General features: G+C 65.7%; 183 protein-coding genes, 1 tRNA gene and 2 pseudogenes (2 of these 186 only partly in view). 111 read left to right on the top strand and 75 right to left on the bottom strand.

Going from position 1 to position 230,686, the window contains the following annotated elements; translation table 11 throughout:
• The 32 genes from QX132_RS15700 to QX132_RS15545 form a co-directional block, all read left to right on the top strand.
• On the top strand, positions 1-2,171 hold the 3' portion of the coding sequence (locus QX132_RS15700) for a TonB-dependent receptor (RefSeq protein WP_315781228.1). Its footprint begins 109 nt before the window's first position; 2,171 of the gene's 2,280 nt are visible here — the last part of the coding sequence; its start codon lies beyond the left edge, outside the window; its stop codon occupies positions 2,169-2,171.
• A 331-nt stretch (positions 2,172-2,502) separates the two neighbouring features.
• Entirely contained in the window at positions 2,503-2,733 is a 231-nt protein-coding gene (locus QX132_RS15695; protein ID WP_315781226.1) for an MbtH family protein, read from the top strand.
• 20 nt (positions 2,734-2,753) lie between these two features.
• Complete coding sequence (locus QX132_RS15690) at positions 2,754-3,482, top strand: thioesterase II family protein (protein WP_315781224.1); 729 nt, start codon at positions 2,754-2,756, stop codon at positions 3,480-3,482.
• 87 nt (positions 3,483-3,569) lie between these two features.
• Positions 3,570-4,532, top strand: a complete 963-nt coding sequence (locus QX132_RS15685) for a TauD/TfdA family dioxygenase (RefSeq protein ID WP_316161826.1) — start codon at positions 3,570-3,572, stop codon at positions 4,530-4,532.
• A gap of 43 nt (positions 4,533-4,575) precedes the next feature.
• Positions 4,576-14,301, top strand: a complete 9,726-nt coding sequence (locus tag QX132_RS15680; protein ID WP_316161825.1) for a non-ribosomal peptide synthetase — start codon at positions 4,576-4,578, stop codon at positions 14,299-14,301.
• Positions 14,298-20,897 (top strand): non-ribosomal peptide synthetase, encoded by a 6,600-nt coding sequence (locus QX132_RS15675; RefSeq protein WP_316161823.1) that lies wholly within the window; start codon positions 14,298-14,300, stop codon positions 20,895-20,897. The genes QX132_RS15680 and QX132_RS15675 overlap by 4 nt, the downstream gene beginning before the upstream one ends.
• Positions 20,890-37,299: a non-ribosomal peptide synthase/polyketide synthase gene (locus tag QX132_RS15670; protein WP_316161821.1), complete on the top strand. Its 16,410-nt coding sequence runs from the start codon at positions 20,890-20,892 to the stop codon at positions 37,297-37,299. Before QX132_RS15675 ends, QX132_RS15670 begins: the two co-directional genes overlap by 8 nt.
• A gap of 7 nt (positions 37,300-37,306) precedes the next feature.
• The gene (locus QX132_RS15665; RefSeq protein ID WP_316161819.1) at positions 37,307-38,290 is read left to right on the top strand and encodes an alpha/beta hydrolase; all 984 of its coding nucleotides are present in this window, start codon (positions 37,307-37,309) and stop codon (positions 38,288-38,290) included.
• Complete coding sequence (locus QX132_RS15660; RefSeq protein WP_316161817.1) at positions 38,287-40,020, top strand: cyclic peptide export ABC transporter; 1,734 nt, start codon at positions 38,287-38,289, stop codon at positions 40,018-40,020. Before QX132_RS15665 ends, QX132_RS15660 begins: the two co-directional genes overlap by 4 nt.
• Before the next feature lie 55 nt (positions 40,021-40,075).
• Positions 40,076-41,215, top strand: coding sequence for a GNAT family N-acetyltransferase (locus tag QX132_RS15655; protein ID WP_316161815.1), 1,140 nt, complete (start codon positions 40,076-40,078; stop codon positions 41,213-41,215).
• 19 nt (positions 41,216-41,234) lie between these two features.
• Positions 41,235-42,566 (top strand): lysine N(6)-hydroxylase/L-ornithine N(5)-oxygenase family protein, encoded by a 1,332-nt coding sequence (locus QX132_RS15650; protein WP_316161814.1) that lies wholly within the window; start codon positions 41,235-41,237, stop codon positions 42,564-42,566.
• A gap of 198 nt (positions 42,567-42,764) precedes the next feature.
• The gene (locus QX132_RS15645; RefSeq protein ID WP_315758258.1) at positions 42,765-43,118 is read left to right on the top strand and encodes a hypothetical protein; all 354 of its coding nucleotides are present in this window, start codon (positions 42,765-42,767) and stop codon (positions 43,116-43,118) included.
• A 314-nt stretch (positions 43,119-43,432) separates the two neighbouring features.
• Entirely contained in the window at positions 43,433-44,683 is a 1,251-nt protein-coding gene (locus QX132_RS15640) for an ABC transporter substrate-binding protein (RefSeq protein WP_315781202.1), read from the top strand.
• Positions 44,684-44,801: 118 nt separating this feature from the next.
• Entirely contained in the window at positions 44,802-45,626 is an 825-nt protein-coding gene (locus tag QX132_RS15635) for an AraC family transcriptional regulator (RefSeq protein ID WP_315739524.1), read from the top strand.
• A 199-nt stretch (positions 45,627-45,825) separates the two neighbouring features.
• Complete coding sequence (locus QX132_RS15630; protein ID WP_316161812.1) at positions 45,826-46,836, top strand: branched-chain amino acid ABC transporter permease; 1,011 nt, start codon at positions 45,826-45,828, stop codon at positions 46,834-46,836.
• Between the two features lies 1 nt (position 46,837).
• Complete coding sequence (locus tag QX132_RS15625) at positions 46,838-47,926, top strand: branched-chain amino acid ABC transporter permease (RefSeq protein WP_410052865.1); 1,089 nt, start codon at positions 46,838-46,840, stop codon at positions 47,924-47,926.
• Complete coding sequence (locus tag QX132_RS15620; protein WP_315739527.1) at positions 47,919-48,701, top strand: ABC transporter ATP-binding protein; 783 nt, start codon at positions 47,919-47,921, stop codon at positions 48,699-48,701. Before QX132_RS15625 ends, QX132_RS15620 begins: the two co-directional genes overlap by 8 nt.
• Positions 48,694-50,913 carry an ABC transporter permease gene (locus tag QX132_RS15615; RefSeq protein WP_315739528.1) on the top strand — a complete coding sequence of 740 codons (2,220 nt, stop codon included), beginning with the start codon at positions 48,694-48,696 and terminating at the stop codon, positions 50,911-50,913. The genes QX132_RS15620 and QX132_RS15615 overlap by 8 nt, the downstream gene beginning before the upstream one ends.
• 4 nt (positions 50,914-50,917) lie before the next feature.
• On the top strand, positions 50,918-51,763 hold the full coding sequence (locus QX132_RS15610; protein WP_315739529.1) for a phosphoenolpyruvate hydrolase family protein: 846 nt from the start codon (positions 50,918-50,920) through the stop codon (positions 51,761-51,763).
• A 75-nt stretch (positions 51,764-51,838) separates the two neighbouring features.
• Positions 51,839-54,733 (top strand): flotillin family protein, encoded by a 2,895-nt coding sequence (locus tag QX132_RS15605; RefSeq protein ID WP_316161811.1) that lies wholly within the window; start codon positions 51,839-51,841, stop codon positions 54,731-54,733.
• 6 nt (positions 54,734-54,739) lie between these two features.
• Entirely contained in the window at positions 54,740-55,177 is a 438-nt protein-coding gene (locus QX132_RS15600) for an SRPBCC family protein (protein WP_315758248.1), read from the top strand.
• 4 nt (positions 55,178-55,181) lie between these two features.
• The gene (locus QX132_RS15595; RefSeq protein WP_315812231.1) at positions 55,182-55,625 is read left to right on the top strand and encodes an SRPBCC family protein; all 444 of its coding nucleotides are present in this window, start codon (positions 55,182-55,184) and stop codon (positions 55,623-55,625) included.
• Between the two features lie 15 nt (positions 55,626-55,640).
• A complete protein-coding gene (locus QX132_RS15590) occupies positions 55,641-56,462 on the top strand; it encodes an FAD binding domain-containing protein (protein WP_315781188.1) in 822 nt (273 codons plus the stop codon).
• 3 nt (positions 56,463-56,465) lie between these two features.
• Positions 56,466-56,945, top strand: coding sequence for a (2Fe-2S)-binding protein (locus QX132_RS15585; protein ID WP_315776971.1), 480 nt, complete (start codon positions 56,466-56,468; stop codon positions 56,943-56,945).
• 12 nt (positions 56,946-56,957) lie between these two features.
• A complete protein-coding gene (locus QX132_RS15580; protein ID WP_316161809.1) occupies positions 56,958-58,532 on the top strand; it encodes a xanthine dehydrogenase family protein molybdopterin-binding subunit in 1,575 nt (524 codons plus the stop codon).
• A gap of 1 nt (position 58,533) precedes the next feature.
• Positions 58,534-59,556: a xanthine dehydrogenase family protein molybdopterin-binding subunit gene (locus QX132_RS15575; RefSeq protein ID WP_316161808.1), complete on the top strand. Its 1,023-nt coding sequence runs from the start codon at positions 58,534-58,536 to the stop codon at positions 59,554-59,556.
• A gap of 6 nt (positions 59,557-59,562) precedes the next feature.
• Positions 59,563-60,444, top strand: coding sequence for a MoxR family ATPase (locus QX132_RS15570; RefSeq protein ID WP_315739539.1), 882 nt, complete (start codon positions 59,563-59,565; stop codon positions 60,442-60,444).
• Complete coding sequence (locus QX132_RS15565) at positions 60,441-61,559, top strand: VWA domain-containing protein (protein WP_316161805.1); 1,119 nt, start codon at positions 60,441-60,443, stop codon at positions 61,557-61,559. The genes QX132_RS15570 and QX132_RS15565 overlap by 4 nt, the downstream gene beginning before the upstream one ends.
• Positions 61,556-62,443 carry an amidohydrolase family protein gene (locus tag QX132_RS15560; RefSeq protein ID WP_316161804.1) on the top strand — a complete coding sequence of 296 codons (888 nt, stop codon included), beginning with the start codon at positions 61,556-61,558 and terminating at the stop codon, positions 62,441-62,443. Before QX132_RS15565 ends, QX132_RS15560 begins: the two co-directional genes overlap by 4 nt.
• Before the next feature lie 39 nt (positions 62,444-62,482).
• The gene (locus QX132_RS15555; protein ID WP_315758239.1) at positions 62,483-63,331 is read left to right on the top strand and encodes an MBL fold metallo-hydrolase; all 849 of its coding nucleotides are present in this window, start codon (positions 62,483-62,485) and stop codon (positions 63,329-63,331) included.
• Positions 63,332-63,349: 18 nt separating this feature from the next.
• Entirely contained in the window at positions 63,350-64,948 is a 1,599-nt protein-coding gene (locus QX132_RS15550) for an isochorismatase family protein (RefSeq protein WP_316161803.1), read from the top strand.
• 3 nt (positions 64,949-64,951) lie between these two features.
• Positions 64,952-65,578 carry an NAD(P)H-dependent oxidoreductase gene (locus tag QX132_RS15545; RefSeq protein ID WP_315776966.1) on the top strand — a complete coding sequence of 209 codons (627 nt, stop codon included), beginning with the start codon at positions 64,952-64,954 and terminating at the stop codon, positions 65,576-65,578.
• A gap of 112 nt (positions 65,579-65,690) precedes the next feature.
• On the opposite strand, the gene QX132_RS15540 is transcribed toward QX132_RS15545, so the two are convergent.
• The 7 genes from QX132_RS15540 to QX132_RS15510 are packed head-to-tail and all read right to left on the bottom strand — an operon-like array spanning position 65,691 to position 74,606.
• Positions 65,691-66,689, bottom strand: coding sequence for an FAD:protein FMN transferase (locus tag QX132_RS15540; RefSeq protein WP_316161802.1), 999 nt, complete (start codon positions 66,687-66,689; stop codon positions 65,691-65,693).
• Positions 66,686-67,243, bottom strand: coding sequence for a nitrous oxide reductase accessory protein NosL (locus QX132_RS15535; protein WP_315812240.1), 558 nt, complete (start codon positions 67,241-67,243; stop codon positions 66,686-66,688). Before QX132_RS15535 ends, QX132_RS15540 begins: the two co-directional genes overlap by 4 nt.
• The gene (locus tag QX132_RS15530; RefSeq protein ID WP_316161800.1) at positions 67,240-68,070 is read right to left on the bottom strand and encodes an ABC transporter permease; all 831 of its coding nucleotides are present in this window, start codon (positions 68,068-68,070) and stop codon (positions 67,240-67,242) included. Before QX132_RS15530 ends, QX132_RS15535 begins: the two co-directional genes overlap by 4 nt.
• Positions 68,067-68,987 carry an ABC transporter ATP-binding protein gene (locus QX132_RS15525; protein WP_316161798.1) on the bottom strand — a complete coding sequence of 307 codons (921 nt, stop codon included), beginning with the start codon at positions 68,985-68,987 and terminating at the stop codon, positions 68,067-68,069. Before QX132_RS15525 ends, QX132_RS15530 begins: the two co-directional genes overlap by 4 nt.
• Complete coding sequence (locus QX132_RS15520) at positions 68,984-70,372, bottom strand: nitrous oxide reductase family maturation protein NosD (protein ID WP_316161797.1); 1,389 nt, start codon at positions 70,370-70,372, stop codon at positions 68,984-68,986. Before QX132_RS15520 ends, QX132_RS15525 begins: the two co-directional genes overlap by 4 nt.
• A gap of 3 nt (positions 70,373-70,375) precedes the next feature.
• The gene (nosZ, locus tag QX132_RS15515) at positions 70,376-72,301 is read right to left on the bottom strand and encodes a TAT-dependent nitrous-oxide reductase (RefSeq protein WP_315776962.1); all 1,926 of its coding nucleotides are present in this window, start codon (positions 72,299-72,301) and stop codon (positions 70,376-70,378) included.
• A 10-nt stretch (positions 72,302-72,311) separates the two neighbouring features.
• Complete coding sequence (locus QX132_RS15510; RefSeq protein WP_410052864.1) at positions 72,312-74,606, bottom strand: 4Fe-4S binding protein; 2,295 nt, start codon at positions 74,604-74,606, stop codon at positions 72,312-72,314.
• A 210-nt stretch (positions 74,607-74,816) separates the two neighbouring features.
• Between QX132_RS15510 and QX132_RS15505 the strand changes: the two genes are divergently transcribed.
• Entirely contained in the window at positions 74,817-75,686 is an 870-nt protein-coding gene (locus tag QX132_RS15505; RefSeq protein WP_316161871.1) for a ferritin family protein, read from the top strand.
• Positions 75,687-75,759: 73 nt separating this feature from the next.
• Here the strand turns inward: QX132_RS15505 and QX132_RS15500 are convergent, their stop codons facing one another.
• From QX132_RS15500 to gspD, 4 genes are all read right to left on the bottom strand, one after another.
• Positions 75,760-76,881: a hypothetical protein gene (locus tag QX132_RS15500; RefSeq protein WP_316161794.1), complete on the bottom strand. Its 1,122-nt coding sequence runs from the start codon at positions 76,879-76,881 to the stop codon at positions 75,760-75,762.
• A gap of 230 nt (positions 76,882-77,111) precedes the next feature.
• Positions 77,112-78,989 (bottom strand): alkaline phosphatase family protein, encoded by a 1,878-nt coding sequence (locus tag QX132_RS15495; protein WP_316161792.1) that lies wholly within the window; start codon positions 78,987-78,989, stop codon positions 77,112-77,114.
• A gap of 268 nt (positions 78,990-79,257) precedes the next feature.
• Positions 79,258-79,806 carry a tetratricopeptide repeat protein gene (locus QX132_RS15490; RefSeq protein WP_315812245.1) on the bottom strand — a complete coding sequence of 183 codons (549 nt, stop codon included), beginning with the start codon at positions 79,804-79,806 and terminating at the stop codon, positions 79,258-79,260.
• Entirely contained in the window at positions 79,778-82,081 is a 2,304-nt protein-coding gene (gene gspD, locus QX132_RS15485) for a type II secretion system secretin GspD (RefSeq protein WP_316161791.1), read from the bottom strand. Before gspD ends, QX132_RS15490 begins: the two co-directional genes overlap by 29 nt.
• A 253-nt stretch (positions 82,082-82,334) precedes the next feature.
• Here gspD and QX132_RS15480 point away from each other — a divergent pair, with 253 nt between their 5' ends.
• The 10 genes from QX132_RS15480 to QX132_RS15435 are packed head-to-tail and all read left to right on the top strand — an operon-like array spanning position 82,335 to position 90,480.
• Entirely contained in the window at positions 82,335-83,990 is a 1,656-nt protein-coding gene (locus QX132_RS15480) for a GspE/PulE family protein (RefSeq protein ID WP_316161789.1), read from the top strand.
• An 8-nt stretch (positions 83,991-83,998) separates the two neighbouring features.
• Positions 83,999-85,210 (top strand): type II secretion system F family protein, encoded by a 1,212-nt coding sequence (locus QX132_RS15475; protein ID WP_315739561.1) that lies wholly within the window; start codon positions 83,999-84,001, stop codon positions 85,208-85,210.
• Positions 85,211-85,230: 20 nt separating this feature from the next.
• A complete protein-coding gene (gene gspG / locus QX132_RS15470; protein WP_316161787.1) occupies positions 85,231-85,707 on the top strand; it encodes a type II secretion system major pseudopilin GspG in 477 nt (158 codons plus the stop codon).
• Positions 85,700-86,164: a prepilin-type N-terminal cleavage/methylation domain-containing protein gene (locus QX132_RS15465; protein ID WP_315717469.1), complete on the top strand. Its 465-nt coding sequence runs from the start codon at positions 85,700-85,702 to the stop codon at positions 86,162-86,164. The genes gspG and QX132_RS15465 overlap by 8 nt, the downstream gene beginning before the upstream one ends.
• Positions 86,157-86,555 (top strand): type II secretion system protein, encoded by a 399-nt coding sequence (locus QX132_RS15460; protein ID WP_315739564.1) that lies wholly within the window; start codon positions 86,157-86,159, stop codon positions 86,553-86,555. Before QX132_RS15465 ends, QX132_RS15460 begins: the two co-directional genes overlap by 8 nt.
• Positions 86,555-87,274: a type II secretion system protein gene (locus QX132_RS15455; protein WP_316161786.1), complete on the top strand. Its 720-nt coding sequence runs from the start codon at positions 86,555-86,557 to the stop codon at positions 87,272-87,274. Before QX132_RS15460 ends, QX132_RS15455 begins: the two co-directional genes overlap by 1 nt.
• Positions 87,274-88,218, top strand: coding sequence for a type II secretion system protein GspK (locus QX132_RS15450; protein ID WP_316161785.1), 945 nt, complete (start codon positions 87,274-87,276; stop codon positions 88,216-88,218). The genes QX132_RS15455 and QX132_RS15450 overlap by 1 nt, the downstream gene beginning before the upstream one ends.
• On the top strand, positions 88,215-89,291 hold the full coding sequence (locus tag QX132_RS15445) for a PilN domain-containing protein (protein WP_316161783.1): 1,077 nt from the start codon (positions 88,215-88,217) through the stop codon (positions 89,289-89,291). The genes QX132_RS15450 and QX132_RS15445 overlap by 4 nt, the downstream gene beginning before the upstream one ends.
• Positions 89,288-89,857: a type II secretion system protein GspM gene (gene gspM / locus QX132_RS15440; RefSeq protein WP_316161781.1), complete on the top strand. Its 570-nt coding sequence runs from the start codon at positions 89,288-89,290 to the stop codon at positions 89,855-89,857. Before QX132_RS15445 ends, gspM begins: the two co-directional genes overlap by 4 nt.
• Positions 89,857-90,480 (top strand): hypothetical protein, encoded by a 624-nt coding sequence (locus tag QX132_RS15435; RefSeq protein WP_316161779.1) that lies wholly within the window; start codon positions 89,857-89,859, stop codon positions 90,478-90,480. The genes gspM and QX132_RS15435 overlap by 1 nt, the downstream gene beginning before the upstream one ends.
• 19 nt (positions 90,481-90,499) lie before the next feature.
• On the opposite strand, the gene QX132_RS15430 is transcribed toward QX132_RS15435, so the two are convergent.
• The 5 genes from QX132_RS15430 to QX132_RS15410 are packed head-to-tail and all read right to left on the bottom strand — an operon-like array spanning position 90,500 to position 94,144.
• Complete coding sequence (locus tag QX132_RS15430) at positions 90,500-90,991, bottom strand: A24 family peptidase (protein ID WP_316161778.1); 492 nt, start codon at positions 90,989-90,991, stop codon at positions 90,500-90,502.
• Positions 90,992-91,036: 45 nt separating this feature from the next.
• Positions 91,037-91,657: a HupE/UreJ family protein gene (locus QX132_RS15425; RefSeq protein ID WP_316161776.1), complete on the bottom strand. Its 621-nt coding sequence runs from the start codon at positions 91,655-91,657 to the stop codon at positions 91,037-91,039.
• Positions 91,654-92,265, bottom strand: coding sequence for a HupE/UreJ family protein (locus tag QX132_RS15420; protein WP_316161774.1), 612 nt, complete (start codon positions 92,263-92,265; stop codon positions 91,654-91,656). The genes QX132_RS15425 and QX132_RS15420 overlap by 4 nt, the downstream gene beginning before the upstream one ends.
• A gap of 17 nt (positions 92,266-92,282) precedes the next feature.
• Entirely contained in the window at positions 92,283-93,263 is a 981-nt protein-coding gene (locus QX132_RS15415; protein WP_316161773.1) for a HupE/UreJ family protein, read from the bottom strand.
• Positions 93,260-94,144 carry a peptidylprolyl isomerase gene (locus QX132_RS15410; protein ID WP_316161869.1) on the bottom strand — a complete coding sequence of 295 codons (885 nt, stop codon included), beginning with the start codon at positions 94,142-94,144 and terminating at the stop codon, positions 93,260-93,262. Before QX132_RS15410 ends, QX132_RS15415 begins: the two co-directional genes overlap by 4 nt.
• A 281-nt stretch (positions 94,145-94,425) precedes the next feature.
• Here QX132_RS15410 and QX132_RS15405 point away from each other — a divergent pair, with 281 nt between their 5' ends.
• The 3 genes from QX132_RS15405 to QX132_RS15395 all read left to right on the top strand — a co-directional run bounded on the left by QX132_RS15405 (position 94,426) and on the right by QX132_RS15395 (position 97,618).
• Entirely contained in the window at positions 94,426-96,450 is a 2,025-nt protein-coding gene (locus QX132_RS15405) for a hypothetical protein (RefSeq protein WP_316161771.1), read from the top strand.
• A gap of 121 nt (positions 96,451-96,571) precedes the next feature.
• The gene (locus QX132_RS15400) at positions 96,572-96,901 is read left to right on the top strand and encodes a hypothetical protein (protein ID WP_315739579.1); all 330 of its coding nucleotides are present in this window, start codon (positions 96,572-96,574) and stop codon (positions 96,899-96,901) included.
• A gap of 129 nt (positions 96,902-97,030) precedes the next feature.
• Positions 97,031-97,618 (top strand): 2OG-Fe(II) oxygenase family protein, encoded by a 588-nt coding sequence (locus QX132_RS15395; RefSeq protein ID WP_315776940.1) that lies wholly within the window; start codon positions 97,031-97,033, stop codon positions 97,616-97,618.
• A 4-nt stretch (positions 97,619-97,622) separates the two neighbouring features.
• On the opposite strand, the gene QX132_RS15390 is transcribed toward QX132_RS15395, so the two are convergent.
• Positions 97,623-100,250, bottom strand: coding sequence for a spermidine synthase (locus QX132_RS15390; RefSeq protein ID WP_316161769.1), 2,628 nt, complete (start codon positions 100,248-100,250; stop codon positions 97,623-97,625).
• A 372-nt stretch (positions 100,251-100,622) separates the two neighbouring features.
• On the opposite strand from QX132_RS15390, the pseudogene QX132_RS15385 reads away from it, so the two are divergent.
• A pseudogene (locus QX132_RS15385) lies at positions 100,623-100,982 on the top strand (Ku protein); the annotation flags it as partial.
• Between the two features lie 129 nt (positions 100,983-101,111).
• On the opposite strand, the gene QX132_RS15380 reads toward QX132_RS15385, so the two are convergent.
• Complete coding sequence (locus QX132_RS15380) at positions 101,112-101,810, bottom strand: helix-turn-helix domain-containing protein (RefSeq protein ID WP_316161768.1); 699 nt, start codon at positions 101,808-101,810, stop codon at positions 101,112-101,114.
• Between the two features lie 197 nt (positions 101,811-102,007).
• On the opposite strand from QX132_RS15380, the gene QX132_RS15375 reads away from it, so the two are divergent.
• The 11 genes from QX132_RS15375 to QX132_RS15325 all read left to right on the top strand — a co-directional run bounded on the left by QX132_RS15375 (position 102,008) and on the right by QX132_RS15325 (position 115,765).
• Positions 102,008-104,752, top strand: coding sequence for an MFS transporter (locus QX132_RS15375; RefSeq protein WP_315781137.1), 2,745 nt, complete (start codon positions 102,008-102,010; stop codon positions 104,750-104,752).
• 11 nt (positions 104,753-104,763) lie between these two features.
• Complete coding sequence (locus tag QX132_RS15370) at positions 104,764-108,516, top strand: nitrate reductase subunit alpha (protein WP_316161767.1); 3,753 nt, start codon at positions 104,764-104,766, stop codon at positions 108,514-108,516.
• A complete protein-coding gene (gene narH / locus QX132_RS15365) occupies positions 108,513-110,033 on the top strand; it encodes a nitrate reductase subunit beta (protein ID WP_316161766.1) in 1,521 nt (506 codons plus the stop codon). Before QX132_RS15370 ends, narH begins: the two co-directional genes overlap by 4 nt.
• Positions 110,033-110,743, top strand: a complete 711-nt coding sequence (gene narJ, locus QX132_RS15360) for a nitrate reductase molybdenum cofactor assembly chaperone (RefSeq protein WP_316161765.1) — start codon at positions 110,033-110,035, stop codon at positions 110,741-110,743. Before narH ends, narJ begins: the two co-directional genes overlap by 1 nt.
• A gap of 11 nt (positions 110,744-110,754) precedes the next feature.
• Positions 110,755-111,477: a respiratory nitrate reductase subunit gamma gene (gene narI / locus QX132_RS15355; protein WP_315714236.1), complete on the top strand. Its 723-nt coding sequence runs from the start codon at positions 110,755-110,757 to the stop codon at positions 111,475-111,477.
• A gap of 63 nt (positions 111,478-111,540) precedes the next feature.
• Positions 111,541-112,305, top strand: coding sequence for a peptidylprolyl isomerase (locus tag QX132_RS15350; protein WP_316161764.1), 765 nt, complete (start codon positions 111,541-111,543; stop codon positions 112,303-112,305).
• An 11-nt stretch (positions 112,306-112,316) separates the two neighbouring features.
• Positions 112,317-112,610, top strand: coding sequence for a hypothetical protein (locus QX132_RS15345; protein ID WP_316161763.1), 294 nt, complete (start codon positions 112,317-112,319; stop codon positions 112,608-112,610).
• A 79-nt stretch (positions 112,611-112,689) separates the two neighbouring features.
• Positions 112,690-113,262, top strand: coding sequence for a DUF2478 domain-containing protein (locus QX132_RS15340; RefSeq protein WP_316161761.1), 573 nt, complete (start codon positions 112,690-112,692; stop codon positions 113,260-113,262).
• Between the two features lie 334 nt (positions 113,263-113,596).
• On the top strand, positions 113,597-114,934 hold the full coding sequence (locus QX132_RS15335) for a hypothetical protein (protein WP_316161759.1): 1,338 nt from the start codon (positions 113,597-113,599) through the stop codon (positions 114,932-114,934).
• A gap of 10 nt (positions 114,935-114,944) precedes the next feature.
• Positions 114,945-115,454 (top strand): DUF2249 domain-containing protein, encoded by a 510-nt coding sequence (locus QX132_RS15330; protein WP_316161758.1) that lies wholly within the window; start codon positions 114,945-114,947, stop codon positions 115,452-115,454.
• On the top strand, positions 115,451-115,765 hold the full coding sequence (locus QX132_RS15325; protein ID WP_316161756.1) for a metal-sulfur cluster assembly factor: 315 nt from the start codon (positions 115,451-115,453) through the stop codon (positions 115,763-115,765). The genes QX132_RS15330 and QX132_RS15325 overlap by 4 nt, the downstream gene beginning before the upstream one ends.
• 132 nt (positions 115,766-115,897) lie before the next feature.
• On the opposite strand, the gene QX132_RS15320 is transcribed toward QX132_RS15325, so the two are convergent.
• Together QX132_RS15320 and QX132_RS15315 are read right to left on the bottom strand one after the other, a co-directional pair.
• The gene (locus QX132_RS15320) at positions 115,898-116,530 is read right to left on the bottom strand and encodes a UbiX family flavin prenyltransferase (RefSeq protein ID WP_315714245.1); all 633 of its coding nucleotides are present in this window, start codon (positions 116,528-116,530) and stop codon (positions 115,898-115,900) included.
• Positions 116,527-118,053 (bottom strand): UbiD family decarboxylase, encoded by a 1,527-nt coding sequence (locus QX132_RS15315; protein WP_316161754.1) that lies wholly within the window; start codon positions 118,051-118,053, stop codon positions 116,527-116,529. The genes QX132_RS15320 and QX132_RS15315 overlap by 4 nt, the downstream gene beginning before the upstream one ends.
• Before the next feature lie 143 nt (positions 118,054-118,196).
• Between QX132_RS15315 and QX132_RS15310 the strand changes: the two genes are divergently transcribed.
• Genes QX132_RS15310 through QX132_RS15300 form a run of 3 tightly spaced genes read left to right on the top strand, consistent with a single transcriptional unit; the run spans position 118,197 to position 120,610 of the window.
• Complete coding sequence (locus QX132_RS15310; RefSeq protein ID WP_315757285.1) at positions 118,197-118,715, top strand: SCP2 domain-containing protein; 519 nt, start codon at positions 118,197-118,199, stop codon at positions 118,713-118,715.
• Positions 118,706-119,683: a peptidase U32 family protein gene (locus QX132_RS15305; RefSeq protein WP_315757284.1), complete on the top strand. Its 978-nt coding sequence runs from the start codon at positions 118,706-118,708 to the stop codon at positions 119,681-119,683. The genes QX132_RS15310 and QX132_RS15305 overlap by 10 nt, the downstream gene beginning before the upstream one ends.
• Positions 119,684-119,719: 36 nt before the next feature.
• On the top strand, positions 119,720-120,610 hold the full coding sequence (locus QX132_RS15300; RefSeq protein WP_315772870.1) for a U32 family peptidase: 891 nt from the start codon (positions 119,720-119,722) through the stop codon (positions 120,608-120,610).
• A gap of 258 nt (positions 120,611-120,868) precedes the next feature.
• Here QX132_RS15300 and QX132_RS15295 read toward each other — a convergent pair whose 3' ends face one another.
• Positions 120,869-121,804, bottom strand: a complete 936-nt coding sequence (locus QX132_RS15295; protein ID WP_316161751.1) for a LysR family transcriptional regulator — start codon at positions 121,802-121,804, stop codon at positions 120,869-120,871.
• A 108-nt stretch (positions 121,805-121,912) separates the two neighbouring features.
• On the opposite strand from QX132_RS15295, the gene QX132_RS15290 reads away from it, so the two are divergent.
• On the top strand, positions 121,913-122,326 hold the full coding sequence (locus QX132_RS15290) for a hypothetical protein (protein WP_315772874.1): 414 nt from the start codon (positions 121,913-121,915) through the stop codon (positions 122,324-122,326).
• A gap of 497 nt (positions 122,327-122,823) precedes the next feature.
• Here the strand turns inward: QX132_RS15290 and QX132_RS15285 are convergent.
• Together QX132_RS15285 and QX132_RS15280 are read right to left on the bottom strand one after the other, a co-directional pair.
• A pseudogene (locus QX132_RS15285) lies at positions 122,824-123,365 on the bottom strand (site-specific integrase).
• Positions 123,292-123,798, bottom strand: coding sequence for a hypothetical protein (locus tag QX132_RS15280; RefSeq protein ID WP_316161749.1), 507 nt, complete (start codon positions 123,796-123,798; stop codon positions 123,292-123,294). The pseudogene QX132_RS15285 and the gene QX132_RS15280 overlap by 74 nt, the downstream one beginning before the upstream one ends.
• A gap of 111 nt (positions 123,799-123,909) precedes the next feature.
• Here QX132_RS15280 and dusA point away from each other — a divergent pair, with 111 nt between their 5' ends.
• Positions 123,910-124,908 (top strand): tRNA dihydrouridine(20/20a) synthase DusA, encoded by a 999-nt coding sequence (dusA, locus tag QX132_RS15275; RefSeq protein ID WP_315776919.1) that lies wholly within the window; start codon positions 123,910-123,912, stop codon positions 124,906-124,908.
• 87 nt (positions 124,909-124,995) lie between these two features.
• Here the strand turns inward: dusA and QX132_RS15270 are convergent, their stop codons facing one another.
• The 6 genes from QX132_RS15270 to QX132_RS15245 all read right to left on the bottom strand — a co-directional run bounded on the left by QX132_RS15270 (position 124,996) and on the right by QX132_RS15245 (position 132,597).
• On the bottom strand, positions 124,996-125,532 hold the full coding sequence (locus tag QX132_RS15270; protein WP_315739607.1) for a TIGR02281 family clan AA aspartic protease: 537 nt from the start codon (positions 125,530-125,532) through the stop codon (positions 124,996-124,998).
• A gap of 28 nt (positions 125,533-125,560) precedes the next feature.
• On the bottom strand, positions 125,561-125,758 hold the full coding sequence (locus tag QX132_RS15265) for a DUF1289 domain-containing protein (protein WP_315812271.1): 198 nt from the start codon (positions 125,756-125,758) through the stop codon (positions 125,561-125,563).
• 47 nt (positions 125,759-125,805) lie between these two features.
• Positions 125,806-127,401, bottom strand: coding sequence for a HAMP domain-containing sensor histidine kinase (locus QX132_RS15260; RefSeq protein WP_315739609.1), 1,596 nt, complete (start codon positions 127,399-127,401; stop codon positions 125,806-125,808).
• Between the two features lie 137 nt (positions 127,402-127,538).
• Positions 127,539-128,969 carry a PepSY domain-containing protein gene (locus tag QX132_RS15255; protein ID WP_316161746.1) on the bottom strand — a complete coding sequence of 477 codons (1,431 nt, stop codon included), beginning with the start codon at positions 128,967-128,969 and terminating at the stop codon, positions 127,539-127,541.
• A gap of 7 nt (positions 128,970-128,976) precedes the next feature.
• Positions 128,977-131,376, bottom strand: a complete 2,400-nt coding sequence (locus tag QX132_RS15250; protein ID WP_316161745.1) for a TonB-dependent receptor — start codon at positions 131,374-131,376, stop codon at positions 128,977-128,979.
• 351 nt (positions 131,377-131,727) lie between these two features.
• Entirely contained in the window at positions 131,728-132,597 is an 870-nt protein-coding gene (locus QX132_RS15245) for an NAD(P)-dependent oxidoreductase (protein WP_316161744.1), read from the bottom strand.
• A 261-nt stretch (positions 132,598-132,858) separates the two neighbouring features.
• Between QX132_RS15245 and QX132_RS15240 the strand changes: the two genes are divergently transcribed.
• The 4 genes from QX132_RS15240 to QX132_RS15225 all read left to right on the top strand — a co-directional run bounded on the left by QX132_RS15240 (position 132,859) and on the right by QX132_RS15225 (position 137,110).
• On the top strand, positions 132,859-133,305 hold the full coding sequence (locus QX132_RS15240; protein ID WP_316161742.1) for a VOC family protein: 447 nt from the start codon (positions 132,859-132,861) through the stop codon (positions 133,303-133,305).
• A gap of 132 nt (positions 133,306-133,437) precedes the next feature.
• Positions 133,438-134,568, top strand: coding sequence for an Mrp/NBP35 family ATP-binding protein (locus QX132_RS15235; protein WP_316161740.1), 1,131 nt, complete (start codon positions 133,438-133,440; stop codon positions 134,566-134,568).
• Between the two features lie 134 nt (positions 134,569-134,702).
• Positions 134,703-135,839: a TRAP transporter substrate-binding protein gene (locus QX132_RS15230; protein WP_409997703.1), complete on the top strand. Its 1,137-nt coding sequence runs from the start codon at positions 134,703-134,705 to the stop codon at positions 135,837-135,839.
• Positions 135,840-136,021: 182 nt separating this feature from the next.
• Complete coding sequence (locus QX132_RS15225; protein ID WP_315758965.1) at positions 136,022-137,110, top strand: ABC transporter substrate-binding protein; 1,089 nt, start codon at positions 136,022-136,024, stop codon at positions 137,108-137,110.
• A 200-nt stretch (positions 137,111-137,310) separates the two neighbouring features.
• Here the strand turns inward: QX132_RS15225 and QX132_RS15220 are convergent, their stop codons facing one another.
• On the bottom strand, positions 137,311-138,912 hold the full coding sequence (locus QX132_RS15220) for a TRAP transporter large permease subunit (RefSeq protein ID WP_315739619.1): 1,602 nt from the start codon (positions 138,910-138,912) through the stop codon (positions 137,311-137,313).
• The gene (locus QX132_RS15215) at positions 138,909-139,448 is read right to left on the bottom strand and encodes a TRAP transporter small permease subunit (protein ID WP_315739620.1); all 540 of its coding nucleotides are present in this window, start codon (positions 139,446-139,448) and stop codon (positions 138,909-138,911) included. Before QX132_RS15215 ends, QX132_RS15220 begins: the two co-directional genes overlap by 4 nt.
• Before the next feature lie 534 nt (positions 139,449-139,982).
• On the opposite strand from QX132_RS15215, the gene QX132_RS15210 reads away from it, so the two are divergent.
• On the top strand, positions 139,983-140,222 hold the full coding sequence (locus tag QX132_RS15210; RefSeq protein WP_315739621.1) for a hypothetical protein: 240 nt from the start codon (positions 139,983-139,985) through the stop codon (positions 140,220-140,222).
• 138 nt (positions 140,223-140,360) lie between these two features.
• Here QX132_RS15210 and QX132_RS15205 read toward each other — a convergent pair whose 3' ends face one another.
• From QX132_RS15205 to QX132_RS15160, 10 genes are all read right to left on the bottom strand, one after another.
• The gene (locus tag QX132_RS15205; RefSeq protein WP_315739622.1) at positions 140,361-141,251 is read right to left on the bottom strand and encodes a cation diffusion facilitator family transporter; all 891 of its coding nucleotides are present in this window, start codon (positions 141,249-141,251) and stop codon (positions 140,361-140,363) included.
• Between the two features lie 233 nt (positions 141,252-141,484).
• On the bottom strand, positions 141,485-141,757 hold the full coding sequence (locus tag QX132_RS15200) for a hypothetical protein (RefSeq protein ID WP_315717640.1): 273 nt from the start codon (positions 141,755-141,757) through the stop codon (positions 141,485-141,487).
• 335 nt (positions 141,758-142,092) lie between these two features.
• On the bottom strand, positions 142,093-144,354 hold the full coding sequence (locus QX132_RS15195; protein ID WP_316161738.1) for a DUF2235 domain-containing protein: 2,262 nt from the start codon (positions 144,352-144,354) through the stop codon (positions 142,093-142,095).
• Between the two features lie 155 nt (positions 144,355-144,509).
• Positions 144,510-144,899 (bottom strand): nuclear transport factor 2 family protein, encoded by a 390-nt coding sequence (locus QX132_RS15190; protein ID WP_316161737.1) that lies wholly within the window; start codon positions 144,897-144,899, stop codon positions 144,510-144,512.
• Positions 144,900-145,152: 253 nt separating this feature from the next.
• A complete protein-coding gene (locus QX132_RS15185) occupies positions 145,153-145,833 on the bottom strand; it encodes a spermidine synthase (protein WP_316161736.1) in 681 nt (226 codons plus the stop codon).
• Positions 145,834-145,970: 137 nt separating this feature from the next.
• Positions 145,971-146,792 carry a DUF2182 domain-containing protein gene (locus tag QX132_RS15180; RefSeq protein ID WP_316161734.1) on the bottom strand — a complete coding sequence of 274 codons (822 nt, stop codon included), beginning with the start codon at positions 146,790-146,792 and terminating at the stop codon, positions 145,971-145,973.
• A 36-nt stretch (positions 146,793-146,828) separates the two neighbouring features.
• The gene (locus QX132_RS15175) at positions 146,829-147,461 is read right to left on the bottom strand and encodes a DUF1326 domain-containing protein (RefSeq protein WP_315739630.1); all 633 of its coding nucleotides are present in this window, start codon (positions 147,459-147,461) and stop codon (positions 146,829-146,831) included.
• A 149-nt stretch (positions 147,462-147,610) separates the two neighbouring features.
• Positions 147,611-148,642, bottom strand: coding sequence for a GTP 3',8-cyclase MoaA (moaA, locus tag QX132_RS15170; protein ID WP_315758957.1), 1,032 nt, complete (start codon positions 148,640-148,642; stop codon positions 147,611-147,613).
• 184 nt (positions 148,643-148,826) lie between these two features.
• Complete coding sequence (locus QX132_RS15165; RefSeq protein WP_315776906.1) at positions 148,827-149,219, bottom strand: hypothetical protein; 393 nt, start codon at positions 149,217-149,219, stop codon at positions 148,827-148,829.
• A 266-nt stretch (positions 149,220-149,485) separates the two neighbouring features.
• On the bottom strand, positions 149,486-150,172 hold the full coding sequence (locus tag QX132_RS15160; protein ID WP_315739634.1) for an HAD family hydrolase: 687 nt from the start codon (positions 150,170-150,172) through the stop codon (positions 149,486-149,488).
• Positions 150,173-150,346: 174 nt separating this feature from the next.
• Between QX132_RS15160 and rpiA the strand changes: the two genes are divergently transcribed.
• From rpiA to QX132_RS15140, 4 genes are all read left to right on the top strand, one after another.
• Complete coding sequence (gene rpiA / locus QX132_RS15155; RefSeq protein ID WP_315739723.1) at positions 150,347-151,039, top strand: ribose-5-phosphate isomerase RpiA; 693 nt, start codon at positions 150,347-150,349, stop codon at positions 151,037-151,039.
• Positions 151,040-151,087: 48 nt separating this feature from the next.
• Entirely contained in the window at positions 151,088-151,609 is a 522-nt protein-coding gene (locus QX132_RS15150) for a DUF2059 domain-containing protein (RefSeq protein ID WP_315739635.1), read from the top strand.
• A gap of 33 nt (positions 151,610-151,642) precedes the next feature.
• Entirely contained in the window at positions 151,643-153,028 is a 1,386-nt protein-coding gene (gor, locus tag QX132_RS15145) for a glutathione-disulfide reductase (RefSeq protein ID WP_316161732.1), read from the top strand.
• 145 nt (positions 153,029-153,173) lie between these two features.
• Positions 153,174-153,932 (top strand): DUF4336 domain-containing protein, encoded by a 759-nt coding sequence (locus QX132_RS15140; protein ID WP_316161730.1) that lies wholly within the window; start codon positions 153,174-153,176, stop codon positions 153,930-153,932.
• A gap of 199 nt (positions 153,933-154,131) precedes the next feature.
• Here QX132_RS15140 and QX132_RS15135 read toward each other — a convergent pair whose 3' ends face one another.
• The 5 genes from QX132_RS15135 to QX132_RS15115 all read right to left on the bottom strand — a co-directional run bounded on the left by QX132_RS15135 (position 154,132) and on the right by QX132_RS15115 (position 157,774).
• Entirely contained in the window at positions 154,132-154,767 is a 636-nt protein-coding gene (locus tag QX132_RS15135) for a LysE family translocator (RefSeq protein ID WP_315739638.1), read from the bottom strand.
• A 173-nt stretch (positions 154,768-154,940) separates the two neighbouring features.
• Positions 154,941-155,162: a hypothetical protein gene (locus QX132_RS15130; protein WP_315739639.1), complete on the bottom strand. Its 222-nt coding sequence runs from the start codon at positions 155,160-155,162 to the stop codon at positions 154,941-154,943.
• Between the two features lie 36 nt (positions 155,163-155,198).
• The gene (locus QX132_RS15125; RefSeq protein WP_315758950.1) at positions 155,199-155,609 is read right to left on the bottom strand and encodes an SRPBCC domain-containing protein; all 411 of its coding nucleotides are present in this window, start codon (positions 155,607-155,609) and stop codon (positions 155,199-155,201) included.
• Positions 155,606-155,929 carry a metalloregulator ArsR/SmtB family transcription factor gene (locus tag QX132_RS15120; protein WP_315772894.1) on the bottom strand — a complete coding sequence of 108 codons (324 nt, stop codon included), beginning with the start codon at positions 155,927-155,929 and terminating at the stop codon, positions 155,606-155,608. Before QX132_RS15120 ends, QX132_RS15125 begins: the two co-directional genes overlap by 4 nt.
• Before the next feature lie 138 nt (positions 155,930-156,067).
• Entirely contained in the window at positions 156,068-157,774 is a 1,707-nt protein-coding gene (locus QX132_RS15115; RefSeq protein WP_315797633.1) for a jacalin-like lectin, read from the bottom strand.
• Positions 157,775-157,968: 194 nt separating this feature from the next.
• On the opposite strand from QX132_RS15115, the gene QX132_RS15110 reads away from it, so the two are divergent.
• Positions 157,969-158,109 (top strand): hypothetical protein, encoded by a 141-nt coding sequence (locus tag QX132_RS15110; protein WP_315739645.1) that lies wholly within the window; start codon positions 157,969-157,971, stop codon positions 158,107-158,109.
• A 45-nt stretch (positions 158,110-158,154) separates the two neighbouring features.
• On the opposite strand, the gene QX132_RS15105 is transcribed toward QX132_RS15110, so the two are convergent.
• Both QX132_RS15105 and QX132_RS15100 read right to left on the bottom strand, forming a co-directional pair.
• Positions 158,155-158,889 (bottom strand): metallophosphoesterase family protein, encoded by a 735-nt coding sequence (locus QX132_RS15105; protein WP_315739646.1) that lies wholly within the window; start codon positions 158,887-158,889, stop codon positions 158,155-158,157.
• A gap of 699 nt (positions 158,890-159,588) precedes the next feature.
• On the bottom strand, positions 159,589-160,461 hold the full coding sequence (locus QX132_RS15100) for an alpha/beta fold hydrolase (RefSeq protein ID WP_410052863.1): 873 nt from the start codon (positions 160,459-160,461) through the stop codon (positions 159,589-159,591).
• A gap of 170 nt (positions 160,462-160,631) precedes the next feature.
• Between QX132_RS15100 and QX132_RS15095 the strand changes: the two genes are divergently transcribed.
• From QX132_RS15095 to QX132_RS15085, 3 genes are read left to right on the top strand one after another with little or no spacing between them, the layout of a single operon-like run.
• Positions 160,632-162,020, top strand: a complete 1,389-nt coding sequence (locus QX132_RS15095; RefSeq protein ID WP_315758944.1) for a class II 3-deoxy-7-phosphoheptulonate synthase — start codon at positions 160,632-160,634, stop codon at positions 162,018-162,020.
• Entirely contained in the window at positions 162,020-162,373 is a 354-nt protein-coding gene (locus QX132_RS15090; protein WP_315714514.1) for a diacylglycerol kinase, read from the top strand. Before QX132_RS15095 ends, QX132_RS15090 begins: the two co-directional genes overlap by 1 nt.
• A 12-nt stretch (positions 162,374-162,385) precedes the next feature.
• Complete coding sequence (locus QX132_RS15085) at positions 162,386-163,774, top strand: nitrilase-related carbon-nitrogen hydrolase (RefSeq protein ID WP_316161729.1); 1,389 nt, start codon at positions 162,386-162,388, stop codon at positions 163,772-163,774.
• Positions 163,775-163,796: 22 nt separating this feature from the next.
• Here the strand turns inward: QX132_RS15085 and QX132_RS15080 are convergent, their stop codons facing one another.
• Positions 163,797-164,951, bottom strand: a complete 1,155-nt coding sequence (locus QX132_RS15080; protein WP_316161728.1) for a DUF2865 domain-containing protein — start codon at positions 164,949-164,951, stop codon at positions 163,797-163,799.
• 153 nt (positions 164,952-165,104) lie between these two features.
• The gene (locus QX132_RS15075) at positions 165,105-165,413 is read right to left on the bottom strand and encodes a hypothetical protein (protein ID WP_315739652.1); all 309 of its coding nucleotides are present in this window, start codon (positions 165,411-165,413) and stop codon (positions 165,105-165,107) included.
• Positions 165,414-165,802: 389 nt separating this feature from the next.
• Here QX132_RS15075 and cysS point away from each other — a divergent pair, with 389 nt between their 5' ends.
• The 4 genes from cysS to QX132_RS15055 all read left to right on the top strand — a co-directional run bounded on the left by cysS (position 165,803) and on the right by QX132_RS15055 (position 169,937).
• Positions 165,803-167,212 carry a cysteine--tRNA ligase gene (cysS, locus tag QX132_RS15070; protein WP_316161726.1) on the top strand — a complete coding sequence of 470 codons (1,410 nt, stop codon included), beginning with the start codon at positions 165,803-165,805 and terminating at the stop codon, positions 167,210-167,212.
• Between the two features lie 113 nt (positions 167,213-167,325).
• Positions 167,326-167,829, top strand: coding sequence for a GNAT family N-acetyltransferase (locus QX132_RS15065; protein ID WP_315776894.1), 504 nt, complete (start codon positions 167,326-167,328; stop codon positions 167,827-167,829).
• Complete coding sequence (gene cimA, locus QX132_RS15060) at positions 167,826-169,439, top strand: citramalate synthase (RefSeq protein WP_316161724.1); 1,614 nt, start codon at positions 167,826-167,828, stop codon at positions 169,437-169,439. Before QX132_RS15065 ends, cimA begins: the two co-directional genes overlap by 4 nt.
• Before the next feature lie 120 nt (positions 169,440-169,559).
• Positions 169,560-169,937, top strand: a complete 378-nt coding sequence (locus tag QX132_RS15055; RefSeq protein ID WP_315739658.1) for a VOC family protein — start codon at positions 169,560-169,562, stop codon at positions 169,935-169,937.
• 3 nt (positions 169,938-169,940) lie between these two features.
• Here QX132_RS15055 and QX132_RS15050 read toward each other — a convergent pair whose 3' ends face one another.
• Positions 169,941-170,543, bottom strand: a complete 603-nt coding sequence (locus QX132_RS15050) for a TIGR00730 family Rossman fold protein (protein WP_315739659.1) — start codon at positions 170,541-170,543, stop codon at positions 169,941-169,943.
• A gap of 242 nt (positions 170,544-170,785) precedes the next feature.
• On the opposite strand from QX132_RS15050, the gene QX132_RS15045 reads away from it, so the two are divergent.
• The 13 genes from QX132_RS15045 (at position 170,786) to QX132_RS14985 (ending at position 187,027) form a co-directional block, all read left to right on the top strand.
• On the top strand, positions 170,786-172,756 hold the full coding sequence (locus tag QX132_RS15045; protein ID WP_316161723.1) for an ABC transporter ATP-binding protein/permease: 1,971 nt from the start codon (positions 170,786-170,788) through the stop codon (positions 172,754-172,756).
• 93 nt (positions 172,757-172,849) lie between these two features.
• The gene (locus tag QX132_RS15040; RefSeq protein ID WP_315739724.1) at positions 172,850-173,584 is read left to right on the top strand and encodes a phosphatidylserine decarboxylase; all 735 of its coding nucleotides are present in this window, start codon (positions 172,850-172,852) and stop codon (positions 173,582-173,584) included.
• Between the two features lie 86 nt (positions 173,585-173,670).
• The gene (locus QX132_RS15035; RefSeq protein ID WP_315739662.1) at positions 173,671-174,561 is read left to right on the top strand and encodes a phosphatidylcholine/phosphatidylserine synthase; all 891 of its coding nucleotides are present in this window, start codon (positions 173,671-173,673) and stop codon (positions 174,559-174,561) included.
• Between the two features lie 110 nt (positions 174,562-174,671).
• On the top strand, positions 174,672-175,391 hold the full coding sequence (locus QX132_RS15030; RefSeq protein ID WP_315739663.1) for an RraA family protein: 720 nt from the start codon (positions 174,672-174,674) through the stop codon (positions 175,389-175,391).
• Between the two features lie 299 nt (positions 175,392-175,690).
• Positions 175,691-177,880 carry a hybrid sensor histidine kinase/response regulator gene (locus tag QX132_RS15025; protein WP_315781076.1) on the top strand — a complete coding sequence of 730 codons (2,190 nt, stop codon included), beginning with the start codon at positions 175,691-175,693 and terminating at the stop codon, positions 177,878-177,880.
• Positions 177,877-178,239, top strand: coding sequence for an Hpt domain-containing protein (locus tag QX132_RS15020; RefSeq protein ID WP_315770895.1), 363 nt, complete (start codon positions 177,877-177,879; stop codon positions 178,237-178,239). The genes QX132_RS15025 and QX132_RS15020 overlap by 4 nt, the downstream gene beginning before the upstream one ends.
• Positions 178,240-178,404: 165 nt before the next feature.
• Complete coding sequence (locus QX132_RS15015) at positions 178,405-179,178, top strand: motility protein A (RefSeq protein ID WP_315714499.1); 774 nt, start codon at positions 178,405-178,407, stop codon at positions 179,176-179,178.
• A gap of 36 nt (positions 179,179-179,214) precedes the next feature.
• Complete coding sequence (locus QX132_RS15010; RefSeq protein WP_315739667.1) at positions 179,215-180,045, top strand: flagellar motor protein MotB; 831 nt, start codon at positions 179,215-179,217, stop codon at positions 180,043-180,045.
• A 279-nt stretch (positions 180,046-180,324) separates the two neighbouring features.
• Positions 180,325-182,223: a potassium transporter Kup gene (locus QX132_RS15005; RefSeq protein ID WP_316161719.1), complete on the top strand. Its 1,899-nt coding sequence runs from the start codon at positions 180,325-180,327 to the stop codon at positions 182,221-182,223.
• 151 nt (positions 182,224-182,374) lie between these two features.
• Positions 182,375-184,297 carry a potassium transporter Kup gene (locus tag QX132_RS15000; RefSeq protein WP_315770898.1) on the top strand — a complete coding sequence of 641 codons (1,923 nt, stop codon included), beginning with the start codon at positions 182,375-182,377 and terminating at the stop codon, positions 184,295-184,297.
• A 108-nt stretch (positions 184,298-184,405) separates the two neighbouring features.
• Positions 184,406-184,735 carry a rhodanese-like domain-containing protein gene (locus QX132_RS14995; protein WP_315739670.1) on the top strand — a complete coding sequence of 110 codons (330 nt, stop codon included), beginning with the start codon at positions 184,406-184,408 and terminating at the stop codon, positions 184,733-184,735.
• 9 nt (positions 184,736-184,744) lie between these two features.
• On the top strand, positions 184,745-185,908 hold the full coding sequence (locus QX132_RS14990; RefSeq protein ID WP_315770900.1) for an aminotransferase: 1,164 nt from the start codon (positions 184,745-184,747) through the stop codon (positions 185,906-185,908).
• A 12-nt stretch (positions 185,909-185,920) separates the two neighbouring features.
• Positions 185,921-187,027 carry a polyamine ABC transporter substrate-binding protein gene (locus QX132_RS14985; RefSeq protein ID WP_316161718.1) on the top strand — a complete coding sequence of 369 codons (1,107 nt, stop codon included), beginning with the start codon at positions 185,921-185,923 and terminating at the stop codon, positions 187,025-187,027.
• A 140-nt stretch (positions 187,028-187,167) separates the two neighbouring features.
• Here QX132_RS14985 and fabF read toward each other — a convergent pair whose 3' ends face one another.
• The 9 genes from fabF to QX132_RS14940 all read right to left on the bottom strand — a co-directional run bounded on the left by fabF (position 187,168) and on the right by QX132_RS14940 (position 194,773).
• The gene (gene fabF, locus QX132_RS14980) at positions 187,168-188,430 is read right to left on the bottom strand and encodes a beta-ketoacyl-ACP synthase II (protein WP_315797641.1); all 1,263 of its coding nucleotides are present in this window, start codon (positions 188,428-188,430) and stop codon (positions 187,168-187,170) included.
• A 13-nt stretch (positions 188,431-188,443) separates the two neighbouring features.
• Positions 188,444-188,959, bottom strand: coding sequence for a helix-turn-helix domain-containing protein (locus QX132_RS14975; protein WP_315739674.1), 516 nt, complete (start codon positions 188,957-188,959; stop codon positions 188,444-188,446).
• Positions 188,960-189,443: 484 nt separating this feature from the next.
• Positions 189,444-189,821 carry a VOC family protein gene (locus QX132_RS14970; protein WP_315739675.1) on the bottom strand — a complete coding sequence of 126 codons (378 nt, stop codon included), beginning with the start codon at positions 189,819-189,821 and terminating at the stop codon, positions 189,444-189,446.
• Positions 189,822-189,980: 159 nt separating this feature from the next.
• Positions 189,981-190,913 carry a lipid A biosynthesis lauroyl acyltransferase gene (locus QX132_RS14965; protein WP_316161715.1) on the bottom strand — a complete coding sequence of 311 codons (933 nt, stop codon included), beginning with the start codon at positions 190,911-190,913 and terminating at the stop codon, positions 189,981-189,983.
• Between the two features lie 16 nt (positions 190,914-190,929).
• Entirely contained in the window at positions 190,930-192,204 is a 1,275-nt protein-coding gene (locus tag QX132_RS14960) for a beta-ketoacyl-ACP synthase (RefSeq protein WP_410052862.1), read from the bottom strand.
• A gap of 37 nt (positions 192,205-192,241) precedes the next feature.
• Positions 192,242-193,447: a beta-ketoacyl-ACP synthase gene (locus QX132_RS14955; RefSeq protein WP_316161713.1), complete on the bottom strand. Its 1,206-nt coding sequence runs from the start codon at positions 193,445-193,447 to the stop codon at positions 192,242-192,244.
• Complete coding sequence (locus tag QX132_RS14950) at positions 193,444-193,914, bottom strand: 3-hydroxyacyl-ACP dehydratase FabZ family protein (RefSeq protein WP_315739678.1); 471 nt, start codon at positions 193,912-193,914, stop codon at positions 193,444-193,446. Before QX132_RS14950 ends, QX132_RS14955 begins: the two co-directional genes overlap by 4 nt.
• 9 nt (positions 193,915-193,923) lie before the next feature.
• The gene (locus tag QX132_RS14945; protein WP_006609130.1) at positions 193,924-194,205 is read right to left on the bottom strand and encodes an acyl carrier protein; all 282 of its coding nucleotides are present in this window, start codon (positions 194,203-194,205) and stop codon (positions 193,924-193,926) included.
• A gap of 217 nt (positions 194,206-194,422) precedes the next feature.
• The gene (locus QX132_RS14940) at positions 194,423-194,773 is read right to left on the bottom strand and encodes a hypothetical protein (protein WP_315739679.1); all 351 of its coding nucleotides are present in this window, start codon (positions 194,771-194,773) and stop codon (positions 194,423-194,425) included.
• Positions 194,774-195,012: 239 nt separating this feature from the next.
• Here QX132_RS14940 and QX132_RS14935 point away from each other — a divergent pair, with 239 nt between their 5' ends.
• The gene (locus QX132_RS14935; RefSeq protein ID WP_315739680.1) at positions 195,013-195,639 is read left to right on the top strand and encodes a ParB-like protein; all 627 of its coding nucleotides are present in this window, start codon (positions 195,013-195,015) and stop codon (positions 195,637-195,639) included.
• Between the two features lie 5 nt (positions 195,640-195,644).
• Here the strand turns inward: QX132_RS14935 and QX132_RS14930 are convergent, their stop codons facing one another.
• Both QX132_RS14930 and QX132_RS14925 read right to left on the bottom strand, forming a co-directional pair.
• Complete coding sequence (locus QX132_RS14930) at positions 195,645-196,229, bottom strand: peroxidase-related enzyme (RefSeq protein ID WP_315797645.1); 585 nt, start codon at positions 196,227-196,229, stop codon at positions 195,645-195,647.
• A 161-nt stretch (positions 196,230-196,390) separates the two neighbouring features.
• The gene (locus QX132_RS14925) at positions 196,391-198,145 is read right to left on the bottom strand and encodes an ATP-binding protein (RefSeq protein ID WP_315739682.1); all 1,755 of its coding nucleotides are present in this window, start codon (positions 198,143-198,145) and stop codon (positions 196,391-196,393) included.
• A 505-nt stretch (positions 198,146-198,650) separates the two neighbouring features.
• On the opposite strand from QX132_RS14925, the gene QX132_RS14920 reads away from it, so the two are divergent.
• Both QX132_RS14920 and hpaD read left to right on the top strand, forming a co-directional pair.
• Positions 198,651-199,172: an Hsp20/alpha crystallin family protein gene (locus tag QX132_RS14920; protein ID WP_316161712.1), complete on the top strand. Its 522-nt coding sequence runs from the start codon at positions 198,651-198,653 to the stop codon at positions 199,170-199,172.
• Between the two features lie 183 nt (positions 199,173-199,355).
• Complete coding sequence (hpaD, locus tag QX132_RS14915) at positions 199,356-200,273, top strand: 3,4-dihydroxyphenylacetate 2,3-dioxygenase (protein WP_315797647.1); 918 nt, start codon at positions 199,356-199,358, stop codon at positions 200,271-200,273.
• Between the two features lie 10 nt (positions 200,274-200,283).
• Here the strand turns inward: hpaD and QX132_RS14910 are convergent, their stop codons facing one another.
• Positions 200,284-200,733, bottom strand: coding sequence for an NUDIX hydrolase (locus QX132_RS14910; RefSeq protein WP_316161711.1), 450 nt, complete (start codon positions 200,731-200,733; stop codon positions 200,284-200,286).
• 209 nt (positions 200,734-200,942) lie between these two features.
• Here QX132_RS14910 and QX132_RS14905 point away from each other — a divergent pair, with 209 nt between their 5' ends.
• A complete protein-coding gene (locus QX132_RS14905) occupies positions 200,943-201,464 on the top strand; it encodes a hypothetical protein (protein WP_316161709.1) in 522 nt (173 codons plus the stop codon).
• 39 nt (positions 201,465-201,503) lie between these two features.
• On the opposite strand, the gene QX132_RS14900 is transcribed toward QX132_RS14905, so the two are convergent.
• From QX132_RS14900 to QX132_RS14880, 5 genes are all read right to left on the bottom strand, one after another.
• On the bottom strand, positions 201,504-201,662 hold the full coding sequence (locus QX132_RS14900) for a hypothetical protein (RefSeq protein WP_315781062.1): 159 nt from the start codon (positions 201,660-201,662) through the stop codon (positions 201,504-201,506).
• A 230-nt stretch (positions 201,663-201,892) separates the two neighbouring features.
• Positions 201,893-204,121 carry a tetratricopeptide repeat protein gene (locus QX132_RS14895; protein WP_316161708.1) on the bottom strand — a complete coding sequence of 743 codons (2,229 nt, stop codon included), beginning with the start codon at positions 204,119-204,121 and terminating at the stop codon, positions 201,893-201,895.
• 313 nt (positions 204,122-204,434) lie between these two features.
• Positions 204,435-204,508 (bottom strand) — tRNA-Gln (locus QX132_RS14890).
• 392 nt (positions 204,509-204,900) lie between these two features.
• Positions 204,901-208,047 carry an efflux RND transporter permease subunit gene (locus tag QX132_RS14885; protein WP_315812297.1) on the bottom strand — a complete coding sequence of 1,049 codons (3,147 nt, stop codon included), beginning with the start codon at positions 208,045-208,047 and terminating at the stop codon, positions 204,901-204,903.
• On the bottom strand, positions 208,044-209,213 hold the full coding sequence (locus QX132_RS14880) for an efflux RND transporter periplasmic adaptor subunit (RefSeq protein ID WP_315739691.1): 1,170 nt from the start codon (positions 209,211-209,213) through the stop codon (positions 208,044-208,046). Before QX132_RS14880 ends, QX132_RS14885 begins: the two co-directional genes overlap by 4 nt.
• Before the next feature lie 158 nt (positions 209,214-209,371).
• Here QX132_RS14880 and QX132_RS14875 point away from each other — a divergent pair, with 158 nt between their 5' ends.
• The 7 genes from QX132_RS14875 to QX132_RS14845 all read left to right on the top strand — a co-directional run bounded on the left by QX132_RS14875 (position 209,372) and on the right by QX132_RS14845 (position 216,054).
• Positions 209,372-209,833 (top strand): MarR family transcriptional regulator, encoded by a 462-nt coding sequence (locus QX132_RS14875; protein ID WP_315739692.1) that lies wholly within the window; start codon positions 209,372-209,374, stop codon positions 209,831-209,833.
• 379 nt (positions 209,834-210,212) lie between these two features.
• Positions 210,213-210,473, top strand: a complete 261-nt coding sequence (locus tag QX132_RS14870) for a hypothetical protein (protein WP_315739693.1) — start codon at positions 210,213-210,215, stop codon at positions 210,471-210,473.
• A 239-nt stretch (positions 210,474-210,712) separates the two neighbouring features.
• On the top strand, positions 210,713-213,133 hold the full coding sequence (locus QX132_RS14865) for a TonB-dependent receptor (protein ID WP_316161706.1): 2,421 nt from the start codon (positions 210,713-210,715) through the stop codon (positions 213,131-213,133).
• A 2-nt stretch (positions 213,134-213,135) separates the two neighbouring features.
• Positions 213,136-213,825 carry a Fe2+-dependent dioxygenase gene (locus QX132_RS14860; protein WP_316161705.1) on the top strand — a complete coding sequence of 230 codons (690 nt, stop codon included), beginning with the start codon at positions 213,136-213,138 and terminating at the stop codon, positions 213,823-213,825.
• A gap of 11 nt (positions 213,826-213,836) precedes the next feature.
• Positions 213,837-214,775 (top strand): tonB-system energizer ExbB, encoded by a 939-nt coding sequence (gene exbB, locus QX132_RS14855; protein ID WP_316161703.1) that lies wholly within the window; start codon positions 213,837-213,839, stop codon positions 214,773-214,775.
• Positions 214,776-214,781: 6 nt separating this feature from the next.
• On the top strand, positions 214,782-215,249 hold the full coding sequence (exbD, locus tag QX132_RS14850) for a TonB system transport protein ExbD (protein ID WP_315776871.1): 468 nt from the start codon (positions 214,782-214,784) through the stop codon (positions 215,247-215,249).
• A gap of 16 nt (positions 215,250-215,265) precedes the next feature.
• Positions 215,266-216,054, top strand: a complete 789-nt coding sequence (locus tag QX132_RS14845; protein ID WP_315739698.1) for a TonB family protein — start codon at positions 215,266-215,268, stop codon at positions 216,052-216,054.
• Between the two features lie 21 nt (positions 216,055-216,075).
• Here QX132_RS14845 and QX132_RS14840 read toward each other — a convergent pair whose 3' ends face one another.
• The 7 genes from QX132_RS14840 to QX132_RS14810 all read right to left on the bottom strand — a co-directional run bounded on the left by QX132_RS14840 (position 216,076) and on the right by QX132_RS14810 (position 222,650).
• Positions 216,076-216,480 carry a hypothetical protein gene (locus QX132_RS14840; RefSeq protein ID WP_315739726.1) on the bottom strand — a complete coding sequence of 135 codons (405 nt, stop codon included), beginning with the start codon at positions 216,478-216,480 and terminating at the stop codon, positions 216,076-216,078.
• Positions 216,481-216,541: 61 nt separating this feature from the next.
• Positions 216,542-217,222: a site-2 protease family protein gene (locus tag QX132_RS14835; RefSeq protein ID WP_315757946.1), complete on the bottom strand. Its 681-nt coding sequence runs from the start codon at positions 217,220-217,222 to the stop codon at positions 216,542-216,544.
• A 55-nt stretch (positions 217,223-217,277) separates the two neighbouring features.
• On the bottom strand, positions 217,278-217,667 hold the full coding sequence (locus QX132_RS14830; protein WP_316161702.1) for a GFA family protein: 390 nt from the start codon (positions 217,665-217,667) through the stop codon (positions 217,278-217,280).
• Between the two features lie 207 nt (positions 217,668-217,874).
• Positions 217,875-218,621: an SDR family NAD(P)-dependent oxidoreductase gene (locus QX132_RS14825; protein WP_315739701.1), complete on the bottom strand. Its 747-nt coding sequence runs from the start codon at positions 218,619-218,621 to the stop codon at positions 217,875-217,877.
• A gap of 115 nt (positions 218,622-218,736) precedes the next feature.
• Complete coding sequence (locus tag QX132_RS14820) at positions 218,737-219,471, bottom strand: SDR family oxidoreductase (protein WP_315757943.1); 735 nt, start codon at positions 219,469-219,471, stop codon at positions 218,737-218,739.
• Between the two features lie 138 nt (positions 219,472-219,609).
• Positions 219,610-221,433, bottom strand: a complete 1,824-nt coding sequence (locus QX132_RS14815) for an IlvD/Edd family dehydratase (RefSeq protein WP_315776867.1) — start codon at positions 221,431-221,433, stop codon at positions 219,610-219,612.
• A gap of 137 nt (positions 221,434-221,570) precedes the next feature.
• Positions 221,571-222,650 (bottom strand): LacI family DNA-binding transcriptional regulator, encoded by a 1,080-nt coding sequence (locus tag QX132_RS14810; RefSeq protein ID WP_315776866.1) that lies wholly within the window; start codon positions 222,648-222,650, stop codon positions 221,571-221,573.
• A gap of 304 nt (positions 222,651-222,954) precedes the next feature.
• Here QX132_RS14810 and QX132_RS14805 point away from each other — a divergent pair, with 304 nt between their 5' ends.
• The 7 genes from QX132_RS14805 to QX132_RS14775 all read left to right on the top strand — a co-directional run.
• Positions 222,955-224,016: a sn-glycerol-3-phosphate ABC transporter ATP-binding protein UgpC gene (locus tag QX132_RS14805; protein ID WP_315739705.1), complete on the top strand. Its 1,062-nt coding sequence runs from the start codon at positions 222,955-222,957 to the stop codon at positions 224,014-224,016.
• 67 nt (positions 224,017-224,083) lie between these two features.
• Positions 224,084-225,406: an ABC transporter substrate-binding protein gene (locus QX132_RS14800; protein WP_315739706.1), complete on the top strand. Its 1,323-nt coding sequence runs from the start codon at positions 224,084-224,086 to the stop codon at positions 225,404-225,406.
• A gap of 268 nt (positions 225,407-225,674) precedes the next feature.
• The gene (locus QX132_RS14795; RefSeq protein ID WP_315739707.1) at positions 225,675-226,628 is read left to right on the top strand and encodes a sugar ABC transporter permease; all 954 of its coding nucleotides are present in this window, start codon (positions 225,675-225,677) and stop codon (positions 226,626-226,628) included.
• Complete coding sequence (locus QX132_RS14790; protein ID WP_315739708.1) at positions 226,625-227,533, top strand: carbohydrate ABC transporter permease; 909 nt, start codon at positions 226,625-226,627, stop codon at positions 227,531-227,533. Before QX132_RS14795 ends, QX132_RS14790 begins: the two co-directional genes overlap by 4 nt.
• Before the next feature lie 219 nt (positions 227,534-227,752).
• Complete coding sequence (denD, locus tag QX132_RS14785; protein ID WP_316161700.1) at positions 227,753-228,736, top strand: D-erythronate dehydrogenase; 984 nt, start codon at positions 227,753-227,755, stop codon at positions 228,734-228,736.
• Positions 228,737-228,808: 72 nt separating this feature from the next.
• Positions 228,809-229,978: an acetyl-CoA acetyltransferase gene (locus QX132_RS14780; protein ID WP_316161698.1), complete on the top strand. Its 1,170-nt coding sequence runs from the start codon at positions 228,809-228,811 to the stop codon at positions 229,976-229,978.
• Positions 229,979-230,138: 160 nt separating this feature from the next.
• On the top strand, positions 230,139-230,686 hold the 5' portion of the coding sequence (locus tag QX132_RS14775) for a GNAT family N-acetyltransferase (RefSeq protein WP_315739711.1). The gene runs 10 nt beyond the window's last position; 548 of the gene's 558 nt are visible here — the first part of the coding sequence; its start codon is at positions 230,139-230,141; its stop codon lies off the right edge, out of view.

Raw genomic sequence — 230,686 nt, 5'->3', positions numbered from 1 at the left:
CGAAAGTCCGGCAGACCGCTTCGAGACCGCAGACGACCGCGACGCGGACCGCTCAGCAGCGCCGCGTCGCTCCGCGCAACCTGCCGCCGACCGCCCCGGTGGCCTACGTGACGCCGTCGACGGGCACGATCGGCGCGCCGCCGTCGCCCTATGCCGGCGGCCAGGTCGCGAGCGGCGGCGGCCTTGGGCTGCTGGGCAACCGCGGGGTGATGAACACGCCGTTCAATCAGACGAGCTTCACATCGCAACTGATCCAGAACCAGCAGGCGCGCACGATCCGCGACGTGCTGATCAATGATCCCTCGGTGCGCACGATCCAAGCCGCCGGCGGCGGCGCCGACAGCCTGTTCATCCGCGGCTTCTACTACGACAGCGGTGACTACGCCCTGAACGGGCTGGCCGGAATCGCGCCATATTATTCGACGGGCGCCAATTTCATCGAACGGGTCGAATTGCTGAAGGGGCCCGCGGCTCTGCTCAACGGCATGACGGTCGGCGGCACTGGCGCCTCAAGCGGCGGCGCGGTCGGCGGTAGCGTCAATCTCGTCACCAAGCACGCGCTCGACACCGACATCACGCAGCTAACGGCAACCTATGCGTCCAAGACGCAATTCGGCGAGCAGATCGACGTCGGCCGTCGCTATGGCGAGCACAAGGAGTGGGGCGTCCGGCTGAACAGCAAGTATTCGAACGGCGATACCCCCTGGAACCGGCAGACCGACGAGTTCGGCAATGCCCACCTCGCCGTCGACTATCATGGCGAGAATGTCCGAATCGATGCCGATGTCGGCTATCAGGCGGACAAGCTGAATCCGCCGCTGCGATTCTTCGGCGTGGGTACTGCTGTCACCAGCATTCCGTCGCCACCGTCGTCCGGCACCAATTTCCAGGTGCCGTGGGCGTATTATGCGCCGACCGATTTCTTCTCGACGGTGAAAGGCGAAGTCGATCTCAACGATCGTATCACCGCCTATGCCGGATTCGGCTATCACGACAGCAACATCAACTACCGTTATCCGTCGCCGGTGCTCGCGAGCAACGCTGGCGTATTGTCCGGGACTCCGGGAACGGGAAGCGAGACGTACAAGACATACGCCGGGGAGGCTGGCCTGCGCATGACGGCCGATACCGGCCCGATCAACCATGCCGTCAATGTCGGCTATTCCATCACCGACCGCACCTATACCCAGCAGGTGGTCTCCGGCAAGATGCCCAACTGGAGCCTTTACAGCGAGCCGACCAACATCGCGTTGCCAAGCTTTGCGACGCTCCAAGCCAATCAGACCGTCGGCGCCAATCTCTGGAGCATCGGCGTCTCCGACACGATGTCGCTGCTGAACAAGCGGATTCAACTGACCGTCGGTGTGCGCAGACAAACCGCGGGAACGGAAGTCACGAATCTCGTTACTCCAGCATCGAGCCGCCCCTTCGAGGACACCTCGGTGTGGACGCCAGCCTATGCGCTCGTGGTCAAGCCCGTCGAGTTTGTGTCGCTTTATGCCAATTACATCGAAGGCCTGCAGACCCCGACCGTCGTCGCCGCCGGCTATGCCAACAGCGGCACGGTCTTCCCGCCAGGGCAGACCAAGCAGGTCGAGACCGGCGTCAAGGTCGACTTCGGCCGAATCACGACTACCGTCAGCGCATTCGATATCTCGCGCCCCAGCGTGATTACCACGAGTTCAGGGGGAGTGCTGACTCAAGAGCTGAATGGCCGGCAGCGCAATACGGGGGCCGAGTTCAACGTGTTCGGCGAGGTCACGCCGACGCTGCGGCTGCTGGGGGGCGTCGCGTATATTCACGGCGTACAGGAGAAGACCTCGGGCGGCCTGACGGACGGCAAGCGGGCGATCGGCGTGCCCGAGCTCACCGTGAATCTCGGCGCCGAGTGGGATACACCGTTCGTGCGGGATCTGACGTTGACGGGGCGGGTCGTCTACACCGGTGCACAATATGTCGACGCGGCCAACAAACTCTCGCTGCCGGATTGGACACGCGTCGACCTTGGCGCCCGCTACACCTTCACTTCGCCCTGGAACGGCAAGCCGATCGTGCTGCGGGCGAGCGTCGAGAATGTCTTCGACAAGGCGTATTGGGCGTCGGCCTATAGCGGTGTGATCACCCTGGGGGCGCCGCGCACCTATCTCGTTTCCACGACGTTCAATTTCTAGGACGTCGATACGCGTTGGCGATGATGGGGCCGCCGCACGGCCGTTGTGCGGCGGCCTTGTTAGTCTGAGCGATGCGGACGGCGTTCAATTCCAATCTGATGAAAATTTGCGTAGCTCATCGATTGCGTCGAGGTGTGATCATCCCCGGGTGACAAAGCGGTCGGGTCGGCAAATCATCTAGTTGGAGCCGATACATCCTCGTGTTGAATCGTCACCTGCGTGTCACCTTGGAGAGATTAAAAACTTCGATCGGCGGTATCCTTTTGACTGTCATTATCAACTGCATTACTCGTAGTTCATCAACGTCGTTTGTTAGTAGGAGTAGCCGGGCATGATGATCTTCGACAGAGATGACGTCACCTTCACCGTCGTCGTGAATCACGAAGAGCAATATTCGATCTGGCCGACGTTCAAGGACATCCCGAACGGGTGGACGGCCGTCGGCGTGACCGGGAGCAAGAAGGAGTGTCTGGACCATATCGAGCAGGTATGGACCGACATGCGGCCGCTCTCGCTGCGGAAATTCATGCAGGAGAACGCGCAGGCTTCTGCCGAATCCTGAAGCGAAGGAGGCTGGCTGCCATGCGGCTGATCTGTTTGCCCTATGCCGGCGGCAGCGCCATGGTCTATGCGCGCTGGAGGAGAGGTCTTCCGTCCTGGATCGAGGTCCAGCCGCTGGAGCTGCCAGGACGGGGCGCGCGGATGGACGAGCCACTGCAAACGGATGCGACGGCGTTGGTCGATCAGCTCGCGTCCGAACTGGTCGGGACGCCGTTGGCGGAGCCTTACGTCCTGTTCGGGCACAGCCTCGGCGGCTTGCTCGCCTTCGAGCTCGCGCACAGGCTGCTCGCGCTCGGCGCGCCAAGGCCGCAGATGCTGCTCGTGTCCGGAACGGAAGCGCCTGCCGTGCGCGACGGCAGCCGCTGGCGCGAGCCGCTCGGTGACGACGCATTGCGCGAGGAGCTTCTCAGGCTGAACGGCACGCCGCCGGAGGCGTTGCAGAGCATGGAGATCATGCGCGGCACACTGCCGATCCTGCGGGCCGATTTCCTGATGTGCGGGAACTACGTGTATCGGCGGCGCCAGCCGTTGCCGTGTCCGCTGCACGTGTTCGGCGGAGAGCTCGACGAAACGCGTGCCGAGGCACTGGAGGCATGGCGGGCCGAGACCTCCGGCACGTTCGGCCGCGACATGCTGCCGGGCGACCATTTCTTCATCCACAGCCAGCAGGCGGATCTGCTGAAGCTCGTTGCCGCATTGCTGGTACGTCGGGCATGGCCGGAGCCCGCCGTTGCTCGCGCGGGGCCTTGAGCGGCGCGTCGAAAGCAGGACCCAGCCGGAAAAGCCGGCTGGTGAAGAAACTTCGATGCTGAAATCGACGGGAGACGGGGAGAAGTCATGTTCGCAATACAATCTAAAGTAGAACAAGAATCGCTGCCGTTCCTTCTGCGGGCCAGCCGCACGCAGCAGCCGCTGATGGAGGCCGTCAGCGAGGTCCGCGACATGATCGAGCGCCAGCTCTACGCGTGCGGCGGAATTCTCTTCCGTGGCTTCCATCTCGACGGCGCCGAGGCGTTCAGGAGCTTCGCCGCGAGCTTCGGCCATCCGCTGCTGTCCTATGAATTCGGCTCGACGCCCCGATCGCAGGTCAGCGCCGGCGTCTACACCTCGACCGAATATCCGCCGCACCAGAGCATCCCGCTGCACAACGAGCAGGCCTATACGCGCGACTGGCCGATGAAGATCTGGTTCTATTGCGAGCAGGCGGCACAGCAGGGCGGCGAGACGCCGGTCGCCGACAGCCGGTCGATCCATCGCGACATTCCGGCCGCGATCCGTAACCGCTTCGCCGAGCGGGGCGTCATGTATGTTCGCAACTACGGCAGCGGACTCGATGTCGACTGGCGACAGGTGTTCGGCACGGAGTCGAAGGCCGAGGTCGAGGCCTATTGCGCCTCCCATGCGATCGCCTGCGAATGGAAGGATGGCGACGAGCTGCGGACGCGGCAGGTCTGCCAGGGGACCGCGGTGCATCCCGTGACCGGGGACATGGTGTGGTTCAATCAGGCGCATCTGTTCCACGTCTCCAGCCTCGCACCCGAGGTGCGGGAAAGTCTTCTCGACATCGTCGGCGATCCGCTCGAGCTGCCGCGCAATGCGTTCTACGGCGACGGCTCGCCGATCGAGGATGAGACGCTGGCCACGGTCAGAGCCGTGCTCGACCGGCATAAGATCGTCTTTCCCTGGCAGACCGGCGACGTCGTCATGCTCGACAACATGCTGACGGCGCACGCGCGCAAGCCGTTCAAGGGGCCGCGCAGGGTGATCGTCGCGATGGCGCAAGCCCATCGCGTGAATTGAGCCTGCGCGATCGATCCTCACATTGTTATCGGACCTTCGGAAGATGCCGACACAGACCCTCGTCGAACGACTCCGCGAGCATGCCGCCTCGCGTGCCGATCATCCGGCGCTGCGCTTCATCGAAGGCGACGATGTCGTCGACGAGCTGACATTCGCCGCGCTGGATCGACGCATTCGCGCAACGGCCGCACATCTGCAGGAGCTTGCCGGCGCAGGCGAGCGCGCCGTGATTCTGCTGCCGAACGGTCCCGACTATGCCGTCGCGTTCTACGCGTGCCTTTATGCCGGGGTCATTGCCGTGCCGGCCTATCCGCCGGAAACCGGCAAGGAGCGTTACACGAGCCGGCTCGACGGCATCCTGCGCGATGCCGCGCCGCGGCTCATTCTCACCCAGGCGCGTCTGCGCGACGCCATCGTCGCTGCGTTCGGCGAGCCCAAGGCTCATGTTGTTGCCGTCGACGAGGTGCCGGTCGATGCCGCCGCATCCTGGCGCGAGACGGACTTGCACGGCGAAGCGATCGCGTTCCTCCAATATACGTCGGGTTCGACGTCGCAGCCGAAGGGTGTCTGCGTCACTCACCGGAACCTGGTCGCCAATGAGATCGCAATAGAGGCGGTGCTCGGCGGGACCAAGGATGACGTCTTCGTCAGCTGGCTGCCGCTCTATCACGACATGGGATTGATGGGCGGATTGCTGAATCCGCTGTTCACGGGCTTCACGGCGGTGCTGATGTCGCCGCGCAATTTCCTGGAGCAGCCGCGGCGCTGGCTCGACGCCATCCATCGCCACGGCGGCACCTGCAGCGGCGGGCCGGACTTTGCGTTCGCGCTCTGTGCGGACCGGATCTCGGACGAGGCGATCGCGCGTCTGGACCTCGGCCGATGGCGGTTCGCGTTCTCCGGCTCGGAGTTCGTGCGCCGCGCGACGCTGGATCGATTTGCCGCGCGCTTCCGGCCGGCGGGCCTCGATCCTCGCGCGCTGACGCCGTGCTACGGCCTTGCCGAGGCGACCTTGCTGGTGACGGCAGGCGACCGCGCGAGCCGGGCGGTTTGTCACACGCTCGATCCCGCAGCGCTCGCCGGCGGGCGCGTTGCGGGCGCCGGCGAGGGCACGGACCTGATGGCGTGCGGCGCCGTGGCAGACGGCCACGCCGTGCGCATCATGAGGGTCGATGCGTCCGCCGAGGCCGAGAGGAATGAGGTCGGCGAAATCTGGGTCGCAGGTCCGAGCGTCGCGCTGGGCTATTGGAACAATCCCGAGGCGACGCAGCAGACGTTCGTCGTTCGCGACGGCGCGCGCTGGCTGCGGACCGGCGATCTCGGCTTCGTCCGCGACGGCGAACTCGTCGTCACGGGAAGGCTCAAGGATCTGCTGATCGTCCGCGGCCAGAACATCTATCCATTCGATCTGGAGCAGGCCGTCGAGACCGAGGTGGCCTCGGTGCGGAAGGGACGTGTCGCGGCCTTCCCGGTCCAGATCGATGGCGCCGAAGGCATTGGCGTAGCTGCCGAGTTCAGCAGGGCAGTGCTGCGGCGAACGCCGGCCGACGTGCTGATCAAGGCGATCGGCGACGCGGTCATGCGGCAGACGCAGGAATATCCGGCGGTGGTCGTGCTGCTGAACCCGCAAGGCATGCCGCTGACCACCAGCGGCAAGCTGCAGCGGTCCGCCTGTCGCGCCAGGTGGGCGCAGGGCACGCTCGATAGCTTCATGGTGTTCGAGCGGCGACGCGAGGCGGCGGACCCATCGCCGTCCCCGGAGCTCGCGACGGCGACCGAACGCCGTCTTGCGCTGATCTGGCGGGATGTGCTCCGGCGCGAGACCGTCGATCGCGACGACGACTTCTTCATGCTCGGCGGCAACTCGGTCGCGGCCGCTCAGATCACGGCGATGGTGCGCGAGCAGTTCGGAATCGAGCTCGCGCTGCGCGGCTTCTTCGATGCGCCTACGCTCGCCGCGCTCGCAGAGCTTATCGATGCCGCCAGCGCGGACGCGAAAGTGCTTCCGCCGCTGCAGCCGGCACCGGCGGGCATACGCGAGCTGCTGTCTCCCGCGCAGGAGCGGCTGTGGTTTCTCTGGAGCATGGATCCGGCCGGCACGGCCTACACCATCGCCTGCACGGTGCATTTCGACGGCCCGCTCGATCAAGCACTGCTGGTGCAGGCGCTGACCGAAATCGTCGCCCGTCACGAGACGCTGCGCACCACCTTCTCCGCCCCGGATGGCCGCGTCGTGCAGGTCATCCATGCGGCGCCGGACATTCCGGTCGCGGTCGAGGATCTGCGGCGCAGCCCGGCGGCGGAGCGCGCGTCGCGGGTCGCGGCGCGGACACGCGAGGAGCTGGCGCGGCCGTTCGATCTCGTCAATGGCCCGCTGCTGCGCGCCGTGCTGATGCAGCTCGCGGACGACCGCCACGTGCTGCTGCTATCGGCGCATCACATCGTCGCCGACGGGCTCTCGCTCGACGTGCTGCTGGCGGAGATCGCCGCGCTCTATGACGGGCTCCGGCGCGGGGCAGGGGCGCCGCCGTCCCCATCCGCCGTCCAATATGCCGACTACGCCGCATGGCAGCGGGATTGGCTTTCCGGCCCCGAGGCTGCGCAGCAGCTCGCCTACTGGCGCGAGCGGCTCGGCGACGCGGATACACCGCTTGCATTGCCGTTCGACCGGCCGCGCCCGCCCGTACCGAGCTATCGCGGCGACACCATTCACGTCGAGATCGCGCCCGATCTGGTGCTGAGGCTCCGCGTGCTCGCCAGGGAGCATCGCGTCAGCATGTTCATGCTGCTGCTCGCCGCCTATCAGCTGCTGCTGTTCCGCTACTCCGGCCGCTCCGACCTGCGCGTCGGCGTGCCCGTCGCCGGGCGCCGCCAGGCCGAGCTGGCGTCGCTGATCGGCTGCTTCGTCAATACGCTGGTGCTGCGGGCCGACGTGGCCGACGGCATGAGCTTCGCCGAGCTGCTGGGGCAGGCGAAAGAGGAGGTCATCTCCGGGCTTGCACATCAGGATCTGCCGTTCGACCGTCTCGTCGATGCGCTGAAGCCGACCCGCTCCGGCGGCCACAATCCACTGTTCCAGGTCAAGTTCAACTACATGGACGCGCCGGCCGGATTTGCGCTCGGCGATGGCCTGCACGCCCAGCCGCGCATCGTCGATCTCGCCGGCTCGCATTTCGATCTCGCGCTCGACATCATCGACGGCCCAACGGGCATGAATGCGAGCCTGAATTTCGCAACTGATTTGTTTGATGCGGCCACGGTCGAGCGGATCGGGAGTCAGCTCGTCGATTTCCTGCGGCAGATCGCGGCGGGCATCGACCGGCCGCTGCGCGACTTCGCAATCGCGCGAGACGTCAGGCAGGTCGTCGCGGCGGAGGTGAAGAGCTTCCCATCGATGGACATCCTCGATCTGATCGACGCTGCGTTCGCGGGCCGCGACGATCGGATCGCGCTGCGCCAAGGACAGGACACCGTCAGCGTCGCCGAGCTCGTGGGTTGGTCGGACCAGATCGCGCGCATGCTCGTTGCGGCGGGCGTCACGCATGAGACGCCGGTGGCGCTGTGGATCGAGCGGTCGCCGAGCTTCGTCGCGGCGCTGCTCGGCGTCTTGAAGGCGGGCGGCGCCGCCGTGCCGCTCGATCCGGCGTGGCCGGTGGCGCGTGTTGACCGTATTCTTCACGATGGTGGCATCGACACCCTGATCGCGACCGGCGAATGCCTCGCTGCGGCGAGCGCGTTGCAATGCGTCGCGCTGGACGGCGAGCCGCGCAGCGATGCGTCTCGCGGCGAGTTCATTCGCCCGCACGTTCATCCGGCGCAGACTGCCTACATCATCTACACGTCGGGCTCGACCGGCGCGCCCAAGGGCGTCGCCGTGTCACACGGGGCACTTGCCAACTATGTGCAGGCGCTATTGTCCCGGCTGCGGCCACGCGCCGACGCGAGCATGGCGATGGTCTCGACTGTTGCCGCCGATCTCGGCCACACCGTGCTGTTCGGCGCGCTCGCGAGCGGCGCAACCTTGAATCTTCTTCCGGCCGATGCCGCGTTCGATGCGGATGCGTTTGCGCAAGCGATGCGCGACGGCGAGATCGGCGTCCTCAAGATCGTGCCGAGCCATCTGCGCGGCTTGCTGCGGGCACGGCGCTCGGCCGACATTCTGCCGCGCGACATGCTGATCCTTGGCGGCGAGCCGTGCGATCACGGCTTGATCGAAGAGGTCCGCCGGCTGCGGCCGGATTGCCGGATCATCAATCACTATGGACCCACCGAGACGACGGTCGGCGTTACGACACATGAGTGGACGGAAGCCGCAGGTCGAGGTCCGGTGCCGGTCGGATTGCCGCTTGCCAATCTGCGGACCTACGTTCTCGACGATGCACTGAATGCCGTTCCGGCCGGGGTCGCCGGTGAACTCCACGTCGGTGGTGTTGGGTTGGCGCGCGGCTATCGCTGTGCGCCCGCGCCGACGGCAGAGCGCTTCATCCCCGATCCGTTCGGGGCGCCAGGTGAGCGCCTCTACCGAACCGGCGATCGCGTGCGTTGTGATCAGGCCGGCCGGATCGTGTTCCTCGGCCGGCGCGACGATCAGGTGAAGCTGCGCGGCTACCGCGTCGAGCCCGCCGAGATCAGCCGCGCGATTACATTGATGAGCGGCATCGCCGATGCAGCCGTCGTGGCCCGCGCCGTCGATGCTGAGCAGGAGCGCCAGGAGCTCGTGGCCTATTGTGTCGCTGCAGCGGGCGCCGTGTTGCAGCCGGAGACGCTGCGGCAGCAACTCTCGGCGATGCTGCCGGACTACATGGTGCCGTCGCGCATCGTCGTGCTCGACTGGCTGCCGCTGACCGCCAACGGCAAACTCGACCGCGCGGCGCTGCCGCAGCCGGACGAGGACGCCGTGCTATCCTATGCCGCCCCGGTCGGGGCGGTGGAGGAGACAATCGCCGCGGTCTGGCAGGACGTGCTGGGCCGCGAGCGGATCGGCCGCAATGACAATTTCTTCGAGCTCGGCGGCGACTCCATCCTCAGCCTGCAGATCATCGCGCGGCTGCGCAAGCGCGGCGTTATGCTGACGCCGAAGCAGATGTTCGCGCAGCAGACGATAGCGGCGCTGGTCGGCGTGGTTGCGACCACCTCCGCGCCGGCCATCACGCCGCCGGCAGCAGCACGCAACGCAATGAACGCCTGCGCTGCGGAGCTGCTGCCGATCCAATTGCGCTTCTTCGCGGAGGATATCGCCAATCGCGATCACTTCAACCAGGCGGTGCTGCTGATCCCGCGGGACCGGATCGACTGGAGCGTGCTGCAGCGGGCGCTCGCTGCCGTCGTGGGGCATCACGATGCGCTTCGCATGACGTATCGGCAGGTCGCGGGTGAATGGCAGGCGGTGCCGTCCGACCTGCCTGCCGCGCCTGACCTGCTTTGGCTCCGCACGGCAGTCGAGCCAGCCGACGTCAGCGCGATCGCGTCGGCGGCGCAGGCGAGCCTGTCATTGGCATCGGGATCTCTGCTGCGCGCCGTCGGATTCGACATGCGCGATGGCAGCCAGCGGCTGCTGGTCGCCATTCACCATCTCGCCGTCGATGGCGTGTCATGGCGGATTCTGCTCGAGGACATCGCGTCGGCTTGCGAGCAGCTGACGGGGCAGGCGGGCGCCGTCAACCTGCCGCCCCAGAGCTCCACGCCGTCCTCCTGGGTGCAGCGACTGCGAGCGCATGCGGCCTCCGATCGGCTCGGAGACGAACTGCCGTTCTGGCTGGCGTCCTCCCACGGCAGCGAGCTGCCCTGCGACGACGACCATGGTGGCACCGACGTCGAAGCCGACGCCGAGGAGGTCGTGCTGAACCTTGAGGCGGAGCTGACCGAACGGCTGCTCGATGCCGCGCCTGCGGCCTATCGCACGCAGGTCAACGACCTGCTGCTGGCTGCGCTGGCGCGTGCGGTCTGGAACTGGCGTGGGATCGATGGCGTCGTGATCGAGCTCGAAGGCCACGGCCGCGAGGATGTCCTTGCGGACTGTGACCTCACACGGACGGTGGGCTGGTTCACGACCGCATTCCCGGTCCGTCTCGACGGCGGCAGCGAGACCGACGGCGCGCTCATCACCCGCGTCAAGGAGACGCTGCGCGCCGTGCCCGATCGCGGGCTCGGCTATGGAGTCCTGCGCCATCTCGGTGCGAAGGAGCATCGCGAGGCGCTGGCCGCGGTGCCGAACCCGCGCATCGTCTTCAACTATCTCGGCCGCTTCGATGGCCAGCTCGGCGCGTCGGCGCCGTACCGGATTGCGCCGGAAAACCCGGGACCGATGCGAGCCGCCGACACGCCGTTGCGGGCCTGGCTCACCATCAACGGCGAGGTGCGTGACGGGCGGCTGCGTCTCGGCTTCCGCTATGGCAGCCGGCGCTATCGGCGCGCGACCGTCGAACGGCTCGCGGAGCTCTATCGGGCGGCGCTGCACGGTCTCGTCGATCATTGCCTCGGCGGCGCCGGCGGTCTCACGCCGTCCGACGTTCCGCTCGCGGGACTCGATCAGGCGGCGCTCGACCGGCTCTGCGCGACGATCGACTGTCGCTCCGTCGAGGACATCTATCCGCTGTCGCCGATGCAGCAGGGCTTGCTGTTCCATGCCCTGCGCGATGGCGCTGATGATGTCTATGTCAACCAGCTCTCGATCGAGCTTCGAGGTGTGACGCCGGCGCGGTTGCGTGCGGCATGGCAGGCGGCGAGTGCGCGGCATGCGGTGCTGCGGACTGGATTCGTCTGGCAGCAATTGTCCGGAGTGGCCCAGCAGATCGTCTACCGTCAGCTCGAGGTGCCCGTCGTCGAGGAGGATTGGCGCGGCCGTATTGCTGATGGGGCCGCGGCGGCGGATATCGAGGCGGCGCTTGCGGAGGCGGCACGGCGCGAGCGTGAGCTCGGCTTCGACATCACCCGGCCGCCGCTGCAGCGGCTGCGGCTGATCCGGCTCGGCGATGACAGGCTGTGGCTGATCTGGACGCATCATCACATCGTGATCGATGGTTGGAGCTCGGCGCGGCTGCTCGCAGACGTGCTGCAGCAGATCGGCGGCGCTGCGCCGTCGGCGGCGCAAGCCAGTTATCGCGACTACATCGCCTGGCTGCAGACGCGCAACCACGCGGCGGCTGTGGATTTCTGGCGCGAGACGCTGCGTGGCTTCGATGAGCCCACGCCGCTCGCCGATGCCTTGCGTGCGAGCCGCGCGATCGACGCTGCGAGCGGCCACGGCCGGCTGACGCTGCGCGTGGACGTCGATCTCGCTGCCCGCCTGCGGCGGTTCGCGACGCAGCAGCGCATCACGATGAATACGCTGCTGCAAGGGGCCTGGGCCCAACTGCTGCGGCAGTATACCGGGCAAAGCTCGGTCTGCTTTGGCGTGACGGTCTCGGGCCGTCCGGCCGAGCTTGCCGGCGCGGAGCACATGGTCGGCCTCTTCATCAACACGCTGCCGCTGATCGACCGCGCGCACCCGCAGACCGCGACCGGCGACTGGCTGCGAACCCTTCAGGCGCAGAGCGTCGCGGCGCGCGACTATGAGTGGCTGCCGCTGCACGAGATCCAGCGCCTCGCCGACAGGGCCGGGCAGCCCCTGTTCGACAGCCTGATGGTGTTCGAGAACTATCCGATCGATCAGGCGCTCACCGCGCGCAACGGTGCTGGGCCGCAGATCGGGCGGGTCGAACATGTGACGCCGACCAGTTATCCGATCGCGGTCATCGTGTTCGACGGACCCGAGGGCCTGCGCCTCGACTTCAACTACGATCGTGCGCAATTGGACGAGCACGCGATTCGACGGGTGAGCGCGTCGTTGCGGGACTGGCTGATGCAGATTTCGGCGGATGCCACCCGTCCGACCGGCAGCCTTCGCATGGTCGATGGGGAGGCGCTGGCGTGGCTCTTGCGCTGGAGTGGAGCTGCGATTGGCGAGACGTCATCCCCACGTCCGTTGATCGACGCAGCGCCCGGCGTGGTGGCGCAGATCGAGGCGCGGGCGAAGGTTGTCCCGGACGCGGTTGCGATCGTCAGCGGCGACCGCCGGATCAGCTACGGCGAGTTGAACGCGCGGGCAAACCGGCTGGCGCGGCGGCTGCAGGCACACGGGATCGGCGCCGATGTCGTGGTCGGACTGGCGCTGGAACGCGACGCCGAGATGATCGTCGCGCTGCTCGCCGTGCTGAAGGCGGGTGCGGCCTACCTGCCGCTCGACCCGGATTATCCGGCCGAGCGTCTTGCTCACATGCTGAGCGACAGCGGCGCGAGGCTTCTGCTGACGCAAGCTGGGCTGCAGGATCGGTTCGCGCTTGCGCTGGCCGATAGCGGAGCCGAGGCCTGGCTGCTCGATCGCGACGATGATGCGGGCGACGCCGACAATCTCGGCAGCACCATCCATCCGGAGAGCCTCGCCTACGTCATCTATACCTCGGGCTCGACCGGCCTGCCCAAGGGCGTGATGGTGCGTCACGGCGCAGTGACGAACTTCCTGGCGACGATGGCCGAGCAGCCGGGGATCGCATCCGACGACCGGGTGCTGGCATTGACCTCGCTGTCGTTCGACATCGCGGTGCTGGAGCTGTGGCTGCCGCTGACACGGGGCGCCCGGATCGTGCTGGCCGATCGCGCCTCGGCGCAGGATCCGACGGCGCTGAAGGCGATCGTGGCCAGGCACGGCGTGACCATGATCCAGGCGACGCCGTCGAGCTGGCGCATGCTGCTCGATCATGACGGGACCGCGCTGCCTCGTCGCTGTCGCGTACTTTGCGGCGGCGAGGCGCTGGCTCCCGATCTGGCACGGCGGCTCGTCGCGCTGAGCGGCGAGGTCTGGAACATGTATGGGCCGACAGAGACCACGGTGTGGTCTGCGCGCCATCGGCTCGATTCCAATGATCCCATGCCGGTGCTCGGTGGTCCGATCGGCAACACCACGCTCTACGTGCTCGACGCCAATCTCAATCTTGCGCCGCCCGGCGTGGCCGGCGAACTGTTCATCGGCGGCGAGGGACTGGCGCGGGGCTATTGGCGGCGCGCCGGGCTCGGCGCAGAGCGCTTCGTTCCCGATCCGTTGGGCGGTGCTGGTGCGCGGTTGTACCGGACCGGCGATCTGGCGCGCTGGCGTGCCGATGGCACGCTCGACTATGTCGGCCGCGCCGATCACCAGGTCAAGATGCGCGGACATCGCATCGAGCTCGGCGAGATCGAGGCGCGGCTGCGCGCACTGCCCGGCGTTCGCGACAGCGTCGTGGTCGCGCAGGAGTTCGGCGGCGGGCGGCACCTGATCGGCTATGTCAGCAGTGACAGCACCCTCGACGGCGGCGACTTGCGCGCGATGCTCACGGCCATGCTGCCGGACTACATGGTGCCGTTGCGCGTCATCGTGCTGCCGCGGCTGCCGCTGACGCCGAACGGCAAGGTCGACCGCAAGGCGCTGCCGCTGGCGTCACAAGGCGAGGCGGGGGACGACTATCAGGCTCCGGTCGGTGAGATCGAGATCATCGTGGCCGGCATCTGGGCGGAACTGCTCGGCCTCGATCGCATCGGGCGGGACGATCACTTCTTCAGGCTCGGCGGCCACTCTCTGCTGGCGGTACGGCTGCTCAGCCGTGTCGCGCAGGAGTTCGGCACGTCGGTGCAATTGTCCGAGCTGTTCGCTCATCCGGAATTGGCGGAATTCGCGCGCGTCCTCTCGATCAGTCTGATCGAGCAGGAGTTCGCCGAAGGTGAGCTCCAGGAACTGATGACGGCGGAGCTATCATGAGCGGACAATCAGGACAGCCTCTTCTGCGTGACCTCGATCCGGAGGCGCTGCGCCGGCTGGCATCGCGCGCGCGACAGCGCGGCCGCAACGCCGCCAGACGCGACACAAGCACGATCCCGATCGTCGATCGCGGGGGCCGGCTGCCGCTCTCCTTCGCGCAGCAGCAGCTGTGGCTGCTGGCGCAGCTCGATGGCGGAAGCGCGAATTATCACATCGACGTGGCGCTGCGGTTGCGCGGCCGGCTCGACATCGGCGCATGGCGCCGCAGCCTCGACCGCCTGTTCTCCCGGCACGAGGCGCTGCGGACGGTCTTTGTCGCCGAGGACGGCGAGCCGCGAATTGCGCTGTTGCCGTCCGACACCAGCCTGCCGCTGGAGATGCATGATCTTCGCGTCCGGCCGGACCGCGAGAAGCGGCTGGGCGACGTGCTGGATGAGTGCATGCGCGCGCCGTTCGATCTCGCTCGGGGGCCGCTGATCCGCAGCCATTTGATCCGTCTGGGCGATGATGATCACGTTGTTCTGCTCAGCCAGCACCACATCATCTCCGACGGATGGTCGATGGGCGTCATCGTCCGCGAGCTCTCGGCACTGTATGGCGCCTTCGCCGCAGGCGGCGATGATCCGTTGCCGCCGCTCGCGATTCAGTATCCGGACTATGCAGCATGGCAGCGCCATTCGCTGACGGCAGATCGACTGCAGCGGCAGCTCGATCATTGGACCGCCGTGCTGCGCGATGCGCCATCCTTGCTGACATTGCCGACCGACCGTGCGCGTTCTGCGCCGCGATCCAACGCCGGCGCCGCGGTGCCGGTGGAGATCGACGACGGTCTATCGGCCGACATCAGGCGGCTGGGCCACGCTCTCGGCGCCACCCCGTTCGTCATCGTGCTGGCGGCCTGGGCCATCGTGCTGTCGCGGTTGGCGGGCCAGCAGGATCTCGTGATCGGCACGCCGAGCGCAAATCGGATGCGTTCGGAGCTCGAAGGCCTGGCCGGCTTCTTCGTCAACATGCTGGCGCTGCGGCTCGACCTCTCGCATGGTCCCGCTGTCGCCGAGCTGATCGACCGCGTCAAGACGGCGGTCCTCGCGGCGCAGGATCATCAGGATCTGCCCTTCGAGCACCTGGTCGAGGCGCTCCAGCCGCCGCGGCATCCGGAATACACGCCGGTGTTCCAGGTGGTGTTCGCGTGGCAGAGTAACGTTGTCGGCTCGTTCGCACTGCCCGGCCTGGCCGTCGAACGCCTTGCGATCGAGCAGCACAAGATCAAGTTCGATCTCGAGCTCGATCTCAGCGAAAGTGGCGGCCGCATCACTGGCAAGCTCAACTACGCGACGGCGCTGTTCGACGCCGAGACCGTACAGCGCTATCGCTTCTATCTGCTGGCTGCGTTGCGCGCCATGGTCGCCGACACCAGCCAGCCGGTCGATCGGATCGAGCTGCTGCCGGCCGAGGAACGTACGCTGCTGCTGGATGTCTGGAACCGGACGCAGTCGTTCACGCCAGCCGACTGCTGCATCCAGGAGCTCGTCGCAGAGCAGGCGCGCCGCCGCCCCTCCGCCGTGGCGCTGGTGCATGGCGCGGTCAGCTTGAGCTATCGCGAGCTCGAGCTGCGCGCCAATCGCCTCGCGCATCATCTCGTTGCGCTGGGCGCCGGTCCGGACCGGCTGGTCGCGATCTGCCAGCAGCGCGGCATTGATGCGATCGTCAGCGTGCTCGCGGTTCTCAAAGCGGGAGCGGCCTATCTGCCGCTTGACCCTGCCTATCCGCCGCAGCGGCTGCGCGAGACCGTGGCCGATGCTCAGCCAACGCTGCTGCTCTGTGACGGTGAGAGCGCCAGCACGCTCGGCAGCGTGACGTACCCTGTGATCGATGTGGAAAGCGATGCGCCGGCCTGGAGCCGGCTGCCGGAGAGCTCACCGGATGTTGCTGCCCGTGGCCTGACGCCGCGCAATCTCGCCTATGTTATCTACACGTCGGGCTCGACCGGACAGCCGAAGGGCGTGATGGTCGAGCACCACGGCCTGGTCAATCTCGCGCAGGCCCAGATCGGGCTGTTCGACACCGGTCCGCACAGCCGGATCGCGCAATTCGCCTCCTTCAGCTTCGACGCGAGCGTGTGGGACATCGTCATGGCGCTTTGCGCCGGCGCCGAACTGCATCTGCTCGGAAGCCGCGAGCACCGCGACGCGGCGGAGCTGTTGAACTATCTCGTCGAACATCGCATCACCCACGCCACCTTGCCGCCGGCGATGCTGCAGGGCCGCTCGGACCTCGCCCGGCTCTCCGGGCTCGACGTGCTGGTTCTCGCCGGCGAGTTGCCAAGGCCGGAGCTGTTCGAAGCGCTGCCGCCCGAGATTGCGGTCTTCAACGCCTACGGGCCGACGGAAGCGACCGTCTGCGCCACCGCATGGCGCCGTCCGCCCGGCTTCGCCGGCGGCGTCGTCTCCATCGGTCGCCCGATCGCCAACGCGCGGATCTATTTGCTCGACGCCCAGGGCATGCCGGTGCCGCGCGGCGCCGTGGGCGAGATCTGGATCGGCGGGGCAGGGGTTGCCCGCGGCTATCTCCACCGTCCCGATTTGTCGGCGCAGCGTTTTGCCGTGGATCCGTTCGGGCTGTCGTCCGACGCGCGGATGTATCGAACCGGTGATCTCGGCCGCCATCTCGCCGACGGCAACATCGAATTCCTGGGCCGCAACGACCATCAGGTGAAGATCCGCGGCTTCCGCATCGAGCTCGGGGAGATCGAGCATCGGCTGAATGCGCAGGCCGGAGTGCGGGACTCGGCGGTGCTGGCGCGGCGCGATGGGCAGGGCGATCTCACGCTCGTCGCCTATGTGGTGCCGGCGGACGATGCAGGTGATCCCAGCGCATGGGCTGCGCGCCTGCGCACGCAATTGCAGGCGTGTCTTCCGGACTACATGGTTCCGTCGGCGATCGTTCACCTCGATGCATTTCCGCTGACACCCAACGGCAAGGTCGACCGGCAGGCGCTACCGGCGCCAGACGACGAGGCGTTCTCGCACGCCACCTATGATCCTCCCCAGGGCGAAGCCGAGCAGACGCTCGCTGCCATCTGGCGCGAGCTGCTTGGCGTCGAGCGCGTCGGCCGCAACGATCATTTCTTCGAGCTCGGCGGTCATTCGCTGCTCGTCGTCCGCATGCTGGATCGACTGAAGCGCCATGCGCTGACGATCGATGCGCAGATGGTGTTCGCCAAGCCGGTGCTGCGCGATCTCGCAGCAAGCCTGCGGCAGGGCGAGGAGACCGCAATTCCTGACAACCTGATCACGGCGCAGAGCCCGGCCATCACGCCGGACATGCTGCCGCTGATCGCGATGAGCCAGGGCGAGATCGACCGCGTGGTGGGCCGTGTGCCGGGCGGCGTCGCCAACGTCCAGGACATCTACGCGCTGTCGCCGTTGCAGGAGGGAATTCTGTTCCATCATCTGCTCGCGACCGAGGGCGACCCCTACGTGCTGGTCGCGCAGATGGCATTTGCGGGCCGTGATCTGCTGGATCGCTATCTTGCGGCCGTTCAGGACGTGATCGACCGGCATGACGTCCTGCGGACGTCATTCCTCTGGGATGAACTGTCGGTGCCGGTGCAGGTGGTCTGGCGCCAGGCACCGCTAAGCGTCACCGAAGTTGAGCTCGAAGGCAACGAGCCGGCCCAGGTCGAGCTGGCGCGCCGCTTCGATCCGAAGTCCTGCCGGCTTGATCTGACCCAGGCGCCATTGCTGCGTCTCGTTGTCGCCCGCGACCCACGAAATGATCGCTTGCTGCTGCTGGTCGTGCTGCATCACATGGTCGGCGACCATTCCACCCTGCAGGCGTTGCATGAGGAGGTGCAACTGATCCTGTCGGGAGCCCGCACTGCTCTGCCTTCGCCGATTCCATTCCGCAATCTCGTCGCCGAGACTCGCAAGCCGGGCGGACAGGATGCTCAGCAGCGCTTCTTCCGCAGCATGCTTGCCGACATCGATGCGCCGACGGCGCCGTTCGGATTGATCGAGGTGCGCAGCGACGGCGCCGGCGTGCGCGAGGCAAAGCTGCCCCTGCCGGCTGCGCTCGATGCGCGGCTGCGCGCGCAGGCGCGCCGCCTGGGGGCGAGCCTCGCCAGCCTCTGTCATGTCGCCTGGGGGCAGGTGCTGGCGCGCAGCAGTGGGCGCGAGCAGGTCGTGTTCGGCACCGTGCTGCTCGGCCGCATGCAGGCTGGCCATGATACCGGCCGCAGCCTTGGCCTGTTCATCAACACGCTGCCGTTGCGGCTCGATCTCGACGGCACGTCGGTTGAGGACAGCGTTCGCGCAACGCATGCGCGGCTGGCGGAGCTGACGGCGCATGAGCATGCCTCGCTGGCGATGGCCCAGCGTTGCAGCGGCGTCGCGCCGCCGGCGCCGCTGTTCTCCGCGATCCTGAACTATCGGCACGGCCAGCGGCAGGACGCGCGGGCAGACGCCCAGCCCATCGAGGCTCTGCGTGGCGTCGAATGGCTCGGCGGCGAGGAGCGTACCAACTATCCGCTGATGCTGGCGGTGGATGACGACGGTCACGGACTTCACCTGACGGTCCAGGCCGTGGCGCCGGTTGCGCCCGAGCGGGTCGGCGCGATGATGCAGCAGTCGCTCGATCGGCTGGCGCTGGCGCTCGAAGCGGCGCCGCACGCGCCGGTGCGCCAGCTCGATGTCGTTCCAGAGGACGATCGCGCGCGGCTGCTGCGCGCTTGGAATGCGACGGCTGTCAGCTTCGCGGATACGCTCTGCGTGCACCGGCAGTTCGAGGTGCATGCGGCGCGATCTCCCGATGCGATCGCGCTCGTACACGGGCAGGAGACGATCAGCTACGGCGCGCTGAATGCGCGGGCGAACCGCCTGGCGCGGCGGCTCAGGGATCGCGGCATCGGGCCGGATGTTGTGGTCGGGCTGGCGCTGGAGCGCGGCGTCACGATGATGGTTGCGCTGCTCGCGGTGCTCAAAGCGGGCGGGGCCTATCTGCCGCTCGATCCGGACTATCCGGCCGAGCGGCTCGCGCACATGCTGAACGACAGCGGCGCCAAGCTGCTGCTGACGCAAGCCACGCTGCACGACCGTTTCGCGCCGGTGCTGACCCGGAGCGAGGCCGAGGCATGGCTGCTCGAGGTGGCGGCTGGCGAGGGCCTCGGCCAGACCGATAATCTTGCTGTCGACGTGCATCCGGAGAGCCTCGCTTACGTCATCTACACCTCCGGCTCCACCGGTCGGCCCAAGGGCGTGATGGTGCGTCACGCCGCGGTGACGAACTTCCTGGCGACGATGGCCGAGCAGCCGGGCATCGCGGCCGACGACCGTGTGCTGGCGTTGACCTCGTTGTCGTTCGACATCGCCGTGCTGGAGCTGTGGCTGCCGCTGACCCATGGCGCCCGGATCGTGCTCGCCGACCGTGCCGCTGCCCATGATCCGGTGGCGCTCAAGGCGATGGTGGCACGGCACGGCGTGACCATGGTCCAGGCGACGCCGTCGAGCTGGCGCATGCTGCTCGATCACGACGCGGCCGATACACACGAGACGGCTCCATGGCTGCCGAAGGGCTGTCGCCTGCTGAGCGGCGGGGAGGCGCTGGCCTCGGACCTGGCGCGGCGGCTGGGCGCGCTGGGCAGCGAGGTCTGGAACCTGTATGGGCCGACCGAGACCACGGTGTGGTCGGCGCGTCACCGCCTCGATGCGACCGATCCGTTGCCGCTGCTCGGCAGCCCGATCGGCAACACCCGGTTGTACGTGCTCGACACCGAACTCAATCTGGCGCCGGTCGGCGTCACTGGCGAGCTCTTCATCGGCGGTGACGGGCTCGCGCGCGGCTATTGGAAACGCGCCGCGTTGAGCGCGGAGCGCTTCATCCCGGATCCGTTCGGCAGCGACGGCGCGCGGCTGTACCGGACCGGCGACCTCGCGCGCTGGCGGGCCGACGGCGTGCTCGACTATGTCGGCCGCGCCGATCATCAGGTGAAGATCCGCGGACATCGGATCGAGCTCGGCGAGATCGAGGTGCGGCTGCGGGAGCAGCCGGGCGTGCGCGGCAGCGTCGTCGTGGCGCAGGAGCTCGGCGGCGGCCCTCAATTGGTCGGCTATGTCAGCGGCGAGGATACGCTCGACGGCGGCGGCCTCCGCGCTGCGCTCGCAGCAGCGCTGCCGGACTACATGGTTCCGTCGCGCGTGATCGTGCTGCCGGAGCTGCCGCTGACGCCGAACGGCAAGATCGACCGCAAGGCGCTGCCGCGGCCCGATGTCGGGGCTCCCGAAGCGCATCGCATCGCCCCGCGCAATCCGACCGAGGCCGCACTCGCGGCGATCTGGGCAGAGCTGCTGCACAGGCCGGACGTCGGCGTCACCGACAATTTCTTCGAGCTCGGCGGCGACTCGCTGGTGGCCGTCCAGCTCGTCGGCCGCATCAAGCGCGATCTCGCGTGGGAGGTGCCGCTGAAGCGGTTGTTCGAACTGACCACGATCGAGGCCATGGCGTCTGCGCTCGCCGCGGACCCGCCGACGAGCAGGCGGAGTGACGACATCGCCGCCATGTTCGATCTGCTTGAGGAAGTTGAGTTCGCCAATGAATGATCAGTCCGGACTCCAGGCCCAGCAGCTCGGCGAAATCGCGCGTCGATTGGTGCGTCTCGATGCCTCGAAGCAGCGCGCGTTCCTGACGCAGTTGGCGGCCAAGGGGATCGATCTGTCGATCTTGCCGATCGCCCGGCAGCATCTGCAGCGCGCGCCGTTATCGTTCGCGCAGGCCCGCCTCTGGTTCCTGTGGCGGATGGATCCGGGCGGCTCCGCCTACAACATGCCGGTCGCGATCCGCCTGCGGGGTCGGCTTGATGTTGGTGCGCTCCAAAGGGCGCTCGATGAACTCGTCATGCACCATGCCGCGCTCCGCACGACGTTCCGGCAGGACGACGGCGAGCCGGAGCAGATCGTAGGGTTGCCGGCGCCCGTCGCGCTTCGCCGCATCGAGATCGCGGGCGATGATCGCGAGCAGCAGGCGCGCCGGCTGCTGCGTGAGGAAGCGGCGTTGCCGTTCGACCTGGAATCCGGACCGCTGCTGCGCGCGGCGCTGCTGGGACTTGGCGAGCACGACCATATCCTCTCGGTTACGCTGCACCACATCGTCGCCGACGGCTGGTCGATGCAGGTTCTCACCGAGGAGTTCTGGCAGCTCTATCATGCCGCCGCCCGCGGCGAGGCGGCCTCGCTGCCGGCGCTCGAGATCGACTACGCCGATTTCGCCGCCTGGCAGCGACTGTGGCTCGGTGCCGTCGAGGAGGAGCGGCAGCTTCGCTACTGGACCGGCCGTCTCCATGACACGGCCATGCTGCCGCTGCCGTTCGATCGGCCCAGGTCAGCCCAGGCCGATCAATCCGGCGATGCCATACGGCTGTCGCTCGGGGCGGAGCTTGCCGATCGCCTGCGCGAGCTGGCGCGGGGACAGCACACGACGTTGTTCGTCGTTCTGCTGGCGGCGCTGAAGCTGGTGCTCTATCGCTACAGCGGCCAGCCCGACATCAGCATCGGCGTTCCGCTCGCCAATCGCGACCGGTCGGAGACGCGGCGTCTGATCGGCCTGCTGGTCAACACCCAGGTGCTGCGCACACGGATCGACAGCCGGAGCACGATCGCCGACGTCATTCACGCCCTGCGCGAGGCCTCGCTCGAGGCCCAGGATCACCAGGATCTTCCGTTCGAGCGGCTGCTCGACGTGCTGCAGCCGCAGCGCAGCCTGAGCCAGACGCCGCTATTCCAGGTGCTCTACAACCATCAGCATCGGCGCGAGCCGGCGCATGCGCCGGCTGCGTCCGAATTGCAGATCGAGACGATCGCGGCAGAGATCGACACGGTGAAATTCGACCTCGCTCTCGACAGCGAGGAGGCGCCGTCGGGAGACGTCTCGGCGCTGTTCTCCTTTGCCACCGCGCTGTTCGACCGGTCGACCATCGCACGGCTCGCCGGGCATTGGCTCACGATCCTGCAGGCGATGGTCGCGGATCCCACACGTCGGATCGCGGCATTGGAGCTGTTGTCGGCCCGGCAACGCGACGACGTCAGACAGTGGAACGCTTGCCCTCCCGCGCTCGTGCCGTTCCAGCCGGTGCATCGGATGTTCGCCCGGCACGCAAAGGAGACGCCGAGTGCAGCGGCCCTGGTGTTTGGGGCCGAGACGATCACCCATCAGGCGCTCGATCGCCGCGCCAATGCCATCGCGGAGCATCTTGCAACGCTGGGCGTTCGTCCCGGCGAGCTCGTCGGACTCTCGATGCAGCGCTCGCCCGATCTCGTCGCAAGTTTTGTTGCCGTCCTGAAGGCCGGCGCGGCCTATCTGCCGCTCGATCCGGATCATCCGCCAGCGCGGCTGGCCGCCACCGTTCGAGATGCCGGCGCGCGCGTCGTGCTGGTCGATGCGGCGGGACTGTCGCAATGGCCGCCGATGCCGGGGATCGCGGTCGTCGATCTCGGCGCGATGGCGGCTGAGACGACGGAGAGCGACCCGGCGGTCGATGTCCATCCCTCGAGCCTCGCCTACGTGATCTATACGTCCGGCTCCACCGGCGTGCCGAAGGGCGTTGCGGTCGCTCACGGATCGTTCGCAATGCATTGCGAGGCCACCGCCGAGCTCTACGAGATGGGCCGGCAGTCGCGCGAGCTGCACTTCCTCTCCTTTACGTTCGACGGCGCGCATGAGCGGTTGTGGACCGCGCTGGGCTGCGGCGCCGCGCTGGTGATGCGTGATGCCGATCTCTGGTCGGCGGAGAAGACGCTCGACGTGATGGGCGCGCAGCGCGTGACCAATGCCGGCTTTCCGCCGGCCTATCTGCAGCAGCTCGCCGACTTCGCGGCGTGGCGCGGCGATCCGCCGCCCGTGTCGCTGTATTCGTTCGGCGGCGAGGCGATGTCCAAATCGGGCTTCGACAAGGTCAGGCAGGCGCTGCGGCCGCGCAAGCTGATCAATGGCTACGGTCCGACGGAGACAGTGGTCACGCCGCTGGTCTGGAAGGTCGACGCCGATGCCGAGATCGACTGCGCCTATGCGCCGATCGGCTGTCCTGTCGGCCGGCGCTCGGCCTATGTTCTCGACGGCGATCTCAACATCGTTCCGGTCGGCGTCACCGGCGAGCTCCATATCGGCGGCGAGGGGCTCGCAGCCGGCTATTGGAATCGGCAGGCGTTGACGGCGGAGCGCTTCATCCCCGATCCGTTCGGTGCGCCGGGCGCGCGACTGTACCGCACCGGCGATCTGGCGCGCTGGCGTGCCGACGGCGTGATCGACTATGTCGGACGTTCCGACCATCAGCTCAAGATCCGCGGCTTTCGCATCGAGCCAGGCGAGGTCGAGGCACGGCTGACGCGGCAGACGGGTGTTCGGTCGGCGGTGGTGGTGGCACGCGAGATCGCCGGACGCCAGCAGCTCATCGGCTATGCCTGCGGCGAGGATGGCCTCGACGAGACGGGGCTGCGCGCGGCGTTGTCCGAGGAGCTGCCGGACTACATGGTTCCGGCCCGCATCGTACTGATGTCGCGGATGCCGCTCACGGCGCATGGCAAGGTCGATCGCGACGCCTTGCCGGCGCCCGAGCAGTTGTCTGCTGAGGCCGACTACGTCTCGCCGCAATCCCCGGCCGAACTGGAGCTGGCGGCGATCTGGGCTGAATTGCTCGGCCATTCGCGGGTCGGGCTGACCGACAACTTCTTCGAGCTCGGCGGCGATTCCATCATTTCATTGCAGGTGGTCGGACGTGCGCGCCAGCGCGGGCTTGCCATCGAGCCGCGCGACCTGTTCCGGCATCAGACGCTGCAGGAGCTGGCGCGGGTCGCGCGTCGCGATCGGGCCGTCGTTGCATCCGCTGAGCCGCTTGCGCGCGATGGCGATCCGGTGCCGCTGTTGCCGATCCAGCGCCGCTTCTTTGCCGAGGACGCCGGCGAACGGCATCACTGGAATCAGGCGTTGATGCTCGTGCCGTCGGCGCGGCTCGACTGGCGGGTGATGGCGCAGGCGGTCGAGGCCGTGGTGGCGCATCACGATGCCCTGCGGCTGCAATTTCGGCAAAGCGACCGAGAGTGGCAGGCGAGATACGGCGCGATGCCGGCGAGCGCCGATCTGCTCTGGATCCGCACCGTCGCCGATGCGGCTGAGATCACCTCGGCTGGCGCGACCGCGCAGGCAAGCCTGTCTCTGCAGGGACCGTTGCTGCGGCTCGTCGGCATGGACGTTGCCGACGGCAGCCAGAGGCTTCTCATCGTCGTGCATCATCTCGTCGTCGATGGCGTGTCCTGGCGCGTGCTGCTCGAGGACATCGCCTCGGCGTATCGACAGGTGGCGCAGGGCGCGGCCGCGATTGCTCTGCCTTCCAACAGCCGGTCCATGGCGTCATGGGGCATCAGTCTCGAAGACTACGCCGCCAGCGAGGAGCTGGCTGGTCAGCTCGACTATTGGAGACAGCGGACCGCCGCCGGCGACGTGCCATGCGACGATGATCACGGCGAGACCGATCGTGTCGCCGATGGTGAGGATGTCGTCGTGTCCTTCGATACCGACATGACCGGGCAACTGCTCAAGCAGGCGCCCGCTGCCTACAGGACCCAGGTCAATGACCTGCTGCTGGCGGCGCTGGCCCGCGCGGTCAGCCGCTGGGGCGGGCTCGATGAATGTCTGGTCGAGCTCGAAGGTCACGGCCGGGAAGACATTTTCGAGGGCTTCGACCTGTCGCGGACGGTCGGCTGGTTCACGACCGCGTTTCCCGTTCGGCTCGCCGGCTGTGCTGGCGATAGCGCCACGCTGATCAGATCGATCAAGGACGAGTTGCGGGCCATCCCGGCGCGCGGGCTCGGCTACGGCGTGCTGCGCTATTGCGGCAGCCCCGAGCAGCGCGCCGCCCTGACGGGCGGAGCCGAGCCGCGGATCGTCTTCAACTATCTCGGCCAGTTCGGCGCCGGCTCTGACCCTGCCTTCGCGCTCGCGCCGGAAAGCGCGGGGCCGTCACGCAGCGCCAGCGCGCCGCTCGGGCGCTGGCTCAGCATCAACGGTCAAGTGCTTGATGGCCAGCTGAGGCTGACATTCAGCTTCGGCCGCCGACGCTATCGCCGCGCGACGATCGAGCGGCTGGCCGCGTGCTATTCCGCGGCCCTGCGCGAACTCGTCGCGCATTGCACGAGCGGCGTATACGGCCTCACGCCGTCGGACGTTCCGCTCTCAGGCCTCAGCCAGCCGGAGCTCGACCTGCTCGGAGCGTCGCGCGATTGGCGCGATATCGAGGATATCTATCCGCTGTCGCCGATGCAGCAGGGCATGCTGTTCCACGCGCTGCGCGATGGTGACAGCGGCAACTATGTCAGCCAGATCGCCGTCGACATCAGCGGTGCGGACGCGGCGCGCTTGCGCGCGGCGTGGCAGGCGGTGACGGCGAGACACGCGGTGTTGCGGACGGCGTTCGTGTGGAGAGAGTTATCGGGCGCGCCGCAGCAGGTCGTCCATCGGCAGGTTCCTGTCCCCTTCGTCGAGGAGGACTGGCGCGACCGTGTGGACTCGATGGATCAGGCCGCGCGTGACGCGGCGCTGGCCGATGTGGCCGCAGCCGAATGGCGGGCCGGCTTCGACCTGTCGCGTCCGCCATTGCAGCGGGTCCGTCTCATCGATCTCGGCGGCGGTGTGCACCGCCTGATCTGGACACATCATCACATCCTGCTCGACGGCTGGAGCGCGGCAAGGCTCATCGGCGAGATCATGCAGCATGTCGGTGGCGCGTCGCTGTCCGCCCCACGCGGCCGCTATCGCGACTACATTGCCTGGCTGCAGCAGCAGGATCGCGATGCGTCGAGTGCGTTCTGGGCACGCTCGCTCTCGACGGTCGGTGAGCCGAGCCTGCTTGCCGATGCGCTGGGCGGGCCGGCCGCGCCTGCCGACGGCCATGGCTCGATCGATCTCGTCATCGATGCGGCGACGACGGAGCGGCTGCAGGTCGTGGCGCGGCGCGAGCGGGTGACCCTGAACACGGTCCTGCAAGCGGCCTGGGGACAGCTGCTGCGGCGCTTGACCGGCCAGGATGTCGTCTGCTTCGGCGCCACGATCTCCGGCCGGCCGCCTGAGATCGCGGGCGTGGAGGAGACCGTCGGCCTGTTCATCAACACCGTGCCCGTGTTCGAGGATGCGAGACCTCAGACGTCGGTCGGTGATTGGCTGCGCGGTTTGCAGGATCGCAACGTCGACCTGCGCGAGCATGGCTGGATGCCGCTGCACGAGATTCAGCGGCTTGCGGGCCGCGCCGGCCGGCCGCTGTTCGACTCCATCTTCGTGTTCGAGAACTATCCGGTCGACGCGGCGCTGCGCGATCAGGCCGGCGAGGGGCCGCGTGCCAGCCGCGCCGAGCAGATCTCGATCACGAACTATGCGCTCACGGTCGCGGTGTTCGTGACGGACAGGGGCATCCGGCTTGGATTCCGCTACGATCGCAGCCAGTTCGACCAGGCGCAGATCGAGCGGATACAGGCAGCTTTCGCCTGTCTGCTCGCGCGCATTGCCGACGACAGCAGCCGACCGGTCGCAGAGCTGCATGGATTGGACGCCGCCGCTTTGCATCGAGTGCTCGGCTGGAGCTCGGGACCTGTCGCGCGGACGGTGAATGACGACTTCGTCGACGTCGTGACGCAGATCGAGCAGCAGGTCGCACGGTCGCCTGCGGCCATTGCCGTGATCTCCGGTCAGGAGAGGATCAGCTACGCCGAACTGAATGCGCGGGCCAACCGACTGGCGCGACAGATCAGGCAGGCCTGCGTCGCTCTGGATGCTCCGGTCGGCTTGGCATTCGAGCGCAGCGCCGACCTGGTCGTGGCTGTGCTGGCCGTTATGAAAGCCGGCGCCGGCTACCTGCCGCTCGATCCGGACTATCCCGCCAAGCGGCTCGCCGCGATGCTGTGCGACAGTGGCGCCCGGCTGGTGCTGACGCAGGCGCAACTGCGCGATCGGCTGATCGAGATCACGGCAGGGGTGGGCGCCGAGCTGCTCGTGGTCGACGGCGCCCGTGAGGGTCGCGGTTTGCGCGCCACTGATGGCTCCGATGTTCGGATGCCGGTTCATGCCGAGAGCCTCGCCTATGTGATCTACACGTCCGGCTCAACCGGCGTGCCCAAGGGCGTGGCCTGCACGCGCGGCGCCCTGGCGGCACGGCTAGGATGGATGCAGAAGGAGTACGGGCTCGATCCCAGCGAAACGCTGTTGCAGAAGACGCCGTTCAGCTTCGACGTCGCGGTGTGGGAAATCCTGTGGCCGCTGATCGTCGGCGCGCGGCTTGCGATTGCAGCGCCGGGCGCACATCGCGAGCCGAAGCGGCTGATCGATGCGGTCACTGCGCATGGCGTGACCACGCTGCATTTCGTGCCGCAGATGCTCGCGCAATTCGTGGCTGAGCCGGAGGTTCAGCGATGCGTGACCTTGAAGCGCCTGTTCTCCGGTGGCGAGGCCCTGCCGGTCCAGCTGAAGGACCAGGTCTATTCGGTGTTCCCCGCGATCCGGTTCGACAATCGGTATGGGCCGACCGAAGCGCTCATCAATGCCAGTTTCTGGCACTGTCGCGGGCCGAGCGGATCGGGCGTGCCGATCGGATTTCCGATCCCGGGCACGACCCTGCGCATTGTCGATGCCGATCTCAATCCGGTCGCCGAGGGAACGACGGGCGAGCTCCATATCGGCGGAGACGGGCTGGCGCGCGGCTATCTCGGGCGCGCGGCGCTGACGGCCGAGCGCTTCATTCCCGATCCTTTCGGACCTCCCGGCGCGCGGCTCTATCGAAGCGGCGATCTGGCGCGCTGGCGCAGCGACGGCGCCATCGACTATGTCGGCCGGGCCGATCACCAGGTAAAGGTTCGCGGCTTCCGCATCGAGCTCGGCGAGATCGAGGCGCGACTCCTGCAGCAGCCCTCGGTCAGCGCGGCCGTTGTGATCGCCAGGGATTTCGGCGTGGGCCGGCAGCTGGTCGGCTATGTCTGCGGCGACGGCATGCTCGATGCTGCGACGCTGCGTGAGGCCCTGTCCGCAACGCTGCCAGACCACATGGTGCCGGCGCGGATCATGGTCCTCGACCGCCTGCCTCTGATGGTGAATGGCAAGGTCGATCGCAACGCGCTGCCAGCGCCGGAGGCGCCCGTTGCAGCGATGCGGATTGCGCCGCGGACGCCGGCCGAGGCTGCGTTGGCCACCATCTGGGCCGAGCTGCTGCATCAGCCGGATGTCGGGATGACCGACAATTTCTTCGAGCTCGGTGGCGATTCCATCATCTCGCTGCAGATGGTCAGTCGTGCGCGGCGGGCCGGCCTTCTGATCGAGCCGCGAGACGTCTTCAAGCACCAGACGCTGGAAGCCCTGGCGCGCGACGCGCGGGTGATCGTCCGGCTGGAGACGACGGCAGAGCAGGGGCGCATCGCCGGGCCACTTCCGTTGCTGCCGATTCAGCTCCGCTTCTTCGAGCAGGAACTGGACGCCCCTGATCACTGGAATCAGGCTTTGCTGCTGCGGCCGCGGCGGCGGCTCGACTGGGACGTGTTGCGACACGCAGCGGTGGCCGTCGTCGCGCATCACGACGCACTGCGACTGCGCTTCGAACGCATCGACGGTGTCTGGCGCGCCGAGCACGGGCCGGGGCCGGCTGTCTCGGACCTGTTGCGGTCGTGCGAGCTCGCCGACGGCGAGGCGGTCACCGCGCTCGCCGCAGAGGTCCAGGCGAGCCTCTCGCTCGCGCATGGTCGTCTGGTGCGGATGGCCGGCATCGATCTGCCGGAGGGCGAGCAGCGCCTCCTGATCGTGATCCATCACCTCGTGATCGACGGCGTGTCGTGGCGCGTGCTGCTGGAGGATCTCGCGGCTGTCTACGAGCAGCTCATGCGCGGGCAAGAGGCGACACTGCCGGCCAAGACGCACGCCTACGCCCAATGGGGCGCAGCGCTACGCGCACACGCGGCCTCGGATGCGCTGGTTGCCGAGCTGGACTACTGGTCGGGGCTCCGGCGGGCGGACGACGTGCCACGCGATTCTGATCATGCGGATCGGGATACGATCGCCGACGCCGACGACGTGCCGCTTGCGATCGACGCCGACCTGACCGCGCGTCTGCTGGGCACGGCGCACGGCGCGTACAGAACCCAGGTCAATGATCTGCTGCTGTCGGCGCTCGCGCGCGCGGTGTGGCGGTGGTCGGGCCGCGAAATCATGACGGTCGAGCTCGAAGGCCACGGCCGCGAGGATCTGGGCGGCGGGCTCGATCTGTCGCGAACCATCGGCTGGTTCACGACTGCGTTTCCGGTACATCTGATGGCTGGATCGCAGCCACCCGCGGTGCTGATCAAGACGACCAAGGAGATGCTGCGGTCAGTCCCCAGCCGGGGACTTGGTTACGGCGTCCTGCGCTATCTGGGTTCTGATGCCCAGCGTGCGACGCTGACGACGGGAGCGCAGCCGCGCATCGGGTTCAACTATCTCGGTCAGGTCGATGGCAGCACGGACGAGACTGCACTGTTCTCGATCGCGCCCGAGAGCGCCGGCCCGTCGCGTGCGGCATCGAGCCCGTTGCGCCACCATATCGCCATCAATGCGAGGGTGCTCGACGGTCGTCTGGAGCTATCGTTCGGCTTCAGCAGGAAGCGCTATCGACGCGAGACCGTGACCCGCGTCGCAGGCTGTTTCGAGGCGGCGCTCCGTGAGCTGGTCGATCACTGCACGAGCGGCGTCCACGGCGTGACGCCATCCGATGTGCCGCTGTCGAAGCTGAGCCAGGCCGAGCTCGACGCGCTGACGCTGGATTGGCGCGAGGTCGAGGACATCTATCCGCTGTCGCCGATGCAGCAGGGCATGCTGTTCCACGCGTTGCACGACGACGGCACCGGGGTCTACGTCAACCAGGTTGCCGCCGAGATCCGCGGTCTCGACGCCGGCAAGCTGCAAGCCGCGTGGCAGGCGGTCAGCAATCGCCATACCGTGCTTCGCACCGGTTTCCTGTGGCGTGAATTGCCGGGACCACCGCAGCAGGTCGTGCATCGCAGTGCCGACGTTCCCTTCGTCGCGGAGGATTGGCGGGAACGTGCGGCGCAGCTCGCTCCGGCCGCCTTGGATGCTGTGCTCACGACGGTTGCAGACCGCGAGCGCGTCGACGGCTTTGATCTCTCGCGGCCGCCGCTGCAGCGCGTGAGGCTGATCCGGATCGCCGACGACCGGCATTGGCTGATCTGGACTCATCATCATATCCTGATGGACGGCTGGAGTTCGGCCCGCTTCATCGCCGAGGTGATGCAGCACGAGGAGCAGGCGGCGCTGCAGGGACAGCCGCCGCGCTACCGCGACTACATCGCCTGGCTGCAGGCGCAGGACCATGGTGCTGCGGCCGAGTTCTGGCGCGCGGCGTTGGCCGGGCTCGACGAGCCGAGCCTGCTGGCGCAGCCTGCGGTCGACGCGCGCATGGGCCATGGCTCGCTCGCCATGGCGGTGGACGTCGATCTCAGCGAGCGACTGCAACGTTTCGCGACCCGCGAGCGGGTCACGCTGAACACGGTGATGCAGGCGGCATGGGCGCAATTGCTCCGTCGATTCACCGGCCAGGACACGGTCTGCTTCGGTGTGACGGTGTCGGACCGACCCGCCGGGCTCGCCGGCGCCGAGGAGATGGTCGGTCTCTTCATCAACACCTTGCCGGTGGTCGACGCCGAGAATCCGCAGCAGCGGATCGGCGCGTGGTTGCGCGACCTGCAGGATCGCAATCTGGCCTTGCGGGATCACGGCTGGATGCCGCTGGCCGACATCCAGCGGATCGCGGGCCGGGCAGGGCGTCCGCTGTTCGACAGCATTCTCGTGTTCGAGAACTATCCGGTCGACGAGGCCTTGAAGACCAAGGATGGCCGCCTGAGCGTCAGCCGGACGAGGATCCTCGAAACGAGCAACTATCCGCTGTTCGTGAGCGTCGGTCTCGAAAGAGAGCTGCGGTTGGTGTTCAATTTCCAGCAGCAACATTTCGACGAAGTCGAGATCCGTCGGCTGCAGATGGCGTTCGTGCAACTGCTCGCGGCCATCACTCGCGATGCCGAGCAGGCGGTCGGCTGCATTGCGGCCGATGATTCCGCAGACCTCGCGCTGCTGGCGCGGGTCAACGATTCGGCGGGGGCCGTGACGACACCGAGCGTCGTCGCTCAGTTCGAGGCGCAAGCAGAGCGCGCGCCCGATGCGATCGCGCTCGTGCACAATGAGGAGACGATCAGCTATGGCGCGCTGAACGCGCGCGCGAACCGGCTCGGCCACAGGCTCAGGGAGCATGGCGTAGGTCCCGATGTGGTGGTGGGGCTGGCGCTCGAGCGCGGTGTCACGATGATGGTGGCGCTGCTCGCGGTGCTCAAGACAGGCGGAGCCTATCTGCCGCTCGATCCGGACTATCCGGCCGAGCGTCTAGCGCACATGCTGGGCGACAGCGGCGCGAAGCTGTTGCTGACGCAAGCGACGCTCCACGACGGGCTCGCGCCGGTGCTGGCAGGCGGCCACGCCCAGGCTTGGCTGCTGGACGAGGTGGCTAGAGAAGAAACGGTCGACGCAGGCAATCTCGACGTCGCCATCCATCCTGAAAACCTCGCTTACGTCATCTACACCTCCGGTTCGACCGGCCTGCCCAAGGGCGTGATGGTGCGCCATGGCGCCGTGACGAATTTCCTGGCGACGATGGCTGAGCAGCCCGGCATTGCGCGCGATGACCGCGTGCTCGGTTTGACCTCGCTGTCGTTCGACATCGCGGTGCTCGAGCTCTGGCTGCCGCTGACGCGTGGCGCTCGGATCGTGCTGGCGGATCGCGCCTCGGCCCATGATCCGGCGGCCTTGAAGGCGATCGTGGCCCGGCAGGGCGTGACCATGATCCAGGCGACGCCGTCGAGCTGGCGCATGCTGCTCGATCACGACGACGGTTCGCACGGATGGCTGCCTCGGGGCTGCCGGTTGCTGAGCGGCGGCGAGGCGCTGGCTCCCGACCTGGCGCTCCGGCTGCTCGCGCTCGGAGACGAGGTCTGGAACCTGTTTGGACCGACGGAAACCACGGTGTGGTCGGCGCGCCATCGGCTCGATGCGCGCGATCCCGCACCCGTCCTGGGCGGCCCGATCAGCAGCACGACGCTCCATGTGCTTGACGGCGGTCTCAATCGCGCGCCCGTCGGCGTGACAGGCGAACTCTTCATCGGTGGCGAGGGCCTGGCCCGTGGCTATTGGAGCCGTCCGGCGCTCAGCGCCGAGCGCTTCATTCCCGACCCATTCGGCGATCCCGGTGCGCGGCTGTACCGGACCGGCGATCTGGCGCGGTGGCGGCCCGACGGATTGCTCGATTATGTCGGCCGCGCCGATCACCAGGTGAAGATCCGCGGCCACCGCATCGAGCTCGGCGAGATCGAGGCGCGGTTGCGATCACAACCCGGCGTGCGCGACAGCGTCGTGGTGGCGCAGGAACTCGGCAGTAGTCGGCAACTGGTCGGCTACGTCAGCAGCGACGATGCGCTCGATGGTGCTGAGCTGCGCGCGCAGCTCATCTCCTTGCTTCCGGACTACATGGTGCCGTCGCGTGTGATGGTGCTGCCACAACTGCCGCTGACTCCCAATGGCAAGATCGATCGCAAGGCGCTGCCGCTGCCTGACACGCGGTCCGCTAAGGCGCAGCGCATCGCGCCACGCAATCCGACCGAGGCCGCACTCGCTGCGATCTGGGCCGAGCTGCTGCACCAGGTGGATGTCGGCGTCACCGACAACTTCTTCGAGCTCGGCGGCGACTCGATCATCTCGCTGCAGATGGTCAGTCGCGCACGCCGCGCCGGTCTCGAGCTGGAGCCGAGAGACGTGTTCCGGCTGCAGACGATCGAGCTGCTCGCGCCGGCCTGCCTGGTGGCGCGGAACGACCAGCCCGCGGTCACCCTCGCGCGCGGCGCATTGTCGGGGCTGACGAGCGAGGAGCTCGCGCGACTTGGTGTCGACTGGGACCGCATCGAGGACGTCTATCCGCTCTCGCCGATGCAGCAGGGCATGCTGTTTCACAGCCTGCGCGATGCCGGCAGCGGCGTCTATGTCAACCAGGTCAGCGTCGAGATCCGAGGGCTGGACGTCGAGCGGCTGCGCAGCGCGTGGCAGGAGGTCTCTGCTTGTCATCCGATGTTGCGCACCGGTTTCCTCTGGCGCGAGCTGTCCGGCGCACCGCTGCAGGCGGTCCATCGCGAGGCGAGCGTGCCGTTCACGACGGAAGACTGGCGCGGACAGGCCGTCGATGAGGCGCGGCTGTCAGCGGCCCTGGCCGCAGAGCGTGACGCCGAGTTCGATCTCGCGGTACCGCCGCTGCAGCGTGTCCGCCTGTTGCGGCTCGACCACGATCGCCATCGCCTGATCTGGACTTACCAGCACATCCTGATGGATGGCTGGAGCTCGGCCCGCTTCATCGCCGAAATCCTGCAGCGCTATGCCGGGCGGGCGCTCACGGCTCGTTCGGCGCACTATCGCGACTATGTTGCCTGGCTTCTGGCCCAGGACGCGCAGGCGGCCGAGCACTTCTGGCGAGGACAACTCACGGCCTTCGACCAGCCGACGCAACTGGCCGATGCCTTCGGCGCGCGGCGCCACGATGCGCACGGACATCGCCGCTGTTGCACGCGGCTCGACAAGGATGCGACCGCGGAATTGAAGGCGTTCGCACGGCACGAGCGCATCACGCTGAACACGCTCATCCAGGGCGTCTGGGCGCTGCTGCTGCAGCGCTACACCGGCCAGCAGACCATCACGTTCGGCGTCACCGTCGCTGGCCGTCCGCCCGGTCTCGACGGCGCCGAGCAGATGATCGGCCTGTTCATCAATACGCTGCCGATGATCGAGGCGCCCCCGCCGGATGTTCTGATCGGTGACTGGCTGCGCGCCATGCAGGACCGTAACGCCGCGATGCGCAACTTCGAGCAGACGCCGCTCTACGACATCCAGAGCTGGGCCGGGCGTGCCGGCGAAACCATGTTCGACAGCATCATCGTGTTCGAGAACTATCCGGTCGAGCGTGGCCTGCTGCAAGGTGACGGCTCGCTTCAATTCGGCGAGCTGCGCAATGTCGACGTCACCAACTATCCGATGGATCTGTCCGTCTTGGTCGAGGATACGCTGCAGGTCGAATTCACCTATATGCCGAGTCACTTCACGCCGGATCAGGCGGAGCAGGTGAGGGCACAGTTCGAACATCTGCTTGCGGTCATGATGCGAAGTCCGGATGCCCCGCTCGGCGCGATCGATGCGGCGGCTGCTCAGGACGTGCAGCGAGCACGTGTCTGCAATGGTCGGGCGGCGTCTGCCGCGACGCGTCCGCTCGTGCACGAAATGATCGGCGGTCATGCACAGCGCAATCCTGAGCGTGTCGCTCTCACGATCGGCGGCAGCAACGTCTCCTACGGCGAGCTCGATCGTCGCGCCAATCGGCTCGCGCACCATCTCATCGAGGCCGGGCTCGGGCCGGACCAGCGAGTCGGGGTCGTCGTCGAGCGCAACGACGCCACGATGGCCGCGCTGCTCGCCGTGCTGAAGGCCGGCGGAGCCTATGTGCCGCTCGATCCCGAGCTGCCGCCGGACCGCATTGACTTTGTGATGCGTGACGCCTGCATCACGGTCCTGCTGTCCGGCTCGCGTCACGTCGCCGCCATCGCCGGCGTTCGGGCCATCGATCTCGCCTCGTTTGATTTCGAAGCCGGTCCGCATCATGCGCCGGATCCTCATCTGCATTCGGAGAACCTCGCTTATGTGATCTACACGTCAGGATCGACCGGGCGGCCGAAGGGCGTTGCGGTTGCGCATGGCCCGCTCGCGATGCATTGCAGGGCGACCGCTTCGCTCTACGAGCTCGATGAGCACGCAAGCGAGCTGCATTTCCTGTCGCTGGCGTTCGACGGCGCACATGAGCGCTGGCTCACGGTGCTGTCGCAGGGCGCAAGGCTGGTCATGCGCGATGCTGAGCTATGGACCCCCGAGCAGACCGTTGCGACGCTTCATGCCCAGCGCATCACGCACATCGGCCTGCCGCCGGCCTATCTCCAGCAGGTCGCCGAATGGGTGGAGCAGACTGGCAATCCGCCGCCGGTGAGGCTGTATTCGTTCGGTGGCGAGGCCATGCCGAAGGCCGGCTTCGACAAGGTCAGGCGGACGCTGAAGCCGCAGATCCTGATCAACGGATATGGTCCGACCGAGACCGTCGTGACACCGCTCGTCTGGAAGGTCGACGGCAGCGCGGAGTGTGACAAGGCCTATGCGCCGATCGGCAGTCCCGTCGGCCGCCGCACGGCCTACATCCTCGATGCCTTCCTGAATCTCGTTCCAGCGGGCGCCGCCGGCGAGCTCTACATCGGCGGGTTCGGGCTCGCGCGCGGGTACCACGCAAAGCCAGGCATGACGGCGGAACGCTTCGTGCCGGATCCATTTTCGACGAACGAGGGCGCACGTCTCTACCGCACTGGCGACCTGGCGCGATGGGATGCGAGCGGCACGATCGAATATCTCGGACGCAGCGACGATCAGGTCAAGGTCAGCGGCTTCCGGATCGAGCTTGGCGAAATCCAATCGGCTCTGCTGAGCGACCCAGCAGTCGCGCAGGCTGCCGTGCTCGCCGTGGTGGGGGCGGGGGGCAATCAGCTGGTGGCCTATGTGGCGCCGCGAGCGCCATGCGACGCCACCGCTGCTGCGGCCGAGCGGCTGTCCGCGGCGCTGACTGCCGCGCTGCGCCGGACCTTGCCGGCCTACATGGTGCCGGCTCGCATCATCGTGCTCGAGCGTCTGCCGACGCTGTCGAGCGGCAAGGTCGATCGCAAGGCGTTGCCCGCGCCGGACATCGCTGCCGCGGCCGCGTTCATCGCGCCGGAAAGCGCTGCCGAAGTCGCGATGGCGAAGCTGTGGGCGGAGATTCTCGGCGTCGCGCAAGTTGGCGTCACCGACAACTTCTTCGAACTCGGCGGCAATTCGATTCTCAGCCTCAAGGTGATCGCGCGACTTCGCTGCGACCCGGTCCTCGATGGCGAGATCAAGCTGCGCGATCTCCTGCAGAGGCCGACCATTCGCGCCTTGCTCGGCACCCCCGCAGCATCATCCACGCGGCCGTCGGCGCTGCTGCCCCTGAGTTCGCCGGTCGATGGCACGCCGCGGGTGTTCTGCCTTCACGGCGGATTCGGCACGGTGTTCGACTATGCGCCGCTGGCGCGCCGTCTGGAGGGACAGAGGCAACTGATCGGACTGCAGTGCCGGACGCTGATCGAACCATCCTTCATCGACCAGTCGCTGGCGGCGATGTCCGCTGACTATGTCGATGAGATCGTGCGGACGCAAAGCAAAGGACCCTATCATCTGATCGGCTGGTCGCTCGGCGGGCTGGTCGCATGCCTGGTGGCCGCCGAACTGGAACGGCGCGGTGAGCGGGTCGAGCGCCTGGCGCTGATCGACAGCTTCGTTCCGCATGGTGACGAGCAGCCGTCGCCCGGGCGGCATTGGACGGACGACTTGCTGACGCTGCTGTCGGTCACGGCGCCGGGCGTGCAGCCTTCAGCCATCACGTCGCAGGTGACGGCGATTCGTTCCGGCGATGTGCCGGTGACGGACGAGGTGATCCGGCGCCTGGTCGCCGATGCAATCGGCATGGCGCCGCTGCAGCCGCGCGACGGTCTTCTCGGCGTCGACGACATCGTCGCGGCCTTCAGGGTCGGGCGCCACCTCGCGCAACTGGCTCGGGCGGCCGAATGGCCGGCCGATCTCGTTGCAGCGCCCGGCTGCTGGTGGACGTCCGGCCGGCTTCGACAGCGCGATCGGCTCGCGGCGCGGCTGCCGCACGCGGCGGATTGTGGCGTGGCCGGCGACGACCACTTCTCGATCCTTAGCAACGAATCCTTCCTGGCGGCGCTCGGCGCGTGGCTGGAGCCCGTCCGGGCGGCGCAGACATCGCCGGATCTGCAGCCCGAACCGGCTGAATGAGGTGATCATGAGCCTTCATCCTGATATCGCTGCACTGCTCGAGATGATTCAGCTCGGAACGGAATCCGGCGCGCGCATTCCGTTTCGGCAACTCACGCCGGCGCAGGCGCGTGCCGATTTCGACGCCTCCTCGCCGTTGCTGGATATCGATCCGCCGCCGCTCGCATGCGAGAGACAGCTTGTGCTGCCCATGCGCGACGGGACGGAGATCGCCGCGCGGCTCTATGCGCCGCGGCCGTTGGACGTCGCCGATCCGATGCCCGTGCTGCTCTACATGCATGGCGGCGGCTTCGTCGTCGGCAGCCTCGACTCGCACCAGCCGCTGTGCCGGGGTCTTGCCGATGACAGCGGCGCGGCGGTGCTGTCGATCGGCTACCGGCTGGCGCCGGAGCATCGGTTTCCGACCGCGTTCGAGGACTGCGTGGATGCGCTCGCCTGGATCGGGCGCGAGGGGCCTGCGCTTGGTCTGGACCCGCGGCGTGTCGCGGTCGGTGGCGACAGTGCGGGCGGCACGCTCGCTGCAGCCCTGGCGATCGCCGCGCGCGATGACCGGGCCTTGCCGCAGCCTGCTCTTCAGGTCCTCGCTTATCCCGGCCTCAGCCCGCAGCAGATCTCGGATTCCTACGAAAGATACGGCTCGGGCTATCTGCTCGAGCGCGAGACCGTGGACTGGTTCTTCGACCACTATCTCCCCCAGGACGCCGATCGCCACGACTGGCGATTTGCGCCGCTGGCGGCATCCGATCTCACGCGCGTCGCGCCTGCGCTGATCGTGCTCGCCGAGTTCGATCCGCTGGCCGACGAGGGGCGGGCCTATGCTGAACGCTTGCGCGCGGCCGGGGTCGCCGTGGATCTGAAGGTCTATCCCGGCATGATCCACGAGTTCCTGCGCATGGGCAACGTCGTGCCGGACGCTCTGCGGGCCCGCGCCGACATCGGCGACAAGCTCGCTACCGTCTTCGGCATGGGAATGGGAGCTGGCGACCGATGATGACGTCATCCAATCCAGGACTTGCCAACGTCGGAAGCCTGCTGCGGCCTTATTGGTTGCTGCTCGTCGCAGCCATCCTGCTCGGTCTCCTCGGCGGCGCCAGCGTTGCGGGTCTGCTCGCCGTGGTGAACCGCGGCCTTTACGCAGGGCCAGGCGACATTGGTGGGCTGGTCGCCTCGTTCGCGGGTCTCTGTGTCCTGATCGTGGTCGGCTCCGTCGGCTCGGACATCAGCGCCAACGTCGTCGGACAGCGGATCGTCGCCTCGCTGCGCAAGTCGCTGGCCGCCAAGATCCTGATGGCGCCGATCGACCAGCTCGAATCCTATCGGTCGCACCGCCTCATCCCGGTCCTGACCAAGGATGTCGACGCCATCAGCGATTTCGCGTTCTTCTTTCCGGCCTTCCTGGTGTCCGGCGTCATCGTCGCCGGCTGCCTGATCTACCTGGCGGTGCTCTCGTGGCCGCTGGTCCTGGTCACGGCAGCCTTGATCGCGCTCGGGTCGTTCGTCCACTATCTCGCTCGCAAGCGTGGAATGACGGGCTTCAATCTCGCGCGCCAATACGAAGACGACCTGCAGAAGCATTACCGCGCGATCTCCGACGGCGCCAAGGAGTTGCGGCTGCACCGCCCGCGCCGACGCCACGTCCATGTCGATCTGATCGGGCAGACCGTCGACCGGATTGGCGACGTCCAGATCAAGGCCATCAATCTGCTCGTGACGGCGCGTGCGCTCGGGACGGTTCTCCTGTTCCTGGTGATCGGGACCACGCTCGTGCTGCGTCCGCTGCTGTGGCCCGACAGCCCGGCCTCGGTGTCCAGCGGCTTCGTTCTGGTGCTGCTGTTCATGCGCGGACCGATCGACCAGCTGATCGGTATGCTGCCGTCGCTCGGCCGCGCCCAGCTCGCGATGCGTCGGATCGCCGAATTGTCGGACCGTTTCACCACCGAAGAGGCGGAACTGCTTGATGATCCGGCCGGTCGGACTGCCGACCAGATTGAATCGATCGAGTTGCGCGGAGTCTCCTACGCATTCCCGGCGTCCTCATCCGAACGGCCCTTTGCCATCGGACCGATCGACCTTCGCATACGCCGCGGCGAGATCGTCTTCATCGTCGGTGAGAACGGCAGCGGTAAGACGACGCTGATCAAGCTGCTGCTCGGACTCTATGTGCCCGATCGCGGCGTGCTGCTGCGCGACGGCAGTCCTGTCGTCAGCGAGACCCGCGACGACTACCGGCAGCTCTTCACCACAATATTCTCGGACTATTTCCTGTTCGACACCCTTGCACAGCAGAGCAATCAGCGATCTGAGCTCGCACAGCGCTATCTCGACCGCCTCGAGCTTGCGCACAAAGTCTCCATCGAAGGCGGCGCATTCTCCACAACCGACCTGTCGACAGGCCAGCGCAAGCGGCTCGCCTTGATCAATGCCTGGATCGAGGGACGGCCCGTGCTGGTGTTCGACGAATGGGCGGCCGATCAGGATCCGGCGTTCCGTCAAATCTTCTACACCGAGCTGCTCGCCGACCTCAAACGTCTCGGCAAGACGATCATCGTGATCTCGCACGACGATCGCTACTTCCACTGCGCCGATCGGATCGTGCGCCTGCGCAACGGGAATATTGACGTGGGCGCCCCCTCCGAGCGCCGCGAGCCGGCGCGAAGGCAACGCTCGCTCACGCCGGCTCTGCAGGAGTCCATTGAGTCATTTGAAGCAACGAAGCCGTGATGCGCAGCTTTGTAGTTAATCTAAACGCGGTGCCTCGGACCTTCTTGTTTTCGTCGTGCCGGCCGCTCTACATCCTGAACGGGAGTGGACAGGGATGACGCCCGTGCAGATCAATGAAGGGGGAGGGTTTCGCGTGAGCGCGACCGCGAGCGCTGCAGGCAGCGCCCGGACATTTCCCGTCGCAATTGACGCGACAATGTCGGTCGTTCGCGACGATGACGGGATAAAGGTGATCGCGGATGGCGCGGCGCTGTTGTCGTTCCGGTCAGACGGCGAGCTGATGCGGCTGACTGTGGGCGACGAACCCCGTGATTTTCGCCGGGTGTCGCGCGGAGTAGCGGCAATGGCCGAAGCGGTCTTCGGCTGGACGCCGTCGCTGGAGAGGCTCGTCCTTGCGCTCGACGACAACCCGGCAGCAGCATCGGCCTTGGCGAGAGACGGCCTTGCGGTGGTCACTGACGGCAGGTTGACGCTGCGTCCGGACATGGTGATGCAGCGGCGCGAGAACTGGCTGACGGACGCCGCATGTCCGCCGTTTCCACTATCCTATACGATGACCAATGGCAGGCGCCATCCACGGCGACCGCCCAAGCCGGTCGGCACCGTCTACGCCCGTTTCATTCCCTGGCTGTCCGACGTCGTCAGTTTTCGCGTCGTCGACATCGCTCACGATCTCCCGCTGGTGCACCGCTGGCTCAACGACCCGCGGGTGGACTCGTTCTGGAACGAGGCGGGGGACGTCGACAAGCACCGGGAGTATCTGTCGCGGATCATGTCGGACCCGCACATGGTGCCGCTGATCGGCTCCTTCGGTGATCAGCCTTTCGGCTATTTCGAGCTCTATTGGGCAAAGGAAAATCGCATCGCGCCGTTCTACGAGGCGACGGACTATGATCGCGGCTGGCACGTGATCGTCGGCGAGGACGGCTTCCGGGGCCGCCGCTTCATCACGGCCTGGCTTCCCTCGCTCATGCACTACATGTTCCTCGACGATTGCCGCACCGAGCGCATCGTCGGCGAGCCGGCGGCGGCGCATTCCCAGCAGCTGCGTAACCTGGATCTGGCGGGCTTTGCCAGGCTCAAGAACTTCGACTTCCCACACAAGCGGGCAACCCTGGTCATGTTGCTGCGCGAGCGCTTCTTCGGCGACCGGCTGTGGCAGCCGGCGCCCAAGGAAGCACCCATAGAAGCCTAGCGCGGACGGAGCATCACTCATGTCGTATCATCCTGCCCCTGAATATGATGTCGTCGGCGTTGGCTTCGGGCCATCGAACCTCGCACTGGCGATTGCACTCGACGATTGCGCCAGGCAGCAAAGCTTGAAATGCCGGTCCCTGTTCGTGGAAAGGCAGCAGGACTTCAAGTGGCATGGCGGAATGCTACTGCCCGGCAGCAACATGCAGATCTCCTTCCTCAAGGATCTGGTATCGCTTCGCGATCCGACCAGTCCGTTCACCTTCGTCAACTATCTTCACAAATCCGGCCGGCTGCTCGACTTCACCAACTGCAAGACGTTCTATCCGAGCCGGATCGAGTTCAACGACTACCTCCGATGGGTCGCCGGCCAGTTCAGCGCCATGGTCGCATATGGAGAGACAGTCGAGGCTGTCGAGCCCGTGCACGCCGGTCAGTCCGTCACCGCGCTTCGCGTGCTCACGCGCATGGCTGACGGGAAAGAACGGTCACGCGTCACGCGGCACCTCGTGGCCGCCGTCGGCGGCGTGCCGCACATCCCGTCCGTATTTCGAGCGGTCGCGATGGATCCGCGGGTCGTGCACACCAGCGGCTATCTCGGCTCGTCGCTTGCGGCAGGATCGGACGGCCGCTCGCCGCGGGTAGCGGTCATCGGCGGCGGGCAAAGTGCGGCTGAGGTCACCCTCGATCTCAGCGAGCGGATTCCGGGCGCCCAGATCGATCTGGTCTTCCACGGGCATGCCCTCAAGCCGGCCGACAGCAGCCCGTTCGTGAACGAGATCTTCAACCCGGACTACACCGACTATTTCCATTCGCGGTCCGACGGGCAGCGCGAGACAATCGTCCGCAGCTTCCGCAATACCAATTATGCGGTGGTCGACCCCGACCTGCTCGATCAGCTCTACCGGATGACGTATCAGCAGCGCGTTGCCGGAGCTCGGAAGCTGGCGCTTCATCCGCGCAGCGAGATCGTCGCAGCTCACGCCTCCCCCCAGGGGGTGGTGCTCGAGTTCAATAACAAGGACGAGGAGGTCCGCCGCCGAGCGGCATACGATGCCGTCGTGCTCGCCACCGGGTACGAGCGATCTCCGATCCCGGGGTGTCTCGATCCGATCAGCCGCTACATCGAGTCGGCGTCGCTTGATCGCGACTATCGTCTGCAGACAAGTCCCGCGTTTCGTCCACACGTCTATGTGCAGGGCTGCGCCGAAACCTCGCACGGCCTCAGCGATACGCTGCTCTCGGTGCTGCCGATGCGGGCTCAGGAGATCACGAAGTCGCTCGTGTCGACAACGGTGAGAGAACAGGACGCCGCGCCCTCGCAGGACCGGGCCGAGCGCGTGTACTCGTGATGGAAAGCCGAATGCGGAGCCACGACGATCGCGCCGCGCGCGACGTCGTGGAATGAGGCCGAAAGGGCATCTTTGCGACGACCTGGCCGTCCCTGGCGTGTCACGGTCGAATTGTCATCGGGGGGCGCCGTGCCTGCAACTGCTGGATGACCGACATCTCGTGTCGGCCGGCGGGCACGGTGGAGTGCAGGATTGGAAATGGGTGAGCCGCATCTGCCTGAGCGGGTCGTAACCTTGCTAGTGTCGAGTGAATACGCGCGGCTCGTCGGCCGGACCATGTCGGAACGGCTCGATTACATCGTCGACATCGCCTCGCTGCATACGCGCGACGAGTTGGTGCGGCGACTGGGACTCGGCCGCGTGGTCGTGCGCCAGGTCGAGAAATGGCTCGCGTTCCACGGACGCCGTCTACGGCATCCGAACGAAAGCATCGATATTGCCATGTGCGGATTGGAATTTCGGAAGCGGCGCATCCGGCGGTCTCGGGTGGCGGTACGATCGCGTCGGTTGAACTCCAAGACGATCCCAAGGGAGCCGGGCCGAGGCAGTTGAGTTGCCCGTGCTCTGCCAGCGCGGCCAGGCCGCTGCCACGCCGACGAAGCCCTGACGGGACCGCGATGCACGCGGAATGCATCACAGGCTTATCGCGTCGCATCATGGAAAATGAGACTCGTCGTCAAGGCCGAGGCCGGGCGGGTTGCGCCCGGCCTCGGCTCATCCGCTAGCCTCCGCGGTCGATGGGGGCTCACCGTCGCTCGTCAGAGATCACGCGAGGCGTCGGGAAGGTCCGCTGCCAACATGGCCAACAAAACAGTGGCCGGCACACGCTCGTGTGCCCCAGCAATGGGCGACAAGGGAGGAGTTCGATGCACATGCGAAGTGTAGGTATCGCCGTGTTCACGGCGCTTTTGCTGTCCGGCACGGCATTCGCGCAGGAAAAGATCAAGGTCGGCGTCACGGCGACGCTGGAGGGCACCTATACCGTGCTCGGCGAGGACGGGATGCGCGGCCATGTCACCGCGCTGAACGTGCTTGGCAAGAAGGTCGGCGACAAGGAGCTGGAGTTCGTCGTCGCGTCGACTGATGCCACGCCGGACTCGGCCGTCCGTGCCGTGCGCAAGCTGATCGAGCAGGATAAGGTGCAGATCCTGCTGTCGCCGCTGTCGGGCGACGAGGGCATCGCGGTCAAGAACTTCGCCAAGACGCACCCGGAACTGACATTCGTCAACGCGGCGTCCGGTGCGCAGGAGACGACCTATGTCGATCCCGCGCCGAACTTCTTCCGTTTCAACATGGATGGTGCTCAGTGGCAGGTCGGCCTCGGCAAATATGCCTATGAGACCAAGGGCTATCGCAAGATCGCGACCGTCGGCGAGGACTATTCCTTCATCTATACCCAGGTGTTCGGCCTGGCGCTGGAGTTCTGCGGCCTGGGCGGCAAGATCTCCAGCCGGCAATGGGTGCCGCTCGGCACCAAGGATTTCGCGTCGGTGATCGCGGCGCTGCCCGATGATGTCGATGCGATCTATCTCGGTCTCGGCGGCGCCGATGCCGTCAACTTCCTCAACCAGTATCAACAGGCCGGCGGCAAGGCGCACCTGATGGGCGGCTCGATCATGATCGACCAGACCATCCTGTCGTCGAAGGGCAATGCCAAGAACGCTCTGATCGGTACGATTGCGGCATCGGGGCAGGCCGATACCTGGGAGGATCCGCGCTGGCAGAAGTTCGTGAAGGCCTATCAGGACTCGTTCCCGCCTGAGAAGCGCTTCCCGAGCCCGTCGCTGCTTGCCACCAACTACTATGGCTCGACCATGGCGTTGATCCTGGCGCTGCGCGAGGTCAATGGCGATCTGTCGAACAACCAGGCCAAGCTAAAGGCGGCGCTGGCGAAGATCGAGATCGATGCTCCCAACGGCAAGATCAAGCTCGACGCCAACCGCCAGGCGATCGGCACCAACTTCGTCACCGAGGTCGTCGACGATGGCAAGGGCGCGCTGTTCAGCAAGGTCGTGAAGGTGATTCCCGACGTCAACCAGACGCTGGGATACGACGCCGCCACCTTCGCCAAGATCGGCCTGCCGAGCCGCACCGTGCCCGAATGTAAGAAGTACTGACCTTCTGCAGAGAGCGACGCGGCTCGAGCGGGCTCTGGCCGCGTCGTCGCGTCTCTTGCTTTCTGCAAAACAATGATCGACGCTGACGAACAATAAGAACCATTTCGGTGAGGAAGTGATGAGTAGGGCGCTCGCCGTCTTTCATGCTCGCTTCGGCCGCGCGACGGTTTATCAGCTCAATCGGCCATTCAATGTGCATGCCCACCGCGAGGGACATCTGATCTTTCATGTTGGCGGGACGCCGGCCGATATCGACGTCTGCGATCAGCATTATCAGATCGGCGAGGACTGGATCGTCGCGGTCAATCCGTGGGAGCCGCACAACTTCCTGCCGAACGATGTCGGCAACGGCGCCATCTTCTTCGTGCTCTACGTCAATGCGGAGTGGTTCACGCCGTCGGCCGCGCGCGAGCAGGGCCTGCGGTTTGGTCGTACCTGCTTTCGGCGAACCGCCGCCCTCGACCGCTGCATTCGCCGCGCCGCAGCGTTGGTATGTGGCGCGCCATCGCTCGGTTGCCTCGACGGCGAGTTGCGGCAGCTGATCGACAGTTGCTACGAGGAGAGCTGGCGCGTCTCGGATCAGATGCCCGAGCGGCCGTGCGCGGAAGTGACGGATTTTCGAGTTCGGAAGTGCATCAAGCTGATGTCGGACAGTCCGTGCGCCGAGATCGAGCTCGATCACATCGCCCGCGAATCCGGACTGTCGCGGCCTCATTTCTATCGGCTGTTCCGTAGCCAGACCGGAGTAACGCCCAACCTCTATTTGAATACGCTGCTGATGGAGCGGGCGCTCGATGCGGTGGTGGCGACGGAGTCGCCGATCGCCGACATCGGCTTCGATCTCGGATTCACCTCCCAGAGCGGCTTCACGCGCTTCTTCGCCGGAAATGTCGGCATGGCGCCGACCGATTATCGCCGCGCTGCAAAAGTGCTGCGCGCCTGACGCGCTGCTGCGCGTCGCGCGAAAAGAGACTGTCGATCAAGTGCGCATGCTTGTCTGCCGCTACACTCTTCGGAACGTGATCCGGAAAAGGATCCGACGAGGGAGGACGAGCGATGGCCGGCACACCCGGCGATCTTCGGCTGAATGCGCCTTTCCGCTGTGATGACGGATCCGTCTCTCTGACCATGAGGGAGGGACGATGAGCCGCTTCATCGAGCGCCACCCGATCTGGTCTCTCATCATTCTCCTCGCCTTGGCGCTGCTGGCGTGGCTGATCTTCGCCGTCTGGCCGCCGGGGCTTGAGGAGGCGATCGGTCGGAAGAAGGTGTTCCTGAGTGCGGTGTTCAACGGCATCACGCTGGGCGGACTCTATTTCCTGGTCGCGAGCGGGTTTACGTTGATCTTCGGCCTGATGCGAAACGTCAATCTTGCGCACGGCTCGCTCTATCTGCTCGGCGGCTATGTGGGCTACGGAGTGTCCGCCGCGACCGGGTCATGGATCCTCGCATTCGCCGCCGCCTTCATCGTCGTCGCGGCCATCGGCGTTCTCCTGCAGCTGCTCGTCTTTCGCCGCATGGAGGGCCAGGACCTGCGCCAGACCATGGTGACGATCGGCCTCTCGATCGTATTCGCCGATCTGATGCTGTGGGCGTTCGGCGGCGACTTCTATCAGATCCAAACGCCGGCCTGGCTGATCGGACCGGTGCAGCTCCCGCTGATGACGGCGATGAAATCGTCGGGCGAGCCGGTGTTCCTGCAGTATCCCCTGGTACGGCTGGTGATCTTCTGCGGCTCGGTCGTGATCGGCGTCGCGATGTGGCTCGCGCTCAACCGCACCCGTGTTGGCATGATCGTGCGCGCCGGCGTCGATGATCGCGAGATCCTGGCGGCGACCGGCGTCCAGATTCAGCTCGTCTTCGTGCTGGCGTTCGCGCTGGGCGCGGGGCTGGCCGGCATTGCCGGCGTGGTCGGCGGAACCTTCCAGTCGATCTCGCCCGGCGAGGATACGCGCTTTCTGCTGGCCTCGCTGGTCGTCGTCATCGTCGGCGGCATGGGATCCATCCCTGGCGCGGCGCTCGGCGCTGTCATCATCGGGCTCGCCGAGCAGCTCGGCTCGGTCTACATCCCGACCTATGCGATCGTCGTGACCTTCCTGATCATGGTGCTGGTGCTGGCGCTGCGGCCCCAGGGCCTCCTGGCGAGGCGGTGAGATGTCGCTTTTCCAGGAGGCTCGCGCGCGGGAGAGCATGCTGGTAGGCGGCGCCGCACGGCAGCCGGCCGCGTGGTCGGCCACCGAGCAGCCCTGGGCCTGGGCGGTCGCGGCCCTGCTGCTGATCATGCCGCTGATCGCCAACGGCTTCTTCCTGATCGAGATCTTCGGCACCACCCTGATCCTCGGCACCGTCGCGCTGAGCCTGATGTTCCTCGCCGGCTATGGCGGCATGGTCAGCCTGATGCAACTGACCATTGCGGGCTTTGCCGGCTACATGGTTGCCGTGTTCGGCGTCAGCGGCAACGCCAATATCAGCCTGGGCTGGCCGTGGTGGCTGGCGACGCCCATGGCGCTGGTGCTCGCGGTGCTGTTCGGCACGCTCGGCGGCGCGCTCGCGGTGCGTACCGAGGGCATCTACACCATCATGATCACGCTCGCGATCGGCGCCGCGTTCTACTACTTCACCAACCAGAACTGGGCGATCTTCAACGGCCACACCGGCATCAATACGATTGCGACGCCGCATTTTCTCGGCGTCGATTGGCGCATGGACATCGCGTTCTATTACCTGACGCTCGCGGTGGCCGCGCTGTGCTATTTCGCCGTGCTCTATCTGTCGCGCGCGCTATTCGGCCTGGCGCTGCAGGGCGTACGCGACAATCCCAGGCGCATGGCGGCGCTCGGCTTCAACGTCAATGCACATCGCATCGCTGCATATGCGTTCGCGGCCCTGATCGCCGGCATGGGCGGCGTGCTGCAGGTCTGGAACTATCGGCAGATCTCGCCCGGATCGGTCGCGGTCGAGCGCTGCATCGACATTCTCATCGTCGCCGTCGTCGGCGGCATCACCCGGCCGGTCGGGCCGTATATCGGCGCCTTCGTCTTCGTCATCCTGCGCACCTTTGCGCTCGACTTCCTGGTCAAGGTCGGGCTCGACGGCAACCGGTTCCGGCTGCTGATCGGGCTCGGCTTCCTCGCCATCGTCTTCTGGTCGTCCGATGGCGTCATCGGCCTGTATGAGCGCTGGCGGCGTCGCGGCCGGCCTACGGAGAAGCAGCCCCGTCCGGGAGGGCACGGCCATGGATAGGGTGGCGGACCGGCTCTCGGCGCTGGGCTCGACTGCAGCCCTCGAACTGCGCGGCGTGACGCGGATGTTCGGCGCGCTGACCGCGCTCACTGACGTGACCATCACCGTTCGCCCCGGTGAGCGGCGCGCGGTGCTGGGCTCGAATGGTGCCGGCAAGACCACCCTGTTCAACTGCGTCACCGGTGACTTCCTGCCGACCTCCGGCACGATCCGCTTCTTCGGCGAGGACATCACCACCTTTCCGCCCTATGAGCGAATCCGCCGCGGGCTGCGCCGCACCTACCAGATCTCGGCACTGTTCCTTGGCCTCTCTGTCCGCGACAATGTCTACCTGGCCTGCCGCGGCGTCTCGCGCGCGCGGTTTTCCATGCTGCGACCCAGCGTCAACGATGCACTGATGCAGGCGACCGAACGCCTGATCGAGGCGGTGCATCTGACGTCCGTGCGCGATCAATTGGTGTCGGAGCTGGCCCATGGCCAGCAGCGCCAGCTCGAGATCGCGCTGGCGCTCGCCGGTGCGCCGCGCTTCATCCTGTTCGACGAGCCGGCGGCGGGCCTGTCGCCGACCGAGCGGCGCGAGCTGGTCGAGATCCTGACGTCACTGCCGCCGCATATCGGCTACATCATCATCGAGCACGACATGGACGTAGCGCTGCGCGTCGTCGAGAGCGTGACGATGATGCACAACGGCCGCATCTTCAAGGAGGGCGCGCCGCAGGAGATCGAATCTGATCCGGAGGTGCAGGAGCTCTATCTCGGAGGCGGTCATGAATGACATCCGCCGCTCCGCGCCTGCGCTCGAGGTCCGCGGCCTCGACGTGTACTACGGCCATTCGCATGCGCTGCAGGGCGTCGATCTCCGGCTCGACAGCGGCGTGTTCTCGCTGGTCGGCCGCAACGGCATGGGCAAGACGACGCTGTGCAAGGCCATCATGGGCCTGCTGCGGCCGTCCGGCGGCACGGTGCGTCTGCGCGGCAATGATATCACCGGGCTCAATCCGGCGCGTATCGCGCGGCTCGGCGTCGGCTATGTGCCGCAGGGGCGGCGTCTGTGGCGCTCGCTCAGCGTCGACGAGCACCTGCGCCTGGCAGCGGGCCAGCGCCGCGGCGCCTGGACCGTCGAGCGCGTCTACGAGACATTTCCGCGCCTCGCCGAGCGGCGCAACAATGGCGGCGGCCAGTTGTCGGGCGGCGAGCAGCAGATGCTGGCGATCTCGCGCGCGCTGCTGACCAATCCGCAGCTCCTGATCATGGACGAGCCGACAGAGGGCTTGGCGCCGGTCATCGTCGCCCAGGTCGAGGAGATGCTGATACGGCTCGGCCAGGACGGCGACATGGCGGTCCTCGTGATCGAACAGAACATCGGCGTCGCCACGGCGATCTCGCCGCGCGTGGCCATCATGGTCAACGGCCGCATCAACCGCATCATCGACTCGGCCCGGCTCGCCGCCGATCGCGAGCTGCAGCAGCGTCTGCTCGGCGTCGGCCAGCATGCCGGCGACGAGACCGATCTCGGGACGGGAGGGGTTCAGGAGGTGCCCGTCGCAGGTGCGGCGGTGTCAACGACGCCGAAAGCTGCGCCCGTCAAGGTTTACGTCTCTAATCCCGTGCTGCCGACGCGCTGGTCGCAGCCGGTGCCGATCGCGCAGATCGAGGCCAAGGCGCGCACGCTGTCCACCAGTGTGACCCGGCTCGACGAGGCAACTCGCCAGAGTCGCGAGGGCGCCGTGTCGATCGCGGCGGGCCCGCCGGCGGTGATCGTGGTCGGCACGCTCGACACCAAGGGTGACGAGCTGCGCTTCATCCGCGACATCGTCGCGGGCCACGGCCTGCGCACCCGACTTGTCGATGTCTCCACCAGCGGACGGCACGCGAGCTGCGACGTCTCGGCCCAGGAGGTCGCACTCAATCATCCCCGCGGCGGCTCCGCCGTGTTCGGCCCCGATCGCGGCGCATCGGTCACCGCGATGGCAGAAGCTTTCGCACGTTGGCTGCGGCGGCAGGACAACGTAGCCGGCATCATCTCGGCCGGAGGGTCTGGGGGCACATCGCTGGTCGCGCCGGGAATGCGCGACCTGCCGGTCGGTGTACCGAAATTGATCATCTCCTCTGTCGCATCCGGTGACGTCGGCGCCTATGTCGGGCCGGCCGACATCGCGATGATGTACTCGGTCACCGACGTCCAAGGACTCAATTCGATTTCGCGCGCGGTGCTGAGCAATGGCGCGCATGCGCTTGCCGGCATGGTGACGGCGCGCGAGCAGCAGTCCGCCGTCGCTGACCGCACCCGACCGCAACGTCCCGCCATCGGCATCACCATGTTCGGCGTGACTACGCCGGCGGTGCAGAAGCTCACGGCCGAGCTGCGCGACGACTACGAGTGCCTGGTCTTCCACGCCACCGGCGTCGGCGGCCGCTCGATGGAGAAGCTGGTCGAGTCCGGCATGCTCGCCGGCGTGATCGATCTCACCACGACCGAGGTCTGCGACCTGCTGATGGGCGGTGTGTTTCCGGCCATCGAGGATCGCTTCGGCGCCATCATCCGCAGCCGCGTGCCCTATGTCGGCTCGGTCGGCGCGCTCGACATGGTGAATTTCGGCGCGCCCGAGACCATTCCCGAGCGCTATCGCGGCCGCAAGTTTCACGTCCACAACCCGCAGGTCACCTTGATGCGGACGACGGCGGTGGAGAACGCGCAGATGGGGCGCTGGATCGGCGAGCGGCTCAATCGCATGGACGGGCCGGTCCGGTTCTTCCTGCCCGAGAAGGGCGTCTCGGCGCTCGATGCGCCGGGCCAGCCGTTCTTCGATCGCGAGGCGGACGAGGCGCTGTTCCGCAGCCTCGAACAGACCGTGCGGCAGACCTCGAGCCGGCGCCTGATCCGCGTGCCGCATCACATCAACGACAATGAGTTCGCAGCAGTGGTCGTCGGCGCCATCAGGCCGATGCTCGGGCGACTGCCGGCGCGGCGCAGACAGGCGAGGTGAGGGGATGGCGAGATATGAGCGCGCACCGCTGCTGAAGAAGTTTCGCGACATGGTGCGCCGTGGTGTGCCGATCATCGGCGGCGGCGCCGGCACCGGCCTGTCGGCCAAATGCGAGGAGGCCGGCGGCATCGACCTGATCGTGATCTACAATTCCGGTCGCTATCGCATGGCCGGCCGCGGCTCGCTCGCCGGGCTGATGGCCTATGGCGACGCCAATGCGATCGTCGTCGAGATGGCGAGCGAGGTGCTGCCGGTGGTGAAGTCCACGCCAGTGCTGGCGGGCGTCAACGGCACCGACCCGTTCCGTGACATGGATGTCTTCCTCGATGAGCTGAAGACGCTCGGCTTCTCCGGCGTGCAGAACTTTCCGACCGTTGGCCTGATCGACGGCACCTTCCGCGCCAATCTGGAGGAAACCGGCATTTCCTACGCGCTGGAGATCGACATGATCGGGCGCGCCCATGACAAGGACCTGCTGACGACGCCCTACGTGTTCAACGAGGCCCAGGCCGCGGGCATGGCGATCGCCGGCGCCGACATCATCGTCTGCCATCTCGGTCTCACCACGGGCGGCTCGATCGGCGCGCAGACCGCGCCCAAGCTCGATGACTGCCCCGGCCTGATCGATAGCTGGGCCTCGGCTGCGCTCAGCGTCAACCCGGAGATCCTGGTGCTGGCGCATGGCGGCCCGATCGCCGAGCCGGCCGATGCCGACTTCATCATGAAGCATACGAAGAATTGCCACGGCTTCTACGGCGCCTCCTCGATGGAACGGCTGCCGGTGGAGCGGGCGCTGACGGAGCAGGTGCGACATTTCAAGGCGATCAGCTCGCGGCCACGCCGCGTCTGAGGCGACAACACGAGATTCGGCAGCAACGGTGCGCGGCGCGGCGCTCGCCGGACGGGAGACCGAGGGAGGAATGAGATGTCCGGGGTTCTGGTTGGTGAGCTGATCCTTTGGCTGATCGTCGCGATCGTCGTCATCGTGGTCGCCGTCTACATCGTCAACTGGCTGTATCATCGCTCCTCGAAGGAGGTCTCCTTCGTCCGCACCGGCTTCATGGGGGAGCGCGTCGTGATCAATGGGGGCGCCTTCGTGCTGCCGTTCATCCACGACTATACGCCGGTCAACATGAACGTTCTGCCGATGGGCATCACGCGTGCGCGGCAGGACGCCGTCATCACGCGCGACCGGATGCGGGTCGACGTCGAGGCCGATTTTTACGTTCGCGTTCAGCCGACCCGCGAGGCCGTGTCGATCGCGGCGGCGACGCTTGGCCGCCGCACCCTCGAGCCGGAAAAATTGCACGCGTTGCTGTCCGGAAAGTTCATCTCCGCCGTGCGCGCGGTCGCCGCGGAGATGACCATGGAGCAGATGCACGAGCAGCGCGGCGACTACGTCTCGCGCGTCAAAGCGGCGGCCGCCGAGGCGCTGGCCCAGAACGGCCTCGAGCTGGAATCGGTCGCGATCACCGATCTCGACCAGACCGATCTCGAATTCTTCAACCCCTCGAACCGGTTCGACGCCGAGGGCTTGACACGGCTGATGGAGGACATCGAAAGCAAGCGCAAGCTGCGCAACGACATCGAGCAGGACTCGATGATCAAGATCCGCACCCGCAATCTCGAAGCCGAGCGCGAGGCGCTGGAGATCGAGCGGGAGAGCGAGACGGCACGGCTGGAGCAGGAGCGCGATATCGAGATGCGCCGTGCCTTGCAGCGGACGGAGGTCGCGCGCGAGCGCGCGCTGCGTGAGACCGAGGCTGAGCAGGCACAGATCATGGCACGGGAGGCGATCGAGAAGTCCCGCATCGCCAACGAGCTGACGATTGCGGAGGCGCGGATCGCGGCCGAGCGCGACACGCGGCAGCGCGAGATCGAGCGCACGCGCGCTGTCGAGGAGCGCGAGCTGCTGGCGCGCGAGGACATCGAGAAGGCGCGGATCGCCAACCAGCGCGCGATCGATGCCGCGCGCATCGAATCCGAGCGGGAGGTGCGCCAGCGCGACATCGAGCGGACGCGTACCATCGAGGAGGCCGAGATTGCGGCGCGCGAGGCAGTGGAGAAGGCGCGGATCCAGCAGGATCGCGTGGTCTCGGATGCGCGCATCGCCAACGACGAGGAGACGCGCCGCCGCGAGATCGAGCGAACCCGCGCGATCGAGGAGGCGGAGATCGCGGCGCGCGAGGCGACCGAGAAGGCGCGGATCGCGCAGACCATGATCGTCAATCTGGAGCGCATCAGCTCCGACGAGCGGACGCGCGCCACCGAGATCGCCCAGGTGCGCAACATCCAGGAGGCCGAGATCGCGGCGCAGAAGGCGGTCGAAGCCGCGCGCATTGCGCGTGAGCAGGTGCTGTCCGCAGAGCGCATCGCCGCCGAGCATGCCACGCGCAAGCTGGAGATCGAGCGCAACCAGGGCATCGAGATCGCCGGCATTGCCGCGCGCGAGGCGACGGAAGCCAGCCGCATCGCGCAGGAGGAACGGGTGCGTGCGCTGGAGATCGCGCGCATCCGGACCATCGAGGAGGCCGACATCGCCTCGCGCGAGGCGATCGAGGCGGCCCGTATCGCGCAGGAGCAGGCAGTCGCCGAGAAGCGCATCCGCTCGGAGAAGGAGACGCGGAGCCTGGAGATCCAGCGCACCGAGGCCGTCGAAGCCGCGGATTTGAAGCGGCGCGAGGCCGTGGAGCGGCGCCGCATCGAGGTCGAGCTGGCGCTGGAGGCTGAGCGCATCGCCTCGTCGCGGACGCGCGAGGTGCTGAACATCGATCAGAAGAAGGCGATCGAGCTCGCCGACGAGATCAGGGTGATCGAGCTCGCCGCCAAGCGCGCTGAGCGCATCGATGCCGATCGGCAGGTCAAGGAAGCCGAGATCGTCGCGCGCAAGCAGGTCGAGACTGCGGACGTGTCGCGCGAACAGGCGCTGGAGGCCGTCCGGCTGGAGCGCCGCCGAGCCATCGAGCAGCTCGAGGTCGCGCGTGTGCAGTCGCTGCAGGAGGCCGAGATCGCCGCCCGCGAGGAGGTCGAGCGCGCGCGCATCGCCTCCGATCGCGGTCTCGACGAGGCCCGCATCGGCCGCGAGCGCGAGCTGCGCAAGCTCGAAGTGAACCGCGAGAAGGACGTCGAGACGGCGCTGATGGAGAAGGCGATCGCGCTGTATCAGAAGTCGCTGGAGGAATCCGCGGCCAAGGTCGCCGCCGAGGAGGCGCGCACGCGTGCCACCGAGGCAACGGAAAAGGTGATCACTGCGCGCGAGAGCGAGATCGCCCGCCGGCGCAAGACCGTGGAGGTGCTGATTGCCGAAAAGCAGGCGGAGGAGACCCGGATCGCCGCCGAGGCCGAGCGGGTCCGCGCGGCTGTCGAGGCGGAAGCGCAGAAGCTGCTCAACGAGGCCGAGAATGTGCTGACCGACCAGGCGCGCTACTCGCTGTTCCGGCGCAAGCTGCTCGACCGCATCGAGGGTATCGTGCGCGAGAGCGTCAAGCCGATGGAGAAGATCGAGGGCATCCGGATCCTCCAGGTCGACGGCCTGAACGGCAATGGCGGCAACGGCAATGGGGGCCGCAGCGCTACCGACGAGGTGATCGACTCCGCGCTGCGCTACCGTGTCCAGGCGCCGCTGATCGACTCCATCCTCTCCGACATCGGCGTCGAGGGCGGCAGCCTTGCCAAGATGCCGGGCTTGATCCGCGAAGCCAGGGACATGCAGGGCATCCGGAAAGAGACCGCGGCGCGCAAGGACGCAGAGGGAAGCGGAGGGGGGGACGCCAGCCCAACCGAACCGCCGGCCGACCGCGGTCCGCGCAAAAAGGGGTGAGGCACCATGGCGAGGGTCTACGTCTCCACCGTCGTGAGTGCCCGCAACGATCGGGTGTGGGCGCGCGTCCGCGACTTCAACGGCTTGCCGAACTGGCATCCGGCGATTGCGGAGAGCCGGATCGAGGGCGGTGAGCCCGCCGACAAGATCGGCTGTGTCAGGGACTTCCGCTTACGCAACGGCGACCGCATCCGCGAGAAGCTGCTCGGCCTGTCCGACTACGACATGTTCTGCACCTATTCGATTCTGGAATCGCCGATGGGGGTGACGAACTATGTCGCCACCTTGCGGCTGACCCCCGTCACGGATGGCGATAAGACCTTCCTGGAATGGACCGCCGAGTTCGACTGCGCGCCGGAGCGCGAGGCCGATCTCGTCGCCTCGATCGGCGGCGGCGTGTTCCAGGGCGGCTTCGATGCGCTCAAGCGCGCGTTCGGAGGCTGACGCCGTGCCGCACGTCGTCAAGAGCACCATCATCGATGCGCCGACGGAGGCCGTGTGGGAGGTGCTGCGCGACTTCAACGGCCATGACCGCTGGCACCCGGCGGTCGCGACGTCGGCGATCGAGCGTTCGCAGACGTCTGACAAGATCGGCTGTGTCAGGCGCTTCCGTCTCAAGGATGGCTCAGAGCTGCGTGAGCAGCTGCTGGCGCTGTCCGATCTCGAACAGAGCTTCAGCTATTGCCTGCTCGATACGCCGCTACAGCTGTTCAACTACGTCGCCCATGTCCGGCTGCTGCCGGTCACCGACGGCGACCGCACCTTCTGGCACTGGGAAAGCCGTTTCACGACGCGGCCCGAACAGGCCGAGACGCTGACTCGCATGGTGGCGGAAGACATCTACCAAGCCGGCTTCGAAGCGATCCGATCGCATCTGAAGCAGGCGGCATGAGGACGAGGTGAATCGATGCCGGTTACGGTGAAGACGTTTCAGGCCGCGAGCGAAGCTGCGTCTGCGCTGTCGTCGGACCGCGCCGCGCGCTATCTGGGCGGCGGCACGCTGGTCATGCGCGATCTCAACGAAGGCGACGTCTCGATCGCCACCGTGATCCGCGCCACCGATCGCGCGCTGCAGAGCATCGACGCCACGGGCGGGCGCATCCGGATCGGCGCCGGCGTCACCTTCGCCCGCGTTCTGGCCGAGCGCGAGCTGTCCTTCCTGCATCCGGCGGCGCGCTCGATCGGCGGCCCGGCGGTCCGCAACATGGGCACCATCGGCGGCAATCTGTTCGCGCCGGCGCCGTTCGGCGACTTCACGGTGGCGCTGCTGGCGCTCGACGGCATGGTCTCGCTGCAGGGCGGCTTTGGCGTCCGGGAGATGCCGATCGAGGATTTCCTGCAATCGCGCGACCGCCAGGGTGCTGCGCTGGTGGTCGCCGTGTCCTGCATCAGGCCGGCGTCATCGGATGCGTTCCGCTATCGCAAGATCGCGCGCATCAAGCCGAAGGGCGGATCGGTGGTCACGCTCGCGGCGCATCTTCCACAGAGCGGCGGCCGCGTGACCGGTGCGCGGATCGCGCTGGGATCGATGGCGCCGACCGCTGTTCGCGCCAAGGCCGCTGAGCGCGCGCTCGAAGGCCGGCCGCTCGATGCCGGCGCGATCAGCGCCGCCGCTGCGGCGGCAGCCGAGGGAACGGCACCCACGGACAATTCGCTGGCGAGCGCGTGGTATCGCCGCGAAGTGGTCGGCGTGCATCTGCGGCGGCTGCTGTCGGGACAGGAGAGCTAGACCATGGCCAAGACCCCACTTCAGTTCCGGCACAATGGTCGCGACGTCGCGCTGTTCGTCGACGGCGGCACCAATCTCCTGGTCGTGCTGCGCGAGATGATCGGCGACGTCACGCCGAAATTCGGCTGCGGTCAGGGCGGCTGCGGTGCCTGCACCGTGCTAATCGACGGCGACGCGCATCTGTCGTGTCTGACGCTCGCCGAAGCCGTCGAGGGCCGCGCGGTGGAGACGCTCGACGGTATCAAGAGCGGCCCGACCCTGCATCCGCTGCAGCGCGCTTTCGCCGAGGGTTTTGCCGCGCAATGCGGCTATTGCACGCCGGGCATGCTGATGGCGGCCAAGGCGCTGCTGGACAAGATCCCGCAGCCGAGCCGCGAGCAGGTGGTGGAGGCGATCTCCGGCAACATCTGCCGCTGCACCGGCTACGAGCCGATCATCAATGCGGTGCTGGCGGCAGCCGCGTCGCTGCGCGCGAGCGCCTGAGGGGAGATCGCCATGCTGGAACTGCGCAAGGACATCTTCGCCGACGAGCGCGACGACAATCTCAACGAGGTCGGCAAGGGCACGCAGCGCCAGGACATGCTGGGCCATGTCACGGGGACCTCGACCTATTTCAACGATCACAAGCTGCAGGGCATGCTGCATCTGAGGGTCGTGAGGTCGACGCAGCCGCATGCCCGGCTGCGCCGCATCGACATCAGCGAGGCTGAGCGGAGCGAGGGCGTGCGGCGGGTCATCCGCGGCAGCGACGTGCCGCGCAACCTCAACACGCTGCTCAGCCTGATCAATTTCGGCAAGGACGATGAGCCGACGCTCGCCGTCGATAAGGTCCGCTACAAGGGCGAGCCGATCGTTGCCGTAGTCGCTGACACGCCGCGCGCCGCAGCCGAGGCGGCTGCCAAGGTGCGGGTGGACTACGAGAGCTTGCCGGCCGAGTTCGATGTCGAGGAGGCGTTGAGACCGGGCGCGCCTGTTGTCAACGAGACCTATCCGAAGAACACGTTCACCTATCACGAGCGCTACGATCACCAGAAGCTGCGCTTCGGCGATGTCGAGCGCGGCTTTGCGCAGGCCGACCATGTGCTGGAGCAGCGCTACCAGATGTCGCCGATCGAGCACGCGCCGGTCGAGACCAACGGCTCGATCGCCGCACCCGACACCAACGGCCGCTATGTCGTCTACACCTCCACCCAGGCGCTGTTCTTCTCGCTCGACACCTGCGCCAAGATCCTCGACCTGCCGTCCAACACCTTCCACTTCATCGGCGGCACCGTCGGCGGCGGCTTCGGCGGCAAGGTCGACACGCTGACCGAGCCGCTCGCCATTCTCGCTGCGATGTTGACGGGGCGCCCGGTGCGCTACGTGCTCGGGCGAGAGGAAGAGATGCAGTTCGGGCCGCCCCGCGGCGCCGAACGCATCTACGTCAAGGACGGCGTGATGCGCGACGGCCGCATCGTCGCGCGCCAGATCCGCGCCTATTTCGACTCGGGCGCCTACACGCGGCTGTCGAGCTACGCGGTGGTCAAATGCGCCGCGCACCTGCCCGGTCCCTACACGATCCCGAACGTCCATGGCGACATCTACTGCGTCTACACCAACCGCACGCCGGCCACCGCGATGCGCGGCTTTGGCATCACGGGCATGGACTTCGCGCTCGAATGCCAGATGGACAAGCTCGCGCATCTGATCGGCATGGACCCGATGGAATTCCGCATCCTCAACGCCTATCGCGACGGCGACATGAAGGCGCATCGCCGCGAGGCCAAGAACACGGCGCTGATCGAATGCGTGCAGGTCGCGGCCGAGAAGGCCAAATGGCCGATCCGCGAGGAGTTCCGCCGCATGTCATCGCGCAAGGATGGCGGCGGAACGCGGGCGGCTGTTCCCTCCACGCCACGTGAGCCGGTGAGCGCGCGGCCTGCGCCGGCGCAGCAGCGCACGAGCTACGACCGAGGGCTTCCAGTTTCTCCACCTCCAGAGCCGCCGTCACCACCCCCACAGAGCCCGGCACCGGCTCCCGCACACGGCGCGACGCGGTTCTCGTCGGTATTCGGCACGAGGAGGCGCTGAAATGACGAGGCACCGCGGCCGCGGCATGGCGGCGATCAACTATCCCATCGGCATGAATCTCGGCGGCGATCCGAGCCAGGCGCTGGTGCATTCCAATCCCAGCGGCAAGTTCACGGTGGCGCTGTCGTCGATCGATCTCGGGCAGGGCATGAAGTCGGTCACGCGGCAGATCTGCGCCGAGACGCTCGGCGTGCCGGTCGAGGACGTTTATGTCGACACCGCCGATTCCGACACCGGGCCGCACTGCATGGGCTCGTTCGCCTCGCGCGGCACCCATCGCGTCGGCAATGCCGTCATGGCGGCGGCCAGGGAGGCGTGCGGCGTCATGATGGAGGCAGCGGCCGAGGAGCTCGAGGTCAACGCCAGCGATCTCGAAACCGACGGCCGCGGCAACATCCACGTCAAGGGCGCGCCGCATCGCTCGATCTCGGTCAAGGACGTCGCCATCGCCGCCCAGTTCCGACAGGGCAAGACCATCTCCGGTCGCGGCATCTTCCTGGTGCCGTTGTCGGACGTCGATCCCGAGACCGGCGAGATGTCGCCGGCCACCTGCTACGCGCATGCGTGCCTCGTCGCGGAGGTCGAGGTCGATGACGAGACCGGTGAGGTCGGTGTGGTCAGGATGGACAGCGCCTATGAGCTGGGACGTGCGCTCAATCCGCGCCTCGTTGAGCAGCAACTGGTCGGCGGCGCCTGGATGGGCATGAGCCATGCACTCTATGAGACGACCGAGCCGTATTATCCCGATCCCAAACAAGGTCCGCGGGACTTCGTCGAATATCTGATGCCGGGACCTGGCGACATCTGTCCGCACGACATTGCCGTGCTGGAACGCCCCGCGCCGGACGGCCCGTTCGGCGGCAAGGGGCCGGGTGAGATGTGCGCCAATCCGGTGCTGCCCGCGATCGCGAATGCGATTTTCAATGCGGTGGGCGTGCGAATCGACGAGCTGCCGATCACGCCGGAGAAGGTGCTGCGCGCGATCAAGGCGCAGGGCGGCGCGCGGCCGCAGACGCGGCGGTGAGGCAGCATGGTCGTCCGCAGCAACATCGTCGGCATCGACTCGCCGCAGGCGCTGGAGAAGGCGCTGCGCGCGGCTTATTATCTCGCCGATGAGGGACTCTCCACCGCTGCCTATCTCGCGCTTGCGCTAGGCAAGCCGCTGCTGCTGGAGGGTGCGCCCGGCGTCGGAAAAACCGAGGCGGCGAAGGCAGTCGCCGCGGTGCTCGGCCGCAAGCTGATCCGCCTGCAATGCTATGAAGGCGTCGACGCTGCGGCGGCGCTCTACGAGTGGAACTATCCGCGCCAGATGCTCGCGATCCGCCAGGCCGGCGAGGACAGCATCGACATCTATGGCGAGAGTTTTCTGATCGAGCGGCCGATGCTGGCCTGCCTGCGCGCGCCCGACTCGACGGTGCTGCTGATCGACGAGATCGATCGCGCCGACCAGGAGTTCGAGGCCTTCCTGCTCGAATTCCTCTCCGACTTCCAGATCTCGATTCCAGAGCGTGGCACGATCCGTGCCGCCGAGCGGCCGATCGTGGTGCTGACCTCGAACCGCACCCGTGAGCTGCATGAAGCGCTGCGCCGCCGCTGTGTCTATCATTGGATCGACTATCCCGATGCGGAGCGCGAGGCACGGATCGTGATGATGCGCGCGTCCAGCGTGGCCGAGGCGACCGCGCGCGCCGTCGTGGCGGCGGTGGCGAAGCTCAGGCGTGAGCCGTTGAGCAAGGCGCCCGGCATTGCCGAGGCGGTCGACTGGGCCGAGGCCGCGACGCTTCTGAACCAGACCGGCGCGCGCTGGCCCGACGCCTTCCGGCGCTCGATCGGCGTAGCGCTGAAGGACGAGGAGGATCTGTCCTTCATCGCGCCTCGGCTCGATGCCCTGCTCGCGGAGGCGATGACATGAGCGAGGCGCGCCTGCCGCAGGCGACTGAGATCTTCGTGACATTCGCTGCGCTGTTGCGACGAAACGGCTTCGCAATTGCGCCGGAGCAGACAACCGCCTTCCTCGCTGCGATCGAACTGCTGGGGCCTGTCAGCATCGAGGATATCCGCCGTGCCGGGACGGCGACCCTCGCGCCACCTCCCGAGCGGCTCGCGACCTACAATCTGCTGTTCGACGTCCATTTTGGTGTCGCCGAGGCGACGGCGTTCAGCGAGAGCGACAGGCAGGACGATGTCGTGCGGCTGCAGGAGGAGGGCGACAGCGCCGTCGATCCCGACATTGCGCAGGACCAGAACGAGTCCGGTCTGGCGGCAACGCGCGCCGAGGCGTTGGTTGCGCGTCGGTTGAGTGCGACTACGGGCGGCGGTCCGCTGCAGCTTCTGGCGCGTCAGGCGCGTGCGAAGCTACCGAAGCGGCGAGGCCATCGGCGCATGCGCGCGCGGCGCGGCAGCTTCGTCGACCTGCGCCTAACCTTGCGTGAAAGCGTGCGGCGCGATGGCGAGGTGCTGTCGCTGCGGCGCTTGAGGCGCCGGCCGCGGCTGCGCCGGCTGCTGCTGTTGATCGACGTCTCCGGCTCGATGAAGGCGCGGACCGAGGACAACATGCGGCTCGCTCATGTGTTGGTCCAGGCGGTGCCGCAGGCCGAGGTGTTCACCTTGGGCACGCGGCTGACGCGGGTCACGCGGCCGTTGCGGCTGAAGCGGCGCGAGCAGGCGCTGCTGGCGGCTTCGCATCTCGTCAGCGACTGGGACGGCGGCACGCGCATCGGCGAGGCGCTGCAGGCCTTCCTCGGCGTGCCGCGATTCTCGATCTATGCGCGGGGCGCGGCGGTTCTGGTGATCTCGGACGGGCTGGAGCGGGGTGACCATCAAGTGCTCCGCGAAGCCGTGTGGAAACTGTCGCTGCGCGCCTGGCGCCTGAGCTGGCTGACGCCGCTGGCGACTGGGCCGGGCTTCAGGCCGCAGACGGAAGCGCTGCAGGCCATTGCGCCACTTGTCGATGACATGGTGCCGGGCGGCTCGGACGAAGCCATCGTCGCGCATGTGTTGTCGCTGGCGCAGAGGAGGGCGGCATGACCGGCTATGTCGATGCGCATCATCACATCTGGCGCCAGGCCGACCTGCCCTGGCTGGTCGGCCCGATGCAGCCGCGGATCTTCGGGCCCTATGAGTCGATCCGGCGCGACTACCCGATCGAGGAATATCTCGGGGACATCGCCGGCAGCGGCGTGACGCAATCGGTCTACGTCCAGACGAACTGGACCAAGGACGGCTTCGAGGAGGAGGCCGCGTGGGTGCAGCGCACCGCCGATCAGCACGGCTATCCGCATGCCATCGTCGCCTATGCCGATCTCGCCGTTGATGATGCGCGGCCGCAATTCGATCGGCTCGCGCGTTATCCGCTGGTGCGCGGCGTTCGCATGCAGCTGCACTGGCATGAGAATCCATTGTACCGGTTCGCGGAGTCGCCCGATCTCTGCAGTCAACGGAATGTCCGCGCCAACATGGCGCGGCTGGCCGACTACGGCTGGTCGTTCGACCTGCAGGTGTTTGCCGGGCAAATGGCTGGCGCCGCGGCGCTGGCCGAGAGCTGTCCGGCCGTCACCTTCGTCCTCCAGCACGCCGGCATGCTGGAGGACCGGTCGCCGGCGGGACGCGAGCAATGGCGCGCCGGCATGCATAAGCTTGCGGCCTGCCGCAATGTCGTCAGCAAGCTCTCGGGCCTCGGCACCTTCATCCGCCGCAACGATCCCGCTGATGTCGCCGATGTCGTACGCGAGACCTTCGCTATCTTCGGCCCCGAGCGCTGCCTGTTCGGCTCGAACTTTCCGATCGAGAAGCTCTGGACCGACTATCGCACACTGGTGGCAGCCTATGAGGCTGCCATCCACGGCCTCGACAAGCGTACACGTGCGCAGGTCATGGGAGAGACGGCGCGCCGCGTCTATCGGCTGGGATGATACCGCCTGCAACGACAACAAAAGCAACAGGGAACGCTCATGGCGCTGGAAATCAAGATTCTCGACTATGGTGATATCGAGCTCGAATCGAGCTTCCTCGTGCTGGGCCGCGACTGCGGCCGCACCCGCCGGGTGCTGACGCTCGGCTTCCTGATCCTGGGCGGACCGTATCCGGTCGTGGTCGACACCGGCTACCGCTCCAACCAGATCATGGAGACGCTGGGCATGCGCGGGCTGCAGTACCATGAGAACATGATCGAGAACCAGCTGGCGCGGCATGGCGTGCGCATGGGCGACGTCCGTTATGTCTGCCACACCCATCTGCACATCGATCATGCGGGAAAGGACGATCTGTTCCCGATGAACACGACGGTCGTGCTTAACCGCCGCGAGCTTGAATATTCGGTGTCCGGGCTGATGCACCCGCAATATCCGGCGCCGGACATCAAGCACCTGATCGACCGGCTGCACACCAAGAGCGCGCTGCGCTTCCTCGATCTCGAGCTGACCGGACCTGTCGAGCTGATGCCGGGGGTCTATTGCGATGCCGCCAATGCCCACACCGAAGGCTCGATGAACATCCACGTCCACACCGCCGACGGCATCGCCACCATCTGCGGCGACGTGATCTACGACTTCAACGACCAGATCGTGACCCCGTTCAACGAGATCCAGGACGCGGAGCCGCGCACGACCGGCAATCACGGCACCTCGAAGCGCGCCGAGAAGGCGGCGATCAAGAAGCTGCTGTCGAGCTCCCGCTATCTGTTGCCGGTGCATGATCGCCCGGCCAAGATCGAGGGCGGTGTGGTGACAGGGCGGTTGCACGACCAGGTGCCGGGTCCCATCGTGCAGTCGCTGCCGCAGCGGCAATGGTTTCCGGCGTAGTCGGCGCGAGGATCGGCCATGACCCATGTGACCTTGCGCCCTGAATTCGAGAGCTTGATCGACCCCTACGCACCGGTGTCCCAGGTCGCGACCGGCTTCGACTTCACGGAAGGGCCGATCTGGCACCCGATCGAGCATTTCCTGCTGTTCTCCGACATGCCGACCGACGTCCGCCGCCGCTGGGACGCGAAGCGCGGCGTGGTCGAGATGCGTCGGCCGTCGAACAAGTGCAACGGCATGACCTATGATGCCGACCTCAATTTGATCGTCTGCGAGCACGCGACGTCGTCGCTGGTGCGCGAGCGGCCCGATGGCCGCCGCGAGATCCTGGCCTCGCATGTCGACAACCAGGAGCTCAACAGTCCGAACGACGTGTGCGTCCATTCCAGCGGCGCAATCTACTTCTCCGATCCCTGGTATGGCCGCATGCCGGTCTACGGCGTCGAGCGGCCGCGCCAGCTCGGCTTCCAGGGCGTCTACCGGGTGCCGCCGGGCGGCGGTCCGCCGCGGCTGCTGGTCGATCGTTATCTGTTCGACCAGCCGAACGGGCTGTGCTTCTCGCCGGACGAGGCGCTGCTCTATGTCAACGACACCGCGCAGACGTTGATCCGCGTGTTCGACGTCGGTAGCGACGGGGCGCTCTCGAACGGGCGCGTGTTTGCCAGCGGCATCCGCTCCGAGCTGGAGCCCGGCGTGCCCGACGGCATGAAATGCGATCAGCGCGGCAATGTCTGGGTGACCGCGCCGGGCGGCGTCTGGGTCTATGCGCGCACCGGCGAGTTGCTCGGCAAGGTGCGCGTCCCGGAACTGGTCGCCAATCTCGCCTGGGGCGGCGCCGATTTTCGCACGCTCTATCTCACCGCGACGCATTCGGTCTATGCGATCGCGACCAAGGTCGGCCCGCGCCACGAGCCCTATATGAGGGCCCAGACGCGGGGGGCTGCGGCGGGCTCGTCCCCATCCAGCGCGACGTCCACAGGCGCGCCACCGGCGCCGCTGCTGGCGTCGGGCGACATGCAGCTTGATCCGCGCCGCTGCGCGATGATCATCCAGGATCTGCAGAACGACGTCATCATGGACGGCGGCGCGTTTGCCGATTCGGGGGCTCCCGGTCATGCCAGGCAGCAGCGCGTCGTCGACAACGTCCTCCGGCTTGCCGAGGTCGCCCGCGCGCGCGGCGTCGTCATCGTCCACGTCTGGTTCGTCGTCGAGCCCGGTGCCCCCGGCGTGACGTTGAACGCGCCGCTGTTCGAGGGGCTGGTCGACAGCAAGGCGATGGTGCGCGGCAGCTGGGGGGCTGCGCCGGTCGCTGGGCTGGAGCCGCGGAGCGGGGACTTCGTCGTCGAGAAGATGCGGATGAGCGCCTGGGAGGGCACGCGGCTCGAGACCATTCTCAAGGCCACCGGGCGTGACGTGATCATCAATACGGGGGCCTGGACCAACATGTCGGTCGAGCACACCGCGCGCACAGGAGCCGACAAAGGCTACTTCATGGTGGTGCCGGAGGATTGCTGCTCGACGATGAACGCGGACTGGCACAATGCGTCGATCAACTTCGCCATGCAGAACGTTGCTGTCGTAACCAGGGCCGACGCAGTGATCAGGGCGCTGGGGTGAGACATGCCCAAGCTGCTGCATCTCGTCGCCTCGCCGCGGGCAGATTCGGAATCCAGCGCCGGCGCGCACGCCTTCCTCGACCGCTTCAGGCAGGCGCGGCCGGGCTGGGACGTCGACGAGATGAATCTGTGGCGCGAAAAGCTGCCGGAGTTCGAGGGCGAGATTTTGCAGGCGAAGTATGCCCGCATGGGCGGACGCGCCTTCACCGATGGCCAGCGGGAGGCGTTCGCGGTGGCCGAGCGCATGGCGGTGCGGCTCGATCTGGCCGAGCGCGTCGTGATCTCGACGCCGATGTGGAATTTCGGCATTCCCTACAAGCTCAAGCACTGGCTGGATATCATCAATCAGCCGGGCCTCACCTTTCGCTTCGATCCGTCGCGCGGCTACCTGCCACTTCTGAAGGATCGTCCAACGCTGGTGATCCTCGCCAGCGGCGGCGACTTCACCAGCGGCGTCAGCCGGGGGCGCACCGATCTCGCGACGCCCTATTTGCGCGAGGCGCTGCGCTTCATGGGGCTTCGCGATCTGCACTTCGTGGCGATCGGGCCGACCAGCGGGCCGGCCGCGCACACCGGCGTGGCGCGTGAGCGGGCGCACAGGCGGCTCGTGGAGATGGCTGCACGGTTTTGATATGACATGAAGAGGCGGGCCCGCTGCGCGTCGCGTCCGAGCTGCCGGTGGTTTCGTCCCTCGACTGGCGTCCTGTGATCGTGCTCTCGACTGATCCAGCCGCAGAAAGAATTCAACCGATAAGGTCGACTGCGGCTCCCGCCGCGTCGATCAGGTGGACACGGTCGACCTCGGTGCGCGGCAGCAGCGTACGGATCTCAGGCTCCGACATCAGACTAAACGCGGTCGAAAGCGCGTCGGCCGCCGTGGCATTGCCGGCGACCGTGGTCACGCTGCGATAGCGCTGCGCGCAGCCGCCGCTGTGCGGATCGAACAGATGATTGAAGCGGCCGTGCGGATCGAAGCGGAGGCCATAGGCGCCTGACGTCGATACGGCCCGATCGATGATCGGTAGCATCGCGGCGATCCGATCGGGAACGTCGGGGTCGGCGATTGCGATCTCCCAGGGCCGGGCGTCCGGCCGCGCGCCGATGGCGCGGGCTTCGCCCATGTCGACCAGGCTCTGCTGCACGCCTTCGCTGCGCAGCAGGTCGACGATCCGATCCGTGACATAGCCCTGCGCGATGCCATTCAGGGTGAGCGCCGTGCCGCGCGGCATGACGATGCGATCGCGGCTGACGCTGAGCCGCTGATGGCCGACCCGCGCCAGCGCCTCTTGTACGGCCGCCTGCGGTGGGCCGTCGGGATTCGCATCGGGGCGCGAAAAATGATCGGCATGGAGCGTCCACAGCGGCTGCACGGTCGGGTCGAAGCGGCCGTCGGTCAACGCGGCGTAGCGCTGCGAGAGCGTGAGGATGTCGACCAGCTCCGGCGCCGGTGCGACCAACACGCCGGTGCGGTTCAATGTGACCAGCGCCGAGTCCTCAAGATAAAGGCTGAACAGGCGCTCGAGTCGCCGTGCTTCGCTGATCGAGACCGTGATCACCCGCTCGGCCTCGCGCCGGTCATGGTGATGAAGCTTGATCGTGGCAACGGCGCCGAGCAACGTGCCGCGCCATTCGACGAGGCCAGCGGTGCTGCCGGCCGCCTGCCTGCCGCAGGGTGCGATCGCAAGGCCCGCCAGTGCGGCGCTGATGCGGATGAAGCGCCGACGCGAGAGCTGATTTGTCATCGTCGCACTTCAGTCGTGTCCTTGTGGCCCGGCTCGTTCGTGCCGGCGTTGTCGTCGGGGGAGCTCAGCACATAGTCGCGCGGCACCTCGGTGAAGCCGACGATGCGACCGCCGTGCTCGGCCGCGAAGCGCTCGGCGGCGCTCCGATCCGAGAACGGTACAGCCTCGTCGCTGCCCATGCCGCTTCTGAGTCGGCTGCCGATCACGAACACCGCCTTGCGGGCTTCGACCCAATTGTCGGCACCTGGATTGTCCCAGCTCGCGGCCTTGCCCATGTCGGAGACGTAGATCGCCTGGATGTCCTTGGGCTCGTCGGGCAGCATCGTGAAGGCGATGGCGTCGCGGGCCGAGGAGAACCACACCGGCTCGATCAGGCTGGCGGCGAAGATCTGTCCCTTGGGACCGGAATGCTCGAGCAGGTTCATGCCGCAATAATGCCCGATCGCCTCCGCCGTCAGCTTGATCGGCGGCGGCGGCGCGGCGGCCTGCTTGTCGTTGCAGGCGCCGAGAGCAAAGGCGGTGATGAGCGCGCAGGCGAAAGCGAGGCGTTTCATAGCTCCCTCCGTGAGAAGGCCAGCGCGGCGCCGGCGAGCGGTACCAACGTCCACAGCACCAGCGCCGCGAGCAGCGCCTGCACCGACAGCGTGTTGCTGCCGGCGAGCCCGGCCATGCCGGAGAACAGGCTGACATTGGCGAAGCCGGTCAGGTTGAAAAGCCGGTAGGCATCGGTCGGATTGAGCAGCAGCAGCGCGCTGAGCACGCCGCCGGAGACGTTGCGGCCCTGGTCGATCACCAGAAGGCCGAGCAACGCCATGTCGTAGATCAGGACGAGCACGAGCCACAGGCCGATGCTGACACCCGCTGCGGTGCCGCGGTCGCGCACGACGGCGCTGACGAGATAGCCGATTGCGACGAACACCGCGCCAAGCAGAACGGAGGAGCCGATCATCGCCGCGAAGGCCGCGAGCCCGTCGCTGTCGAAGTGGCTGCCGGCGATCAGCAGCGCCACCGCGGCGGCGCCATAGCCGAGGCAGGTCGCGAAGGCGAGCACCGCGAGATGACCGAGGAACTTGCCGAGCAGCACCTGCCAGCGCGCTACGGGATAGCTGAGCAGCAGCAGCATGGTGCCGCGCTCCATGTCGCCGACGATGGCATCGTGCGAGATCAGAAGCGCGATCAGCGGGATCAGGAAGATGGTCAGGCTCGACAGGCTGACGATGACCACATCGAGCGCTCGCGCGCCGACGGTACCGGTCGGTGCGCTGCCGAGGAAAGTCAGCGACAGCGCGAGTCCGGCCAGCAGCAGGGTCGAGGCCAGCACCCAGCGATTACGGATCGCCTGCTGGATCTCCTTGGCGGCGATGGTGATGACGCTGGTCATTGCGGGTGCTCCGCGTGGCGCAGGAAATGCGCGTAGAGCTCGTCGAGACTGGGTGGAATGAGCTCGAGATCCTGGACGGCGGTGGCGTCGGCCGTCGCCAGACGCAGCAGCTCGATCTTCTCGTCCGGCGCTGCGTCGATCTCGACGATGTGGCCGTTCACCCGGCGATAGGACGCGGCCGGCGGGAGCCAGGCCGGCGGGCCCGACGGCGGCAGGGAGGCGACCTTGACTCGAATCCGGGTCGGCAATCGCGCGAGGCGGCGCAGCTCGTCGAGTGTGCCGTCGGCGACCTTCAGGCCGCGGTTCATGATGATGACGCGGCCGGCGCGTTCCTCCAACTCGGTCAGCGCATGCGACGACAGCAGCACCGTCGTGCCCTCGGCGGCAAGCCGCTTGATCACCTCGTAGAAGGTCTGGCGGAGCTCCGGATCGAGACCGCTGGTCGGTTCGTCGAGCAGCAGCACGCGCGGGCGGCCGATCAGCGCCTGTGCCAGCCCAAGGCGCTGGCGCATGCCCTTGGAGTAGGTGTTGACGCGGCGCTTTGCGGCATCGCCTAGTCCGACGACGTCGAGCAGCTCGAGGGCCTGTCCGACCGGCTCGCGCTTGAGCCGTGCGTAGAAGGTCTGGGTCTCGCGGCCGGTAAGGGCGGCATCGAAGGCGACGTTCTCCGGCAGGTAGCCGAGGCGGCGCCGCGAGGAGAACTCGCCGGCGGCTGGATTTTCACCGAGTACGGCAATGGTGCCGCGGGTGGGGCGGATCAGCCCGAGCATCATCTTCATCAGCGTCGTCTTGCCGGCGCCGTTGTGGCCGATCAGCGCCACCATCTCGCCGGCGGCGAGATCGAACGAGACGCCCCTCACGGCTTCGACCTTGCCGTAGTGCTTGATCACGTCGGCGACATGGATTGTCGCGGTCATCGGGGCCCGCTTTCTGCAGCGGCGCGGCGCGCCGGCGGCGATATCAGGGGATGGCTGTCGACGACTCCGCCGGGCAGGATCGCGGGAAACTGCGCCTGCGCCCAGCGGATCACCTGCACGGCCGGGCTGTTGATCAGGACCTTGGCGGCCGGCGCGGTCCACAATACGCGGTCGATCAGATCATTCGGCCGATAGGCGGTGTCGGCGATGCCGTCGCCGTTGAGGTCGAAGCCCGGGTTGTCGCTCCAATAATTGCCGCGGCCGCTTTTCGACCAGTCGAGATGGCGGGTGCCGACATACTTGATCTGGCTGGCATTGTTGACGAAGGCATTGCCCCTGATGTCGTTGCCCTCGGAGCCGGCGGTGAAGTGAACGCCGATCTCGCACCCTTCGAACCAGTTGTCGGTGATATGGTTGTTGTTGGTGTTGTAGATGAACACGCATTTCTCGGGACCGGGACGGGCGCCGGCGGTCGGCGTGGCCGTGCTCGCATCGGCCTGCGGCACGCCTTCGTCGGTGCCCCGGTTCTCCGCGGTGGCCCAGCGGTCTGCCGGCTGCAGCCCGCCGATCACGCTGTTGCCGGAGATCTGCGAGCCATTGGCCGCGTTGAACAGCAAGCCGCGGTCGCGGTCGTGATCCGAGACGTTATCCCTCACGACGAGCGCCTTGGAGAACATCATCGCATAGCCGATGATGTTGCGGGTCGAGACGTTGCCGGAGATTTCGCTGTCGTTGGTGTACATGAAGTGCACCGCGAAGCGCAGGTCGCTGAAGCGATTGCGGCTGAAGACGTTGTTGCGGCTGGTGATGGCGAACACGCCATCGCGGCCGTACCGGAATTGGTTGTCGATCACCTTGGCGCCCGGCGCGTTCCAGACGGAGACGCCGTTGCCGGTCACGCCGCCACGCGTCGCGCGTAGGCCGATGATGCTGTTGTGACGGACCATGGCGTTGGCCGATCCGTGCAGATAGACGCCGAACAGATTGCCTTCGATGCGGTTGTTCTCGATCAGTGCGTCGTGCGCGGCCTGCTCGACGAAGATGCCGGAATCCATCTGCTCCAGCGCACGGCCGGATCCGTCGATGGCGAGGCCGCGAATGACGGTGCCCGGCGCCGCCACGGTGATGACGCTGCCCTCGCCGCCACCGCTGATCACGGCGCCTGGAGCCCCAGCCAGCGTCAGGCGGTGGCTGATCCGTAGCGGTCCGCGGTAGGTGCCGGTGGCGAGCGCGATCTCGTCGCCGTCGGCGGCGCGGTCGAGCAGGGCCTGCAGGTCGGTGGTTTCAGCTCCGACCTGCAGAGTCGCCGCCTGGGCGCGGAAGGGCAGGCCGGCGACGACGAGCGCCGCCAGCCCCAGAGTCTTGATATGGCGCATGCGCCGCATCGCTCACGCGTTCCGCGGCGAGACCAGCATGCGTCCGCGCATTTCCATGTGCATGGCGTGGCAGAACCATGTGCAGAAATACCAGTACACGCCGGGCTTGTCGGCGATGAACGTCACCGACGAGGTCTGCTGCGGATCGATCTCCATGTTGACGCCGTAGTTGACGATGCAGAAGCCGTGCACCAGGTCCTCGACGTCGTCGATGTTGGTGACATAGACGGTCACCTCGTCGCCCTGCTTGACCTCGAACTTCTCGAGCGCGTAGGCGGGCGCGCTGGACCACATGTAGACGCGCACCTTGTTGCCGTCGCGGATCACCTTGGCGTCGCTCTCCAGTGTGACGCCGTCGGCCGCGGCCTGCTTGCGGGCGTCGGCGAAGAACGGGTCGTCGCGCTTCCAGATCGAGGTCACGCGCCCCTCGAGCTTGGAGCGATGCACGATCACGGCGTCGTGCGGCTCGGCGAAGCTCGGGCCGTCATGCACCAGCTCCATCTTGTCGCCGGAGATGTCGATCAGCTGGTCGTTCTCCGGCTTGAGCGGGCCGACATTCAGGAAACGGTCCTTGGAGAACTTGTTCAGCGACAGCAGCCATTTGCCGTCGGCTTCCCTGGTCTCGCCCATCGAGGCGTGGTTGTGGCCCGGCTGATAGTGGACGTCGAGCTTCTGGATGATCGGGTTGACCTTCTCGCCCTTGAAGGCGCGCTTGGCGAGATCGAGGCTCCATTTACAGACCTGGCTGTCGAGGAACAGCGTGGTGTAGGCATTGCCCCGGCCGTCGAAGGCGGTGTGCAGCGGCCCGAGGCCGAGCTCCGGCTCGGCCACGACGACATCGCGCGGCTTGATCTTGTCGTCGAACAGGTTGTCGATCAGGCGGACGTCGATCACCGTGACCGTCGGCGCCAGCTTGCCGTTGGCGATGACATGGATGCCGTCGGGGGCCGTGTTGAGGCCGTGCGGGCTGTTCGAGACCGGAACGTAGCGGGTGTAGGGTGATCCCTTGCGGCCATCGATGACGGGAACGCCGTTCATCTCCTTGAAGTCTCCCTTCTTGACGGCCTCCTCGATGCGCTTGATGTTGAAGATCGTCACCCAGTCCTGCTCGCTCGCGGTCATCTCGGCGAGCGTCACGCCCTTCTCGGAATTGTAGCAGGTCGCGAAGGCATATTTGCCCTGGTAGTCGCAATCGGTGTTGTCGAGATTGCCGTCGACGATCACCTGCCAGGCAACCGTCATGGTGTCGCCGTCGACGGCCGAGAACATCGACCAGTATTTCGACTTGTCGTCGAGCACCTTGCCGTCGTTCGGCAGTGGCACCTCATATTCGCCGTTGCAGAACAGGTAGCCGGTGCGCGGGAATTTCTGCGGACGCATGCCGTGGATCGTGTACTGGTTCGGCAGCTCGATGATCTTGTCGCACTTCATGACGTCGGTGCGAATGCGGGCTAGGCGGGTATTGGCCTTGTCGTTGATGAAGACGTAGCGTCCGTCATAGGTGCCGTTGGTGAACGACATGTGTGGATGGTGGCAGTCGCCGTTCATCCAGATGCCGAGCCGATCCTTGAGCCGCTCGCGCGTCTCGGGCAGCAGCCCCTCGGTCATGATCTTGCGGCTCTCGTTGGTCTGGCCCCAGCCGGTGGCGCTGCACCGGTTGAAGACGGGGATACGCATCAGCTCGCGCATCGACGGCATGCCGACGATGCGAAGCTCGCCGGTCTGACCGCTGGAGAAGAAGACGTAGTATTCGTCGAGCTGACCCGGCGCGACCTCGGCCTTGCCCCCGCTCTGTCCAGCTCGCGCCTGCGCCGCGGCCGGTGTCGTCTCGATGCTCTTGCCGAGGCCGATGCTGCCGGCCACGCCGGCCGCGCCCAGTGCGGCGGTGCCGACGATCTGCCGGCGGCTGAGTTTCGTCTGGTCGTCGTCGTGCGCCATCGTCGTCTCCTTATGATGGATGGGTGAGATCGTTGGATTGGGCCGGCGCCGTCGTCGGCCGGCCGGCGTGGGTGATCACGGTCTTCGGACCGGATTTGGCGGCGCGCATCGACGGCGATGACATCGCCTCGAACTTCTCGCGCTTGAGCCGGACTTGGATCATGTGCGGACAGCGCTGGTCGTCGTAGTAGAGCTCCTGGCAATGCATGCAGTAGATGCACTCATTGACGTTGATGTGTCCCTCGGGATGGATCGACTGCACCGGGCATTCCTTGGCGCAGCGCTGGCAGGGCGAGCCGCACTCCTTCCAGCGGCGCAGCCATTCGAAGGTGCGGATGCGACCGGGAATCGCGAGCGCGGCGCCCAGCGGGCAGAGATAGCGGCAGAAGAAGCGTTCGATGAACAGGCCGATGCCGAGCAGCGCCGCGGCATACAGCACGAACGGCCAGCTGCGCGAGAATTTCAGGATGATCGCCGTCTTGAACGGCTCGACCTCCGCGACCTGCTCGGCGAGCGCGACCGAATACAGCGACAGCCCAAACAGGCCGAGGAAGATGATGTATTTGATCGGCCACAGCCGCTCGTGCAGCCCCCAGGGCACCGTGATCTGCGGCACCTTGAGCCATTTTGCCACTGTGTTGGTCAGCTCCTGCAGCGCGCCGAACGGACAGAGCCAGCCGCAGAACGGCCCGCGGCCCCAGAACAGCAGTCCAGCCGCCGTTGCCGCCCACAGGATGAAGATCAAGGGCGCTGCGAGGAAGAACTCCCAATGGAAGCCGGTCAGCAGCGCGTTGATGAAGGTGACGACGTTGACGACAGAGAGCTGGGCGTTGGCGTACCAGCCGAGCCAGACCAGCACGAACAGGAGATAGGCGCGGCGGACCCAGGTGTAGAGCCGGGGACGGCGCACCAGAATGTTCTGGAAGAAGAAGATCCCGGTGAGCACGGCCAGCGCGAGCGCGGTGATGCCGATGGAGACCGTCTGCGAGCGCCAGATGCGCATCCATAACGGCTCTTCGGTGTCGTCAGTGACTGGTTGCGCGGTGGCCGGGGCGGGCTGTGCGGCCGTCGCCGGCGTCGCAGCGGCGCGCGTCTCGTGCTTCAGATAAACGTCTGGAACGGTGTAGTCGACATCGAAGGTCAGGAACGCCTTGTCGTGGCTGCCGGTGCTTCGTTGCACCAGGAGCTGGAGCTGCCATGGCTCGGTCGGGTCGAGCGTGAATTCGGGCGGCGTGACGAACAGCCCGATCTCGCGCAGGGCAGGGGCGCCGGCGGCCGCCAGCGCACCGAGTCGCATGTGGTTCTTGTCGCGGAACCGTGTGCTCCCTCCCTCCTGCAGCACCTCGATGCGGTCGAAGATGCCGCCCCTGACATAGGCGGAGCCCTTGAACGAGTAGATGCCGTCGCCGGCGACGACGATCGCCTGCTGTCCGGGCTGCAGCCGCTGCTTGAGTCGCTGATAGCCCTCGTCGCCGAGCAGGCTGCGGCCGATGGTGGGCACGCTGGCCATGGCCACATAGAGATCGATGAAGGTGTCGCCGGCATCGCCGGGCTCGGGATTTTGCGCGGCCGCCGCATTGCCCGACTTGGCGAATGCGTCGTTGACGTCGCCGATGCTGAGATGCAGGCGCCGCACCGAGCCGTCGCCGAGCAGGCTGCCCCAGTCGCGGATCTCGCTCTTGTCGGGATCGACCGTCCTGGTCACGCCCGGCTGTGCTGCGGCGGCGCTCGCCGCGGCGCCGGCACCAATGCGGCCGCTGCGGATCAGGCGCGTGGCGGCGCGCACGATGCTGTCGTGCATCACCAGCACGGTGACCGTGGCACCCGAGACGATGTCGGCCTGCGGCGCATGTTCTGCGCCGTGCGAGATCGGCGTCATGTCCTTGCCGAGCAGGCCATTGAGTGCGGCAACGATGCGTGGCTCGGGAATGCCGATCAGCACGATCGGCTCCTTGTGATCGACCAGCTTCAGCCCGGTGATGACGCCCTTGGGATCGATGCCGACGAGGATGTGGATCGGCTTGCCCGAATAGCCGACGGAATTGGCGAAATCGGAGTTGAGATAGACGTAACCCTTGAGCTGATCGCCGCGATACACCGGCATGATCGGCGGCTCGCCTTGCGGCACGCCGAAACGATCCGCATCGGGGAAGAGCTCGCCCGGCGTGATCTTCGAGAGGTAGGTTGCGAGATCGCCGGCAGCATGTGCTGCGCGCGGGGCCGCGATCGTGCAGAGCCCGATGAGGATTGCTACCAAGATAGCAGGCATGCGCCACCGTTTGGTGGCGACATCACTCGCAACCATGATCACCTCAAGCGGAACGGCCGGCCCACGAAGGGGCCGTATTCCAGTCAGGACTGTTTCGGGGAAGGAAAGGATCGTCGCCATTGACAATCCCGGAGCAAATAGAGTCGGGCTAAATTGACTCCTTATCGTGCCGGTTGTCTAGTGGGTCGCAATCCGACGGACGTTGCGCTGGATCAAACAGGCCAGGACAATCAGGCAGACTATCATATGTTGTTGTCACGCACGCTTTCGCTCAAGTCGGAACCGGCCGGAAACCTGCATTCGATTGACGAGCTGTTCGCGCTCGCCAATGCGATGGAGCAGGAGGCGGCCGATCGCTACGACGAGCTGTCCGGAGAGATGCAGCGTCAAGGCCGGCTCGATCTGGCCGACGTCTTCGCGAGGTTGGCCGCGGCCGAGCGCGAGCATGTCGACAGTGTCGCGCAATGGTCGCAAGCGCGAACGGGGCGTGCCCCCGATGCGTCGCTGGTGCGCTGGCAGCCGCCGGAGACCTTTGAGCCCGGCGCGGCGCGCGAAATCCAGGACTCGCGGCTGATGACGCCGTACCGCGCGCTGTCGATGGCGGTGCGCAACGAGGAGCGGGCCTTCGCGTTCTGGTCCTATGTCGCGGCATTTGCCGATGATCCCGAGGTCAAGAAGGCGTCTGAGGCCATGGCGCGAGAGGAACTCGGTCACGTCGCGACGCTGCGCAAGGAGCGGCGCCGTGCCTATCATCTTGAGACCGACGCCAGGCGCGCGGCGACGGTGGCGTCGGACACGGGCACGATCGACGCCGGCCGGCTGGAACGCCACCTCGCGGAACTGCTCGGCGCGATGGCGTCGCGTGCCACGGGCCGACCGGCAGATCGCGTGCGCGAGCTTGCGCGGGAAGCGGCGGCAATGGCATCGGAGGTTGCGGACCTGCTGCGCCTGCCGGCTGGGCTCGCGCAAGCCGATGCAGCCGTGCTGGCGGAGGCGCTCGCGGACGCGTATCTGGAGCATGCGGAGCGAGCGACCGAACCGGACCGGCTCGATCTGATGCAGCGGCTGGCGTCGCAGGCGATCGCCCGGCTGGCCTGGCTGCGGTCGCTCGGTTGAGTCCGACTTAAGAGCTGCTTGGCGAAAGACGAGGGTCGCCCAGCCAGGCTGGGCGACCCGATCATGATGAGGCTCAGTTGCGGGCCGGCGCCGGCACGGCGGTGCGGTTCGCCGGCACCGTGACGGGCTGGAAGGAAAACACGTCGCGGCTGCGCGGATCGACGGTCACCTTGACCCAGCGCACGTCGTTGTTGCCGTTGCCCTGATTGTCGCCGAACGTTTCGACACGAACGAAGTTCTCCAGCCGCTGGCCGGCACTGTTGAGCAACGGCTGGTCGATCCGGAAGTAATGGGAATCGCCGTGGACGTAGGCGACCGGCTTGCGGAACGCCTCGACTTCGGTGCGTAAGGCGGTCAGAAAGCTGATGAAGCCGTCCGGCTGCCCGTCCGTCTCGGCGAGCGTCTTGGGATCGCGCAGCGGCGCGCGCGTGGGATCGGCCTGGTCCCAGCCCGGGTTGCCCTGGGTGATGAACATCACCGCAGCGGAATGGCGCTTCCTGGCCTCTGCGAAGGTCTGCTGCATCCAGAGAATCACGGCTGCATTGCGCGCGTTGTATTCGTCCGGATCTGGATTGGTGTCGCAGAGATTGTTGCAGGAGCCCTGGATGTTCAGCGTCGCATAGGTCACGCGGCCAACGGTCCAGCGGCGATTCTCGACGCAGCCGACCTTGGTGCCGTTGGCGCTGAGACACAGCGGATCGGTCTGCACCTCCTGGCGCAGCTTGCGCTGGCCGAGCGAGAACGGCGTCGAGAAGAACACCTTGCGCTCGTAGTCGAGCCGGTCGCGTGAGTTGAAGCCGCCATTCGAGGGGCGATCGCAATCGACCCAGTCGTTGTCGCCGGGCGTGAACATGGCCGGCGCCTCGAGGCTGTTGAAGAAGGCGAGCGCCTGGGCATAGAGGCCGGCGTCGCAGGCGGAATTGGAGCCCTGCTTCAGGTCGCCGTCATGCGCGGTGAACTTCAGCCGGTGGGCGTTCATGTCCGCGATCAGGTTCGGGACGCCGACGGTGGCCTGCAGCGTGGAATAGGGTAGGTCGCCCCACAGACCGATGGCGTAGCTGTCGTCGTCGTCGTCGTCGAAGCCGTGATCGTGCGCGAGGCTTGGCGCGGCAGCGGCGAACGCGAGCAACAACATCGTGACAGACAATGTGAGCAGTTCGTGAAAGGCAGATTTGAATGATGATCGAAGTGACATTCTACAAGATCCCCCAAGACCTCGGTTGCATCGCGCCGCTTCATTAAGCGGCGGCGGGACGATGCGGAGGGTCGATAACGGGGGCGTGACGATCGGCTGACAATCCGCTGACGGCGTCACGATGTTGCAATTCGGTGCACCATCAATGTCGTCCGCCGCGGACAATGCACAGAAGGGCCCGCCGCAACGTGTGCGGCGGGCTGTTCTTGACAACGGCAGACTCCCGTCGATCAGCGGTCGTCGCCGTGTCCGTGCTCACCGTGGTCGTGATGATGCCAGCCGCCGTCGTGATCGTGATCGCCATCGTTATCGCTGAAGGCGAACAGGTTCATCAGGTCGCCGATCGCCGGACGGTTCTTCGGCACGTAGCGGTTGTCGTCCCGATCATGAATCGGGTTGGGCAGCCGGTCGCGGCTGACGGCGGAGATCGTGGGCAGCCGCCAGTTGCGCTCGATGAATTTCAGCAGCGAGACGTGATCGTAGTAAGTGTGATCGATATGGCCCTTCTTGGCCAGCGGCGAGACCAGGATGAAGGGAATGCGGGTGCCGTCGCCGAGGAAGTCCACCGGCTGGACATAGCCGGAGTCGTAGTAACCGCCGCCCTCGTCCGTCGTGATGAAGATCGCGGTCTTGGCCCAGAGCTGCGGGTCGGCCTTGACGCGATTGATCAGGGCCTCGAGGAATTTTTCGTAGAGGTCGGTGGTCGAATCGGCGGGATGCCCTGCGAGCGCCTCGAACGGACGCACGAACGACACGGCGGGCAGCGTGTTGTTCTGCACGTCCTTCACGAAGGCGCCGTAGTTCTGCAGCTTGGCTTCCTCCGTCGGAGTCTTCATGATCTTGTTGAAGCCGGTGAGCGGGTCGCAGATGCCGCAATAGGAGTGGAACAGCAGCGGCACGCCGTCGACGCTCTTGGCGAAGGTGGTGGCGTCGTCGCCGCGATCGGCGCTGTAGTACTTCCAGGACACGCCCTTTGCCGTCATCACGTCAGCGATGGTCGGCGCACTCTGCGGCGGCAGCACGAACTTGTCGGAGCCGAGCGCATTCGGCTTCGCGCTGGTCTGGTTCCAGAACATGCTGTAATTGTTGACGAGATAATAATGGTTCGACGCGCAATTGTTGCTGGTGACGCCGTTCTTGAACAGCTGCTCGTTGATGGCGGCGACGCCGGGCGCTGACGGATCGGAGCAGTTGACGTAGGAGCCGCCGCTGTAGCCGTCCTGCTTGTAGTAGTTGTTGGTGCCGGCAACCGGATCCGGATTTTCGATCTGGTTGGCATAGGGCACGGCCGGGGCGCCGTTCAGCGTCTCGGGGTTGGTGAAAAACGCGGCGTGGCCGGTCACGAGGGCCTGGAAGTTGGCGCCGGTGCCGCCCATGATGGCCTGATGATAATTGTCGCTGATCGCATATTCGTCGGCGAGCTGCTTGAAGAACGGCGCGTCACCGGGCTGGGCCTTGCCGGCGGCATCGGTGAACGGGTTCATGTTGTAGAAGCCCATCGAGATGGCGCCTTCCATCGGGTTGAACCCGCCGGCCGGATAGGGCTGTCCGTTCGAGCCGGTGCCGATGGTCTGCTCGACCCACACGAACTTGTCGTGCTTGCCGCCGTCGATGTCCTGCCACATCTGGAAGAAGCGGTGCACCGGATCGCCGGTATAGGCGGCGTAGGAGACGTATTTCGAAATCTGATACGGGCCATTGGGAAGATTGGCCGGGAAGCGGGTGTCGAGGACGTTCTGCGGCAGGCCGATTCCATATGTGGTGTAGGGCTGCGGCAGCGTTGCGTAGGCGCCAGTGGACGCGGTCTCGGCACTGTAGCGAGCCTCGTCGCGACCGATCCGCTGTTCCGCCTTCTTGAAATGCCGCCCCGGCGTGCCGTCCTCGTTGACGATGCCCTTGCTGAGCAGATTGTCGATGGCCTGACCAGCCTTCGGCTTGTAGGTGCCGAACAGATTGTCGAAGGTGTGGTTCTCACCGACGATGATGATGACGTGCTCGATCGGGGTGCTGGTCGCCGCGCCGGCGAAGGCTGGTGCGACGCTGGTCGCGGTGAAGACGGCGGTGGTCGCAAGGGCGAGCGCCTTGGACCGCGTGACTGTTCTGGTCATGACATCTCCGGACGGAGTGGGGTGGTGGCGCGCGCTTACGAATGGCTGCTCGCCTGCGGCAATTTATCGCGGCAACAAATTGCAACGTGGTGTCGGTCTTGCTTCGGTTTTGTGAAATGCGCGCGGGACGCGCATTTGCGTAGATGCAGGAGACGCACGGCGCAGCATCGTGCAGGCCCGGCATCACATGCCGGCGGGCCTTCGCTCATCGCCGCAGGAAGCCGGCTCGCTCTGAACTCTGAAGAAGATCGCCGATCGGCGATGCCGGTCAGAGCTGGCCCGGGATCCAGTCCAGCGCGAGGGCCTGGCCTTGGGCGATCTGGCTGGCCGACATCTTCGAGGCCACGGCGTTGCGAAGCCGCAGGAAGTAGCTGCGCTGGGTCGACTTGGCATGTCCGGCAGCAAGGTTCAGCCATTTGTAGGCGAGCACGACGTCCTGTGGAACGCCATGACCCTTGTCGTACATCAGGCCGAGCATCGCTTGGCCGAACGGATTGCCGGCTGCGGCGGCCTGGCAATAGAGATCGCTGGCGACCTCGTAGGCCTGCGGGGTTCCAAAGCCGTTTTCATACATGAAGCCGAGCATCGCCTGAGCGCGTGGATCGCCGCGCAGGGCAGGCGGGGTCAGCACGCGCACGGCGCGGACGAAGTCGCCGCGCGCATAGGCGATGCGTGCGGTGCTGACCGAATCGGCGCGAACGGGCGAGGCCAGTGCTCCCAGCAGCAGGATGGCTGCGGAGCAGGCGATGGCGAGGCGCCCCATCGTCGGCCGGATCACTTGGCTGGGGTCAACGGGTGGTGCGGACACGCAAATCATCCGTGATGCTCGCTCCGACTGATCCGCGGAGCTTGGAACGGAGTTCTTCTGCGACCTGATGCGCATCGCTGCCGTCGCGAATGATCTGCGGCCGGATGAAGATGATGAGCTCGGTGCGCGTGCCCTTCTTGCCCTGATGCGAGAACGCGTCGCCAAGAACTGGAATCTCGTCGAAGCCCGGAATGCCGTTGCGATTGCCGGTCTGCTGCTCGCTGATCAGGCCCGCCAGCAGCACGGTCTGGCCGTTGGCGACGGAGATGGCGCTCTTGACCTTGCGCTGCGACACCGTCGGCGTGAGACTTGCGGCGGTCTGGGCCGCGACGTTGCTGATCTCCTGCTCGACCTCAAGCCGCACATTGCCGTTGGCGGCGATCCGCGGCACGACGCGCAGGATGATGCCGGTGTTGCGATAGTCGATGGTGTTGACCACCGTGTTGCTCGACGACAGTACGGTCGCGCTGCCGGTCGATACCGGCACGACGTCGCCGACCTGCAGGGTGGCGGTCTGGTTGTTGATCACGACCAGCGAGGGATTGGAGAGCACCTTGACGCTGGTGACAGTATGGAGTGCGTCGAGGATCATGTTGGGCGAGGCTTCGTGTCCGATCAGGAAGTTGAAGCCGGGCAGAGCGCGGTTGATCAAGGCCGTCGTCGCCGCGGATGTCGTGGCCGTGGCCACCGACGTGGCTTGCGTATTGGTGATCGATCCTTTGTCGGTCCCGAGGCCGAGCACCTTGCTCGAAAGATAGGCCTGCACGCCGTAGGACAGCTCGTTGGTGAGCGTCACTTCGGCAATCGTGGCGTCGATGCCGACCTGCAGCACCGGCTGGTCGAGCTGCTGCAGCGTGCTGGAGATGATGCGGTAGTTCTCGCGGTCGGCATAGATGAGCAGCGAGTTGTTCACCGTGTCCGGGGTGATCCGGACATTCGGCATGATGGCCTGGCCTCCGCCGGCACCACTGCTGCGTGGCTCCAGCCCGGTTGAGGACGGCGTACTGCTGGAAGACGACGTGCTAGAAGATGACATGCTCGAGAGGCCACCGCCTTGGGACCTGCTCGTCGGATTGGCGCTCGAACTCGATGATCCCGCTGCATTGGTGTTGAAGGAGAGCCGATCGGCGACCGACGTCGTCGTGCCGTCGGACCCCGGCGCGGTCTGGCCGTCGGCGCTGTCGGTGGAGGACGAGCCGGCGCCGCCGAACATGTCGGTGAGCACCTTGGCGAGCTGGCGCGCGTCGCCGTAGCGGACGCGGTAGACGTGGACGCTGGTGCGCCCGGAGTCGGCCTGGTCGAGCCGGCGAATCCAGGTCGCCGCGCTCTGCAGCAGCGCCGGCTTGCGCGTTACGACCATGATCGCGTTCAGGCGATTGACGACCTGCAGCTTGACCAGGCTCTGGCTCAGCCCGTTCTCGCCGGAATCCATGATCTTTTCCAGCTCCGCCATCAACGGCTCGGGCGCCGAATTGCTGACGGGAAAGATGCCGACCGACTGGCCGCGCATCCAGTCGACGTCGAAGCTCATCACGGTTTCGATCGCGGAGCGTCGCTCGGCTCCTGTGCCCTGGATCAGCAGCAGATTTCGGGTGGTGTCGGCGCGCACGCTGCCGGCGCGGGTCGCGAAGCTGTCCATCAGCTTGAGGATCGTCTGCGCGCCGACATATTGCAGCGGCACGACGGAGACGCCGTAGCCGGGCTCGGCGCGGCCGGCCTCGCCGTCGACGCGTCCGGCGCCGATAGCGTCGCCGAGCGGGGTCAGCTTGTAGCCGCCGCCTTCGCGGACCAGCACGACGCCCGACAGGCGCAGCGCGCTCTCCAGCACGAACAGGATGTCGGATTTCGGCACCGGCCGCGCCGACACCAGGCTGACGCTGCCCTGCACGCGGGGATCGATCGCGTAGCCCGCGCCGAGGATGTCACCGATCACGACCTTCGCGACCACTGCGATCGGCGTGTTCTCGAAATTGAGGTCATAGCCCTTACCATCGGCCGCCGGAAGCGGCCTGACCTCGGCGACCTCCTGGACCGTGGTCCCCTGATAGGTCCGCGCGCTCGCGCGCTCGACCTCGGGGCGTCCCTGGATCGATGCGACCGGTGCATTGTCGCGCGGCAGGATATCGAGCGAGCGCACCTTGTCGATGACGTCGACATCGGCCGGCGCACTGGCCTGGGAATTGAGCGTTGCCATGTTGCAGGACGCGAGCAGCACCGCGATGGTCAGCAACCAGGCATGTCTGACAACCGCAGCGGACTGGCTTCGATTGCCGATACGAAACATGGACTTACCGATCTACTCGTGTTGACCGGCCGAACCAGGATCGCGCCTCGTTCGACCGCGCAGCCTGCATAGCGGTCCAATGTGACACTTATGTATCTTTGCCTGATGCCGCCCGCCTTTGCGCGACATGTGTGTCGGAAATGTCCGCGCCGTCCACATTCGTACAGCCGTCATGTTCGCGATCGATAACGTCGGTCGCCAGTTGCGCCGTGCCGAGACGTAGAGCCGGCACGGGCGCCACCCGGATCACGCCATGAGCGGTACACTGTCGACCCAATTCCATGCCTATCTTCGCGAGCGCCATCCCCTGGCGGCGGGCGAAGGCGGAGCTGCGGGCGAAACGCAGAGCGCGCTCTGGGACAGGTTCGGCCTGACCGCCGACGTTTTCGCGGAGGAGGTCGCCGGCTTCACCGGACTGGAGCGCGTCGCGCTGCGCGAGCTGATGGCGGCACTGCCCGCGGTGAGTGAGTTCTCCGATCGCTTCCTGCGCGAAGTGCTCGGCTATCCATACAAAGACTCTGACGGCGCCGCCGTGTTCGCGATGGCCGACCCGACCGATCAGGCCGTGCGCCGGGCCGCCGAGCTGGTGCTCGGCCCGCAGACTCTTTTCAAGGTCGCCTCGCATGAGGATGTCGCCGTCGTCCTCGACCAACGACTTGGTGATTCCGACGAGGCCGAGATCTCGCCGGCGCAGGAGCTCCGCGACGACGACATCGAAAGTCTGCGCGATCTCGCGAGCGGCGCGCCGGTCGTCCGCGCGGTCAACGACCTGATCGAGAAGGCCGTCGAGATGCGCGCCAGCGACATCCACATCGAGCCGTTCTCGACCGGTCTCGTGGTCAGGCTGCGGGTCGACGGCCTGTTGCGTCCGATCGCGGCGCCTGCGGGCGTGCTGCCGCAGGCGGTGATCTCGCGCATCAAGATCGTCGCCGGTCTCAACATTGCCGAGCGGCGTCTGCCGCAGGACGGGGCCGCGCGCATTCGCGCCGGCCGAGCCGAAATCGACGTCCGTGTTGCGATCATGCCAACCCAGCACGGGGAATCGGCGGTGCTGCGCATCCTGCCGAAGGATCGCTCGCAGCTGGTGGCGAGCCGTCTCGGCCTCTCCACGCGCGACGACACCGCGCTCCGGCGCCTGATCACGCTGCCGCACGGCATGATCGTGATCACGGGGCCGACCGGCAGCGGCAAGACCACGACCCTGGCGACGATCCTGTCCATGCTCAACACGCCGGAGCGCAAGATCCTCACTGTCGAGGATCCGGTGGAATATGAGATCCCCGGCATCAATCAGTCGCAGATCAAGCCGGCGATCGGGCTGACATTCGCGAGCGCGCTGCGCTCCTTCGTGCGTCAGGATCCCGACGTCATCATGGTCGGCGAGGTCCGAGACAGCGAGACGGCACATGTCGCCGTCCATGCCGCGCTGACCGGCCATCTGGTGCTGACGACGCTGCACACGGAAACCGCCGCGGCGGCGGTGCCGCGCCTGCTCGACCTTGGCGTCGAAGGCTTCTTGTTGCGCTCGACCCTGCGCGCGGTGATCGCGCAGCGGCTGGTGCGCCAGCTCTGTGATCACTGCAAGACGCCGCAGCCGCTTGATGAGGAGACGTGCCGCCAGGATCCGCGCCTCGGTCATCTCGGCCTCGTGCCCGGCGACCTCACCTGGCATCCGACGGGATGCGAGCGATGCGGTCAGAGCGGCTATCGCGGCCGTGTCGGCGTGTTCGAGCTGCTCGAGCTGACCAGCAGCCTGCGCGAGCTGATCGCTGATAGTGCCGACGGTCTCGCGATCGATCGGCTCGCGATCCGGGAAGGCATGACGACGATGCTTGACGACGGCGTCGCCAAGTGCCGCGCCGGCGTCACCTCGGCCTCCGAGCTGCTTCGTGTCCTCGTGGCGCGGTGAGGTGGATCGTGCCGAGCTACCGCTATCGCGCCCTGACGCAGTCCGGTGAAATCGTCGTCGGATCTCTCGACGCGCCGTCGCGCGGCGAGGTCGAGCGGCGCATCTCCTATCTGCAGCTGCTGCCGATCGAAACCGTCGAGGAGACGAAGGAGCGGACGGGCGGTGCGTCCGGACTTTCCTTCGGCGCTCCGTCCGCGGCCGAGGTGACCACGTTCACGCGCGATCTGGCCCTGCTGCTGAAGGCCGGCGCGCGACTCGACGACGCGCTCGATCTGTTGTCCGGCGATTCCGACATCGGCCGCCTGCGTCCCGTGGTGGCGCGGCTGCGCGCGGCGATCATGGCCGGTGAAAGCTTCGCCGACGCGGCGGCTGCCCAGCCGCAGCTGTTCTCGCCGATGTATGTCGCGCTGATGCGCGTCGGGGAGGCGTCGGGAACGCTCGATCATGTGCTGACCGCGCTGGCCGGCGAACGCGAGCGTTCGGAGGCGACGCGCCGCAAATTGACCGACGCGATGCAGTATCCCGCCTTCGTGTTCCTCGCGGCGATCGGCGTAATGCTGTTCTTTCTCGTGGCCGTGCTGCCGAACTTCTCCGCCGTGCTGCGCGACTTCGGTGGCCGTGCCGATACCGCGCTCGGCTTCTTCATGACGATGTCGGATCTGCTGCGCGCCAATGCAGCTGCGATCACGCTCGGCTGTGCGGCGCTGCTTGCGGCAGGCTGGTGGCTGTTGCGTCAGCCCGCGGTTCGCGCCGGCCTGACCAGTGTGCTGGCGGTGACGCCCGGCATCGGCAGCCTCTTGCTGTTCTATCGGACCAGCCTGTTCTGTCGCAATCTCGGCCTGCTGCTCGGCTGCGGCGTCAATCTGAGCGCTGCACTGCGCATCCTCGTTGACGTGATGGCGGTGACGTCGTCGCGCGCGCCATGGTCGGCGGCGGCGGATCGCGTCCGTCACGGTGGCAAGCTGTCCCAGGCGCTGTCGGCCGACAACACACTGCCGCCGATGGCGCTGCGCATGCTGCGGCTCGGCGAGGAGACCGGCCAACTGCCGACGCTGTCGACCCGGATCGCAGAATTCTACGAAGCCAAGCTGCAGCGGGGACTCGACCGTGTCGTCGGCATCGTCGGTCCCGCCGCCATTCTGCTCATCAGCGTGGTGGTCGGTGGCCTGATCGTCTCGATCATGACGGCCCTGCTTTCGGTGACGCAACTGGTCGGCTGACCGACATCAAGGAGAGCGACATGAGATCGGATACGCAGATCGAGCCGTCCACGAGGGCCGGGCGCGAACACGAGCGCGGCTTCACGCTGGTCGAGATGCTGGTCGTGATCACGATCATCGGGCTGATCATGGGGCTGATCGGTCCGCGCGTTCTGAACTATCTCAGCGAATCCAAGACCAAGGCAGCGCGGATCCAGTTGCAGAGCTTTTCGGCGGCGCTCGACCTGTTCTATCTCGATGCCGGCCGCTACCCCTCGACCTCGGAAGGCCTCGGTGCGTTGGCGCAACGGCCGGCCGGACTGAGCACCTGGAACGGTCCTTATCTCAAAGGCGGGGCCGTGCCGAAAGATCCGTGGAACACGGCCTACGTCTACCGCGCACCGGGCGATCACGGCCCGTATGACATCCTGTCCTACGGCGCCGATGGCCAGGAGGGCGGCAGCGGGACGGCGGCGGACATCGTCCTGGGAACGCAGACGAGCGCGCGCGGTGAGTGACGACGGCCAGCGCGGCTTTACGCTGCTCGAGATGGTCTGTGTGCTCGCGATCGTCGCGCTGCTGGCGTCCGTCGCGCTGCCTTACCTGCCGCGGCAGACGTCGCGGCCGCGGCTGCAGGCCTATGCGCTGCAGGCCGCGACACTCCTGAAGTCGGATCGTGCCTCGTCGATGCGGACCGGCACGCGCGTCGACACCGAGATCGACACGTCGCGCCGCCTGATCCGCTCCGGCAGCGGCGCGGCTGCGCTGAAGCTACCCGACGATGTCGCGTTTCTGGCAACGTTGCCGCGCAGCTGCCAGCATCGGCCGGTGCTGGCGACGATCAGCTTCTTTCCTGACGGACTGTCCTGCGGAGGAGCGATCACATTGTCGCGCGCCGATCTGAGCCTGGAGATCAGGGTGAACTGGCTGACGGGGAGAATCGACATTGTCTCGCGCGCGCTCGCCAATGGTTGAGACCGCTGATCGCAGCGAAGCCGGCTTCACGCTGATCGAGGTGCTCGTCGCCCTCGCCATCGTCAGTGTGTCGATCATCGCCATCGGCGCCGTGGTGTCGCGCAACGCGGCCAGTGTTCGCAAGCTCGAGCAGCATGTCACCCTCGTCACCGACATGAGGCTGGCGCTGGCCACATTGCTGGCCGATCGCGGCCGGCTGCAGCCGGGCAGCACCGATCAGCGCTCCGGGTCCGGCGCGGTGGTGCTGCAGGTCAGGCCGCTCGGCGGTGATTGGAATGAACCGGCCGGACAGACCGGGTGGATTCCGGAGGCGGTGACCTTGCGCGTCAAGACCGGCTCGGGCGCCATGGCCGATGTGCAGACGGTCCGCCTCGCGCGAGGAGCGCGCTGATGATCCTCCGATCCGATCGGCCGCAACAGCAGGGCTTCGCGCTGATCGAAGCGCTCGGCGCGCTCGCGATTGCCGGCATCGTCTTGTCGGCGCTGGCCGCAGTGACGTCGCAATGGCTGCCGGCGTGGAAGCGTGGCCTGGATCGCGTGCAGCGCGCGGAGATGGTGGCCGCTGCGCTGCGGCGGGTCGGCGATGATTTCGCCGCCGCGCAGTTTGTTTCGGCCAATCGCGCGCAGAAGGGGCCGTTGTTCGTGGGTGACGAGGTCTCGGCGACGTTCGTACGCGCCGAGCTCGGCCCCAATGCAGGACATGGTCTCGATGTCGTGCGCATCGGTGAGGAAGGGAGCAGGGGCGAGCGCGCTCTGCGGCGATCGCGTGCCGCGTTCGATCTGGTGTCGGTCGGCCAGCCAGTGACCGAGCATTTCCGGTTCGGCGATCCCGTGGTGCTGTTGTCTGCGCCGTTCCGCATGTCGTTCGCCTATGCCGACAGGACGATGGCATGGACGACGGAGTGGCGCGATGCGACCAGGCTGCCGTCCGCCGTTCGCATGACGGTGCACGACGACAGCCGCGGCGGCGCCGCGGTTCTCGTCAGCGCTGTCCGTATTCAGGTCGATGCGCCGGGCGGCGGCTTTGCCGATACGGGAACGGGCGGCACCGCAAACCAGCCGGCCGCGGCCGAGCCGCCGCAACCAAACAAGAGCGAGCCGATCGATTGATGCCGGCCCCTTCCGTCACCAGAGGGTCTGCCGACGGGCGCGGCGTGCAGGATGGCTTCATCCTCATCGCGGCGCTGTGGATTCTTGCGGCTCTGGCGGCCCTCGTCGTGGTCGTCTCGCAGCAATTGGGAAGCTCGGCGCGATTGCTGCGGCTCGAAGACGAGGCGGTCGAGGCCGATGCGCTGATCTCGGCGGCCATCGAACTCTCGGCCTATCGTCTGCTGCTGTCCAAGGACGAGGAGCGGCCGAGACAGGGCGGTTTCCGGCTGGCGCTTGCAGGCAACGACATTGCGGTCTCGTTTGTCAACGAAGCGGCGTGGATCGATCTCAACACCGCGTCGGAGGACATGCTCGAAAATCTCTTCGTCACGTTGGGCGTCGACCGGGACGCTGCCAAGGATCATGCCGAGCGGGTGGTTGCTTGGCGCTCCAAGCCATCCGATGCAGCCAAGGTGCAGGCGGAGGAGGCGCGCTATGCGGCGGCCGGTCTCAAGCGTGTCCCGCGCCTGGCGCCGTTCGCGCATGTCGGCGAGCTGCCGCTCGTCCTCGGCATTCCCGCATCGCTCGTCGATCGGGTCCTTCCGTTGGTGACCGTCTTCAACGGCTCTCCCGGAATCGATCCGACGATCGCGGCGCCGGAAGTCGTTGCCGCATTGCCGGGAATGACGCCACTGATCTTGAAGGATTTCCTCAACGCGCGGGCGTCGCTGTCACAGGATGCCGATACGCTCGCCAAGGCACTGGGCCCCGCTGCGAAGGATGCCGCCAAGGGCAAGAGCAAGGCTTACCGGCTACGCATCGTCGTCGGTCCGGCGGGCGGGCTTCGTCATGCGGCGACGGCGGTGATCGTTCCCGGCGAAGGCGAGGAGCCTTATCGGCTGCTGGCGCGCCAGGACGAGGAGCCGCAACCGAGGGGAGCGCTCCAGGCGCGGAGAATGCCATGAAGCTGACCGAAGCGATCGAGCGCGGACTGACGGTGTGGACGGCGAGCGTCGCCGCAGCGATCGAGGCCGTAGCCGATCGGCAGCTCAGACGTCCGCGAGTCCTGATCCGCTACGATCAGTCAGAAACCGTCGTCATGACGGTGCAGGCGCCGCCGAAGGCGAAACCGACGCTGGCGCTGGCAAGGGTGAATCCGGCCGCGGGCGCAGCGCAGGTCGGGCTCTCGCCGGAGTGGCTGCGAACGCTGCGCGGCGCCGCGCTGGAGATTCATCTTGCCGCCGAGAGCGTCCTGATCCGCCCCCTCGACTATCCGAAGCAGGCCGAGCCGTTTCTCGACGGCATGATCCGGACCCAGATCGGCAGGCTGACGCCGTGGAATCTCGAACAGGTCCTCTACGGTTACAGCGCCCCACGCACTGCCAACGACCGGATCGCACTAACGCTCGCGGCGACGCCGCGGGCTCTGGTCCAGCCCTTGCTCGCCTTGGCCGATCAGGTTGGCGCCGCAAAGCTCGTCATCACGACCGACGTCGGCTCAGGCTCACCCGATGCCGCCCCCATCCAGATCTTCAAGACGTCGCTGCGCTCGTCGTTCGTCGGCGGCTGCGATCTCGGGCGCGTGCTCAAGCTCGGCTGGCTGTCGGTGGCTGCGACCACGGCGATGCTGCTGATCACGACGACATTGATCGGCGGATATGTGGATGGTGAGCTCGATGACGCCCAGGCGCAGGTCGCGCGGCTTCGCGCCGCCTTGCGGCCCGCGATGGGCGCCACCGCCGCCGACGGGCTGCTCGCCAAGCGCAAGCAGACCAGCCCCGCCAGCGTCATCGTCCTCGACACGCTGTCGAAAATTCTGCCCGACGGGACGTATGTCGTCGAGATGCATATCGAGAACGATCGGCTGCAGATCTCCGGCCTGACCCAGGATGCGCCCGCGCTGATTGGGCTGATCGAGCAATCGCCGCAGTTCAGCCGCGCCACCTTCTACGCGCCGACGACGCGCACCGCCGGGGAAGCGGGCGAGCGCTTCCATATCGAGGCGCGCATCAACGCCTATTTCGGAGACCGGGCATGAACTGGTCGACATCGCTGCGCCGAATCTTCGTGAACTCGCCGGCCGCTTCTGCGATCCTCTATGCGTTGACCATCGTCGCGCTGCTCTGGCTTGGTGCTGCAGCGGTCGTCGATCTCGTCGCCAAGCGCGACCAGCTCAACGACGCCAACGCGCAGCTGTCGCAGTTTTCCGGACGCAAACGGCCGGCCGGCAGTTCGGTCGCGGGCAGCGCGACGGCTCCGGGCGGATCGGTGTTCGTCGAAGGACGAACGGTCACCATCGCGGGCGCGGCGCTGGTGCAGCGCCTCACGGAGGCGATCAGCAAGGTCGGCGGCAGCGTGCTGTCGACCCAGGTCGAACTGCCGGCGGCGCGCGCCACCGCCAACGCCAACCTGATCAGCGTCGTCGCCAGCTGCGAGCTCGAGCAGCCGGCGCTGCAGCAGCTGCTCTATGACCTCGAAGCCGGATTGCCGTTTCTCTTCGTCGATCAACTGCACGTGCAGCAGCCGCTGGCGGCTGCTGCCGGCGGCGTGGGGCGGCTGACGGTGCTGGTCACCGTGTCGGGCCAATGGCAAGGAAAAACGTGATGCGATCGTTCGTCGGCCCAGGTCTCGTCACCGTTGCTACCGTGTGCACTCTTATAGCTTCGCTCGGCCGGGCGTGCGGCGAGACGGCGGATGGTCTCGAACCTGCTTCGCCCGTCCAGGCCGCGCCATTCGATTCCAACCGGCCGGCCGCTGCTGCCAGCGTGCAAGTCCCGGCTGGCACGAGCGCCAATCCGCTGTGGGGGGTTCCCATCAGCGCTCTCTCGGCGACGCGCGACCGTCCGATCTTCTCGGCCTCGCGCCGGCCGCCGCTGGTTGCCGCACCCGTCATGGTGATGCGCGCGCCGCCGCCTCCGCCGCCGAGAGAGCCGGAACGACCAAACCTGCAACTCGTGGGCACGGTCATCGGGGATGAGGAGAGCTTCGGCATCTTCGTCGATGCCTCGTCGCAGGCATCGCTGCGCTTGCGGGTCGGCGCCTCGCATGAGGGATGGGTGCTGCAGTCGCTGCGACCGCGCGAGGCCTCGCTGCTGAAGGCACTGGAGACAGTCACCTTGCAGATGCCGCAGCTCGGCACGACGGCAAACAGCGACGTGCAGGCGGCGCCTATGACCCCGCCCATGCCACCGGGCGGACGCGAGCGGATGGCGCGGCGCGCGCGATGAGGATATCGTCCCACGGTATTCAGAAGGTCACGATCAACTCACTGCTGCTGGCTTGCAGGACGAGCACGGCAAGCAGGCCGAGGACGAGGAACGGACCGAACGGCAGTGCCGTCTGGGCTGTCAGCCGGCGGCCCGCGAAGGGGAGCGCGAGCGCCGCGGCGAGTGCCGTCGTCGTGGCAACGAGCAGCAGGATCGGCAGACTCGGCAGGCCGGCCCAGAGCGTTGCAGCCATCAGAAACTTGACGTCGCCGAGGCCCAGCCCGTGGCGGCCGCGGGCCATCACGTAGAGTCGGCGCAGCAGCAACAGGGCCAAGCCGACGGCAAGGGCCGCAGCGACGGTCCATAGGGCCTCGGGCAGATCGACGAGCGTCGCGGTTCTCAGAAAGCCGCTGGCGGCGACCAGCGCATTCATCCAGTCCGGCAGCAGACCGCTGCGCAGATCCGTCCAGATCAGGCCGGCGCAGGTCAGGAGCAACACGAGGATGGAGAGGATGTTGATGGCGTTCGTCACGCGATGTGGGGACTAGCGGTGTCAGATCGCCTGAGCATAGGCGGCTCAGGATGCGAGCGATAGTCCCGCCATCATCAGGCCAATCGCGGCGACCCAGCCGCCGACCGCGCGCACGGCGATCCCGCGCCAGCTCGACAGCGGCTCGGTGTCGGGACGCCTGAAGCTGAGCGCGAGCGCCATCACGAGGGTGATGGTGGCGTAGCCCGCACCGGCGAGCCCGGCGGCGTAGAGGAGGCGGTCGGTCTGCGGCACGAGCTCGCCGGCGTTCGCGGCGCCGCGCATCACACCGAGCACGAATGCAACCACGCTCAGTAGTACCACAGGAATGCGCAAGGCCGTTGCCAGCAGCAGCCCGAGAATGAGAATGGTCGCGGCATCGACGAACGGGGACACTGCCGTCACGCCCGAGCCGGCGGCGAGCGCAAGCCCCGCCCACAGACCGAGCGGAAACACCACGACCAGCCAGCGTCCGCTCGCCGCGCCGAGCGAGCCGGCCAGCAATCCGAGCGCGACCCAGACCACGACGTCCTGCAGGGTGAGCAGCGGATGCAGGGCACCGGCGTAGAAGTCGCCGAGCCGGGCCGATACGATGTGGGCATCGGCGATCTGCGCTTGCGTCAGCAGCAGCACCGATGCGAGCAGCGCAGTCCGGCGGAACGTGCTCATGCAGCGACTCCCAGGCTGGAGACCAGGAAGTAGCCGCCGAGCGCGGCGATGGCTGCCCCGACGCCCTGGATGATCCGCTCTCCGCCCGGCCAGCGCGCGAGCGCGCCGATGGTGATGCCGCAGGCGTGGAGAAGGCCGGTCGCGACCACGAAGCCGCAGCCATAGGCCAGGGGATTCGCCGCCGTCGGAAGCTCGACGCCGTGGGCATGACCGTGGAAAATGGCGAAGATCGCAACGATGACGGCCGCAGTCGCGAACGGGACACGGATGCGCAGCGCGACCGCAAGCCCGAGGACCAGCGCCGAGAGCGCGATGATGAGCTCCGGGACGGGCAACCCGATCTTGAGGATTCCCAGGACGGCACCGAACGCCATCACCAGCGGGAAGACGACCGGCAGGATCCAGATCGCAGCGCCGCCGAGCTGCGCGCCCCAGATGCCGACTGCAACCATCGCGACCAGGTGATCCAGCCCCGTCAAGGGATGCAGCAGGCCGCTGGCCAGCCCGCCGCCGACGCCCGTCTGCTCGTGGGCAAGGCTCGGATTCGCTGTCAGCAGCGAGAGCAGCGCCGCACCCAACACGGCGTGCAGGAGTTTGCGCGCGATCATGTTCGTCCCATTCGTCATCATGCGGCCGCCAGAACCCGCACCAGACGGCCCAGGAACCAGAACATCGACACTGAGCCGATCGCATAGGCCGGCAGCTCGGCGCCCCATCGCGGCAGCGCCGCGCCGAGGCGGCGATGCGCCCAGATCAGCGCCAGCACCAGCAGCACGAACAGGATCTGTCCGATCTCGACGCCGACATTGAAGAAGAGCAGCGCCGCAGGCAGGATCCGCCGCTCGAGCCCGAGCCCGGCCAGCGCGCTGGCGAAGCCGATGCCGTGCACGAGACCGAAGCTGAAGGCGACGGCCCATGGATAGCGGGCGGTCAGCCCGGTCTCGCCGCACTGCTGTTTGACGATCTCGACGCCGACGAACACGATGCTGAGCGCGATGCAGGCATTGAGCGGCCCCTCGGCAACGCCGATCCATCCGAACGCCGTTGCGGCGAGCGAGGCGCTGTGGCCGATCGTGAAGGCCGTGATCGTCTTGAGCAGGCGCCAGCCGCCCTGGACGATCCAGATCAGCCCGAGCACGAACAGCAGGTGATCGGCGCCGAGCAGGATGTGGTCGATGCCGAGATTGACATAGGTCTTCGCAAGCTCGAGCCAGGTCTCGAGCGTCGGCGCGTCGGTGCCGAGCACCGTCACGACCGGATTGGCCGCCGAGATCGTGTAGCTGCGCGTCTCTCCAGCCAGGGACGTCACACGGATGATGGCTGCCGACATGTCCTCGCCGAGATTGGCGATCGTCATCTGTCCGACGAGGCCCTTGTCGCCGCAATTCAGCTCCGGCAGGCGCAGGTAGCAATGCGGGGGCATCTTGAGATCGATGCGGTTGACGCCATCCTTCGGCAAGGTCGTCCATCGCCCGATATAGACGCCGGAGCGCATCTCGCGAAACTCGAGCACGGCGATCGTCGCCTGATGCGCAGCCGCCGGCCGCCCAGGCAGCAGCGCCGCGAGCGCGAGCACGATGGCGAGCAGGGCGCGCGCGCCGGTCACGGCTCGTACCTGATCGTGTAGTTGGCCTTGAGCCGGCTCACCGCCTCCCAGGCCCGCTTCCGCGTCTCTTCGGTGTGCCAGATCTTGGCCGCCTCGGCGCGAATGTCCTCGAGTTTTGCCGGAGCGCCCGGCGTCCGGGCGTCGAGACGAACCACGTGCCACCCGTCCTTCGACTGCAGCAAGGTCCATTCCTGGAGGGGCGCCTTGAGCAGGCCGTCGCTGAAGCCGTCGCCGAAGCCGGTGGCCAGGCTCGGCACCGGTCGGTCGAGAACCGCGCGCGTCTGATCGCGCAGCTCCTCGGATTCGCGCTGCTCGCGAATGTCGTCCAGGTAGCGCCGCGCCGTCGCTTCGTCGCTGGGTGGCGTCATGAGGAAGCTCACACGCTCGGGCTCGTCGAACCGGGCATGATTGTCGGCGAACCAGGCGCGCAACTGCTCCTCGCTCGGCTGTGGCACGCGCACCTGATCGAAGATCAGATATTGCAGCTTGAACGCGACTCGGTCGCGGATCATCTCGTCGCCGCGGTCGACGCCGAGCATCTTGCCTTCGCGATAGAGGATTTCGCTGGCGACCCAGGCCTCGACCATCTTCTGCAGCTCGGCCTCGCTCGGGGTCCGCTGCTTGTCCTCGTCGAACGTGTCGACGAAGGACTGGCGCAGTGCCTTGGTCACGGTGATGACCTTCTCGTCCTTCGCCGGCGGGTGGATGATGGCATCGGCCGCAAAGATCAGGCCACCGAGAACAAGGAAGTGCAGGAGTGGCTCCCTGCTGAGCCCGCGCAGGGCGGTCACGGATGATGATCGCGCAGGGGAAGAGCTGTTGCCATCTTGCTGATTGGAGCGTGCAGAGGCGCTCTCGAAGGTCTGCGCCGCATTCGACATGGCAGGGGCTGACATACGTTCTTTACAACTCGGACCGCGCTCGTTGCGCGGCGCGTATATGCAACGGCACACTTGCCGTTGTCACCGGGCAAACGTCAGTGTCACAAAAATTTCGCAACGACTGCGGACCGCGATGTTCGTGGGGAAGGCACCGGCAAAAATAAATCCTTCAACAAACTGTCTCCGAGTTTTGGTTTGTTCGCGCCGCGAATGATAACGGCGCATCGGTCGCGTTGTCATCTCGGTTTGGAGATCGATCGAATTCTTTAGGGGCGACGATAATGGTTCCATCTACCAAGACAATCCTGCTGACAGCGGCCTCGGTCTCGCTGGCCCTGTCACAGAGCGCCGACGCTGGGGAGCGTTGGGGGGAAACGAGCAAGAACAGTCCGTATGTCGCCGGCGACATGCACAACCACAACACCTGCACCGACGGTTCGGTTGCAGCCGGCTATGCGATCGACCGCTCGGTCGGCAAGGGCACCGCGGCGGCTGGCGGCACCAATTTCGATCTCGACTGGTTCACGCTCGGCAACCACGGCGGTTCGGGCAACCGCGATTGCCGCTTCAGCGATGCGAGCGCCAACATCCCGGGCGACAATACGACGACGTATTGGAGCCAGACGCTCGGCAAGACCATCGACGGCATCACGATCACCAGCCTGAAGGGCACGCCGAACGGCACCGGCACCAGCGCCAAGATGTGGCGCTGGCAGTCGATCAAGGAGATCGAGTATCCGACCATCGTCAATCGCACCGCGACCTACAACAAGGTGCTGGTCGAGGGCCTGGAGTGGATCCTGCCCGGCCACGAGCATGGCGACGTGGCGGTGATCGCCGGCCAGAACCCGCGCGGCTACGGCAATGCCGACAAGATGGCCGAGTTCGAATATCGCTTCGACCGCGGGGACACCGACGCGATCGGTCCGGTCGATGCCAGCAACAACCCGGTCTGGGCCGGCAAGGACAATGTCAACAATTCCGGCACGGCCGGCCACCAGAAGGCCGTTGCCGGCATCGCCTGGCTGCAGGCGAACCACCCGCTGCAATCCTATGTGGTGCCGACCCATACCGAGCGGCAGGGACCGTTCAACCCGAACGGCTCGGCCGGCTACAACATCGAGCACTTCCGTGACTTCAACAATGCCGGCCCGACGGTCGCGTTCGGCATCGAAGCCCCGGGTCACATGGCCGAGGGCGGCGTGAACGGCGGCTCGGGCTCCTATGGCTCAGGCGCAGTCGGGGGCGGCACCTACGGCATGCAGGGCGTCTACACCGCCAAGGTCGGCGGGCTGTGGGATGGTCTGCTCGGCGAAGGCCGCAACTTCTTCCTGTTCCAGAGCTCGGACTGGCACAGCCGCGGCGTCTATGGCGCGCGCGATCCCGGCACGACAGCGGACTTCATCCCCGGCGAGTACACCAGGCTCTACGTGCCGAACGAGCGGCGTTTCTCCCAGCAGTCCATCATCGACGGCATGCGTTCGGGCAACTCTTATTCGGTCAACGCCCACATCATCGACTCCGACATGGAGTTCCGTGCGAAGGGTGAGTGGGACGACGACTGGAAGACGATGGGCGAGACGCTGGTCGTGCGTCCCGGCGAGAAGGTCACGCTCGAGATGGAGATGACCGTTCCGGCCTCCAACAACAGCCCGTACAGCTTCAACAATCCGCTGCTGCTGCCGGTCGGCATCAAGCAGCCGTTGAACAAGCCCTATCTCGACCACGTCGATCTGATTACCGGCGACATCACCGGTCCGATCGCGCCGGGCGCCCCGGGCTATGCGGTGGCCAATGCCAAGGGTGTCGATGGTGCGGCCATCGTCTACAACCCGTCGGCCAAGATCGCGAAGCAGATCCAGGCGACCAAGATGCGGAGCCGCAAGCTGCGCGACGGTTCGACCCGCCTCAGCTTCACGACCACCTTCATCGCCGGCCAGACACCGTTCTACATCCGCGCCCGCGGCACCAACATTCCGCCGGCCACGCCGAACGTGTCCGACAGCGCCGGCAATCCGCTCCTCGATGCCAGCAACGCCACCGTCAGTTGCACGGATCCGGCATGTCCGTCGCACCTCGGCACGGTCGGCGGCGTGAAGAAGGTGACCAACGACGTGCAGGCCTGGTCGAACGTCTGGTTCTATGCGAACCCGATCTTCGTCCGTCCGTACGATGCGCCCAAGCTGCTGGTGGAGAAGAACAAGGAGCTGGCGCGAAAGCTGGCCCACGACCATCACCACTGGCACGACTGGGATCATTGGGGCCATTGGGGCCACTGGGGTCGCTGGGCCTTCAACCGCGACTGATTGATCGGCATTGATCCGGCGGGACGATATCGTCCCGCCGGATCCTGCTCACTCCGAGCGCCGGCTTGCGAACCGGCGCTTCGTCTTTGCAACTTGTTTTGCCCTGGGGTTTGTCGACGTGATGCCTCGCTTGTCCGCCGTGATTCTCGCCGTCCTGGCCCTCACGACCGTCGTCGCATCGGCTCATGACGAGGAGCCGACGCAGGAGGCCTGCGACGCCGCGGTGGCCGAGGCACGTGCGCAGGCGGCGACCTTGCCGGCGGACGACGTCTCGCGCTATTTCGCCGAGCGGGACATTCAGCAGGCGCTGGTCGAGGCCGGCAATGGCGAGTTCGATGATTGTGTCGAGAAGGCCGAGCGGGCCGTGCTGGAAGTGCGCGACCGGCCCCACAGCCTGAAGCCCGGCGAGCGGCTCAACATTCTTCGTGCCGACGAAATGCCGACGCGCTGACGGGCGCGCGCCGCGTCTCCACTCTCGTCATCCGGCTGTCATGCAAGTCGGCAATTTGTCTGTCCTGTTGCGGCGCGTGCAAGGCCTTGAGACATGGACCAGATCGAAGCTCTTTTCCCGATACCGTTGTTGCGTTCGCCCGGGCTCTTGAGCGCCGAGCTCAAGGACGCGGCGGTGGCAGCCATCCGCAATTCGAAGATCGAGAACAATCTGCGGTCCGGACAGCTGTTCCACACCGAGGTCGCCGATCCCCGCGCCAACAATCTGTTTCAGACCATCGCCGAACTCGCCGTGCCCAAGCTAGTCGATTTCGGCGAGCTGCTGTTCGGCGAGAAGCTGCGCTGGACGGTCAAGGAGATGTGGACGAACATGCTGGAGACCGGCGGCAACCAGACCCTGCACGCCCACGCCAACAGCTTCATCTCGGGCATCTTCTATCTGACGCCGTCGCATCCCGGCAGCCGCACCGTATTCGTGCGGCCGCCCGGTGGCAGCGATTTCTCGTTCCGCCATCACACGCGCAGCGCCGCAGTCGGCCCGTTCAATGCCGGCAAATACGTGCTGCCCGAGGCGGAGCCGGGCGATCTCGTGCTGTTCCCGAGCTATCTCTATCACGAGGTGCCGCGCAATCAGGGCGATCAGCGCATCACGATCGCCTTCAACGCGATTCCTGATCATCTGGACTGCTGGGGCTACCGCGTCAGCTTCTCGTCCTGACGCGCTACCGTTCGAACTCGCGCGACAGCAGATCGCGTGCGTCGCGTCGCGACGGCGCGGCGGCGTCGATCGCCCGAAGCAGGCGTTCAGCAGCCGCGCGATCCGATGCAAGCAGCGCTTTTGCCATGCTCATCAGCGGCGCATAGGCCGGCTCGAACTCGGCGCTGGCGCGAACGGAATCGAGGAGACCGGGTGCGGCGGCTGCGATGAGCGCCGGCCCGCGCGGTTCGCCGGTCAGCGCGGCGCCGGCCTGGATGAATCGGTTGCGGGCCCGCCAATAGGCGCCGAGCCGTTCCTCCCACATTCCGCGTTTCGAGTCTTCCAGCAAATCGACCGCGTCGGTCTTTGTCTGGCTGAGGACCGTCAGCAGCAATTGCCATGGGGCCGCGGAGAGAGCGTGGACATTGCTGCGCGCGTCGAACGTGACGAACGGGAAATCGTCGGTGTTGCGCGGTCCCGGACCGGCGAAGCTCGCGAGCGCTTTCGCGCCGGCGACATACTGGCCCAGAAGATCGATCGGCTGATCGAAGCCGAGAGGTTGAATGACCGGGTGAAGCTTCCGGTCGGAGAACCGTGCGGCGACGAACTCGGGGTCGATCGGGCTCGGGGCGCCTGATCCGATCAGAGCCAGCATCGGCGTGCGCACGCTGTAATGGTTCAGCCAGGCGGACCCTTGTGGGAAGACTGCGAGAAAGCTTCTGACGATCGCGCGCAGCGACGGCGTATCGAGCTGATAGAGCGGCAGCCACTGGCAGAACACGCCCTCGGTCGCCAGTCGCCGCTTGACGGCCGCGAAATGTTCGACCGTGTACAGCGCGCCGCTGCCATCGAGCGCCGGGTGGAACAGGTCGGCCACGATCACGTCGTAGCGTCCGTCATCGGCGATGATGAAGCGCCGGGCATCGGCAACGGAGATCGGCGGCCTTTCCTTCTCGGCCGCGGGGTTGTCGAACCAGGGCAGCAGCGCGACGACCTCGGAGGACAGCTCGACTGCGCGCACGTCGAGGCCCGGCATCTGCGCCGCGCCGAGCACGGTCGCGCCGGTGCCGACACCGAGGAAGAGGGCGCTGCGCGGTGCCGGATGCAAGAGCAGCGGCAGCATGGCCTGGCGGAAATCGGATCGCACCGAACTGGTGCCGCCCATGCGGAAGTGGCCGTTCACCTCAAGATAGCGTGCTCCTGAGGCGTCGTCGACGACGCTCGCGGTCGCCATCGGTCCCTCGCGCACGGCCAGAAGCTTGCCGCCCGGCGGGACCTTGATGAGCAGGGGGGCGGGAAGCCACAGCAGCGCGAGTGCAAGCAGAGCGGGCGCCGCCGCCCAGCGCAGCGCAGCGCGTTGGGGCTGCAGCAGCAGAAGATATCCGACGGCAACGAGGACCAATGTTCTCCAAGTGCCGAAAGCGGGAATCAGCAGCTGTGCCGCGGTCAGCGGCGCAACGGCTGCGCCGAGGCTGTTGATGCCGACGGCCCAGCCGACTGATCCCCTGACGTTGCGGACATCCTGCATGAGCTGGCCGAACAAGGCGCCCATCGCCATCGCGGGCAACAGGAACAGCGCCAGCGCGATTCCGAGCTCGCCGGCGACACCGAGGCTCGCCGCGCTGTCAGCGACGTCGCCAAGCAAGGGCGTCACGAGCGCCGTGCCGAGGCAGACGAGCGCGGTGCTGCTGATCAACGCGGTTCTGCCGAGCGCAACCGCGGGCCCGACGCGCTGCCAGATCATGCCGCCCATCGCGGTGCCCAGCAGGTAGGCCGCCAGCAGACAGGCGAAGCTATAGACCGTGTCCTGCATCATCTGCGCGGCCAGGCGCACGACCAGCACTTCGAACGCGATGCCGAGCAGGCCGGTGACGAACAGCGTTCCTGTCAGGCGGAGGTCGGCGACAGCAGGCTCGCGATCATCGCCCGCCCGAGGGTCGACCTGCACGGCTCGGCCGAGGCGAAGCGACGCCAGCGCGCAGGCCGCATTGACGGCTGCCAGGCAAAGCAGCGTCGTCGACAATCCAAGCGCGGGGATCAGCACGAAGGTGGACAGCAGCGTGCCAGCGACGGCGCCGGCCGTGTTCGCGCCGTAGACGCCGGCGCTGACGGGCCGCGTGCCACGCGCCGCGGACATCATCCGTTCCAGCGCGGTCAGCGTCCCGCCCATCGCAACCGTCGCCGGCAACAGCACCAGCGTCGGCAGCAGGAAGCTCGCGCTCCATAACAAGACGGGGGAGGGCGCCGTGCCGAGCAGCGGCGCGAGGGCGCGCGCGCACGCGGGAAGCAGCCAGATCGCACACAGCCCCCACAGTCCGATGACCGCTTCGAGGACGGCATAGACCCGGTGCGGATTGGCGGCGCGGCGGATCCGGCCATCGAGGACGAAGGCGCCCACCGCCAGTCCGGCGAATAATCCTGCGATGGCGCCGAGCACGGCCATCATCTCCGTCCCCAGGGCGAGGGCGAGCTGGCGCGTCCAGACGATCTCATAGCCCAGCCCGGCGAGCCCGGATGCAGCAATCAGCAGCTTCAGCGCCCTCAGCCGAGCCGTGCTCCGGCAGGCGACGGGACCGACGCCGAGAGACCCGACGCCTTGCTTCTCCGCGATCAGATCATTGTCGCACGGGCCTGCATGGCCTGCTTCGGTCAAGATTCGGTACCCGCAATTCCTGCGATCGGTCTTCGGATGCAGCGCGCCGTGCGGGCGCAGCTCCGAGCACTGGATCAAGCTCGGCTGCCCCGGCCGCCAAGGTCGGGATCGTTTCCTTGTGTTCGCGTTACGTGACGGTGGTTTGACAGAAGCTGCGGGAGCAGCCGTTCGGCGCAGACGGTTGTATCGCATGAGGCCCGTCAGGGAACGATGACCAGACCCATCATCGGCGCCACGGAGAAGCACCAAAGCGTTGATTTCATTATTTTATTTGAGACGTCAGTCATTTAGAAGCGTACCAAAGCCGCCCGTCGGAACCCGGCGCCGCCATTCGTCTTGAGTCCGGACCGTTTCAACCGGAGTTCCGCGTACATGGCCCCCCGCGCCAATTGGAAAGGCTTCCTGCGCCTGTCGCTCGTTACGTGCCCGGTGGCCCTCTACCCGGCCACCTCCGAGTCCGAGAAGATCAGCTTCAATCAGCTGAACCCGACAACTGGCCACCGGATCAAGTACGTCAAGGTCGACGCCGATACGGGCGAAGAGGTCCCCCACGAAGACATCGTCAAGGGCTATGAGCTCGAGAAGGGCCAGTACATCGAGGTCTCGAAGGAGGAGCTCGAGGAGATCGCCCTGGAGTCCACGCGTACGATCGAGATCGACGAGTTCGTGGACAAGGCTCAGCGTCGCCCGCGATCACGGCGTTGCCGGCCGCACTTTCCAGGGCCGATCGGTTTCGGGGCGTCTCAGCGCCTGTCACGCGGAGTGGGTGTGCGGCGGAGAAGAACTATATCGACGCTCCGTTTCCGTACTCTGCTGATTTGCCGTTCCCAACAGAGGGGCAGGACCGATCGCCAAAGAAGCCTACGAGCCGGGATCGTCGATCAGGGGCTTTGGCCGGGCAAACAGCTCCAACCGCTCCTTGTGGTCGATGACGATCTCTCGTCCGCGGACGCGAATCCCATGGCTCGTAAGTTGGGCAAGACTGCGTGACAGGTTTTCGCGCGTCGTGCCGATGTGGGAGGCCAGCGTGCCGCGGTCGAATGGGATGACGATATTCGCATGCCCCGGTTCGCGCTGGGCTTCGGCGAGGATCCAGTTGGCGAGGCGCTCGATGCTCGACCGGGCCAGGGTGCCCTTCAGTTTCTTGACAGAAGCGCGATAGGCATACGCCAGCTCCTGAGCAACAATCCGTGCGAATGCGATGTCTTCGTCGAAGAGTGTCCTTACATCGCGGGCGGGGATCAGCAGCACCCGCGACTCCGTCAGCGTGCGGGCTGAATTGAGATACGCCTGATCGACCACGACTGCAGCAAGTATGAAGGTCGACACGGGACGAAGCAGTGAGATGCCCCACTCGGCCTCGTCCTGCTCGGTGTAGATTTCCACCAACCCGCCAATCAGCACATGCAGGAAGTCGGCCTGATCTCCCTCGCGAGCCAACCGCACCCCGGCCGGAAATTGCTGCAGCAGAGCCGCGCCGAGCAACCGCTTCAGGTTCTCCTCGCTGAGGTCCGCAAACAGCGGCAGCGTCTTCAACTGGGCGAGTTCGTCGGGGCGCAAGCGAAGCTCCAAGAGTCACTCACCCGCTATCGCGCCGAACCGTGACAAAAGTCAATTGCATACGTGCAGTCTGACAATCCGATCTGAGACATTTGGCAGATTGTGGCCGACCGGACCGTCCGGTTGATGCATCGCAAAACCTTTCCCTGGTGCCCCGAATAACTGCTGTGGCGTCGAAGCCATACGTCGAGGCCACCATGGACGCCGTAGATTTCAGCCCTGAGCACCGAACGCGAGCACTCTGGCTCTCAACAATCTCGTTCACGATCTGCTTTGCGGTGTGGACGATCTTCTCGATCATCGGCATCCGGATCAAGCAAGAGCTGGATCTGAACGAAACCGAGTTCGGTCTCCTGATCGGCACCCCGATCCTGAGCGGCTCGCTGATCCGGCTGATACTGGGCATCTGGACCGATCAGTATGGCGGGCGCCGCGTCTACACCGTCGTGATGCTCGCCGCGGCGGTCGCGACCTATCTCCTGACCTGGGCGCATACCTATCCGCAATTTCTCGTCGCCGCGCTCTTCGTCGGAATCGCCGGTGGTTCGTTCGCGGTCGGCGTCGCCTATGTGTCGCGGTTCTATCCGACGGCCAAGCAGGGCACTGCGCTTGGAATCTTCGGCGCCGGCAATGTGGGCGCCGCCGTCACCAAGTTCGTCGCGCCGTTCGTGCTGGTCGCCTATGGCTGGCAGACCGTGGCCCAGATATGGGCGCTCGCGATCGGCGTCATGGCGATCGTCTTCTGGCTGTTCTCCGAGGAGGACCCGGTGGTCCGCTCGCGAAGGCAGCGCAAGCAGAAGGCCGGCAGCGCTTGGCTCGAGCTCGCGCCGCTTAAGAACATCCAGGTCTGGCGCTTTGCGCTGTATTACTTCTTCGTTTTCGGCGCCTTCGTCGCGCTGTCGCTGTGGCTGCCGCAATACCTGATCAAGGTCTACGGTGTCGGAATCCAGTCGGCCGGCATGATGGCCGCCATGTTCTCGTTTCCGGCCAGCGTGTTTCGCGCCTACGGCGGACACTTGTCCGATCGCTTCGGTGCCCGTCGCGTGATGTACTGGACATTTCTGGTCGGTGTCGCCGCGACCTTCCTGTTGTCCTACCCGCCGACGGACTACGTCGTGACGACCGTCAACGGAAAGGTCGGCTTTCATCTGGAGATGGGGCTCGTCCCGTTCGTCGTCATCGTCTTCGTGCTCGGCTTCTTCATGGCGCTCGGCAAGGCCGCCGTCTACAAGCACATCCCCGTCTACTATCCGAACAATGTCGGAGCCGTCGGCGGCCTGGTCGGCATGATCGGCGGGCTCGGCGGATTCGTGCTCCCGATCGCGTTCGGCGCGCTGGTCGATCTCACCGGTCTGCGAACCAGCTGCTTCATGCTGCTCTTCCTGCTCGTCGGGGGCGCGCTGGTCTGGATGCATCTCTCGATCCGGCAGATGGAGCGCGGCGTTGCCGGCGAGGCGCTGAAGAGGCTGCCGGAGCTGCCGGAAATGGAGGAGATCCACCGGCCCGAGCACATCGGAGCCCTGTCCGGCGCGGTTCTCACCGACTGGCGGCCTGAGGACGACACGTTCTGGAGGGAGCAGGGCCGAGCCATCGCGCGACGCAATCTCTGGATCTCCATTCCGGCGCTGCTGTTATCCTTCGCGGTCTGGCAGGTCTGGTCTGTCGTGGTTGCGAAGCTGCCTTCGGTCGGCTTCAAGTTCACGACCGATGAGCTGTTCTGGCTGGCTTCGCTGCCTGGGATCTCCGGTGCAGTTCTGCGCATCTTCTACTCCTTCATGGTGCCGATCTTCGGCGGCCGGCTGTGGACCACGCTGGCCACGTGGTCGCTGCTGATACCCGCGATCGGAATCGGCTATGCGGTGCAGAATCCCGCAACGCCCTATCCGGTGTTCCTGATATTGGCTCTGCTGTGCGGCTTTGGCGGCGGCAATTTCGCCTCGTCGATGGCCAACATCTCCTTCTTCTTCCCCCGCGCCGAGAAGGGCAACGCGCTCGCGCTCAATGCCGGCCTCGGCAATCTCGGCGTCAGCGTGGTCCAGTTCGTGGTGCCGATCGTCATCACGGTCGGCGTGTTCGGCTGGTTCGGCGGAGATCCGGCGATGGCGACGAGCGGGTCGCAGCCGATGCCGATCTGGCTTCAGAACGCCGGCTTCGTCTGGGTGCCGTTCATCGTCGCCAGTGCTTTCGCCGCCTGGTTCGGGATGAACGACATCGCCTCCGCGAAAGCGTCCTTCGCTGATCAGGCCGTCATCTTCCAGCGGCGGCACAACTGGATCATGTGCTGGCTCTACACCGGCACGTTCGGCTCGTTCATCGGCTATTCCGCGGGCTTCCCGCTGCTGGCGAAGACCCAGTTCCCGGCCGTCGACGCGTTGCAGTTCGCATTCCTCGGGCCGCTGGTGGGTGCCTTGTCGCGGTCCGCGACGGGCTGGATGGCCGACAAATGGGGCGGCGGGCGCGTGACCGTCGGGGTGTTCCTGCTGATGATGGCCGGCGTGCTCGGGGTGCTCTACTTCCTCGGCATCAAGGATCAGCCCGGTGCATTCTGGGGCTTCTTCGCGATGTTCCTGCTGCTGTTCTTCGCGACCGGCGTCGGCAATGCATCGACCTTCCAGATGATCCCCAACATCATGCGCCAGGAAATGACCCGGCTCATGCCGACCGCGGACGCGGAGACTCGGCTGCGCCAGGCCGAGAAGGAATCCGCCGCCATCACCGGCTTCACCTCCGCGATTGCCGCCTTCGGCGCATTCTTCATTCCCAAATCCTACGGCACCTCGATCGACCTCACCGGCGGCGTGCAGGCCGCCCTATGGGGCTTCTTCGGCTTCTACGTCACCTGCGTGCTGATCACCTGGGCCGTCTACACCCGCAAGGGCGGCGTCCTGCACGACGTCGAACGGCGCCGGGCGATCGCGGCCGCTGCCCAACCCGCTGAATGAGGACGTAAACGATGAGCCATTTTCTCGATAGGCTGACCTTCTTCACCCGAGCCAAGGAGGAGTTCGCAGGCGGACACGGCGTGACGACGACCGAGGACCGTTCCTGGGAGGAGGGCTATCGCAAGCGCTGGCAGCACGACAAGATCGTGCGCTCGACGCATGGCGTGAACTGCACCGGCTCCTGCTCGTGGAAGGTCTACGTCAAGGGCGGCATCGTCACCTGGGAGACCCAGCAGACCGACTACCCCCGGACGCGCCCTGATCTTCCCAATCATGAGCCGCGCGGCTGCGCCCGCGGCGCGAGCTATAGCTGGTACCTCTATTCCGGAAACCGGGTGAAATATCCGCTGGTGCGCTCGCGGCTGCTCAGGCTGTGGCGCGAGGCGCGAGCGCGGATGACGCCGGTCGCAGCCTGGAAGTCGATCGTCGAGAATCCGGGCAAGCGCTCGGACTATGTGCAGACGCGCGGACTGGGCGGCTTCGTGCGGGCGAGTTGGGCCGAGGTCAATGAGCTGATCGCGGCAGCCAATGCCTATACGGTCAGAGCCCATGGTCCGGACCGCGTGTTCGGATTTTCGCCGATCCCGGCGATGTCCATGGTGAGCTACGCGGCCGGCGCGCGCTATCTGTCGCTGCTCGGCGGCGTCTGCATGTCGTTCTACGATTGGTATTGCGACCTGCCGCCGGCCTCGCCACAGACCTGGGGCGAGCAGACCGACGTACCTGAAAGCGCGGACTGGTACAATTCAGGCTTCCTGATGCTGTGGGGCTCCAACGTGCCACAGACGCGTACGCCGGATGCGCATTTCTATACTGAGGTTCGTTACAAGGGGGCCAAAAGCGTCGTTGTCTGTCCGGATTATTCCGAGGCCGCGAAATTCGCCGATCTCTGGCTGTCGCCGAAGCAGGGCACCGACGCGGCGCTCGCGATGGCGATGGGTCACGTGATCCTGAAGGAGTTTCACATCGACCGGCAGACGCCGTACTTCAACGACTATGTGCGCCAGTATACGGATATGCCATTTCTGGTGCGGCTGGTGAAATCCGAGGGACGGCTCGTTCCTGAGCGGTTCGTGCGCGCCTCGGATTTCGCCACATCGCTCGACGAGGCCAACAATCCCGAATGGAAGACCGTCGCCTATGATGAGATCAGCGGGGCCATTGTCGTGCCCAAGGGATCGGTCGGCTTCCGCTGGGGCGAAAAAGGCAAGTGGAGCCTGGAAGAGAAGAGCTCGGCGAACAACGACACTCGGCTGCGGCTGTCTCTGGCCGGCATCGAGGACGACATCGCGCCGGTGGGATTCCCCTATTTCGGCAACCGTCAGCACGATCACTTCAGCGGCACCAATCATCCGGATGTGCTGACCCGCAACGTGCCGGTGAAGCGACTTCGTCTTGCCGATGGCGAGGCGGTCGTGGCCACTGTGTTCGATTTGTTCGCCGCCAATTATGGCGTCGATCGCGGCTTCGGCGGCGACCACCTCGGCAGGAGCTACGACGATCTGGAACCGTACACTCCGGCATGGGCCGAGGCGATCTGCGGCGTGCCGCGCGGCCAGATCATCGCGGTTGCCCGCGAGTTTGCCTCGAACGCGTCCAAGACCCGGGGGCGCTCGATGGTCATCGTCGGGGCCGGTCTGAACCACTGGTACCACATGGACATGAACTATCGCGGCATCATCAATATGCTGGTGATGTGCGGCTGTGTCGGCCAGTCCGGCGGTGGCTGGTCGCATTATGTGGGTCAGGAAAAGCTGCGGCCGCAGTCGGGCTGGACGCCGCTCGCCTTTGCGCTCGATTGGGGGCGCCCGCCGAGGCAGATGAATTCGACTTCGGCGTTTTACGCTCACACCGACCAATGGCGCTACGAGACGGTCAATGTCAGCGAGATTCTCTCACCGACCGCACCGGCCGGTTCTTGGGACGGAGCGCTGATCGACTACAATGTCCGCGCGGAGCGCATGGGATGGCTGCCGTCCGCGCCGCAACTGCAGGCCAATCCGATCGAGGTATCGAAGCGCTCCGCCGCCGCCGGCCTGGAGCCGAAGGACTACGTCGCGAAGGCCTTGAAGTCGGGCGAGCTGAAGCTCTCCTGCGAGGATCCCGATCATCCGAAGAACTGGCCCCGCAACCTGTTCGTCTGGCGCTCCAACCTGCTCGGCGCCTCAGGCAAGGGCCACGAATATTTCCTCAAGCATCTGCTCGGCACCAAGCATGGCGTGATCGGCAAGGATCTTGGCGACCAGGGCCACAATAGACCGGTCGAGGTCACTTGGCACGAAGAGGCCCCGGAAGGAAAGCTCGATCTGCTGGTCACGCTCGACTTCCGGATGTCGACCACATGCATGTATTCGGACGTCGTGCTGCCGACGGCCACTTGGTACGAGAAGAACGACCTCAATACGTCCGACATGCATCCCTTCATCCATCCGCTCTCGGCGGCGATCGATCCGGTGTGGGAATCGCGCAGCGATTGGGACATCTACAAGGGGATCGCCGAGGCCTTCTCCAGGGTCGCGCCCGAAGTGCTCGGGGTCGAGAAGGACGTCGTGCTGACCCCGATCATGCATGACAGTCCGGGCGAAATCGCACAGGCGTTCGACGTCAAGGACTGGAAGCAGGGCGAGATCGATCCGATCCCCGGCAAGACCATGCCAGCGGTCACCGTGGTCGAACGTGACTATCCGAATCTCTACAAGCGCTTCACCTCGCTTGGACCGTTGATGAACAAGCTCGGCAATGGCGGCAAGGGGATGGCCTGGAACACCGACCATGAGGTCGAGCTCCTGAAGCGTCTCAACGGCGTCGTCGCTGACGACGGGCCGACCCAGGGGCTGGCTCGCATCGACAGTGCGGTCGACGCTTGCGAGGTGATCCTCAGCCTGGCGCCGGAAACCAATGGCGAGGTCGCAGTCAAGGCGTGGTCGTCCCTGGAGCAATTCACCGGCCGCGACCATGCTCATCTCGCCATTCCGAAGGAGGATGAGAAGATCCGGTTCCGCGACGTCGTCGCGCAGCCGCGCAAGATCATCTCGTCGCCGATCTGGTCGGGGCTCGAGTCGGAGAAGGTCTGCTACAACGCCGGCTACACCAATGTCCACGAGCTGATCCCGTGGCGGACGCTGACCGGCAGGCAGCAGCTCTATCAGGATCACCTATGGATGAGGGCCTTCGGCGAGGGCTTCTGCGTCTATCGGCCGCCGATCGATACCAAGACCGTCAAGCCGGTGATCGATCGCAAGCCGAATGGCAATGCGTCCGTCATCCTGAACTTCATTACGCCCCATCAGAAGTGGGGCATCCACTCCACCTATACCGACAATCTACTGATGCTGACCCTGTCGCGCGGCGGTCCCATCGTGTGGATCAGCGAGATCGACGCAAAGGGTGCCGGTATCGCCGACAATGACTGGATCGAGGCCTACAACACCAATGGCGCGCTGGTTGCGCGCGCCGTGGTCTCGCAGCGGGTCAAGCAGGGCATGTGCATGATGTATCATGCTCAGGAGAAGATCGTGAACGTGCCGGGCTCCGAGCAGACGGGGCAGCGCGGCGGCATCCACAATTCGGTCACGCGTGTCGTTCCGAAGCCGACGCACATGATCGGGGGCTACGCTCAGCAGGCCTATGGCTTCAACTACTACGGCACGGTCGGCGCCAACCGCGACGAGTTCGTCATCGTCCGGAAGATGTCGAAGATTGATTGGCTGGACCAGCCGACTGCTGACCGGTCGGCCACGACTCCCTCGGAGGCTGCAGAATGAAGATCCGTGCTCAGATCGCAATGGTGCTCAATCTCGACAAGTGCATCGGCTGCCACACCTGCAGCGTGACCTGCAAGAACGTCTGGACCAGCCGCGAGGGGATGGAATACGCGTGGTTCAACAACGTCGAGACCAAGCCAGGCGTTGGCTATCCCAAGGATTGGGAGAACCAGTCCCGCTGGAAGGGAGGCTGGTCGCGCAATCGCGACGGGTCGATCCAGCCGCGGATCGGCGGCAAGTGGCGGGTTCTGGCGAATATCTTCGCCAATCCCGACCTCCCCGAGATCGATGACTACTACGAGCCGTTCACCTTCGACTATCAGCACCTGCAAAGTGCGCCCGAGGCATCTGCGATGCCGACGGCACGGCCGCGCTCGCTGGTGTCTGGAGAGCGGATGGAAAAGATCGAGTGGGGACCCAACTGGGAAGAGATCCTGGGCGGCGAATTCGCCAAGCGCTCTCAGGACGTCAATTTCGACGGCGTGCAGAAGGAGATCTACGGCCAGTTCGAGAACACCTTCATGATGTATCTGCCGCGGCTGTGCGAGCATTGCCTCAATCCGGCATGCGTCGCATCCTGCCCGTCCGGCGCGATCTACAAGCGCGAGGAGGACGGCATCATCCTCATCGATCAGGACAAGTGCCGCGGCTGGAGAATGTGCGTTTCCGGCTGTCCATACAAGAAGATCTATTATAACTGGTCCTCGGGAAAATCGGAGAAGTGCATCTTCTGCTATCCTCGGATCGAGGCGGGGCAGCCGACCGTGTGCTCCGAGACCTGTGTCGGGCGCATTCGCTATCTCGGTGTCGTGCTGTATGACGCGGACCGCATCGCAGAGGCCGCGGCCAAGCCCGACGAGGGCGATCTCTACCAGGCCCAGCTCGACATCTTTCTCGATCCGAACGATCCGAACGTGCTTGCGGAAGCCGAGCGCCAGGGCATCCCTCATGCATGGCTGGAGGCGGCGATACGGTCGCCGATCTGGAAGATGGCGATGGAATGGAAGGTCGCCTTCCCCTTGCACCCGGAATATCGGACCCTGCCGATGGTCTGGTATGTGCCGCCGCTGTCGCCGATCACGTCGGCGGCCTCGTCTGGCAAAATCGGGCACGATGGCGAGATGCCCGACGTCAAATCCTTGCGCATTCCGATGCGGTACCTCGCCAATCTGCTGACTGCGGGCGACGAGAAGCCGGTGACGCTGGCGCTCGAGCGAATGCTGGCCATGCGTGCCTATATGCGGGCCAAGACCATCGATGGCGTGGTCGACGAGGCGATCGCGAGGCGCGTCGGCCTGAGCGGCCCGCAGATCGACGACATGTACCACATCATGGCGATCGCCAACTACGAGGACCGCTTCGTGATCCCGACCGCGCACCGCGAGCTCGGTGCCGACGCGTTTGATATCCGCGGCTCCTGCGGCTTCTCGTTCGGCAACGGCTGCTCCGGGGGCGAAAGCGAAGTCAACCTGTTCGGATCGCCGCGTAAGGCCAAGAACCCGATGGAGGTCGCCTGATGAAGACGTTCAAGGTGCTGTCGGCATTGCTGAACTATCCGAGCGGGGAATTGATCACGGCCATCCCGGAGCTCGCGCGGGTGCTCGACCAGGAAGGCCTCGTCCAGCCCGGCATTCGCCGGGAGCTCGATGTGCTGCTGCAGGAGATCGCCACGGGCGACGTCTACGACCTGCAGGAGCGCTACGGCCTGCTGTTCGATCGCAGCAAGACCCTGGCGCTGCATCTGTTCGAGCACGTCCATGGCGAAGGCCGCGACCGCGGCCAGGCCATGGTTGACCTGCGGGCCATGTATGACCGTGCGAACCTCGTCATCGCCGGCAACGAGCTGCCGGATTATCTGCCGCTGTTCCTCGAATTCCTCGCCACCCGGGAGCTTGCGGACGCGCGCGAGTTGCTCGGCCATACCAGTCACATCATCGCCGCGCTCGCGGAACGATTGGGGCGTCGGCAGTCGAGCTATAGGGCGGTGTTCGATGCGCTGCTCCAGATCGCCGCGGAGCAGCCCCGCGTGGAGATCGTCGATGAGCTGCTGAAGGCGGCGGACGTGGATCCGATGGACCTGCACGCGCTCGACGCGGCCTGGGAGGATGAAGAGGTCAGGTTTGGCCCGGGAGGGGGCGACCAGGCAGCCTGTGGGCACGACAATCTGATCGCAAAACTGCGCCACGCCAAACGTGCGGTCAACGCGCCGCCGTCACAGTTGCAATGAGGGGATTGGCCATGCAAACGCTCAATGCCATCGTCTTCGGCTGGTATCCCTATCTCTGTCTGACAGTCTTTCTGGTCGGCAGTCTGATTCGATTCGACCGCGAGCAATACACGTGGCGCTCAGGCTCGAGTCAGCTGCTTCGGCGGCGCCAATTGATCTGGGGCTCGAACCTTTTCCATGTTGGGATCCTCTTCATTTTTGCGGGTCATTTCGTCGGGCTGCTGACGCCGATCTGGGTGTTTGACATGCTCGGCGTGTCCCACGGCTTCAAGCAGATGCTCGCGATCGTCGCCGGTGGCGGCGCCGGACTGATGTGCCTGGTCGGTATTTCGCTCCTCGCGCATCGCAGGCTTTTCGATCCCAGGATTCGCGCGACGTCGTCTTTTGCTGACACGGGTATCCTTCTGGTGCTGTTCGTCCAGCTGCTGCTTGGCTTGGCGACCATCCCTGTGTCGCTCGGTCATCTCGATGGTCATGAGATGGTCAAGTTCATGGCCTGGGCGCAGGGCATTCTCACGTTGCAGCCCGGAATCGCCGCCAACATTGTCGACGTCCATCCGATCTTCAAGGCGCATCTGGTCCTGGGAATGACCATCTTCCTGCTCTTCCCCTTCACCCGCCTGGTCCACATCTGGAGTGCGCCGGTGTGGTATCTCGGCCGCCGCGGCTATCAGGTGGTGCGCAGCCGCGACGGGCGCCGTCATCTTGTGCAACCAATTCAGCCCGCGGAGTAGCCGATGGACTGTTCATTGGGCGCGGCGCTTCCAAAGCCGAAGCCGGTCAGTGTGAACGGGGTCGTGATCGAACGCGACGTCATTGCCCGGGAAGTTCAGAACCATCCGTCGGACAAGCCGATCCTCGCCTGGCAAGCGGCGGCGCGCGCGCTTGCGGTGCGCGAATTGCTGAGACAGGAGGTCATGCGGCTCGGCATAACGGCCGCTCCCCTGCGCGATGCCGAAGGTCGCAGCGAAACCGAGGAAGAAGCGGCGATGCGGGCGCTGATCGCACGCGAGGTTCTGATACACGAGCCGGACGAATCGACGTGCCGTCGCTTCTACGATCAGAACAGGCAGCGGTTTCTGGTCGGTGAACTCTACGAAGCGTCTCACATCCTGCTGATCGCGCCGAGCAGCGATTCGATGGCTCGATCGGCTGCGCGAGACGAGGGGCGGACGATCGTGGAGGCCGTGCGGAGAAGCCCGGAGCTGTTCGAGACCATCGCGCGCGAACGCTCCGGTTGCAGGGTCTCGGCGGAGAATGGTGGCAGGCTCGGGCAGCTGTCGCGTGGGCAGACGACCGCAGAGTTCGACGCCGCGCTGGCCCGGATGTCGGCTGGAGAGGTCGGTCTGATTGAGACACGCTTTGGTATCCATGTCGTGCGCCTCGACCGACGGGCCCTTGGACAAGTCCTGCCGTTCGACATGGCAAGGGCGCGCATTTCGCAATATCTCACCGAGCGTGTGCGGCATCAGGCGCTCGCGCAATATGTAGCCAATCTGGCAGGCCGCGCGGAGATCGTTGGCGTGACGTTGCCGGCGCCGCAATCGGTACTGCCGCAGTAGAGGGGGCGATCATGCTGCTCGGGGATCTCATTCACGATCTCAGTGACGACGCGAAGTCGAGTGCGGTGTTGCAGGGGTGTGGCGACCTCACGCTCCTGGTGCGCATCAGCTCTGTCGCGGATCGCCTCGGCGAGGAAGTCGGTGAGTATGCGTCGGCTGCTGTCCGGCGCTTTGCAAATCTCGCAGAGAACGAGGATTGGCTCGGGTTGATGAGCTCTATCGACGGCGCCGCCGACCCCGCGATCGTCTGTCTGACGTCCATGATCAAGTGGTCGCTGCAGAGGGATGAAATCGATCACTCCTAGAACGGATCCACCGCAGGCCATCTGTGCTGGAGGGGCGGGTTAAAAATTGTCGAGGCATCAAATTGATGTTGGGATTCGCATGCACGATGAGACGGTAGAGAAAGTCGGCGTTGCGGCCGCGCCGCTGGTGGCGCTCGTATACGACGACGGGAAGTATCCCTACGAGACGTTCGATCACCTCGTGGATCACTCGCGTCGAGCGCGATTGAAGGTCGCCGGCGCACTGCAGCGAAGGCTGTTCCTCGACGAAAATCGCAGGTGCGACGTCCTGCTCGAGGAGATCGACACGGCAAATCAAACGCCGATCTTCGAGGATCGTGGATCGGGAGCGAGAGGTTGCCGGCTGGATGAATCGGCGCTGGCAGAGGTGACAGTTCGAGTCCTCGCCAGCCTGGATGCGCGTCCAAACATCCTGGTGTTGAACAAATTTGGTAAGGCAGAGTGCGGGGGAGGCGGAACGCTTGATCTGATTGCCCGCGCGTTGGACCTTGCGATACCGACGCTTGTCGGCGTGCCGCGCAGCAATATCGATGCCTGGAGAGGTTTCGCCGGAGATATGGGGGTTGAGCTCGAAGCCCGCGGAGACGTGGAGCGGTGGCTGGAAAGTGTTCGGCAGGATCGAACTATAGACTCAACCAGCCAGCTGCGCTGATTGCGATTGCGAGCAATCGAGGGGGCGGGGGACACAGAACTGCCAAGCCAGACCCCCGAAGATGTCTGCCGGCTGACATGGATGTTCCTCGACGCGACAGGGAGTCCGCCGGTCGAGCTGGAGTGGTCATCACGACGCTGATGACGCAGAATGTTGCGCTCCGACAAAGAATGGCCGGTCGGGCCAGTTTAGCATCTTTCCGATCGCCGGGGATTGTATGGCGCAAGCTCAACGTTCGCGTCCCCTTGGCTGCGTTCCTCCGGGCGACGGCAACTGCCGAATGGCGCATCGTCGTCGCGAGTGCTGCGTCCGCGATCAAGAACTGGAGCCGCTCATGATTGGGGCGAAAATCTCGCGCTGGACGATGAGCTATTTCGCGGCAGCGCTGGGGTGGCTGCTCGTTGCCTTGGCAATGCTGGTCGGCGGACTCGGTTACCCCGCCGCAGAGCTCGGCGCTCCCGATACGCTTGTCGTTGTGCATGCGGTCTGTATCGGTTGGCTCAGTCTCTCGGTATGCGGCGCCTTGTTCCAGTTCGTTCCCGTTCTCGTCGCAAGGCCGCTCCCCTTCGACAAATGGGCCTTGCCGGCCTTGTTCCTCATCAACGTCGGTCTGGTCTGCTTGATATTGGGCTTCCTCTCACTGGCCGGACGAATTGCTCCAGCCGTTTGGCTTCTGCCGGCCGGCAGCGTGGTGCTCGGCGCGGGTCTGGCGATGGTCGCGCTCGATCTGGGCCTGACTCTCTTCAGCCAGCCGAAGGGATCTGCTCTATTTGTCATCGCCGGACTTGGCGCGTTATGCGCAACTGTCGCGCTCGGCGCCGCGTTCGCGTTTGCTCTCGCCGGATCGGCGGGCGCCTTCGGCGACGCGCTCCTGGCCGCGGCGATTCCGATCCATGCGATTGCCGGGCTGGGAGGCTGGCTGACCCTGACCGCCATGGGGGTGAGCTATCGCCTGCTGGCCATGTTCATGCTCTCGGCGGACCTCGGCGACCGACAGAGCACATCCGCGCTGAAATTTGGTGCGCTCGCCCTATCGGTGGCAGTCGTCGGCGGATTGTTCGCAATCGGCCTCGAGGCCGAGCTCGGAGCCGTGCTCATCCTCGCTGCCGTTCTTGGGGTGATCTCGCTTGCGCTCTATGGACGGGACATCGCGACGATCTATCGCTCCCGCAAACGGCGCCAGCTCGAGCTGAACATGCGGATGGCAACCGTGTCTTTCGCCAATCTGGCGGCGACGGTGACGCTCGGCACCGTCATCATCGTCACCGGAAAGGTCGGCGTTCATGTCGGCGCGTTCGCGTTCTTGGCCGTGTTCGGCTGGCTGTCTGGTCTCATATTCGCGAAGCTCTACAAGATTGTCGCCTTTCTGACCTGGCTCGAAACCTACGGTCCCGTGATGGGGCGCGCCCCGACGCCACGGGTTCAGGACCTGGCGGTGGAACGTCGGTCCGAGAAGTGGTTCATCATCTATTTTCTAGGCGTCTGGGCGGCGACCATCATGTTGATGATGGGCGAGGGCCAGGCGTTTCGCGGCGCCGCGGCGGTCATGGCCGTGGGCAGTATTGGAATCATACACGAGCTTGTGCGAGTCCGACGTCTTTCCGATGTTGCGGGCTCCCGGAGGCTTCCGGCCGGAGCCATCGCGCCAAGCCTGTTGTTCGCCAGAAACTAGGAGGAGAGCCATGACCGCGTACATTGACGTCGACGTCCGACCGATTCTCAGGGCCGGGGGCGAACCGTTCTCCATCATCATGGACGCGGTCGACCGGCTGGCGCCAGGCCAGTGTGTGCGGCTGATCGCGAGCTTCAGGCCGGTTCCGCTGCTCTCCGTCATGGCAGGAAAGGGCTTCGCCCACACCGATCGACCGCTCGACGATGGCGACTGGGAAGTGCTGTTTTCGCCGTTGGCTGCCGAGGACGCCGGTCAGGAAGACGCTGGTGCCAGCCTCGCATTCGAGCGATGGCCAGATCCCGTAGTCACGCTCGACAACCGAGAGCTCGACCCACCCGAGCCGATGGTGCGCATCCTCGCGGCCGCGGAGGAGTTGGGCCCTGGAGAGACCTTGTCGGCACTTCTGGGCCGCGAGCCGGTCTTCCTGTTCCCTGAACTTGAGAAGCGTGGCTTTCGCTGGCTCGGCGGGTTTACGCCGGATGGATCGACCTACGAACTGTCGGTGAGGGCTCCGCTATGAGCCGCGACGTCATCGACCGCATCCGCGACGCAATGCGCGTGGTCATCGATCCGGAGCTGGGGGAAAACGTGGTCGATCTCGGCTTCATCTATGAGATCACGGCGACGGATGGCGTCGTGCATGTCACGATGACGGCCACAACGCCCGGGTGCCCCGCAACAGGTTTTCTCAAGGAAGGGGTCGCAAGCAGCATTGCGGAGATTGCGGGCGTCGAAGCCGTGGACGTGACGTTGACATTCGATCCGCCTTGGACCCCATCCAGAATTGATCCGGCCGTTCGTGCTGCGCTGGGTTTCAACAACGTCAACTGACCGAACGAAAGCTGGCAGCGGCTCGGCCGGAGAGGCGGCGTCGTTACGCCCGCTCGTCGAAGAACACGTCAACCGCCGTGGACGCCTTCGGCCCATCGCCCGAGTGCGTCTGTCGTGTTCTGTCTTCAAATCCTATCGTCTGTCTTGCTTCCCTATCTCAACAAGGTTGCCTGCTTCGGTCGTCCGGTCTGGAAGCCACTCCCGCGCGTTGGCGTGGAGCCCGGGGACGCCGAGCAGGTTGATCGCGCGACAGGCGATCTGCTCGATGACGTCATCGAGCGACTGGGGCTTCAGGTAGAACGCCGGCATTGGCGGCGCGATGATCGCGCCGATCTCGGTGGCCTGCGTCATCGCTCGGAGATGACCGAGATGCAGCGGGCTCTCCCGCACCAGGAGTATCAGCCGGCGGCGCTCCTTGAGTTGAACGTCGGCGGCGCGGACCAGCAGGTTGTCGAGCTGGCCCCAGGCGATCGCCGAGAGGGTGCGGATCGAGCAGGGCGCCACGATCATGCCGGCTGCAGAAAACGAGCCGCTGGCGATGCTCGCGCCGATGTCGGCGACATCATGAGCATGCGCCGCCAGATCGCGCAGCCGCGCCAGGCCGCCCTGGCCGACCTCCTCGTGCAAGGTGCGCACGGCAGCGTCCGACACCACGAGATGGACCGCGCATTGCGGCTGCTCCGCGAGCCGTTCGACGATGCGCGCACCGATCGCGGCGCCCGAGGCGCCGCTGATGCCGACGATGACGTGATGCCGCCCGTTCATGCCGAGGCCGTCCGGCCGGCTATGGCGTCGCCGAGGCCGAGGCTCGGCCACATCGCGTCGATGCGCGCGGCTACAGCGGGGTTCATCGCCAGCACCTCGCCCCAGGGGCGTTCGGTCTCGACCCCGAGCTTGGTTGTGGCGTCGATGCCGAGCTTCCCGCCGAGGCCGGATTTTGGCGAGGCGAAGTCGAGATAGTCGATCGGCGTGTTGGCAAGCGGCAGCAGGTCGCGCGAGGAGTCGCTGCGCGTCGCGACGGCCCACATCACCGCGCGCCAGTCTCGGACGTCGATGTCTTGGTCGACCACGATGAGGAGCTTGGTGTAGCTGAACTGCGGCAGCATCGACCACAGGCCGAGCATGATGCGGCGGGCCTGGCCCGGATAGCGCTTCTCGATCGCTACCACGGCGATCCTGTAGGAGCAGGCCTCCGGCGGCAGATAGCAGTCGGCGACCTCCGGGAATTGTCGTCGGATCAAGGGGACGAACAGCGTGTTCAGCGCCTCGCCAATTCGAGACGGCTCGTCCGGCGCGCGTCCCGTGAACGTCGACAGATAGAGCGGGCTGCGACGCGTGGTGATCGCGGTGACCTGAAGCACCGGAAAGCTCTCGACGGCGTTGTAGTAGCCGGTGTGATCGCCATAGGGCCCCTCCGGCGCGGTCTCCGTGGCCGACACGATGCCCTCGATCACGATCTCGGCTGCCGCCGGCACCGTCAGGGGCACGGTGAGGCATTCGACCAGCTCGGGACGGTCGCCGCGCAGGATGCCGGCGAAGCGCAGCTCGGAGATGGTCTCGGGCAACGGCAACACGGCGCTGAGGATGGTGGCGGGATCGGCCCCGATCACGATCGCAATTGGCATGTCGCGCCCCTGCGCCTGCCACAGCTGGTGGTGGCGGGCGCCGCCGCGATGGGCGAGCCAGCGCATGATGGCGCGATCGCGGCCGAGCACCTGCATGCGGTAGACGCCGACATTTTCCTGCTCGCCGGCGGACGCGTCCGGCGGCACGGTGATGACGAGCGGCCACGTCAACAGCGGCGCCGGCTCGCCCGGCCAGCAGATCTGGGCCGGCAAGGTGGTCAGGTCGATGTCATCGCCCATCGTGACACATTCATGCACCGGCGCGGCTGATCGCAGCCTCGGCCGGGTCGACAGCGCTGCGCGTGCCAGCGGCAGCTTCTGCAGCGCTTCCCTGATGTCGCGCGGCGGCTGGGGGGCGCGCAACTCCGCCATCATCTCGCCGAGCTCCGCCAATCGTTCCGGCTGCACGCCCATGCCCCAGGCCACTCGCTCCACGGTGCCGAACAGATTGGTGACGAGCGGCATTGCCGAGAGCGATCCGCATGCCTTGATCGGTCGTTCGAACAGCAGCACGGGCCCTTCGGCGGAGATGACGCGGCGATGGATCTCGGTGATCTCGTGGACGACCGAGACGCTGTCGCGAATGCGTCGCAGCTGTCCCCGCTCGTCGAGAAAGCGCAGGAAATCCGACAGCTCGCGGAAGCGAGGGACATCACGTCGCAACGATAGGCTCCGTTCAAAAAACGCCTCGTAGCTGGAACAATCAGTGTGATCTTTGTTCCGGGTCAAATACTTCCCCCGCCGATCCGGCCAGAGCTTGTGCCATGAGCTCTCTTCAGGACGCGTCTTCGACCTCACTGCCCCTGTTGCCGCCACTGCTCAGGCAGGTGCTGCGTCCGTTGCCGTTGCTGCCCCTGCAGATCGCGCTCGGCGCTTTCCTGCGTGGGCTCTTGCGCCGGCATCCGCATCTGCTCGACCGGCTCGGGTCGCATCGCGGAAAGCGCTTTGGCATCAAGCCGACCGATCTGCCGTTCGCTTTCGTGATTCAGGCGGGCCCACAGCAGCCGCAACTCGCGGCGGTGCGCGAGTTGCCCACCGGCCTCGATGCCTCCATCTCCGCGTCGATCGTGAGCCTGTTGGCGCTGGTCGAGGGCCGGCTCGACGGCGATGCGCTGATGTTTTCGCGTCAGCTCGTCATCGAAGGCGATATCGAGGCGGTGCTGGCGCTCCGCAATGCGATCGACGATGCCGGTCTGGATCTGGTCGGCGAGATCGCAGCGCTTTCGGGGCCGTTCGGCGTGCCCGCGCAACGCCTGCTGGCGGCCGCGCGTGACTCGCTGCTGAGATCAACGACGAACGAAAGCGGGATGCGACGATGGAGCTGATCTGCCCGGCAGGGACGCCGGCGGCGCTGAAGAGCGCGGTCGAAGCCGGTGCCGATGCCGTCTATTGCGGCTTCGCCGACGAGACCAATGCCCGCAACTTTCCCGGGCTGAATTTCAGCCGCGAGCAGATGCGCGAAGGAGTAACGTTCGCGCATCGGCGCGGCGCCAAGGTGCTGGTTGCGATCAACACCTTCCCGCGCGCCGGCGCCGTCGAGCTGTGGCGTCGCGCGGTCGACGATGCCGTCGAGGCCGGGGCCGACGCGCTGATCCTTGCCGATGTCGGGCTGATGCACTATGCCGCGCGGCGCCATCCCGAACAGCGACTGCATGTCTCGGTGCAGGCGGCGGCGGCGAATGTCGACGCGATTGCGTTCTATGTCGAGAATTTCGGCGCCCGCCGCGTGGTGCTGCCGCGCGTGCTGAGCGTGCCCGAGATCGCCGATATCACCCGTGAGACGGCATGCGAGACCGAAGTGTTCGTGTTTGGCGGACTATGCGTTATGGCCGAGGGGCGTTGCTCGCTGTCCTCCTACGCCACCGGCAAGTCGCCGAACATGCAGGGGGTATGCTCGCCGGCCAGTCATGTCGTCTATCAGGAGACGATACTGGGCACGACCTCGCGGCTTGGCGCTTTCACAATCAACCGTTTCGGACGCAACGAACCTGCCGGCTATCCAACGCTGTGCAAGGGGCGTTTCTCGACCGCACAGGGTTCTGGCTACATCTTTGAGGATCCGGTCAGCCTCGATGCCACGACCCTGCTCGCAGGCTTGCGCGAAGCCGGCGTCACCGCGCTCAAGATCGAGGGCCGCCAGCGCGGCCGCGCCTATGTCGACGGGGTCGTGCGGCATTTCCGCAGCGTGCTGGCAGCGCTCGATGCCGGCCGGTCCGCCGACGCGTCCGACCTCACGGCGTTCACCGAAGGGCAGGCCACCACGCAGGGCGCCTACCGCAAGACCTGGCGCTAGGACGACATGACAATGGCGGAACAAGGCGCAGGCCGAATGCAGCTCACTCTGGGGCCCGTGCTCTACAATTGGCAGCCCGAGCGCTGGCGTGATTTTTACTTTCGCATGGCCGACGAGGCCCCGCTCGACCGCGTCGTGGTCGGCGAGGTCGTCTGCTCTAAGCGCGCACCGTTCTTCGAACCCCATTTGCCTGAAGTCATCGAGCGGCTTATGGCTGCCGGCAAGCAGGTGCTGCTGGGTTCGCTGGTCCTGGTGTCGTTGCGACGCGAGCGCCGGCAGACGGCAAGCCTCGCCGAGTTTGGCCACGGTCTGGTGGAGGTCAACGACCTCACCTGCCTCAAATCGATCGCCGGTAGGCCGCATGCGATCGGGCCATTCGTCAACATCTACAACGAGGCCAGCGCCGCGTTTCATGCCGCCCAGGGCGCTACCCGGATCTGCCTCCCGCCGGAGCTGCCACTGTCCTCGGTTGCCGCGATCGCCGGCGCCGTGCCGCAGGTGGCGATCGAAGTGTTCGCCTTCGGCCGTGTGCCGCTCGCGATCTCCGCGCGCTGCTATCACGCCCGCCTGCACAAGCTCGCCAAGGACAATTGCCGCTTCGTGTGCGAGCAGGATCCGGACGGCCTCGTCGTGACGACGCTGGACAATGAAGCGTTCCTCACCATGAATGGCGTGCAGACGTTGTCGCATGGTTGCTGCAACCTGCTCGGCGATCTCGATCGTCTGACGCAGAGCGGCGTGAGATCGCTGCGGCTGTCACCTCAGGCCTGCGACATGGTCGCGGTGTCCGAGCAATTCCAGGCGGTCCTGGCGGGCCGCGTGGAAGCTGAGGCCGCCAGGGGCCGCTTGCGCGAGATCTATCCGGACGTTCCATTCGCCAACGGCTTCTTGCACGGCGCCCCCGGTGCCTCCTACGTCTCGGGGTAGGTACTGCCGTGTCCTTCTGTCGAGGTGAACTCAGATGTGCTCAGTCTGCATGTTGACCCATCTCAAATTGACTGAGCACGGATGGACGAAGTTGAGAGACGACGCGCAGCCCGTTCTTGCCGGCATGCTGCAGATTGCTGACCGAGCCAAGGCGGAAGCCCAGGAAGCCGGGGAAATCGTGGTCTGTCCCCGATTTCCCCTCCCAAGCCGGCTGGCGTCCTACGCGCCGACCGCAAAGCCCAGCTGACGGCCGACGCCTCATCCCGATTTGTTGCTGAACGCGGCGGGAAGCGTAGCGAGGAACGCCATGACGCGCTGCGTGCGCAGGGGCGGCCGGCGGTCCGAGGTGCGCAGCATCCATAGGGGCTCCGCCGGCGCGCGCCACGGCTCAAGCACTTCGACGAGCCGACCTGTGCGCAAGTCGTCGTGGACGAGCCATGCCGGGCCCCAGCCAATGCCGAACCCATTCGCGATCAAAGCGACCGAAGCGTGCGCGTCGTCGCAAATGTGCTTGGGCTTGGGCGCGACGCGAACGAGTTTTTTGCCGCGCGGGTCGGTGAAGCGCCAGGTCAGGATCTGCCCGCTCGCGGGATTGCGGAAGCCGACGTGGTCATGTTCGGACAGCTCGTATGGAGTCGCCGGCGCGCCGCGCGCGTTCAGATAGGCGGGCGAGGCGCAAGCGATCCAGGAGAACGTGCAAAGCCGCCGCGCCAGATGACCGGGCGCGCGATCGAGGGGTCCTGAGCGGATGGCGATGTCGACGCCTTCCGCTGCGAGATCAAGAATCTCGTTGCGAAATTTGATCTCGATCTCGATTTCCGGCCGCTCCCGCAGGAACGCAGGCAGTCGCGGCAGGATGCAGGCACGCGCGAACGAGGCGGGGGCGGTCACTCGCACCCGTCCGCCATCGTTACGCGCGGCTTCGCCGAGCGCGGATTGGACGCGATCGAGACTTTCGGCCAGCGCGCGTCCCGCCGCCATCAGCCGCTCGCCCTCTTCGGTCAGCGCCAGCGAATGGGTGGTGCGATGCAAAAGCCGTATTCCGCGAGCCTGTTCGAGGCGGGCGACCGCCTTGGACATCGCCGAGGTGGTTGTCCCCGCCCGCCGCGCGGCTTCGGCGAAGGAGCCCGCCTCGACGACGCGGACGAAGGCGAGGAGACGCGAGAGGTCGGGAGGCAAGGCTGTTGTGGACATTCAGTCCACATAGTCATGGCGACGGGGTCGCTACAAGAGGCCGTTCCGATGGGCCAAATGGGGAGCGTTAGCGCGCATGCTGCGCCGCTAGAAACCGCGAGAAGTCCCATGAACGCCATCGAAATCACGCTGCAAGCCCTCGACGCCGCCGAGCGCGCGATTCCCCCCGGCCAGCCGGTCTACATGCTCAATCTGCTGCGCTACCGCGCGTATGCGCGTTACGAGGACGGCTTCGACGCCGCGCCCTGTTCGGGCCGCGAAGCCTTTAACGAACGCTATAGACCGGCCTTCCGGCGTCTCGCAGCCGGTAAGCCGCTGGTGCGGATGTTTTCCGGGCCGGTCCTGGCGAGCCTGGTCGGCCCGCAAGGCAAACGCTGGGACGAAGCGGCGATCAATGAATACGGCGATTTCGCCGCCTTCCGCTCGATCGTCGACACCGAGACCTACCAGCGCGAAGTCGCCCCGCATCGGCACGCGGCGCTCGAGGATTTCCGGTTGTTCGTGCTCGCCAAGGCGATGTGAACGCATTGAGGCGGCGGCCTTATGCATTCGCCTTAACCAAACGTGACGCTACGACGAGCCCGGGAATCCGTTCCACCGATCGCAAGAATTGGTGTCGCGGGCCCCGGGATTGGGACTTGTTCATTGGCATTTGGGCTGCCCGCCGACAAGAAAACAGGGCTTCCGAAATAGTGGGTCTAGCGATGTAGCGGACCCCCGACTCGAACCACCGATGCCTCAAGATGGTGGCTCCTACATGTTGGATCGCGGGCGCGCCAACCATGTTTTCAGGCATAGTGACTATCTCTGGTCCGTAGGCGAGGGGCGATCTTTGGGCCCGCTTCAATCAATCGGACAATCCAGAAAAGCTATGTCAGTTCAATCGCGCCTAGAGCTGCGTTTTGTCCGAACGCACCTTGAAAGTATTCAAATGCCGAAACCCTTCCAAGCTGAGTACGATGTTCGACCTTTCATCGCTCCAGATGAAGTTTTCACTTTCTTCTTGTTTTCGGCGCCTGTCAGGCAACCCGCACCGAACGGATGGAATGGAGAGTCTCTGGCTTTAGATGCGTGTAGCGACGCAGCATTTTCCAATCCTTGTGTCCGGTGACAAGTGCAACCTGTTCAATGGAAAATCCTGCCTCGAAAAGACGACTCGTGCCTTCGTGGCGCAGATCGTGGAAATGTAGGTCATCGATCTTCAATTGTTGGCACTGACGGCGAAATGCCGTTCCAACGGATCGTCCAGCAGGGGAATTCGCTGATCGTTGCCCTTCTTCTGTCGGGGATCTTTCCGATTGCGAATGAGGAGCATTCGGTTGCCGGCGTCGAAGTCGCGCCATTCGACTCTTGCAATTTCATCTTGCCGCATAGCCGTTGCGATCGCGAATCGGATCACACGACCGACTGGGATCTGTTGCCGACTGTTTAATTCGAACGCTGAGATAATACGATCGAGTTCGTCTTGCGTGGGACGGCGGTTGCGCTCATCGCCCTTTTCCGACGAGCCCGAGACGTCGAAGAGCGATCCGGGCGTGGTCGAGTGGTTCGGTTGAAACAACGATGCCGTGTACTGCGGCGGCGTGAGACAGAATCGTTTTGATGTATCCAAGATCGATACCGACGGTCACCGGGCCGGCCCCCTCCATCGCGCGCTCTTTTCCAAATTTGATGAACCGCTCTCGATCAAGCTCTGGAAGACGAAGATGCCCAAGTCTTTCGTTCAGGAAGATGAGGCTCGCAGTTTTGGAGCGACCAATGTCCTTTCCCACCTCGGCCAAATCTTGACGATGAAGCGTGACGAGATCGCCGAAGAGTTGGACGTCGCGGGACTTTTGCGTCGTTGTCGGTTCTTGGCGATCGATCCGCCGCTCGATATCGATGGCCCATTCCTCGGCATCCTTTCGGCGGAGAAACGTCCCGTTGACATATTCCCCCTTTCGTCGGACTTGGGCTCTCCAAGAGCCGGATTTCAGTCTGGTGATAGTTGCCACGCGTGTGCGCTCCGTGTGCACTGAGGCGGCAAAAAGCCAAAAAAAACATCGCGCTGTGGCGTAGAATAGAGTGCACACGAGGCGACCTAACGAGTTGAATATGCTCGAAAAATGAAGCAATATCAATCACATAGATTTGCCGTGGCGCCCATGATGGATTGGACCGACCGGCACTGCCGCGTGTTCCATCGGCTGCTGTCGCGCCGGGCGTTGCTCTACACCGAGATGGTCACCACCGGCGCCGTGATTCATGGCGACCGCCAGCGGCTGCTCGGCTTCGATCGAAGCGAGCATCCGGTGGCGCTGCAGCTCGGCGGCTCCGATCCCGGCGATCTCGCGACGTCAGCCAAGATCGGCGAGGAGTTCGGCTACGATGAGATCAATCTCAACGTCGGCTGCCCGTCGGACCGGGTGAAGGACGGCCGCTTCGGGGCCTGTTTGATGGCCGAGCCTGCGCTCGTCGCCGCCTGCGTCGCCGCGATGAAGCGCGCCGTTCGCATTCCCGTCACGGTGAAGTGCCGCATCGGCATCGACGATCAGGATCCGGAAATCGCACTTGATGTGCTGGCGGATGCGGTCGTCGACAGCGGCTCAGACGCGCTGATCGTGCACGCGCGCAAGGCGTGGCTGGACGGCTTGTCGCCGAAGGAGAACCGTGACATCCCGCCGCTCGACTACGACAGGGTGTACCGGCTGAAGGCGAGGCTGCCGCACGTGCCGGTCATCATCAATGGCGGCATCGGCAGCATCGAGGCTGCGCAAGGTCATCTCGCGCATGTCGATGGCGTGATGCTCGGGCGAGCTGCCTATCAGGAGCCGTGGCGGCTGCTCGATGTCGATCCCATGCTGTTCGGTGAGGCCGCGCCGCATCTGTCGATGCAAGAGGCGCTGGCGGCGCTGGAGCCTTATATCGAACATCAGCTCGGGCAGGGCACGCGGCTGCACGCGATGACGCGGCATCTCGTCGGGGCCTATCATGCGGTGCCGGGGGCGCGCGCCTTCCGCCGCCATCTTGCCGAACGTGGAGTCAAGCCGGACGCCGGCATCGAGGTGCTGCGCGAGGCGGTGGCAATGGTCGAGGATCGTCCGGCGGTTGCGGCGCTCGCCTGAGCGGATCAGGCCGGCGGCAGCAACTCGGTGACGGTCTGTCGCGCGAGCGCATTCTCCTCCGGCAGGGCTGCAACGAGGCGCTGGGCCTCAGCTGCGGTCGGGAAAGCCGTGCAGCATCAGCCGGTCGGAGCGCACTTCCCAGCGCTCCAGCCGGTCGAGGAAGCTCATGCCGAGCAAATTGGTCTTCATCTGGCCGTGCGGCACTACCAAGGCCGGAACCGAGCGTTCCACCAGTTTGCCGATCGCAAGCCGGTCCAAGGTCAGGCGCGCCGCCTTGGTGTGACCGCCGGCGGTCTCGACGTCGACGTCGTAGGCGAGCAGTTCGAGCGGCAGGCCTGCGGCCTTGGCGGTCTCGTAGGTCAGAACTACCGATGTGGCGCCGGTGTCGACCACCATCGGCGCGGTGACGCCGTTGATCTTGGCGCGCAACGCGAACTCACCGCCTCTGGTGCGCTCGATCTCGACCGCGTTGGTCGGAGGGCTCGCCTTGGCTCTGAGCACGCGGCTGCGCAGAACCTCCGACACGGTGTCGCTTGCGAGCGCCGCCTGCTCGGGATCCTTGTAGACGATCACGGCGCCCGCGGTGAGCACCATGGTGACGAGAACGAGCGCGATCTTGTTCATGCCGCGCCTCCCGTCGGCACGGAGGCGCTCAGGCGTGCCGACGCGCCAGCGCGGGCAGGCCGGCGTCGTGCATGCGGGACGGCAGCCCGTCCATCAGCGCCAGCCGCTCGTCGCGCGACATGCGGCCCCAGCGGGCGATCTCCGGCAGCGTGCGTCCGCAACCGAAGCAGAGCTTCGTCTTCGGGTCGATCATGCAGACGGCGATGCAGGGCGTATCCTGACTCATGGAGCGAGTTTGAAAGGTTCTGCCACTGTCGTGCAAGTGCAATCATCTCACAGTCCCGTTCCGGCATTCATGATCGGCTTGCGCACCCGGCGCTTCTCCTTAGCGGGGGCGATCGCATGCTCCGGCTGCAATGGCGGGGCCTCGTCCGACAGCGGAGCGAGCGCCGACATCACCCGCTCCGGCGGGAAGGTGACGATCACCTCGGTGCCGATGCGGACCTTCGATTTCAGCGTGAACGTGCCGCCATGCATCTCGATCAGGTTCTTGGCGATCGGCAGGCCGAGCCCGGCCCCCTGTTCGGCCGACTTGATCGAGTTGGAGCCCTGGCCGAACGAGGCGAGCACGATCGGAATCTCGTTCTCGGGGATGCCCGAGCCGGTGTCCTTGACGCTGAGATATTGCCCGCCCGAGGCTGTCCAGCCGGCCTTGAGCCAGATGTCGCCGCCCTGCGGCGTGAACTTGATGGCGTTGGAGAGCAGGTTGAGCACGACCTGGCGGATCGCGCGCTCGTCCGCCCACAGCCGCGGCATCTTCCGCTCGAACACCTCGTGAATGGTGATGCCGCGGCTCGTGGCGCGCAGCTTCAGGAGATGATGGCAGTCGGCGATCACGTGCACGAGCGCCACGGCTTCCTCGTTGAGCTCGTAGCGGCCGGCCTCGATGCGCGAGAGATCGAGGATCTCGTTGATCAGGTTGAGCAGGTGGACGCCGGAATTGTGGATGTCGGCCGAATATTCCTTGTAGACCGGCACCGCGTGCGTTCCGAAGATCTCGCTCTTCATCACCTCGGAAAAGCCGAGGATGGCGTTCAGCGGCGTGCGCAGCTCGTGACTCATCTGCGCGAGGAAGCGCGACTTGGCAACGTTGGCCGCTTCTGCCCGGTAGCGCGCCTCGTCGGAGATCGCTTTGGCCTGCTCGAGCTCGCCGATCAGGGCGTCCTTCTCGGCGCGTGCTTCGAGCGTGGCGAGCGTGGTCGAATGCAGCTGATGGGCGAGCAGCACGAAATAGCCTTCTGCTGCGACCGCGAATCCGGCCAGCAGGTAATTGTCGAACGTGCCCGACAGCACGAGGCTGAGGGTGATCGCGACCGTGACTGGTGCGGTGACCGCGACGGCTGCGACGGGCAGGTTGGCAGCGAGCATGCTGGAGACGGCGATCACCAGCAGCATCAGGAACATCATCAGCGTGCCTGACACCGCCGCGAGTGCGGGGTGGATCAGGATCGCCATCCAGCACACGCCGTAGAGCAGGTCGAGCAGCACGAAGCGCGTGCGCCAACGCCGCGTCGCCGCCATCGACGGCTGGTCGGCGAGAAAGTTCGAGCAGTTGCGGACGATCGCAGCGTGGATGCAAAGCACGCCGGCCGTCCAGGCGCCGGCCGCCAGCGTATGGAGCCAGGCGCTCAGCATCAGGCCGGTTGCGACCACCAGCAGCACGACGATGTAGGAGGCGGAGATGCGGGTCTGCGCGTATTGGCGCAGCAGCTCGCGATCGAAGGCCGGACGCGTTCCCGATGTCGACGTTAACCGGTCGCGCGCCTCGCGCACCCGCTGCTGCGCGGCCCGGCGCTGGCTTGCCGGTGCAAGCGCCGGCGGATCTGCCGGAAGCTCGACGACCTCAGGCTTTTCAGCGGGTTTACTCATCAAACAACACAAATCCTGCCCGCGAGGTACGGGCTGCTTTCTGCATTGTCTATAACTGGGCCCAAATCCTTAAGACGGATTATAGACAACGAAAAATTTGCGTTAACCGCGCGTTAAATTAACGATTGTGGCGAGGCTCAGCGGAGCTTCATTCGCAGGCGGCGCCAGCCGATCACCACGCCCGTGATGCTGAAGACGAGGCCGATCGCGCAAAGGCCGACGATGAGAACCGTGCGCAGCGCCGCATGGGCGAGCAGGGCCGGAAAGTCGAGCGTGTGGAGCGCCTGATAGAGCCACCGATAGGCGCGTCGGGACGGATCGAGCTTCTCGAGCACCGCGCCGGAGGCGGCGTCGACATGATACCAGGTGTCGCCGCAGATCACGCGATGGACCGGCGCGCCCGGCACATCGGAGACGAACGGATAGTCGTCGCCCGGCTCGACTTCGGTCGAGCGCGCGCAATCGTGGCCCAGGCGGGACGTTGCGGCATTGACGTCGGCCGGCTGCAGGAAGCGTCCGATGATCCTTGCCGAAGCGCCGTCCAGCACCGAAATCTGCTGCTGGCCCGGCGCTCGCCGGGTGCGCTGATGGAGGCGGCCGCCGAAGGCGAACCACTCGATCTCGCGAGCCTCGCCATGCACCGCCGCGAGTGCAACCGCAGTCAGGCGGCTCCAATCCGGTGTGCCGACCAGCATGGCTTCCTCGGACGGCGTCAGATGGCCGGTCGCGAACAGCCTGCCATGGTCCATCGACAGCCAACCGCTGACCATCCAGGTCAGCACGAACTGCATGCAGAGCAGACCAGCCCAATGATGCCACAGGTGCCAGCCGCGGTAGCGCGAGCACAGCCGCGCCTCGCGAGGTCGCAGCCTCATCGGACCGAGCAGGGCGCCGGTCACGGCGGCGATGACGGCCGCGAGCGATAGCCACCACACGACGACGTTCCAGGCCGCCCAGTCCTTGCGCAGGACGGTTGGATAGATCCAATGGACAACGCTGCCGACGTAGTTCCAGGCGCGTTCGAAGCGTGTCGTGTCGAGCACGACCTCGCCGGTCTTCGACGACACGTACAGCTCGGTCCCGTCGGGATCGTGGAGCGCGATCCGGTGCAGCGGACGATGCACATCGAACCGGTTCGGCACCGTCCATTGATCGTAGCTGTCCAGCGCTGCGATGGCGGCGCGATCGGCCTCGAGCCCGCGTCGCTGGGCTGCTGCGCGTGCCACCGATAGTGCGAGACCGGGATCGTTCACGTCGGCTGCGGCCAGCGTGTCGGCATGAAAGGCCGCGCTGCGGCCGGCGGCCGAGATGACATAGACCGGACCATCCACGCGCTGAAACAGCCGGATGCGGGCGGGATGATCGATGCCACCAGCGGCGAGGGCCTCCGCGGGACTGCGCAGCGACACGGCGATGTCGAGCACCGGCAGCGCGGCGAAGCGATCGCTCTCGGTCTGCGCCGGGAATGGCACGTAGTGCATCACGATCCCGGTCGCGAACCACAGCACGAACAGCGGACCGAGCGGGATGCTCAACCAGCGGTGCATGAGGATCAGCGCCTGGATCATGCTGTCATCAGAACTTGAACGAGGCCTCGACCTCGTAGGTGCGCGGCGCGCCGAGGAAGATCTGGTCGGGATAGAACGGATCGCTCCAGGCCGCGTAGCGCCTGTCGGTGACGTTGCGGATGCGCAAGGCGAGGCGCGTGCTGGTCGCGGTGGCGAACATCGGCACCTTCGGCAGATCGACGAAGGCGAACAGGTCGGCGGTGGTGTAGGCGTTTAGCTTCACCGTGTTGGCATCGGTGCTCCAGCGGTCGCCGACGTGACGAACCGAGAAGCCGAGCTCGACCGGCCACCAGCCGGGATTGAGGAAGCGGTAGGAGCCGCCACCATTGACGATGATGGCGGGAATGTTGGGCGGCGTGTTGCCCGAGAACGAGCCGCCGCCCGCGAGATCATAGTCGGCATAGCGGGCGCGGACATAGGCGACGTTGCCCCATAGCTTGCTCTCCGGCGTCGGCCGCACGGCGGCCGCGACCTCGATGCCCTGCGATTTCACCTTGCCGGCGAGGTTGAGCTGCTGGCCGGCCTGGGCGCTGTAGACGTTGTTGCGCGCGATGTCGAAGGCCGAGAAGGTCCATTCCGCGCGACCGTTCCACAGCAGCTGCTTGACGCCGGTCTCGTAGCTGCGGGAGTCGGACAGCGCAAGGTTCTGCGTCGGACTCAAGATGAAGATGCTGTCGGCCGAGATGTCGGTGGCCGTCGCATATTGGCTGTAGAAGGTGGTGCCGGGTAGCGCCTCCCACGTGTAGCCGATGCGGCCGGTGACCGGCTGCCAGCTCTTCGAATAGGGGAAGCCACTTTTCACCGCGCCATTCCTGTCGATCGAGTTGCGATCGAGCGTGAACGGATTGTAGCGCAGGCCGCCGACCAGGGCGAACGTGTCGGTGAGCTTCAGCCGGTCCTCGAGGTTCAGGGCGACGCTGTCGATCGTGGCGGTCTGCAACTGCGTTCCGAGCTGGCCATAAACACCGCGGTCGAAGCCGACCAGGGGGACCGAGTCACCGGGAAAGTTCGCCGCGCCGGGCCGCGTGAAGTCGGTATGGGAGCTCTCGACCGAGGTGACGAGACGGTTGGAAAGGCCGAAGATGCTGCCGTTCCAGGTGATGTCGGTGGTGTTGCCGACCATGTTATGGTTGTGGTGGACGAAGAAGCGCTCGCGATCGACCGTGTTGGTGGTCGCGTTGAACGCCGAGACCTCGTTGTTGTACCAGTCGCGGCTGGCATTGTAGTTGTAGATCTGGCTCCGCAGCTTGACGTCGTTGCTGAGGTCCCATTCGAACCCGCTGCGCACCCAGGATTCCTTGATCGTCTTGTGGCCGTCGACGACATTGTAGTTGGTCGACAGCGTGCGGCCGTCGATCGTGACGGCGCCGAGATCGCTGCCGTTGTAGGCGGATATCTTGGTGCCCGACACGATGCCGCTGGTCGCGTTCGCGCCGCTGTAGGTGACCGGCACCAGCGGCGTGCCTTCGTAGGGCTTGGCCTTGTAGTCCTTGAACTCGGCGGCAAAGAAGGTCTTGAAGCTGTCGGACAGTCGGTAGTCGAGCTGGCCCGAGACATGGACGTTCTTGAACTCGGTGTCGTCGATGAAGCCGACCTCCCTGGTTCGGCTGATGTCGAAGCGATAGTCGAGGCCCTCGATCGCGGTGCTGCCGCCGGAGCCGAAGCCGCTGCGGAACGTGCCGCGCTGGTCGAAGCCGACGAAGGCTTCGTTCTGGACCGGTCCGTTGTGCGGCGCCTTGGTCACGAAGTTGATGGTGCCGCCGACCGCGCCCTGGCCGGAGATCAGCGAGGAGGGGCCTTTGAGAAACTCGACCCGGTCGAGGTTGAAGGTCTCCATCGTCAGCGCGGTGAAGCCGGTCGGCCCGATGTTGATGCCGTTGTAAAGGACGTTGACCTGGTTGCCCTGGAAGCCGCGCATGGCATAGCCGACATCGTTCGGCGCATCGCCGGCGCTGACACCGGTCGCGCCTTTCACCGCATCGACGGTGGTGTGATAGCCCTGCTCGCGCAGCGTCGCTGCCCCCACGACCTCGATCGATGCTGGCGCCTCGCGCGCGATCAGGCCCAGCCGGCCGCCAACCGCCGGAGCCGCATTGCCGTTGAGCGGCGTCGCCGCTGGGGAGGCGGAGGCGTGGGGCGATGGCGCGACTGCCGGCGGTGGCGTCGCTGTCCCTCGGGGCATGGGGTGTACCGTCCCGCTGGCTGTTCTGACCGGTGACGGCGAACGGCCGGCAGCCTGTCGCTGGCGCGGCGCATCGACGGTGACGTCTGGCAGCAGCGTGTCGGCCGCCGGCCTCACGCCAGGATTTGCTGCCTGCTGCGCATGGGCCAGCGGAACGGCCGCGCAGAAGACCGCCGCAACAAGCCCCGCCAACGCAATCAAACCCCGGACGTCCCGCATGCTCATTCCGATTCCCCCACCCGCGGTCCGGCCATGCCGGTGTCCGCGCCCCCTCCAGCGCTCTTGTGACCGGGACGAGAGCTAACGCAGAACGCTGAATATGTAATGTTATAACATTACATATCTTCTCTTCTGGTCAAGCCTGTCTCTGTTCGGCAACACATGCGAACGATTGGCGATTGCAACGGGTATCAGCGAGTCGGAGGGTGCGCAATGGCGCCGGCTGATACGGGTCAGACAGGGCGCGCGAGGTCCCGGCCGACGGCGGTGACGAGCCAGTTGGTCGTCACGGGGCAGAAATAAACGTGCCGCCGCTCGAAGCGCGCGGCGGCACGTTCATCGGATCGCGATCGCGGATTACTTCTCCAGGCGGGCCAGCAGGCTCGACGTGTCCCAGCGCTTGCCGCCGAGCTTCTCGACCTCGGAATAGAACTGGTCGACCAGCGCGGTCACCGGCAGATGGGCGCCGTTGCGGCGCGCTTCGCTGAGGCAGATCGACAGGTCCTTGCGCATCCATTCCACCGCAAAACCAAAGTCGTATTTGCCGTCGTTCATGGTCTTGTAGCGGTTCTCCATCTGCCAGGACTGGGCGGCGCCCTTGGAGATGGTCTCGATCACGGCGGGCACGTCCAAGCCCGACTTCTTCGCGAAATGGATGCCCTCGGACAGGCCCTGCACGAGGCCGGCGATGCAGATCTGGTTGACCATCTTGGTCAGCTGGCCGGAGCCCGCCGGTCCCAGCAGCTTGCACATCCGGGCATAGGCCGCGATTACCGGCTCGGCGCCCGCATAGGCGTCCGCGGTGCCGCCGCACATCACCGTCAGCACGCCGTTCTCCGCGCCGGCCTGGCCGCCGGACACCGGTGCGTCGATGAATTTGAAGGCGGCCTTGGTGGCTGCGGCATCGAGCTCACGTGCCACTTCAGCCGAGGCCGTGGTGTGGTCAACGAAGGTCGCGCCCTTGGTCATGCCGGCGAAAGCGCCGTCCGGGCCGATGGTCACCGCGCGCAGATCGTTGTCGTTGCCGACGCAGCACATCACGAAGTCCTGGCCCTCGGCGGCCTGTTTCGGCGTCGCGGCGGTCTTGCCGCCGAACTTGTCAGCCCATTCCTTCGCCTTGGCCGCGGTACGGTTGTAGACCGTGACCTCGTGACCGCCCTTCTTCACGAGATGTCCTGCCATGGGGAAACCCATGACGCCGAGACCGATGAAAGCGACTTTAGCCATATGAGCTACCTTGACCTTGGGGTTCTGCCGACAGCCTTGAGAGGGCCGGGCCATTCTTGACGGAAAACATCAGCGGCCGGCCGGGTTCCGGCGGCGGCGCTGGACGCCGCACCATAGCCGCTTGCGAAACAGGGGCAACGGCTTCGTGACGGATGCGAAAACGTCCGCCCGTGCTAAAGAGGCATCATCATGACGGCTTGCAAAGCCGTCATCCGGCAACGAAATCCAGTCAACCAACGAACCAGCCAGGGAGTATCTCGCATGGGCGTCAGCGTCGGCGTGCTCGATCATTTCAACATCCGGACCCGCAACCTCGCCGAGACCGTGCGCTTCTACGAGGACGTGCTTGGGCTCGAGAACGGCGCCCGGCCGAACTTCGCCTTTCCCGGCGCCTGGATGTACAGCGAGGGCCGCCCGGTGGTGCACCTGGTCGACATCTCGCCGACCTCGGAGGCACAGAAGCCGGACTCTGGCGTCGTCCACCATGTCGCCTTTGTCAGCCGCGGCTTTGCCGGCATGAAGGCGCGGCTCGCCGCCAAGGGCATGCCGTTCGACGCGCGGCAGGTGCCGGGTGGGGACCTGTGGCAGATCTTCGTGCGCGACCCCAACGGCGTGACGATCGAGCTGAATTACGAGGCGGCCAAGGAGCAGGCCGAGGATGCGCCGGTGGAGACCGCATCCGACATCGGAACCAAGGTGGCGTTTTGAGCCGGCCGGCCTTATGAAGCAGCGCAACGCAGGGTCGGAACGGTCCCGTCGCCGACGACGGAAGATCATGTCCGGCCAACAGGATAGGGCGCGACGATGTGGCGCGTTCTGAACTTCTTCAGGAGACGCGCCGTGAGCGTGACGCAGCAGCAGGTTATCGAGGCACTCAAGCGGGTCCGCTCGCCGCGCGGCGTGGCGCTGCCGGACGCCGGCGTGCTGTCGCCGATCACCGCCAATGACGGCAAGGTGTTCTTCTCGATCAATGTCGAGGCCAGCGAGGCCCGCGCCTGGGAAGACACCCGCGCGCAAGCCGAAGCCGCCGTGCGCGCCATTCCCGGCGTGACCATGGCGATGATCGCGCTGACCGCCGAGCGCAAGGCGGGCGCTGCCGCCCCGCCGCCGCGGCAGGGCGGCGTGCAGCCGGTCGCGGCGCATCGTCCGCATCAGCACCAGCATCCGGCCGACTCGCCGATGTCCCGGCAGGCTCCGATCCCGGGCATCGCGGCGGTCATCGCCGTCGCCTCCGGAAAGGGCGGTGTCGGCAAGTCGACCACCGCGATCAATCTCGCGCTGGGCCTGCGCGATCTCGGCCTCAAGGTCGGGCTGCTCGACGCCGACATCTACGGCCCCTCGGTGCCGCGACTGACCGGCCTGCAGGAAAAGCCCAAGCTCACCGACGACAAGAAGATGATTCCGCTGTCGCGGTTCGGCCTGTCGATCATGTCGATCGGCTTTCTCGTCGACGAGGACAGCCCGATGATCTGGCGCGGCCCGATGGTGATGTCGGCCATCAACCAGATGCTGCGCGACGTCGCCTGGGGTACGCTCGACGTGCTCGTCGTCGACATGCCGCCGGGCACCGGCGATGCCCAGCTGACTCTGGCGCAGAACGTGCCCCTGAAGGGCGCCGTGATCGTGTCGACGCCGCAGGACCTGTCGCTGATCGACGCCCGCCGCGGGCTTGCGATGTTCCGCAAGGTCAACGTGCCCGTGCTCGGCATCATCGAGAACATGAGCTACTTCCAGTGCCCGCAATGCGGCGCCCGGTCCGACATCTTCGGTCATGGCGGCGCGCGCCACGAGGCCGAGCGGCTCGGCGTGCCGTTCCTCGGCGAGATCCCGTTGCACATGGACATCCGCTCGACGTCGGACGCCGGCAACCCGTTGGTCGAGAGCGAGCCGAACGGTCCGCACGCGGCGATCTACCGGAGCATCGCCGCGTCGGTGCGGGATCAGCTCAAGGACGCCATCGCCGCTGCTTGATGCACTGCAGCGAAGCGCGTGCGACTATTGGACCGTTTGTCATTCCAACGTCGCGTTTTCGCTTAACCGGTTCCGTGCTAAAGCCCGGCCCGGATCGCCTTCGACCGTGTGCGGCCAATCGCATCGGCGGATAAATGCTTTTTCAACGGGAAACGCCCCCAACAAGGAGATGCCCTAATATGAAGCGTCGTGATTTTCTGAAGGTTTCGGCCGCCGGTGCCGCGGCGACGGGGGCCATCGCCTCGCCGGCGATCGCGCAGTCGTCGCCCGAGATCAAGTGGCGGTTGACCTCGAGCTTCCCGAAGTCGCTCGACACGATCTATGGCGGCGCCACCGAGCTGGCCAAGTACGTCGCCGAAATGACCGACAACAAGTTCCAGATCCAGGTGTTCGCGGCCGGCGAAATCGTTCCCGGCCTGCAGGCGCTGGACGCGACCGCCAACGGCACCGTCGAGATGTGCCACACGGTGTCGTATTACTACGTCGGCAAGGACCCGACCTTCGCGATCTTCGCTTCGGTGCCGTTCGGCCTCAATGCCCGGCAGCAGAACTCCTGGCTGTATCAGGGCGGCGGCAACGAGCTCGCCAACGAGTTCTACAAGAAGTTCGGCGTGATCGGCTTTCCCTGCGGCAACACCGGCACCCAGATGGGCGGTTGGTTCCGCAAGGAGATCAAGACCGCCGCCGACCTCTCGGGCCTGAAATTCCGCATCGGCGGCATCGCCGGCCAGGTGCTGCAGAAGCTCGGCGTCGTGCCGCAGCAGCTCGCCGGTGGCGACATCTACCCGGCGCTGGAGAAGGGCACCATCGACGCGGCCGAGTGGGTCGGCCCCTATGACGACGAGAAGCTCGGCTTCCAGAAGGTGGCCAAGTACTATTACTATCCGGGTTGGTGGGAAGGCGGTCCGACCGTCCATGCCTACACCAACCTGGACAAGTGGAATTCGCTGCCCAAGAGCTACCAGGCGATCCTGACCAACGCGACCATGGCCGCGAACACTTGGATGGCGGCGCGCTACGACATGCAGAACCCGTCGGCGCTGAAGCGCCTGGTCGCCGGCGGCACCCAGTTGCGCCCGTTTACCAACGAGGTGCTGGAAGCCTGTCTCAAGGCGACCAACGAGCTTTGGGGCGAGATCTCGGCCAAGAATCCCGACTTCAAGAAGTCGATCGATGCCATGCAGGCCTACCGCTCGGACGAATATCTGTGGTGGCAGGTCGCCGAATACACCTACGACAGCTTCATGATCCGCTCGCGCACCCGCGGCTGATCTTCAGCATTTCGATCGGCGGATAGACATTGAGCCCGGCCTCGCAAGAGGCCGGGCTTTTGCGTTGCATTGCGACATCGTTTTGCAATGGCACTCCGACGCACTTTGATCCACACTGGAACTAAGCCTCGCAAGAAGGCTGCCCAGGAAACGAACACAATCACCACAAGGGAGGAAAGAGCATGAAGCGGAGAGACTTCATCAAGGTCACCGGGCTCGGCGCTGCAGGCGCCGCCGCGATCGCATCGCCCGCGATCGCGCAATCGATGCCGGAGATCAAATGGCGCATGACCACGAGCTGGCCGAAATCGCTCGACACGCTGCATGGCGGCGCCGAGATCATGGCCAAGATGATTGGTGAGGCCACCGACAACAAATTCCAGATCCAGACCTTCGCCGCCGGCGAGATCGTGCCCGGCCTGCAGGTGCTCGACGCCGTGCAGAACGGCACCGTCGAGATGGGCCACACCGCGTCCTACTATTATTTCGGCAAGGACCCGACCTTCACCTTCGGCTCGTCGGTGCCGTTCGGCCCGAACATGCGCATCAACCAGGCCTGGTACCTGATGGGCGGGGGCAAGGAGATCCTCAACGAGTTCTACAAGAGCTACAACGTCACCTCGCTGCTGGCCGGCAACACCGGCTGCCAGATGGGCGGTTGGTTCCGCAAGGAGGTCAACTCCGTCGACGATCTCAACGGCATGAAATTCCGCATCGGCGGTTTTGCCGGGCGGGTGCTGCAGAAGCTCGGCGCGGTGCCGCAGCAGATCGCCGGCGGCGACATCTATCCGGCGCTGGAGAAGGGCACGATCGACGCCGCCGAATGGGTCGGTCCCTATGACGACGAGAAGCTCGGCCTCTACAAGGTCGCGCCGCACTACTACTTCCCCGGCTGGTGGGAGGGCGGGCCGATGCTGCTCGCCATGATCAACCTCGACAAGTGGAACGCGCTGCCCAAGCACTATCAGAAGCTGCTTGAGCAGGCCGGCCACTACTCCAACAACTGGATGATGGCCAAGTACGATTCCGCCAACCCGCTGGCGCTGCGCAAGCTGATCGCCGGCGGCGCCAAGCTGCATCCGTTCCCGGCCCCGGTCATGGAAGCCTCGTTCAAGGCCGCCAAGGAACTGCATGCCGAGGTCGCCGCCGGCAATCCAAACTTCAAGAAGGCGCTGGACTCGCTCACGGCCTATTCGGGTGCGGGCTATTCCTGGTTCCAGGTCGCCGAGGTCGGCTACGACAACTTCATGGCCCGGCGGTCGCAGAGCTGAGCGAGATTCCGTCGTTGCGAGCGCAGCGAGGCAATCCAGGGCTGCGCGCGTGCCCCTGGATTGCTTCGGCGCAAGGTCGCCTCGCAATGACGCGCTGATAGAGACGGTCCCAAACAGGTCCCAAACAAGAGAGGCGGCCCCAAACAAAAACCCCGGAAGCGGAGCTTCCGGGGCTTTCTTCATTCGGTCGGAGCCGCCGTCTACTGCTTCGGCGCGCCGAAATCCAGCGGCGGCAGATCGATCTGCGGCACCTCGATCTTGACCTTGTCGAGGTCGACCTGGACCGGCTTGTCGAGCAGGCCGGTCACCGTGACCGGGAACGCGATTACGAGCAGCACCATGATCGCCTGCAGGCCGATCCATGGCATCGCGCCCCAATAGATGTCGGAGCTCTTCACTTCCTTCGGCGCGACGCCGCGCAGGTAGAACAGCGCGAAGCCGAACGGCGGATGCAGGAACGAGGTCTGCATGTTCACGCACAGCATGACGCCGAACCAGATCAGGGCGGCCTCCGGGCCGACCACCGGCGCCAGGATCTTCTGCGCGATCGGTGCGATCATCGGCAGGATGATGAAGGCGATCTCGAAGAAGTCGAGGAAGAAGGCCAGGAAGAAGATGAAGACGTTGATGAAGATCAGGAAGCCCCAGACGCCGCCGGGCAGGGAGGTGAGCAGGTGCTCCAGCCATTCGCCGCCGGAGACGCCCTGGAACACCACCGAGAAGCAGGTCGAGCCGATCAGGATGAAAGTGACCATGCAGGTGATGCGCATGGTTGTCTCGTAGCCCTGCTTGATCAGGTCGCGCAGGTCGGGGAGGGCGACGGCGCGGATGCAGAGCCAGGCAACCGCGAGATAGGTGACCGCGAAAGAGAGCTTGAATGCGAGGTTCTCGGTGAACAGCATCGCGATGATGGTGCCGATGCCGGCGGCGACGACGCCGACGATCAGGATGCTGCGATCGCTCTTGGTGAACTCCTTGTGGTGGATCACCGCCAGCACGATCGCGCCGACCGCGCCCATGGCGCCGGCTTCCGTCGGCGTGGCCAGGCCCATCATCATGGTGCCGAGCACGACAAAGATCAGCACCGCCGAGGGAATGATGCCCATCAGGCACTTCTTCCACAGCGCCCAGCCGGTCAGCGTACGCGCCTCCTTCGGCACCGGCGGCAGGTGGCCCGGCTTGACCAGGCCGAGCACGAAGGTGTAGCCGGCGAACAGCACGACCTGGAAGATCGAGGGGCCCCAGGCGCCGAGATACATGTCGCCGACCGATTTGCCGAGCTGGTCGGCCAGAACGATCAGCACCAGCGACGGCGGCACCAGCTGGGTGATGGTGCCGGACGCCGCGAGCACGCCGGTGATGTAGCGCATGTTGTAGCCGTAGCGCATCATCACGGGCATCGAGATCATCGCCATCGCGATCACCTGTGCCGCCACCGTGCCGGTGATGGCGCCGAGGATGAAGCCGACGATGATGACGGAATAGCCGAGGCCGCCGCGGATCGGCCCGAATAGCTGGCCCATCGAATCCAGCATGTCCTCGGCGAGCCCGCATCTCTCCAGGATCGCACCCATGAAGGTGAAGAACGGGATCGCGAGCAGCAGGTCGTTGGCGAGCACGCTGCCGAAGATGCGGCCCGGAATCGCCTGCAGGAAGTTGAGGTCGAAGAACCCTAAGTCGATGGCGAGGAAGCCGAACGACAGGCCGACGGCGGCGAGCGTGAACGCCACCGGGAAGCCGATCAGCATCGCCAGGACCAGGCCGCCGAACATCAGCGGCGGCATCATCTCCAGCGTAATCATTGCGTCGGCCTCTCGTATTTGGCGTCGATCGTCACTTCACCGCGCAGCGCGGCGGCGCGCTTGATCACCTCGGAGAGGCCCTGCAGCGCCAGCATCACGAAGCCCGCGGGGATGGCGAACTTCACCGGCCAGCGAAGCAGGCCGCCGGCATTGGCCGACATCTCGTTGACCGAATAGGACTGCATGAAGAACGGCCAGGACAGGTAGGCCAGCAGCAGGCAGGTCGGGATCAGGAAGAACAGCGTGCCGATCAGATCGAGCCAGAGCTGGCCGCGCTCGGACAGATAGAGATAGAGCAGCTCCACCCGAACATGCTCGTTGCGCCGGAAGGTGTAGGAGGCGCCGAACATGACCAGCAGCGCGAACATGTACCACTGCAATTCCAGCCAGCCGTTCGACGAGTAGCTGAAGGCGTAGCGGATCATGGCGTTGATCGCGCTGACCAGGCAGGCCAGCAGCACCATGATATTGCAGACGTAACCGATCTTTTCGTTGAGCTGATCGATGGCGTTACTGATTGCCAACAAGGGGCGCATCATTGTCTCCGCTGCGGGCGCTGTCAGACGAGCGCGCCTGAGCTCTCAGGAGGCACGGCTTCGCGATCACGCAGAACGTGCATGTCGTCATGACGGCGCGCTTGAAGCGAATCCAACGAAACGTCCTCCCCCTCGATGCCTTCAGCTCTTGTTCGGCGCTTGTATGAAGGGCGAGCGCCCATCGGCCGCGCTGGGCCTGAAAGCGGGGGCACCATTTCAGCGCGCCGTCCTGCCGTCAATCGGAAAATGGACACATTGACGCGCCGGCAACAGTCTGGCGGCGCTGGCTAAACCCGGGTTCGGGGGGCGGCGTCCGGCCTGCCGAAAGAGCGGGCAGTTCGCTGCCGGCCGTCCATCGCTCCGATGGGGGCGGCCGTGGAGGATGGTCGCGTGGGCTGTCTGGGGCGGAGCGCGGGATCAGAATGTGGTGTGGTGATCCGGCGAGGCGTCTGATCCCCGCCAAGGGAATGTTGGCGTGGGGCCACAAGCTGGATAAAAGCGTCGTCGTGGACGTTTGATGCAGGGACCAACCGGATGAGCAAGCCGAGCAAGACCGAAGCCGAACTGATCGCGATGGCGGTGGCCGAGCTGAAGGCTCATACCGAGTACGCCGAGGGCATTCTCATCGCGGTCGTGCGGGACGGAAATTCCTGGGAGTTTCGCGCCAGTGCCGATCAGGAGACGATCGGCAGGCCCGGCTATCCCGAATGCGTCGCCATGTTGGTCCAGATTGGAGACCATCTGTCGAAGCAGTACGCGCTCCAGGAGAAGTGAAATGGCTTCGTGACCGCTGGCGGCGGGCACTCCGACACCGTCGAACCCGCAGGCATCTGGGGATGCCAGGGGCCTGACCCGAGGCGGCGAGCCTCCTCAAAAATCAAAAAAACCGGCCGCGCCGCCTGATGTGCGGCGCTACAGCACCACCACGCCGGAGTGCTTGGCCTTGTTCTCGGGTTCGACGTGGATGGTGATCCAGCTGTGCTCGTCGTGCTCGCGCAAGGCGGCCTCGATCCGGTCGCAGATTTCGTGCGCCTGGTTGACCGACATCTCGCCGGGCACCACGAGGTGGAACTCGATGAAGGTCAGCTTGCCGGCATGGCGGGTCCGGACATCATGCGCCTCCAGTGCGCCGCCGGCATGCTGACTGATGATCAGGCGAATGCGCGCCAGCGTGGCGTCCGGGACCGCTTCATCCATCAGCCCGCTGGTGGATTCCTTCAGCACCTGCCATCCCGACCACAGGATGTTCACGGCGACCAGCACGGCCAGTGCGGGATCGAGGATCGGCAGCTGCAACATCACCGCGAGGCCGAGGCCGACCACGACGCCGCCCGAGGACACGACGTCCGTCAGCAGATGGCGTCCGTCGGCCACCAGCGCCGGCGACCGCAGCCGCTTTCCCCGCGTGATCAACAGCCAGCACCAGACCGCATTGATCGCGCTCGCCAGCCCATTCACGGCGAGCCCTTCGACGGGCGCCGAAAACGGCCGCGGATTGAAGAAATTCCCGTAAGCCTCATGGATGATGAGCAGCGCCGCCACGACGATCATGACGCCCTCGATCACCGCGCTGAAATACTCCACCTTGTGGTGGCCGAACGGATGGTTGGCGTCGGCGGGCTTGGCTGCGATGCGCACCGCGACGAGCGCGACGGCGGCGGTGACGACGTTGACGATGCTCTCGAGGGCGTCCGAGTACAGCGCGACCGAGCCGGTGATCCAATAGGCAAGATACTTCAGGCCGAGCACGATCGTTCCGACCACGAGGCTGCCGATGGCGAGCTTGAGCGATTGCGAGGCCATGATGTCCTGATCCGATCCCGCGCTGGGGTACTCAACGCTGCGGCGGAACGCAACCTCCGCTGCCGGCCGCTCGCTATCGGAAAAGCTGATATCCTCGGTTCATCGCCGTTGCGAATGCGCCGGGCGCGGCGTTGCCGCGAGCGCAATATGATCTGTGGAAAACAGAACGGCCGCGCCCACGGACATGGACGCGGCCTTGTCGCGGCAAGCGCCGATAGCAATGACGCCGCCGACTACTTCTCTTTGATGACCGTGGTGGTGCTGGTGGAGCTGCCGACCGTGCCTTCGTCCTCGCAGACCTTGGTCTGGCGGATGCGGTCCTCGGCTTCCACGCGGCTGGTGAACGCCATCGGTCCGATCTGCGTGACGACCTCGCGGTCGGCGGGGCGAGTGGTGGTGATGGTGCAGCGATGGCTCGGTCCCTGCACGATGTAGTATTCGTCCGCGAGCACTGGCGCGACCGATCCGATGATCACTGCGCCGGCAAGAAGAAGGGGTGCTTTCATTGTCGCCTCTCTTTCCAAGAACAGCCAAAAGGGGAGCGGGATTCGATGAGGAGTTTTCTGCCTCATCGTTCGATGCTCCGCCTTTGCAACTCGGCCGGCTGGTCGGGGTTCCGGTACGCCACGCGCAGCCTGTGTGATGCGATGCAGTGTCGGCAGCGATGGACGCGAGATCCCGTCAGGATCCAGCGACACGCGCGCACGCCCGCCGTGGCGCGCTTGCCAGTGTCCCAAGCGCGTCGCGCCGCGGTTGGCAGGCGAACATCGATCACGACCTCGTCCGTGCATCGACGGACGTCGCGATATCGACGAGCCGGCGCACTGGCGGCGGTAGCGATTCAGAGCAGCCTGACGGTCACCTTCGCCTTGCCGGTATTGTTCGGATAGAATGCATCGTACACCCAGGGCAGCCCGATCACGGCGTCGTTGACATAGAGGAACAGCTCACCGCCGCGCTCGGCCTTGAACCTCGCCTTGTAGGCCTGAGGCGTGGTGTTGGGGGCGGGAACGGGGTCGAGGAAATATTCGTCGACTCCCGTCTCGCCGACCCTGGCGATCAGCCGATACCAGGGCCGGAAGAGAACGCGGCGCAGCAGGATGCCTGCGTAGAACGTCCCGCGGGCGTAGCCCCGGACCGTCGAGGTGCGATAGCCGGCGGGCGTGACCGGATGCCCGGCGTCCTCCCACGGGTCGGTCATGGTGACGACGATCTCGTAGGAGAAGCCGGGACGGACTCTCAACCCGGTGGGAGCGCAAACCGCATCGGTCGAGAAATCCCTGGCATCCTGCGGAATGCCTTTGTCGACCGCGACGAGCTCGTGGGCAGGGGTGCCATGGCAGAAGGCGCCCATCGAGTCCGCGGCGTTGAACAGGACATGGCTGATCAGCGTGGCCGCGAGCCAGACGGTGCCGAGCGCGAGCAGCAACGGGCCGACATGCCGCTTGCCGTTCCTGATGGCGAACTGATAGGCGCGATTGGTCCGGAGGGCGTAGATGGCTTGATGCATCGGGCCGGACAGCATCGGGGGCGCTGCTCGTTCGCGCCAGATCACGCGCATCAGGTCGCTGATGCGGTCGCTGAGGAATGTCCCGGCCGCAGTCAGCGCGACGAGGATGATGATCCCGCCGGCGAACCATTCGGGATTGGCGGCATACCAGTCCGTCCACCAGTGCAGCGATGTCGGCAGGAACGATTCGACCAGCCGGACCGCCTCGGAGACCATCCTGATGCGCGAGTCGTATTCGTGCGTGCGATCGAGGTCGTGGAACAGCCAGAAGGCCGCGAGGTGGAGGGAGGCCGCCAGCGTCGCGAAATAAGCGAGACGTCTGAACCACACCAGATTCCACAGCTTTTCCTGGGCCGCGAACCGGGCGGCCGCTCCGGCCGGCGTTTCGAACGTGGTCGGCCCGAGAGGCGCCAGCGTGCCGTCGTAGCGGACGATGACGTAGTTGTCCGGCAAGCCGATGGGCGCATAGGCATTGCAGCCGCTGTCGATGCGGTCGAAGACGCTTTCGTGAATCTTCGGCATCGACACCTGGACGCCCGCCGCCGGGTCGTTGCACAGCTCCGACACCTTGCGCGGGCCGTATCGATAATAGGAGCCGAGCCCGGAGCGCGAGTTGTAGAGTCGGCCGTCCTTGTCCTGTGACGTGACGATCGACTTGATCGCATCCGGATCGGCCTCGGGCGCGGTCTTGAAGACCAAGCCGCGTTTGACGGCCTCGTCCACGAGCCAGGTCAGGGGGACGTAGGAGAGGGAATCGTCCGGATAGCCACCGCCGACATTGGCGTGCATGCCGACGAACCAGACCTGCACCAGTCTTTCGTCATCGATCGTTTTGGCATCCTGCGGCTTGGTCTCACCCGCCTCGGTCCAGAGCACCGGATGGAAGGTCGTCCTCTCGTCGTCGAGCGCGAGCGCGTGGCGCGCGCATGTCACCCGCGGGCTGAGCACGCGGTTGGGAAGCTCGAGCGGCCACACCCAGTTGGAGATGCCCCGCGTCATCTCGTCGATCGGAAGTCCATAGGCCGCGACGGTGTCCCACAGCCCGATGAACGCGATCGCCGGGAGGCATTTTCGCACGATAAGGTCGAGCGATTTGCGGCCCATGATGCGGTCGATCACCGGCACCAGCATTTTGTCGCGAAGCCAGCGGAACAGCACCTCGATCCGCCAGATCGAATGGTATCCCTTGGCGCGATAGGCGCGATAGGCCTTCACGGCGCCGTCGTGCAGCTCAGCCTCGGTGTCGGCAACGATCAGCCCCTGATCGAGCATCAGCGCGGCGAGCACCCGGACGGTGAAGGCGCCGCGGCTGAAGCCGAACAAATAGATCTTCGAGCCGTCCGCGTGGTCGTAGTTGCGGCAGACGAACTTATAGGCATCCAGGATGTTGCGCTTGAGGCCGAAGCCGAACGCGCCGCCGAGCAGGGCGAGCGGAACGAACGACGATGTGCCGACGCCGTCATCATACTTGGCCGCCTGGGCATTGCCCTGCAGGTCGAGCGCCTGGAATATGCGCCAGACGTTGGTTCGCCACACGCTCGAGGCGGCGTTGCCTGTCCCGTCGGACAGGATGATGATCTTGGGACTCGCCATGCAAAGGACCCCGCTCGACATTCAGAGCCGAGGAGCGGAAGCGTAAACCGCGCGGGGGAGAAATCAACCTGAGATGGTATGGCGCCTTCTGCTGCGTGGCGGGAGGCGCGGGTGCGCCGCTGGAGCGACGCGGCGGGCGGGTAAAAAGTGCACTGTCATCGAAATACGCCGACGTGCTCGACGAGATGCGCGCGCGAGGGCGCTGCGTCGAAGGGATCACTGAAATATTGCGTCTCGTGCGCCACTCCGCCGTCGCGGAATTCCATGATGCTCACCACGTAGGAGGGGGCGCCATCATAGGTCAGGACCAGTTCGGTCACCCAAAGATCGCCGCTGCCCAGGATCCGCCGCACTGAGAAGCGCTTGTGGTTGGGCTGCACGAAGCGGCTTTTCTGAATGTTGCGCCGGCCGTGGATCCGCTCGCCCGATTGCGGATAATCCAGCACGGCATCGTCGCGATAGATGGCGTGCTCGGCCTCAAAATCATTTGCGTCCGATGCATCCCAATGGTGCTGCAGGGCAGCGCGCGTGGCGCGGTCATCCATGGCAATCTCCCATTCAGCTGCGCGCTCTCGTTGCAGAGCTACAGTCTGCGGGCCGGAGAATGGAGCATCCTCGAGGCTTTCGCGCGTGGATGCGGGCATCCGCAGGCCTCGCAGAGGCTGACGCATCATAGGACGATGGCCGACGTGTCACCACTCCGATCCGAACGGGAGATGTGAGCGAGGTGACCCAGTCGCTGGAGAGAGTTCTCCGGGCCAGTAGCACCGCGCTGAGCTACGCGCGGCAACGACGCTGTCACGCTGGACGGGTGGCAATCCAGATCACGTGGCGGGCGCCGCCGCCACCGCGGCCGGTGGCGCGGATGTTGATCTCCTCGGCCGCGAAGCCGGCCTTGCGCAGGCGCGGGGCGAAATGGTCGTCGGGATGTGACGACCACACCGCCAGCACGCCGCCGGGACGCAAGGCGGCGAAGGCGGTGCGCAGGCCGGTGGGATCGTAGAGCGCGTCGTTGGATTGCCGTGTCAGTCCCTGCGGGCCGTTGTCGACGTCGAGCAGGATCGCATCGTAGGCGCCGCGTGCGGCGGCGATCAGCTTCACGACGTCGGCCTCGCGGATGTCGACGCGCGGATCGGCAAGGCTGGCGCCGGACAATTCGGCCATCGGCCCGCGCGCCCAGGCGATCACGGCCGGCACCAGCTCGGCGACGGTGACGCGGGCCTGCGGACCCAACACTTTCAGTGCCGCCCGCAACGTGAAGCCCATGCCGAGGCCCCCGATCAACAGCCGCGGAGCGGGCTCGGCCTTGATGCGGGCGCAGCTCAGGGTCGCCAGCGCCTCTTCGGATCCGTGCAGCCGGCTGTTCATCAGCTCGTTCGAACCGAGCTTGATCGAGAACTCCTTGCCGCGCTGCATCAGCCGCAGCGGCTCACCGCCGCCGGGCACGTCTGCGGTGTCGATCAGCTTCCAGGGAATCACGGGCGTCTCGCGTCAGTTCGGTTGCGGCATTCCAGGCGACAGAGTCGCCACGCTGCAGCCTGCTTACCATGTTGCCCGCATCCCGTGCCAAGGGGCAGTCGCCACTCTCGCGACGACCTGCATCGCGTCGTTGCGCGTCATTGCGGTGGGGACACCAGCATCCAGGCGCCCGCGGCACTGCAAGCAATGCCGGCCGCGCGCGCGATCCATCGTCCGGCCGGAGTCAGTTTTTCAAACAGCACGAGCAGGGTCAGAATGGCAATCCACATCACGCTCATCACCCCGCCGACGAACAGCAGCGCCATCAGAGCCCAGCAGCAGCCGACGCAATAGCCGCCGTGTCGAAGGCCCAGCAGCAGGCAGCCCTGCAGGTCGCCGCGAAAGCCGCCGTGGCGCATCAGGAACATTAGCGGCGACTGGCATTGGGCAAGGCAGGCGCTCTTCAGCGGCGTCCACTGATAAACGCCTGCCGCGATCAGCACGATGGCGCCGAGCAGATGGTTGTCGATCGCCATCCGCGAATCCAGCAGCGCAGTCCGCTCCACAACCCATTGCAGGCAGGTCGCCACCAGCGAAAAGCCGCTCCAGGCGAGCAGATAGCCGGCCGCAAACCAGCCGGTCGCCGCGAACGGCTGGCCCTGCGCGCGGCCGTGTCGACCCACACGGGCATACATCAGGACCATGGGCGCGGCCGAAGGCGCCATCATCCCGACCATCATCACCGCCCACATCAGGAACACATAGGCGAATTCGATCGCGCGCCAGGGCTCGCTGGCCGGCAACATGATTCCGATGCCGGCCGGGATCATGCGAAAGCCGGTCATGTCCATGCCGCCCATGTCCATGTCGTTGGCGAGCCAGAGCACATAGGCCCATGCCAGGGCAACCATGATCGCGATCGCGCCGCCCACGATCCAGCGATCACGCCGCAGTACGGCTTCCAGGGCGCTGCCCGTCATCTGCAAGGTGGGTTGGCGGCCTTGCCGCACGTCGCATCAGGCCTGGTTGGACCAACTGATCGACGCGTACAGGCCGTTCTTGCCGGAATTGTCCCAGCGCATGCCGTGATCGTTGTAGGTGTTGCCCGCAGCGCCGACGGCCAGCGCCATCCGGTCGGGGCTGACGGGATGGCCGATATTCACCCACATCTCACCGCTCGGATGCATGGTCGGCAGCGGATCGACGGACATGTGCAGAATGTCGGCGATGTCGGCGGACCGCGTCTTGCCGTCGATCCGGAAGGTGATGGCGACCTTGCGCACGCCGAGATTGGTGCTGATCAGCGGCGTGAACGCAGCCATCGGGCCGCCCGCGGCGCCGGTGAAGATCGCGGCCATCGCCTCGGTCTGCTGGTCGTCGGCGCGCTGATCGATATAGGCGGCGATCGACCAGTCTCCCTCCGCCATCACGCCGGGCGCATGGAGCATCACCGCCGCGTTGAGGCCATCGAGCGCGACGTCGCCATAGCGGCCGGTTTCGATGTGGAACAGCAGCGGCACGTTGCAAAAGCCCTCGGTCGGTTGCGCGGTCAGGGGAGGGGCGGCCGACATGAGGCACGGACACAGCAGGCTGCAACTGCAATTCTCGAAATAGTCACCGGACAGGTGCCATGCGACTGGGTCTGCCATCGCTGTCTCCCGCTAGGCCGAACCGACAAATTGCTTTCGAATGCGCGATCTGCAGCTGAAAGCTACGCCGCATGGGGATGTGCCGCAAGCCTAGAAACGATGAGGTTCCGACTGCGATTGATCGCAGAGCCGATGGTTATGGACGCCGATTACCCGCCCGTCACGCTCATGTGCCGGCTGACGCTCGGACGGTTGTGGCGGCGGTCGATGATGAAGTCATGGCCCTTCGGCTTGAGGCCGATGGCGCGGTCGATCGCGGCGCTGAGCTCCTCGTCGCTCGCCGACGCACGGAGCGGCTTGCGCAGGTCGGAGGCGTCCTCGTGGCCAAGGCAGGTGTGCAGGGTGCCGGTGCAGGTGACGCGGACGCGGTTGCAGCTCTCGCAGAAATTATGCGTCATCGGCGTGATGAAGCCGATCGTGCCGCCGGTCTCGGCGACGCGGACGTAGCGGGCAGGGCCGCCGGTGGTCTCGTCAAGATCGGTCATGGTGTAGGTCTGCGCCAGGCGCGCGCGCAGCAGCGACAGCGGCAGATACTGGTCGATGCGGCCTTCGCCGATCTCGCCCATCGGCATCACCTCGATCAAGGTCAGCGCCATGCCCTTGCCGTGCGCCCAGTCGATCAGCGAGGGGATCTCGTCCTCGTTCATGTTCTTCAGCGCGACCGCGTTGATCTTCACGGCGAGACCTGCGGCGCGCGCCGCCTCGATGCCGGCCAGCACGCGGTCGAGATCGCCCCAGCGGGTGATGGCGCGGAACTTGTCAGGATCGAGCGTGTCGAGCGAGACGTTGATGCGGCGGACGCCGCAATCGGCGAGCTCGGCGGCATATTTGGCGAGCTGCGTCGCGTTGGTCGTCATCGTCAGCTCGTTGAGCGCGCCGCTCTTCAGATGCCGCGACAGCGAGCGGACCAGGCCCATCACGTTGCGCCGGACCAGCGGCTCACCGCCGGTGAGCCGGAGCTTCTTGACGCCCTTATGGATGAACGCCGAGCACAGCCGGTCGAGCTCCTCAAGCGTCAGCAGGTCGGCCTTCGGCAGGAAGGTCATGTCCTCGGACATGCAGTAGAAGCAGCGCAGGTCGCAGCGGTCGGTCACCGAGACGCGCAGATAGCTGATGCGGCGACCGAACGGGTCGGTCATCGGGCGCGTCAGGGCGGTGTCACTCAACGTCTCTGCGGTCATGGAAAGCCTTGGCTGGTGGCGGCCCAGGTGGCGGCGATGCCACGCGGCGGCCGCGCAAGCGCGGCCGGTTGTCGGTCTCATGACAATCTAATCATGATCGGCGCGCCTCACAATCATCGACGTGGATCCGTCGATGCTGCAATGCAGCTTCGCCCTGGCAGGTGGCGCGCGGGACGATGGTCCGCTACTGGCGTCCCGGCGCGGGGGCGGGGAAGGCTGAACCGGTGGTTGCGGGCGCCGCCGGCGCAGCGGCCGATTTCTGCGGCTTCGGCTTCTTCGGCCGCATGTGCTTGACGGCCTTCGGCGGCGCGCCCGGCATCGGCTGCAGCTCGGCGACCACCGGGCTCGGATCCATCACGACGGGCGGCGAACTGTTGAAATCCCCGGTGTTGCGGATCACCTGCACCGGGATGGTCGCGGGCTGGTACCTGTCCATCGTGAAGGTGACGCTGAAGCCGGCATCGGGCGCCGGCACCGAGACCGAGCACGGCGTCTTGCAGCCCGGTCCGAGCGAGGTCTTGGCGTCGGCGCCCGGCGGCACCGAGTCGAGCTGCACCGGCACCTCGGGCGCTGCCATCTTGAAGCTGTCCATGGAGAAGGATGAGCACCCGGCCAAGCCGGCTCCCGCAACCGCAATTGCGATGACACGCCGCATCATGATGTCCGCCCCACAACCCTGCGGCCATCGGCCGCAATCCCAGGGCGACCATAGGAGCGTCAGAACAGCGGCGCAACTGCGGTCAACCCTATTCTCAACAGAACGTTAATGCACCGCAAGGTGCGGATTCAGGTCGACAGGGCAGTGGGTTAGGGTGCGATGCGGCAGTGGAATCGCAAGTCCGCTCAGGCGATCCTGAGCGATGGGCTGAGGGCCGTGACGGCCGCCGGCAGCTCGCGCATGTGGTCGATCAGGTGGTCCGGATTGAGCTCCGCGATCGGTACGTCGGTATAGCCGAAGGTGCAGCCGATCACCGGCACGCCGGCGCGGCGCGCGGCGCCGACGTCGGTGCCGGCATCGCCGACCATGATCGCGGCCCCGATCTCACCGCCGGCCTGCGCGATGGTCTGGCGCAGGATCGCCGGATCCGGCTTGGCGACCCCGAACGTGTCGGCACCGCAGATCGCGGCGAAGCGGGAGGACAGGCCGAGCTGGTCGAGCAACCGCTTGGACAGCCATTCCAGCTTGTTCGTGCACACCGCGAACTGGCAGCCGCGCGCGGCGAGGTCGTCCAGCGCCGACTCCAGCCCCTCGAAGGGACGCGATTCGACCGCGATGTTGTCGGCGTAGAAATCGATGAAATCGGTGGTGAGGCGGCCGATGTCATCGGTGCTGGCCAGGCGACCCTCCGCCTCCAGCCCGCGCTCGATCAGCTTGCGGGCGCCGTGCCCGATCATCTTGCGGGCCGAGGCCAGCGGCATCGGCCGCAGACCCTCGCGCTGCAGGATGTGGTTGAGCGCGCTGATGAGATCCGGCGCCGTGTCGACCAGGGTGCCGTCGAGATCGAAGACGATGGTGCTGGAGATGGGCATCGGTATCCGCTAGCGGCCGGCTCATGTCCTTGCAAGAGGCCCGCAATGGCTTTTTGTCCGATTTCGTGGCCGGCGAGAGCTAGGCCCCGCGTCAAAACATCGCTAGATATGCGCCGGCTTTCGGCCCCCGTCCGTGGGGGTCTCGGGGTGTGAAGGGCGGGTTCCTTGGTCGACATGGATGCATTGAAGCGGCAGGCGGCGGCGCGTGCGCTGGAAGAGGTCGAGAGCGGCATGAAGCTCGGTCTCGGCACCGGCTCGACGGCCAAGCATTTCGTCGATCTGCTCGGGGAAAAGGTGCGCGCCGGCCTCAAGATCGTGGGCGTGCCGACCTCGGAGGCGACAAGGGCGCAGGCGCAAGCGTGCGGCGTGCCGCTGACCACGCTCGATGAGATCGACCGGCTCGACATCACCATCGACGGCGCCGACGAGATCAATCCGGCGCTCGACCTGATCAAGGGCGGCGGCGGCGCGCTGCTGCGCGAGAAGATCGTCGCCAGCGCCTCGGATCGCATGATCGTGATCGCCGACGACAGCAAATGGGTGGCGCAGCTCGGCCGCTACCCGCTGCCGGTCGAGGTGGTTCCGTTCGGCCTCGCCGCGACCCAGCGCGAGATGAGTGACGCCTTCGCCACGGCCGGCGTGTCCGGGCCGATGAGCCTGCGCAAGTCCGCAGACGGCCACGTTTTCGTCACCGATGGCGGCCACTGGATTATCGATGTCCGCCTTGGGGAGATCGTGGATCCCCCGCGCCTGGCGGGTCTTTTGAGCGCAATTCCGGGCGTGGTCGAGCACGGGCTGTTCATCGGCCTCGGCAGCACGGCGATCCTGGCGGGCGCACAGGGAATTCGCGTTATCCAGCGGCCCTGAGCGCGGCACGAGGCTGTGCTCAGGGCGGCAACTCACAGGAGACTTGGAATGAAGAGCGTGTTCAGAATCTTGCCGGCCGCCGGAATCGTACTGGCCTTGGCCTCGGCAAGCCCGGTTGCTGCGCAGGGGCAGGCACCGGCGCTGAAGCCGGCCTCGCCCGCCTGCATGGCCGGCGCGCGCGAGATTCTGGGGATGAAGAACGCGGCTGCGATGTACGCCAATGCCGTCCCGGGCATCGTGCAGCAGACCAAGCAGGCGCTGCTGCAGTCCAATCTCAACTACCAGAAAGACCTCGACGAGGTCGCCGTCTCGGTCGCGCAGACCTATGCCGGCAAGGAGAAGGAGATCGGCGAGAAGATGGCGCAGATCTACTGCAACGAGTTCTCCGACCAGGAGATCGCCAACCTCGTCGCCTTCTACAAGTCAGCCATCGGCCAGAAGCTGCTTGCGGCGGAGCCGAAGGCGATCCAGATGAGCATGCAGGCGATGAACCTGTGGGCGGCGGAGTTTTCCGACACCGTCACCGCGCAGTTCCGCGCCGAGATGCGCAAGCGCAACAAGCCGATCTGAGGCTTGCGGCCGAAAGGCCAGGTCGGGGGAGAGATGGCTGAATTCGACGTCGACCTGTTCGTGATCGGTGGCGGCTCGGGGGGCGTACGCGCCGCCCGTATCGCCGCCGGCTATGGCGCCCGCGTGATGGTCGCTGAAGAATACCGCATGGGCGGCACCTGCGTGATCCGCGGCTGCGTGCCCAAGAAGCTGTTCGTGATCGGCTCGCATGTCCGCCAGGAGATCGCCGATGCCGCCGGCTTCGGCTGGACGATCCCGACCGCGACCTTCGACTGGCCGACGCTGATCAGGAACAAGGACAAGGAGATCGCCCGGCTCGAGGCGGCCTACACCAGCAACGTCGAGAAGTCTGGCGCCAGGATCGTCAAGACCCGCGCGGTGCTCGAGGACGCCCACACCGTGCGGCTGACGACCGGCGAGACCATCCGCGCCAAGTACATTCTCATCGCGACAGGCGGCGCGCCCAACCACGGCACGCCGATTCCCGGCATCGAGCACGTCATCTCCTCCAACGAGGCGTTTCATCTCGACGAGCTGCCGCGCCGCATCGTGATCCAGGGCGGCGGCTACATCGCACTCGAATTCGCCTGCATCTTCGCCAATTTCGGCTCCGACGTGACCGTCGTCTATCGCGGCGACAACATCCTGCGCGGCTTCGACGAGGACGTTCGCCGCCACGTCCGCTCCGAGATGGAGAGGGAAGGCATCACCATCCTGACCGGCTGCACGGTGACGAGCGTCGACAAGCACGGCCAGGACTACACCACGCATCTGTCGAACGGCTCCAGCATCGCCTCCGACAAGGTGATGTTCGCGATCGGCCGCCATCCGGCCGTGGCCAATCTCGGCCTGGAGAAGGCTGGCGTCGCCATCAATCCGAGGAACGGCGGCATCGCGGTGGACGCGTTCTCGCAGAGCTCGGTCCCGAGCATCTACGCGATCGGCGACGTCACCCATCGCTTCAACCTGACGCCGGTCGCGATCCGCGAGGGCCACGCCTTCGCCGACACCGTGTTTGGCGGCAAGACCGTTCGCGTCGATCACGCGGACATTCCGACGGCCGTGTTCTGCCAGCCTGAAGTGGGCACCGTCGGTCTCACCGAGACGCAGGCGCGCGAGCTGTACGACCGCGTCGACATCTACAAGACGAACTTCCGCCCGATCAAGGCGACGATGTCCGGCCGCGACACCCGCGTGCTGATGAAGCTCGTCGTCGACGGCGCCAGCGATCGCGTGCTTGGCTGCCACATCGTCGGCGACATGGCCGCCGAAATCACCCAGGCCGTGGCGATTGCCATCAAGATGAAGGCGACCAAGGCCGATTTCGACGCCACTATCGCGTTGCATCCCTCCGCCGCCGAGGAGCTGGTGACGATGCGCACGGTGACCGAGCGCCACGTGCGGCAGGCGGCGGAGTAGGGCGCCAACTGCTTTTGGGGCTCGTGCGCGGCCGGCGTCCGTAGCGACTGCGGTGGGCCGGTGCTCATGGTCTGACGACGGTCCACACCGTGGCCGATCGGGCTTGCTGCCGTTGGAACCGTTCAGCGGTTGGAGAGCGACCAGCATGTCCCAAGATGATTGCCTTGCGACCTATCCGCCGCTGAACACCCTGAAGCCCGTTGCCGAGAACATCTGGATCGTCGACGGGCCCGTGATCCGCTTCGGTATTCCCGGGCTGAAATTTCCGTTTCCCACCCGCATGACCGTGGTGCGATGCGCCTCCGGAGATCTGTTCATCCACTCGCCCACGCCGTTGACGCCGGCGCTGCGGGCCGAGATCGACCGGGAAGGCCGCGTGCGCGACATCATCGGTCCGAATCGCATCCACTATTGGTGGATCCCCGACTGGCAGGCGGCCTTTCCCGACGCGGCGATCTATCTGGCGCCGGGCATTCGCGCGAAGGCGAAGGGCCGCATCGAATTCGAGGGCAGGCCGCTGGATCGCAGCGGTGGCTATCCCTGGGATGATGAGATCGCGACCTTGCCCGTCGTCGGCAGCTATATGACGGAGGTCGTATTCTTCCATCGCCCTTCGCGCACGCTGATCCTGACCGATCTGATGGAGAATTTCGAGCCGGCCAAGATCGGCGCCGGCTTGGCGCGCTACCTGAGCTGGATCGGGGGGGTCGGTCCGCCGCATGGCGGCCTGCCGCGCGAACTCCGGCTGACATTTACCTGGCGGCACCGACGCGAGTTGCGGGCGGCCGTGGAGACCATGCTAAGGTGGCACCCCGAGCGGATCGTGATCGCCCATGGCGCCTGGCACCGGACCGACGGCACCGAGATCCTGCGCGAGGCATTCTGCTGGTTGTTGCGGCCTTGAACCGCCGGCTGGGCTTCATGAGACCGGCCTTCGTGATGCCGTGCTTTTCTCTTCCCGCGACGGACGTATAAGCTCGTGCGATTGAGGTTGGCGCCAGGCATCCCTCGGCCGCGGAGGAGCTGGTGACGATGCGCACGGTGACCGAGCGCCACGTGCGGCAGGCGGCGGAGTAGGTGGACGACCGCGACGCGCGGCCGGGTCAGGGGCCGGCTCGGCGGTAAAGCGCAAGGGCGCCGGCAAGGCTCAGCAGCGCGCCGCCGCAGATGCGATCGAGCCAGAGGGCACCGGAGCGCTTGAGGAAACGCATCGCTTGCGAGCCCGCGCTCGCGTAGGCGAGCATGATCAGGACATCGAGCATCGCGAAGGTGAGGGCCAGCGTGAGATATTGCGGCAGCTGCGGCGCGGACGGCACCACGAACTGCGGCAGGAATGCCGAGAAGAACAGATAGCCCTTTGGATTGGTGATCGCGACGAGGAAGCTTTTCAGAAACAGCGCGTGCGGCTGTCGTGACCCGTCCTTGCCGTCTGCGGACGCCGCAAGGTCGATCGACCCGCTGGACCGCAGCAGCATGAGCCCGAGATAGGCGAGGTAGGCCACGCCGATCCACTTCACGACCGAGAACCAGAATTCGGAAGCGGCCAGCAGCGCGCCCAGGCCGACCGCGACGGCGCCGATGAGGATGAAGTCCGAAGCCACCGCGCCGGCGATGCCGGCCCAGGCGCGGCGTACACCGACACGCGAGCCGTTGGTGAGGGCCAGCAGCACCGTCGGACCGGGGGTCGCGATCCCGATGAAGGCGACGATGGCGAAGCTGAAGAGCGTAAGAGCGTTCACGTCAGAATGGCCTCGTTGGCGGAAGACGCGCCAGTAGGGGGCGGTTCGGCCGCGAACGCAAGACGTTCCTTGGAGGCGGCCAGCGATCGTCTTCGCTGACGCACGCTCGACCTGCCGGATCGCCAAGAGGCTTGACTCCCGCCCGGAAAACGCCGCTGGGCGCGATTGCCCGTTCAGCGCTCCACCCGCGAGGCGGTCAACTTCGTCGCGACGTAGGGCAGCGCGAACAGATACAGCCCCGTGCCGAGCAGCACGATGAGCGGAATCAGCGCCAGCAGGCCGACCCACAGCGGGGCTTGCGTCTGCGTCATCGCGGCGATGTTGACGATGACGGCGACCGTGAAGGCGATCGATACCCAGCGATGGACCTGCCGGACGGTGTTGTTCCAGTTCAAGTGCTTCTCCCCTGATGACGTCGTGATGCGCACGCCTCAGCCGAGGCGCGCGACGCTCTGTTCGAGCGCATCGAAGAATTTCGGCCAGCCATAGCGTGCACCCTGATAGGCGCGGGTCTGGTCGGCTGCGAAGCCGGTCTGCTCCATGCGCAGGTGCGTGCCCAAGGCGGTCGGCGTCAGCGTCCAGGTCACGACGCTGTCGAGGCCAGCCGCCGCCCAGGTGTAGGACAACGTCTTGTGCGGCTCGATGGTCACGACCTGGCAGTCGACGACGCCCCAGTCGGCCTTCAGCTTGAAGCGATGATCGACCGCCGGCGCGAAATCATTCGTCATCAGCCACTCTGCGATCAGATGCGGCTGCGTCAGCGCGCGCCAGAGTTTTTCGGGCGGATGCGCGAATTCGCGCTCGACGACGACGGTGCGGGTTTCTGGCGCAGGTGAGCTCATTGATCCATCCTGTTGAGCAGAGTGTCGAGTTCGTCGAACCGGCTCTCCCAGAACGCAGCCATCCGGCTGGTCCAGTCGAGCAGGGGCGCCAGCGCCTTCGGCTGCGCACGGTAATGCGTCTGGCGGCCTTCGTGACGCTCCCGCACGAGGCCCGCCTGCTTGAGCAGGCCGAGATGCTTCGACACCGCCGGCTGCGACACGCCGGCCTTGGCCGTCAGCGCCCCGACGGTCTGCTCGCCATGCCGGCACAGGCCTTCGAAGATGGCGCGCCGCGTCGGGTCGGCAAGCGTGCGGAACAGCATGTCGGGAGAGCGCGGCATTCAATCCATAACTCGTTGGTTATGGGTTTATCCATAACCGAACGGTTATCGATCGGTCAAGCGCAAGCTTCATCCTTGATGATCGATCGGGTGATCCGGACGGCATGCCGCCCGGATCACCGCTGCGTCACGATGCGATCAGGGCGTCAGCGTCCACAGCTGAGATCCCGCTGCCGCGGCGGTCAGCAGCTGGTTGCCGACCGAGGTGCCGTTCTGGCTGACGACCTCGACCGGATAGCTGCGCAGCGCGATCGTGCCGGTCGCAGCATCATAGCGGAAGCGCTGGTTGTTGTTGCCGGTGCAGGTCCAGATGATCAGTTGTGCACCATCGCCATAGGTGCCGTTGTTGTCCAGGCAGTAGTGCGGATCCTGCATGCTGCGGATCATGCCGCTGGCGTCGTCGTAGCTCCAGGTCTGGTTGGCGGCGCCGGTGCAGTACCACTGGATCACGGCCGTGCCGTCGGCCATCGCGCCGCCATTGACGTCCATGCACAGCGCGGACGTGCGGTTGACGATGCGGACAGGCTGGCGCGATGGTGGCGCGGCGCTGGAGACCGGCGCGTAGACGACGCCGAGCTTGTCGATCCCGTCACCGGACCGGCCATGGAAGCCGGTGATCTGCCAGCCGCTCGGCGCGGCGTAGCTGGTGCAGGTCGCGGTGGTCGTGCCGCCCGCCAGCGTGCGGCCCGTGCTGGTGGTGAACGCAATCCGGAAGATGCGCGTATGGCCCTGGTACTGATCGCTGCACAGACCGACCGAGGTGAGATATTCGCCGCTGCCGAGCGTCAGGCTCTGCGCCGTGCCGCCGGTGCCGCCATGGCTGTAGACATAGCCGTTGGAGAGCGTCAGTTCGACCTGGTCGACCCGGCTTCCGGTGCGGATGGTCAGCTTGCTGACCGCGGGATCGGCGGGCAGCGCCGATGAATCATTGTAGCTCGTGCCATGCGGGCCGCCGAACTGATCGCTCAGCCTGCGGTTCGCGGCCGTCGAGAAGCTCCACTTCACCTCGATCGGGTGATGGTCGGAGAGCTGCGCGCCGCTCGAATCGAGCGCGTCCTGCCGGTCGACATAGGACGTGGCCTGCAGGTTGAGGACGCCGTTGTTGCGCCACAGCACCTTGTCGACGATCTCGCAATCCGGCCGTGCCGTCTGGGGATCGCCGCAGACCAATGCAGCGCCGATCGGAGGCACGCTGCCGCCGCGCATCGTCTCGATCCAGGCATCGCTGAAGCCGTGATGCAGGAATTCCCACATGTTCTGGCCGGCCCGCGTGTAGCGCGTGTTGGTGTCGCCCATCACCATGACGGCATTGCCGGCGGAATTCGCCTCGATGTAGCTCAGGATCTGCACCACGTCGGACTCGCTATAGGCGAGATCGGTGGAGGACGTGCCGGACTGGGCGTGCAGGTTGTAGAAGTCGAGATAGACGCCCTCGGCGAGGCGGGTGCGGACCAGGGAGAATCCCTTCGGCGTCAGCGCGTCGGAATCGGCCCGCTTGGTCCAGGTGACGCGATCGAGATCGTCGAACGCGTAGGTGCTGAGCGTGTTCATGCCGTCGCCGATTCCGGCCGTGCCCGAGGTCGGCGTGCGATACGGATGGTTGTCGCAGGTGTCATAGAGCGCGGCGTGCCAGAGAAAATCCTCCTGCACGTTGACGATGCCGAACTGGCGCAGGTAGCAGCTGATCACGCGCGAATGTGCGTCGCTGCCGCCGTTATAGGCGGTCGGCGTTTCCGCCACGTTGTAGGTCAGCGTGCTGAACGTTCCGTCGGCTGCGTGTAGCGCGCTGCCGAGCAGACTGGCGCATCCAAGCGCGATTGCGCCCGCCCATAGGCGAAGTGTCATTGGTCGAATCCCCTCGATGATGCCGGATAACGGGGCGCGCGATATCATCTGTCGCGTGTCGGCCTGATGACGGATCGATGCATGTTCTCTGCGCGGCGTGTCGGAACAGCGGGTGCAAGCTGGAGTTGCTGCGCTTCCGCACGGCCCTTTCGCCTGCGCTCTCCGATCGTCGGCGGCCATAGTGGCGGTTCGGGATGACGAGCGGAGAAAGGCCGACCAACCCCGCTTCTTCCGGCTCGCTGGGCGTCCTTGTCTTCCGTGAGATCAACGACGCGCTGTTCAGGAAGATCATCCTGAGCATTCTGCTGGCGTCAGGGCTGCTGCTGGCCGTCTGACGGGAGGGACGTCGTTGCTTGCTGAGCATTGCGGGTGATGGCCGATCACTCCACCCATCCCGTCGCGATGGCGTTGGCCCAGTCCGGCCGGCCGCCGCGTCGGGCAAGGGCGGCCATCGCTGTGCCGTCATAAGGCACGTAGCGAAACGTCAATGACCAGCATCCATCTCGGCGCTCTGCGATCGCATAGCAGGCGTCCGGCGTGCCAGTCTGCACGTGATAGCGCTTGGGCGTGGAGATCCGATAGCCCGGCAGCCCGACGCTGCCGGGATTGACGATCAGCCGGCCATCGCCGAGCCGGACGATGCGCGGAATGTGGCTGTGCCCGCACAAAATCAGCGAGGCATCGATGCCGGCGGCCCGCGCTTCGATGCTGGCAAGATTGCTTGGACGCGGTGTGTCGCCCTCCGTGATCCCTTCGAGCCAGAACGCCGCATCGTCGTCCGGGGCGGCGTGACACAGGAACACCTCATCGCGATACAGCAACGTCGCCGGCTGTGCCGCCAGCCACGCGACTTGCTCCTGCCGGAGCGCACGTACGTCCCCGCGGGACAAATCTCCGGCACGATGCCGATCGATCATATGCCGGTCCTGATCGCCCCTGACCGACGGGAAATCGCGTGCCATCAGCATCTCGGCCGTCTGTATCGGCGCGAGCGGGCCGCTGAGATGGTCGCCGAGATTGACGACGTCATCAATGCCAAGCGAAGCGATGTCGGCCAGCACGGCCGCCAGCGCGTCGCAATTTCCGTGGATGTCGGCGATGGCCGCAAACCGCATGAGAGCCTCCGTTCAGGAACGGCGGGCAGGGCGTTGCCATGCAATGAACCGTTCGCTTTAGCTGCACTTTGAGACGCGCCCGCAAGCTGATGGTCAAATCGGCGCTTGGCACGATCAGTAGCACGCTGCGGATGAGGACGACAATCAGTGGGCCGAGGCCGGATGTCGCTACGCTCGCGGTTCTGTCGACGGCAAAAGCGGTCGTTCCGACGAAGATTCTTCTTTACGAATATCAGAAATCATGCTCTATTGTGCGCATCCCGCCTCACTCGGAGGGGCGTTGCGCGCGATCGTCACGACACGCGGGGCGGGGAGCGATGGCCGCGAGTAAGCCGCAGCGTGTCTTCGGACACGCGGACGAACGGCTTGGCGCGGACGTGAAGTCGCAGCGTGCTGACACCCCGATGCTGGTGTCCCACGCAAGGCGCGTAAGCGCGTTGCGTGCATGGTGGCCAACAAGCCCGGCGCACCAGGCAGACTGCGTATAAGCGTTAAGACTGTCGCGCGGGGAATGCCGGTTGATCGGCTGCACCTGTGGTACCTGCCGCCTGCACTTTCTTCCGCAGGCGGGCCATGGGTGAGGCCTTCACCCGGCATTCCCTGCGCCCTCCGACTTGATGAGGGTGAACGACATCAGCACAGCTCGGGCAGCACCTGCCGCGGGAGCGCTCGCTCATGGGCCATGACGAACCAATCGCGTCAGCTTTCGAGCAGCCACTCCGTCGCGCTGCGCCACAGCGTGTCGCGATGCGCCGCGCGGAAGAAGCCCATATGGCCGATTGCGGACGCGCCGACGTCCTGCGGCGCGATGCTGAGCAGCTCCGGCGTCGTGCCCGTATAACCAGCGCACAGCAGCTCGACCGCCGGCCGCGTCGCCCAGGGATCGTCGGCGAGGCACAGCGCCCGGACGGGACTCTTGAAGTTGGCGTAGTTGGCAAGCGGCAGCGATGCGTCATCGAACAGATAGCGCGGGCTCATGATCCAGCGCACCCATTGCAGGAAGACACCCTTCGGCAGGTCCTCGCCGACGCCACTCCAGCCCGGCGTGTAACCCAGCGCATGAGTCAGCGGGACGCCAACGCCGTTGAGCATCGTCGCCACGCGCCAGCGTTCGCCCGGGGCCATGAGCTTCCAATAGCCGGCCTGCGAGGCGATGAAGAGGGCGCGCGACACCTCGGTGTTGTTGGCGAGCAGGCCGAGCGTCTGGCCGCCGAAGGAGTGGCCGACATAGCGCAGCGGCAGCGCACCATAGCGCGCACGCATCCAACCGACCGCGCCGGTGATGTCGAGTGCGGCCCAGTCGGTCATCGAGGCCGCAAAGCCCTTCAGGGAGAGGGGACGGCTGCCGCCGATCCCGCGATAGTCGTAGGTCAGAACCGCGCAACCCTGTTGGGCAAGATGAGCTGCGAAGCCGCGATAGATTCGGCGCGGGATCGCCGCCCCGGAATTGATCAGCACGGCATGCGCGGGTGTACCGCGCGGCGCGAACAGGGTGCCCGCGAGCTCAAAGCCGTCGCTGGCCGTAATGGTCAGATCCTCACTCGAAACGCCATTGGATCCCGTCTCGCCCACGCCTCGTCCTCCCATCACGCGCCGAGCCGCAGCAAAGTCAAATTCGGCTTGCGGTGCAAGCCCTTGTGTCTGCGCCTTAAATTCCAAGTGGCGGCGCGGAGGCAGGCTGTGTATAAGGCGCGCGCCGCAGTAGGGGATGAACGCGCGGTATTCGCAAGGGAGTTGAAGCCATGACCGAGCGCTGGAGCCCGGAGAGCTGGCGTTCCAAGCCGGTGCAGCAGGTGCCTGACTATCCCGACCAGAAGGCGCTGGCCGAGGTCGAGGCGCAGCTTGCGACCTTCCCGCCGCTGGTGTTCGCCGGCGAGGCGCGCAACCTGAAGAAGGCGCTGGCGCGGGTGGCGGCCGGCCAGGCCTTCCTGCTGCAGGGCGGCGACTGCGCCGAGAGCTTCGCCGAGCACGGCGCCAACAACATCCGCGACTTCTTCCGCGTGCTGCTGCAGATGGCCGTGGTCATGACCTATGCCGGCGCGGTGCCGGTGGTGAAGGTCGGCCGCATCGCCGGCCAGTTCGCCAAGCCGCGCTCGTCGCCGACCGAGAAGATCAATGGCGTCGAGCTGCCGAGCTATCGCGGCGACATCGTCAACGACACCGCCTTCACGCCCGAGGCGCGCATTCCCGATCCGCGCCGCCAGCTCGACGCCTACCGGCAGTCGGCGGCGACCCTGAACCTGCTGCGCGCCTTCGCCACCGGCGGCTTCGCCAATCTCGGCAGCGTGCATCAATGGATGCTCGGCTTCGTCAAGGATAGCCCGCAGTCGCGCCGCTACAAGGAGCTGGCCGACCGCATCTCCGAGGCGCTCAACTTCATGCGCGCCTGCGGCCTCGACCTCGAGAGCCATCCGGAGCTGCGTGCCACCGACTTCTACACCAGCCACGAGGCGCTGCTTCTCGGCTATGAGCAGGCCTTCACCCGCGTCGATTCCACCACCGGCGACTGGTACGCGACCTCGGGCCATTTCATCTGGATCGGCGACCGCACCCGGCAGCTCGATCACGGCCATGTCGAGTATTTCCGCGGCATCAAGAACCCGATCGGCCTGAAATGCGGCCCGTCGCTGAAGCCGGACGAGCTGCTGAAGCTGATCGACATCCTCAATCCCGACAACGAGCCGGGCCGGCTGACCCTGATCAACCGCTTCGGCGCCGACAAGGTCGGCGATCATCTGCCGGGACTGATCCGCGCGGTGCAGCGGGAAGGGCGCAAGGTGGTGTGGTCGTGCGATCCGATGCACGGCAACACCATCACCTCGACCTCGGGCTACAAGACGCGGCCGTTCGATCGCATTGTATCCGAGGTGCGGGCGTTCTTCGCGGTGCATGCCGCGGAGGGCACCCATGCCGGCGGCATCCATCTCGAGATGACCGGCAAGGACGTCACCGAATGCATCGGCGGCGCGCGGGCGATCACCGATGAGGATCTCAACGACCGCTATCACACGGTGTGCGATCCCAGGCTCAATGCCGAGCAGTCGATCGACATGGCGTTCCTGATCGCCGAGCTGCTGAAGCAGCAGCGCGGCGGCAAGTCCGCACCGATGCCGGCCGTCGCGGGCTTCTGATGCTGCGTCTGTGGCGCGCGACGGTCAACTCGCGCAACGGCCTGGCCTTCGCGCTCCGCTCCGAGCAGGCGGTGCGCGAGGAGGTGGTCGCGTTCCTGCTGGCGCTGCCGCTGGCCTATGTCGTCGGCGCGACGCCGATGCGCAGCGTCGAGCTGGTCTGCGCGGTGGTGCTGGTGCTGGTGGTCGAGCTGCTCAACACCGCGATCGAGAAGCTCGCCGACCGCCTCACCACGGAGCATGATCTGCAGATCGGCCGGGTCAAGGATCTCGGCTCGGCCGCGGTCGGCGTCGCGCTGCTGATGTCCGGCAGCTTCTGGCTGTTCGCGATCGCCGAGCGGCTTGGGCTGCTTTGAATGAGTTGAGCGATGGTCGCTGACATCTTCAGGGTCACGCTGGCCCAGCTCAACCCGACGGTCGGCGACATCGCCGGCAACGTCGCCAAGGCGCGCGAGGCGCGTGCGAAGGCTTCGGCCGATGGCGCCGATCTCGTGGTGCTGCCGGAGTTGTTCATTGCGGGCGATCCGCCGCAGGACCTCGTCTTGCAGCCGGCATTTCAGGCCGCGTGCCAGGCCGCGATCGAGGCTCTCGCGCGCGAGACCGCCGATGGCGGGCCGGCGGTGCTGATCGGTACGCCCTGGAACGAGGACGGCAAGCTCTACAACGCCTGCGCGCTGCTCGATGCCGGCCGCATCGCCGCGACGCGCTTCAAGGCCAACCTGCCCGATGGTGATCAGAAGCGCCTGTTCACGCGCGGCCCGGCTGCCGGCCCGCTCAGCGTGCGGGGCGTTCGCATCGGCGTCGCGATCGGCGACGACATCTCGATCGAAGAATCCTCGAACGACGAAAACGTCATCGAGACGCTGGCGGAAACCGGGGCCGAGTTCATCGTCGTGCCGAGCCGCTCATGCTACCTGCGCAGCGGCGGCGACCGGCGCCTGTCGGCCGCCGTGGCGCGCGTCACCGAAAGCGATCTGCCGCTCGTCTGGCTCAATCAGGTCGGCGGTCAGGATGGCGAGGTGTTCGACGGCGCGTCCTTTGCGCTGAACGCCGATCTCTCGGTGGCGGCACAGCTCCCGGGCTTCGTCGCTGAAGTCACGACCTTGGCATGGAGCAGGGGAGACGATGGCTGGCAGTGCCGGGGACCGGTCACCACGCTGATCGAGGGCGACGAGGCGGACTACGCGGCCCGCGTGCTCGGCCTGCGCGACCATGTCGAGAAGCGCGGCTTCACCGGCATCGTGCTCGGCCTGACCGGAGGCATCGAATCCGCGCTGTCATTGGCGATGGCCGTCGATGCGCTGGGAGCTGCGAGGGTTCGCGGCGTGGTGCTGTCCGGGCCCGACATGCCGCAGGAGGCGCGGGCTATTGCAATCGCGGCGCGGCTCGGCGTCACCGCCGAGGTGTTGCCGATCACGGCGGCAGTGGCAGGCTTCGAAACGGTTCTGCCCGGTCCGCTGGCGAGCGGCGCCCGTCACGATCTCCTGGCGCGCGTGCGCGGCACGCTGCTGCTGGGCTTGGCGAGCCTCTCCGGTGCGCTCGCCGCCGTGCCGCTCAAGAGGTCGGACCGATATGGCTGTGAGATCGGTGACGCGATCGGCGGTGTCGCTCCATTCGACGACATGTCCCAGGCCGAGATCGTTCGTCTCGCAGCGCTGCGCAATCGTTGGAAGCCTGCGAACGCGCTGGGACCGTCGGGCGAAGTCATATCGCCCGATCTCGCTGGCCGCGCGTTCTCAGATGCGTTCGAAGGATGACCCGATGACCCGGCGATCTCGCTCAGCGCGCCGGGATGAAAGTCGGTCCGACCGTGCGGATCTGCTTGTCGCCACCGGCGCCCGTGGTGTCCGCGGTCGCGGGCGCTGCGGCCTCGGCCGGCGCGGCACCCTTCCGGGCGGCGTTCGCAGGCGGCTTACCGGTCTGGCGCTGCTGCATCCGCTTGGCGCTCTCCTCGGTGACGATGATGTCGCCCTGCTGCTCGGCTGCGGCCTTGTCATCGATCGATTTCAGCGCGTCGGCCCAGGTCTGTCCCGCGGCCTTGCAGGAACAGCTCGGATTGAACTCGGTGCGATACTTGAAGGCGTTCGGCAGCGCGGTGTAGGGCTGGCCGTTGACCGAGACCGCCTGGTTCATGTCCTCGCCGGGATTGCGATAGGTGAACAGCGTCGCGTCGGCGGCGGGGCATTGCGCCTTGCAGGCGCGCTCGTCGTCGGCGAAGCGGCCGGGAACGGTGGCGAACGAGATCGGGAAATAGGCGCCGTCGCAGCTACGTACGCACACGGTCCGGTAGGTGCCCTGCGGCGCCGCGAGATCGGCGCTCGGCGGGGGCAGCGATGCGGCCGGATTGCTGTCGGCGCCGCCGCCGAACAGGCTGGTCAGGAAGTTGCCGCCGCCGCCGCGATTGGCGTTGGCATATTGCTGGTACTGCGGGCCGCAATTGTTCTGGCCGAGCGCTGCCAGCACCGAGCGGCGCTGATTGTCGCGCTCACCACCAAACCCGCCGCCGCGCAGCCGCTCCAGGCTGTTGGTGATCTGGTCGAGATTGGTTCGCATCTGCTGGATCTGGTTGTTGACCGGAGCGCATTCCGCGGAACGGCCATTGAACAGCGAGAAGAAGCCGGTGCTGTCGCAGCCTATGCGCTTGGCCTGCATGCTGACGCGGTCGAGCTCGCCTTGCTGCTTGGCGGCCGCGTCCTGATAACGCCGGATCTGGTCCTCACGCGCGGGATCGCCGCCACCGCCGCGATCGATCGAGGCGAGCTGCGCTTCCAGACGCGGGCAGATCGGATTGACGCCGGCCTGCGGCCCGGGCTGGCCCGGCGGCATCTGCGCATAGGACTCGGAGCTGGATTGCGCCAGGGCGTGCGAGCCGGTCAGGGTCAATCCGAGCAGCGCAGAGACGGCCAACAGGCGCGGAGACAAGGATGCGATCAAGATGCGGTATTCCGGTCCATGGGTGCAGCCGCGGGACTAGCACAGAATTCGGAAAAATCGCGGCAGCGGCGGGCATCCCATAGCCGCTTTGTCGGGCATCGTCACGTCGTTTCCGGGGCGCCGGGGTGGCGGGAACAGCCGTTCCCGGCCGTCTCAGCGCTGGCAGGTGATCGCGACGAAGTCGCTGCAGCCGCCGTGGGCACAGTTTGCGCCAGCTTTCGGCACCGATCCGGTGATTTCATCGGGGTCGACGCGGCGATAGGAGGAGGCCTGTGCAAAATCCCGTGATTGGCAGTACGACCGCGCGGCCGAGGCACCGCATCGGTCGCCCTTGGCGAGGCACTGGTCGACGCCGTAGCCGTCGGCTTCGTTGGCGATGATGAAGATGCGGCTCTCCGCCGTGGCGGTGGTCGCGGCGGCGAGGAGAACACAGCAGGCGAGCAGCGCCGAGGAGATTCGCATGGTGCACCGGTGGGTGTAGGAGACAACTCATGGTTAGGCCCAAAAGGTTAAGAATGATTAACCATGAGGCGGGGCGCGAGCATTTGGGCAGTGAAAACGGCCGTTTTGCGGCTCTTGACGGAGACAGCCGGCTGCAGCATGGTGAGTTTCATGAACGGTTTCCTCGCCATCTGCTGCATTTGCCGCGAGATTACGCGCTAGCGATTCGCTGGCTGAGGCCGTCTTTTCTCAACAGAGATGATCAGGACGCCCGGCCGGCAGGTCGGAAGCGTGATTCGTGCCGTGGCGGCCCGCTCGCGGGCGGTCGTGCGGCGTAGGACACCCGTTGCGCTTCGTCATGGACTGTCGGTCCGGCGGGGCGGTGAGCACAGGGCATTCGGGGACGGACCATGGACTTGCGTTTGTACGACACCGCGTCGCGGGAGAAGCGCTCCTTCGTGCCGCTCGATCCGAACAATGTCCGCATGTATGTCTGCGGACCGACGGTCTACGACTTCGCCCATATCGGCAATGCGCGGCCCGTGATCGTCTTCGACGTGCTGTTCCGGCTGCTGCGGCATCTCTATGGCAAGGATCACGTCACCTACGTCCGCAACATCACGGACGTCGACGACAAGATCAACGCGCGCGCTGCGCGCGACTTTCCCGGACTGCCGCTGAACGAGGCGATCCGCAAGGTCACGGAGGTGACGGCCAATCAGTTCCACAGCGACGCGGCTGCGCTCGGCAGTCTGCCGCCGACCTTCGAGCCACGCGCCACCGAGTTCGTGCTGCCGCGCCCTGATGGCAAGGCGGATATGGTGACCCTGATCAAGCAGCTGATCGCGCGTGGCCACGCCTATGAGGCGGGCGGCGAGGTGTTGTTCGACACCCGGTCGATGCCGGACTATGGCGCGCTATCAGGTCGTAGGCTCGACGAGCAGCTCGCCGGCGCGCGCGTGGCCGTCGATGCGCACAAGAAGAATCCCGCCGACTTCGTGCTGTGGAAGCAATCGTCGGAGGACGAGCCGGGCTGGGACAGCCCGTGGGGCCGCGGACGGCCGGGCTGGCACATCGAGTGCTCGGCGATGAGCGCGGCCTTTCTCGGTGAGGTCTTCGACATCCATGGCGGCGGGCTCGACCTGATCTTCCCGCATCATGAGAACGAGATCGCGCAGTCGCGTTGCGCGCACGGCACGTCCGTGATGGCGAACTACTGGCTGCACAATGAGTTCGTCCAGGTCGAGGGCGCGAAGATGTCGAAGAGCCTCGGCAACTTCGTCACCATCCGAGACCTGCTGGCGGACTGGCCCGGAGAGGTGTTGCGCCTCAACATGCTCAAGATGCATTATCGCTCGCCGGCGGATTGGACGGTCAAGGGCCTGGAGGAGAGTGCCAAGACGCTCGACGACTGGTATTGCGTCGCGGCCGATGCGCCGGGCGAGCAGCCGGAGCGTGAGATCATCGCCGCCCTCGTCGACGACCTCAACACGCCGCTGATGATCGCAGAGCTGCACGCGTTGCGGAGCCGTGCGGCGTCCGGCGGCGAGATGGATCGCGCTGCCTTTGCAGGCTCGCTTCGTTTTGCGGGCTTCCTGTCAGAAACCGTCGCGCAATGGGAGGCGCGAAAGCAGCAGGCCAAAGGCGTCGACGCCGCCAAGGTCGAAAGCCTGATCGCCGAGCGCACCGCGGCTCGCGCGCGCAAGGACTTCAAGGAGTCCGATCGCCTCCGCGACGAGCTCGCGGCGATGGGTGTCGTGTTGAAGGATGGCAAGGGCGCCGACGGCAAGCCGGTGACGACCTGGGAGATCGCGCGATGAGCAAGCCCGACACGCCGTTTCCGCGGCACTGGCTGTACTACATCCTGCTCAAGCTGGTTCTGATCGCGGGCGCAGTGGCGCTGGTCACGAAACTCTACGGCATGTGGTGACGCATGGGACAGGCTCTCCCGAGGCCCGCGCTGCGGCCGTTTCTTCCCGCTGATGCGCCGGTTCTGGCCGCGATCTTCGTCGCCAGCATCCAGGAGCTGACCGGTGACGATTACAGCGAGGAGCAGCAGGAGGCCTGGGCTTCCGCTGTGGACGATGAGACGGGCTTCGGCAAAAGGTTGGCGTCCGAGCTCACCTTGATTGCGACCCTGCAGGGCTCGCCGGTCGGCTTCGCCGCGCTGAAGGGAAACGATCACATCGACATGCTCTATGTCCATCCGAACGCGGCGGGGCAGGGCGTCGGGGCCCTGCTATGCGACGCGCTGGAAAAGCTGGCGGGCGCGCGCGGCACGACCGGTCTGTCGGTCGACGCCAGCGACACGGCGGTCGAATTCTTCCGCAAGCGCGGCTACGTCGCGCAGCAGCGCAACAGCGTCTCCATCAACGGCGAGTGGCTCGCCAACACGACGATGAAGAAGACGCTCGGCTCCGGGGGAGCACAGGCATGAGCACGGCAGGCACAAGCAGGGAACGACTTTATCTGTTCGACACCACCCTGCGCGATGGCGCGCAGACCAACGGTGTCGATTTCACGCTGGCCGACAAGCAGGCCATCGCGCGCATGCTCGACGATCTCGGCATCGACTATGTCGAGGGCGGCTATCCCGGCGCCAATCCGCTCGACACGGAGTTCTTCGCCGCCAAGCCCAAACTCGGCCACGCCCGCTTCACGGCCTTCGGGATGACGCGCCGGGCGGGACGCTCGGTATCCAACGATCCGGGCGTAGCGGCGTTGCTGGAGGCCAAGGCAGACGCGATCTGCTTCGTCGCGAAGTCATCCGCCTATCAGGTGCGCGTCGCGCTGGAGACCAGCAACGAAGAGAATCTCGCCTCGATCCGCGACAGCGTGACGGCTGCAAAGGCTGCGGGGCGCGAGGTGATGCTCGACTGCGAGCATTTCTTCGACGGCTACAAGGAGAATGCGGAGTTCGCGCTGGCCTGCGCACGCGCGGCACATGAGGCCGGCGCGCGCTGGGTCGTGTTGTGCGACACCAATGGCGGCACCATGCCGCACGAGATCGAGGCGATCGTCGGCGAGGTCGTCAAGCACGTGCCGGGCGATCACCTCGGCATCCACGCCCACAACGACACCGAACAGGCGGTGGCGAATTCGCTGGCTGCGGTGCGTGCCGGCGTGCGCCAGATCCAGGGCACGCTGAACGGGCTCGGCGAGCGCTGCGGCAACGCCAATCTGTGCTCGCTGATCCCCACATTGAAGCTGAAGACGGAGTTCTCGGATCGCTTCGAGATTGGCGTCTCCGACCAGCAGCTCGCCGGGCTGATGAAGGTCTCGCGGACGCTCGACGACATGCTGAACCGCGCGCCGAACCGCCACGCGCCCTATGTGGGCGAGAGCGCCTTCGTGACCAAGACCGGCATTCATGCCTCGGCCGTGCTCAAGGATCCACAAACCTATGAGCACATTCTGCCCGAGAGCGTCGGCAATCGTCGCAAGGTGCTGGTATCGGACCAGGCGGGCCGTTCCAACGTGATCGCGGCGCTGGAGCGTGGTGGCATTCCCTTCACCAAGAGCGATCCGAAGCTGACGCGGCTGGTCGAGGAGCTGAAGGAGCGCGAGGCCGCGGGCTATGCCTACGAGTCCGCCAACGCCTCGTTCGAGCTCTTGGCGCGGCGCACGCTGGGCTCGGTGCCCGAGTACTTCCGGGTCGAGCAGTTCGACGTCAATGTCGAGCAGCGCTACAACGCGCTTGGCGAGCGCGTCACGGTGGCGCTGGCCGTGGTCAAGGTCGACGTCGCCGGCGAGCGGCTGATCTCGGCGGCCGAGGGCAACGGTCCGGTCAATGCGCTCGACGTCGCGCTGCGCAAGGATCTCGGCAAGTACCAGGGCTATATCGATGGTCTGAAGCTGATCGACTATCGCGTCCGCATCCTCAATGGCGGCACCGAGGCGGTCACGCGCGTGCTGATCGAGAGCGAGGACGAAAAGGGCGAGCGCTGGACCACGGTCGGCGTGTCGCCCAATATCATCGATGCGTCGTTCCAGGCGCTGATGGATTCGGTATTCTACAAGCTGGTGAAGTCAGGCGCGCCGGGGTGAGATGGTGTATCCGTCATTGCGAGCGAAGCGAAGCAATCCAGAGTCTTTCCGCGGATCGAGTCTGGATTGCTTCGTCGCTCTGCTCCTCGCAATGACGGAGGAGAGGGCAGGAGGTAACGCATGATCGACCACGTCTCCGTCGGCGTCAGCGATCTCGCCCGCAGCGCCCGCTTCTATGAGCTCGCGCTGGCGCCGCTCGGGATGACGCGCCTGGTCGCGCGCCCGGCGACCATCGGCTTCGGCAAGGCCTATCCGGAATTCTGGATCAATCTGCGTCCCGCGATGGCGCGGGTATCGTCCGACACCGGCTCGCATCTGTGCTTCCGCGCCAGGAGCACCGCCGAGGTCGATGCATTCCATGCGGCGGCGCTGGAGGCGGGCGGTGTTTCAGACGGCCTGCCTGGGCTACGGCCGCATGATCGCGTGCGCTACTACGCCGCCTTCGTGCTCGATCCCGACGGCAACCGGATCGAAGCCGTCACATTTCCCGCGGAGTAGGGATCAGAGCCGCTTGGCGATCTCCGGTGCCATTTCGGTCTCTTCCCTGGCGATGCCGGCGGCGGCCGCGCGCAGGCGCGGCAGGATGTCCTCGACGCGCTCGGCCTTCAAGAGCTCGATCGAGAAGCCGGGGCGGATGAACTCGGTCTCGCGCATATGGGCGAGCAGCGAGAACAGCGGCTCCCAGAAGCCGTCGATGTTGGCCATCAGCACCGGCTTGGCGTGGCGTCCGAGCTGTTTCCAGGTCAACTGCTCGACCAGCTCCTCGAGCGTGCCGATGCCGCCGGGCAGCGCCACGAACGCATCGGAATGCTCGAACATCAGCCGCTTGCGTTCATGCATGTCGGGCGTGACGATGAGATCCTTCAGCGGCATCATGACTTCCTTCTTCACAAGGAAGTCCGGAATGATGCCGGTGACGTCGCCGCCATGGTCGAGCACCGCCTTGGCAACCGCGCCCATCATGCCGATGGAGCCGCCGCCATAGACGAGCCTGACGCCGTTCTCGGCGAGCGCCTTGCCGAGCGCTTTCGCTGATTCGATGAAGCTGGGATTGGTCCCGGGGCCGGAGCCGCAATAGACACAGACGGTGCGGATTTCAGTCATTGGACGGATGTGACACTGCAGTTGAAAGGCGTCAAGACGAGGGCGGAGGGCGTGGATTCGCGGGCTTTCACGGAATGATGCGGACTGGATGGATCCATTTGCCTGGGAATGGAGTATGCAAATACTGCGCCGCGGCAACGGAATCCGCCGACGCACGGGTGCATCCGGCGCCCGGACACTCTATATGACCAGCAACGCCGGCATCACAACATGCCGAGACACTCGCTGTTCCAGAACGTTAGATGCCGCCCGATTCCTCCTCCGAACCAGCCGCCGGCCAGCCATCGTCCCTCGAGCAGGGAACGCTGGCCGGCACGCTGCGCCATTTGTGGCCCTTCATCTGGCCGAGCGATCGCGCCGACCTGAAGATGCGCGTGCTATGGTCGGTGGTGCTGCTGATTGTGGCGAAGGTCGCGACGCTGGTCCTGCCCTTCACCTTCAAATGGGCGACCGACGCGCTGACCGGCGCCAACACCGCGCCGATTGCGCCCGCCAACTGGGCGTTCTGGCTGGTGGCCTCACCGCTCGTCATGACGGCAAGCTACGGCGGGATGCGCGTCCTGATGGCGGTGCTGACGCAGTGGCGAGATGGTATTTTTGCCCGCGTCGCCATGCATGCGGTGCGCAAGCTCGCGACCATCACCTTCGTCCACATGCACGAATTGTCGCTGCGTTTTCACCTGGAGCGCAAGACCGGCGGCCTGACCCGCGTGCTCGAGCGCGGCCGCAACGCGATCGAGACCATCGTGCGCATGGTGATCCTGCAGCTGATCCCGACCATCGTCGAGGTCTCGCTGCTGACGGCGGTGCTGCTCTGGCAGTTCGACTGGCGCTACGTGCTGGTCACGCTCACCATGGTCGCAGCCTATCTCTATTACACCTACATCGCGACCGAATGGCGCATCGAGATCCGGCGCCGCATGAACGACTCGGACACCGACGCCAACACCAAGGCGATCGACTCGCTCTTGAACTATGAGACGGTGAAATATTTCGGCGCCGAGGCGCGCGAGGCCGAGCGCTATGACCGTTCCATGGAGCGCTACGAGCGCGCCAGCGTGAAGACCTATACCTCGCTCGCAGTGCTCAACGCCGGGCAGGCCGTGATTTTCACGATCGGGCTGACGGTGGCGATGCTGATGTGCGCCCAGGGCGTGCGCCAGGGCCGCAACACGGTCGGCGACTTCGTCATGATCAACAGCATGATGATCCAGCTCTACCAGCCGCTGAACTTCATGGGCATGGTCTACCGCGAGATCAAGCAGGCGATCATCGACATCGAGAAGATGTTCGGCGTGCTCACGCGCGATGCCGAGGTGAAGGATTCACCCGGGGCGACGCCTTTGGTGGTGACCTCCGGCCATGTCCGCTTCGAGGACGTCCGCTTCGCCTATGAGCCGGAGCGGCCGATCCTGCAGGGCCTGAGCTTCGAGGTGCCGGCCGGCAAGACGGTCGCGATCGTGGGTCCGTCAGGTGCCGGCAAGTCGACCATCTCGCGGCTGCTGTTTCGCCTCTACGACGTCTCCGGCGGCTGCATCCTGATCGATGGGCAGGACATCCGTGACGTCACCCAGGTGTCGCTGCGCGCCCAGATCGGCATGGTGCCGCAGGACACCGTGCTGTTCAACGACACCATCCGCTACAACATCCGCTACGGACGCTGGGATGCCGACGACGCCGCCGTCGAGGAGGCGGCCCGCCTCGCGCAGATCGACGGTCTGATCCGGATGGCGCCGAAGGGGTACGAGACGCAGGTGGGCGAGCGCGGCCTCAAGCTCTCCGGTGGGGAGAAGCAGCGCGTTGCGATTGCCCGCACCATCCTGAAGGGGCCACCGATCCTCGTGCTGGACGAGGCGACCTCGGCGCTGGACAGTCATACCGAGCACGAGATCCAGGAGGCGCTCGATGGCGTGTCGCGCAATCGCACCTCGCTCGTGATCGCGCACCGGCTTTCGACCATCGTGGCGGCCGATGAGATCATCGTGCTCGACCGGGGGCGCATTGCCGAGCGCGGCACCCATGCCGAGCTGCTGGGCAAAGGCGGGCTGTATGCCGGGATGTGGAACCGGCAGCGCGAGGCCGAGGAGGCGCGCGAAAAACTGGCGCAGATCGGCGACGATGCGGCGGCGCCGAACCGCAATCCGCCGGATCGGAGCGAGCCGGACGCGGTCGGGCCCGATCGGACCGGCCAGGTGGCGAGTGCCGCCGAATGATGCCGCGGACCGCCCTGATCTGAACTCAAGAATGCATTAAGGATTCATTTTGACCTTCGCCGGCCATAGACCTAGTCAAGGCGACGGTCCGCTCTGAGGTCAGAGCGACAACACTCAACGAAGCAGGCCATGTCGATCAGCAATTCCATCCGCGCTCAGATCCCGCCGATCCACCCGGAAGGCTATCCCTTCATCGGGGGATTTGCCCTCGTCAGCCTGATCCTGTTCTGGATATTCACCCCGCTCGGCTGGATCGGCACGCTGCTCACCGTCTGGTGCGCGCTGTTCTTCCGCGACCCGATCCGGGTCACGCCGCAGCGGGAAGGGCTGGTGGTGGCGCCGGCCGACGGGCGCATCTCCATGATCACGCGCGCCCTGCCGCCGGCCGAGCTCGGCCTCGGCGACCGGCCGCTGCTGCGGGTCTCGATCTTCATGAGCGTGTTCAACGTGCATGTGAACCGCAGCCCGGTGGCCGGCCGGATCGAGAAGATCTCCTACCGTCCGGGCGCCTTCATCAACGCCGAGCTCGACAAGGCGAGCGAGGACAACGAGCGCAACTCGCTCGCGATCTCGACGCCGCATGGCCGCATCGGCGTGGTCCAGATCGCCGGCCTCGTGGCGCGCCGGATCGTGTCGTTCGTGCGCGAGGGGCAGACCATCGGGGCTGGCGAGCGCTTCGGCCTGATCCGCTTCGGCTCGCGGCTCGACGTCTATCTGCCTGACGGCACGGAAGTTCTGGTCTCGGAGGGGCAGACGGCCATTGCCGGCGAGACGATCCTGGCCGATTTCGACGTGCCCGTGCCCGGCCTGACCTTCCGGAGCCAGTGAACCGTCGCCGGCCGATGATGACTCATTAAAGGTCCTTGAGGCACCTTCCGACACAAGGTTTCGACCAACCCACACGTGGTGTGATCATGAGCTTCGATCCGAACTCTCCCGAACTGCGCCGGCGCCGTTTCCGCCCGATCCCGGTGCGGCTGCTGGTGCCGAACATGATCACCTTGTTGGCGATCTGCGCCGGCCTGACCGCAATCCGGCTGTCGACCGAGGGGCGGATGGAGCTCGCCGTCGGCGCCATCGTCTTCGCTGCCTTCCTGGACGGCATCGACGGCCGCATCGCCCGCATGATCAAGGGCCAGTCGAAGTTCGGCGCCGAGCTCGACAGCCTGGCCGATTTCGTCAATTTCGGCGTGGCGCCCGGCCTGATCCTGTATTTCTGGCAGCTCCATGAGCTGCGCGACGGCGGCTGGATCGCCGCCATGATGTACGCCATCAGCGGCGGCCTGCGGCTGGCGCGCTTCAATGCCAGCATTGACGATCCCAACAAGCCGCCCTTCGCCGCCAATTTCTTCACCGGCGTGCCGGCCCCGCTCGGCGCCATCACGGTGCTGCTGCCGGTCTATCTGGCGTTCCTGGATCTGCCGAGGCCGCCGGCGCTGGTGACGGCTTTCTACACGCTGCTGATCGCCTTCCTGATGGTGTCGCGGCTGCCGGTGTTCTCCGGCAAGACCACGCGGATGCGCGTCTCGCCCGAACTCGTGCTGCCAGTGTTCGCCTCGGTGGTGTTCTTCGTGGCGCTGCTGGTGGTCTATCCCTGGCACATCCTGTCGGCAGGATCGATCCTCTACATCCTGAGCCTTCCGTTCGGCTGGCGGCTGTATCGGCAGCAGGCGGCGCGGCACTCCGCGGTTCTTGGTGCCGCGGCTGCAGCGCCGCACGCCTCGTCTTCATCCGCGACGGCTTTTGCGCCGACCGGCGCGCCAGCGGCGGAGCAGGGGCAGCGGCCGCCGGAACGGCTGCACTGAGCGCAGGGCCCCAAGACCCAGCGCGCGCTTTGCCGGCTTCGGCGCCTCAGTTATACCGGATGGCCAAGGACGGCCGCGAATGCCGTCCGCATCATCCGGAGAAAACGCCCGTGACAAGCACTGCCGCCGCGCCCCTCGCTGCTTCCGTTCTCGAGGCGCTCGCGCGCTACGATACGCCGACCATCTGCAACGCGATGGAGATCGTGGCGCCCGAACGCCGCCTGGTCGGCTACACGACCAAGCCGCTGGTGTGTCCGTTCCCCGATCTGCCGCCCATGGTCGGCTACGCGCGGACGGCGACGATCCGGTCCGTCGTCAAATCGGGTCTGCCGGCGGACGAGCAGGCGAGGCGGCGCACAGACTACTACGAATATGTCGGCACCGGTCATGGTCCCCGCATCGTCGTGATCCAGGACATCGATGGTCCCGACATCGGCTACGGCGCGTTCTGGGGCGAGGTGCAGAGCAATGTCCACAAGGCGCTCGGCTGCCTCGGCGTGATCACGGATGGATCGATCCGCGACATTCCGCAATGGGCTGCCGGCTTCCAGGCTCTGGCGGGCTCGATCGGTCCGTCGCATGCATGGGTGCATGCCGAGAGCTTCGGCGGCGAGGTCCGCGTCGCCGGCATGACCGTGCGCTCGGACGATCTGATCCACTCCGATCGCCATGGTGCGATCGTCATCCCGGCCGACATCGCGGCGAAGCTTCCCGAGGCGGCCGAACTGTGCGCGCGCCGCGAAACGCCGATCCTGGAGATCGCGCGGTCGGCGGATTTCTCGCTCGAGAAGCTCAAGGCCGCCTTGAAGCGGTCGGCGGAGATTCATTGAGCCTCGCTTCGCTCCGGTCCCAATGAGCGAGAGCCGTACCGCTCGGCGGTGCGGCCCGGCTGGTTCGGGCCCTGCGCAGGGCCGCTCGCCGAACTGCGACGCTGCAACCGCATCCGGATGACTACGGGGTGACGGCCGAGCTTCCGCGGAAAATGTCCAGCGTGGTGGCGAATGACCCGCAAACAGGCCGGGATCCGCCGAAGGTTAAGCGGCCGTCGCTCGTTGAGAAGATTTTATCCATCAAGCTTTACCTGATGGCCAGCCTGTCCCGATAGGCATGTCGCCCGAGGGCGAAGGACATGCGCAGGCTGATATCGAAATCGAGGCCGTTGTTCGGGCGGCTCGACCGGACCGTCGACAAGATGGTTCGGCTGATCGGACATTTCGGCAGCGCCGCGATCGGCCTCTCGGCGATCGCCCTGGTGTGGGCCGGCATCTTCTACACGATCTCCGAAGAGCATACTCGCACCGAGCAGTCGGCGCTGAAGAACGGCGCCAACCTGGCCCGCGCGTTCGAGGAGCAGATCATCCGCTCGATCCGCGCGGCAGATCAGACCTTGCTCTACGTCCGCGACTCCTATGCCAGGGACCCGCACAACTTCGACATGTCGCTATGGTCGAAGAACAGCCAGTTCCTGTCCGACTTCTCGTTTCAGGTCGTCGTGATCGGAAAGGACGGCATCATGCTGTCCAGCAACATCGATCCGAACATGCGCGGCCTCGACCTGCGCGACCGCGAGCACTTCCGCGTTCATGCCGGCGGAAAGGATGATTTTCTCTTCATCAGCAAGCCGATCTTCGGCCGCGTCTCCAACAAATGGTCGATCCAGCTGACCCGCCGCATCATCATGCCGGACGGTTCGTTCGGCGGCGTCGTCGTGGTCTCGCTCGATCCCGAATATCTGTCGAGCTTCTATAATTCGGTCGATCTCGGCAAGAAGGGCAATGTCACGCTCCTCGGTCTCGACGGCATCGTGCGCGCACGGGCCTCGGCCGGCCCGGGAGGCGTGGGATCCTCGCTCGCCGGCAGCCCGGTGATGAGCGCCATTCAGCACAGAAGCAACGGCTTCTACACCTTCAAGAGTCTGATCGACGGCGTCACGCGCATCTACTCGTTCCAGCGCATCAAGGATCTGCCGCTGGTGGTCATTGTCGGTCAGGCCTCCGAGGAGATCTTCAGCGCCTTCAAGCTCAACCGCGATCGTGATCTGCTGGTCGGGGCGTTGCTGACGGTGGTCATCGGCATCATCACGATCCTGATCGCGCGCTATCAGGCGGGGCTTGCCGCCTCACGTGATGCCGCCGAGGCAGGTACGCGGGCGCGCTCCGAATTCCTGGCGATGATGAGCCATGAGATCCGCACGCCGATGAACGGCGTCATCGGCCTTGCCGATCTCTTGCTGTCGGCGGACCTCGGGCCGGAGCAGCGCAAGATCGCGACGACCTTGCGCGAGTCGGCCGACTACCTGTTACAGCTGCTCAACGACGTCCTCGATTTCTCCAAGCTCGATGCCGATCGTCTGGAGATCGAGCACATCGAGTTCGACCTGCACCGGTCGGTGACGGCGACCGCCGAACTGCTGGTGTCCCGCGCCAAGGAAAAGGGTCTGCAGCTGACCACCTCGATCGCGCCGGAAGTGCCGAGCTACGTGGTCGGCGATCCCGCGCGATTGCGCCAGGTGCTGTTCAACTTGGTCGGCAATGCGCTCAAATTCACCGAATCGGGCGGCGTCCATGTCGATGTCCGTGCCGAGAACCTTGCCGGGCCGAACCTGACGCTGGTGTTCTCGGTGGCCGATACCGGCGTCGGCATTCCCGCAGACGCCGTCAGCCGGCTGTTCAAGCAGTTCTCGCAGGTCGACAATTCCATCTCGCGCCGCTTCGGCGGCACCGGTCTGGGGCTCGCGATCTGCAAGCGCCTCGTCACCTGCATGGGCGGCGACATCAAGGTGCAGAGCAAGGTGGGCGAGGGCAGCACCTTCACCTTCTCGATCCAGGTTCAGCCGCAGCCGGACGTCGAGCAGGTCAGCGCGCACGAAGCGACCATCGCGCCGGTCGGCGAGACGATCGCCGAGGAACGTCCGGCCAGCCTCGAGCCGCTGAAGATTCTCGTTGCCGAGGACAATCTGACCAATCAGTTCGTCGTCAAGAAGCTCCTGGACAAGCTCGGTCACCGCTACGACATCGTCGAGAACGGAACGCAGGCGATCGCGGCCGTGCAGAGGCAGAGCTACGATCTCGTGCTGATGGACATGATGATGCCCGAGATGGACGGGCTCACGGCGACGCGGATGATCCGCTCGCTGCCGCCGCCTGCCCAGGACATCTACGTTATTGCCCTGACGGCCAACGCCACCAGCCAGGATCATCTGGCGTGCACGGAGGCCGGCATGAACGACTTCGTGACCAAGCCGGTCACGCGCGATCGACTGAATGCCGCTCTGCTTCGCGCGGTCGCTGCTACACACAAGGAAAGGCTCTTCGCATGACCGACTTGGTGCAATTCGACGAATCCGTCTATCAGACCCTGGTCTCCGAGCTCGGCGAGGAGGATGCGCTGGAAGTCCTGCGCACGTTCCTCGACGATACCTCGGGAAAGTTCGGCACGCTTGCCGCCAAGTTCGAGGATCGCCTCGAACTGAGGCGCGAGGCGCATTCGATCAAGAGTTCGTCGGCGACGTTCGGTTTTTCGGCGCTGTCGCGCCTGTCGCGCGAACTCGAGGTCGGATCGTCGACGATGGAGCCGGCGCAGATGCTGGAGATGATCCACAAGATGCAGCGATCATTCGATCAGTCAGCCGTCTTCGCCGCGGCTAACCTGCTCAAGTCCGGAGCGTCAGCCGCTTGAGCGAGGTCGGCGTGGTCTGCGGCGCTGCTGTTTACCTTTCATTATGCCTACCGAATTCAGTAACTCGTCCTTAATGGCGGACATTTAGGGTCGTGACACGCGGTCCAGAAGCACCGCGTCGGTCCGGCAGGGTCCGTGGTTTGCGTACGCGGGTGGAGTTGACTCATGGATATTATGACGAGTGCGGGGCTCGTGGCTGGCGTGATCGTCATCGCGACGATGATGCTGCTGGGCGGCGATCTCGAGATGTTCGTCAGCGAGCACGCCGCAATCATCATCTTCGGCGGTTCGATCGCAGCCACCATGATTCGCTTCCCGCTGGGCGTCATGCTGCACGGCGTTCCGCTTGGAATGAAGTACGCTTTCACCATGAGCCGCCTGTCGGCCCGCGAGCTCGTCGACGAGCTCGCCCGCATTGCCGAGATCGCGCGCAAGCAGGGCCCGGTCGGCCTGGAAAAGGTCGAGACCGACGAGCCGTTCCTCGCCAAGGGAATCCGCTACGTGGCCGACGGCTACGATCTCGAATTCATCCGCGACAATCTCGAGCGCGACCGCGACAATTTCCTGATGCACCTGGACGAAGGCAGCAAGATCTATCGCGCCATCGGCGACTGCGCCCCGGCGTTCGGCATGGTCGGCACGCTGATCGGCATGGTGCAGATGTTCGCCAACATGACCGACCCCTCGAAGCTCGGCCCGTTCATGGCGACCGCGCTGCTCGCGACCCTGTACGGCGCGTTGGTGTCGAACCTGATCTGTCTGCCGATCGCCGACAAGCTGCATGGCAAGCTGCTGGACGAGGAAACCAACCGGACGCTGATCATCGACGGAATCCTGATGATCCGTGACTCCAAGAGCCCGGCCCTGGTCCGCGAAATGCTCCTGGCCTATCTGCCCGAGAAGCATCGCCACGCCGAAGGCGAACCCGTGCCGGCCTGATCGGCTGAGGCGGGGCGATCCGGGGTGGGGTAGGCAATGGCAAAGAAGAAGAGGGGCGATGCGCATGGCGGCGGTCACGGCTGGTTCGTGACCTTTGCCGACCTGATGGGACTTCTGGTCAGCTTCTTCGTGATGCTGGTCGCGTTCTCCACCATGGACAACAACAAGCTGAAAGTCGTCGCAGGCTCGATGCGCGACGCCTTCGGCGTGCAGTCCGAGTCGCGCTATTCGGGCATCGTGGAATCCGACGGCCTGCCGACCCGGCCGAAGCTCAAGAACGCCGCCCACATCTCGCCGGAGGAGACCGCGCGCGAGCCGAGCCCCGAGCAGGAGGAGCGCCAGCATACCAATGGCGCCAAGCTGAAGATCGATCGCCAGTTCGCGCTGGCGTCCGCCTCGCTGCGTCAGGCGCTGCAGGACATGCCGGAGATGACCGAGATCTCCAAGCACATCATGTTCGAAGAGACCAAACAGGGGCTCAACTTGGAGATCGTCGACCAGGACGGGCGGTCGATGTTCGCGGATGGCTCGAAGGTGCCCTTCGACCGCACGCGACGCCTGATCGAGAAGCTGGCCGCGCCGCTGAAGGCGACGCCGCTTCGGGTGCAGATCACCGGGCACACGGCCGCCGGCTTCGTTCCCGCCCGCAGCGATTATGGTGGTTTCGACCTGTCGGCGGACCGCGCCAACGCGGTGCGGCAGATCCTGGAGCGGGAAGGGCTGCCGGCGAGCCACATCTACGCGGTCTCCGGCAAGGCGGACACCCAGCCACTGTTCCCGGACGACCCCTCGCTGGCCGCCAACCGCCGCGTGACGATCACCCTGATGCGGGAAGACCCGCCATTGCCGCCCGATCTGAAGCCCTAGCCGGGACGCTTCGCTTCCCGCATCATATTGCCGCATGGCGGCTTGCGAACGGCAACGAAGAGCATCGGCAGGCACTTGATTCGCCCGAGGCAGATCCGACATCTGCCTCAGGATGCTTGGGCTAAAGGCGCCTGCCGCGATGCGGCATGCGACATCGGCGTCAGCCGTGCCGTTTGGTTGCGGCCTGGGAACATCGGTCTGCTTACGGTAGAGGCTTGACCTGCGAACGGTCTGCGTTCACACGCGCCGGGCCAGACAGGAAGATGCGTTCCAAGCAACATGACGGCCAGCGCGACATCGACCGAAGGACAGGACACCGCGAGCACGTCGGGGTTCTGGGGGCTGACGCTAGGCAGCATCGGCGTGGTGTTCGGCGACATCGGCACCTCGCCCCTCTACGCCTTTCGCGAGGCTGCGCACGGCGCTGCTCAGGGGCAGCCGGTGTCGCGGATCATCGTGCTCGGCGTGCTTTCCCTGATCCTCTGGTCGCTGTTCATCGTGGTGACGGCCAAATACGTGCTGCTGCTGCTCCGTGCCGATAACAATGGCGAGGGCGGAACGCTGTCGCTGATGGCGCTGGGACAGCGCGCCCTGGGCCGGCGCAGCCTGTTCCTGATGTCGCTGGGCGTGATCGGCGCGTCGATGTTCATCGGCGATTCGATGATCACGCCCGCGATCTCGGTGTTGTCGGCGGTCGAGGGCCTCAAGCTCGCGGCGCCCGCGCTCGAGCACTACGTCGTGCCGCTGACCGTGTTCATCCTGGTCGTGCTGTTCGCGGTCCAGAGTAAGGGGACGGCGCGCGTCGCCTCCGCGTTCGGCCCGGTCATGATCACATGGTTCACCAGCCTCGCCGTGATGGGAATCGTCCACATCAGCGACGACCCCTCCGTGCTTGCGGCCATCAATCCCTATTACGCGGTGCAGTTCCTGCTCTCGCATGGCACGATCGGCCTGATCACCCTGGGCGCGGTGTTCCTCGCGGTCACCGGCGGCGAGGCGCTCTATGCGGATCTCGGTCATTTCGGCCGCAGGCCGATCCAGTCGGCTTGGCTGTTCTTCGTGCTACCGGCGCTGCTGATCAACTATTTCGGGCAGGGCGCCCTGGTGCTGTCCGATCCCGCCGCGATCGAGAATTCGTTCTACCGGATGGTGCCTGAACTGTTGCTGCTGCCGCTGGTGGTGCTGGCGACCGCCGCGACCGTCATCGCGAGCCAGGCCGTGATCACCGGTGCCTATTCGCTGGTCGGCCAGGCGGTCCAGCTCGGCCTGCTGCCGCGTTTCGAGGTCCGCTATACGTCCGAGAGCCATGCCGGCCAGATCTATCTGCCGCGCGTCAACCGGTTGCTGCTGATCGGCGTGCTGCTACTGGTTCTGCTGTTCCGGACCTCGAGCAATCTGGCCTCCGCCTACGGCATCGCGGTGTCCACCACCATGGTGGCCGACGGCATCATGGGCTTCGTGGTGATCTGGAAGCTGTGGAACTTGCGTGCGGCCGTGGCGGCGGCCGTAATCGCTCCCTTCGTCATCGTCGACATGACCTTCTTCAGCGCCAATCTGCTGAAGCTCCTCGAAGGAGCCTGGGTTCCGCTGCTGTTCGGTGCCGCGATGGTCGTGACGATCTGGACTTGGCGGCGTGGCTCGGCGATTTTGGTGCTCAAGACGCGCAAGATCGAGGTTCCGCTGGACGACCTGATCACCAGCCTGGAGAAGAGGCCTCCTCACATCGTCAAGGGCACGGCGGTGTTTCTCACCAGCGATCCGACCTCCGTGCCGACGGCCCTGCTGCACAATCTCAAGCACAACAAGGTGCTGCACGAGCACAATGTGATCCTGACCATCGAGACCGCGCAGACGCCGCGGGTCGATGTGTCGGAGCGCGTGCGCATGGAGAAGATCAGCGAGAAGTTTTTCAAGGTGCGGCTGCGCTTCGGGTTCATGGAATCCCCGAACGTGCCGCGCGCGCTGGCGGTGGCGCGCAAGCTCGGCTGGCAGTTCGACATCATGTCGACGTCGTTCTTCGTCTCGCGCCGCTCGTTGAAGCCGTCGTCCCAATCGGGCATGCCGACCTGGCAGGACCATCTCTTCATTGGCCTGAGCCGGTCGGCCAATGACGCCACGGACTACTTCCAGATTCCGACGGGCCGGGTCGTCGAAGTGGGTACCCAGGTAACGATTTAATCGATTGATCTTCCCTGGCGGCTCATGCATGCTTAATTGCATGGCTGAAGCGCATTCTCTTCAGGTCCATAGCAGCGCTCTGCCGCTATAAGCCGCGCGCTCTGCCGCGTTGTGCAGTGAAGCATTAACGAGTCCTCGAGGGGGCTACCCCATGACAGTCGACGTCGCAGCTACGCCCGCGGAAGCGCCGGCGACCAACGGGCATGGCAACGCCCATTCCACGGCCAGCTTCGCGGCGCTGACACTGGGAAGCATCGGTGTCGTCTATGGCGACATCGGCACCAGCCCGCTCTACGCGTTGCGTGAAGCGGTCATGGCTGCGAGCAGCGGCGGCGAACCTGCGCCTCACGCCGTGATGGGGGTGATCTCGCTCATCCTGTGGGCTCTCATCGTCGTCGTAACCCTCAAATACGTCGTGATCCTGCTGCGCGCCGACAACCACGGCGAGGGCGGAACGCTGGCGCTGATGGCGCTCGCCCAGCGCGCGGTCACGCGCGGCGCCAGCGTCATCGTTCTGCTCGGCATCATCTCGGGCGCGCTGTTCTATGGCGATGCGGTGATCACGCCGGCCCTGTCCGTGCTGTCGGCGATCGAGGGCATCAAGCTGGTGACGGCGGCGTTCGATCCCTACGTCGTGCCGCTCACGGTCATCATCCTGGTCATGCTGTTCGCGGTCCAGGTGCGCGGCACGGCCAAGGTGGCAGCGTTCTTCGGCCCGATCATGCTGATCTGGTTCGTGGTGATCGGGATCGCGGCGCTGCCGCCGATCCTGCACCATCCGGAGGTGCTGTGGGCGATCAACCCGCTGTATGCCGTGTCGTTCATGCTGCATCACGGTATCATCGGCTTCATCACGCTCGGCGCCGTCTTCCTGGCCGTGACCGGCGCCGAGGCGCTGTATGCCGACCTCGGCCATTTCGGCAAACGTCCGATCCAGACCGCCTGGCTGTTCATCGTGCTGCCGTCGCTGGCGCTCAATTATCTGGGGCAGGGGGCGCTGGTGATCGCCGATGCCAAGGCGATCGAGAATCCCTTCTTCCTGATGTTCCCGGACTGGGCGCTGATCCCGATGGTCGGGCTGGCCACCGCCGCGACCGTGATCGCGAGCCAAGCCGTCATCACCGGCGCCTATTCGCTGACGCGGCAGGCGATCCAGCTCGGCCTGCTGCCGCGCTTCGAGATCCGCCACACCTCCGAGGCGCATTCGGGTCAGATCTACATTCCGCGCATCAATAAGCTGCTGCTGATCTCGGTCATGCTGCTGGTGCTGATGTTCAAGTCGTCGAGCGCACTGGCCTCGGCCTACGGCATCTCGGTCACCGGCACCATGGTCGTCACCGCGATGATGGGCTTCGTCGTGATCTGGAAGGTCTGGCGCTGGTCGCCGTTCGCGGCGGCCGCGCTGATCGCGCCGTTCCTCTTCCTGGACCTGACCTTCCTGGCGGCGAACCTCCTGAAGGTGCTCGAAGGCGGCTGGGTGCCGCTGGCGCTGGGCGGCTTCGTGATGACGCTGATGTACACGTGGCGGCGCGGCAGCCGGCTCTTGTTCGACAAGTCGCGCAAGCTCGAGTTCCCGCTCGCCGATCTCGTTGCGATGCTCGAGAAACGTCCGCCGCAGCGGGTGGCGGGAACGGCCGTGTTCCTGACCAGCGATCCCTTGAGCGCGCCAACCGCGCTGATGCACAGCCTCAAGCACTACAAGGTGCTGCACGAGAAGAACGTGATCCTGACCATCGAGACCGCGCCGACGCCGCGCATCGATCCGTCCGAACGCGTTCGCCTCGAGCAGATCAGTCCGACTTTCTCCAAGGTGACGTTGCGCTTCGGCTTCATGGAATCGCCCAACGTGCCGCGCGCGCTGGCGATCGCGCGCAAGCTCGGCTGGCAGTTCGACATCATGTCGACCTCGTTCTTCCTGTCGCGCCGCGCGCTGAAGCCGGCTGCGCATTCGGGCATGCCGCGCTGGCAGGATCACCTGTTCATCTCGATGAGCCGCTCCGCCAACGATGCGACCGACTATTTTCAGATCCCGAGCGGACGGGTGGTGGAGGTCGGCACCCAGGTCACGATCTGAGCTCTGGACCCGCCGCGCCAGTGTGCCGAAGCGCTTGATTTTCGTAGCGTCTAGGGTGAGTTTGGCGGCCGGATCAGGGTCGGTACGGCCCTGCTGAAGGCTTGGAGGATGGGCGTGGCTGTTGTGCACGATTTGACCCCGCAGGACGTGGCCCAGGGGATCGCGGAAGGGCGAATTCTTCTGGTTGACGTGCGAGAGCCGAACGAAGTTGCTGCGGAAGCCTATCCCCACGGCGTCGTCGTTCCGCTGTCGGGCTTCGACCCGAAGCTGATCCCGGATCCCCAAGGCAAGGATGTCGTGTTCGCCTGCCGCTCCGGCAAGCGCTCGGTGACGGCCTCGCTGGCGGCGCAGGCCGCCGGTCTGCCCTACGACAAGCATCTCCAGGGGGGCATGCTCGGCTGGAAGGCGGCCGGCCTGCCGACCAGGACCGGCGGCTGACAGGCGATCATGATCTCGCAGAACAAGGTCTTCGCCGACCTGCCCGTCACCATTTTCGAGCAGATGTCGCAGCTCGCGCGCGACAACAACGCGATCAATCTGGGGCAGGGCTTTCCCGACGATCCGGGCCCGGAGGATATCCGCCGCGCGGCGGCCGACGCCGTCCTCAACGGCTACAACCAGTATCCGTCGATGATGGGCCTGCCCGAGCTGCGCCAGGCCATCGCGGCCCACTACCGGCACTGGCACAAGCTCGATCTCGACCCGATGAGCGAGGTCATGGTCACCTCCGGCGGCACTGAGGCGCTGACGTCGGCGATCCTGTCGGTGGTGGAGCCTGGCGACGAGGTGATCTGCTTCCAGCCGGTCTATGATTCATACTTGCCGATCATCCGCCAGGCCGGCGGCATTCCGCGCCTCGTCCGGCTCGAGCCGCCGCATTGGCGGTTGTCGGAGGAGATGCTGCGGCAGGCGTTCTCGCCAAAGACCAAGGCGGTGCTTTTCAACAACCCGCTCAACCCGGCCGCCGTGGTCTATCCGCGCGAGGACCTTGAGCTGTTGGCGCGCTTCTGCCAGGAGTTCGATGCGGTCGCGATCTGCGACGAGGTCTGGGAGCACGTGGTGTTCGACGGCCGTGCGCACATTCCGCTGATCACCATTCCCGGCATGCGCGACCGCACCATCAAGGTCGGCTCGGCAGGAAAGATCTTCTCGTTGACGGGCTGGAAGATCGGCTTCGTCTGCGCCGCGCCGCATCTGTTGCGCGTCGCCGCCAAGGTGCATCAATTCCTGACCTTCACGACCGCGCCGAACCTGCAGGTCGCGGTCGCCTACGGCCTCGGCAAGCCGGACGACTATTTCGTCAATATGCGCAGCGAGCTCGCGCGCAGCCGCGACCGGCTCACGGCCGGTCTCGAAAGCCTGGGGTTTCCCGTGCTGAAGGCGCAGGGAACCTACTTCCTGACCGTCGACCTTTCGCCGCTCGGCCTCAACGAGACCGACGAGCAGTTCTGCCGCCGCATCGTCCACGACTACAAGGTGGCCGCCATCCCGGTGTCGGCGTTCTATGAGACGGATGCCGTGACGTCCGTGGTGCGGTTCTGCTTCGCCAAGAAGGACGCAACCTTGGATACGGCGCTGGAGCGCCTCTCGGACGCCATCCACCGGCGCTAGGAGACAAGCGTGATGACGCGCGGCTGCATGGGTTCGGCTCTGGCGCTGGCTGTCGCGGCGCTGACGCTCACGGTGCCGGCGGGGCACGCCGAGGAGCGCGTCGTCAACTTCTACAACTGGTCGAACTACATGGCGCCAGGTGTCCTTGACGACTTCACCAAGGAGACCGGCATCAAGGTCGTCTACGACACGTTCGACGCCAACGAGACCCTGGAGACGCGGCTGCTCGCCGGCAAATCCGGCTACGACGTCGTGGTTCCGACCGCGTATTTCCTGCAGCGCCAGATCAAGGCCAGGATCTTCCAGCCGCTCGACAAGGCGAAGCTGCCGAATCTCGCCAACGCGTGGCCTGTCGTCACTGAGCGTCTCGCCACCTACGACCCCGGCAACAAGTTCGCCGCCAACTACATGTGGGGCACGACCGGGATCGGCTACAACGTCAAGGCGGTCGAGAAGATCCTGGGTCCCGGCGCGCGGATCGACAGCTGGGACATGGTGTTCAAGCCGGAGAACCTCGCCAAGTTCAAGGATTGCGGCGTCCACATGCTGGATTCCGCCGACGACATCTTTCCGGCGGCGCTCAACTTCCTCGGTCTCGATCCGAACTCGACCAAGCAGGCCGACCTGGAGAAGGCGGGCGACGTGGTCGGCAAGGTCGCACCATCGGTGCGCAAGTTTCATTCGTCGGAGTATCTGAGCGCGCTCGCCACCGGCGAGATCTGCCTGGTGGTCGGCTGGTCCGGCGACATCATGCAGGCGCGCAGCCGCGCCGAGGAGGCCAAGAACGGCATCGAGATCGGCTATGCGATCCCGAAAGAGGGTGCGCAGATGTTCTTCGACAATTTTGCGATTCCCGCCGACGCCCCGCACGTGGCTGAGGCGTATGCGCTGATCAACTACCTCTACCGGCCCGAGGTCGCTGCCAGGAACTCGGACTTCCTGTCCTATGCCAACGGCAACCTGGCCAGCCAGAAGCTGATCGACCCGAAGATCCTCGGCGACAAGAACATCTATCCGGACGAGCCGACCCTGAAGAAGCTGTTCGTCATCACCGCCCGCGATCCGGCCACGCAGCGGATCATCAACCGGTTGTGGACCAAGGTGAAGACGGGGCGGTGACGCGACACCTGGTGTCCGAGACGATTGTCTCTGGATGACAACATCGCGCAACAGTCAGCAGCATGGCGAAGCGTAAAGGATGGCTCGAGCGCGTGGGCGCGTACGGGATCGTCGATGCGGTTGAACCTGACTCGAAAGGGTCACGACCAGCGCTGGAAAACGATGCTGGCGTTGACTCCGCCGAAGCCAAAGCCGTTCGAGATCGCACGGTCCATTCTCATCGATCTCGGTTCACCGCGGACCAGGTCCACACTGTCGGCCGCTGCGTCGGGCGTGGTGATATTGCGGGTCGGTGGCGCGATCTGATCGCGCAGAGCCAGAACGGTGAAGATCGATTCCAGCCCACCGGCTGCTCCGAGGAGATGGCCGGTCGATGACTTTGTCGCGCTCACGGCAATGCGCCTGTCGCACCCGAACACCGCCTTGATCGCTTCGAGCTCGCTGCGATCGCCCGACGGCGTAGAGGTCGAGTGAGCGTTCAGATGCTGCACGTCGCCCGGTTCGAGCCCGGCCTGTCGCAGCGCAGCCTCCATTGCGCGACGCGCGCCTTCGCCGTCCTCGGGACCGGACGTGATGTGAAAGGCGTCGCTGGTTGTGCCATAGCCGACGATCTCGGCGATTGGCGACGCCCCGCGTGCAAGCGCATGCTCCAACTCCTCGATCACCAGGACGCCGGCGCCTTCCCCCATGACGAAGCCGTCGCGGTCTCGATCGAACGGCCGGGACGCGCGGTCCGGCGTGTCATTGAAGCGGGTCGATAGCGCCCGAGCCGCGGCGAAACCTCCCAAGCTGACGAGGTCGATGCAGGCCTCCGTGCCGCCACACACCGCAATGTCAGCTTCGCCCGATCGGATCAGACGTGCTCCATCGCCGATCGCCTGTACGCCCGCTGCGCATGCGGTAACCGGCGTTCCTACGGGCCCCTTGAAGCCAAACCGGATGCTGACATGACCCGCTGCGAGATTGGGCAGGAATGATGGTACTGTGAAAGGCGACAGCCGTTGCACGCCTCGCTGCTCGGTGGTCCTGACCGCCTCGACGATAGCCGGAAAACCGCCGATGCCGGACGCGATGATCGTGGCGGTTCGTCCGGCCGCGTGTGCATCAGCGGGCGCCCATCCGGCCTGGGCGATCGCCTCGGCGGCAGCCGCCAAGGCGAAAATGATGAACCGGTCCATCCTGCGCTGGTCCTTTGGCGATGCGGCAAGGTCGGCATCGAAGCCACCCTCGGCATCCTCGCTCTTGCTGGGCACGATCCCCGCAACTTTGGCCGGCAAGGCTGCAGCCCATTCGGGTAGCGCGCGGAGTCCCGACCGGCCGGACAGCAGACGCGCCCACGCAAGTTCAACGCCGCATCCCAAAGGGGACACGACACCCAATCCCGTCACGACAATCCGACGCATGCTGCTCTCCTAGCTAGTCTGGCGAGGAAGACGTCTCCGGGCGCATTGCTCTGATCGAGGCGAGACGCTTGCGCATGCCTGCGCTTGCTCGCGGACCAGGGAGAAGCACCGCGTTCGTCGGCGTGATCGGCGTCTTGCTGCAGGCATCCACCACGACCGGATCGAACGTGCGTGCGCTGTTGCGATCAGCCATGACAATCGATTTGCCCTCGGGGGCGAGGTGCCTGTTTCCCCACGCGAACATCGCCACCACGACCGGGAAGAAGTCTTGGCCCTTGGGGGTGAGGACATATTCGTATCGGGGCGGGTGTTCGTTATAGAGCCGCCGTTCGAACATGCCCGTATCGGTGAGATGCGCGAGGCGACGCGACAGGATGTTGGACGCGATACCGAGGCTGTCCTGAAATTCGTCGAAGCGAGTGAGTCCCTGGAACGCGTCGCGCAAGATCAGAATGCTCCACCACTCGCCGACGCACTCGACCGCCCGTGCGGCGGGACATTCCGCAGATTTGAATTTCTTCGGCTGCATACCGCCACCATGCCCGAGTAACTTGCTAATTGCAAGTCACAAGCCAGAGCCGTGCCCGCACGCTGGTGCCGGGCGCTTCACACGCGCGACCATGACGGTCGGACAGCGCGGCTCGTCGCTCCCGACGACTGAGGGGGTCGTCTGCAGGTGGGGTGGACGGCACTTCAGCGAGCTGGCGGCGTCTCGCGCGAGTGATGCGCCGCTTTGATGGCGTCGGCGCGACCCGACGACCGCGTAGCCGTCACCGGCCGCGCCGAGATCCATTCAGATCAGCGTTTGGAATGACGGGGTCGTCGAGCTTGATCGAGGTTTGGACGAAAGCCCTCTTGGCGGTCCGCTGTCGCGCGGCGTCCATCTCTTGCGCTGACTGGTGCGCGACCTGATCAGGCCCAACGGGCGTGTCCCAGTCGATCGTCAGCCCCGCGCCTTCATCGACCGGAACCGCCCGGCAATGGGCGATCCCCGCCGTTGGCAACCTCTCGGATCACCCCAACCGATGCATGGCGCAGAGCTTGTTGCCGTCGAGGTCGCGCAAGTAGGCGAGGTAAAGCTTGCCCGTCGAACCTTCGCGGATGCCGGGCGGATTTTCGCAGGTGGTGCCGCCGGCTTCCAGGCCCGCTGCATGCCACGCGTCAGCCTGTTCGGGCGAGCTGCAGGCAAAGCCGATGGTGCCGCCATTGGCAGGGGTCGCGGGCTGGCCGTTGATCGGCTTTGACACCGAGAAGATGCCGGTCGGCGTGATGTAGAAGATGCGGTGGCCGTCGACCCTGGCCGGGCGCACGCCCAGCGTCCCCAGCAGCTTGTCGTAGAAGGCCTTGGCCTTGTCGAGGTCGTTGGTGCCGATCATCACATGCGAAAACATTCGCGCTTATCCTCCCTGGAGCTTCCGAACAGCTGTCGGATAGGTGGCCAAGGTAGCGGCCGTTGGTGCAAGAGGTAAGGGTTTTGTTCGGATGGGCCGATCGACGGAATGGGATGCTGCGGACCGGCTTCCTCGTGGTGGAATTTGGTACGGCGCCGACTACCGCCAGCGCCGGTGCAGCCAAAGCCACTGCTCCGGATATTCGCGGATCCAGCCCTCGACGACGTCGGTGACCGCCTGCGTCGTGCCCTGGATGTCGATCTGACCGTCGGCCGTCCGCACCGGCTTCACTTCCTCCGACACTTCGGCGCGGAAGCGATTGCCGGGAAGGCGGATGATGCGGACGCCGTGCACGGGGCATTCGACCTGGCGTAACAGGCGAGCCAGCATCGGATTGGCGCGGGTCTTGCGGCCGAAGAAGGTGACCTCGACGCCACCGGTCAGATACTGATCGACCAGCATGGCAACGTGCTGGCCGTTCTTGAGCGCCTGTGCCAGCCGCAGCGGCGCGTCGCGGCCGGCCGGGACCAGTGTGCCCATCTTGACCTGCCGAATCTCCTGGATGATGCGGTCGGCGGCGGCGATGTTGGGTCGGCGATAAAGGATCGCCGTATCGAGCTTATGGGCGACCGCCGCCAGCGCCGGCATCTCCCAATTGGCGAGATGGCTGGCAAAGATCAGGGCTGGCTTGCCGTCGAGGCGGAGCTGATGAAACAGCTCATGGGTGCGCGGCGACAGCTCGATCCGGCTGAGCTCGGGATGCGCCTCGTCGTAATCCCAGATCTTGTCGAGATGGGCGAACTCGGCGCCGACGCGGCCGAGATTGTCCCACACGCCGGCGAGGATTTTCTCGATCTCCTCGGGCGATTTCTCCGGGAAGGCCGCGGTGAGATTGTCGCGACCGATGCGCTGCTCGCGCAGGCGTGGCCCGATCATCTGCGCGATGCGCGCGAAGCGGTCGGCCGTCTTCTGCGGGTCGAAATAGCGCGTGGTCCTGAGCATGCCGACCGTCAGCGCGCCGACGGCGGAAGCCCCGGCCGACTTCACGACTCGGCGGATCACGAGCTTGGTCCGGAGTGGCAGGAGACTCATCGATGGCAGCGGCGGATCAGGCCGGTTCGCGCGTCAGGATCAGCGAGGCGTTCTGGCCGCCGAAGCCGAACGAATTCGACATCACGGTGGTGACCCGCGCGTCGCGGGCCTTGTTGCCGACCACGTCGAACAGGATCGCGGGATCCGGAATGTCGTAGTTGATGGTCGGCGGAATCCGCTGATGCTCGAGCGTCTGCAGCGAGAAGATCGCCTCGACCGCGCCGGCCGCCGAGATCGTATGCCCGACCATCGACTTGTTCGACGACACCGGGATCTTGCCGGTGTGCTCGCCGAACACCGCGGAGACGCCGACATATTCCATCTTGTCGTTCTCGGGCGTGGCGGTGCCGTGGGCGTTGATGTGGTCGATCTGCTCCGGCGCCATGCCGGCGTCGGCCAGCGCCTTGCGGATGCAGCCGATGATCGGCTTGCCGTCCGGCGAGGAGCGGGTGCGGTGGAAGGAGTCGGTCAGCTCGCCGCAGCCGGCGACGACGCCGAGGATCTTGGCGCCGCGCGCGACCGCCGCATCATAGCTCTCCAGCACCAGCGCCCCGGCGCCCTCGGCCATCACGAAGCCATCGCGGTTCTTCGAGAACGGCTTCGAGGCGCCTTGCGGCGGGTCGTTCTGGGTCGACAGCGCCGACAGCAGCGAGAAGCGCACGAGCCCCTCCGGATTGACCGAGCCCTCGGTGGCGGCGCACAGCGCGACGTCGGTCTCACCGCGTCGAATGGCTTCGACGCCGAGCTGGATCGCGGTCGCGCCCGAGGCGCAGGCGGTCGACAGCGAGATCGGCGAGCCCTTGGTGCCGAATGTGTCCGACAGCGAATCCGCCACCGAGCCGAACAGGAAGCGGTGGTGATAGTTGACGAACTTGCCGCCGCCGCAGACCTTCAGCAGGTCGTCATAGGTGAACTGGGTGCCGCCGACCTCGTGCGCGAGCTCGAGCCGCTGCGGCCATTCGATCTCGACCGGGGCGACGGCGAGAAACAGCGGCCCCGGGAAGTCGCCCTTGGAGCCGATCCCGGCCTGCGCGATGGCTTCCTCAACGGCCATGTGGCCCAGCCGTTCGGACAGACCCGTCGACGTGAACGGGGCCAAGGGAACGAAGTCCACCGTGCCGGCCATCGTCGTCTTCAGGCCGTCGATCGGGAAGCGCGTGATGGTGCGGATGCCGGACTCGCCCGCAACGAGCTTGTTCCAATTGTCCGACTTGCCGGCCCCGAGCGAGGTGACGATCCCCATCCCGGTCACGACCACGATGGGACGTCCAAACTTGTCGCGTACACTCATGATGTCCCCCGTCGTGAATCGGTCTGCCGAGCCGTGTTCACTTGACTGCTTCGACCAAGGCCATGCCTTCGCCGCGGTAATGGCCGGCGCCGACCACTACGATCTGGGTCGGAGCCTCCTTCATGTCCGCCTCGACGCCCGAGGAGTCGCCCGGTGCGAACAGGGCACCGCGCGAGATCGACAGCGCCGCCAGCGCGAGATCGAGCGCGAAATGCGCCTCCATCGTGTGGCCGAAGCGGGTGCCGCTCGAGCGCACGGCGTAGGATTTGTGATGGTCGAGGAACGCGCGTTCCTCCGACGTCACGGGCTCGGCACCGGTCGCGCCGGTGATGATCGCGCCCGGCGCGTCATGCACGTCCAGCGCCGACCAAAGACGGTCGAGCGTCCCGGTGACGGCACCTGCCTCCTTGCGGCGGGCGCGGTCGGCGACGACCTTGCTGAGCCGCGCCAGCGGCTTGGCGCCGCGGGCCTCGGCATGCGGCTTGGATTCCAGCACCAGGAACGCGCCGGCCGATCCGAGCGCGAAGCCCGGATGGTCCTTGCGGGCCCAGACCGGCTTGAACTCGTTCTTGAGATTGTAGTCGCCGAACTCGTACAGCACGAGCAGATCCTTGCGCTCGCCATTGTGCGAGCCGCCGACCAGAGCGATGTCGCTCTGGCCGCCGGCGATGCGGGCCAAAGCGATCTTGAAGGCGTCGACGCCCGCAACCTCCTCGCCCATGAAGGTGCGCGAGGTGCCGCAGACGCCGTGCGAGATCGCGATGTTGCCGGCGAGCAGGTTGGACAACTGCGCCAGGAACAGGGTCGGGCGCAGGTCGTTCATCAGCCGGTCGTTCAGGAAGCCGGGCGTGCAATTGCCCTGGGCTTCCGCGTTGAGGATCGCGATGTCGACGGAGATGTCGCGCTCGCCGCCGCCCGCGGCCACGATCATGTCCATCCGGGACAGGATGTCCTTGTTGCCCTTGAGGCCGGCGGAATCCAGCGCCAGCCCGGCGGCATAGGTGCCGATGCGCTGCCACGCCTCCATCTGGCGCTGCTCCTTCTTGGGGATCTGCGCTTCCAGGTTCACCTTGGCCCAGGGATGCACGATGTAGGGCGCGAAACCCCGCTCGTCGATATTGATCTGGCCGGAGTTGAGGGCGTCCCAGTTCGCATCGAGTCCCTCGCCAAGCGAGGTCGCAAGACCGATACCGGTGATCCAGACTTCGACGGGATTGGAGGTCACGGCTGTCGTCTCACTCATCGCTGCAGGACCTGTTGCGGAAAGCCGACGCGCTCGGCGACGGCGTCCATGTGTCCGCGCAGCTCCGGATTGGGGAAGGGGACGTGGCTGAAAGTGATCGTCGCGTTCGAGCGCAGCTTGCCGCCGACCTTCACGCGCGCTTCGGTCACGGCGTAGCCGGAGCCCTCGTGCAGCACGTTGGCCTCGACGGTCAGCACCTCGCCCGGCGACACGAAGCCGCGCATCTTGGCTTCCTTCACGGCGGCGAGGAACGGCATCCGCTCGAACTTCATCAGCGCGAGCAGCAGCCAGCCGGACGTCTGGGCCATGGACTCGATCAAGAGAACACCGGGCATGATCGGATAGCCCGGAAAGTGTCCTTCGAAGATCGTGCTTTCGGTGGGAACCTTGGCTTCGACAGTGATGGCCTTCTCGTCCAGTCGGAGGTCAAGAATGCGGTCGATGAGCAGGAAATATTCGATTTGCATGGCGGGCGCTCAGGCGCCCTTGGCGGCGACCAGCTCGTCGATGCGGGCGCACAGGTTCTTCAGCACGAAATACTGCTCGGTGCTGGCTTTGCCGTCGTTGACTTCCTGCGTCCACTTCTCGAGCGGCAGCTTGATCCCGAAGGCCTTGTCGATCGCAAACGCGATGTCGAGGAAATCGAGGCTGTCGATGCCCAGATCGTCGATGGCGTGGCTATCCGGCGTGATCGTGTCGCGCGGGATGTCGCAGGTTTCAGCGATGATCGTGGCGACCTGATCGAATGTTGAGGACATCACTAAGCCTTTGATATTTTGGAGCTAATCCGGTAGGTGGCGACGGGAGGACACCGCGCCCCCGGGGCCGTCTGATGCGAGCCCTTCTACCCCCGCCGCCCGGGAGTCGTGTGCCCGTATATCGGAGCGACGCGGTGAGTTCAATGGAGCCGGACACGGCGGTTGTGGCGGGATTGTGATGCTCCGCCGCTGGCGGCCGAGCGGCGTCCAGCAGGGATCAGGGCGTGTAGGTCTCGGTGATGATGCGGGCGCAGTCGCGCCGTCCGGTCAGCAGGCAGTCCTGGGTCTTGCGCAGGTCGGCGATGCTCATCGCCAGCCAGATGCCGATCGCGGTCAACGCGACCGTAAAGGCGATCGCCGCGATGTTGGCCAGGATGCGGTGACGGAAATCGTCGGGCTCTTCGCGCGGCTGCTCATACCGGGAGAGATCGAGTGTCGGGCGCTCGCGCCGATGCAGCTGAATCGGCGGGCTGCCGCCCTCGGTCACGCGCCGCACCGGACTGCTGCGCGGCCGGAACGGCACCACGCGATGCTCTTCCTCCGCTGCAATGGGGCGCTGGGACTTCATGCCTCGACTCCGATGGTCCTTTTTAGCACGCGGGCCCAACCTCTCACAAAGAAACTTTGCCACAATTGAGCTGCATCAGCAAAACATCTCCCTCCTCGGATCCATCCAATCGGCGCCCGCTCCGCGGGTGATTGGAACCTGCCGCGGCCGGTCCGAACGGCGTCGCAGCTACGGGCAGATGCACTGGAACGGCTCGGCAGGCGTGGCATAATGCTGATCATCCCCCGGGAGCCCAGGCCATGGCCAATACCCGCGAGCCGCTGCTTCATCCCGTGCCGATCCTGTCGCTGCGCCCGACGCAGATGACCGTCGGCATGCGCGAAGTGAAGGAGAAGCGCGAGCGCTGGCGCGAGCACAAGTCGAAGAAGAAGCAGGCCGAGCTGCTCGGCAAGCACATGATCCCGGTGGTGCTCGGTCCCGACCAGCGGCACTACGTCGTCGACCACCATCACCTCGCCCGCGCGCTCCATGACGAGGGCGTCAAGGACGTGCTGGTCACGGTGATCGGCGATCTGTCGATGGTCGATCGCGAGGCGTTCTGGGGCGTGATGGACAACAAGCGTTGGGCCTATCCTTACGACGCCAAGGGCGAGCGGCGGCATTTCAAGGACCTGCCGAAGACCGTCGCGGATATGAAGGACGATCCGTTCCGCAGCCTGGCCGGCGAGTTGCGCCGCGCCGGCGGCTTTGCCAAGGACACGACGCCGTTCAGCGAGTTCCTATGGGCCGACTTCCTGCGCCGCAAGGTCAAGCGCAAGACGGTCGAGACCCATTTCGCCGCCGCCATGGAGCACGCGCTGGCGGCCGCAAAGAGCCACGACGCCGTCTATCTGCCCGGCTGGTGCGGACCCGCGTCGGACGACTGACTGGCTCACTTCGCCTTGGGCAGCCGCCCCATCAGATAGAACTCGTCGTTGGGCCGCATGCCCGTGACATTTGCCATCCGGTTCGACAACGCGAAGAACGCCGCGATTGCGGCGATGTCCCAGATGTCGTCGTCGCTGAAACCGTGGCCGGCCAGCGCCTTGAAATCGGCGTCCCCGACCGTCTGCGCCTCCAGCGCCACCTTCATTGCGAAATCGAGCATCGCCCGCTGCCGCGGCGTGATGTCCGCTTTCCGGTAGTTGATCGCGATCTGGTCGGCGAGCAGGGGATTCTTGGCGCGGATGCGCAGGATCGCGCCGTGCGCGATCACGCAATACTGGCACTGGTTGGCGCTCGACGTCGCGACAACGATCATCTCGCGCTCGGCTTTGGTCAGCCCGCCGTCCTTCTCCATCAGCGCGTCGTGATACGCAAAGAACGCGCGGAACTCGTCCGGCCGGTGCGCGAGCGTCAGGAACACGTTGGGCACGAAGCCGCTCTTCTCCTGCACGCCGAGCAGCCGGGTGCGGATGTCGTCCGGCAGGGCGTCGATTGCGGGAACGGGAAAGCGGCTGATGGCGGGCTGGGTCATGGCAACGGGTCCGGCATGTGTGGCAGGGGGCGAACCTTAGTGGATCGCGGCGCAGGCGCAACGGTCCAGCTCAGCCCATCACCTCGCCCCGTGGCGGAATGCCCGCAACGCCTTCTCGAAGGCGTCGTCGATCGAGATTTGGGAGGGGGGCGCCGCCGTATTTAGCGCAGCGGCTTCTTCAGCAGCGAGAAGCGGTCCGGATCGAGGCCCATCGAGGGCTGCAGCATCGGCGCGTCCAGCGAGGCCGACAGATTGCCGCGATCTCCGAGGCTGCCGGCGCCGCTGTCGCCGCTCGCAGCGTCGCGGCTCGAGGTCGCTCCGCGCCAGCGCTCCAGCACGGCACTGACGAAATGCATGTCGTGTCCGGCATTGACCGAGCGGACAGTCGCGATCGTCGCTTCGCTGCGCGGCAACTGATGCAGCGGCACCTCCTTGAAGCGCAGCCGGGTCGGCAGCGCGACGCCTTCGCCGAACGCCAGCACCTCGCGGGTGCCGAGCGAGGGAACGAAGGAGAGCAGGTTGGCGGCGGCATCCGACACCGCCGAACGCAGCAGCGACTGGTCGCGCTCGTTGGCGAGCCGCATCGTGAACAGCGTGTTGCACTGGGAGATGATGGTGGCGTCGAGCTCGGCCGGCCGCTGGGTGATCAGGCCGAGATAGACGCCGTATTTGCGGCCTTCCTTGGCGATGCGCGAGATCGCCTTGCGGGTCGGGCCGAAGCCGATCGAGCGGTCGGCGGAGGCGTAGCGATGGGCTTCCTCGCAGACGAACAGCAGCGGCGAGACGCCGTCGCTCCACAGGCCGAAATCGAACGCCATGCGGCACACGACCGAGACGACGGAATCGACGACCTCGGCCGGGAAGCCGGCGAGCTGCATCACCGTCATCGGGCGGCCGTTGGCCGGCAGGCGGAACAGATGGCTGATGACCTCCGCCATGGTGTCGCCGCCGACATTGGCGTTGTCGAACATGAAGGCGTAGCGCGGGTCGTTGCGCACGGTCTCGATGCGCGAGATCAGCTTGTGATAGATGATGCGCGAGGAGCGGTTCTCCAGCTTGCCCATGCGCTCGTCGATCAGGTTGATGAGGTCGACAAGGCGGTAGGGCACCGGCGTATCGACGGTGTAGCCGACCATCTTGGGATCGACGCGCTTGAGCCCGATGCGGTCCGTATTCTGGTATTGGGTGTAGATGCCCTTCGCCAGCGGGATCACCTCGGCGAGGATGTCGAGCTCCTCCGGCACGCCGGGCCGGCCGCCGAACAGGACGTCGACGATCTCCTCGAAATTGAACAGCCAGAACGGCAGCTTCAGATTGCGGGGGTTCAGCACCAGCGCGCGCTCGCCGAAGCAGCGGCCATATTCGTTGTGGACGTCGAGCAGGAAGATGCGCAGGTTCGGCCGCGCCTTGAGGATCTCGTTGAGCAAGAGCGACACGCCCGTCGATTTGCCGACGCCGGTCGAACCGAGCACGGCGAAGTGTTTCGACAGCATTTCCTCGACATTGACACAGGCGCGCACGGAGGTGTCCTGCTGCAGCGCGCCGATGTCGATGTGGTCGCCGGCGGTCGGCGTGTAGATCGTGCGCAGCTCCTCGCTCGTGATCATGTCGACGGCGTCGCCGATGGTCGGGTAGTGGGTGACGCCGCGCTGGAACTTGGGCCGTTCGGCCGGTCCGAGGATCTCGCCCAGCAGGTCCACCGACGCCGTCGCGACGTATTCGCTGGCATGCGACAGGTCTTCGCTGGTCACCTCGGTGATGATCGCAATGATCGTGGCGCTCGGGCAGCGAATGCTGATGAAACGGCCGACTGTGGCGCGGATATCGGAAACGGTCATCTGCTGGGTCGACAGAATGCCGACGCGGGCCTGGGAGCCCCGCACCGAGATCACGCGTCCGAAGGATGTCACGGTCATGAAACCTGTGGTGAATTGTTGAGCTGACACCTTCTCTGCTGGGACTGGAAAATTTGTTAAGCGGGCAATGTTTGTGAACGTGCTGCCGCCCAGCCCGGCGGTCGGAGGGGCGCGCGGAGCGTTGCGAATGCACCTTCTCAATGGCGCCTAACACCTTGCGGCATAAGGCTTTCTGCATCCTTCCCTAAAGCGTCGCTCGAGCCGCTCGGATTAACGTCCGGTTCACCATCTCCAAGGCTCTTCCTGGAGGCTCTTCCTGTAAGGCTCTTCAGCTCTGGGCGCGCGGTGCCGAAAGATTGCCGAAAGCCAAGTGGATGGTCCCACGCCGATCCGAACCCGTCCAGCCGCTCAGCGATTTGATCGCAGCAATCTGGAACCCGGGCGTGCCTGCTATATTTTGCCCGTCAAGCGCGAGGGAGCGGATGCCGCCGATCTCGTCGAACGAAATCGGTCGCGCCCATGCCGTTGCGGACCTGATCCTCGCGTGAAGCAGGAGGATGATGTCATGGCTGAACCTACCAAGCTGCCCGTCAACACCGAGAAGGCAGGTGCGCCATCCATGCAGGGATGGCGGCCGTTCGAGAACCTGCGCCGCGAGATCGATCGCGTGTTCGAGGACTTCCATGGCGGGATCTGGCGCACGCCGTCGCTGTTCGACCAACTGCCGGATCTGGCCCGCGCACGGTCCTTTGCCGTGGCGCCGGCGGTCGACGTCGCCGAGCACGACAATGCCTATGAGGTCACGGCTGAGCTGCCGGGCCTCGACGAGAAGAACGTCGAGGTGAAAGTTGCGAGCGGCGTGCTCTCGATCAAGGGCGAGAAGCAGGAGGAAAAGGAGGAGAAGAAGAAGGACTATTACGTCCGTGAGCGCAGCTTCGGATCCTTCGAACGTTCCTTCCAGATCCCTGACGGCGTCGACACCGACAAGATCGAGGCCGTGTTCAAGCAGGGCGTGCTCAAGGTCACCCTGCCGAAGAAGCCCGAGGTGCAGAAGGCCGCCAAGACCATCGACATCAAGGCTGCCTGACCGGGCGCGGAGTCGCGCAAGCGCGCCGCGCTGTCCCATGATCATGGGACAGACGATGGATTGGACGCCGAGGAAGGGCCGCGCGCGCGGCCCTTTTTTTCGCGGAGCTGCAGGGGTAATCTGCCTCCCAAGCAAACGGTCGGCGATGCCGGACCGGGGAACGACCGGAAGGGAGACGAGAGGATGGGCAAGCTCGCACTGGCGGCCAAGATCACGCATGTACCGTCGATGTATCTCAGCGAGCTGGATGGTCCGGCCAAGGGCAAGCGACAGTCGGCGATCGACGGTCATATCGAGATCGGCCGGCGCTGCCGCGAGGCCGGCGTCGACACCATCGTCGTGTTCGACACCCATTGGCTGGTCAATGCCGGCTACCACATCAATTGCGCGCCGCATTTCGAGGGGCTCTACACCTCCAACGAGCTGCCGCACTTTATCGCCAACATGACGTATGAATACGACGGCAACCCGGAGCTCGGCCACATCCTGGCCGAGGGCGCCAACGCCCATGGCGTTGCCACCATGGCCCACGATGCGACGTCGCTGGCGCTGGAATACGGCACCTTGGTGCCGATGCGCTACATGAACCCCGACCGCCACTTCAAGGTCGTATCCGTCTCGGCGCTGTGCACCTCGCATTATCTCGCCGACAGCGCCAAGCTCGGCTGGGCGTTCCGCCGCGCGGTCGAGGATCATTACGACGGCACGGTGGCCTTCTTCGCCTCGGGCTCGCTGAGCCATCGCTTTGCCCAGAACGGCACCGCCGACGAGTATCGCGACCGCATGTTCAGCCCGTTCCTGGAGCGGCTCGACCACGAGGTGATCCAGATGTGGGAGCACGGCGAGTGGCCGGATTTCTGCGACATGCTGCCGGAATATGCCAGCAAGGGCCATGGCGAGGGCTTCATGCACGATACAGCCATGCTGCTCGGCGCGCTCGGCTGGAACCATTACGACCGCGGCGTCGAGGTGGTGACGCCGTTCTTCCCGTCGTCTGGGACGGGCCAGATCAACGCGGTCTTCCCGGTGACCCCGATGCCGCATGTGCTCGACGACATCGGCCGCCCGCGCGCTGCGGCGCTTGCGGGCGGACGGCTGTAGCAGGGAGCCGTCACCACACGCGTGCACGCGTCAATATGTCGATGATGTCCTCGGGGTAGACGGTGTCGGCCGTTTCCGCGAGCTCGGCCTCCCGCCACCAGTGCTGTCCTGCGATGGCGGCGCGCTCGAGTTCGGTCCAGTGCATCGACGACAGGTCGGCGCACGCAACTCTGATGAGGAAATAGCGCTCGTCCGAGCTGACCTCCTCGCCATCGACCATCGTGAAGGTGACCAAGCGCTGCGCGATCTGCGGCCCAGGGTCGTCGATGCAAATGCCTGTCTCCTCGAACATCTCGCGGCAGGCTGCGGCCTCGTAGCTCTCGCCTGGATGGACGCCGCCGCCCGGCGTGGCCCAGAACTGCGTCCCAGTCAGCGCGCCGGCAAGGTGGACGAACTTGAACAGCAGAAGCCTGTCGTGGGGATCGAGCACCAGCAGGCGGGCGGAGGGGCGTTCACGCATCTGACGACTTTTTTCGGGTCAGCTTCGTGCAAGCATAACACCTTCTCGAATGAAGCAGGCAGTCTTGCGTGAGGGCCGCACCCATGGCCCGGCTCCATCGAGGCAGCCGATGCGCATGGCGGGCCCGGCGCCGTCGCCTATCGCGCGGCGTTGAACTGCGGCGCTCGCGGCACGACCAATCCGTGAGGAATCCGAGGCCGGTTGACCGCATGACGCTGACGAAAATTCTGTTGCTGACGGCGCTGCTCGCGGCGCCGAGCGTGGCCGCTGCGCAGGCGCCTCATCGCGAAGCCTGCAACGTCGAGGTCGACATCGCCGACCGCGATCCGAACGGCGCCAATGTCCGCGCGGAGCCGGGCGGCAGCATCATCAAGGGGCTGAAGAATCCGACCAGCGACGGCTGGATCGTCGTGCATCTCACCGCGCAGCAGGGCGACTGGTTCGAGATCGACCGGGCCGTGCTGAACGACGTCGATCAGGGCAAGGAGAGCGTGATCTTTCAGGGCAGGGGCTTCGTGCATCGGAGCGTGGTGGGCGTCGGCGACCTGCAGAACGGTGCGGTGATCTATCGCGACCATGCCGCCTCGAGCCCGAAGCTCGATCCGCATGCGAACGGCGACCAGGCTGTCGAACTGCTCGGCTGCTTCGGCGACTTCGCCAAGATCCGCATGAAGAAAGGCATCGGCTGGACCCGGCAGCTCTGCACCAACATGGTGACGACCTGCTCGTGAGCGGCCGCGTCCGCCGCCGACGAAAGCGGATCAAACCCCTCAGGCCGCGTGCTGCCGGTGCTGCGACAGCCGCTCGCGCTCGCGCCGGCACTTGGCCGCGAATTGGCGCAGCCGCTCGATCGTCAGCGTGTCCGTGATGCTCCGCTCGAGCCGCTCGGCCCGCTCAATCTGGTCGTCGAGGTCCGTCAGCTTGGTCATGTCCCGTCTCCCTGGCCAGACAATTTGAGGCAAATTGCATCGTTCCGGCTAGATGAGGATCGTGGTGAATGACGGGTTAATTCCGTGATCGGGCGCACGTTGGCGGGATCGTGACGGCGAGCCGACGATGATCGGCGGGACTGCGTCATCGATGCACCGCAAGCGTCGGCATGGGTCGAACGGCGCACGGGCGCGACGCTGTGCCGGCCGGACCAGATCTGATTCAAGCGCTAGCCGGTCGTCGCTCGTGCGCAATAGTCGCGCCAGAACGTCCGGTATCCCTGTTCCACATGCTGCGTGTAGAGCGCGCCGTTTCCGGCGGCTGAATTCAACACCCTGGCGGGCAGCTCGGCACGGAGCGCGGCAAGCTCGCCGGGCCGCGAGCAGAATTTCAGCGCTGTCGCGAGATAGCCTTCGTCGTCATCGGCGACCCACGCATCGAGGCCGACTGCCTTGACGATCGCGCCGCCCGCCCGTGCCGAGGGGGTGCTGCCGAGCTTGGTGACGACAGGCACGCCCATCTGCAGTGACTCCCACGTCGATATGCCGCCATTTTGCGGGAACGGATCGAGTGCGATGTCGATATCGGCGAACGTCGCAAGATGCTCCTCGCGCGACGTCTTTCCGACGCAACGGAGGCGTTCCGCGGCGATGCCGTGGGCGACGAAGCGGGCGATCAATCGGTCGCGCAGCAGGGGATCGCTCATCGCATGGTTCTTGACGACGATCATAGAGCCCGGCGTCGCAGCCATCAGCTTCGACCATAGAGCCAGAGTGGGCTCCGAAAACTTGTCGGCGCGATTGAATGAGCCGAAGGTGACGTGACCGTTGCGAAGCATGGGCAGCGGCGACGGTGGAATTGGAGGCGGCGGTTCGATCGTGATCAGCGACGGTAGGTCGTAGATCCTTTCGGCAAACAGATGCCGGACCGCGGCCGGGATCGTCACCGCATCGGCCAGCAGATAGTCCATCACTGGCAGCCCCGTGCCGGTGACGCTGCCGACGGCGGAGACCTGGATCGGGGCGGGCTTGCGCGCAAACAAGGTGAGCCGATGGCCGGCGGAATGCCCTGAGAGGTCGACGAGGATGTCGACCTTGTCGGCCCGGATCTGCTCGGCGAGCCTCTCGTCGGTCAACTGCCAGGCGTCGACCCAGCGATCGACCTGCGAACGGCATAACTCCGTCTTGGCGTCCTTTGCCGGCGAACAGGAATAGGCGATGATTTCGAACTTGGCGCGGTCGTGATGGCGCAGGATCGGCAGGAAGCCGAGAGCCGCCGAATGCTCGCGGAAATCGGAAGAGACGTAGCCCACGACAAGCTGCCGATCGGGGTCGAGATCTCGCCCACCGAGTTGGACACGGGGTAATCGCGAGCCGATCGCTTCCCACCAATATCTCCGTTCTGCCTGGAGACGTTCGACTCCAATCTCGGGCAGGAAATCCAGCGCGAAGATCTTCTTGGTGATCGCGTCCTCGTAGTTCGGGTTGATCGCGAGCGCGCGGTCGTAATCCGCAATCGCCGTGGCGATGTCGCCTTGCATCGCAGAGCAGACCCCGAGCAGGGTCCAGGCGCTCTCCTGCTTCGGGTTCTGCGCCAGGATCTTGTCGACGAACGAGATCGCCAGGGCGATGTTGCCGCGCACGAGCGAAACCGTGGCCTTGCCGCGCAGTGCGTCTTCCAGCAACGGTTCGAGGACCAGTGCCGCGTCAAAATCGGCTTCTGCCTCGTCGAACTTGCCCTGCTCCTGATAGGCCCGCCCGCGCTGGGCGAGGGCAGGGGCCGCATTCGGATTGATGGCCAGCGCCGCAGTCAGCGCCGCCAGTGCAGCATCGAAATTCCGCAGGTTCATGCTGACCAGGCCCTTGCCGAACAGGGCCGTCAGCAGCCGCGGCTGCAGTGCAAGCGCGCGATCGAAGCTCTGGCCGGCGTCCTCGTACCGGCCCGTGAGCAGCAGCGCCATCCCGCGATTGGCGTGGGCGTCGCCATAGCCGGGCTTCAGCGCGATGGCGCGGTCATGCGCAGCAATCGCCTCCTCGAAACGCGAGAGGCTCATCAGCGTAGTGCCGAGATTGGTGAGCGCGGCCGGGAAGTTCGGCTGGAGTTCGACGGCGCGTTCGTAACGAGCGCGGGCCTCCTGATAGCGGCCGAGCCGGAATAACGAGAGACCAAGATCGGACTGGGCTCCGGCCGAGCGCGGGTCGATCTCGACCGCGCGTGTCAGGACGAGTACCGCCTGGTCGAAACGGCCGCAATCCCGCTCGGACACGCCGAGCAGATGCAGGGCGCCGAAATGATGCGGCAGGTCCTGCAGGATCTGCTGGCACAGCGCCTGAGCTTCCGGATGTCGGCCTTCGCGGTAGGCCTTGACGGCCGCTGGCAACAGCACGTTCGCCTGTTTTTTGGCGCGCTTCTGCAGCCTTGCGTTTTGAAAGGCGCGGGAGCCAACGCTGCTTTGCAAGTGCAATCCTCCGGGGAGCGCTTCATCGCTCGCAATGGTTGTTTTGTTTTCGCCGATTCGCAATCGGGAGGACTGTGTTCCCGGCAATTCGGCGTCGGGTCAGGCGGTGTCGACCATCCGCCATCGCAAGCATCGCGCTGGAGGATCTGGAAGAACAAGGTACCGCTGCGATCGACAGAGCTCTCCGAGGACGAAGTGCGCGGAGACGCCGAGGTGCAGTGACGGGAACAACGAAGTGTGCGCGACGACGGGGTGGCGTTTCGTTCGCGAGTCGAAACCGGCTGACCTCAAAAATAGTGGGTCAGCACCGAAATGGCTGGGGAACCTGGATTCGAACCAAGACAAACAGAGTCAGAGTCTGTTGTGCTACCGTTACACCATTCCCCAACGGAATGCCCTGCAGTTTCAAGCAATTGCCGGACTGTCTGGCACCGTTTTGCGCGCCGGCCGGCAAAGCAGGGCCGCGGCGACGGGTCCTTCTACCCGCATGTCTCAGGTTTTGGCAAGCCGCTGGATGACGGATTTCCAACGTGCTCTGGCCGCCGCCGCGCCACGGGCCGGCAGGGGTCTAGCGCCCGCCTCTCGCGGCCCGCGGCTTTCGCAGCCCGTCCTGGCCGGCGCCCAGCAGCAGGACCAGGCAGGCGCCGAGCCGTTCCGCGATCTCGTTCACCGGACGGCTCTCGCACGTGACCGTGACGATGCAGGACGAGCAGAGCCTGGACGGCGAGGGCGTGGCCAACGCCGAGATGGCGCGGCAGTAGGCGACAAGAAGCGGCGGATTATTCCGCCGCTTCCTTGACCGGACCTGCCGCTGCGGTCTCGGGCTCGTGGTCGATATGCGTGCGGCCCCAGCGCGCGAAGGCGTTGTTGACCTTGTCGAGATAGAGATAGACCACCGGCGTCGTGAACAGCGTCAGCATCTGGCTGACGATGAGGCCGCCGACCATCGCATAGCCGAGCGGCTGGCGGATCTCCGAGCCGGTGCCGTTGCCGAGCATCAGCGGCACACCGCCGAGCAGCGCGGCCATGGTCGTCATCATGATCGGACGGAAGCGCAGCAGGGCGGCCTGGCGGATCGACTGCTCCGGCGGCAGATGCTGGTCGCGTTCGGCGGCGATGGCGAAGTCGACCATCATGATGCCGTTCTTCTTCACGATGCCGATCAGCAGGATGACGCCGATCAGCGCAATCAGGCTGAAATCGTAGCCGAACGCCATCAGGATCGCGAGCGCGCCGACGCCGGCCGAGGGCAGCGTCGAGAGAATCGTGATCGGGTGGATGTAGCTCTCGTAGAGGATGCCGAGGATCAGATAGACCACGACGAGGGCGGCGAGGATCAAGAGCGGCACGGTCGACAGCGACTGCTGGAACGCCTGCGCAGTGCCCTGAAAGCTCGAGTTCAAGGTTGCCGGCGCGCCGAGCTCGACCATCGCGCGCTGCACCGCATCGGTGGCCTGGCCGAGCGCGACGCCCTGGGCGAGGTTGAAGCTGATCGTGATCGACGGGAACTGGCCCTGGTGGCTGATCGACAGCGGCCGCACCGGCACGTTGGTCCAACTGGCGAAGGTCGAGAGCGGCACCTGGTCGCCGGTGGTCGGCGATTTCACGTAGAGCTTGTTGAGCGTGTCGATGTTGCCCTGCAGCTCAGGCAGGATCTCCAGGATCACGCGGTAGGAGTTGAGCTGGGTGAAGTACTGCGCGACCTGGCGCTGGCCGAACGCGTCATACAGCGTGTCATCGATCAGCTGCGGCGAGATGCCGTACCGCGAGGCGGTGTCGCGGTTGATCGTGAGCTGCACGGTGGTGCCGTCGGCCTGCTGGTCGGTGGCGACGTCGCGCAGCTGCGGCAGCGAACGCATCTTCTCAAGGATCTTCGGCGCCCATTCGTTCAGCTCCGCGACGTTGGGATCCTGCAAGGTGAACTCGAACTGGGTGCGGGACGGGCGGCCGCCGAGCCGGATGTCCTGCGCTGCCTGCATGTAGAGCCGCGCACCCTCGACCTTCTCGAGCTGCGGCCGCAGGCGGGTGATGATCTGCTGCGCCGTCGCGTTGCGCTCCTCGCGCGGCTTCAGCGTGATGAACATGTTGCCGTTGTTGCCGGCGCGGCCGGAGCCGCCGATTGCCATGGCCACGCTGGCGACGTCGTGATCGGCCATTACGATGTTGGCGAGCGCCTCCTGGCGCGACTGCATCGCCTTGAACGAGATGTCCTGGGAGGCCTCCGAGGTCGCGGTGATCAGGCCGACGTCCTGCTGCGGGAAGAAGCCCTTCGGGATCAGGATGAACAGATAGACCGACAATCCGAGCGTGGCGAAGAACACCATCAAGGTGGCGAAGCGCCAGCGCAGCGCCAGATCGAGCCCCTTCTCATAGGCGCGCAGCATCGCGTCGAACGCGGCCTCGCTCCATTGGTAGAACTTGCCGTGCTGCGCGGCGTGCTCGTTGCGCAGGAAGCGCGAGGCCATCATCGGCGTCAGCGTCAGCGACACGAACATCGAGACGAAGATGGTCATCGCCAGCACGACCGCGAATTCGCGGAACAGCCGGCCGATGATGCCGCCCATCAGCAGCAGCGGGATCAGCACCGCGACCAGCGAGATCGAGATCGACACGATGGTGAAGCCGATCTCCTTGGCGCCCTTGTAGGCGGCGGCCATCGGCGATTCGCCTTCCTCGACATAGCGAGAGATGTTCTCGAGCATGACGATGGCGTCGTCGACCACGAAGCCCACCGCGATCGTCAGTGCCATCAGCGACAGATTGTCGAGCGTGTAGCCAACCCCCCACATCATCGCGCAGGCGCCGAGCAACGCCAGCGGCACTGTGATGGTCGGGATCACCGTCGCCCAGAAGCTGCGCAGGAAGATGAAGATGACCATCACCACCAGGAAGATGGTCAGGATCAGCGTGAACTGAACGTCCTCAACGGCGGCGCGGATGGTGGTGGTGCGGTCGGAGATGAGATCGATCTTGATCGCCGGTGGGATCGCCGCGACCAGCCGCGGCAACAGCCCCTTGATGCGGTCAACGGTCTCGATGACGTTGGCGCCGGGCTGCTTGAAGATCACCAGGAACACGCCGCGCTTGCCATTGGCCCAAGCCGCCTGCTTGGCGTCCTCGGCTCCGGTCACAGCCTTGCCGATGTCGCGGATGCGCAGCGGGCCGCCATTGCGGTAGGCGATGATGACGTCGTTCCAGTCCTTCGACTCGGTGAGCTGGTCGTTGGCGTAGATCGTATAGGCCCGCCGCTCGCCGTCGATGTTGCCCTTGGGCGCGTCGACCGTGGTGATCGCGATCTGGCTGCGCACATCCTCCATCGACAGCCCCTTGGCGACGAGCTTGGCCGGGTCGATCTGGATGCGGATGGATGGTTTCTGCTGGCCGCCGATGATCACCTGGGCGACGCCCGAGATCTGGCTGATCTGCTGAGCGAGACCGGCGTCGACCGCGTCGCTGACGGTGGTCAGCGGCAGCGTCTCGGAGGTCGCCGACAGCAGCAGGATCGGCGAGTCCGCCGGGTTGACCTTGCGGTAGGTCGGCGGCGACGGCAGATTCTTCGGCAGCTGGCCGGAGGCGGCATTGATTGCGCCTTGGACGTCGTTGGCGGCGCCGTCGATGCTGCGATTGAGGTCGAACTGGATCGTGACCGATGCGGTGCCCAGGTAGCTGGTCGAGGTCATCTGGGCGATGCCCGGGATCTGGGCGAACTGCCGCTCCAGCGGCTGGGCGACCGAGGTCGCCATGGTCTCGGGGCTGCCGCCTGGCAGGTTCGCCGTGACCTGAATGGTCGGGAAGTCGACCTGCGGCAGCGGTGCGACCGGCAGCAGGGGGTAGGCGACGAGGCCGATGAACAGGATACCTGCCATCAGCAGCGAGGTGCCGATGGGGTATTTGATGAAGGGTGCCGAGATGCCGCCGCCGTTCATTCCTGCCGGACCTTAGCTGGCGCCGGCTCCGAGCTGGCCACCGCGGTGGTCACGACCGAGCCTGGCTGCACTTTGAATTGACCGCCCGTAATCACCTGCTGGCCGGGGGTCAGCCCCTCTTCGACCACGGTACGGCCATCGATCGAAACGCCGACCTTCACCTTGCGCAGCTCGGCCTTGTTGTCCGGGCTCACCGTGTAGGAATAGAGCCCGTTGGTCGAATGCTGGACGGCGTCGTCGGGAACCACCGTGGCGTCCTTCAGCGTCCGCACCAGGAGCCGCGTCGACACCGACTGTCCGGGCCACAGCACGTGGTCCTTGTTGTCGAACACCGCCTTCAGCCGGATCGTTCCACTCGACGTGTCGACCTGGTTGTTCACGACCATCAGCTTGCCTTCGGCGAGCTGTTTCTTGCCGTCGGTGGTGAGCGCAATCACCTTCAGGGCAGCAACCTTCTGCGCCTCGTTGATATAGGGCAACTGCTCCTCCGGCGCGGTGAAGATCACCGCAATCGGCTCGATCTGCGCGATCGAAACGATGCCGGTCTGGGTCGAGGCATTGACGATGTTGCCGATGTCGACCTGGCGCAGGCCGGCGACGCCGGAGATCGGCGCCTTGACCTGCGTGTAGCTGAGCTGGGTCTGGGCATTGGCGATCGCGGCGTCGTCGGCTGCGATCTGAGCGGTGAGCTGCGCGACGGTGGCGCGCTGCGTGTCCTGCTGCTGCCGGGTCGCGAACTCGCCGAGCTTGGTGGTGCGCTGCAGGTCGAGATTGGCGTTGTTGAGATTGGCCTCGTCCTGCGCCCGCTTGGCCTTGGCTTGGTCGAGCGCCGCCTGGAATGGCCTCGGGTCGATCTCGACCAGCAGGTCGCCCTCGTTCACGAGCTGTCCTTCGGTGAAGGCGATCTTGTCGATCTGGCCGTCGACGCGGGTGCGGACCTGGACCGTATTGAAGCCTTGCACGGTCCCCAGGCCGGTGAGGAAGACCGGGAAGTCCGTCTTCTGGACCAGCACGGTCGAGACTCGAACGGCCTGCGGCCCGGCCGATTTCTGCGCAGCCGTCTTCTTCGCTGCCTCGGCACCCTGATAGCGCTGCCAGCCGTAATAGCCGGCGCCGCCGAGAGCCGCCAGCAGCAGGATCCAACCTATGGTTCGCGATGTCTTCATGCTGGCCCACATGCTGAGACGAACAGGATAACCGGTCTTTAAAACCATTCCCAGCACGCCAGATATAGTACGCACGCAATTAATGTGTAAACACACGAGCGCGTGGACAAACCTAAACAATCGGCAAGCTTCGAGGGATCGCAAGGGAGTTCACAGCCATGTCGCTGGATATGAGACGTCAGCTCGTTGCGCAGCTTGTCGAAAGCTCGCGCATCCTGCGCAACTATATTGATCATCGTGCCAAACAGCGCGGCACGACCCGCGCACAATGGGTGGTGCTGTTTCGGCTGCGCGCGCATGAGGGGATGTCACAGGTCGATCTCGCAGAAGTGCTGGAACTGCAGCCCATTTCGCTGGTGCGTCTGCTCGACAGGCTGGTCGAGCAGGGGCTGCTGGAGCGCCGGCACGATCCGAGGGATCGCCGCGCGAACCGTCTCCATCTCACCGCCGCGGGACGAAAGCTCGTCGATGATCTCGACGAGCTGCGCGATGCGATTGCCGGCGAGGTTCTGCACGACATTCCGGACGAGGCCGTCGCGACCAGCCTGTCCACGCTCAGGGACCTGAAGGATCGGATCAAGACGCTATCCGATCCGAAAGCCGAGGTCGCGCTCAAATAGCCGAGCCGCAGCGCGGACCGTCTTGATCCCATCTTGAGTTGCGCCGTTCTACTAAAACATCTTGAGTGCGAAAAATGGCGCAGAAGCTTGCCATTGCCGCCGTGCGGCCTGCGCGAGAGCAGGGCGGTCTGCGGCATTCCTCTGCCGCCATCGTCGGCCAGCGCGCCGCGCCGGATCTGTCGCCGACCGCGCGGGTCTCTCGTGCGAAAGCCGCACTCCGACCTATTCTCGCCGTCTTGTCGCGCCCGATGGGAGCTGATTAGAAGCCGATGAGTCCCGGCCGCCGTCATGGTGCCGTCGGGCAGGGCAGGATTCAACCGGAGCGAGGCTGCGTCGCCCGACGATGCGCCGTGCGACGATAGCGAATGGGGAGCTCACGATGGAAGAACTGAATGGAAAGATGCTCGCGTGCCAGATCCTGGTCACCGGCCTGATCGCGCGCGTCGCCAACGAGCAGCGCGATCCCTTGCGCTTCCTGACCGATTTTCGCGATGAGATCAGGGCCGTCGTCAAGGGCGTGCGGATCGCGGGGGTCGATGATTCCGATCGCGTGCGCCAGATCGCGGTGCAGACCGTGGACGAGCTGTTCTCGCTGATGAAGCCGCCGAGCAGCGACGAGCCGGCTGGCTCGTCGAACTGACAAGCGCAGCGATTCGACGGCAGCGCGAGTCAATTCGCGCTGTTTAGAATGATTTCAAGTTCCGCATGTTGTTAGTTGAGCGTTTTAGAATTGTTTTGATCTGGAACTATTCAAGGCCAAATTAGGGCTCCTCAAATTGACCCCCTGAAACGCGCCCGATACCAACGACACATCGTTGCAACGCAAATGATCCGCGTTCGCGATGTGGAACGAAAAAATCTGGGGCGCGTGAAAATAAAATGGGACAGGTGAGAGCACCGGGTTCGCTGCGTGGGGTCGCAGCGATGAAGGTCAATGACGGACGAGGAGAGGGGCCCTCCGTCACCAAGGTGTCGGCGGTGGCCGGGCTGATGGCGGTGGCATCGATGTCCTCGGCCGAGGCGCAGCCGGCTTCCGACCTGCCCCCGGTCAACGTCGACGCGCCGATCGCGCGCGCCAAGCCGACGTCCTCCAAGCCGACCGCCGAGCAGGTCCGCGCGCGCAATGCCCTGCGCCGCGCGGCGGCCCGTCAACAGGCGGCGCAGCAGGCCGCGGTGGCGTTCCCGAACGCGGGCGGGCTGTCTGCGCCGGACGCCAACCCTTACGCGGACGCAGCCGAGCCCTACAAGGTCAACCGCGTGCAGGCGTCGGGCAAGTTTCCTGAGCCGCTCCTGAATACGCCCAAGACCATCACGGTGATGAGCAAGGAGGTGCTGCAGGACAAGCACATCACGGCGCTCAAGGAGATCGGCCGCTCGACCGCCGGCGTCACGCTCGGCTCGGGCGAGGGCGGCAATGCGTTCGGCGACCGCTTCTTCATTCGCGGCTTCGATGCCCGCAACGACGTGTTCATCGACGGCATCCGCGATCCCGCGGTGTCGATCCGCGAGAACTTCTTCACCGAGCAGATCGAGATCCTGCGCGGCCCGGCTTCTTCGTATGCCGGACGCGGCACCGCCGGCGGCGCCATCAACATCGTCACCAAGCAGGCTGGCGATACCAACTTCAAGCGGATGGATACCGAGTTCGGCACCGACCAGCAGAAGCGCGTCACACTCGACGTGAACCAGGTGATCTCGCCAACCTTCTCGGTGCGCACCGGCGGTCTGTTCCAGGACTCCAACGTCGCGGGGCGCAACTACGTCACCGATGACCGCTGGGGCGCCTTCCTCTCGACCAAGTGGACGCCGATCGACGATCTCAAGATCACGACGAACTATGTCCATACCGATCTGTCGGGTTATCCGGATTTCGGTGTACCCTACTACAAGCAAGGCAACGTCCCCGTGACCTCCGCGGGCATTCCGCGCGGCACCTGGTATGGCTTCCTCAATCGCGACTTCCAGACGGCGCGGCAGGATTTCGGCACTGCCGCGGCCGAGTACAAGGTCAACGAGGCGATCACCCTCAGCAGCAAGTTCCGCGGCGAGCACTCGCTGCTCAACTATATCGGCACCTTGCCGCAGAATCCGAACACGACCAGCCCCAATCCGCTGCTCTGGACCACCACGGCGAGCGCGCAGAGCCGCTACCAGACGGTGGACGTGTGGGCGAACCAGAACGATGCGACGTTCAAGCTCGATACGGGGGGCATCAAGCACACGGCGGTGCTTGGTACCGAGTTCTCGAACGAGAACATCTCGATCGATCGCTACACCGGCCTCTCGTCCGAACTGTTCGGCGGCGGCTCGACCAGCTCGGGCGCGGTCACCGGCGTCAACGTGTACTCGCCGCAGTACACCTACATCCCATTCAGCAATACGCCGTCGCTGGTGGGCAACCCGACGCGCTACGGCGTCAACACCAACAGCGTCTACGTCATGGACACGGCCAACTGGCAGGACACGGTCATCCTGAACGGTGGGGTGCGCTATGACGGCTACACCATGAGCTCGTCGACGAACTCGCCGAAATACCTCAAGATGAACGCCGACCTGGTCAACTACAATGTCGGCCTGGTCTACAAGCCGATGCCGATCGGCAGCATCTACGCGGCCTATGCGACCTCGGCCAATCCGTTCGGCTCCGAGCTCGACGCCACCGGCACCGACTATGGCGGCGTGCCCGCCAACACCGCCGTGCTGCTCGGGCCGGAGCGCAACAAGGCCGCCGAGCTCGGCACCAAATGGGAGCTGGTCGACCGCCATCTGCTGGTCTCAGCCGCGCTGTTCCAGACCACCAAGGACAATGCCCGCGAGACCGTCGGCGGCCTGCTCACCTCGGGCGCGGCCTACCGCATCCAGGGCATCGACATCGAGGCGGAAGGCAAGCTCACCGATCGCTGGAGCATCTTCGGCGGCCTGGTGCTGATGCAGTCGAAGGTCACGCAGAGTGGCGTCGCTTCCAACATCGGCCTGCAGCTCGCCAACATCGCGCATCAGTCGTTCAGCATGCTGTCGAAGTACAAGCTCGACAATGGCTGGGAGATCGGCGGGCAGGCGGTCTACCGCTCCAAGGTCTATGGCGGCACCTTCGCGGCGAACACCGGCAACGAGCTACCGAGCTACTGGCGCTTCGACGCGTTCGTCGAGAAGAAGCTCGACGCGCACTGGACCATGAAGCTTTATGCCCAGAACCTGACCAACAAGCTGTACTACGACACGCTGTATCGGAGCGCGGTGCCGTTCGTCGCCGTGGCCCCGGGGCGCGCCTTCTACATCGTCACCACTGCGAAGTTCTGATCATGCTGATCTGCATCCCCGACGTTCTGTCGAAAGACGAGGTGGCCGACTTCCGCCGCATCATGGATGCGGCGGAGTGGGAGGACGGCCGCTCGACGGCCGGGGCGCAGTCGGCCATGGTCAAGCGCAATGAGCAGTTGCCGCCCGACGGCGAGGCGGCGCGGGTGCTGGGCCAGCGCATCATCACGGCGCTGACGAAAAATCCGCGCTTCCTGTCGGCGGCGATCCCGCTGCAGATCTTTCCGCCTTTGTTCAACCGCTACACCGCCTCGCGCGGCGACCATTTCGGCATCCATGTCGACAATGCCGTGCGCGGCGATCCGCTGACCGGCCTGCGCATCCGCACCGACCTGTCGATGACCTTGTTCCTGGTCGAGCCCGACAGCTATGACGGTGGCGAGCTTGTGATCGAGGACACCTACGGCTCGCACGAAGTCAAGTTGCCCGCGGGGCACGCGGTGCTGTATCCGTCATCGAGCCTTCACATGGTCACGCCGGTCACGCGCGGCGCCCGGGTCGCCTCTTTTTTCTGGATGCAGAGCATGATACGGGATGCCCACGTCCGGAGCATGATCTTCGATCTGGACACGGCGATCCAGAGCTTGGCGGAACGCCTCGGGAGGGACGATCCCGATGCTGTCAAGCTGACCGGCATCTATCACAATCTGATCCGGCAATGGGCCGAGGTCTAATGGGCCGAGATATGATGACATCGTTCCTCGTTAGGTTTGCAATCGTCCTGTCATGTCTGTCTGTTGCTGCGGGGCTACCTGCATATGCGCAGCAGGAGCCGGCCAGGTCCGCCCCGGCGGTCTCGACCGATCCGTCCGCGACGGCGCCGGGCACGGCACACACGATGGCACCACCGGCATCGGTCCAGGCCGCGCCGACGGCTGCTGCGCCGGCCGGCGCAGAGAGCGGCACCCGAAGCGGCAAGTCGGTTGCCACCGGACTCGACGAGCTGTCGCCACTCGGCATGTTCCTCAAGGCCGACATGGTCGTCAAAGCGGTCATGATCGCGCTGGCGCTAGCTTCGGTCGCGAGCTGGGCGATCCTAATTGCCAAGAGCATCGAGTTTTCCGTGCTGCGCCGGCGGCTCGTCGGCGCGCTGCGCAAGCTCACCGGCGCCAAGTCGCTGGCGGAAGCGCAGCTCGCGCTCGGCCATGGAAGAAACGTTGCGGCGGTACTGCTGCAGGCGGCGATATCGGAGGCCCGGCTGTCGGCAGGGCTGAACAGCGATGAGGGCATCAAGGAGCGCGCGGCCTCGAGCTTCACCGAGATCGTGCGTGCCGAGGCCCGGCGCGTGCGCGTCGGCATGGGCCTGCTCGCCACGGTCGGCGCAATCTCGCCCTTCGTCGGGCTGTTCGGCACCGTCTGGGGCATCATGAACAGCTTCATCGGCATTTCCAAATCGCAGACCACCAACCTCGCGGTGGTCGCGCCGGGCATCGCCGAGGCGCTGCTGGCGACCGCGATCGGGCTTGCCGCCGCGATCCCGGCCGTCATCATCTACAATCACTTTTCGCGCGTGACGAAGGGCTATCTCGAGCTCGTCAACCGCGCATCGGGCGCCGCCGGCCGCCTGCTGTCGCGTGATCTCGACCGCAGCCAGGTCGGCATTCACGTGCGCGCGGCGGAGTAGCAGGCGATGGCCGTTTCGCTCTCCGAAGGCGATCTCGACGACGATTTCGACGAGACCCACGACATCAACGTGACGCCGTTCATCGACGTCATCCTGGTGCTCTTGATCATCTTCATGGTGGCGGCGCCGCTGTCGACCGTCGACCTGCCGATCGACCTGCCGTCCTCCAGCGCCACGCCGCAGAAGAAGCCGGACAAGCCGACCTATGTCTCGATCAAGCCGGACCTGTCGCTGGCGATCGGGGAAAACCTGGTCAAACGCGTCGACCTGGTGCGCGAGCTCGACGCCATGACCGATCAGCCCAAGGACCGGCCGATCTTCCTGCGCGCTGACAAGCTGGTGCCCTATGGCGAGCTGATGGGAGTCCTGGAGCTGCTGCGCGCCGGCGGCTACACCAAGATCAAGCTGGTGGCGCTGGAAGCGCCGCCTGCCGCGGCCGCCCAGGTGCCGCCGGCCCAGCCCGCGCAGCCGTGAGGGGCGCTGGCTTGTGATGAGCGACCTCGACATCGGGCACTCCCCCTCGCGCCGTCTGTGGTTTCTGGCCATCATGGGCGCGCTGATGCTGCATGTCGGCGGCGCCGCACTGGCGCTGACGCATCTGAAGGACGACGAGGACGCCGGCGGCCTCGGCGCGGCGGGCGCTGAGGTCATCGACATCGACATGGGCTCGCCGAAGGTCGAGAACGACGAGGTTCCGGTCGGACAGGACTCGGTGGCGCAGACCGCCGCTCCGCAGATGCAGGAGCAGAAGGCCGAGGTCGAGCAGACCGATCTGCAGAAGGATGTCCCGACCACGACCGAGGAGGCCGACCGCGAGGTCACGACCTCCGACGTGAAGAAGCCGACCGAGGAGCAGAAGGTCGCGACGGTCCAGACACAGGCGTCAGAGGCGCAGGAAGCCTCCGAGGACACGGCGCGCAAGGCCCTGGACGAGAAGGTTCCTGAAGCCGAGAAGACCAAAGCGCCGAATGCCGGCATCGGCAAGGACGTGCAAAGGCTGACGGCCAATTGGGGCCGCAAGATCAGCGCCTATTTCGAACTGCACAAGAAGTATCCATCCGGAAAGAAGGTTGCGGCCCAGCTCAAGCTGGCGCTCGTGCTCAACCGGCTCGGCCGTGTCGTCTCGGTGGACGTCAGGGAAACGTCCGGCGATCCGGAGTTCGATCAGGCCGCCGTCAGCATGGTCCGCCGTTCGGATCCCGTGCCAAAGCCTCCCGCGGGCCTCACCGACGACGAATTCTCCTTCATCCTGCCGGTCAAGTTCAACCCGCCGAAATGAGCGGGTAGGGTTCGGCTGACCTCACTGCCAATACAGCCTGACTCCGACATAGACCGCGCAGAGCGCGGCGAAGATCAGCGCGACCGGCAGCTTGCGCGGAGCGGTCGTTCCGCTCTGCGCGGCCTTCGGCTTCGGCGGCAGCTTGCGGAAGGCGGTGACGTTGTCGGTCACCGGCTCGGCGGCGACCGGCTTGACTTCGGGCGGGGCGCCGCCGCCGCCCATCTCGGCATAATAGGCCTTGTACATCTCGCGGATGGTGGCCTCGGTGGCCTCGTCCTCCGACATGTCGCCGAGGCGGGTCTTGTAGCTTGCCAGGAAGTCCTGCGCCGCCGGCGGCAGGCCGGAGGCGCCGTTCAGCTTTGCGATCATTTTCCAGGTCGCGAAATCGGCACGGGCGCGGGTGTCGGCGCGGCGTGCGATCATCATGTCGGCGGCTTTGACCAAGAGTGCCTCGGGGCTCGTTCGTTACCATCCCTGACGGGTAGATTTAGACGTTACCCGTCAATAACAGAAGCAGCTGCTTCAGAGAATCGGTCGTGGCGCGGAGCAGCCCCGACACAAGATCAAGATTGAGACCGAACTGGGAACCCGCCAGCGGCAGAAGGATCAAAAATCCGATCAGAATCAGCATGCCATAGGGCTCGAGCCGGGCAAAAGGCCGCGCCAGCACCGACGGCAGCAGGCCGACCGCGACCCGGCCGCCGTCCAGCGGCGGTATCGGGAGCATGTTGAACACGGCGAGCAGGATGTTGAACGAGAAGGCATTCAGCAGGTTGTGGGCAACCCACTGCGCGCCCCCGGCCGGCACGAACGGCATGAGGTGAAAGGCCAGGGCGGCCGCAAGCGCCAGCGCGATGTTGGTCGCCGGGCCCGCGAGCGCCACCATCACCATGCCGGCCCGCAGCGGCTGCAGATTGCGAAAATCGACCGGCACCGGCTTGGCGTAGCCGAACAGGAACGGCGAGCCGGACAGCAGCAGCATGCCCGGCAGCAGGATGGTGCCGAACGGATCGATGTGCTTGAGCGGGTTGAAGCTGACGCGACCGAGTCGCAACGCCGTGTCGTCGCCGAAGCGCCAGGCGACGAAGGCGTGAGCGGCCTCATGAAAGGTGATGGCGATGATGATCGGCAGGATCCAGACGGAGATGCCGTAGAGGGAGATGTTCAAGGATCGGGGTTCCGGACGCGTTACGGCCCTACATAGGCACGATGGTTCCCCGATGCTACGCGGGATTCTCCGGAAATTGCGGCAGGCTGTCGTTGAGTTGCACCCAATCCATCTTTTCCGAGACCCAGATGTGCTCGGTCGGGGCAAAGGCGTTGCGGTCGTCGAAGCAGGCCAGGGCCACGCCGACCACCGGGCGCGTCTTGCGCCATGAGAACAGCCTGACGCCGCAGCGCGGGCAGAACATGCGGTCGAGCGCGTCGGAGGAGGGGAAGCGCGCGGTTTCGCCGGTGATCGTCAGCGCGTCGTGCGCGAACAGCGCGCGGGCGAAGAACGGCGCGCCCGTCGCCCGCTGGCAGTTGCGGCAGTGGCAGACGCGCACGTTGATCGGCTCGCCGGTGCATTGGAAGCGCACCGCGCCGCAGAAGCAGCCGCCGTGGTGGGTCATCAGGCAAGCTCCATGGGTCAAAAATCCGTGTCGTCAGCGAGACGTGTAGGGTGGGCAAAGGCACGAGGCAGTCATGCCTGTGTTCTCGCAAAATCTCCCGCGCGCTGTGCCCACCGTCCTGATGGGCGAAAGCCGATGGTGGGCACGTCGCCGTCTGCGACGGCGCCTTTGCCCACCCTACACATGGGACGTACCAAACTAACCAAACTAATAAGTTGCGCGGCCGCCGGAAATGTCGAATACGGCGCCTGTCGAGAACGAGCATTCTTCCGAGGCGAGCCACGACACCAGCGCGGCCAGTTCCTCGACCAGCACGAAGCGGCCCTTCGGGATCTTCGACAGCATGAAATTGATGTGCGCTTCCGTCATCTGGTCGAAGATGGCGGTCTTCGCCGCGGCGGGCGTCACCGCATTGACCGTGATGTTGTGCTGCGCCAGCTCTTTGCCGAGTGACTTGGTCAGCGCGATCAGGCCGGCTTTGGACGCCGAGTAGTGCGCAGCGTTCGGGTTGCCCTCCTTGCCGGCGATCGAGGCGATGTTGACGATGCGGCCATAGCCCTGCTTCAGCATCACCGGCACGATCGCCTTGGCGCAGATGAAGGGACCGTCGAGATTGATGCGCAGCACCTTGCGCCACTCCTCGAGATCGGTCTCCCACACCGTCTTGTTGATGCCGGCGATGCCGGCATTGTTGACCAGGATGTCGATGCCGCCCAACGCGGCCAGCGTCGCGTCACGGGCGCCTTCGACCGCTTTGGTGTCGGTGACGTCGACCTGCAGCGCCAGCACCTCCGAACCGATCGCCTGCGCGGTCTTCTCCGCCAGCGCGATGTCGTGATCCCAGATCGCGACCTTGGCGCCGGAGGCCTTGAAGCGCTCGGTGATGGCGCGGCCAAAGCCCTGCGCGCCGCCGGTGACCACGGCGCAGCGGTTGGTAAGGTCGATGTGGTTCATGATGTTTCCCCGGTCGATCTTTGTTGTCGTCATTCCGGGGCGCGCGCAGCGCGAACCCGGAATCTCGAGATTCCGGGTTCAGCCCTGCGCGCTGCCCCGGAATGACGGAGCAGAACTACAGCGTCCAGCCGCCGTCGATGGTATGCGCTACGCCGGTCGTGAACGCGCTCTCGTCGCTGGCGAGATAGACCGCGAGATGGGCGATCTCCTCGGCCGTGCCGAGCCGGCCCATCGGCTGGCGCGAGATGAACATCTCCAGTCCGTTCGGGCCGGCCGAGGCCGCGCGTCCCAGCATCGAGGGCGTTTCGATCGTGCCCGGGCAGATGCAGTTGCAGCGGATGCGCTTGCCCACGAAATCGGCTGCGACCGAGCGCGTCAGCGCCGCCACGGCCGCCTTCGTCGCACCGTAGACGTAGCGGTTCGGCGCCGCCTTGAACACGCCCGCGGCGGAGGCGATGTTGACGATGGCGCCGCCGCCCTGATCGAGCATCTTCGGCAGGAAGGCGCGGATCGTGCGATGCATCGACTTGACGTTCAGATCGAACGAGAAATCCCAGTCGTCGTCGGAGCAGTCGAGGATGGTGCCGTTATGCACGAAGCCGGCGGCATTGAGCAGGATCTCGACCTTGCCGACCCGCTCGGCCATCGCGTTCACGGCCGCGGTGTTGCGCACGTCGAGCGTCGCGACCTCGGCAATGCCTTCGCTCTTCAGCGTGTTCAGGCCGTTCTCATCGATGTCGGTGGCGAATACGGTGGCGCCTTGACGCGCGAAGGCAATGGCACAGGCGCGGCCGATGCCGGCAGCGGCGGCGGTGACGAAGGCGCGCTTGCCCTTGAGACGGTCGGACATGGGGTCTCCCTGGAGATGCGATTTGATGTCTTCCGTCATCGCGAGCGCAGCGAAGCGATCCAGGTGCCGAACGAGGACTCCGGATTGCTTCGTCGCTTCGCTCCTCGCAATGACAGTGGTTGGCTTTGTGCGTTGTGATTAGTGATTATGCCGCGCCACACCGACGGTGCCGGCGATGTTGTGATAGCGCGTGGCGAGCTCCATGCAGGCGCCGGTGGACTGCTGGCCCACGGTGTTGCGATAGAGCTCCTGCCAAGGCGTCTGGTTGGCGGGGTGCGGGAAGCCGCCCTTGGCCTTCAGCTCGGCGCGCCGCTTCGCGAGCTCCTCGTCCGAGATCAGGATGTTGGCCGAGCCCTTGTTGAGGTCGATGCGCACGCGGTCGCCGGTCTTGAGGATTGCGAGCCCGCCATCGGCGGCGGCCTCCGGCGACGCATTGAGAATCGACGGTGAGCCCGAGGTGCCCGACTGCCGGCCGTCGCCGATGCAGGGCAGGGACAGGATGCCACGTTTGATCAGCGCCGCCGGCGGCTGCATGTTGACCACCTCGGCGCCGCCGGGATAGCCGATCGGCCCGGCGCCGCGGATGAACAGCACGCAGTGCTCGTCGATCGCAAGCGACGCATCGTCGATGCGGTCGTGATAGTCCTCCGGACCCTCGAACACGATGGCGCGGCCCTCGAACGCGTTGGGGTCCTTCGGGTTGACGAGATAGCGGTCGCGGAATTCCTTGGAGATCACGCTGGTCTTCATGATCGCGGAATCGAACAGGTTGCCGCGCAGCACCAGGAAGCCGGCGTCCTTCACCAGCGGCTTGTCGTAGGACCAGATCACGTCGCCGTCGGGCTTCGGCGCCTCGCGGCAATTCTCGCCCATGCTGCGGCCGTTGACGGTGATGACGTCCTCGTGGATGCGCCTGTGGCGCATCAACTCGCCGATCACGGCCGGCACGCCGCCGGCGCGATGGAATTCCTCGCCGAGATAGAAGCCTGCCGGCTGCATGTTGACCAGCAGCGGCACGTCGTGGCCGAACTTCTGCCAGTCGTCGATGTCGAGCTCGACGCCGACATGGCGCGCCAGCGCGTTGATGTGGATCGGCGCGTTGGTCGAGCCGCCGATCGCGGAGTTGGCGACGATGCAGTTCTCGAACGCCTTGCGGGTGAGAATGTCAGAGGGCTTGAGGTCCTCCCACACCATGTCGACGATGCGTGTTCCCGTCTCGTAGGCGATCTGGCCGCGCTCGCGATAGGGCGCTGGGATCGCGGCGCAGCCGGGCAGGGACATGCCGAGCGCCTCGGCCAGCGCATTCATCGTCGATGCCGTGCCCATGGTGTTGCAATGGCCGACCGAGGGCGCCGAGGAGGCGACGATCTCCATGAACTCCTCATAGCCGATCTCGCCGGCGGCGAGCCGCTCGCGCGACTTCCACACCACGGTGCCGGAGCCGGTGCGCTGACCCTCGTGCCAGCCGTTCAGCATCGGGCCGCCCGAGAGCACGATGGCGGGGATGTTCACGGTCGCCGCGGCCATCAAGCAGGCCGGCGTCGTCTTGTCGCAGCCGGTCGTCAGCACCACGCCGTCGAGCGGATAGCCGAACAGGATTTCGACCAGGCCGAGATAAGCGAGGTTGCGGTCGAGCGCGGCCGTCGGGCGCTTGCCGGTCTCCTGGATCGGATGGGTCGGAAATTCCATCGCGATGCCGCCGGCGGCGCGGATGCCCTCGCGGACGCGGTGCGCCAGCTCGATGTGATGGCGATTGCAGGGCGAGAGATCGTTGCCGGTCTGGGCAATGCCGATGATCGGCTTGCCCGACTGCAGCTCGGCGCGGGTCAGGCCGTAATTCAGATAGCGCTCGAGATAGAGCGCGGTCATGCCCGGATTGTGCGGATCGTTGAACCACGCCTGCGAGCGCAGCTTGCGGCTCTTGTCAGCGCCGTTGCCGGCATGCCCGTTCGACTTCGTCATGTGCTTTCTCCCGCAGTGCAAACGTGGCGAGGCCGGTCCGTCGTCTGCGCGCCGTGGCCCGCTGTCGAAGATCGCCTACGTCTTTCGTTCAAGTCGTTGTTGGTTCGAGTGGTTCTAATTCATGGTTTTTGGTTGCGCTACCATTTTGTTCCGGAAGCGCGCCCCGACGCGGGCTGGGGACTTGCGGCGGCGCGCTGCAAGGTCGAGCTCTGCCGTTCGATCACCTCGAAGCCGAGATCGACGACGCGCTCCGCCACGGGACGCCCTTCGACGGCGTCCATGATCATCGTTGCCGCGCGCCGGCCCATCTCGTAGCGATTGGTGCGCACGCTGGTGAGCGTCGGAACCGCCGCGGCCATGAATTCCATGTCGTTGAAGCCGACGATCGCGACCTGCTCGGGCACCGCGATGTGCCGGCGCTGGCATTCGAACAGCACGCCGAGGGCGAGATCGTCATTGGCGCAGAACACCGCGTCGAGATCCGGCGCCTTCATCAGCAGATCGGAGAACAGGCTGCCACCCATTGTGGTCGAGGTCGGAACAGGCGCCGTGACGATGAGACGCGGGTCGAACAAGCCGGCCTCCTTCATCGCGTTCTGATAGCCCTGCAGCCTGCGCTGCACCCTTGGGTCCATGCGGGCGCCGATGAAGCCGATGCGGCGGCAGCCCTGCGCGAGAAGGTGTGAAATGGCTGCAAAACAGGCATCGACATGCGAAAATCCGATCATCATGTCGATCGGGTCGGTGCCGAGCTCCATGATCTGCACGACGGGACAGTCCGCTGCCTGGATGATCGACCGGCTCTCCGCCGTCTGGTCGAGACCGGTCACGATCAACCCGGCCGGCTTCTGCATCAGGAACAGCCGCAACAGGCGTTCCTCCTGCAGCACGCTGTAGCGGGTGTTGGCGAGCTGGATGCTGTAGCGGCTACCCTCGAACGCGTCATAGATGCCGCGCAGCACGTCGGAGAACACGTTATTGGTGAGGGACGGTATCAGCACGCCGATCACTTCGGTGCGCTGCGAAGCGAGCGCGCGGGCGGCGAGGTTCGGCACATAGCCGAGCTCCTTGGCGGCGCTCTCGATCCGCGTGCGGCGGCCGGCCGAGACCGTGGCGGGATTACGGAAGAAGCGTGACACCGTGATCGGGCTGACGCCCGCCAGTGCCGCAACTTCGGTCAGCCGGACTTTGCCCGGCTCGATGCGTTTCCGTCCCATGCCTCGCTCATAGCATAGGCGGTCTGGTACACAAGCGATATTGACAGCGCTATCACGCGGTTGCTAAGCGAGGCATTGCGGAAGCGAACTGAACTGCGGACAATGTCAGCCGAGCTGGTCCTTGTTTCAGATCCAGTCGGAGCGACCAGAGCCAACAACAAGGCCACCAAAAACAAGGCCACCAAAAACAAGACTGCACGACCAAGACTACAAAACGACAAGCGGCCTGATCAAACGGCCGAGAACAACGGTCAGAATGCCGCCGGCAAGCAGCCAATGCTGTCGGTCTTTGAGGAGGAAATTGATGTCGTCGGTGCAAATTCGCGACGTGCGCAAATCATTCGGCGGATTCGAGGTGCTGCACGGCGTGACGATTCCGATCGAGGATGGCGAGTTCGTCGTGCTGGTCGGGCCGTCCGGCTGCGGCAAGTCGACGCTGCTGCGCATGCTCGCAGGGCTCGAGAACATCACCGCCGGAACCATCTCGATCGGCGAGCGCGTCGTCAACAACGTGCAGCCGAAAGAGCGCGACATCGCGATGGTGTTCCAGAACTACGCGCTCTATCCACATATGACGGTCGCCGACAACATGGGCTTCTCGCTGAAGCTGCGCGGCGCACGGCCCGAGGACATCAAGAAGGGCGTCGCGCGCGCCGCCGAGATCCTGGCGCTGACGCCGCTGCTCGACCGCTATCCGCGCCAGCTCTCCGGCGGCCAGCGCCAGCGCGTCGCGATGGGCCGCGCCATCGTGCGCGATCCGCAGGTGTTCCTGTTCGACGAGCCGTTGTCGAACCTCGACGCCAAGCTGCGCGTCGCGATGCGCACCGAGATCAAGGAGCTGCATCAGCGGCTCAAGACCACCACCGTTTACGTCACCCACGACCAGATCGAGGCCATGACGATGGCCGACAAGATCGTCGTCATGCACGACGGTATCGTCGAGCAGATGGGCTCGCCACTCGATCTCTACGACAAGCCGGACAACCAGTTCGTGGCCGGCTTCATCGGCTCGCCGGCGATGAACTTCCTCAACGGCCACCTCAAGTCCAACGGCTCGGTCTATGTCGAGACCGAGAACGGCGCCAGGCTGCCGATCCTCACCGCGCCGGCTGCCTCCGACGGCCGCCCCGTCGTCTACGGCGTCAGGCCCGAGCATCTCGAACTCGCCGATGACGGCATCGAGGCCGAAGTGGTCGTGGTCGAGCCGACCGGCTCGGAGACGCAGATCGTCGCCCGCATCGGCACCCAGGACATCATCGCGGTGTTCCGCGATCGCCACGAGGTCAATCCTGGGGCGAAGATCCATTTGCGTCCGCGCGCGTCGGCGGCGCATCTGTTCGACAAGGACAGCGGCCGGAGAATTTGACCAGCCGCACGGCGCGGAACTGACAACAAGCAAAACAAGCAAAATACTCAACGGGAGAAAACTTCAGATGGCTCATTTCCCCACCGATCGACGGTCTCTGCTCAAGGGCGGCGCGACCTTGCTGGCGGCTGCCGCGACCATGTCGGCCGAGGACCTGCTCGGCTACGCCAAGGCCTGGGCGCAGACCTCGCCCTTCAAGCCGGAGCCCGGCGCCAAGATCAACATGATGCGCTGGAAGCGCTTCGTCGAGGCCGAGGACGTGGCCTTCATGAAGATCGTCGACGCCTTCCAGAAGGCCAACAACGTCACCATCAACGTCTCCAACGAATCCTATGACGACGTCCAGCCCAAGGCCTCGGTCGCGGCCAATACGGGGCAGGGGCTCGACATGGTGTGGGGCCTCTACACGCTGCCCTTCCTGTTCTCCAACAAGTGCGTCGACATGACCGACGTCGCCGACTACCTCGGCAAGAAGTGCGGCGGCTGGACCGACTCGGGCAAGGCCTATGGCATGCTCGACGGCAAGTGGATCGGCATCCCGGTGGCCGCCACCGGCGGCCTCGTCAACTACCGCATCTCGGCGGCCGAGAAGGCCGGCTTCAAGCAGTTCCCGAAGGATCTCGCCGGCCTGTCCGAGTTCTTCAAGGCGATGAACAAGAACGGCACCCCGGGCGGCATGGCGCTCGGCCACGCCTCGGGCGACGCCAATGGCTGGGTGCACTGGGCGCTATGGGCGCATGGCGGCAATCTGATCGACAAGGACAACAAGGTCGTCATCAACTCGCCTGAGACCGCCAAGGCGCTCGAATACGTCAAGGGCCTGTACGACAATTTCGTGCCGGGCACCGCATCCTGGAACGACTCGTCCAACAACAAGGCGTTCCTCGCCGGCCAGCTCTACGCGACCGTCAACGGCATCTCGATCTATGTCACCGCCAAGAAGGAGGCGCCGCAGATCGCCGAGGACATGAACCACGCGCATCTGCCGCCCGGCCTCGACGGCAAGACCCGCGAGATGCATTTGGGCTTCCCGATCCTGGTGTTCAACTTCTCCAAGTACCCGCAGACCTGCAAGGCGTTCACCGCCTTCCTGCTGGAGCCGGAGCAGTTCAATCCGTGGATCGAGGCGGCGCAGGGCTATCTGTCGCACTTCCTCAAAGGCTACGACGCCAACCCGATCTGGACGGTCGATCCGAAGAACACGCCGTATCGTGAGGTCGCGGCGACCGCGACCACGCCGGCCGGCCTCGGCAAGCTCGGCGAGGCGGCTGCGGCCGCGATCGCCGACTTCGTCCTGGTCGACATGTTCGCGAACTACTGCACGGGCCGCGAGGACGTGAAGACGGCGATGGCGAGCGCCGAGCGCTCCGCCAAGCGCATCTTCCGCTGAGGAAGATCGCCGACCTTGTAGGGTGGGCAAAGGCGCGCCGAGATCGAATCGAGAGATCGCGATCTATCGCGCGCCGTGCCCACCATACGGGTTGCAGACTGTCGTCATTGCGAGGAGCCGAAGGCGACGAAGCAATCCAGTCTCTTTGCTCGGCCCTGGATTGCTTCGCTTCGCTCGCAATGACGGAACGACTTTTCTATCCGTCCCGAACGCCGGTGGGCACGCTACGCTTTGCCCACCCTACGGTTCGAAGGGAGCTGCTCGACCCATGAGTACCATTCAGACCTCGTTGCCGCGAGGCGCCGCCGTCGGCGAGCCCTCGGCATGGGTGCGCATCAAGACCAACCGCAACGTCATTGCGCTGTGGTTCATGCTGCCCGCGGCGGCCTTCCTGATCCTGTTCCTGGCCTATCCGCTGGGGCTCGGCGTCTGGATGAGCTTCACCGACGAGAAGATCGGCCGCACCGGCGTCTTCGTCGGGGTCGAGAACTACGAATGGCTGTGGGACGACTCGATCTTCTGGCTGTCGGTGTTCAACACGCTGCTCTACACGATCGTGGCGAGCGCCATCAAATTCGCGATCGGCCTGTATCTCGCGCTGCTGCTGAACCGGCACATGCCGTTCAAGGCCATGATCCGCGCCATCGTGTTGATCCCCTTCATCGTGCCGACCGTGCTGTCGGCGATCGCGTTCTGGTGGATCTACGATTCGCAGTTCTCGATCATCTCCTGGTCGCTGATCAAGCTCGGGGTCATCACTCAGAACATCAACTTTCTCGGTGACACCAACTGGGCGCGTGCCTCCGTCATCATCGCCAACATCTGGCGCGGCGTGCCGTTCGTCGCCATCACCTTGCTGGCCGGCCTGCAGACCGTGTCACCCTCGCTCTATGAGGCCGCCACGCTCGACGGCGCCACCAGTTGGCAGCGCTTCCGCTTCATCACCTATCCGCTGCTGACGCCGATCATCGCAGTCGTCATGACCTTCTCGGTGCTGTTCACCTTTACCGACTTCCAGCTGATCTGGGCACTCACCCGTGGCGGCCCCGTCAACGCCACCCACCTGATGGCGACGCTAAGCTATCAGCGCGGCATCATCTCCGGACGGCTCGGCGAGGGCGCCGCGATCGCGACCGCCATGATCCCGTTCCTGATGGCGGCGATCGCGATCTCCTGGTTCGGCATGCAACGGCGCAAATGGCAGCAAGGATCCGACCAATGACCGACACCACGCTGCACGCCAAGGCGCCCACCACGGCCGGCTCCGACGAATCCGAGGGCATGAGCTACCTGGAGTCGCTGCCGCGCCGGCTGATCACGCTGTATCTGCCGCTGTTCATCATCCTCGTGGTGCTGCTGTTCCCGTTCTACTGGATGGGGCTGACGTCGATCAAACCCGACGAGCAACTGATCGACATGGAGAAGTACAATCCGTTTTGGGTGGTGCATCCGACCTTCAAGCACATCTCCAAGCTGCTGTTCGAGACGCAGTATCCGCGCTGGCTCTGGAACACGATGTATGTCGCGGTCGGCGCGACCACGCTGTCGATCTTCGCCTCCGTGCTCGCGGCCTATGCGATCGTGCGGCTGCGCTTCAAGGGCGCCGACACCGTCGGCGTGCTGATCTTCTTCGCCTATCTGGTGCCGCCGTCGATCCTGTTCATCCCGCTGGCCTCGGTGATCCAGGCCTACGGGCTGTTCGACTCGCCGCTGTCGCTGATCTTGGTCTATCCGACCCTGCTGATCCCGTTCTCGACCTGGCTCTTGATGGGCTACTTCAAGACGATCCCGTTCGAGCTCGAGGAATGCGCCCTGATCGACGGCGCCAGCCGCTGGCAGATCCTGGTCAAGATCGTGGTGCCGCTCGCGGTGCCCGGCCTGATCTCGGCCTTCATCTTCTCGTTCACGCTGTGCTGGAACGAGTTCATCTATGCCCTGACCTTCCTGCAGTCGACGCCGAACAAGACGGTGCCGGTCGCCATCGTCAACGAGTTCGTCGACGGCGACATCTACAAATGGGGATCGCTGATGGCCGGCGCCCTGGTCGGCTCGCTGCCGCTCGTGATCCTTTACGCCTTCTTCGTCGAGCATTATGTGTCGGCGATGACCGGCGCGGTGAAGGAGTAGGCGAGATTCGCGTGTTCCGTCATTGCGAGCGCAGCGAAGCAATCCAGAGCTATGGAGAAGACTCTGGATTGCTTCGTCGCTTCGCTCCTCGCAATGACGACCAGTTTTCGTAGGGTGGGCAAAGCGAAGCGTGCCCACCGTCGTCCGGCATCACCCGGTGCTGCGGTGGGCACGGCGCTATGCGCCTTTGCCCACCCTACATTTTGAAGGAGCACTCCCTTGCATATTCTCGTTCTCGGCGCCGCCGGCATGGTCGGACGCAAGCTGGTCGAGCGGCTCGTGCGCGACGGCCGCCTCGGCGACAGCGCCATCACCCGCATGACGCTGCAGGACATCGTGGCGCCGGCGAAGCCCGATACGTCCATCGCGGTCGAGACCATCGCCGGCGATTTCGCCGTCGCAGGTTTTGCCGAGAAGCTGGTCGCCGCGCGTCCGGACGTGATCTTCCATCTCGCTGCGATCGTCTCCGGCGAGGCCGAGCTCGATTTCGACAAGGGCTACCGCATCAATCTCGACGGCACGCGGATGCTGTTCGACGCGGTCAGGCTGATCGGCGACGGCTACAAGCCGCGCCTCGTCTTCACCTCCTCGATCGCGGTGTTCGGCGCGCCGTTCCCCGACGCGATCGGCGACGAGTTCGTCAATGCGCCGCTGCTCAGCTACGGCACCCAGAAGGCGATCGGTGAGCTCCTGCTGGCCGATTACAGCCGCCGCGGCTTCTTCGACGGCGTCGGCATCCGCCTGCCGACCATCTGCATCCGCCCCGGCGCGCCCAACAAGGCCGCCTCCGGCTTCTTCTCCAACATCCTGCGCGAGCCCTTGGCCGGCAAGGAGGCCGTGCTGCCGGTGTCCGAGGACGTCCGGCACTGGCACGCCACGCCGCGCTCGGCGGTCGGCTTCCTCCTGCATGCCGCGACCATGGACACCGGCAAGATTGGTCCGCGCCGCAACCTCACCATGCCCGGCCTGTCGGCGACGGTGGGCGAGCAGATTGCCGCGCTCCGGCGCGTCGCTGGTGACAACGTCGCGGCTCGCATCAAGCGGGTTCCCGATCCCTTCATCATCGGCATCGTCGACGGCTGGCCGCGGAATTTCGAGGCCAAGCGGGCCCGCGAACTCGGCTTCACCACGGAAGAAAAGACCTTCGACGACATCATCCGGATTCACATCGAGGACGAACTCGGTGGTAAGTTCGTGGCCTGAGAACGCCACCAGCCTCTGGACTCAAATGGCGCGAAGCGCCATTTGAGCAGGGAGATAGTCGGGAGAGAGAGCATGACCGCCAGCATCGTCGGATGGGCGCATACGCCGTTCGGGAAGTTCGACGCCGAGACCGTCGAGAGCCTCGTCGTCAAGGTCGCCAACGAGGCGATCGCGGATGCCGGAATCTCGGCCGGCGACGTCGACGAGATCGTGCTCGGCCATTTCAACGCCGGCTTCTCGCCGCAGGATTTCACGGCATCGCTGGTGCTGCAGGCCGACCCCGCGCTGCGCTTCAAGCCGGCGACGCGGGTCGAGAACGCCTGCGCCACGGGCTCGGCCGCCGTGCACCAGGGTATCCGCGCCATCGCCGCCGGCGCCGCCAAGATCGTTCTGGTCGTCGGCGTCGAGCAGATGACCCGCACGCCCGGGCCGGAGATCGGCAAGAACCTGCTCAAGGCCTCGTACCTGCCGGAGGATGGCGACACCGTCGGCGGCTTCGCCGGCGTGTTCGGCAAGATCGCGCAGGGCTACTTCCAGAAATACGGCGATCAGTCGGACGCGCTGGCGCTGATCGCGGCCAAGAACCACAAGAACGGCGTCGCCAATCCCTTTGCGCAGATGCGCAAGGATTTCGGCTTCGAGTTCTGCCGCTCCGAGAGCGAGAAGAACCCCTATGTCGCCGGTCCGCTGAAGCGCACCGATTGCTCGCTGGTGTCCGACGGCGCCGCCGCGCTGGTGCTGGCCGACAGCGAGACGGCAAAGTCGTTCGCCAAGGCCGTGACCGTCCGCGCCACCGCGCACGCGCAGGACTTCCTGCCGATGAGCAAGCGCGACATCCTTGCCTTCGAAGGCTGCACGGTGGCCTGGCAGCGCGCGCTGGAGAAGGCGGGCGTCACGCTGTCCGATCTCTCCTTCGTCGAGACCCATGACTGCTTCACCGTCGCCGAGCTGATTGAGTACGAAGCGATGGGCCTGACCCCGAAAGGGCAGGGCGCCCGCGCCATCAAGGAAGGCTGGACGCTCAAGGACGGCAAGCTGCCGGTCAATCCGTCCGGCGGCCTCAAGGCCAAGGGCCACCCGATCGGCGCCACCGGCGTCTCCATGCACGTGATGACCGCGATGCAGCTCACCGGCACGGCGCCCGAGGGCATGCAGCTCCCCAACGCCAAGCTCGGCGGCATCTTCAACATGGGCGGTGCGGCGGTCGCGAACTACGTCTCGATCCTGGAGCCGGCGAAGTAGGCGAGGTCCATCCTCCGTCATTGCGAGCGAAGCGACGCAATCCAGGGCCGAGCATGCTGCCCTGGATTGCGTCGTCGCTGCGCTCCTCGCAATGACGGTGATACAGGAGAGCTTCCGCGATGCGGAAGCTCTTTGTCATTCGCTGGTCCGATTGCCTATCATGATCATCTCCACCGAACGTCTGACCTTGCGCGAGTGGCGCGACGAGGACCGGGCGCCGTTCGCGGCGATGTCCGCCGATCCGGCCGTGATGCAATTCCTCCGCGCGCTGCCAACGCGGCAGGACTCGGACCGGTGGATCGATTTCCAGATCGCCCATCAGGCCGCGCACGGCTTCGGCTTCTGGGTGGTCGAAGACCGCGCCACCGGCACTTTCCTCGGCGCCACCGGTCTGTTCCGCGTCACCTTCGACGCGCCGTTCACGCCGGCGGTCGAGATCGGCTGGCGGCTGGCGCGCGCGGCCTGGGGGCAGGGGATCGCGACGGAGGCAGCGCGCGCGTCGCTCGCGTTCGGCTTCGATGAGCTCGGCCTTGATGAGATCATCGCCTATGCCGCGCCGGCCAATCACGCCTCGCAGAACGTCATGCGCAAGCTCGGCATGATCCGCGACGAAGCGTCCGATTTCGATCATCCGCGGGTCGAGGCGGACAGTCCGCTGCGCCGGCAGGTGATGTACCGGCTGCCACGCGAGATGTGGGCCAAGAGCGA

It is taken from the genome of Bradyrhizobium sp. SZCCHNRI20481, assembly GCF_032485055.1.
Taxonomy (GTDB): domain Bacteria; phylum Pseudomonadota; class Alphaproteobacteria; order Rhizobiales; family Xanthobacteraceae; genus Bradyrhizobium.
This window is presented reverse-complemented; position numbering and strand designations above follow the sequence as displayed.

What these genes read in the sequence shown, in the direction of transcription:
- gspD (WP_316161791.1), bottom strand. Translation starts at nt 82,081, where the DNA reads ATGTTTCGTATCGGCAATCGAAGCCAGTCCGCTGCGGTTGTCAGACAT.
- exbB (WP_316161703.1), top strand. Translation starts at nt 213,837, where the DNA reads ATGATGACATCGTTCCTCGTTAGGTTTGCAATCGTCCTGTCATGTCTG.
- QX132_RS14905 (WP_316161709.1), top strand. Translation starts at nt 200,943, where the DNA reads ATGACGCTGACGAAAATTCTGTTGCTGACGGCGCTGCTCGCGGCGCCG.
- QX132_RS15245 (WP_316161744.1), bottom strand. Translation starts at nt 132,597, where the DNA reads ATGGCTAAAGTCGCTTTCATCGGTCTCGGCGTCATGGGTTTCCCCATG.
- QX132_RS15020 (WP_315770895.1), top strand. Translation starts at nt 177,877, where the DNA reads ATGACCGACTTGGTGCAATTCGACGAATCCGTCTATCAGACCCTGGTC.
- QX132_RS15210 (WP_315739621.1), top strand. Translation starts at nt 139,983, where the DNA reads ATGAGCAAGCCGAGCAAGACCGAAGCCGAACTGATCGCGATGGCGGTG.
- QX132_RS14840 (WP_315739726.1), bottom strand. Translation starts at nt 216,480, where the DNA reads ATGATGATCGCACGCCGCGCCGACACCCGCGCCCGTGCCGATTTCGCG.
- QX132_RS15165 (WP_315776906.1), bottom strand. Translation starts at nt 149,219, where the DNA reads ATGGCAGCGCCCGAGGTGCCGGTGCAGCTCGACTCGGTGCCGCCGGGC.
- QX132_RS15300 (WP_315772870.1), top strand. Translation starts at nt 119,720, where the DNA reads ATGCAGCTCACTCTGGGGCCCGTGCTCTACAATTGGCAGCCCGAGCGC.
- QX132_RS15405 (WP_316161771.1), top strand. Translation starts at nt 94,426, where the DNA reads ATGGTTCCATCTACCAAGACAATCCTGCTGACAGCGGCCTCGGTCTCG.
- gspG (WP_316161787.1), top strand. Translation starts at nt 85,231, where the DNA reads ATGAGATCGGATACGCAGATCGAGCCGTCCACGAGGGCCGGGCGCGAA.
- gor (WP_316161732.1), top strand. Translation starts at nt 151,643, where the DNA reads ATGGCTGAATTCGACGTCGACCTGTTCGTGATCGGTGGCGGCTCGGGG.
- QX132_RS15455 (WP_316161786.1), top strand. Translation starts at nt 86,555, where the DNA reads ATGATCCTCCGATCCGATCGGCCGCAACAGCAGGGCTTCGCGCTGATC.
- QX132_RS14815 (WP_315776867.1), bottom strand. Translation starts at nt 221,433, where the DNA reads ATGACGAAGTCGAACGGGCATGCCGGCAACGGCGCTGACAAGAGCCGC.
- QX132_RS14970 (WP_315739675.1), bottom strand. Translation starts at nt 189,821, where the DNA reads ATGTTTTCGCATGTGATGATCGGCACCAACGACCTCGACAAGGCCAAG.
- QX132_RS15200 (WP_315717640.1), bottom strand. Translation starts at nt 141,757, where the DNA reads ATGAAAGCACCCCTTCTTCTTGCCGGCGCAGTGATCATCGGATCGGTC.
- QX132_RS15205 (WP_315739622.1), bottom strand. Translation starts at nt 141,251, where the DNA reads ATGGCCTCGCAATCGCTCAAGCTCGCCATCGGCAGCCTCGTGGTCGGA.
- QX132_RS15680 (WP_316161825.1), top strand. Translation starts at nt 4,576, where the DNA reads ATGCCGACACAGACCCTCGTCGAACGACTCCGCGAGCATGCCGCCTCG.
- QX132_RS15525 (WP_316161798.1), bottom strand. Translation starts at nt 68,987, where the DNA reads ATGACCGCGACAATCCATGTCGCCGACGTGATCAAGCACTACGGCAAG.
- QX132_RS14955 (WP_316161713.1), bottom strand. Translation starts at nt 193,447, where the DNA reads ATGAGTGAGACGACAGCCGTGACCTCCAATCCCGTCGAAGTCTGGATC.
- narH (WP_316161766.1), top strand. Translation starts at nt 108,513, where the DNA reads ATGAAGATCCGTGCTCAGATCGCAATGGTGCTCAATCTCGACAAGTGC.
- QX132_RS14940 (WP_315739679.1), bottom strand. Translation starts at nt 194,773, where the DNA reads ATGAAGTCCCAGCGCCCCATTGCAGCGGAGGAAGAGCATCGCGTGGTG.
- QX132_RS15620 (WP_315739527.1), top strand. Translation starts at nt 47,919, where the DNA reads ATGGATAGGGTGGCGGACCGGCTCTCGGCGCTGGGCTCGACTGCAGCC.
- QX132_RS15340 (WP_316161761.1), top strand. Translation starts at nt 112,690, where the DNA reads ATGCACGATGAGACGGTAGAGAAAGTCGGCGTTGCGGCCGCGCCGCTG.
- QX132_RS15580 (WP_316161809.1), top strand. Translation starts at nt 56,958, where the DNA reads ATGCTGGAACTGCGCAAGGACATCTTCGCCGACGAGCGCGACGACAAT.
- QX132_RS15615 (WP_315739528.1), top strand. Translation starts at nt 48,694, where the DNA reads ATGAATGACATCCGCCGCTCCGCGCCTGCGCTCGAGGTCCGCGGCCTC.
- QX132_RS15010 (WP_315739667.1), top strand. Translation starts at nt 179,215, where the DNA reads ATGGCAAAGAAGAAGAGGGGCGATGCGCATGGCGGCGGTCACGGCTGG.
- QX132_RS15565 (WP_316161805.1), top strand. Translation starts at nt 60,441, where the DNA reads ATGAGCGAGGCGCGCCTGCCGCAGGCGACTGAGATCTTCGTGACATTC.
- QX132_RS15635 (WP_315739524.1), top strand. Translation starts at nt 44,802, where the DNA reads ATGAGTAGGGCGCTCGCCGTCTTTCATGCTCGCTTCGGCCGCGCGACG.
- QX132_RS15450 (WP_316161785.1), top strand. Translation starts at nt 87,274, where the DNA reads ATGCCGGCCCCTTCCGTCACCAGAGGGTCTGCCGACGGGCGCGGCGTG.
- QX132_RS15480 (WP_316161789.1), top strand. Translation starts at nt 82,335, where the DNA reads ATGAGCGGTACACTGTCGACCCAATTCCATGCCTATCTTCGCGAGCGC.
- exbD (WP_315776871.1), top strand. Translation starts at nt 214,782, where the DNA reads ATGGCCGTTTCGCTCTCCGAAGGCGATCTCGACGACGATTTCGACGAG.
- QX132_RS15675 (WP_316161823.1), top strand. Translation starts at nt 14,298, where the DNA reads ATGAGCGGACAATCAGGACAGCCTCTTCTGCGTGACCTCGATCCGGAG.
- QX132_RS15555 (WP_315758239.1), top strand. Translation starts at nt 62,483, where the DNA reads ATGGCGCTGGAAATCAAGATTCTCGACTATGGTGATATCGAGCTCGAA.
- QX132_RS15255 (WP_316161746.1), bottom strand. Translation starts at nt 128,969, where the DNA reads ATGATCCAGGCGCTGATCCTCATGCACCGCTGGTTGAGCATCCCGCTC.
- QX132_RS15125 (WP_315758950.1), bottom strand. Translation starts at nt 155,609, where the DNA reads ATGAGCTCACCTGCGCCAGAAACCCGCACCGTCGTCGTCGAGCGCGAA.
- QX132_RS14830 (WP_316161702.1), bottom strand. Translation starts at nt 217,667, where the DNA reads ATGACCCACCACGGCGGCTGCTTCTGCGGCGCGGTGCGCTTCCAATGC.
- QX132_RS15560 (WP_316161804.1), top strand. Translation starts at nt 61,556, where the DNA reads ATGACCGGCTATGTCGATGCGCATCATCACATCTGGCGCCAGGCCGAC.
- QX132_RS15295 (WP_316161751.1), bottom strand. Translation starts at nt 121,804, where the DNA reads ATGTCCACAACAGCCTTGCCTCCCGACCTCTCGCGTCTCCTCGCCTTC.
- QX132_RS14875 (WP_315739692.1), top strand. Translation starts at nt 209,372, where the DNA reads ATGTCGCTGGATATGAGACGTCAGCTCGTTGCGCAGCTTGTCGAAAGC.
- QX132_RS15055 (WP_315739658.1), top strand. Translation starts at nt 169,560, where the DNA reads ATGATCGACCACGTCTCCGTCGGCGTCAGCGATCTCGCCCGCAGCGCC.
- QX132_RS15015 (WP_315714499.1), top strand. Translation starts at nt 178,405, where the DNA reads ATGGATATTATGACGAGTGCGGGGCTCGTGGCTGGCGTGATCGTCATC.
- QX132_RS15505 (WP_316161871.1), top strand. Translation starts at nt 74,817, where the DNA reads ATGTTGTTGTCACGCACGCTTTCGCTCAAGTCGGAACCGGCCGGAAAC.
- QX132_RS15025 (WP_315781076.1), top strand. Translation starts at nt 175,691, where the DNA reads ATGCGCAGGCTGATATCGAAATCGAGGCCGTTGTTCGGGCGGCTCGAC.
- QX132_RS15535 (WP_315812240.1), bottom strand. Translation starts at nt 67,243, where the DNA reads ATGAAACGCCTCGCTTTCGCCTGCGCGCTCATCACCGCCTTTGCTCTC.
- QX132_RS15645 (WP_315758258.1), top strand. Translation starts at nt 42,765, where the DNA reads ATGGGTGAGCCGCATCTGCCTGAGCGGGTCGTAACCTTGCTAGTGTCG.
- QX132_RS15640 (WP_315781202.1), top strand. Translation starts at nt 43,433, where the DNA reads ATGCACATGCGAAGTGTAGGTATCGCCGTGTTCACGGCGCTTTTGCTG.
- QX132_RS14945 (WP_006609130.1), bottom strand. Translation starts at nt 194,205, where the DNA reads ATGTCCTCAACATTCGATCAGGTCGCCACGATCATCGCTGAAACCTGC.
- QX132_RS15370 (WP_316161767.1), top strand. Translation starts at nt 104,764, where the DNA reads ATGAGCCATTTTCTCGATAGGCTGACCTTCTTCACCCGAGCCAAGGAG.
- QX132_RS15460 (WP_315739564.1), top strand. Translation starts at nt 86,157, where the DNA reads ATGGTTGAGACCGCTGATCGCAGCGAAGCCGGCTTCACGCTGATCGAG.
- narJ (WP_316161765.1), top strand. Translation starts at nt 110,033, where the DNA reads ATGAAGACGTTCAAGGTGCTGTCGGCATTGCTGAACTATCCGAGCGGG.
- QX132_RS15035 (WP_315739662.1), top strand. Translation starts at nt 173,671, where the DNA reads ATGAGCTTCGATCCGAACTCTCCCGAACTGCGCCGGCGCCGTTTCCGC.
- QX132_RS15225 (WP_315758965.1), top strand. Translation starts at nt 136,022, where the DNA reads ATGAAGCGGAGAGACTTCATCAAGGTCACCGGGCTCGGCGCTGCAGGC.
- QX132_RS15410 (WP_316161869.1), bottom strand. Translation starts at nt 94,144, where the DNA reads ATGTCGAATGCGGCGCAGACCTTCGAGAGCGCCTCTGCACGCTCCAAT.
- QX132_RS15250 (WP_316161745.1), bottom strand. Translation starts at nt 131,376, where the DNA reads ATGAGCATGCGGGACGTCCGGGGTTTGATTGCGTTGGCGGGGCTTGTT.
- QX132_RS15590 (WP_315781188.1), top strand. Translation starts at nt 55,641, where the DNA reads ATGCCGGTTACGGTGAAGACGTTTCAGGCCGCGAGCGAAGCTGCGTCT.
- QX132_RS15095 (WP_315758944.1), top strand. Translation starts at nt 160,632, where the DNA reads ATGACCGAGCGCTGGAGCCCGGAGAGCTGGCGTTCCAAGCCGGTGCAG.
- QX132_RS14860 (WP_316161705.1), top strand. Translation starts at nt 213,136, where the DNA reads ATGCTGATCTGCATCCCCGACGTTCTGTCGAAAGACGAGGTGGCCGAC.
- rpiA (WP_315739723.1), top strand. Translation starts at nt 150,347, where the DNA reads ATGGATGCATTGAAGCGGCAGGCGGCGGCGCGTGCGCTGGAAGAGGTC.
- QX132_RS15550 (WP_316161803.1), top strand. Translation starts at nt 63,350, where the DNA reads ATGACCCATGTGACCTTGCGCCCTGAATTCGAGAGCTTGATCGACCCC.
- hpaD (WP_315797647.1), top strand. Translation starts at nt 199,356, where the DNA reads ATGGGCAAGCTCGCACTGGCGGCCAAGATCACGCATGTACCGTCGATG.
- QX132_RS15665 (WP_316161819.1), top strand. Translation starts at nt 37,307, where the DNA reads ATGAGCCTTCATCCTGATATCGCTGCACTGCTCGAGATGATTCAGCTC.
- cimA (WP_316161724.1), top strand. Translation starts at nt 167,826, where the DNA reads ATGAGCACGGCAGGCACAAGCAGGGAACGACTTTATCTGTTCGACACC.
- QX132_RS14800 (WP_315739706.1), top strand. Translation starts at nt 224,084, where the DNA reads ATGGCTCATTTCCCCACCGATCGACGGTCTCTGCTCAAGGGCGGCGCG.
- fabF (WP_315797641.1), bottom strand. Translation starts at nt 188,430, where the DNA reads ATGCGTCGGATTGTCGTGACGGGATTGGGTGTCGTGTCCCCTTTGGGA.
- QX132_RS15045 (WP_316161723.1), top strand. Translation starts at nt 170,786, where the DNA reads ATGCCGCCCGATTCCTCCTCCGAACCAGCCGCCGGCCAGCCATCGTCC.
- QX132_RS14900 (WP_315781062.1), bottom strand. Translation starts at nt 201,662, where the DNA reads ATGACCAAGCTGACGGACCTCGACGACCAGATTGAGCGGGCCGAGCGG.
- QX132_RS14810 (WP_315776866.1), bottom strand. Translation starts at nt 222,650, where the DNA reads ATGGGACGGAAACGCATCGAGCCGGGCAAAGTCCGGCTGACCGAAGTT.
- QX132_RS15445 (WP_316161783.1), top strand. Translation starts at nt 88,215, where the DNA reads ATGAAGCTGACCGAAGCGATCGAGCGCGGACTGACGGTGTGGACGGCG.
- QX132_RS15575 (WP_316161808.1), top strand. Translation starts at nt 58,534, where the DNA reads ATGACGAGGCACCGCGGCCGCGGCATGGCGGCGATCAACTATCCCATC.
- QX132_RS15150 (WP_315739635.1), top strand. Translation starts at nt 151,088, where the DNA reads ATGAAGAGCGTGTTCAGAATCTTGCCGGCCGCCGGAATCGTACTGGCC.
- QX132_RS15320 (WP_315714245.1), bottom strand. Translation starts at nt 116,530, where the DNA reads ATGAACGGGCGGCATCACGTCATCGTCGGCATCAGCGGCGCCTCGGGC.
- QX132_RS15220 (WP_315739619.1), bottom strand. Translation starts at nt 138,912, where the DNA reads ATGATTACGCTGGAGATGATGCCGCCGCTGATGTTCGGCGGCCTGGTC.
- QX132_RS14965 (WP_316161715.1), bottom strand. Translation starts at nt 190,913, where the DNA reads ATGAGTCTCCTGCCACTCCGGACCAAGCTCGTGATCCGCCGAGTCGTG.
- QX132_RS15065 (WP_315776894.1), top strand. Translation starts at nt 167,326, where the DNA reads ATGGGACAGGCTCTCCCGAGGCCCGCGCTGCGGCCGTTTCTTCCCGCT.
- QX132_RS15180 (WP_316161734.1), bottom strand. Translation starts at nt 146,792, where the DNA reads ATGACGGGCAGCGCCCTGGAAGCCGTACTGCGGCGTGATCGCTGGATC.
- QX132_RS15495 (WP_316161792.1), bottom strand. Translation starts at nt 78,989, where the DNA reads ATGACCAGAACAGTCACGCGGTCCAAGGCGCTCGCCCTTGCGACCACC.
- QX132_RS15325 (WP_316161756.1), top strand. Translation starts at nt 115,451, where the DNA reads ATGAGCCGCGACGTCATCGACCGCATCCGCGACGCAATGCGCGTGGTC.
- QX132_RS14805 (WP_315739705.1), top strand. Translation starts at nt 222,955, where the DNA reads ATGTCGTCGGTGCAAATTCGCGACGTGCGCAAATCATTCGGCGGATTC.
- QX132_RS15435 (WP_316161779.1), top strand. Translation starts at nt 89,857, where the DNA reads ATGCGATCGTTCGTCGGCCCAGGTCTCGTCACCGTTGCTACCGTGTGC.
- QX132_RS15500 (WP_316161794.1), bottom strand. Translation starts at nt 76,881, where the DNA reads ATGTCACTTCGATCATCATTCAAATCTGCCTTTCACGAACTGCTCACA.
- QX132_RS15335 (WP_316161759.1), top strand. Translation starts at nt 113,597, where the DNA reads ATGATTGGGGCGAAAATCTCGCGCTGGACGATGAGCTATTTCGCGGCA.
- QX132_RS15115 (WP_315797633.1), bottom strand. Translation starts at nt 157,774, where the DNA reads ATGACACTTCGCCTATGGGCGGGCGCAATCGCGCTTGGATGCGCCAGT.
- QX132_RS15540 (WP_316161802.1), bottom strand. Translation starts at nt 66,689, where the DNA reads ATGACAAATCAGCTCTCGCGTCGGCGCTTCATCCGCATCAGCGCCGCA.
- QX132_RS15075 (WP_315739652.1), bottom strand. Translation starts at nt 165,413, where the DNA reads ATGCGAATCTCCTCGGCGCTGCTCGCCTGCTGTGTTCTCCTCGCCGCC.
- QX132_RS15610 (WP_315739529.1), top strand. Translation starts at nt 50,918, where the DNA reads ATGGCGAGATATGAGCGCGCACCGCTGCTGAAGAAGTTTCGCGACATG.
- QX132_RS15425 (WP_316161776.1), bottom strand. Translation starts at nt 91,657, where the DNA reads ATGAGCACGTTCCGCCGGACTGCGCTGCTCGCATCGGTGCTGCTGCTG.
- QX132_RS15050 (WP_315739659.1), bottom strand. Translation starts at nt 170,543, where the DNA reads ATGACTGAAATCCGCACCGTCTGTGTCTATTGCGGCTCCGGCCCCGGG.
- QX132_RS15085 (WP_316161729.1), top strand. Translation starts at nt 162,386, where the DNA reads ATGGTCGCTGACATCTTCAGGGTCACGCTGGCCCAGCTCAACCCGACG.
- QX132_RS15330 (WP_316161758.1), top strand. Translation starts at nt 114,945, where the DNA reads ATGACCGCGTACATTGACGTCGACGTCCGACCGATTCTCAGGGCCGGG.
- QX132_RS15420 (WP_316161774.1), bottom strand. Translation starts at nt 92,265, where the DNA reads ATGATCGCGCGCAAACTCCTGCACGCCGTGTTGGGTGCGGCGCTGCTC.
- QX132_RS14925 (WP_315739682.1), bottom strand. Translation starts at nt 198,145, where the DNA reads ATGACCGTGACATCCTTCGGACGCGTGATCTCGGTGCGGGGCTCCCAG.
- QX132_RS15375 (WP_315781137.1), top strand. Translation starts at nt 102,008, where the DNA reads ATGGACGCCGTAGATTTCAGCCCTGAGCACCGAACGCGAGCACTCTGG.
- QX132_RS15005 (WP_316161719.1), top strand. Translation starts at nt 180,325, where the DNA reads ATGACGGCCAGCGCGACATCGACCGAAGGACAGGACACCGCGAGCACG.
- QX132_RS15160 (WP_315739634.1), bottom strand. Translation starts at nt 150,172, where the DNA reads ATGCCCATCTCCAGCACCATCGTCTTCGATCTCGACGGCACCCTGGTC.
- QX132_RS15490 (WP_315812245.1), bottom strand. Translation starts at nt 79,806, where the DNA reads ATGATTTGCGTGTCCGCACCACCCGTTGACCCCAGCCAAGTGATCCGG.
- moaA (WP_315758957.1), bottom strand. Translation starts at nt 148,642, where the DNA reads ATGACCGCAGAGACGTTGAGTGACACCGCCCTGACGCGCCCGATGACC.
- QX132_RS15195 (WP_316161738.1), bottom strand. Translation starts at nt 144,354, where the DNA reads ATGGCGAGTCCCAAGATCATCATCCTGTCCGACGGGACAGGCAACGCC.
- cysS (WP_316161726.1), top strand. Translation starts at nt 165,803, where the DNA reads ATGGACTTGCGTTTGTACGACACCGCGTCGCGGGAGAAGCGCTCCTTC.
- QX132_RS15600 (WP_315758248.1), top strand. Translation starts at nt 54,740, where the DNA reads ATGGCGAGGGTCTACGTCTCCACCGTCGTGAGTGCCCGCAACGATCGG.
- QX132_RS14930 (WP_315797645.1), bottom strand. Translation starts at nt 196,229, where the DNA reads ATGACCCAGCCCGCCATCAGCCGCTTTCCCGTTCCCGCAATCGACGCC.
- QX132_RS15605 (WP_316161811.1), top strand. Translation starts at nt 51,839, where the DNA reads ATGTCCGGGGTTCTGGTTGGTGAGCTGATCCTTTGGCTGATCGTCGCG.
- QX132_RS15120 (WP_315772894.1), bottom strand. Translation starts at nt 155,929, where the DNA reads ATGCCGCGCTCTCCCGACATGCTGTTCCGCACGCTTGCCGACCCGACG.
- QX132_RS14975 (WP_315739674.1), bottom strand. Translation starts at nt 188,959, where the DNA reads ATGCAGCCGAAGAAATTCAAATCTGCGGAATGTCCCGCCGCACGGGCG.
- QX132_RS15215 (WP_315739620.1), bottom strand. Translation starts at nt 139,448, where the DNA reads ATGCGCCCCTTGTTGGCAATCAGTAACGCCATCGATCAGCTCAACGAA.
- QX132_RS14920 (WP_316161712.1), top strand. Translation starts at nt 198,651, where the DNA reads ATGGCTGAACCTACCAAGCTGCCCGTCAACACCGAGAAGGCAGGTGCG.
- QX132_RS14960 (WP_410052862.1), bottom strand. Translation starts at nt 192,204, where the DNA reads ATGAGTGTACGCGACAAGTTTGGACGTCCCATCGTGGTCGTGACCGGG.
- QX132_RS14985 (WP_316161718.1), top strand. Translation starts at nt 185,921, where the DNA reads ATGACGCGCGGCTGCATGGGTTCGGCTCTGGCGCTGGCTGTCGCGGCG.
- QX132_RS15630 (WP_316161812.1), top strand. Translation starts at nt 45,826, where the DNA reads ATGAGCCGCTTCATCGAGCGCCACCCGATCTGGTCTCTCATCATTCTC.
- narI (WP_315714236.1), top strand. Translation starts at nt 110,755, where the DNA reads ATGCAAACGCTCAATGCCATCGTCTTCGGCTGGTATCCCTATCTCTGT.
- QX132_RS14780 (WP_316161698.1), top strand. Translation starts at nt 228,809, where the DNA reads ATGACCGCCAGCATCGTCGGATGGGCGCATACGCCGTTCGGGAAGTTC.
- QX132_RS15345 (WP_316161763.1), top strand. Translation starts at nt 112,317, where the DNA reads ATGCTGCTCGGGGATCTCATTCACGATCTCAGTGACGACGCGAAGTCG.
- QX132_RS15545 (WP_315776966.1), top strand. Translation starts at nt 64,952, where the DNA reads ATGCCCAAGCTGCTGCATCTCGTCGCCTCGCCGCGGGCAGATTCGGAA.
- nosZ (WP_315776962.1), bottom strand. Translation starts at nt 72,301, where the DNA reads ATGGCGCACGACGACGACCAGACGAAACTCAGCCGCCGGCAGATCGTC.
- QX132_RS15685 (WP_316161826.1), top strand. Translation starts at nt 3,570, where the DNA reads ATGTTCGCAATACAATCTAAAGTAGAACAAGAATCGCTGCCGTTCCTT.
- QX132_RS15570 (WP_315739539.1), top strand. Translation starts at nt 59,563, where the DNA reads ATGGTCGTCCGCAGCAACATCGTCGGCATCGACTCGCCGCAGGCGCTG.
- QX132_RS15000 (WP_315770898.1), top strand. Translation starts at nt 182,375, where the DNA reads ATGACAGTCGACGTCGCAGCTACGCCCGCGGAAGCGCCGGCGACCAAC.
- QX132_RS14910 (WP_316161711.1), bottom strand. Translation starts at nt 200,733, where the DNA reads ATGCGTGAACGCCCCTCCGCCCGCCTGCTGGTGCTCGATCCCCACGAC.
- QX132_RS15585 (WP_315776971.1), top strand. Translation starts at nt 56,466, where the DNA reads ATGGCCAAGACCCCACTTCAGTTCCGGCACAATGGTCGCGACGTCGCG.
- QX132_RS15510 (WP_410052864.1), bottom strand. Translation starts at nt 74,606, where the DNA reads ATGGTTGCGAGTGATGTCGCCACCAAACGGTGGCGCATGCCTGCTATC.
- QX132_RS14995 (WP_315739670.1), top strand. Translation starts at nt 184,406, where the DNA reads ATGGGCGTGGCTGTTGTGCACGATTTGACCCCGCAGGACGTGGCCCAG.
- QX132_RS14845 (WP_315739698.1), top strand. Translation starts at nt 215,266, where the DNA reads ATGAGCGACCTCGACATCGGGCACTCCCCCTCGCGCCGTCTGTGGTTT.
- QX132_RS14885 (WP_315812297.1), bottom strand. Translation starts at nt 208,047, where the DNA reads ATGAACGGCGGCGGCATCTCGGCACCCTTCATCAAATACCCCATCGGC.
- QX132_RS15110 (WP_315739645.1), top strand. Translation starts at nt 157,969, where the DNA reads ATGACGAGCGGAGAAAGGCCGACCAACCCCGCTTCTTCCGGCTCGCTG.
- QX132_RS15690 (WP_315781224.1), top strand. Translation starts at nt 2,754, where the DNA reads ATGCGGCTGATCTGTTTGCCCTATGCCGGCGGCAGCGCCATGGTCTAT.
- QX132_RS14795 (WP_315739707.1), top strand. Translation starts at nt 225,675, where the DNA reads ATGAGTACCATTCAGACCTCGTTGCCGCGAGGCGCCGCCGTCGGCGAG.
- QX132_RS15260 (WP_315739609.1), bottom strand. Translation starts at nt 127,401, where the DNA reads ATGAGTAAACCCGCTGAAAAGCCTGAGGTCGTCGAGCTTCCGGCAGAT.
- QX132_RS14790 (WP_315739708.1), top strand. Translation starts at nt 226,625, where the DNA reads ATGACCGACACCACGCTGCACGCCAAGGCGCCCACCACGGCCGGCTCC.
- QX132_RS15265 (WP_315812271.1), bottom strand. Translation starts at nt 125,758, where the DNA reads ATGAGTCAGGATACGCCCTGCATCGCCGTCTGCATGATCGACCCGAAG.
- QX132_RS14870 (WP_315739693.1), top strand. Translation starts at nt 210,213, where the DNA reads ATGGAAGAACTGAATGGAAAGATGCTCGCGTGCCAGATCCTGGTCACC.
- QX132_RS15650 (WP_316161814.1), top strand. Translation starts at nt 41,235, where the DNA reads ATGTCGTATCATCCTGCCCCTGAATATGATGTCGTCGGCGTTGGCTTC.
- QX132_RS15175 (WP_315739630.1), bottom strand. Translation starts at nt 147,461, where the DNA reads ATGGCAGACCCAGTCGCATGGCACCTGTCCGGTGACTATTTCGAGAAT.
- QX132_RS15230 (WP_409997703.1), top strand. Translation starts at nt 134,703, where the DNA reads ATGCTTTTTCAACGGGAAACGCCCCCAACAAGGAGATGCCCTAATATG.
- QX132_RS15290 (WP_315772874.1), top strand. Translation starts at nt 121,913, where the DNA reads ATGAACGCCATCGAAATCACGCTGCAAGCCCTCGACGCCGCCGAGCGC.
- QX132_RS15305 (WP_315757284.1), top strand. Translation starts at nt 118,706, where the DNA reads ATGGAGCTGATCTGCCCGGCAGGGACGCCGGCGGCGCTGAAGAGCGCG.
- QX132_RS15625 (WP_410052865.1), top strand. Translation starts at nt 46,838, where the DNA reads ATGTCGCTTTTCCAGGAGGCTCGCGCGCGGGAGAGCATGCTGGTAGGC.
- QX132_RS15660 (WP_316161817.1), top strand. Translation starts at nt 38,287, where the DNA reads ATGATGACGTCATCCAATCCAGGACTTGCCAACGTCGGAAGCCTGCTG.
- dusA (WP_315776919.1), top strand. Translation starts at nt 123,910, where the DNA reads ATGAAGCAATATCAATCACATAGATTTGCCGTGGCGCCCATGATGGAT.
- QX132_RS15105 (WP_315739646.1), bottom strand. Translation starts at nt 158,889, where the DNA reads ATGCGGTTTGCGGCCATCGCCGACATCCACGGAAATTGCGACGCGCTG.
- QX132_RS14865 (WP_316161706.1), top strand. Translation starts at nt 210,713, where the DNA reads ATGGGACAGGTGAGAGCACCGGGTTCGCTGCGTGGGGTCGCAGCGATG.
- QX132_RS14825 (WP_315739701.1), bottom strand. Translation starts at nt 218,621, where the DNA reads ATGAACCACATCGACCTTACCAACCGCTGCGCCGTGGTCACCGGCGGC.
- QX132_RS14990 (WP_315770900.1), top strand. Translation starts at nt 184,745, where the DNA reads ATGATCTCGCAGAACAAGGTCTTCGCCGACCTGCCCGTCACCATTTTC.
- QX132_RS14820 (WP_315757943.1), bottom strand. Translation starts at nt 219,471, where the DNA reads ATGTCCGACCGTCTCAAGGGCAAGCGCGCCTTCGTCACCGCCGCCGCT.
- QX132_RS15270 (WP_315739607.1), bottom strand. Translation starts at nt 125,532, where the DNA reads ATGAACAAGATCGCGCTCGTTCTCGTCACCATGGTGCTCACCGCGGGC.
- QX132_RS15695 (WP_315781226.1), top strand. Translation starts at nt 2,503, where the DNA reads ATGATGATCTTCGACAGAGATGACGTCACCTTCACCGTCGTCGTGAAT.
- QX132_RS15400 (WP_315739579.1), top strand. Translation starts at nt 96,572, where the DNA reads ATGCCTCGCTTGTCCGCCGTGATTCTCGCCGTCCTGGCCCTCACGACC.
- QX132_RS14880 (WP_315739691.1), bottom strand. Translation starts at nt 209,213, where the DNA reads ATGAAGACATCGCGAACCATAGGTTGGATCCTGCTGCTGGCGGCTCTC.
- QX132_RS15090 (WP_315714514.1), top strand. Translation starts at nt 162,020, where the DNA reads ATGCTGCGTCTGTGGCGCGCGACGGTCAACTCGCGCAACGGCCTGGCC.
- QX132_RS14950 (WP_315739678.1), bottom strand. Translation starts at nt 193,914, where the DNA reads ATGCAAATCGAATATTTCCTGCTCATCGACCGCATTCTTGACCTCCGA.
- QX132_RS15520 (WP_316161797.1), bottom strand. Translation starts at nt 70,372, where the DNA reads ATGCGGCGCATGCGCCATATCAAGACTCTGGGGCTGGCGGCGCTCGTC.
- QX132_RS15240 (WP_316161742.1), top strand. Translation starts at nt 132,859, where the DNA reads ATGGGCGTCAGCGTCGGCGTGCTCGATCATTTCAACATCCGGACCCGC.
- QX132_RS15670 (WP_316161821.1), top strand. Translation starts at nt 20,890, where the DNA reads ATGAATGATCAGTCCGGACTCCAGGCCCAGCAGCTCGGCGAAATCGCG.
- gspM (WP_316161781.1), top strand. Translation starts at nt 89,288, where the DNA reads ATGAACTGGTCGACATCGCTGCGCCGAATCTTCGTGAACTCGCCGGCC.
- QX132_RS15140 (WP_316161730.1), top strand. Translation starts at nt 153,174, where the DNA reads ATGTCCCAAGATGATTGCCTTGCGACCTATCCGCCGCTGAACACCCTG.
- QX132_RS14935 (WP_315739680.1), top strand. Translation starts at nt 195,013, where the DNA reads ATGGCCAATACCCGCGAGCCGCTGCTTCATCCCGTGCCGATCCTGTCG.
- QX132_RS15530 (WP_316161800.1), bottom strand. Translation starts at nt 68,070, where the DNA reads ATGACCAGCGTCATCACCATCGCCGCCAAGGAGATCCAGCAGGCGATC.
- QX132_RS15190 (WP_316161737.1), bottom strand. Translation starts at nt 144,899, where the DNA reads ATGGATGACCGCGCCACGCGCGCTGCCCTGCAGCACCATTGGGATGCA.